This window comes from Deltaproteobacteria bacterium IMCC39524 (genome assembly GCA_029667085.1).
Lineage (GTDB): Bacteria > Desulfobacterota > Desulfuromonadia > Desulfuromonadales > BM103 > M0040.
Window position 1 is genome coordinate 634,387 of record JARUHJ010000001.1, and the last position, 230,686, is coordinate 865,072.

Consider the following 230,686-nt stretch of genomic DNA (forward strand, 5'->3'; position numbering starts at 1 on the left):
AGCGTGGCTTTGCTGGTATCGCTCACCTTCTCTAGGTCATAATCAAAGGCAAAAGCACGATAAGGATCAATGATCTTTTCACGTGGGTCTCTGTAGAGATAGGCAGCAAGCAGCAGCCTTACTGCTTCATCTTTATGTTGTCGAAGACGTGAAAGGGTCTTAAGCGGGACCTTTAAAACACCCTTGACACTTTTTGTTTTGGCTCCACTGATAAGTTCATTCGGTAGTTTGATCTGTGCAGAGGTGTACTCATCGAAGTTATTCAAGACGTATCTTGCGGCTTCCCCGTATTGTTCCGCTTTATTCTTGATCACTGGTTGAGACTTGAGGAGGTAAGGCTTAGCCACATCAGATGAAAAATCACTGCCAGCTGACATGTTCCAATCCCTGACAGAGTACAGCAACCTCTCTCCGTCTTTTGTAAACAGAGAACAGAGACTTTCTATAATCTCCTTAGCCTTATGTCGACGTATTCCAACGTATTTTTCAACAGCCTTAGCAGACGCAGAGGTCAACCTTATTGAGTTAGTTCGTACAATGTCTTCAGTGGGTATGTACCTTTCCACATAGCGACCCTCATCGCCATATTTCTCCTCAAACTCACCTATACGATAGATACGAGTATCGCCTTCCAGCTTTGGATTAAGTCTTCTGACCTTAACTTTACGTTTGAGTTTGGTTGACTCAGTTGACTCTCCGTAAGCAAACCTCGCCAACACCAGATATACCAATATCTGTTCAGCACTGATATCGACATTAAGTAGCCTATCAACGACTTTTCTGCTTACACAGAAGTAATTCTTCACTCCTGACTTTTCTATATCTGACATCATCACCAATCAGTATCCAACGTATAGTCCAGCTGCCTCAACGCCTCCAATAGTACGCCAGGACGATACCTTTTTCCATATCTACCTGTAGTGATTGAACTATTTGAATGACCAAGGATCTCAGCAATGATTGCCTCATCAACTCCTTTTTGCTTAAGGGTATCTGCGACCGTATGCCGGAAGGAATGAAATACTTTCTTCGGATCCTGAGTAACATGTCTGCGGTTAAACCTGCCATACCAGTTCCCAAGCTTCTTCCCCCATGATCCATATTTGTTAGGTTCCAGATTCTCCCAAAGCTTAGCTGAGCCAGTCGCTACCCTACCCTTAAGATAATCCCTGAAACCAATATCCAGTAGCAGTGGATGTACAGGTATAAGCCTCTTACTCCCTTTTGTCTTAACCTTACGCTCACCACCATCGTTAATATCGAAACACAGGATATCATCTACTTCCTTGATATCCTCAACATGCAACTGACAACACTCATCAAGACGCATTCCAGAGTGCATGGCTATCAGTGGTATCCAGAACTTTTCAGGAGTATCAATGTTACGGGGTAGATTCGTAGCAATACGCTTTAGATCGTTCAGATTATAGGCCTTACGCTGTTCATGAGCTGCAGTCTCCTGAGGCAAGCTCAACCCTTCAGCGATATTAGACGTCATAATTCCATTCATTACGCACCACTTGAATAATGAGCTCAATAGCACCAGATACTTATTGATCGTTTTAGCCGTCAGAGTCTCTTCCGCTCCTGCCTCCAATATCTGTTTAACAGACATATCCTTATACTGGCCTTTGTTACGCAGGTTAGATGGCAGACGCATCAACTTGGCTCGACAATCAAGACCATCAGCACGTGTAAACAAGCTCAGGTCCTTATTTCCGAGAAGCACAACCAGCATGTCAAACATGCACTCAAACTCAAGTTTGGTCTTGGTCGTCCACCTCGGACTCTTATCAGCAACAAAAAGACGAATAGCCTCTGTAAGGTTAACTTTTGACGTATCCCTATACACGGTAGCCACAACCTTAAGTCGTTGCTTACGCGGTAAATATGAAGCAATAAGTGCAGGTATTTGTTCATCTTCTATCACTCCTGCTCTTAACAGACCGAACAGAGACTGAATTTTAGCGTTAACACTTGCAGCAAGTAGCTTAGCGGCATCCAAGTTCCTTGTCTTCAGTGACAGCTTAATCTCTTTGGAAGGAATCAGATGGGTCAGATCAGTGGGGATCTTGATACGGTAATAGTAGGTTTGATTTCGTTTAACGAGGTAATTTATTGCCATGCCCTGTCTCCTCTTTATGACAGTTTGGTACACAAAGTGGTACACCAATCTGCCTTAGTTGGGGCATATCAACTAATGTGAAGAAGCAACCTATGGAGCAGATGCTTTTCTATAAATAGCTGTAATCATTGCCGAAGTGGTGGAATTGGTAGACACGCACGCTTGAGGGGCGTGTGTTCGAAAGGACGTGCGAGTTCGAGTCTCGCCTTCGGCACCATGTAAATAATAAGGACCGCAATCAATTGATTGCGGTCCTTTTCTTTTATCCAGCTCAAATTAATGTGTTTAGAGTTGCGCCATGAGAACAAGGTTCATGTCCTACGGTTTCTTCTGCCCTAGAGTCGCTCTATACACGCCTCTCCATCATTCCTTGAATTGTTCACATAAGTCGACACCGGATGCATCTCCAGCACCTCTTCTTTAGGTGCAATCAAGATATCCTGCAATACGTCCGTATCGTTAAACTCAGGATCAAGCCAGGTATCATAGTTCTCACTCTCTAGGACAACGGGCATACGGTCATGGATTTGTGCCATCTGCTGCGTAGCGGAGGTCGTGATGATCGTGCAACTCTCTATAGCATCACCGGTAATATTGTTTTCCCAGAGATCCCACAGGCCGGCAAAGGCGAGAGGCCGCTTATCTGCTCTATAGATGTAGTAGGCCTGCTTCTTGCCACCCTGCTTCTGCCATTCGTAAAAGCCGCTGGCAAGGACCAGGCATCTTTTGGATTTGATTGCGTCGCGAAAGAGTGGCTTGTGTGCAACGGTTTCTGCACGGGCATTAAAGGCCGCGGTTATGATGTTTATATCTTTGACCCAGTGAGGGATGAGTCCCCATCTGAAAGCTTTAAGCTTTCGTATGTCGCCTTGTTCTATGATGACGGGGATCTGGAGTGTCGGCACAATGTTGTAGCTCAGTGTAAAAGGGAATGCACTGTCTACACCGAAGTGAGTCTTTAAGGAGTCTGCTGATAAGCCTGCTGTTGAGATACGTCCACACATATTTGCACCATAACACAAATGGAGGACAATAGAAGGACACTTCTGTTCGTGCCCCAGCATCTACACAATCCGGATGATGAAATCAGGGCAAGCCGCCGCGCAGTAACCGCACAGAATATAATCCTCACGCTAGATCTTGGCTTTGCCGTTTTGAAGATAGATCCCGCGGGTGTTTTCAACCGAAGCGATAGAGCCGCTTTCCAGCACGATAAAGTTCCACCGGACCGTCTTCAGAGACCTTGACCACCTGGCCAAAGTGTGAGGCCGCATTTGCGGCTGTGGTGCGGCCGCCGCCGGTGACCAGGCCCTTGACCTGCGAGGTATCGACGATAACCCCGGTATCAAGCAGTTCTCCCTTGCGGTTGATCACCGTCAGTCCGTCCGAGGAGAGGATTCGGTTTAACTCGCCGGAGCGTTTCAGAACCCCCAGCTTGCTGCCGCGCACATGTTCCACCAGCGCCCGGCTCAAAGAATCCCGTCCGCCGACCGAGCCCATACGCAAGGCGTCAAGATCGGTCCCGTCATCGGCGATCAGCACCACCGTGCCGTGTCGCGACTTCGACAAGGCATAGATAGTTCCAACCAGGTCATCGACCGAGCGTTTGTCCAACTTGCCGATAAAAAATTCACGGAAGATATCAGGATCGTAGACCCCCCAGGCCCCCTTGCGCCAGACCAAGAATCGCCCGCCATCAAGCACGACCTCGACTTCCGAAACCTCATTGACAAAGATCGCAAAAGCCGCCTCTCCGGCCTTGCCGAGCAGGGCCTGGGTGTCACTCCAAGCGAGCTGTTCGACGGACTTGCGCGGACGCGGCGAGCCGGTTTGAATGGTCCCCTTAACATTCATTTGGATGTCGCAGACAAAGAGAGCCCGCAGGCCGTCAACGAAACGGTAGGTCAGCGGGTTACGGAAAAAATCGGCATTGATGCGTTTCCGCTCTTTACCCAGATCGAGCCAGTTGTAAGGAGAGACTTTGAGCGAATCGATAAAATCGTCGAGTTGAGAGCGATAAACCAGAAATCCGGTCGTCGCCGGTGTTCCCTCATAGCGCTGATAGGATAGGTTTTTCAGCAGTTGGATCAGGCTCTCTACCGGCCAGAAGACACCCTTACGATCACCACGCAGGTAGCGGGCCACGGCGATGTCGGTGAGTGAGGTCAGTAAGGCGGTGCGAAAATGCGCAGCGTAGCCCTTCGCAGAAAAGCCGCCGTACAGACCTTCGAAGGCAGCAAGCAACTCCTGGACAAAACTGATCTCGGTGTTGGTGAAAGCCAGTTTGTCCCGAGTGGCCTTGAACAAAAAGGGGGCAGCGTCGAACTGCAACGGCACCAGAATTTCGCGGCGGTCTTCCGCCTCGGGAACATCTTCCCCCTTCTTGACTTCGACCAGAGAGACTCCGGCCCCGCCGAGGAAGGAGCTGATACTGTTTTCGATGGCATGAAAGGCTGTTTTCGGCATGGGTTTATGATGCCTTAATGCTGATAGCTGTACAAGCAACTTCGGCGCTTATCGAGAATGAGCTTTAGTGGCCATTCGCATAGCTGTTTTATGTGCGCCGATTCCGCACTCATGGCGACGTTTCCGCATGAAGGAGTGCAGCGCGAAGATCTTCGACGCGCTGCCGATTGGCACCAAAATCGTAATACCCGGTTCGCGAAGCGGAACGTACGGCAATAACGCCTTGTTCAGCGCGTAACTGGAACTCCAGGTCATCAACAAACCCAAACACCGCACTGCGACACTCCACGTGAAGATAGCCAGGTTTTTCAGCGACAACGACCGTGCGCGGCAGCTTTACAACCTGGGTCTTCAGCAATGTCCAGGCGTCTGCAACAGGCAACGAAAACGTCAGTGGAGCAATATGGTGCTTCTCGTCTTGAGCATCACTGGAGACGCAGTTGGGCGAATCCGGGCAAGCTTTTAACCCGGCCTCGGGCAGCACCGGGCTCACCGCCTTCTCTGCAGCACAGGACGTAGAGACAAGGCCACAGCAAAGAATGACAGTCAACAGGTATTTATGTCTACAAATCAGCATCTTAAGTCCTACTCAATAAGAAAGTCTTGCAAGTTGGTTTTCCCATAACGAACATCCGGGTTGGAATCTTTAATCTGCTTGGCAAGCGTCGCCATGATCATTTTCACGCCAGGGGTTTTTGCCGGATCCGTGAGTGGCAGAAGCCTGACCGTCAGACTCGCTTTTTTTTGTGACAGTTCAACAAAGAAACTCTGATTGGTGTTGTTTTCAATGGCCAGAGATTCTACCAGCACTTTATTTTGGCCAGAATTTATGTAGGTGTCTGTCACTTTGAGAATGCCACCGTCGATCCTGGTTGTAAACGGAACAATGCTCTCTAAAACCTCTGCGACCGAATTGATATTTTCCAAAACAACATGGGGCATCTTGTTCCTCCGCAATCATTACAGGGTCAGTGTTAAAGCTTCGATTGAATCCAATGATACCATCTGTTTACCGTCAGTCACTATTTAACGATGACCATTTTATAATATGGGCCAATTGAGAGACGTGAAAGGGGCACTCTCTTTTGAGTGTTCCCCGATACCTGTCCGTCCATTCCCCGTCTCTGACATGCTGATCCGTCTCTATCTTGAAGAAAGGGTTTGTCGCAGTATACTTCTCACACACAGTTCATCCACTTGGGACACATTGCTTACACAGCCCAAAAATCATGAGTTTTGGGATCCCGCTCTCGAGCTGCCAAAGGAGAAGACCATGCGCTATCTATCAATCTTGATTGCATTGACCTTGACAATGTTGTTCACCAGCGCTTGTCAGGATGAGTCTCAAACGGTTGCAAATGAGGCTCCGCCAAAGGTCATGAAAGAGGCCAAGGAGGACGTCGCCTCAGCGGTGGAGACGGCCGAGGAGAAAACCGAAAAAGTGATGGAGCATATCAAAGAAGAATCGCACAAATCTATGGAACATGCCCAGGCAGAAGCCCATAAGGCGATGGACGCGGCTCACGAGAAAATGGATGAAATGCATCACGGCACGACGCCGGCGACCTTCAGCGAGGAGACGCTTGCAACGGGTAAGATGGTTTACGAACAGACCTGCGCCGCCTGCCACGCTACAGGACTCGTCGGTGCGCAGAAGATAGGCGACAAGGAGGCCTGGAGCGCCCATATCGAGCATGGCCTGGACCACATGGTGGAATCGGTCATCAAAGGCAAAGGGGCGATGCCGGCCAAAGGTGGTAATGCCAGTTTGAGCGATGACGAGGTCAAAGCTGCAGTGAGCTACATTTTTGAACAGAGTCGTTAGTCTTCACTTGGAAATCGGGGACACACAAATTGTGTGCCCCCGATTTCCGGTCTTGTTTACGATGAACGGCTCTCGACCCTGGCCATCGCTGCTTCGGCGATGGTGGCCACTTTTCCAGGCTCTTTGCTGCACCTCAGAAGCACACTCTTGCACTTCTCCGTACCCACGTAACCGAGCGACTGTATAGCCCCTTCACGCAGGTGACCGGAGAGTGCTGATTCCTTCCCCCCAAATCCGAAACGTCGCTTCGGGCGAGCGAGATCGAGCAGCGCTTCTTCAACGCCGGACTCTGTAAAGGGCAGCGGCTTCAGCTTGTTGAGGGTACTAACCACCTGCAGGGCCATTGCTTCACCATCGTTCTTGCCATCTTGCAGCAGCTCTGCCAGGCGGCCGATCGTCGCAGGAAGGTTGATACCTGTCACAGCCAGGGCGCCAACGGCACGCTGGCGAACATCGGATTCTTTGTCATCGAGGAGTCCGGCAACCGCACCCTCACCTGCCGGCCCGGAGAGTTTCGCCAAGGCCTGGACCGACTCAATGCGAATATGAGCCTGCGGATGCACCAGGCATCGTTGAAACAGCTTTTCCACCTTGGGTCCGCCCGCACCGATCCTGCTCAGCAGCACCAGCATATTGCGCAAGAAATGCCAGCCTTGCTTCTCCTTGAGAGCCTCAAAGAGAACCGGCACAGCAGCCTGCCCCCTCTCCGCCAGCGCTTCCAGACCGAGTCGCCGCAACGAGCGGTTGTCGTTATCGGCAAGGGAGACCAGGATCTGCAGGCCAGTACGATCGAGGGTGGCAATGGTTAAAAGCATCTCGCCAATACCCTCTCGCCCCTCTTCCTGGGCCCTCAGGGTGATACAGCGACGTAGTCGTTCAACGAGGGGCGGACGGTTACTCACGTCAAAGGTCGGACCGTAGCGGCCGGCGAAAGCCACCACCTGCCGGGCAACGAGATCGTGGCCCTGGCGTATCAGCTCCGGCAACATCTCCAGCAGGAGCCAGAGACGGTTCTCCAGCATCTTCGGTGACTGGATCTGCTCGATCTCTGCGAAGTACTTCTGATGGTTTTCGAGCAGCCGGTTAACAGCCTGCAGTTCAGAGATCTTTTCCCGCAGCTCCGGCGGAATCTCCTCGTAGACGTAGACCTTGCAATTGACCAGCGCATGGAAAAGGGCCGCATCGGCGGCCTCGTCCTCGATCATCGTTTCACCCAGGCGGCGCGTCACCCAGCGGACGTTCTCGACCCTGTCACGTAACACCGTATCGTCATTGTTCTTCTCATACGCGCCCATCAGGTCAGCGAGTTCTTTGACCACAAGGTTACAGACGATTGGCAGAAAGGCTGGGGAAAGATGGTCCAGGATCGTCAAAACCAGTGTGTCGCGGTCGAAATCGTGAAGGGTTTCGACGATCAGGTCGATATTGATCAGCAGATCGCGAATCAGCATCACATCAGAGAGCGGGGCAACAATCTCCTGGAATACCTGCTGCCGCACCCGGCTGATCTCCTCAGCGTCAAAATGACGATAGAGGGGCAGCATGTTCAAGTCGCGCCTGAGCCGTGACAAGGTCGCGACAACCCGCCAGGGGAGCTGACGCCCATGGCCGACCAGGTCATCAAGGAAGACCACCGAAACATTAACGATCTCTTTGGCCACCAGCGCCTTCGACATCCTTTCGCAGGCGTCTACACGGGCGTCTTCGAGCCAGCCGGACTGGGTCATAATGTCGATAAAGGAGTCAAATTCGTAGCGGGTAATGCCGTGCCGCAGCGAGAAGGAAGAAAGGCTCTTGCGCCGGAAAAAGTCGAGCAGCTTGGGCAGGAACATGTCGGCCATGTTGCGCGCCATGACCCTGCGCATCGACAGGTAATCGTGCGCGACGCCACCGACCAGGACTTCCTCTTTTTCTTCTTCGGTATTGGCCAGGAAGGTGATTTCGGGATGGCTGTAAAACATCGAGGTCACAGCCTCATAGAGACCCTCACGCGCTTTATCCGTTTCAGGATGGCCCGGCTGGTAGTAGCCTGACTTCAGGAATGCCTGGATAAGCAGCAAGACCGTTTTGGCAACGTCGCTGCTTATGGGGGGCTGAGAAGAACTCATGGAGGCCTCATGCTTTTGGATGACATGGTTTCAAACCCATGTTGCCATGAAAGCAAAAGATTGCATAGACCCAACCGCAAACAACGGATCTTTTTTTCAATGAATACGTGTTGTTGTCTCAGGATGAGGATGACAGGGGCAGATAAAGGTTGGTGACTTTGGAGGCAGAGATCGGGGACGCACAAAACCTGTGTTCCAGGCTCACAGCAATTCACCGGTTATCCGTTGCTACGACACTGGCAGCTCATTGCTCAATCAAGTGGGCTGTCAGCCAGCCGATCTCTGCAATCATTGTTAATGCAGCTTTTCTCGCAGCTTGATCAGAATCTCTTTGCGCTCCTTGAGAAACACCCGATAATCGTGCGAATCGGTATGGGAGATTTCATCTTGCAGCCTGCCAAGATTCGAGTCCAGAGCATCAGCCAAAACTTTTTCTTCCGTATCACTCAACTCTAATCGCATCATTTTGACCTCCGTTCTTCGGTTGTCACTGCTCTTTGATACTATTTTATCTCAATGCGACCTCAAAGCAATGCAGGTGTGAAGGGAAACTTTGAATAACGAAGGCCACCATCTCAATTGATGGCAGCCTTCGTATTTAGCAAGTTGGGTTGTTCCCTGTCGAGGGCTGACCCCGTTAGTCTCGCGCCTGCTTGCCGCGCATCAAAACCTGGCCATGGCCTCTTCGCGGGCGTCGTCGATCTCCCGCATGATGAGGTCTTCGTCGACCGCTGTCTCGATGGGTTTAAACTGACCGGTTAAGTGCATTCCCGGCTGCAGGTCGCCGGTTTCGTAGAGGTGCCAGATCTCGGCGGCAAAGTCCGTTACGAGGAGTTCAAGCGCGAACTGTCCGAAATAGGTGGCGAGGTTGTCGACGTCCCGCGTGAAGAGCCGCTTGGCGTTGTTGTTGGCGGCGGCGTCGATGACCTGGGGAAGATCGATGATCACCGGCCCGTCGCCGGCAAGCAATATATTGAATTCGGAGAGGTCGCCGTGAATGAGTCCGGCGCAGAGCATGAGCACAACTTGGTCGATCAGCAAATGATGATACTCGCGGGCCAGCGTTTCAGACAGGCCCAGATCGTTGAGACGCGGGGCGACAGCGCCGTCACCATCAACGACCAGCTCCATGATCAGGACCCCTTCAGAAAAGCCATAGGTTGCAGGCACACGCACCCCGGCGGCGGCCAAAGTACGAAGGGCATCCCCCTCGGCGTTTTGCCAGACCTCCTCCTGTTCCTTGCGTCCGAACCGCGAGTGTTTTCCCATGGCGCGACTGCGGCGACTGTTACGAACCTTGCGACCTTCAGTGTATTGGGTCTGCTTGTGAAAACTGCGATGCTGGATCTCTTTGTAAACTTTGGCGCATCGGGTTTCGCGACCACAACGCACAAGGAAAACCTCGGACTCTTTGCCGCTCATCAATTGACCAAGAACCTCGTCGATCAGTCCATCATGAAGCAGGGGTTCTAACCTTTTTGGGACTTTCATTAAATATTCTTCTCTCCGGTTTTGCTACGCAAGAGGCTGTCCAATCAACAGGAGCCGCCTGCGCAACGCATAAATAACGGCCTGAAATCATGCTTATTTCAGGCCGACATATTTGTCTATCATGCTTTTAGTTGGAGCTTTTACAGGCTCACGCCCTTGCTCATAATATCTGACTTCTGCGCCACCCTTAGAAAGCTTGCCCGACACAGAACAATTTACAGAGTAACACGTTTGGCTTTTTGGCGTTTTTAAAGTTCACCCTCAGGAAAGGTGTTCTCTGCCCCGATTCTTGTGAAAAAGGCAAGAAAACAACCTATCAGGCCGAATCAACTCGGGACACGACTTTAGTCGAGCCCCTCAGGTGAAATTTTGCGAGACACGCTGTTGCCCGTAAATGTTGTATAATTTAATCAAAGTTCTGGCAACCAGTTCATTGGGTGTCCGACAGGCTGCATGGAGGTGATTTTATGTACACCAACAAACTGCGTGGTTCATGGGACCAGGCCAAAGGTTTCAGTCGGGAGCTCTGGGGTGAGATTACCGGTGATTATCATGTCTTCTCCGATGGATTGCGAGAGCGCATGATCGGTAGGCTGGAAAGCCGCTGCGACATGCCCCACGACGCTGCTGAAAAACACATCGACCAGCTGATCCAGTAGGGAGCAAGCCGTCATGACGGGCGTCGTACAGGTCGAATGTTACGCGGGCTATCGCGGCGAGGAGACTCCACGGCGCTTTCACCTCGATCAACAATGCATCGAGATCGTAGAAGTGCTCGATCGATGGCTGGCACCGGACCATCGCTACTTCAAGGTTTTAGACGAAGACGGACATGAGTATATTCTACGTCATGATGCAGAGACCCATCATTGGGAGCTGACTAACACAATAGATTGAAATTGATGACAGTGACCTCTTTTCTTTGTACAAAAGGTTAATGGGGTCACTGTCACCGATTTATCCGCAGCAAAGCGCACCGGGGGAACCACCATGGCTGACACAGATGAAACAATGAAGAATGATTTGCCGAACGGGTTTGTCGAAGAAATAGAAAAAAATTCGTCTCTCCGGTTTCCAGTGCAAACGAAGGACGACATCGCCACCCTCGCCCACTACTACCGTGGGGAAATGGCGCGCATGATGAGCTGGCGAGATCGGCTCGACCGCACCACCAACTGGGCGATTGGCGCCGTGGCCGCCATGCTCTCTATTTCCCTGGCCACGGCCAGCGCCCACCACGTCGTTCTTATCTTCTCAATGGTCATGGTCTTCCTTCTCCTGCAGATCGAGTCGCGACGCTATCGCTTTTTCCACCTGTTTCGAACCCGTGTACGCCTGTTGGAACGCAACTACTACAGTCAGTTTTTCGACCCGGAGAAGTCTCCCGAGACTCTCGACTGGTCCGCTCAACTTTCAGAAACCTTGCGGAATCCAAGGTTCACGATCGGTCGACGCCAGGCCATGGCGCGCCGCCTGACCAGGAACTACGTCTGGATTTTCCTGATTCTGCTGGCGGCGTGGCTGCTGAAGACCACCACAGCTGTGCTGCAAGCCCGCACAGGCGAAGCGGAGTTTATCCACTCGATCGATGAGTTCCTGCACAATACAGCGATCGGCTACATCCCGGGAGCAGTCGTCCTTGCGGCCGTGTTGTTCTTCTATGGCTGGTTGTTCTACATCATGATCCGGCATCGGACGAACGAAGGAGAGTTGACCTTCGGCGAGGTGCATGTCTGATCAGCGGCACTCAAAAGGGACACTCACTTTCGAGTGTCCCCGGCTCCCTTACGCCAAGGAATCTTTCTGGCTTGAATTCGGTGATACTTTACCAAGGTGTCACCGAATTCTTATTTTGAGTATCCCTTCTGAACCTCATCAACCTTAAGTTACAAACCTCCATTCAAATGATGTGTTGAATAAAAATCCAACTTAACGCCAATTTACGATTCGTGCGATTAAGAGATAATGGAGTCTTTGATACATTCTATCAGTTTCATAAACAGGCTTTACCTTTACATGCCGTCACTTCAGGCATGGGCCTTGTCTTCCAGTATCCCCACGCACACCAGTTGTCATTAACCAGAAACAAAACGTAGAGGAGGCGCCTATAAATCTCCAGGTATGTTGTTATCCACCGCTTGCACATCAAGAAGGCCCTCAGCGGGAGAGACTTAAAAGATAGGACTGCAACAATTACACATTGGGTTTATTGGAAGGAGTAGAAATGATGACTTTCAAGCGCGAAAAGAATCGAAGAAGAGTTTATATAATGATCAACAGCTTCATGTTCTCTGCCCTGGCGGTGATGGCAATCTGGGTGCCGAGCGCGATGGCCAACGCAACCTTTGAGGGCTGTGCGTCTTGTCACACGTCGATCGCCAACGAAGGCCCCGGGCACAGCGCACATTCCTCAGGCCTTGCGTGCGATCTCTGCCATGTCAACGACATCCTTAACAATCCTCCAATAGGTGTCAACTGCACCCAATGTCACGGCCGTGTTCAAGATGCCGGTGGCGACACCCTCTCTGCGGGAGAGGGGCGCGGGCTGCGATTGCACCATCAGAACGCAGGGGTCACCTGTTCTCCGTGCCACTCTGATTCTGGTGCCGGGGCCCCTGCTGGCGTGGCTGAAAACATTCTACCCGCCTTTTACCCGGGGCCCAGCAATCTCAACCCCTGTGATGGCTCCGAAGAAAACTTTCCATCGAATAGCGTCAGCCTCGACAACGATGGCGATCTTCTCACCGATGGGGCAGATCCGGACTGCGCGCCGCCCACAGAAATCTGCACGGACGGCATCGATAATGATAACGATGGCGATGTCGACTGCGCCGATACCGATTGCAGTGTCGATCCTGCCTGCCAGCCGGAAGCCAACTGCAGCGACACCATAGACAACGACAACGACGGGGCGATTGACTGTGCTGATACAGACTGCAGCGCCGACCCTGCCTGTCTGCCGGAAGCCGATTGCAACGACGGCGTGGATAACGACAGCGATGGCTTGACCGACTGTGATGACCAGGACTGCGCGAGCGATCCGGCCTGCCAGGCACCGTCGATGGAGATGGAGTGCGCCGATGGTGTAGATAATGACAACGACAACATGATTGACTGTGCCGATCCGGACTGTGCTGATGATCCGGCCTGTCAGCCGGTCTCAGAAGACTGTAACGACGGTATCGATAATGACGGCGACGGCATGATCGACTGTGATGATTCAGACTGTGCCGAAGCGGCCAACTGTCAGCCACCCACCATTGAGAATTGTACCGACGGCGTGGATAACGACGGCGACGGCATGATCGACTGTGATGACCAGGACTGTGCTGATGACCCCACCTGTCAGCAACCGGTGATAGAAGACTGTGACGACGGTGTGGACAACGACAACGACGGCTTCATTGACTGCGCAGATCCGGACTGCAGCTCAGACCCGGCCTGTGAAACAGCTGAGACTTGTCCCTCGTTCAACCCGCCGGCAAACCACAGCGAGCGCAAGGAGGCCGACGGCTGTGAAGCCTTTCATGCCCCCGGTTACGAGCAGCCCTACAGCAACAGTTGCACCTCATGTCACGGCAGCTTGTTGACCGGCCCCGACTCCGGTGGTTCCGCCCCGTCCTGCTACACCTGTCATGGCGAGGTATGGGATGAGATGCCCCCCGACAACGGCGGTGAACCAGTTGACCATACAGTCAAGAGGGGAAGTGCCTTTCACAAAACCGGCCATAAATACCCCTTTATCAACGACTGCACCAGCTGTCACGGCGAAGACCTCATGGGCGGCACCGGTCCCTCGTGCTACACCTGCCATAAGATGAAGTGGAAAGACGAAGGCCGCTTCGATGCGCCCGCCGATCACACCGTCAAGAGAGGCGACAATTACCATAAAACTGGCATTAAATACCCTTACGACAAGGGCTGCAACGATTGTCACGGCAGCGAGTTGACCGGTGAGGCGTCCGGTGGGTCTGCGCCGTCCTGTTTCTTATGTCACAAACAGAAATGGAAAGACGACAGCAATAAAAAACACAAGTCCTATCGAGGGCATGATGGCGACGATGACGATGATCGTAGGGGGTTCTCAAATGGGTTTAAGGGAAAGTCTTCACGAGGTCATTATGATGACTAACCACGGGCACTGAAGCCCTGACCAGCGAAGACCTTATCTCATCAGATACGAGGAGGACTCTGAGATCGGGGACACTTAAAAGGGACACTTGAAAACAAGTGTCCCCAGTTCAATGTGCCTCCGACCTTGGCGATTCAACGCCAGGTAATCGACGGTGTTTTCCGCTCGGGCATTCGATGATATCGAAACTTCGGGTAACCGAGCATCATCGCGCCGTAGCACTGGTGCCATTCCTGCAAGCCCAGCGCCTGCTGCATCGGCGGGAAGGTACTGGCAGCTGTGTTGAAGTAGCCCGCCCAGCAGCCACCGAGCTCCATAGCGGTTGCGGCCAGCTCCAGGGTGGTCAAAGCGATCGTACAGCTGGACTGGGCCATAGGATCTTCCTTGGCGGCGTGGGCCACCACAAGCACCGGAGCGCCACGCAAAACGACGTCGTCGCCCTCTTCCAGCCTCGCCAGAGCTTTATCCATATGAAACGACAAAGCGAACTCTTTCATATTCGCCAGCATCCAGCGCATCCACTGGCCAACGATCTGCACCAGCTTGTCTAAATCCTCACGATCGCTCAGCACCAGCCATTCGACACTCTGGGTGTTGTGTCCGGTCGGCGCATAGCGCGCCAGCTCGATGAGCTCTTGCAGAGTCTCCCGGGGCACGGCTTTATCGCGGTAGTTGCGGATCGAGCGCCGGCTTCTGAGAAACTGCTCGCACTGTTCAGGGTTCAAAAACAGCTCGGGTTGAATCTTCGGGCAGTTGGCCAGGGGTATCTCGGCATGAAGCAAGCTGCTGGACGGGCAAATCGCAACACAGTGCCCGCAACGGATGCACAGTTCTTCCGCCTCGGCAATCGGGGTGGGATATGCGCCCGGGGAGAAGTTGATCAGTTTGGCCGGGCAGACAGCACTGCAGAGGCCATCCTGGCTGCAGGTCTGCTGGTTCGCTTCGATGAAAGTCATAGTTTCCTCCTGGAAATTTCAATCGGCATAGACAACAGGCAACGGGGACACAGGATTAAGGTGTCCCCGATCTAACAGTTATAAACCCATACCTCTAATCAACCCTGCATATTGTGGATCCGGTCTCCGAAAGCCTCAACCTGGTCCCAATCGGTATAATCCACCACAGTATCGGGCGCGGTCGGACCTTTGGTCATCCACATGATCAAACGTATCATCTGACGGTCAAGGTAGCGACACCCTGGATAATCAAGGTTGCCACCAAAGACCTCCAGATGTTTCGGCTGCCACGCAATCTGGCCGAGAAACTTCTTTAAATATGGATTAGTATCAGGCTGGTTTTTCTCAGGTTTTCGAGCAACAACATTGACCGAGAAAAAAGCGTTCGGTTTCCTGTCAAGATGCTGTTGGTTCTTTTTGACAAAGTCGTAGATCAACTTACTATGTTTCCCATAGCGGACACTCGCCCCAACAACGATCTTGTCGAAGGGCGTCAAATCCGGATGCGGTTCATCAATCTGCAGCAACTGCACCTGGCTGCCCTGCTCTTCGATTACCTGCTGCAGTCGCTCGCAGATTTTCCGTGTGTGACCATCGGTGCTTGCGTAAACAATCAGAATATTATTCATAGGGTTTCCGTATTGGTTGGGTCGACATGACCAGAGGGCATCATACCAGATCTAAGCTTATGCGGGTGGCTTTGATAGAATTCGGTGATACATTACGAACGTGCCACCGATTTATGGGGAGACACAATTTCCCTGTCACCGAGGCGTGTCCTTGCATCGCTCGACACGGTTCACAACAGGGCCTGCCCATTTAAGGCACAATAAGAACCATGCGATCCATGACTTGAAGTACCTTGTGACTGACGCTGCCAAGAGCCATGCCCGCGATATTCGAAAGACCCCTTGTGCCCATAACGATGAGCTCGCACTTCTGGTTACTCGCCGCCTCGGTAATGGCCTGAGCAGGGTCACCTTCGAGAATCAACACCTCGTGGTCAATCCCCTTGTCCTCAAGCATCACCTGCAGCGGTGCCGTTGCCTGCTCGGCGGCGTGCATATAATGATTGAAAAGGTTTTGATAAAAAGGTTCACCGAGGACATCTGGAACCTTCTGGCGTATGTGCACAAGGATTATCTTTGCATGAAAAAGCCCCGCTATCTCTGCGGCTCTTTCCACAACCTTGATGGAGCGTTGAGACTCGTCTACAGCCACTAAAATTCGCTTGACCCTTTTGCTTTCCATACTCACCTCACATCTCACTGATCAAGGAAAAAGAGGACATCGCTTCACTGCTACAAACGGTTTCGACCGCGTTGATCAATTAGATTATACCAGCTTAGTTTGGCTTGGTGAGTTTTCCCTAAGGATTTAAGGGGGAAATCTTTGACTATTGGGGACACTTAAAAAGGACACTCTATTCTGAATGCCCTTAGCTCCCCACTTGCTCTCAAAGGAACGCATAGAATATCATGACCTTTATCGTCATGATTCACACAAAAACAGTAAGTTTGCGAGGTTTCGATGTTTGAAGTACTTTTTTACCTGGGATCCATAGTCGTTGCCAATCTGCTGGTCATGAATTTTGGTATTATTCAGGTGGCGGGACTTTCTTTTCCCGCCGGGGCAGTGGCGGTCGGTTTCACTTTCACAGCAAGAGACCTTGTTCAGAGAAGATTCGGGAAATGGGGCTGCTGGATTTGGATGTTCGTCGCATCCTGGATCTCCGCAGTCTTTTCTCCCACCCTGGCCCTGGCGAGCCTGGGTGCTTTTGTTGTTGCAGAAGGATTGGATTGGGCTGTCTTTACAGCATCCCCCCTTTCTTTTCGAGGGCGCGCCATCGTCAGTAACATTGTTGGAACCCCCCTGGACTCCGTCGTCTTCGTTTACTTGGCTTTCGGGCCGATCTGGGATGCGATGTGGGGACAGACAATCATTAAACTGGCAAGCAGCCTTTTAATTGTCTTCATGATAAGGAACGTACAGGAGACAGGTTTGAAATCAACGGGGCTTAAAGGCGGGGTTGCATAGCACCTCTCAATCAATACCGACACCAAACAGACACTCAGTCAGGAATTCGGGATTTTAAGTTTGACAGGTTTTGTTGTCGGGTCGAAGGAAAGAGCAGACAATGCTGTTGAATCATTCAGCCGCGACGGGGGAACCGGGCGATGTCGACGCAAACCACGAAAAGCAACTCACGATCACTCGTTATTGTTGATGACAAGATCCCCTATATCAAAGGCGCCCTCGAACCCTTCGCGGAGGTGATCTACCTGCCGGGAGAAGAGTTGACAGCGGCAATCGTCAGGGATGCCGACGCCCTCATAACCAGAACCCGAACCCTCTGCAGCGCGGAGCTGCTTGAAGGCTCTTCGGTAAAATTCATCGCCTCGGCAACCATAGGGTTTGATCATATTGATACAGCCTACTGCAGACGACAGGGTATTGCCTGGGCCAATGCTCCGGGGTGCAATGCCGGGAGCGTCAACCAGTACCTTGCCTCGGCATTGTTGACCTACGCGTGCAAAAAGAGAATCAAGCTTCGCGATCTCACCGTCGGCATTGTCGGTGTTGGAAATGTGGGCAGAAAAACAGCAGACTTGTGCCACGCCATTGGCATGCAGGTTCTGCTTAACGATCCGCCCAGGCAAAGAGCGGAAGGCAGCGGCAATTTTACCAGTCTTGCCCGAATCCGGGAGCAAGCCGATATCATCACCTTCCACGTCCCCTTGCAGTCCGCAGGAGAGTTTGCCACCCATCACATGGTTGACGACAGCTTTTTAAAAGACCTGGAGAAAAGCCCCCTGCTGGTCAATACCTGTCGGGGAGAGGTCTTTGACAGCGGCGCAGTAAAAAACGCACGGGACTCCAGCTTTATCTCGGGCCTGATCATCGATTGCTGGGAAAACGAACCTGAGATCGACCTGGAACTGCTTGAAAAAGCAGATTTGGGCACGGCCCATATCGCCGGTTATTCCAGGGACGGCAAAGCCATTGGCACAATGATGAGCATCCGTGCGGTCAGCCGCTTTTTCAAGCTCGGCATCGATGACTGGCAACCGACGGAGGTTGAGTTGCCGGAGCAAACGCTCATTCAACTCGACGGTCACAAAAAAGACGAAGAAAGTGTCCTGGCAGAAGCGGTGTTGGCAACCTATGACATCCTTGCGGATGATAAAAGGCTCCGGGCTGCTGCACCCGGGTCTTTTGAACGCCTCAGAGGTGAGTACCCGGTCAGAAGGGAATTCCACAACTACCGAATTGAAGCCAGGAATGTCCATAAAAGTACGGTATCGGCTTTAAAAAGGATGGGGTTTCAACTCCCATAGTTGCGGAAACTGGCTCCTTTGGCTTTTTAAAAGGTGTCTGTCCCCATTCCGTTAAGATGGTGTATAATAGAAGTGTGGAGTCAACGGTTGGTTTGTTGACCGCACAAAGGAGGCGCCTATCGAAACAGACTCTGATTATTGGGTAGTTTGCACCAGACGTGGGCAATCCGAGATTGCCTGCTAAGCCCGTGATAAGGGCGCGAAGAGAATCCATTAAGAAGGCCCGGCGACAAGTGCGGGCCTTCCACTGTTTAGGCGCTTGGGGTCACTCAAAAGGTGCTCTCTTTATTCTCTGTCCCCAGCGACCACTGTGTATACTGGCCCAGTTTTGAAACCATCCTCGAGGAGACAGACGTGTCATCATTCCGCCCCACCCTCATCTCTCTGTTCATGGTCCTTTGCCTGCTGGTTAACATGGGCCATGCCACTGATTTGCAACAGGCCCGGTCAACCATGGATCGTTACCTGACCGAGCAGAGCCATTGGCAAGACAACCTGGCCGCGTTGCTGATTAAAAACAAGCCGCAATTCACTGCGACCGCCAATGCCCAGCGCGACCACCAGCACGCCTTGATCGCACTTAAGCGTGCCCGCTTCAACTATCTCATCGCCCATCACCCAGAGCGCCTTGATACCGGTGAGCTTGGACGTTTCTCCAACTTCACCTGGACCGAAGCCGACACAGAATCTGCCAAGACGAGTGATGCAGGCTACAAAGCGCTTGAAGAGCAGGTTGCTCGCAGCCGGGCTATCAACGACGAGCAGCCGGACTGGGAGGCCTTTCGGCAGTACTTCCGCACCGAGGTTGCACCGTCTGAAGAGTTTAAGCTGGAGTTATCGCGTTTTCAGGCGGAGCTGGAGGAGATCAAGCGGGATGGAGGAATGAAATAAAACGTAAAAGGGAATCGCGGACACTTAAAAGGGACACTCAAAATTGAGGGTCCCAGATGCTGTACCTATCCCCTAGGGCACAATCAGTACCATGCACTTGGCTGAGTGCAACACCTTGGTGCTGACACTCCCCAAAGTTAAGCCCAGGATGTTCGACAAACCTCTTGATCCCATCACGATCAGATCGCTTTTCATAACGCGCGCCGTTTCGATGATCATTTCTGCAGGGTCGCCTTCGAGGATCAACACTTCAAAATCAACCCCACTCTTCTCAAGATGCGTTTTGTGATGAGCAACCGCATGTTCTGCGTTCTCTAAGTACTTGTTGAGAACTTCTTGGTAGTAAGGCTGACCAAGCTCCAGAACCTTGGGATGGACATACACCAGAAAAATCTTCGCCTGAAAAGAGTCTGCCATCGCAATGGCCCTCTCGGCAACCAGGTCCGAGTGACTCGATTCATCCACGGCCAATAGAATCCGCTCGATTACTTTCATGTTCACCCCCGCACAGCTGTCGTCGTTTTAAAGCGCTCTCATCCTACCTGAACTAGTAACGTACGACGCAGTTTTGTCAACTTCATCGAGGATAAACGTTTGAAGAGACAGTTAGATAGCCGGATTCAAAAACTCTTCAAATGTATTTTTGGGGATACTCAAAAGGGACACTCAATTTTGAGTGTCCCCGGCTAGCGATACCCCTGAGCCTGTAGCGAAAAAAGATAAGCGTACTGGCCTCCCAGCTCCATCAACTGTTCGTGGCTGCCCTGTTCGATGATGCGGCCCTTATCGATGACGACGATCTGGTCAGCCATACGCACGGTTGAGAAACGATGGGAAATCAGAACCGTCATCTTGCCTCGGCTTAACTCACGAAAATGCTCAAAGATGGCCGCCTCAGCGGCTGCATCCATCGTGGCGGTCGGTTCGTCGAGCACCAGCAGGTCTGCCTTGGTGCGCATAAAGGCGCGGGCCAGAGCAATCTTCTGCCACTGTCCGCCGGAGAGCTCGCGTCCGTCTTTGAACCATTTACCGAGTTGGGTATCATATTGTTGCGGCAGCTTCTCTATGAACTCACTCGCCATCCCCATCTCAGCGGCTTTATGCCAGCGTTGACGATCTTCGAAGTGGCTCATATCGCCGGCGCCGATATTTTCCCCGACCAGAAACTGGTAACGGCCAAAATCTTGAAATATGACCCCGATCCGCTGCCGCAAAGAATCAGCATCCCATAACTGTAAATCGAGACCGTCGAGCAGGATGCGTCCGGCATCAGGTTGATAGAGGCGGGTCAGCAACTTGATCAGGGTGGTTTTTCCGGAACCGTTTTCGCCGACCAGGGCCAGGCTGTCTCCCGGCTTAAGATGCAGACAGACCTGACGCAAGGCCGGTTCTTCGCTCCCTGGATAGGAGAAGCTGACATCTTCAAAACGCACGCCGTCACCCGGCTGCGGGCCCTGCTGTAACTTGCCTGCCACTATTGGCGTCGGTTGCTCCAGGTACTCGTACAAGTTCGATAAGTAGAGGTTGTCTTCGTACATACCACTGATCGCCGAAAGACTGGCCGAAACGGCCGATTGCCCCTGTTTGAAAAGCAGCAGGTACATCGTCATCTGCCCCAGACTGATCATGCCCTTGATGGCCGCAAGGGCAATCCAGGCGTAAGCGCTATAAAAGGCGGCAGTCCCGATCAGTCCAAGGACGAATCCCCAGCTATCGCGGCGCAGCGTCAGTTTGCGATCCTCGGCAAACAGCTTCGTAAAGATCGCTCGATATCGTTCCAGCAACTTTGGTCCCAAACGGAACAGCTTGACCTCTTTGGCGTAATCCTCCCGGGCCAGCACTGTCTCCAGATACATCTGCATCCGCGTCTCTGGCGAACGCCAACGGAACAGGCGAAACTTGTCACCGGAGAATTTAGCCTCGGCGATAAATTCAGGGATGCCGCCAGCCACCAGGATCAGAACCGCCCATGGTGAGAATTGCACCAGAAGGATGGCGTAACTGGTCAGTGATATTGCATTCTGCACCAGGCCAAAGGTTCGCGTTACCAGGCTTAAGGGCCTGGTCGAGGCCTCTCGCCGGGCACGGGTCAGCTTGTCATAGAATTCCGAATCTTCGAAATTTGCCAGTTTGAGGGTTAAGGCTTTTTCCAGAATCATCAGATTGATACGCTGCCCCATCAGCGCACGCAGCAGCGCCTGGCACGTCGAGATGCCACGTTGCGCACCGGCAATCAAAGCCACCAGACCTGCTTCAGCAGCAACAAACAGGAGCACAAAGGTGGTATCGGCACTGCCGCTCTGTTGCTGCTGACCCATCGCAGTAACCACACCATCGACGATCAGCTGGCCAACCCAGGCCACGGCGGCGGGCAACACCCCGGCCACCAGCGTTAAGGAAGCAAAGACCAGGGCCAGCCTTGAGCTCGTCGACCAGACCAGTTCAAGGGCGCGACGGCTGTAAATAAAAACGTCAAACAAACTCTTGGGCGGCGGGTTGTTGTCTGTGGCCAGGGGTGGGTATTTCAAGTCAGATCCTGTCGATTTCAGAGAAGCACAGCAAACTATACCGAGTATGCCTTGCAATTATTAGGCAGCAGACATAATCAAAGGCGGTGCCTTATCCAATGAAGCCGTGCACTTAATGCTCCTAACCGCTGCCGATGGCGGCTGCAACGCCTGGCCAGAAGCGGAGACACTCAAATAAAATATTCTATCTTGAGTGTTCCCAATCTCATAGAAAAACACGCTGTCAGTATACTCATTTCATTATCGTGTGTTTAAATGAGAAGGTGGCCAACCAGCACGCTGAGCCACCGGGTTTGAACAGATCGCTACGGAAGGGAAAGTCGATGTTTGTTGAAAAAGAGAAAACCGCCAGTTTCGACGTCGACCCGCAACGCGGTTTCACGCCTTTATGCCCGAAGGAACTGCCGATCGCCGGGGGTGATGAGATCGCCGGTGAGCTTAACGAGCAGGCGAACTACGCCAGCTGCCGGCTGGTCAGCAAAGACCAACACCCCGTCGAAGCTCTCTGGGTGACCGATGACCCGAACCAGGTGCTGACCCCGGTTGAAGGAGATTATCCGAACCTTGATGTCAAGTGGCCAGCCCACTGCGTAGCCGGCACCGAGGGCAACAGGCTGATCCCCGGCCTGCCCGATGAAGACGCCTATGACTTGGTGGTGCATAAGGGTATTGATCCGGAGAAGCACCCCTACGGGGCCTGCTACCACGACCTGGCCAGCAGTGAGTCGACCGGGGTGATCGAGTGGCTGCAGCAACGGAACATTGAGACAGTGATCGTTGGCGGCCTGGCCACCGATTACTGCATGAAGACCACGGCGCTACAGCTTAAAGCCGCCGGATTCAAGGTCATCGTCAACCTCGGCGCTTGTCGCAGCGTCAACCCGGCGACTCTCGATGCAGACCAGGCAGAGATGCGCCGCGCCGGGATCGACATCATCCAGAGCGCAAGCGAACTGCAGTCCTCACCCTGATCTCTCTCGCCGATGCCCCCGGAGGCCCTAGTGCCACAAGAGCCACTCATCACTTCGCTGCTCGACACCGACCTGTACAAGTTGACGATGATGCAAGCGTTCTACCACGCTCCCGAATTCTCCGGGGTTGAGGCCGAGTGGAAATTCAACTGCCGCAACCGGACCGGCAACGGCACCGACCTGACCCGGATCCTCCCTGAGATCGTGAGACAGCTCGACCTGGTCTGCACACTCCGCTTCGAGGAAGACGAACTCGCCTATCTCGCCACCCTGCCGTTTTTCAAAAAAGACTTCCTGGACTACCTGCGCACTTTCCAGCTTGAGCGAAAACACATCTTTGCCCGGCCGCTCGCAGACGGCGACATCGACCTGCGCTTCCGCGGGCCGATCGTGGCCATCTGTCTCTTTGAGATCCATGCCCTGGCAATCATCAGCGAGCTCAACACCTTTCAACTCGAGTCCGGTTTCGATACGAACCTTGCTCGCCAGCGACTGGCAAACAAACTCCGCATGCTGACTGATCACAGTGTCCTGGCCGGAGTCAGGATCGCCGACTTTTCAACACGGCGACGGGCCTCGAAAGCCTGGCAGTACGAGATGGTCGAGATCTTCCGTGGTACGGCTCGGCAACACCTCGCCGGCACCAGCAACCTCTACCTGGCCTGGAAACTTGAGCTCACGCCCATCGGCACCATGGCCCACGAGTGGCTGCAAGCCTGGCAGGGCGTGGTCGCTCTTGCCGAAGCGCAGCGGGCCGCCTTGAATGGCTGGGTCCGCGAGTACCACGGCTCCCTCGGTATCGCCCTGACCGACAACTACAGCATGGACGCCTTCTGCCGCGACTTTTCCCCGGCCCTGGCCCGGTCCTTCAGCGGTTTGCGCCACGACAGCGGCGACCCCTTCAACTGGGGAGAACAGGCGATCGAACTCTACAGCCGTAGCGGTATCGATCCTTTGTCCCGCACCCTGATCTTCAGCGACAGCCTTGATTTTCCGCGCATGATCAAGATCTACGAGCATTTCCGTGGCCGGGTCCAGATGTCCTTCGGTATCGGCACCAACCTCGGCAATGATGTCGGCATAAAGGCGCTGAATATCATCATCAAGCTCGTTCGCGTCAATGGTCAGCCGGTGGCGAAGGTCTCCGATGAACCGGGGAAGAGCATGTGTGAGGATGAGAATTATTTACGCGAGGTGGCAAAGGCCTACGGAATCACGCTTTCAGGGGCAGTTGGAGGAGATTAAGCGAAATGGTGTGATCAAATAAAACGTCAACCGGCATCTGGGACACTCAATTTTGAGTGTCCCTTTTAAGTGTCCCCGGCTCTGGGGCGGCTGACGTCGCCATGATTCATAAAAAGCCCCTTAAGGCCTCCCCCACTCTACGTTATTCACAGGGATATGCAGGATAGGCAGGATAAAATCTCACAGAGGTTACAATGCTTGGATTTTTTCTAAAAGTTAAGAAACCAACGTTAAGGCCTTTGGCTCGGGTTTTATCCTATACATCCTGGACATCCCTGTTAAATATTGCCTTGGGTGCAACAAGCCCAGTCAACCATGGGGACACTACAGGGACACTTCCGGAAGTGTCCTCAATGCTAAAAGGACTCTCTGCAATTCCATGCAGATGACCTCAAACGTTGAAGAGGAAGTGGCAGATATCACCGTCCTCAATCGTGTAGTCTTTACCGTTTAGCTGCATCTTACCCGCCTTCTTGACAGCCTGTTCAGAACCGGCGGCCATCAGGTCGTCGAATTTCATGACCTCAACCCGGATAAAGCCTCGTTCGATGTCACTGTGGATCTTGCCACCGGCCATTGGCGCGCTGGAGCCTTTGCGGATGGTCCAGGCGCGGCACTCATCTTTACCAGAGGTGTAGAAGCTCATGAGGCCAAGCGCGTCGTAAAGAGCGGCGTTAATCCGGTCGAGGCTCGGTTCGGTGATGCCCATTGCCTCCATGAATTCTTTACGCTCCCCTTCGTCATTGATAGCCGCGATTTCGCTCTCGATCGCACAGGAGATAGTAAAGACGCCAGGCCCGAAATCTTTGCCGATATCATCCTCGGAGACGTTGTAGGCAAAAAGCAGCGGCGTACGAGTGATCAGCTCGAGGCTTTTGATCGCATGTTCTTCGTCAGGAGCAAGTTCTACAGTGCTTAAGAAGCGTTCCTCCTCCAGGGCCGTGTTTAAGCGTTGCAGGACTTCTTCTTCCAGAGCTTGCTCTGTCGTCTGACCTTTCTTCTTGTCTTTGGCGAGGCGCTGCAGGCGCGTCTCCACCAACTGCATGTCGGCCAGCAATAGCTCTGTTTCGATCGTGGCCCGATCACGCTCTGGATCCACCGATCCGGCGGGGTGAAAAACATCCGGTGAGTCGAAGGATCTGATCAGCAGGCAGAGAAGATCACAGCGCTGGGCAGGGTCCATCCAGAGGCGCGAGGTGCCGCTAGCGGTAATATCAGGGCAGAGTACGAACTGGTTCTCTGCATAAGTGGTCTTTTCAGGGTTGTAAAAATCGCGTAAAGCATCTACACGGCTGTCTTTGATTGTTGCACTACCTTCGATGGCCTCACCGGGTTTAACAGTCGGGGGTATGGATCGTCCGGTCAACAGCGTGAAGAGGGTTTTCTTGCCCGTCTGGGCCAGACCCAATATTGCGATCTTCATAAAGTTATCCTTTTTGACGGTTGGTGTTGTTCTGAACTGCGCTATGAGATGTCAACCAAGACAGTATACTGGTGACGAAGTCCGAAAGGTAGCTGGGACGAGAGAGGGACACTTCCGGGAGTGTCCCCGAGGCTCAAAAAGGGACACTCAAAAGGGACACTAAATATTGAGTGGCCCTGACTGACTGCCAGGTTAAATGTCAGTGTCGCGCCCATACTGGCGGAATTCACCCAGGTTGCTGAACTCCCCCCATTCAAGATGCTGGTTCGGTGCATTAACAAAGTGGAAGACGTTTTCAAGAATATTGAAGTGCCTGTGTTCCTCAGCAGCAATCTTAAGCAGCAGGGCTTTTACCTCGGCATCCTCTTCCTTTTCGGCAGCCTCTTCGTAGAAACGGAAACTCTCGGCTTCAAGCTTCATGGCGTGTTGGTAAGATGGCAGTGGCCCGTTGATCTCCTCTAAAACCTGCTTACCGCGTGGCAGCAACAAAAAGACATTCTTGGCCGTCTCGAGAGTTTTTGACTCCGGCAGCTTTTGATCTCGCCGCCCCTCTTTCAGAGCGCGAAAAATTTCCAGGTGTTTCTTTTCATCTTCGGCCAGGTCAGTAAAGATCGTCTTCAGCCCCGGCACTGTGGCTGCTTTCGCCAGACCAGTGTAATAGTCGTAACCGTTGTCTTCCATTTGCATTGCAAAATCAAATACGTTCATAAAGTTTCTCCAAAGTGGTTGTAAGGTGATTCTCTCAACTTTAGTAGAGGTGACACTGGTGTCAAGCCTGGGAGGCAACAGACGACACGAGAGGGACACTTCTAGTAGTGCCCCAGGTCAAGAGTCCCCGGTTCAGTGCAACCCTGCACCCTGGTCATGGCTGAAACGTCGTACGATCGCCTTTTTAAACGGCACGGTGGAAAACCCCAGCACCAGGGCCAACGCGAGCTTGTTATCTGGAGGAATTCCCAGCCTGGCAGACAAAACCTTATTGCGCTGCAAAATGGGCGGTGCACCACCGATTACGCAGCTGCCCAGGCCGAGCGACTCGGCGGCCAGCATGGCGTAGGTACAGGCGATCACAGCGTCTGGCTCTCCGGCGTAGGCGGAGTAATGGAATAACAACACCGCCGGAGCACCCCAAAATACCGTGTCCCGCCCTTCTTCCCAAGTCTCGACGTATTTGTTCGCCAAAGGCACGATAAAGTCGCTAAACTGATCATTTTTCACCTGGCCCATGACTGGTCGCATCATCTTGAGTACACCTGGCCGGAAGAGCTTAAGCATCCCACGGTAGCCCTGCACCACCTCCCCGGCCAGCTCTCGAACCGCGTCAAAACCATTAATTGTGACCACGCCCACATCCCACGGAGGAATCCCCATAGGCGCAGACGACGCCATGGCAATCACCTGTTCGATCAGTTCAGGCTCAACTGTTCGGTCACTAAATTTACGGACGCTGCGGCGCGCAACAAACAGGTTTTTAAGTGCCTCGGCATCGGCCCGCGCTTCCTGCGGCGGCAGTGGCTGAAGATCTTCGGCGGAGAGGTTGCGACCGCTGATTGTAAGACAACCTTGCGGGCACACCATCATGCAGTGGCCGCAGGCGATGCAGCCGAAACCGGCATCAACCTGCTGAACGGCCTTATCCTTGATTTGCAGCACCTCGACCCCGCAATTCTTCACACACACCCCGCAGAGCGTGCAGTATTCCCTGTCGACCGAGAGTTTGCCAGTTTCGTGGTACAAGCTGTGTTTGACGGCCATGTTCCACCTGCCTTTCAAAGACTTTCCATCGTTTCGATATCGACTTCGCCCCTATTTTAAGGCCACGGGCCGCGACCTTTAAAGAATCGTGGTCAGAATAAATTATACATTCCATCAATCCTCTTGCCACAAACTGCGCAACAAAGTCAGCAGAGCAAAGCCGGGCAGCAGCAATTGAATAAAAAAACCAAAGGGACACGCTATTTTGCGTCTCCCCAGCTCCAGCAACTTGACTTGGTCCAACCTCGGACACTGGCACCGACAGGCTCGTGCAGGTGGCCTGCGAGAATGCCCCTTTGCGATATAATTGGCAGAAATACCAAACAGCGAGGGTTGGTCATGATCAAAGGTGTGTTACTCGACCTGAGCGGGACGATTTATGTTGATAATCAGGTTCTGCCCCGGGCATTAGAAGCAGTGCAAAAGCTGCAGGCAGAGAAAATCCCCATGTGCTACCTAACGAATAGCTCTCGTAGTTCTCGCAAGGAAATACTGCAAAAGCTAATAGGTATGGGCTTTGCCGTCAATGAAGAGGAAATATTCACAGCCCCCCTGGCCGTCCAGGGTTACCTGCGAGAGCATGAGCTCTCTCCCTGGTTGCTTGTTCACCCTGCGATTGAAGAAGAATTCAAAGAGTTCTCCGGTGGAACTCCCGACGCAGTTGTGCTCTGTGATGCCGCCGAAGCCTTGTCCTATGAGAATCTTAACCAGGCTTTCCGGCTCTTGATCAAGGGGGCTCGTCTGTTGGCTGTTGGTGACAATCGTTTCTTCAAAGAGGCCGGCGGTATGAGTTTGGATGCCGGGCCTTTTATCCGTGCCCTGGAGTATGCCGCCGATTGTGAGGCAATTGTCCTCGGCAAACCGTCTCCGGCCTTTTTTCATTCAGCGGTTGCCCAACTCGGCTGCCGACCAAGAGAGACTTTGATGGTTGGCGACGATGTTTTCGCAGATGTTAATGGTGCGCTGAAAGCCGGGTTAAAGGCGGCACTGGTAAAAACAGGGAAATACCAGCCGGGAGACGAACAGAAAATTGCTGCACCTGGGGCATGTGTCTGCAACGACCTGTTCGATGCGGTGGATGGAATTTTGGAGAACTAAGAAGTAAAGCAATTGAATGGGGGCACTTAAAAGGGACATTCGAAATGAAACCGACCTTCCTCAAACCGGATCTGACACGATATACGCAACGTCCTTTTCCGTCCTACCGGTACCTGCCTTACCAAAAGGATAATCCCCTTCCCCATCCGCGCACAGATCCGGCCGGTCACTCCTACAATGATGAAGACGACTACCTTCTTCACTTTTCACCAAATGATTGGCGCACCTGCTAATCATACCTGTACGGCATCGACCTCTTCAACCATGGTTACTGGTGGGAAGCGCACGAAGCACTGGAAACGGTGTGGATCGCTGCAGGTCATAAATCAACAGATTGTGGCGTTTTCGTACAGGGCTTGATCCAATTGGCTGGGGCGCAGTTAAAGCGATTTAGCAACGAACCCCGCGGTGCGCAGTCACTCACCCGGTCCGGCATTGAAAAGATAAGTTTTGCAGAGGGTGTTTATCTTGGCATCGAGGTAGTTGCTTTGGTTGAGGATGTGGAACGATGTTTAAAGGAAAATTGTGGTGTGTATCCGCGGATTGAGTTGAGATTTTGATAACTTGAGGGGACACGAGAGGGACACCTCAGGAAGTGTCCCCGATACCCATGCGCCTGAATCCTGTCATTACCGCTTAACTTATCCACTTTGGTTTAAAAATGGGGTTTCGAAGGCCTAAGAATGGGCACTTTGAAGAGATATTTCTCTTGATTGCAGTTACTTAGTTTGGTCCGACCCCAATGTCGCACCCCAATGTCGCCGGTGTCACACACTCAATATTAAAGACCTGACCCCGCAGACAAATTAACTGATACCCGCTTCTTCCTGCAGTAGAGACACCCAGGCGTCCAGGCGCTGCTCTGTAAGCTGGTCCTGATTTTCAACATCAAGAGGCAGACCGAGGAAATAATCCCCTTCAACCGCGGCGGAGGCAGAGTAATCGTAGCCTTTATCCGGCCATTTGCCTATGATGGTCGCTCCGGCCGCCACCGCAAGATCATGCAGTGCCTTCATCCCGTCGACAAAGGCATCAGGGTAACCGACCTGATCTCCGACCCCGTACAAAGCGACCTTTGCCCCCTCCAACTGTGCCTCGCACAGGCAGTCATAGGCGTCGTTCCAGTCGATTTGCAGACGATCCCCCTCACCGCGCCAGCTTGAAGTGCCGAGAATCAGCAGATCACAGCCTTCAAGATCCGCACGGGTTGCGTTGGCAATGGGATAAAGGCGTGCGGTAGAGATTCGCTCCGCAAGACATTGAGCGATTAAGGCGGTATTGCCAGTGCTGCCGCCGTAAAATATTCCGATTTTCATGATGCCTCCTTTATCGACGAAGATAAAATCAATTTAAAACGGTAACCAGTTTGACATGTTAGCATATCAGCGCGGTCAGAGTGGAGTGGGGTCTTGAACTTTGAATTTACTCAAGATTAAAGAACTTAATTACACCCACCACTTTCCAAGCTACTGCCCAAAAAGTGGCAAAGCATGCCCATTCACCAGCAACTGACCACCATTAAACGAAGCATTACTTCTGATTTTATCTCCATCACGCACAATAAGATTCTGCGCAATATATATTTCCAGTTGCTCCCCCAGCTGCTGCTCGACCATAACATCGATCTCTGCATCGCTCATTTCGACCTCTACCCCGCTCGCGCGAACAGCTTCGAGTTCAAGCTCGAGAGAACTCTTTATATTGCTGGCCAGAAGAGCTCGAAGCAGACTCTCATCGACCGACAGTTCTGCTGATGATTCGAGATACTGAAGGTAGTCGAAGATGGCGGCAAGATTATCGGGAGCTTCCCCCGGTAGATTATCGAGTTTCAGTTTGAAAGTTCCGTCGGCCTCGCCCATCGGCGTGTTGACATAGAACCGATTGATATTGAATTCCGGGCTGCCGGTCATCATCGCCATCGCCAGATCGGTGTACAAGGGCAAGAGCTCTGCAAGCAAGGCATCCTGATCGTATATGTCGGCTTCACGATAGATGTCCATAACTTTTACCTGATAATCACTGAACGCATGGCCATCCATATTCTTCAGCTCCATATCGATGACCAGAGGCCCGTAGCTCTCACCGTCAAAGCTCGCCCCGTCGAAGGTCATGTTCTGGGTGACCTGTACAAGTTGGCCATCGAAGCTGCTATCTGTGACAGCCTTGAACCCTTTCAACTGTAAGACGGTCCTCTCTTCGCTATCTTCCTCGTCACCACCTTTCTCTATAAAGGCCAGCTCCATGCCTCCGGACACCATCTGAGTGGTTCCGACAAAGAGCATCGGCAAGGTCTCCACCAGATCGAAATCACCACGGATTACGCTCCAACTCAGAGTGCCATCATCAAAATGGATTTCTACTTTTGGCATATCGAGCGTTCCAACCAGCGTGCCAGCACCAGGGGCATAGTCCGTAGTCGCTATAAAGCCACCCCAGACAAACTCAACGCCCTCTTCATGCTTTTCAAATGGTGGGATTTCGATCTTGCCATTCGTGCTGCCATCGAAACCTAAACGAAGATGGAGGAAGGATTCTTTCAATTCCGGGATGTTTTGCAGTAGCTCCTCAAGGGCCTGGTCTTCGGGAGAGAAGAGCAGCATACGGGTATCGACCAGAGCCAGAGCAGGCGAGAACGAAACCTGGCCGTCAACGATCGGCAAAGGGCCATGATGCAGGGTGTGTTCAAAGACCAGCTCCACCGTCTCCATGGTGGGCTCCTCGCCTTCTTCAACGGGTATTTGGGGAACCTTTATCTCCAGAAGCATCTCAGCTTTAGAGCTAAAGAATCCACGTTGATAGCTCTTACTGGTCAAGGTTATCGGACCCCAGTGAGAATTCTGCTGCAGCAGGTTAAAATATTGATCCTCAACCTTGCTGCCTACGATATAAGTTGCGCCAGCCCAACCGACGACACAGAACAGAATGATTACGACAATAATGACTAATTTTTTCATACTTCTCCTAAACTGCTGTTCGGGGGACATAATACCTGTTCTAATCTCACCCCTACCTCTTCTCTTCCGACCGAAAAACAACAATCGTCTCTTTATTTCCTCTCCACAACCGCACCATCTTCATATTGTAACCATCAAACCCTTTATAATGATGCGGCGTCCTGTCCTGCCTTACAAACTTGATCTCATTGCGACCGGTAGCAATTTCAGCAACAGAAGCTGGCCAGAACTTGCCAAAGTAACCAGTACGTATGAAACCTTGCGCTCGTAGATCTGCCTCCAAATCTTTGAGAGAGTTGTAACGCACTCCTATCGCCAGGCGACTCTTTGTAACAAGAGCAGACGCTTGAGGCTCGCGAGTTAACGGCGGCCGTGAAGCGGTTCTGGGTTGTATAGGAGCGACAGCCACCGGCTCGTTGTAACTGGAATCGAGATCAACCTTCTCCACCGAACTTGAATCGAAGTAAAGAGCAACGATTAAGGCGATGACGAGGAAAGGTAGAAAGTATTTTGTTACCCAGTTGGTCATAAAATCCGAAACGCGTGGTGCGGTAGGTGGAACGCGAGTAAATAATCACCCAAGCATGCGACATATCTTTTCACGCAAACAATACATGCTTAGGCTCAAAGATCTCTCACAACGAGCAGATCGGATTCGATTTGAGCTAACAACTTGTCTTTGGGGGTGGCAACAAAAGGATATCAATAATTTCAATCATCTGGAACTATTTATTCTGGCTTTTATCTTAAACCTGGCATTGAAAAATTCTTTTTCCAGCTAAAGTCAGTGCTCAACGATTTAAGATCAAGGTCCTACCGCAAGCGCTGTCGATCTTCGAGGGTCGGCAGCGCCATTAAATAAACCTTTATCAATCAAAATAGATTGGCTAGCACCCATGGCTGATTTCTGTTTAACCTTATGCCCTTTTTCGCGAAGGATTCTGACAGTGTCTGGACTAAGCCCTTCTTCAATCCGCAATTCATCGGGTAACCATTGATGATGGATTCTGGGAGCAGCTACAGCACTTAGAATATTAAGATTGTGATCGATAACATTCATGACCACCTGCAGTGTCGTAGTAATGATGCGTGAACCACCGGGACTGCCTGTAACTAAAAAGTTTTTCCCTTGTTTCTTAACTATGGTCGGCGACATGGAGCTCAGCATACGCTTGCCTGGCTCAATCTTGTTTGCCTCGCCGCCGATCAGGCCATAGGCATTCGGTACTCCTGGTTTTGCCGAGAAATCGTCCATCTCATTATTCAGTAAAAACCCGGCCCCCTCTACGACAACTCCAGAACCATAGCTGAAGTTAATTGTATAAGTGTTTGAGACGGCATTGCCAAACTTGTCCACAATAGAAAAGTGGGTCGTTTCATTGCTTTCGTAGGGCAAGAACTCGCCAGGGCGAATGCGATGACTCGGAGTTGCTTTCTCGTCATCAATTTTATTTCGAAGGGTTGCTGCATATTCTTTCGAAGTGAGCTTTTTCATAGGAACTTGTACAAAATCCTCGTCCCCAAGGAACTGCGAGCGGTCTGCATAGGCCAGCTTCATAGCCTCTGCCATAAGATGGATGTTTCTTGCCGAATTATGACCCTCTTTAGCGACCGGGTAACCTTCAAGAATATTGAGAATCTGGATCAAGTGTACGCCACCGGAACTGGGCGGAGGCATTGAGTAGACATCATAGCCACGATAGGTCCCATGCACCGGCGTCCTTATCACCGGAGAATAGTTTTTCATGTCCTCCAGGCTAATCAGACCGCCATGTTTGTCCATCTCGGCGACCAGACGTTTTGCAGTCTCCCCTTCGTAAAATTCTCTGGCACCGTTTTCCGCTATGCGGCTTAAGGTTGCTGCGAGATCTTTCTGTTTAAACAGGTCGCCAGGCTCGTAATAACCATCATCTTTCTTGTAGAAGACCCGGGCAGATGAATCCCATTTTTTCAACAAATCTTCTTTATCTTTAAGGCCATTGCTAAACCTTTGAGTGACGATAAAACCTTCATCAGCAAGTTTAATTGCCGGTTTCATGGCTTCTGAAAGGCTAATAGTGCCGTATTTTTCCAAAGCCATAGCCAAGCCTGCAACTGTTCCAGGCACCCCAGTGGCCAGATAGGAATAACGCGACAAGTCACTATCGGCATTGCCGTCTTTATCAAGGAACATGTCGACAGTTGCTTTGCTTGGGGCTTTTTCTCGATAGTCGATAGCAACGACATCATTCTGCTTTTCAGAGGAGATCATCATAAAGCCACCTCCCCCAATATTTCCCGACCTTGGTTGAGTGACCGCCAACACAAAGGCTGCTGTCACCGCAGCGTCAATTGCATTGCCCCCTTCTTTCAAGACCTTTTGCGCCGATTCACTCGCAATAAAATGACTTGTTGCCACCATCCCTTCATCACCCAGAACGGGGGACATCCTTTCACCCCCAATAATTACGTCTGAATAAGCTGTTTGAGATATAAAAAGGATTAGGCTGCACAGCAGCACACATACACGCAAAACATTATCTGGCAGACAGTTTCTCCGAGTCATAACAACCCCTTTAGAACAATTTGACGTTTCTTCAATCAGCTTACATGCAAGTCAAACGAAGTAAAGAGATTGACTGACAACAAAATTGGGGGCACTTAAAAACAAGTGTCCCCAGCTCTGTGAGATGCTGAATTAATGGTACACTTATGAAAAACAAGACCAAAGGCTTTGTGGTGCAAGGTGAATATATTAAGGAGTGCACGGCAAGCTTTAGAACAAGTTGAGTCAATCTCAAGGCATGAGTGTTGGTAATTTACCCCTAAATTAATTTCTCAAATTGCCTCCTCTTTTGTCAGGAAGAATCTAAGGTCAACCTAACCCTGAGCTGGAGACAGCAGTGGCTAATCAAGGGATCGTTTGTATCATAGAAAATGATGCACAGAGGTTTAAGGCTCTGCAAAAGATCCTGGAAAAAAACAATTACATAGTTATTAAGGTTGCAGCTAACGAAGAATCATCCTCAAACATTGTGGATGCTAGCCCCGACCTGGTCCTGCTTAGTGCACACATTACGGAAATTGATCTGTATGAGCTTATCGACAAGCTGAAATCAGATAAGCAGACCATTGATCTCCCCTTTATTTTCACAACAATCCCAGAAGATCTGGAGACCCGCTCAAAAGTCATCAAATCAAGCGATGATCTGGTACTTGAGCCATTTGATGAGCGTGAAGTTATTGCGCGCATCGAACGCCAAGTAACCGTTTCAAAAGTGCGTATGGCTCTGCGCGAGTCTGAGGCGAAGTTCCAGTCGGTCATGGAATCAGCCATCGATGCGATCATATCGGCTGATGCCGAAGGCAAAACCCTTTCCTGGAACAAGGCCGCCACCTCGATGTTTGGTCACACTGAAGCTGAGGTGCTTGGCAAATCCATAGAAATCATCATCCCCGAACGTTTCCGAACGGCCCATGCTGAGGGGATAAAAAGAGTTAGTTCGGGAGGGGCGACCCACGCGATCGGCAAAACCGTGGAACTTGCCGCCATCTGCAAAAGTGGCGATGAAATTCCGGTCGAGCTGTCGTTGGCAACCTGGTTTCTTGACGAGAAGCGCTATTACACCGGGATCATCCGAGATATCGGGGAGCGCAAACAGGCGGAACAGAAGTTCCGTTCAGTAACCGAATCGGCCATTGATGCCATCATTTCTGCCAACAATAAGGGAGAGATTATCAGCTGGAATCAAGCTGCCACCAAAATTCTCGGATTTAGTGAGGAGGAAGCAGTAGGTCAGTGGGTTGAGATCATTATCCCGGAACGATTCCATAAGGCCCATCGCAATGGTATGGATCGATTCAGCAAGACTGGAGAAGCACATGCTATTGGTAAGACGGTCGAGCTGGCGGCGAGAAATAAAAGCGGCGACGAAATACCGATTGAGTTATCTCTTTCGACCTGGATGGTTCGCAATGAACGGTACTACACCGGAATTATTCGCGACATAGGAGAACGTAAGCGTGCTGAAGAAGCGCTTCGCCAAAGCGAAAAAGAGCTGCGGAGAAAATCCCTGGAGATGAAGGAAAAGAACCAGGAGCTAGAAGCCACCTTGAAACAGATTAATGAGATGCACAATCAAATGATCATACAGGAGAAGATGGCCTCCCTGGGTAAGCTCAGCGCGGGCATGGCCCATGAACTGAACAACCCCGCTTCAGCAGCTCAGCGTAGCGCGGCTCATTTGCAGAGCATATTGTTGAAGCTACAGGAAGTACTAGCCCGAATCGGTTCAATTCCTTTCGAAGAGCGGCAGATAAAAATGTTTGCCGTGCTCGACGTGTTGGCCAGGGAGCGCTCGCATGAACCTGTAGAGTTGAACGTTCTTACTCGCACGGATAGAGAAATCGCCCTTGAAGAATGGTTGCGTGGTCAAGGCTGTCGGGATCACGGCGAAGTCGTGCCGGCCCTTGTTAACGTCGGTTTCGTGAAGGAAGATCTCGACGAACTTATGAAACCATTCACCGGGGAACAAGTCCCTGTCGTCATCAGGTGGTTTGGCCTCAAGCTCACGATCTATAGCTTGGTCGAGGAGATCGGCTTGGCCACCGGTCGGATTGTAACCCTGGTTAAGGCTCTAAAAACCTATACCTACATGGACCAGGCACCCGTTCAATCGATTGATCTTCGTAAAGAACTGGATAACACGCTCATCATTCTGCGCAGCAAACTGAAAAAGGGCGTTGAAGTTGTTCGTGAATATGCCGAGGACCTTCCTGCGATCGAGGCTTATGCCAGTGAGCTAAACCAGGTTTGGACGAATCTCATTGACAACGGGATTGACGCCATGGAGGGGTCTGGAACCTTGATTATCCGAGCAAAACGGGAAGATCCTTGGCTCGTGGTCGAAATAGAGGACAGTGGCCCGGGCATCCCCCCTGAACATCTGCCGAAGATTTTCGATCCCTTCTTCACGACCAAACCTCCGGGTGAGGGGACGGGACTCGGCCTGAATATAAGCCGAAACCTCATTGTCAAGAAGCATCATGGGGAGATGTCCGTGATGTCGAAGCCCGGCTCAACTTGTTTTACAGTTCATTTGCCGATGGACTTCCGACCTGCCGAAAAATTAGACACGTCAAGGAGCTCGTGAAATGAATAAACCAATTATTCTTGCCATTGATGATGAGCCTCAAGTGCTAAATGCCGTTTCCAGAGACTTACAGGCGCAATACCAGAACGAATATCAAGTGATGAGAGCCTCCTCGGGGCAAGAGGCCATCGAAGCGGTGAAGGAACTTAAACGAAGAAATCTTGCCATTGCGCTTTTCCTGGTTGACCAGCGCATGCCGACGATGACAGGCATCGAGTTTCTATCAAAGGCTGCAAAACTTTATCCAGAGACAAAAAAAGTTCTGTTGACGGCCTATGCTGATACCGATGTTGCCATCTCCAGTATCAACTCAATCAACCTTGATTACTACCTGATGAAACCCTGGGACCCGCCTGAGGAGAGACTCTATCCTGTGCTTGACGATTTGTTGAGCGATTGGTTGAACACTGTACCGATACCTTATGGCGGAATTCGGGTCGTCGGTACGCTATATTCCGCCAAATCACACTACATAAAAGATTTTCTTGCCCGGAGCCAAGTGCCCTATAAGTGGCTGGATTTCGAGAAAGACGAAGAGGCAAAAAAACTTCTTCAATTGGATTCCGCTGAAGATTTCAGGTTGCCGACGCTGTTCTTTCCGGATGGCAGCAGTTTGGTTGATCCGGAGCTATCAACTTTGGCAGACAAGGTGGGGATGACGACCCATGCAAAAAAACCATATTACGATCTTATTATTATCGGGGCAGGTCCAGCAGGACTTACTGCAGCGGTATACGCGGCATCCGAGGGCTTGAAGGCGATTGTCATAGAACGGAATGCAGCAGGTGGACAAGCCGGCATGAGTGCCCGTATCGAAAATTATCTCGGCTTTCCTCAAGGTATCAGCGGAGCCGACTTGACTCGCAGGGCGATCACCCAGGCCAAGCGTCTGGGTGCAGAGATTCTAACCACTCAGGAGGTTAGTAGCATGCGCGCTGAGGGGCCCTACCGCTATGTCAGCCTGAAGAACGGAACCGAGTTGAGTTGTAAAGCTCTCCTGCTTTCGACAGGTGTGGCTACCAGGCAGATTAATCTTCCAGGAATCGATAAGCTGATCGGTGTTTCAGTCTATTACGGAGCTGCAAGCTCGGAAGCAGTTCATTACAAAGGAAAAAAAGTTTATGTGATCGGCGGAGCCAACTCCGCCGGACAGGGTGCCATGTTTTTATCCCGCTTTGCCCGTGAAGTCGTTTTGGTTTACCGGGGCAAATCCCTTCGAAAGAGCATGTCGACCTACCTCATCGATCAAATAAGTCAAACAGACAATATTACGACTCTCCGCAATACAGAATTAACCGCTGTTGAAGGCGCCGCAAAGTTAGAAACCATTACTTTAACAAATAATGACAGTGGAGAATCCATATCTGAAGCGGCCGATGCCGTTTTTATTTTTACCGGCGCTGTCCCAGCCACGGAATTAACCGGTGACCTCATTCAAAAGGACGAGAATAATTATATTTACACCGGACCTGATTTGTTTATTGACGGCAATCGACCCAAGAATTGGACCTTGCCAAGAGATCCTTTTATCCTCGAAACCAACGTTCCAGGCATCTTTGCTGCTGGCGATGTAAGGCATGGCGCGATTAGACGAGTGGCTTCCGCCGTGGGACAAGGAGCTGTAGCTGTTGAGCTGATTCATAAATATCTGGAGACGGTTTGATTCCTGGTCGCCCCTATAAGGTGCCCTGAAAAGATTTTCTTTAATGGAATCACCTTCTGTGCTGGGTGGTTTTTCCTTTCGGGAGAATAATCATGACAACCAACAACAAGTTTCCGAATCTAATTAATCGGGACGCCCCCCTGGAAATGCATGGAGAAGAATTTCGAGAGTTGGGGCATCAACTTATAGAGGATATTGCAGAATTTCTCGATGATCTCCCACAACGACCTGTCACTACCAACGAGTCCTTTCTAAAAATACGCCAGTTGCTTGGCAACGACAATCTTCCCGAAAGAGGGACTTCCGCAAAAGAATTGTTTGCAGAAGTAACAAATCAACTCTTCGACCACTCACTATTTAACGGACATCCTAGGTTCTGGGGATATATTACATCCTCTGCAGCTCCAATCGGAGTACTGGCCGACCTGCTAGCCTCGGCATTAAACCAGAACGTGGGGGCCGCTATACTGTCGCCAATCGCAAGCGAAATAGAGGCTCAGACGATTCGCTGGGTCGCAGACTTGATTGGCTACCCCAGGACCTGTGGCGGACTTCTAGTTAGTGGCGGGAATATGGCAAACTTTGTCTGTTTTCTGGCTGCTCGCAAGATAAAAGCAGATTCGGATTTTAACGAAGAAGGCCTATCCACAAGTAACCGACCTCTTGTTGCTTATGTTTCAAGAGAAACCCACACTTGGATAGACAAGGCCGCCGAGCTGTTCGGCTTGGGGGCCAAGCATGTACGTTGGATTGAAACAGATTCAGATCAAAAAATGGACATGGAAGCCCTGGAAAAACAAATCAAATCAGACTTATCTGACAACTATCTTCCTTTTCTAGTCGTTGGCTCGGCCGGGACAGTCAGTACGGGGGCCATTGACCCACTGCCCACGATTGCAACCATCTGCAAAAAATACAATTTATGGTTCCACGTCGATGGCGCCTACGGTGCACCGGCAGCCGGGCTACCGGACGCACCTGAGCACCTGCTGGGATTAGTACAGGCGGATTCACTCGCACTTGACCCTCACAAATGGCTATACAGTCCGCTGGAAGCAGGCTGTGCTCTGGTTCGTGAGCAACAGCATCTGATTGAAACCTTCAGCCATCATCCCACTTATTATAATTTTGACGGAACAAAAGAAGACCCGCCAATCAATTACCTCGATTTCGGCTTACAAAACTCTCGTGGTTTCCGCGCATTGAAGGTATGGCTGGGCCTCCGCCAGGTTGGCCGGGCAGGCTATCTTCAAATGATCGGCGACGACATCGCTCTTGCGAGGCATCTCCACATAGAAGTTGGTAGATATCCGGAATTACAAGAGGCAACTCAAAACTTGAGCATTACGACCTTCAGGTTCATACCTCAGAGCTTGAACAAGGAATCAGCAACTGCAGAGGATTACTTGAATAAATTGAACGAGGAGCTTGTCAACCGGTTGCAAAAAAGCGGAGAGGTCTTCATTTCAAATGCTGTCATTGGAGGCAAGTATCTTCTGCGTGCCTGCATTGTTAACTTCAGGACAACCTCATCTGATGTTGAAGCCTTACCGAAAATCGTCCTCAGTTATGGCAAAGAGCTTGATGCCGAGATAAGACCCGAAGCGTTAAGGTCTGACTAGAAGAAGCATTACATTCGCATTTGTTTCCAATTACTTACATGGCCTTTGCTGCGGGAGGATATTTATTAATCCTCCCACAATGTGTTGTCGATAACTTTTGTTAAATTAGCCCCCCCTTGACTCCAGAACTAACAGGAGAGGATAATAAATTTAACAGGTCTCGATAAAACCAAACCTGCTGAAAAGCGGGGACGGAAAGCGGCGGATCTCACCTCCTTTCACTACAAGATGGCCGAGCTACCGAAGGACAAATTCTAACGGTAAGCTCGGCTTTTTTACTTTAGTGTGAGCGGAGCGGAAAGGGATCAGCCATGAAAAAAATCTGCCTATGGGGATTGGTCGTTCTCCTCAGTTCTCTTTCAGGAGTAGCCCTTGCCCATGAAAATCATTCGGAAGCGCAGGCATCAGGTCCTGCGAACATTTACGGTGACCAGTTAGGTACCGTGATCCTACCTTTTTCCTGTAACGAAACAGCCAGCAAATCAGCAGAACGCGGACTCGCTCTGCTGCACCACATGACCTACGTAGGAGCCCGCGCAGCCTTTACTGAGACGGTCGAAACCGATCCAGACAGCGCCATAGGCTACTGGGGCCAATCGATGAGCTATATTCATCCACTCTGGTCAGACCCGCCTGACGAAGCTGAGTTTGCGAGAGGCAAAGAACTGGCATCGGAAGCCGCAAAACGGGCCAGGAATGAGCAGGAAAGAGCCTATATCGCGACGTTGGAAAGTTACTATTCCCAAGAACGAAATATTAGCGAAAAGGTAAATTTGGCCGCATACGCTGAAGCATGGCGCAAGGTTTATGAACAGTTCCCGAAAGACATTGAGGCTGCCAGCTTCTACGCTCTCGCTAATTTGGCAACTGTCGATCCAGGCGACAAGAGCTATTCAAAACAGAAACAAAGCGCCAGGATCACCAAGCAGGTCCTCGAAAGTGTTCCCGATCACCCTGGAGCACATCATTACACCATCCACGCCCTGGACTACCCGACCCTGGCCATAGAGGCACTTGAAGTCGCACGCAACTACGGCAAAATTGCCCCGGCGGTTCCCCATGCGCTGCACATGCCGGCCCACATCTTCACCAGGCTCGGGCTATGGGATGAATCGATCGACATGAACCGTCGCTCAGCAAACGCTGCCCTCAAACATCCGGCAGACGGAAAGATTTCATTGCACTATCTCCATGCCTTGGACTACCTGGTCTACGCCTACCTGCAAAGGGGTGAAGATGCCAAGGCCGAAGAAGTTCTTAACGAGCTGATGGCTGTTAAAGGACCATATCAGACTCACGTGGCATCCGCTTACAGCTTCGCCGCTGTTCCGGCACGCATGGCTCTCGAACGACAGCAATGGGCAACTGCGGCAAACCTCGAAGCACAAACTCCAAGCAACTATCCTTGGCAAGTCAATCCCGCCATGGAGGCGATCACCTACTTTAGCAATGGTCTCGGAGCGGCTCGCATAGGCGACACTGTGAAGGCACGTGAAGCGATCGAGCACCTCAAAACACTCGAAAAGCAGGTGGTTAAATCCTCTGCTTACTGGGCCAAGCAGGTCAAGATTCAAAGGTTATCTGTCGAAGCTTGGCTTGATTATGCAGGAGGCGAAAAGGATGCGGCCCTAAAAACCATGCGCGAAGCCACGGCATTAGAAGCCACCACAGAGAAGCACCCGGTTACACCAGGCGAAGTTTTGCCTGCTCATGAGTTGCTGGCCGACATGCTGTTAGATTTGAAACAATACCAAGAGGCACAGCAGTACTACGAGGCGACCCTGGAACGGAGCCCCAACCGCTTTAACAGCCTTTATGGAGCTGGCCGCACTGCTGAACTTGCGGGAGACAAAAAAACAGCGGCACGTCATTACGGCATGCTCAACGAAGTTGCAGCGACAGACTCAAAGCTAAAAAGGTTGGAGAAGTCGAGAGCTTTTTGCGGGGAAAGTAATACTCTTTATCAAATATGCTCTGCACTCTGAAAATTGATCTCCCCTATAAGGGGTGAGTTAAGTGCCGGTGACACTTGCCGGGAAGGCTAACGCGCAAGTGTCACCAAAATGAATGCATCCCAAGCATCAACTTCATCTGTTGGCTTACACTCTACCCTCTTCTGTGTGTCGAACGTTTTACAGGTTTCTTAGCAACCTTCTGTCTGACCGGACCAAGAACGATTATATCTGGCTCTAAGTAGCTTAAGATATTCGATATTATTAGGCACACTATCATTAGCAAACACCCTATTTGCACTTCTATCAAATATCACATTTGCGTCCTATTGATAGCTTTCAATAACAAAACAATCCCAGCTTTTGCCTCAAAGCTGGGATCTCATTGACCAACAGCCCCAAAAGCTTTGGCAATATGTTCAGCCAGAGAATCAACAATACAATTGTCAGTTGCCGGGTTGCGATGCAACAGGAAATATACACTCGGCAACAATGGTACCCCCTCTTCGGGCAGCAACTGACGCATCCCCGGCGGGATAATGCTTAAGCTTGTCGCCGTTACAGCCAAGCCTGCAATAACCGCTGACTGCAAGCCCATATTACTTGGGCTGCTATAAGCGACCCGATAAGCAATCTCTGCATTCTCCAAAGCCTCAATCGCCCAGGTTCGGTAAATACAATCATTGGGAAACAAGGCTAGGGGCAACGGGGTTTCTTCGTGAGGTCGATGCTGCTCCGAGGTAGCCCACACCACCGCTTCTTGACTCAACAGCAAGGTGTTCTCTTCATCAGGAACAGCCGAGGTCGTCATTGCCAGATCCAGCTCCTGGCGCTTCATGCGCTGGCGCAACTGGGTGCTGGGCTCGCAAATAACCTCAACCTGCACCCGCGGGTGAGTACGCGAGAACCCAGCGAGGATCTCGGGGAGAAAACGGGTCGCGTAATCATCGGGCAGACCAATACGCACCCAACCGGAGAGCTCTGGCCGGGTCAGAAGCGAAACCGCTTCTTCATTCAGCTTCAGAATTCGCCGCGCATAGTCGAGCAGAGTCAGGCCATCCGAGGTCAAGCTCGAATGTCGACTGTCACGTTTCAGAAGTGGTTTCTCAACCAACTCTTCCAAACGCTTGATCTGCATACTGACAGCAGACTGGGTGCGATGCACCAGCTCTGCAGCCTGGCTGAAATTTCCGGTATCAGCAATAGCAACAAAGGTTCGCAACAAATCGGTCGGCAGGTTCATCGCCATAAGGCCTCCATGCATCAATAATATTGATAGCTAGCATAAATACAATTCGTTTGATTGATCAAGTTTTATTTCGCTATAGTCGATTCAAACAGAACACAAACAATAAAAGGAGACAGATCATGATCCTGGAAAGATGCCCCACCCCATGTATAGAGCGCCCGACAAATGGCTTCTGGCAAGACCTCGGCAGCATCCTCAAGCGTATTGGCAACACCATCATACGTTGGGATCAACTGTCTGAACAACGTCGGCAATTGGCCGAGATGGATGATCGGTTGCTCTCTGATATCGGGCTGAGCCGGGCCGATGTCAGCAGAATGACCAACAGGAGATTCTGGGATGATCCGGTAAGTCGTGGAGAAAGGGTCGATGAGCGTTATCGCACCTCAGATCAGGTGCCAAAAATCTAAGCAAACCGTTCAGAACTGAAGTTCAGAATGGTGCCAACGGCGATCAAAACTCGAGCCGTTCAACGCTTTCCACGGCCTCCAGCAACAACTCTTCGAGGCCGTCGATGTTGGCTTCGAATTGCTTGACCAGGTCGAGAACACCACGCGTCTCGGGGTGTGGGGCAATCATGAAGGAGCAGCAGTCTGGATAGGGTTCGATCGAATGTTCGTAGGTTCCAATCTGTTTGGCAATCAGAATCGTTTCATCCTTGTTCATGCCCACCAGCGGCGAGAGGACTGGCAGCTGCGAGGCCTCTTGGATGCACTGCAGGTTGCTCAAGGTCTGTGAGGCCACCTGGCCAACCGCATCGCCCGTGACAATCGCCTTGGCCTGGTCTTTGGCGGCCAGCTGGTTGAGGATGCGCATCATGCAGCGGCGGTAGATAATCATGCGGTAATCCGCAGGAACAAAGGCGATGATGCGGCGCTGCAGGTCGCCGAAGGGCACCTGGTAGAGGGTGGAATGCAGCTGGTAGCGGGTCAGCACCTCGACCAGCTTTTCGATCTTATCGGAAACCGCGCCGGAGAACTGGGTTTCGTTACGAATATGGGTAAAGATCGCCCGACAGCCACGCTTCATCAGCATGTAAGCGGCGACCGGACTGTCGATGCCGCCAGAGAGCGAAACCATCACATCGCCGCTGCTGCCGACCGGCAAGCCACCCGGGCCGAGATACTTATCGGTAAAGAGGGTCGCCTCTTTGCCGGTTAGCTCGATATAGAGCCAAAGATCCGGAGCGCGCAGATCGACCTGCTTGCCTTTTAGCCCGCGCAGTATCGAGGCACCGACCGCACGGCTGATCTCTTCAGAGGTCATCGGAAACTGCTTGTCGGTGCGCTTGGTCTTGACGCCGAACGTCGTAAACTCCATCCCTGCCAGCAGGTTGACCGCCCGCCCACCAATCGACTTAACATCCTTCGGCGCACTGTGACCGAGAGAGAAGTTGACGATTCCCGGGATGCAGGAAAGGATCTCGCGCACGCGCTGCGGATCAGCCTGGGGATTCGGCTTGCACACCAGCCGACCCTGCTGCTTGCGCACTTCGCTGACCAGGGAGCCCAAGGCGGCACGCACATGGCGTATTAATGCATCTTCGAACTGGCGGCGGTTCTTGCCTTTCAGGGCGATTTCACTGTAGTGGATAACGATACGGTTCACAGGAGGACCCTTCTACCAAAAGAGGTGTCCATACATTATGACGTATCTTGAGTTTTTTGTTCAAACCGAAGTATTTTTCATCAGAAGAGACGGTTCGCCAAAACAGCAGCCAGCGACTCGTAAAAACAGGCTCTGGGGACAGGCCCCTTTTTACAAGATTAAACCGAAAAAAACCAGGTTGCTCTCACATACCTGGTGATTTTAATTGCGGCGCCCAGACCTGTAAAGGCTAGATTTCAGAACTGATTACGGGGACATACAATTTGCGTGTCCCGACCTAAAGGGAATCGGGGATCTGCGGAACTTTTGTCACAGGCGTGAGACTAAGGATCACTTTTGTAGGTGTAACTTCAACACCGAAAAGGTCTTCACCAAGGCTTAATGTTACATACTGTTAACGACTGATATCATTCGTTTCATTCATTACTTCGACCTCAATATTTTTCGTAGTCGTTATCGTAGACATCAGCCGTTTTACTAGCATTTACTGGCTTAACCGACACTAAGTCTGTATCAGACTGACTGATTCCGGGTTGTCTCTTGTCTTGAATCTTAGCCATCTTGAAAAAAGTGACCATCTCTTCAAGTTGCTCTGCCTGAGTCGACAACTCTTCGGCCGTAGCGGCCATCTCTTCTGCGGAAGCAGAGTTCTGCTGAATGACCTTGTCGAGGGCTTGTATACTTTGCGTGATCTGCTCTGCCCCGGAATTTTGCTCTTTGCTTGCGGCACTGATCTCCTGAACCAACTCAGAAGTCTTCTGGATGTTCGGGACAATCACATCTAGAAGGCTTCCGGCTTTTTCTGCCACATCCACACTGCGAGTCGAAAGTTCATTGATCTCCCCTGCGGCAACCTGACTACGTTCAGCCAGTTTACGGACCTCAGCAGCAACCACGGCAAACCCTTTACCGTGTTCTCCTGCACGGGCAGCTTCAATCGCGGCGTTTAAAGCCAACAGATTGGTCTGGCGCGCAATCTCTTCAATAATGACGATCTTTTCTGCAATATCCTTCATAACAACAACAGTATCTTTGACGGCGCTGCCACCTTCAACAGCATCTTCGGCAACCTGACTGGCTATCTTCTCAGTTTCTAATGCATTATCGGCATTCTGACGAATGTTTGCTGTCATCTCCTCGATACTAGAAGAGGCCTCTTCTACAGACGCGGCCTGGTTGGCGGCTCCCTCGGTCATATACTGGGCGGCAATATTCATCGATTGGCTGCCTGAAGTAACATTCGCTGACGAGGTTTTGACTTGGCTGATAACCGTTGACAACATTTTCAGCATTTTTTGTAACGACAAACCCAAGGCATCAGATTCCGATGCCAGAGTCACTTGTGCATCGAGATCACCATCAGCAATCTGCTCCGCGAGTTGCGACTTTTCCGCCAGAGCATCCGCCATACTGTCGAGTTCACGGGCAAGGTCGCCAATCTCGTCACGGCTTCGGGACATGATCCTGTCACTATCAGAGACTTCACCCCTGGCAAGAGTTTTAACCATATTTTGAATCTGGTTGATCGGTTTGATCAGAACCCTATTTGCAATGGTGCGGATAATAATAACCGAGAGAACAATCACCACACCAAACAGGATGAGAAGAAAGGAGGTGTTTGACCCAGCCGTGTTTTTTTCCTGTTCTATGCCGCTTTCCACCGCAGAGATAAGCGTTTTCGAGTTTTTCTCAAAACGTTCAAGCAACTCAGCATAACTTAAGCCAATGGTCTGGACCTGAACCTGAAGAGTATCAAAATCTTCTCCATTGACCAAACGCTCATAGGTGTCCCCTGCCATGTGTGCATACACATCATAATCTTGAACAAGAGGCGCCATCTGTGAACCGGAGCTGTTCTCACTACTTATTTCGAGCTTGGCCATCTCCTGCAGCAAGGAGCTGATAGTCTCTGTCAGCTCCTTACCGCTCACGACAGCCTCTTCATCGGCCAAGAGAAAAGCTTCTTCAAAAAACTTTGACTGTTTTTTAAAGAGACTCACCACTTCAGTGCCTTTTAAAGCGAGAGGAAAGGCGACATTACGAATTTCAGTCAGTTTTACCGAAAAACGACTGTTCGCCTGATAGGTGAAAATCGTAGCGATAAGGAAGCCTGCAAAAGCAACCCCAACACATAGCCAGATTTTTACATTGATACTGCGAAACAGTTTCATGGGTTCCCCCCCCCGCAAGGTTATTCTACGCTCAGCTTCTTGACCGAGTCGTCTAGTTCGGATTTGAGTATGTATCCGACGGCTCCGTTCTTCGCAGCAACAATCTTCTTCATTTGCTCACTGTTCTCAACTTCGACAGGTGGCGTGCCCTTGCCAGTAAACACAGCCTTGCGCCAGAACATGTAAAACTGCTGAGACGATTTCTTGACAAACTTTTTGGCAAAAGGATCGGTAACTGCAGAGTCCTTCTGGGTAAAAGGGGTGACCGTGCTGCCATCACTCCAACCGGTTTTTTTGCCAAGGAACATGTTCTTGGCATCGGTTGCCGTAAGACTCGACACCGGATTTAATTTGTTGGTAATCAGGATCACGTCTGCTGCATAACCGGCCGTGCAGCAGAACAGGATCATGAGTGCGATCAATAGACTTATGCGTTTCATGAGAAAACCTCCGTTAATAACGTTACAGACCGATTAAAAGTTGAACGACGTCTTGACGATGAAATAGCTCCAGTCATCATCCAGGCCATCACTGTTGACGAGGTCCATGTTCAGGGCGGCCCCGTCGATGGTGTGCCATTCCGCTTTTACCAACCAGTTCTGGTTGATGTCGTAGCGCGCGCCGATCCCTAAATCCTTGCGGTAGTTATTAGGATTATCTTCACTCTTGTCGTCTTTATCGAGGTAGAACTCCTCGTAGGATGCAGACAGTGCCAAACCTTCAACCTGTGGGATCTGAATCGTACCGAGAATGTACCAGCCCATGGACGTATCGGGGACGAATTGCTCACCAATACCTTCTGCCGTTATTTCATTGTCTCGTTCCATATACTCAGCGCTGAGGGTAAACAGGGGATGTGCATATTCAGCGGAGAGGACATACATCGGATCGTAATTAGCTGTAATATCTAAATCCAAATCATTGAGGGCAGCCAAAGCTGGGTCGAGAGCAGCCAACGGGTTATCCAGTGAAACATCAAACTTGCCCTCAGACTTGAAATAGCTCGCACCAAGACGTAACCCATCCAGAGGAGCATTGTAGATCAATGAAAGAGCATAGGTCTTGTCAGCATCGTATTTCATGCTGTCAACACCGGCCGCACCCATCGTAGCTCCTCTGAGTTGGGCATTGATCCCCTGATTATTAAGACCCTCATCAACAAGGAAAGAATCTTCATCAATATCAATCTGGCCATAAAACACCTGGTAGTCAAAATCGCCAAATTCCCCGACTGGTACATTTCCATAGAGAGAGCCACCGTAACCAGCTGTCATAAAACCGCGCTGCATTTCGTCGTAAACACTCTGTGGCAGGAATGCCATAGGACGCAGGAAATCATTGTCGCGGGTTTCATTATAAAGGCCAATCGGGAGCTTAAGCTTGCCAGCCCGAACACCGAACCAGTCGGTTACGCGGTAATCACCGAAAGCCCAATCCAGCTCGATATCGTTATTGCCGTCTTCGCCAAGGTCGCGAGAGAGGATTTGGGCACCGATGCGCAGCTTGTCAGACACCGTAGCATTAAAAGTCAGGCCTGCTTCGTTGATTTCAAAGGTGCCATCCTCACTGCCAGCATCAAGGAAATTGTTTCCGCTGCTTTCCATGTACCCCTGAGAGACGAAACCGTTGATCTGGAGTTTGCCGAGTTCAAGGGCTAACAGGCTGCATGGCAGCAAGAGAAGGACTGTCGTGATGCTCATAATACTGATCTTTTTCATCTTTTTTTACCTCCATTGTTGTTTATGGTTGTCGGAATAAGCGCACAATAAATTCATCGAAAAATTTGAGCATTTTGGCATTTTTTTTGAGTAAGTCAGGGGCAGACCCTTATAGAAAAAAACACATCACATTACATGAGGTACGGCACACCCGTTTTTACACAGTGATTAAGTGATACAAGGCAGAGCAGAGATCATGCCAAAGCTTTCAACCAGTAACAACGTACTGATATTACTAACTTTTTATGGAGAAAACTGGATTGCAGGCCTGGCAACGGTGGGCAATTTGTACTCCCTGTCACACATTTTTTACTTGTTGTCACACTAATGTGTCGGAGCCTTTGACCCGATTTTTTCTGTAAAGACTCAGAAAATAAAACGAAAACCGGGATGCTCTGACATACCCTGGTGATTTTAATTGCGGCGCCCAGACCTATACAGGCTGGATTTCGGCACGACAATGCAGTTTCAAGGACAAACGCAGACGTTTTTCAAGGGGTGAGTTTATTGATTACCGTGAGTTGTGTGGCTCCGACTCCAGGGGCAACCAAGCAGCGCCTGCAAAACTTTTCAAGGTTGATAGAATGATGGTGAAGGGCGTGGAGGCCAAAACATGCAACCGGTCCAGGATCTGCTCAACCGTATCCGCTGGGATGAAGTGTTCGCCACCGCCGATTTTGAGATTGGCTATTATGATCGGATCGAGGATCAGATCATCCAGGTCAAATACGCGGACCTTTTCTTCCCGCCAGACGATCACTTTGCCTTCGAGTTGCTGGATGATGAAGGCACTGTCCACCGAATCCCCTACCACCGAATCCGGCGGATTACACGCAATGGCCACTGCCTCTGGAGCCGTTCTCCCCATTAAGAATAGACGTCCGAAGACGTCGGGAGGTCAAGATGAAAGTCGGCAATTTTTGCAACCGCGATGTGGTTATCACCGATCGCGATACAAGTATTTTGGACGCGGCCAAGTTGATGCGTCACCACCACGTCGGCGATATTGTCGTGGTCGATAACCTAAGCAAAGGCAACATTCCGATCGGCATCATCACCGACCGGGATATTGTGGTCGAACTGCTGGCCGACGAAATCAATTTGAGCCAGGTTACGGTCGGCGATGCTATGGGTCTCGATCTGTATGCGGTCAAGGAAGATGATGATCTTCTGGAAACGGCCCATCTCATGCGCCGGCACGGCATCCGCAGGGTGCCTGTGATTGGCACGGCTGGCGAGTTGGTCGGCATCATCACACTCGACGACATGATCGAGGTGATCGCCGAACAGCTCTCGACCCTCACCTTGATATCCGGCCGCGAGCACCAAATCGAAGTTGAGCGCAGAGCTTAAGCATCGATGCGATTAAAAGGGAACACTCTCTTTTGAGTGTTCCCGGCTGAATATGCAGTTGGGACAGGGAAATCCGCCAAGAGGAAAAGGTTGGAAGAGAAGATCTTGTGCTTCGGATGTACAAGCCTCCTTCGCTAGAATAGATCTGTACGATTGTGCTGCTATGAACGACCTATCAACAACTCACTTTCCGCCTTGGGCAAGGCCGATTGACCCTGGCTTGAAGCCTTGAGCCAGAACGCCCATAAGCCTGTAACCTCTTCCTTGGCAATCAACCCCCAAAGCCCACCATTGCCTGTTGCTCCTCGTCATACAGATGCAAACGGACACACTGCAGGCTATCGCGCAAGCTCATCGGTTTGATGGTCTTCAATACCGGGATCGCTTCATGACAGGCTTGCAGGTTGTAATTGGGGATCGCGGGGCGGACATGATGGAGGTGGTGAAAACCGATGTTGCCGGTGGCCCACTGCAAAAACTTCGGCAGGCAATAAAACGAGGCCCCTTCCATCGCCACCCGCAACGGATCCCACGCCTCGCTGCGTGCCCAATAGACACCCTGGAACTGGTGCTGCACATAGAAGAGCCAGAGGCCGGCGCTACCGGCGATCTGGATGACGGGCAACTGCACCAACAGGTAAGCCTTGAGACCAACGGTCAGGCTCGCAATCACGACGATCAGAATAACCGCCAGGTTCGTGTAGACCACGCTCATCAGATCGCGTTTGTTGGCACCCTTGCTGGGGAAACGGTTAACCAGCAGAAAGGAGAAGATCGGCCCCAGGCCGAACAGCACCAGGGGATGGCGATAGAGGCGGTAAGCCAGGCGCCGCAGCCATGTGGCCGAGCGATATTCGTCGACAGTCATGATCCAGATGTCGCCGGTGCCGCGCCGATCGAGATCGCCGGCCCGGATGTGGTGACCGACGTGCGTCCGGCGCCAGTCGGCGAAGGCGGTCATAGTAATAATGCCGCAGAGGTAGCCTATGTTGCGGTTCCAGCAGGGGGAATTGACGAAGGCGCCGTGCACGCAATCGTGAAAGATTATGAAGATGCGTACGTAAAAGACCGCGGCGACCAGAGCCAGGGCCAGGGTGATGAGGTAGGAGTAGCCGTTGAGCACGGTGAAGAACATCAGGGCCAGGAGCAGCAGGTAAGGAAGCACCGAGTTAGCCAGCTGCCAGTATGAGCGGCGGAGCTGCGGGCGGGCATAGGAAGCGGTCTGCGGGTACCACTCGGGCCTGGCCCCCTTGGCGACGATCAAGACAGGGTTAAAAGTCATGACAGCCTCCTTTCAAACAGATGATACGAAGGGCTTGTCTCTATTTTACCAAGCAAACAGGGAAATTTCAGGCTGATTTGATCAAAGATATCATGATTGCTGTTCCGCAAAGCGATCCCAGGGCCTTATCACATTAGAGCTTGGCACGCTCATACTGCACCGGCCAGGGGTAATCAACCTTAAGCTCACCGGCAGCATGAATTGGCCAGTAAGGATTACGCAGCATTTCGCGGGCCAGCAGCACCACGTCGGCACAACCGGTGGCAATGATCTGCTCGGCCTGGACCGCGGCAGTGATCAGGCCGACAGCACCGGTGGCGATGCCCACCTCCTTGCGGATCGCAGCGGCAAAAGGGGTCTGGAAGCCCGGCGCCGCCGGAATCACGGCATCGGGCACCAGGCCGGCGGTGGAGCAATCGATCAGGTCCACGTCCAGCGCTTTGAGCTGTTTGCACAACTCCAGGGACTGGGGGAGATCCCAGCCGCCTTCGACCCAGTCGGTGGCGGAAAGACGCACCATGACCGGCAGATCCTCAGGCCAGAGTGCGCGAACCCGGCGCACGACCTCGAGGGGCAGACGCATGCGGTTTTCCAGGCTGCCGCCGTAACTGTCGCTGCGCCGGTTGCTGAGCGGCGAGAGGAACTGGTGCAATAGGTAACCGTGCGCCATGTGCACCTCGACCACCTTAAAACCCGCCTGCAAGGCACGAGCTGCCGCGGCCTCAAATTGTGTAACGATGCGTTCCAGGTCGGCTTGATCCATCTCGCGCGGCTGAGGCGAACCCGGCCCAAAGGCGAAGGGGCTGGGCGCGATCGGCTGCCAACCTCCAGCGTCGGCGGTTGCCGCGGCTCCACCCTGCCAGGGCGGACGCACCGAAGCCTTGCGGCCGGCGTGCGCCAACTGCACAGCAGGCACAGCACCCTGCTCGGCGATAAAAGCGACGATCGGCGTAAAGGCTTCGGCCTGGGCGTCGTTCCAGAGCCCGCAGTCACTCGGACTGATGCGCCCTTGCGGTTCCACCGCGGTCGCTTCGACGATCACCATGGCGGCGCCGCCAACGGCCCGGCTGCCGAGGTGGACCATGTGCCAATTGTTGGGCAGGCCGTCAACGCTGGAATACTGGCACATCGGCGCAACGAAGATACGGTTGCGCAGCGTCAATGAGCGCATTTGCAAAGGAGTAAAGAGCTGACTCATTTGGACCTCCTTGAACCTTTGAACCAGTGACCGGTGACCGGTGACCAGTTATCAGTGACCGGTGACCGGTGACCGGTGATCAGTTATCAGTATTTTAGCTTTTCCCCATCCTGCTTATCCTGCTCATCCCTGTGAATAATGTTTAGAGTTCAGTTTACATAAGTTTTGACGGGCGACAGTCAAATTCGCCACGTAAGCAAATCGATCATTTCTCCAGCCGCACGATAAAAGCATCGGCTTCACGGATCGCCGCTTCCATCTCGCGGATCAGTGCCGAGACGTCTCCTTCAACACGCCCCAACTCGCTCTGTAACGAAGCAATCGCCTGGGCGTTAAGGTTATGTTTGAGGTAGAGTACCTGGTCGCGCAGCGGCGTCAAAACCGGCTCAATCTTTGCCTCGGCTCTTTGCATCGCTGTCATCAGGCTCTGATAGTGGCTGCGCGTCTCTTTCAGTTTCTGGGCGCTGGAGCGACGCAGGCTGTCACTCGAATAGAGCTTGAGCTCATCTTCCCATTCATCGAAGAGGGCCTCGGCGACATCCTCAACCTTGTCGATCCGGTCCCGTACATCTTTAGCGCGATTCTCGCTCTCTTCCAGTACGGAATTCAGCTTCTTGTACTTCTCTTCCAGAGTGCCACCCTGAAAATTCAACACGGCGCTGAATTCCTCCAGCGCATTGGCAAACTGTTCCTTGGCTTGCTGCTGACTGTCACGAGCATCCTCGACCCGATCAACCAGGATTTCACGTTTGTGAATACCGAACTTCTCCATAACCGCAAACTGAGTGCTGCTGCAGGCGGAGAGCAGAAACGGCACGGCGAGGAGCGCAACCAGAAGCAGAGGTCGAAACAGAGAGTTAAGCATGGTGATTCTCCTAAAAACGGAACGCGGGACGAGGCACGCGACAAACCAAAAGACTAACGGCTTTAGAGCACAACTTATTGATGGACAGCTCTTACCTCGAAACGGATCTGTTCTTCTTGTTGACAGGCATGCAGAAGTTCGATGAAATTCTTTAATGTTGGGTTGCCTTTGGGGCCCAGCATACGGCGAAGGCTTTTATCGTCTTTCTTCAAGGAGCGCGCTATACGCGGGGTCGCGTTTGTCGCGTTCAGATAATCTCGTAGCAAACTCTTACCTGTATCGATATCCCCATCCAGAAAAGCAGAGGTCGCCTCACTAATCATCTCAGTTCTAAATTCGGGGTCATTTTGAGCCCGGGCCATGACTGTTTCCCGGAATGAACGTGACAATGGCATCCTAAACCTCCTTTCCTGATACTTTTCGCTGTTTGTAATCGGCCCAACATTGTTTAGCCAACAGGATGTACCTGTTTTGGGTTTTCTTGGTACCACCGCCCAACAACAGAATCAAAACATCCCCATCACGACCGAAATAGACTCTGTATCCTGGGCCAAAGGTCATCTTGTACTCAAAGATTCCACCAAGGCCTTTTGTGTTGGTCAGGTTGCCTTGTTCAATGCGGTTTAGCGCAACAGTTACTTTGACTGCGGCCCGAGCATCCAGTTTATTGAACCACCTGGAGAACGGACTTCGTCGCTCTGCAGTCAGATACTCTCGTACCTCCATAGCCCCTCCCTAAATCACATAACATAACGGCATGGTAACATACATGACACCACTGTCAACAATCCGTAACGCGTACGGCCTAGTTTAGAGACAAGCGACATATTTAGTCGCAGCCACTCTACATACTAAAACTCACAGAAGTCTCACAAGCAGTAGAACATAAAGAAGCAACGCTTTTTAAGAATGGGACCTGGGACGAGATATGGGGTAGGCGAAAAGCTTTAAACCAGCGTGCGGCACCAATGCAGGGTCAGACATCGAGTGTCAAAGCCGTTGTTGAACGGAGATACTCAATTTTGAGTGTCCCCGCTTTCAAGGAGTTATGTTGCGTGTTTTGGATGGTTAATAAGTGACAGTGTCGCTGGTCTCTCCAGTCGGGGTCGAACTATAGCCGGTCTTCACCGTTTCCTTGAGGGTAAAGGTGTAAACCGTGCCACTTGCTGGATCCCTGAGTTCAGAGGAGCTGAAAACAACCTGGCCGTTTGTGCCGGTGGTAGAAGAAACCACACTGGTTGACGAATCACCCCAATAGCCATAAACGACAACCCCATCAACCGGACCTGATGCATCACTGATGCTCACCGTTGCATTCGCACTAACGAATGTTTTTTTGCGGTTCGCCCGCTCGCTAAGACTCATGTCGATCGATGCTGTCAAGGTGTCGACAACAGGAGTAACAGAAACTGTAATAGCGGCCTCGTCGCTGTCGGTCAAACCACCAACATCAGTGACAGTAAGTTTTGCCGTGTACCCCCCGGCGGCCGCATAACTGTGGCTGGTTGTTGGCTCTGTTGCATCCGTGCCATCACCAAACTCCCAGACATAGGTCGCGATGCCATCGTCAATATCGTAAGACCCCGCGGCGCTGAAACTGACTGCCTGGCCAACCTGGGCTGATTGATCCGCACCGGCGTCGGCGACAGGAGGATCGTTGACTTCATTGATAGTAAGCGCTGCAGAGGCCGGGGCTGAGTCGACTTTACCGTCGTTGACAACCAGAGTGACGGTATAGTTTCCGCCCGCGGTGTAACTATGGGTCGCGCTGGCCCCTGCTGCAGTGGTGCCATCACCAAAGTTCCACTGGTAGGTCAAAGGGTCGCTGTCGTCATCAGTGGAGTTTAAACCGTCAAGATTGATGGCGATATCCTCGGTCCCTGAGACAGGACCGTTGATAACGGCCATCGGCACCTGGTTCGGCACGGCATCGTAGTTGAGAGCTGCAGCGGCGTCGAGGATTCCCCAGCCATAATTCGGGTCCCACCCGGAAGCGCCTTTGTCCTTGGCGGTCGCTTGCAGGATTGACCTGATCTCAGCAGGGGTTCTCGTCGCATCTTGAGCCAGGAGAAGAGCGACTACGCCGCTGACATGGGGCGTGGCCATAGAGGTTCCCTGGTAGAAATAGTAGCCAAAATCGGTCGGGCTGCTGCCGAAGGTCTGTTGCAACACGCCATCGACATAACCGTCACCGTTTTGATCAACGCTGGTATCCCCACCCGGCGCGGTCAAATCCAGTGAGGCGCCCCGATTGGAATAACCGGCGACGGCTTCGTCATAACGGGTTGCGCCAACGGCAATACAATAAGCATCGTATGCGGCAGGATAGCTGACCGTGGTGGCCGAGCCATCGTTACCAGAGGCACAGACGAGGGTCACACCGAGACCATGCGCATAGGCCAGCGCATTCACCAGCGTGGTCGAGCCGCTACTGCCTCCCAGGCTCATGCTGATGACATCGGCACCATTATCTGCCGCGTAATAGATGCCGTTGGCAATGGCCGCATAAGAACCTGAGCCACTGCTATCCAGTACTTTAACCGGCATAATCGAGGTGTTAAAAGCAACGCCGGCCACACCGATACCATTGTTGGTGCTTTGCGCAATGGTTCCGGTGACGTGGGTGCCATGCCCCTCGTCATCATTGGGGTGGTCATCATTGTTGATAAAGTCGTAGCCGTCGACAAAGTTGGTGCTGGCCAGATCAGGGGCTTTTTGATAGGTCACGGTCGAGGTTCGACGTTTACCTATCGTCACAGTCTGCTGGTAATCCTCGTAGGCGACACCGGTGTCGACCACGGCAACAACCACACCTTGGTTACCGGTTGTTACATCCCAGGCCGCTTCCATGTTAATGCCACCGTAGTCAGGATTATCAAGATGCCACTGGTAAGGTGCGTAATAGAAATCGTTGGGGGTAAGGAAGGCATGGGCGATGAAATTCGGCTCGGCATACTCCACGTTCGGATTTTGGCTGTAAATGGCCACCATCTCGGCAACCGTTTTACGTGGTGGGATCTTGAGCCGCTTAAAACCGGCATAAGGACTGGTTGAGATTTCGGTTGCGCCATGCCTGGAGTTGATGTTCGCAATCTCTCCACCACTGACTCCGGGCTTGAACTTGACCAGGATCTCGCTGGCCACCATCGCAGGACCTTGCGGTGCTGCGACATTTTCCTTGACGAGAAAGACTTGAGACAATGCGTTTCCGGTTAAAGCGATGACGAAAACAACTGACAAGGTTACTGTTATTATTGAGTTTAATCTGTTCATGTGCACCCACCTTTGAACAAGCTGTTCGTTGTCATTAAAGTTCACCTTTTAAATATAACAGCTTTAGTCATGTTTGTCATTTAAGCTTAAATAGGTGGTTCGAAAGACGGAGGAGAGGATATTTTTTTGCCATCGTCTGCGGCGCAAAAGCAAAAACTGCTCTACACATTTCATCTTAAGAATGTGCTTTCCTTTGCAAAACAACCTCAAGACGAGTGTCATATTTTGTCGCAGTCACTCGACATACTAAAACTCACAGAAGTCTCACAAGCAGCAGAACAAAGAAGGAAGGTGTTTATGCAATCGCAATGGGAATCATTCATGGAAACGTTTTTGAACACGGCCTCAGGCTTTGCCATTTCGTGGCTTGTAACAACCTGGGTTTTACCAATCTACGGCTTTGCGGTATCGGCGGGACAAGGATTCCAGATCACCTGCATTTTTACAGTGATCTCGATCCTGCGGTCTTACCTGTGGCGGCGAACCTTTAACATGATTGCCTTAAGGCGTTAACCGATGGGTCTATGGGATCGAGGATCCATGCATTGGGGCCCCTTGGAACATAAAGTGCGCCATTCAATACTTGCGTGAGTCGTATGCCCAGTGAAGAACAGCTTGCCGTTGTTTGCGACGACAATTCAAGTCTCCCTCCAGGCAGTTGTTTTTGATCTGGGTAATGTGCCTGCGCATCCCCAGCCACCTCTTGATCTGACGTTCATCATCCCTGCAGCGCCGCCCCATGTAATAGCGGCAATACCACTGGAACCAGCCACGTGGATCGTCCTCGTAGATCCAGCCTTTCTCTTGCCAAACAGATAAGGGTTGTGAGGCATTCACGCCAAAGAAATTCAGCGCCGGATCATGCCGTTCGGCACAGAGCTTGGCATTTTTGAACCATTCGGCAGGGAATTCATCCTGGCAATCGGTCATGTATTTACCACCGAACACCCCCAGTTCAAGCATCTCTTGGGGTGTCAACTCGGGGCGAAAGTCTGGATGGTAATTCTTCCCGACCGGTTCGGTGCGCTCATACTTGTAATTTGTCTGCATCAAATCATTGACCTGAACGATAACGGTGGCCATAAAAACCTCCTTTAACATTTTCTGGTTATCGACTTCACTCAACTAATTTATCGAGGTCAGCAGACAACCATTTTATCCTTAAAAATAAAGAGGCTTTAAGGTCAAAAGAAATATTAATAACAGGGATAGGCAGGATAAGAAGGATAAAGTCAAAATCTTCGGAGTGTGGAGAAATCACTCATGTTTGGTTCTTATGGTTTTATCCTATACATCCTGTATATCCCTGTTCAAAAAGAGTTTAAGACCCTGCGGCTATTGGTGGAGCGAAGTAGATAACCAGATAACATTTTAACTTAAGTGATCGATTTGTCACAGTTCAGAAATAATCATCTCCATTGGTACCCATATATTTGCTGGCGCTCACTTGAGAGCGGTGACTCAGACCGTGTGGGTAAACGGAATCAGGTAAAGCGGAACTCCCTGATTCTGCTATGATATTAGCAAGGGTTAGATTCAGCGCACGAATAACAGGAGCCGGCCATCATCATGATGAAAGATCCCTGGCATAGAGTCCTGCTGCTGACGTTTCTGGTACTGGTTATTAATGGCTTGTTTGTGTACATGTTTCCCCCTGTCACTCGAGAGCCAGTTATCGAGATCGCCTACAGTCGCTTCAAGGATGAAGTTCGGCTGGACCATGTTGCCGCAGTCACCATACAGGGCGAAGTCCTGACCGGGCGTTTCACGGAACAACTCGCCACCTTTTATGAAGAAGCCCCCACGGACAAGTCCGGGGAGCCTCGTGCCTACCACCAGTTTCGCACCAACCTTCCGCCGATCGACGACCCGGATTTAATGCCCCTACTTGAACGCTACCAGGTCGTGGTTAATGTCGAGCCGCCCGAGGAAAGATCAGACTTGATCACCTTGCTGGCGAACCTGCTGCCCTGGATCATGATTTTCGGCATTTGGTGGTTCATCTACCAGCGCACCCGCCAGCAAGGCGGACTGGGCGGCGGTTTAATGAACCGCTTCAGCAAATCGGGGGCCAGCCTCTTCCTGCGGCAAGACTCGAGTAAAACCTTTCAGGACGTGGCTGGTCTGGAGGAGGCAAAACAGGAATTGCAGGAGGTGATCGAATACCTGCGCGAGCCGCAAAAATTTTACAAGCTCGGCGGCAAGATGCCTCGGGGGGTTCTGCTGGTCGGTCCACCAGGGACCGGCAAAACCCTGATGGCCCGCGCCGTGGCCGGCGAAGCCGATGTCCCCTTCTACAGCATCTCGGCCTCCCAGTTCGTCGAAATGTTCGTCGGCGTCGGTGCCAGCAGGGTCCGTGACCTGTTCACAAACGCCAAGCAGAATGCGCCAAGTATTATCTTCATCGATGAACTGGATGCGGTCGGCCGGGCGCGCGGCGCTGGCTTGGGGGGAGGCAACGATGAGCGGGAGCAGACTCTGAACCAGATGCTGTCGGAGCTGGACGGGTTCGAACCCCACGATGAAGTGATCGTAATGGCCGCGACCAATCGGCCGGATGTGCTTGATTCGGCCCTGCTGCGCCCGGGTCGCTTCGACCGCCAAGTGGTGATCGATCGCCCCGATTGGCGTGATCGGGTCAAGATTCTCGAAGTTCACACCAGAGACGTGCCCCTGGCGGAGGACGTCGACCTGGCGATCATCGCCAAAGGGACCCCTGGCATGGTCGGGGCCGATCTGCAAGGGCTGGTCAATGAAGCCGCCCTGATCGCCGCCCGCGAAAATGCCGATCAGGTCTGCCTCTATCATCTGGAGCAGGCGAAAGACCGCCAGCTCATGGGCATGGAGCGCAAACTCTACCTGACCGATCAGGAGAAACGGATCACCGCTATCCACGAATCGGGGCATGCCCTGGTTGCCAGGTGCCTGCCGAACACCGATCCGATCCACAAGGTGACGATCATCCCTCGCGGACAAGCACTCGGCATGACCCAACAGCTGCCGGAGGACGATTGCTATCATTACCAGCGCAGCGGTCTCCTGGCACGGCTGGCAGTGGCCCTGGGCGGCAGAGCCGCGGAGAAACTCATCTTCGGCGAGTATTCGACCGGCGCCCAGAATGATCTCAAGCAGGACATGGCCCTCGCCGAGAAGATGGTCTGTCAGTGGGGCATGAGCGAAAAAATCGGCCCCTTAAGTTTCGACCGGGGCGAAGAGCATCCGTTCCTCGGTCTCAAGCTGGCCACGGAAAAGACCTTCAGCGAGAAGACCGCCTGGATCATCGACCAGGAGATCGAAAAGCTGGTCCATATCGCCCAGGAGTGTGCCGAGCTGGTCCTGGCTGAGAATCGTGATGTTCTGGAAGCGCTTGCTGAGAGTTTGTTCGAGGAAGAGACCCTGGATGAGGAGCGTTTGAAGGAGTTTTTCCAGGACAGAAGGCTGCAACTTCCGGACAAGGCCCGTGCCGCCCTTTATGCGTCGGCTTGAGAGGGCAAGAAACAACAGCGGACAGGGGCCATGAGCAGAGCTTTGCCATCGCCCTGCCCGCTCCAGAAAACGCCGCACAGGTTTACCTGGCGAGCTCGCCGATCATAGCCTCCAGCCCCTTGACGACCCTGGCCAGCGCCTCATAATTGATCTTGTCCGGGGTATCTCTGACAGAATGATAGTAGGGATACCGGAAGAGCGCCGTATCTGTGACCATGATGGCGGGACAATCGATTTTCCAGAACGACCAGTGATCGGACCAGTCGACCCCGAGCAGCCACCCTGGTGCGACGATCCCTTCCGACGGGAAAGAGCCACGCTGACGAAAAGCTTTAACGCTGCGTTTCAACAAGGGACCGGAGCGAAGGTTGCCAACCAGGGCGACAAAATCTCCACGCTCCGGGTAGAAGTAGCGCAGCAGAGGCAGAGGGTACTTCTGGCTTAACGGCTCACGCGTATAGTAGCCGATGGTTTCCAGAGAAATCATGGCGGCGATGCGATCTCCGCTTTGCAGCGCCTGTTTTGCATAGACCAGGCTGCCCATTCGAGAGGTTTTGAAAAACGGTGGCTCCTCGTTGACAAAAGCGACCAGGCGCACTGTTTTGCGCGGCTTGCTCTGTTTGAGAAGGCCGGCCAGTTCAAGCAAGGCCGCGACGCCCGTGGCGTTGTCGTTGGCCCCCGAGGTACCGGCCAGTGAATCGTAATGTGCGCCCACGATAATCGTTCCCGAGGAGGCTTCAAGGCCAGGGATCTCGGCCTCGATATTGGCGACCTGTTTACCCACAGACTCGTAAGCAAGCAGGCGCGTCGTTAAGCCGGAGCGCCTGAAGGACGCCTCAACATAGTCAGCCGCTCGCTGCAGGTTGTCGTATTGCCAGACATTTCTCTCCCCGATCTTATCGGCCAGCATGTCGACATGGCCATACAAACTCTCCTTGAGTAGCGTTTCGGCGACGGACAACTCGGGCAAGGGCCCGGAAACAGAGCGACCCGGCATCCGGCTCATATAATAACCGCACAGAAACAGCAGGACGATGAGTATCAGGCCAAAGACAATCAGGTTCGTCATGAAGCGACTCTTTATTTGCGGAGGCTCAACCATGGCCTGAAGTGACTCTGAACGTTTGTTGACATAGGCTCTCCCTGAAGGACCCGGCAACCATAATTGCAGGACAACTATCAATAGGGTTTAGCCTGTGACATCAACTATCAATTTTCAATAATACCCTATTGATAGACACGGACTAGCGACAGGTTTTCCTTTGCAACCTTAAAGCCAGGCGACGTCTTCTCACCCTCGTCAGGACTCTCCAGCAGGCGAATCCATCGAACAACCGCAACGGAAGCAACAGCATTGCCGTATCTATAATCGAACAGTCGGTGTAGGATGGTGAGAAACCAAAACCACTCACCTCCGGGCGTTTGCAGCCAGCCCCCCGGAAAACCGAAAGAGATAACCATGGAAACCTGCAGTCTGTGTCAAGAACAAGCCAAGAAAACCCACCGCGGCAAGCCCCATCATTGCCTGATCAAGGTCAGTGAAGCCCGCATCTTTACAGGGGCAAAACCTCGAGGTTATGAAGAGCAAGACTACAAATGCCTGGACTGCAACGCCAGGTTCACCCAGAGCACCGGCAAAAATGATCTGGCCTGGACCTTATGGCAAGGCTGAGGCTCGGGGGCAGATCTTGATCTTTGAATTGAATTCAAGAGTCAAGACCTTCCCCTAAGCAGATTATCTCCTTCTCTTTTCAGCATAACTCTCGGCGAGGGTGCCGACCGCAACAGCAAAAGAATTTGATCGATTCCAGCGTCGCAGCGCCCGGAAATTATTGTAAACAAGGTAGGCAGGACCGGATGGGCCATCGGGAATAATCAACGAGGCCTGCAGGTCACGACGCGGCAACGCGCCGCCGTTGCTGCGCCGCACACCGAGAGCCTGCCAGCGCGACAATGGCAAACGGGTCTCTAATCCGATCTGCGAAGCATCAAGCTTTTGCGTCAGTTTGACCGCCCTTCCCCAGGTTTGATCGTCCTTCCAGCCCGCTTTGGCAAGGTAATTGGCCGCAGAGGCCAGCGCATCGGGAACCGACCCCCAGATGTTGATGCGACCATCGCCATCGGCATCGACTGCATAGTGGCGATAAGAGGACGGCATAAACTGGAACGGCCCCATCGCCCCCGCCCAGGAGCCTTTCATACGCGACAGCGAGACATGGCCTTCATCGAGGATTTTCAGCGCCGCGAGCAACTCCTTGCGAAAATACTCGCCGCGCCGCGTATCGTAGGCCAGGGTCACCAGTGCCGGAATGACAGGCTGTTTGCCGGTGTGCCGGCCGTAGCTGCTCTCAATCCCCCAGAGGGCCACAATGAAGCGCCTTTGCACCTTATACTTTCGCTCGACCCGGCCCAACCAGGTGGGATAGCGTTGCAGCATCAGGCGCCCTTCAGCGATACGCTCCTGACTGACCCGGGCAGCCACATAATCCTCCAGCGCCTCGGTCGTTTCCGGCTGTTTTTGATCGAGCTCTATCACCCGTGGTTCGGGTGCCTCAAGATCAGCCAGTGCTGCAGCTAAGGTCTTTTCAGAGATCCCTGCAGAACGAGCGTCCTCTCGCAGCAACTCAAGCCAGACCGAAAAATCATCTCTCTCCTCTTGCGCCATGACGATTGGCGAAAACAACAAAAAGAGACAGCCCAATAACAAAAACAGTTGTCCGATTTTTTTCATGGACAAACTATAGCACCAGATTTTCAAAATGATATCAGACGCTCATGATCAACGGGGCAGCAACGGGCTGCAAGGATGGGATGAAAAGCGTCCACAGCCTGAACCTACGGCTATCCCATGCCCCCTTTGGGTTCACGGATTTGGATAATATAACCCTGCTCAATCGCATATCGACGCCCTGTTTCGGAGAGGCTAAATTTTTGGCCAAGCAAGGTGGAGATACTGACGTGGATGAGCTCCCGGCGATGCAGGGATTTGAGAGTCTTGTGGAGTACGGCCGCGCCCAGCAGCAAAGGGGCGTTCAGCTGTTTTCGAGAAAGAGCCTTGCCGCCAGCCTGTGCGAGCCGCCGGATCACGATAATTTCAAAGTCATTCAATTGACGTGAGCTTCGAGACTCTGCAAAAATTTCTGCATGCACATCATCGAGGCGTGTGCCAATGAGCTCTTTCCGTTGAGCGGCAGAGCGGAGCAGTTTGCGGAGGCTCACTGCAGCTTTCTGAATGGCCGGGTTAATGCCGATCAGAACGAAAACTGCCAAAAATAGAATGACCAGAAGACGCATGGGCATATCGGAAAGGGGCATAGCAACTCCTTCGCCGATTGGATACAGTCAACAATAAGCTTGCTTACCTTGATACGTTAGACCAGCGGGCGCTAATGTCAACAGGCGTGTCTGTTCCCGAGGCCTGTTACAAATTCAATTCTCGTTTCACCCGGGCAAAGGCCTCGATTGCGAATTCCAGGTCGGCCGGTGTAAGAGCGGCCGACATCTGGGTTCGGATACGGGCTTGTCCTTTTGGCACCACCGGGTAAGAAAAAGCCACCACGTAGATGCCATACTTGAGGATGGCGTCGGCAAAGCGGGTCGCGATTATGGCATCGTGCAGCATGATCGGGACAATGGGATGCTCGCCCGGCAGCAACGCGAAGCCATGCTGTTCCAGGCCGGCGCGGAAGATCGCTGTATTTTCCTGCAACTGGTCACGCAGGAGACTCGATTGACTCACCAGCTCCAAGGCCTTTAAAGCTCCGGCTACGGCCGGCGGCGCCACGGAGTTGGAAAAGAGATAAGGACGAGAGCGCTGCCGCAGCAAATCGACCACGTCTTTGCGGGCGCTGGTAAAACCGCCACTGGCACCACCCAGGGCTTTGCCCAGAGTGCCCGTGATGATATCCACCCTGCCCACACACCCTCGATGCTCGTGGGTGCCTCGGCCGCTATTGCCGACAAAGCCTGTAGCATGGGAATCGTCGACATGGACAAGGGCATTATAGCGTTCCGCCAGGTTGCAGATATCATCGATTCTGGTGATAGTGCCGTCCATGGAGAAGACCCCGTCGGTGGTGATCAGCTTGAAGCGCGCACCGGCTGCATCAGCAGCCTTGAGTTGGTCTTCGAGATCGGCCATGTGGTTATTGCGATAGCGGTAGCGCCGTGCCTTGCACAAACGCACCCCGTCGATAATGCTGGCGTGGTTGAGTTCATCAGAGATTACTGCATCCTCTTCGCCCAGCAAGACTTCGAAGAGGCCGCCGTTGGCATCGAAGCAGGAGGGATAGAGGATGGTATCTTGCATCCCCAGAAACGCGCTGAGCTTCTCTTCAAGCTCTTTATGCAGAGTCTGAGTGCCACAGATAAAACGCACCGAGGCCATACCGAAGCCCCACTCTTCCAGCCCCTGCCGCGCGGCAGCGTTGACCTCCGGGTGCTGGGCCAGCCCCAGGTAGTTGTTGGCGCAGAGGTTAAGCATCGCGCCGCTGCTGACACCCACATGAGCCCCCTGTGGGGTGGTAATCAGACGTTCTTTCTTGTACAAACCGGCAGCAACGATGCCGTCCAGCTCGCTTCTTAGATGTTGGTGAAATTTACCATCCACAATATTTCTCCATAAACAGCCCGCGCGATGGCGAGCCCGTTAATGTCAAGAGTCCCAGTTAAGGATGACCTTGCAGGCGTCACCGGCCTGCATGGCGGTAAAGCCCTCTGCGAATTCCGTATAATGCAAACGATGCGTAATGACCGGCGTAATATCCAGACCTGACTCGACCATAACCGCCATCTTGTACCAAGTTTCGTACATCTCGCGGCCATAGATCCCCTTCAGCGTCAGCATATTGAAAATCACCGTGTTCCAGTCGACCGTCATGTTTTTGTCCGGTATGCCGAGCATGGCGATCTTGCCGCCATGTTTCATGTTAGCCAGCATCTCCCCGAAGGCTGCCGGGCTGCCTGACATCTCCAAGCCGACATCAAAGCCCTCCGACATCCCCAGTTGCCGTTGAACAGAGCCGATCTTCTCCCGGCTCACGTCAACTGTGCAGGTCGCTCCCATTTTTTCAGCCAACCTCAGGCGGCCAGGAAGGATGTCTGTGACCACGACGTGACGAGCCCCGGCGTGTCGGCAGACTGCTGCCGCCATAATGCCAATAGGTCCAGCACCGGTAATCAGCACATCCTCACCAAGAAGGTCGTATTGCAATGCCGTATGCACCGCGTTGCCCAGCGGATCGAACAGAGTCGCCACATCCAGGTCGATCTCCGGCCGATGCACCCAGACGTTAGACATCGGCAACGACAGATACTCGGCAAAGGCTCCGGGCCGATTCACCCCGACTCCGCTGGTGCTTGCGCAGAGGTGGCGCTTTCCGGCCATGCAGTTGCGACAGCGGCCGCAGACCACGTGTCCTTCACCGGACACAACCTGCCCCAGGGTGAAATCGATGACGTTAGTGCCAACGGCTGCGACCTCACCGACGAACTCGTGGCCGATCACCATCGGCACAGGAATGGTTTTTTCAGCCCAGGCATCCCAGTTGTAGATATGCAGATCTGTGCCGCAGATGGCAGTGCGCTTGACCTTAATCAGAACATCGTTGATGCCAATCTCAGGTTCTGGCCACTCTTCCAGGCTCAAGCCGGGGGCGGCCTCTTTTTTTACCAACGCCTTCATCGCGTAACTCTCCCTCTTTTCATAGAATTCTTGGAAACAACATCATAATTACCAACAGCTTAAACGCATAATCAGAATTGACAACAGATCGATGGTATTTGTCGTCAGGAAATTTGCCCTTTCAGCCTGGAAACCAAAAAAAACTCTCAAAAACAACCCTCATCCAGACCTCTAAAACTTGCTGATTGCCGTGACTAATTTATAGTTCTAGGGAAGGGAGGAGACTATGCCCTGGAATTATAGTGACAAGGTCCTCAAGCTGTTCATGGACGCCGTCAAGGGTGAAGCCGGGACCCACATGGGTGAGCTTGAAAACCCCGACGGTTTCGGCGAACATGGCTCGATCGTCTGCGGAGACGCCCTGCGCTTCAGCTTTCGCGTCGAGCGCCACCCGACCGATCCCACCCGCGACATAATCACCCAGGCCCGCTACCTGACCTTTGGCTGTACCTCGGCGATCGCCGCTTCGGAAGCACTCTGCACTCTCCTGGAAGAACAAGGGAAAACTCCGATCGAGGCTTTGCAGGTATCCAACCAGGACCTGATCGATTTCCTTGATGGTTTGCCCGAGCAAAAGATCCACTGTTCTGTGATGGGCGCCGAAGCTTTGCAGAAGGCCGTCGCAGACTGGGCTAGCAAGCGAGGCGTAGACCTGGCCGAACTGTTGCCGGAGCTGGCCCACGGCGATGAGGATGAAGGCCGCATTGTCTGCAACTGTTTCTCGGTGACCGAACCTTACCTGCGCCGCAAGATTAAGGAGCTCGGACTGCGCAGTATCGCCGAGATCACCAATGCCCTCAAAGCCGGCGGCGGCTGCACTGTCTGTCACCATGCCCCGGGCGGCCTCCAGGACCTGCTCGATGAGATCTGGGGTGTAAAACCGGCGGAACAAGTCGAGGTCGCAGCGTCCCAAGCAGTCGAGCAACTATCACCCTACCGGTTGGGGCAGAAGGTCGAAACCGCGATCGAGGCGGTCGTGCGGCCCTTGCTGCAAGGCGAAGGCGGCGACATCGAACTGGTCGATATCAAGGGCGACAAGATCTACTGCCGGCTGACCCTGGCCCCCGGTCAAAACGCCTCTGCAGAGCAGACCTTCAAGCTGCTGGTTGAGCAACAACTGAAGGAGCAGGTCGATGATTGTTTACAGGTAATCGCAGTGTGACAGAGCGAGGTTTGAGATGAAGAATGTTTATGTCGACAACAACGCGACAACCGCCATTGCCCCGGAGGTGTTGGCGGCGATGCAACCATACTTGACCTCCGACTACTTCAACCCGAGCTCCATGTACTACGTGGCGCGGTCTTCGGCAGAAGCGATTGAGGGCGCCCGGAGAACAATCGCCCGATGTCTGGGCGACATCGATCCGGATCAGATTATCTTTACCGGCTCGGCAACAGAGAGCAACAATGCCGCCCTGTTCGGCACAGTGCAGGCGAATCCGGAGCGCCGCCATGTCATCACCACCACGATTGAACACCCTTCGGTACTGGAGATCGGCAAGGAGTTGGAGCGCCGCGGTCAGGAGGTCACCTTTTTGTCGGTGGATCGCAACGGCGAGTTGGTGCTTGATGACTACGTCAGGGCGCTGCGCAACGATACCCTGGTGGTGAGCATTATGATGGCGAACAATGAGACGGGGGTCTGCTACCCTGTCGCCGAGATGGCGCGAATAGCCAAGGAGACAGATGCGGAGATCGTGGTGCATACCGACGCCACCCAGGCGCTCGGCAAGTTGCCGGTCGATCTGCAGGGCGATCTGCAGCACGTCGACCTGCTCTCTTTCTCCGGGCACAAGATCCATGCCCCGAAGGGAGTTGGTTGCCTGTTCGTGCGGCGCGGCACGCGCTGGCGTCCTTTCATTCTCGGTGGTCACCAGGAGAAGGGGCGCCGGGCCGGCACCGAGAATGTTCCCTATATCGTTGGCCTCGCCAAAGCATGCGAACTGGCGATAGCCGGTGTCGCCGATGAGCAGGGCCGCGTGCGTAATCTCCGTGACCGTCTACAAAAGGCCCTAATCGAGCGCATCCCGGCCGTAGAGGTGAATGGTAAAGAAGCCGCTGTGCGCCTGCCGAACACCCTGAACCTTGCGTTCCACGGTATTGAGGGAGAAGCCATACTCTTCGAGTTGAGCCGCCACGGCATCTGCGCCTCGAGCGGTTCGGCCTGCACCTCCGGCACACTTGACCCGTCCCATGTTCTTAAGGCAATGCAGGTGCCTTTTACCGCGATCCACGGCTCGGTGCGTATCAGCTTGAGCCGTTACAATAACGAAGAGGATATCGAGCGGATCATTGAGGTCCTGCCGGATATTATTGCCCGCTTGCGCAAACTCTCGCCTTACTGGAATGATGAGCGCAACTGCCTGGAGATATCATCATGAAAAAGATATTGGAAGAAGCCAAGCGCCTGATCAAGGCCGACAAGGTCCTGGCGGAGTTCACGATATCCGCAGAGGGCGATGAACTACACCTGCTTAAAGGGGATGAGAGTTTCGCCCGCTTGATCCGCGTCGATGATAACGCCCAGTGGCGTATCGAATATTTCCACAACCTGAAACGCTGGGAACGGATCGATTTCACCGGTTCATTGGCCACTTGCCTGGACCTTCTCTCCGAATCGCCACACTACCTCTACTGGGATCGCTGAGCTATCTGAATTAACCTTGCGACAGATAAATCCACAGAAAATGGGGACCACTCAAATGGAACACACCAAATTCAGCGACCCCAACTCCTGAGAGGCAATCTTGGTTGCCTTCTGACTTTACTTGTCAGGAACAACCCCGGATTCATGGCGTTCCGCTAACTGGTTAATAAACAGTTGTTATTTGTCCGTTGCGGAGCACTTGGTTGTGAAAAATAGTGATACAATTGAAAAGAAGATGGATAGGCTACGGGAAAGGAGGAGATCATGAAAAAAGACACCCGAAAATATGGCATCAGCAGCAAGCGTGGACGCCAACCAACCAACCTTGACCCATTCAAGCCTGAGGAAGCACTGAAAGAACCGTCACTGTGCACGACCTGTAAAACGGTTTACCAACTGCAGCGCTGGTCACTTGATCAAGAAGAGTATCGTAAACTGGAGAATGACCCCAAAACAAACTGGATCACCTGCCCGGCGTGCCAGAAGATCGCCGCGGGTTACCCTGAAGGGATCGTGACCTTAAGTGGCAGTTACCTGTGGAAACATGAAGAGGAAATCCAGCAGATTCTTAAAAACGAAGAACACAAAGCTCTTGAGAAAAACCCTTTTGAGAGGGTTATTCGTAAGATCCGTGACGATGACAAGCTTGTCATCGAGACCACCGACAAGAAACTGGCCGAGCACCTGGGTCGTGTTCTTCACAAGGCCCATCGGGGCAAACTCGACATCTCCTGGGTGGGAGACCCCGATCTCTGCCGGGTGAGCTGGGAAAGGATGCTCTAGCTTCAGGAACAGGGTGGACGACCTGGGGCAGACGCGTTAACGCCCCAGGTGGTTCGTAGATTGCCACCACCCTGGGGGTGCTTATGCAGATACGGCGTGAATCGGCTTATAGCGGCGTTCTTATGCTCTGCCTGGTTTTGCTCTTATGCTTTGGTGCAGTCGCCTCAAGCGAACGCGGAGAAGATCGCGAGACCATGGTTAAAGAGCAGATTCTTGCGCGCGGAGTCAAGGACCCAACAACACTGGCAGCCATGCGCACAGTGCCCCGTCACCTCTTTGTGCCAGGGGCCATGTCCCTCCAGGCTTATCAGGATCGGCCGTTGCCGATCGGTCATGGGCAGACCATTTCACAGCCGTTCATCGTCGCTTTTATGACCGAGATCATCAAGCCCGGCCCAGGGCGCAAAATCCTCGAGATCGGCACCGGCTCAGGCTACCAGGCCGCGATACTGGCAGCCACAGGGGCGCAAGTTTACTCCATAGAGATTATCCCGCAATTGGCGGATTCTGCTGCTGTGCTCTTAAAGCAACTGGGCTTCACCAATGTCGAAGCCAGGTCTGCCGACGGTTATTACGGCTGGAAGGAGCATGCGCCTTTCGATGCGATTATTGTTACGGCAGCCGCTGAGTTTATTCCCCCGCCACTGATCGAGCAGTTGGCTGAATCCGGGCTGATGGTCATCCCGGTGGGTTCGCCTTTCTTTGTGCAAACCTTGATGCTCATCCAGAAAAGAGGTGGCAAGACAATCTCAACCAGCCTGATGCCGGTAAGATTCGTTCCTTTCAAGAGGGCCGATGAAGAATGATCGGGCTGTGTAACCGCAAACACCTGTCACTGGCCCTGGTCTCTGCCGCCCTGCTCGCCTTTCAGATAGCGCTGCTGCAAATCCTGGCCACCAGTCAATGGCACCATTTCGCCTACCTGGTTATTTCGATCGCCCTGCTCGGCTTCGGCGCTGCCGGCACCCTCCTCGCCCTGACACGACGCTGGATGACAGCACGACAGGCGCAACTGCTGCCGCTTCTGCTCTGTTGCTGCGCTGTGACATTGGCAGGCTCGCTGGCCATGACACAGAGTTTGTTTGGCGGGTTTGATTCATTCCTGATGTTTGTCGATATCGGCGAAGTCTTAAAACTGGCTGCGGTAGCTCTTCTTCTGCTGCTTCCGTTTACCTGCGGGGCTCTGACCATCGGCTTGATCTTCACCCTCGAAACCGAACGCATCGGCAGCTACTATTTTGCCAACATGTTCGGTTCCGGTCTCGGTTGTTTGCTCGGTCTGGCAGGTCTCTCGCTGCTGCTGCCACAGCACTTGCCTCCCTGCTTCGGGTTTTTGGTTCTGGCAGCAGCGGCGCTGCTGTTGCCGGGCAGCAGGCCAGCTACACGCGTCTTCCTGGTGGTCAGCCTGGTGCTGGTGACGATCTTCCTGGTGCAGGCGACGGAACTGGAACTTTCGCAGTATAAAGATTTACGTCGCGCACTCGATCTGCCAGAGGCCACTATCCTGGCCAACCAACCTGCCGCGGCCGGTCAAATCCATATTGTGGACGCTCCGGTGCTGCGTGGCGCAGAGGGCGTCAGCTTAAACTGGTCGGGTGAAATGCCGCAAGCGCCGGCCGTCTTTATCAACGGCGACAGCATCGGCAGCCTGCCCCAGGCCGCGGGGGGGGACAGCCCCCGCAACGCATCAACCTTCGCCTTGCCCTATGCCCTGGGCATCCCTCGCAGAGTGCTGGTGCTCGACGCCGGCACCGGCGTCGATGTGGCCATGGCAATCGAGCAGGGAGCTGAAACAGTTGTTGCGGTTGAAGCGCATAAGCCCCTGGTTGAGCTGTTGCGCACAACAGCACCGACCCGCGTCAGTCGAATATTCAACAACCCCAGGGTCACTTGGCAAACACTGGTTTCGCGAACCTGGCTCGCCCGCGATCAGCAGCAATACGACCTGATCATCCTGCCGAAAGTCGGCGGCTTTGGCGGCAATGCCGGGCTCTTTGCCCTGCACGAGCAGCCCCTGCTAACCCGCGAAGCCTTGCAGCAGGCCTGGAGCAAGCTCAGCCCTCAGGGGCTGCTGACCGTAACGAGTTGGGTCGATTATCCGGTACGCACACCGCTGCGTCTGCTGGCGACCCTGGTGGAAACCCTTGAAGAGGCGGGGGTCACAACTCCACACGACCGGATTGCTGCTGTCCGTAGCTGGGGAACCTTGACGTTTAATATCAAGCGGACGCCCTACACCAAGGTTGAGTTGGCCGCGATCAGGTCGTTTGCAAAGCGCTGGGCCTTTGATCCGGCCCTCTTGCCCGACCTCCGCCCGGAGGAGCGCCAGCACTTCAACCGTTTACAAGATGACTCCCTGTTCCAGCTTTTTGATGCGGTTCTGGGGTCCGAAAGAGCACAGCTCTACAACAACTATGCGTTCCGGATCAAACCGGTTGACGATGATCAGCCATTCTTCTCCCAGTTCCTGCGTTGGAGCCAACTCAATGCGCTGACCAGCCTCTACGGACAGCGCAACCTGCCCTTCATCGAACTGGGGATGCTGGTCGCTGTTCTGGCCGCCGGGGTGCTGTCGCTGCTGGCCACTTTGCTGATTCTGTTGCCATTGACCCGGCTGCCAAAGGGGAGTGGCACGCATTGGCAGGTGCTGATTTATTTTGGAGGGCTGGGCGTCGGTTATATGTGGACAGAGTTAGCCCTGATTCATTGCTTCGTTCTTTATCTCGGCCATCCGGTTTATGCGACGGCGCTGGTGGTTGCCGTTCTTCTGATCGGTTCAGCGACCGGCAGCGCACTGACAGGACGGTTCCGTGTTTGTCGCCCCTGGCGATGGACAGCCGCGACAAGCAGCATCCTGCTGCTCTATGTAATGCTGCTTGGGATGCTCTTGGAGACGACGCTGCCGCTGGCAATGCCGCTACGTACGGCCCTGGCGGTCTTGGTGCTGGCACCGGCCGCAGTGATCATGGGCATGCCTTTCCCGCTCGGGCTGAGGCTTCTCAACCAGGCGCACCGGGCCGAGGTCCCCTGGGCCTGGGGAATCAACAGCTGTCTCTCGGTGGTAGGTGCAGTGCTTGCAACCCTTCTCGCCGTTGAGTTCGGCTACAGCCTTTTACTGCTGCTTGCAGCGACGGCCTATCTGTTGCCGACAACGATTCGCTTCCGGGTTTCCTAGCAGGCAGGTGATTGATTGTCCCACAGGCTGCTCGCAGAGGTGTGATTAAAATCAGAGGGCAGCTGTTGATTGCCGCAGCCAAAAGCGTGCGTTACCCCTCCCCATGAGTGATCGACGAATCATGAGCCTCGTCCATCATTGGCACGAAAGCGACGTCGAGAATTTTCCGACTGTGGAATTTGCCGCCGATGCCTTTTTCGACCAGCATCAGTTCCTGCGTCATATGAGGCCGCCCGAAAGGAACAACCAGTCGGCCGCCTGGCTTCAACTGGTCGAGCAGTGCGAGCGACAGGTAGGTCGCGGCGGCCGTTATGATGATGCCGTCATAGGGGGCGTGTTCGGGCCAGCCGATGTGGCCGTTGCCGGTCTTAACACTGATGTTGGCATAACCCAGCCGGGCGAGCAAAGCGGCCGCCTCGACAGCCAGCAAAGGGATGATTTCCAGGCTGTAGACATGTTGCACCAGTTGCGCAAGGATGGCGGCCTGGTAGCCGGAACCGGTACCGACTTCGAGAACAGTTTGGTTTGATCGCGGTTCTAGCAGATCGGTCATTAAGGCGACAATATAGGGCTGCGAAATGGTCTGTCCCCGACCGATCGGCAGAGGTCTGTTATCATAGGCATAGTCAATCAATTCCGGCGGTACAAAAGCTGTACGCGGTACTTGTTCAAACGCCTCCATGACCCGGGGGGCGAAACTCGAACGGCCCGTCAGAAAAGCTGTGGCTCGGGCCTCTGCGTCAATGGTGCGCAACATCTCTTCAAGTCTGTCAACTTTCATGCGACCCGCTCGAACCCTCAACGGAAACAAGTTGAAGGCCTCTCATCACAGCTTACCATTTTAAAATCTTGTTGCAGGGGCTTGGAGTAGCGGACGTGAAGGTCAACAACCTGCTGTTATCGGCCGCGCTCAACATTGATTGTTGCGATCTGTGGAGAAGATTCTACTATTGTACTAAGGTTTAATGCACTTCAGGAGGGCAACAGATGACCCAGCAACCCCTTTACCATATCGGTTTCGGCAAACATGACCTCGGGGCGGTAGCGCCGACCGCCGCGCTGCTCTGCGGCGACCCGGAGCGGGCACAACGCATCGCAAAAGAGACCGACGGTGTCAGCTGCCTGGCGACCCTCTCAGAAAACCGTGGACTACACAGCTACCTGTGTGAAAGGACCGATGGCGGCAAGTTTATCGCATCGACCAGCGGCATGGGGGCACCATCACTGTCGATCGTTGTCAACGAACTGGTGTCAGTCGGCATCCGCACCATCATCAGGGTCGGCACCAGCGGCGGCATCGCAACAGAGGTCAAGGCCGGTGACCTGGTGATTTCGAACGCCGCGCTCTGCCGACAAGGTGCCGCCTTGGATATCGCGCCGGTCGAGTTCCCTGCCGCTGCCGACCCCTATGTCACCCTGGCGCTGGCCGGAGCGGCGAAAAAACTCGACATCAGATCGCATTTGGGCGTTACGGCAAGCGTCGACACCTTCTACGAAGGCCAGGAACGCAGCGACTCGGCCAACCCGTTCCTGTTGCGTTCCCTGAAGGGAATCAGCGAGGAGTACCGGCAGCTGAAGATCCTCAATTACGAGATGGAGGCCGGAACCCTTTTCAAAATGGGCCTGGTTTATGGCTTTGCCGCAGGCTGCGTCTGCGCGGTTCTGGCTGAAAGGCTGGTCGCCGAGTCCGTCGACCTGGCTGTTAAGCAACAAGCCGAGCGAGATGCGGTGCGGGTTGCGCTGGCGGCGCTTCAGGGTTTGTGCAGTGACTGACGAACCTAATGGGAATGGGACTCCATGCAAGAGCTAGGGCTGTTCCGTTATCTGCAAGCGAGCTTTTTCTCCGGCTTGATCGATGATCCGGTCATGCTCATCAATATCCGGCCAACCGGTCGTGGCATCCTGCTCGACTGCGGTCAACTCCACCACCTGGCGAAACGGGTATTGCGCTCGATTGATGCCCTTTTTATCAGCCACGCCCACATGGACCACCTGATGGGCTTCGATCACCTCCTGCGACACGCCCTGGTTGCACCACGAACCATAAAGATCCACGGGCCGCCCGGTATTGCCGAACGGATCAGTCACAAGCTCGCAGGCTACGACTGGAACCTGACCGAGGAACACTGGTGTACCTTCGAGGTTAATGAAGTTCACCCGCAACAGATCAAGCAATTTGAGTTTGCCGGCAGTCGAGGATTCACATTACAACACCGGCAAAGCCTTCCACGGCATGATCGAGTCATTTACCAGGCCCGTCATCTGAAGGTCGAAGCCGAGATCTGCGATCACAAGATACCGGTGCTGATCTTCCGGGTCACCGAAGCGCCGTCTTTCCTGATCGACAGGCAGCGCCTCGATGAAGAGAAGCTCTTGCCAGGGCCATGGCTCAAGGATCTGGAGAAGCGTTTTTATGCCGACGGCTGCGGCAACGGGCCTATTGACATATGGAAAGGCACGGCCGAGGGCCACAGGGTTGAGACGGTCGATAATGCAGAAGCTCTCTATCGAAAAATCTGTCGAGACGTGTCGCCTGCCAGCATCGGCTACATGACCGACATCGGCATGACACAGGAGAACCTGAGCCAGGTCTATGAGCTTATGAGGGACGTCACGCTGCTGGTCTCGGAGTGCACTTTTCTTGCGGAAGACGAAGAAAAGGCCCGCATTTCTGCTCACCTCTGCTCAACCGACCTGAACCGGATCAGTCGACGCATCAAGCCCGTCCTTCTAATGCCGATGCATCTGAGCAAAGCATACATCAGCGACACGCAACGCCTCTATGCGGAGCTTGATCCACCTAACGGAACACAACTCCTGCAGTTGCCGGATTACATGACACCGCGCCCCCTGCTACCAAGCGAACTGCCAAGCCCCATCCTTCGACGGTGAAGATTTCCGCCAAAGAATCCGCGGAGAACTATACGGAGGTATGATGCCCCCCCGATTCTTTATTATCCAAAAAGATCGCGAACAAGAAACTAAAGTTGGCCACACAAAGCAATCTATTTATTTCCCAAAAACGGTACCTTACGGGGATTGTCTGACAGTTTGGATTATGCCAGAATGTGCACCCCTAAATAAACATTTGAAGCCCGTTTTTTGCCGTTGCCGACCAACGGAGACAGGGAATTAATGGCTGCTGTCGCTTTCACATCTTCCAGACAAGTTACTCTTGAATGCCACTGCTGCGAGCGGCCTTTTCTCTACAACATCGCCGAACTGAAAGCTGGCGGCACGATACTCTGCCCCAATTGCAGGGTTAACTTCCCCTGCCGTTCCAAAGAGCTTTTTACTGCATTTAAACATATCGACCGCATGTCCGGCTAAACAGGGAAGGAATCGTCATGGACCACGAATTATTAGAGAAGACAAGATCCCGGAAATGGCAACAGATGTCTATCGAAGAAAGACGGCAGGAACTCGAGATGCTTAGCAAGAGCGGCTATTCCAAGCTGCTTTCAATCATCATACTTCAGCAAAAACTCAAAGATATCATCTAAGCCTTATGCCACTGGCCGCTTTGCTTTAGGCAGTCCCTGCAGAACGAGGTCGTAGGAATCGTCTATCATGCTGTAGATTTCTGCATCGGCGATGGTGTCGTCGAGAACGACCGTGTTCCAGTGACGCTTGTTCATATGGTATCCGGGCAAAACTGCCGGGTGTTGTTGGCGCAGGAACTCCGCCTTTATCGGGTCACACTTGAGGTTGATGCGTAGAGGGTCGTTATTGATACCGACCAGGGCAAACATTTTGCCGCTGACCTTGACGACCAGGGTCACGTTATCGAAAGGAAAATCCTCTGTGGCACCAGGCTTTTGCAGCAGGTAGCTCAGCAGGGTTTCGAAATTCATGGGTCGCCCTTTCTGCCCTGGTGAGACATTAACAAGGTGTCACCCCACTCATGTCGCCGGATACATAGCTGGGAAACAAAACTATGCGGACACCAATTAAGTCCTTATTGGGGCAAAGGACAGGTCTCGTGCTGCATAAATGAGGTCAGGTTGTCAGCGGATTGCGGTGGCGAGAAATAAAAGCCCTGGATTTCGCTGCAGCGGGACGCGTAGAGATAATTAAACTGTTTGCGCGTCTCGACGCCCTCGGCGATCACTTCGAGATTGAGACTGCAGGCTAGGCCTATAATCGCCTCGACGATGGCCATATCTTCGGTATCGTCGGGAATGTCCTGAACAAATTCCTGGGCAATCTTGATGCGATCGAAAGGGAATTTCTTCAAATACAGCAGCGAAGAATAACCGGTTCCGAAATCATCAATGGCCAGTTTGATATGGCGGACCTTGAGGTCTGTCAGTCGCTCGAGACCCTGCTCGATATCTTCCATAACCAGACTTTCCGTCAACTCAATCTCAAGATAGTTCGGATCGAGCCCGGAATCTTCCAGAATGCCCTCGACCATTTCGATAAAATCGTGCCGCCGAAACTGGGTCGCGGAGACATTGACGGCCATACGAACCTTTGGAAGGCCAGCATCATGCCAGGTTTTGGCTTGAGCACACGCTGTTGAGAGGACCCATTCACCAAGGGAGTAGATCAACCCGCTCTCTTCGGCGACCTTGATGAATTCTGTCGGTGGGATCAGGCCATGTTCAGGATCCCGCCAACGGGCCAGAGCTTCATAACCACACACTTTCCGGGTACGAATGTCAAACTGAGGTTGATACTCAAGAAAGAAGGCCCCCTCCTTAAAAGATTTGCGCATACGATTTTCCATACCGAGCTTGGCGAGAACCCGCTCATTCATATCTCCGGAATAAAACTGGTAGGTATTGCGGCCGAGATTTTTGGCGGCATACATGGCGGTATCGGCATTTCGCAGCAGGGTGTCAACATCCTTGCCGTCCATAGGATAAATAGCAATGCCGATACTGGCACTATTGAAGACCTCTACCCCCTCAAGGGTGACCGGTTGTGCCAGGGCCTCGAGGAAACGTTGGGCAAAATGCGGCGGTTCATCATCGGAATCGAATCCATAGAGAACGATGACAAATTCATCGCCACCGATCCGCGCCACCGTGTCACCCTGACGCACACAGCGCTGCAGTTTACTGGCAACCTTTTTAAGCAGCTGGTCGCCACAGGCATGGCCGAGCGTATCATTGACCCATTTGAAGCGATCCAGGTCGACAAAGAGCACCCCGACCTCATTTTCGTCACGTTGCGCCTGACTCAGAGCGTGTTGCAGTCGTTCTTCAAGCAAAAAGCGGTTCGGCTGCCCGGTGAGAATATCGTAGTGGGCGAGACGTTGCACCTCTTCTTCCGCCTTTTTGCGTTCCGTCACATCAACGATTCCCGCCATGCTGTAGAGAAAGTTTCCCTCCTCATCGCGTACGGATTTGGCAGAGATCAAAACATCAATAGCCTCACCGTTCTTTTTAAGCATCTGGTAAGGGATGTCGACAACCGAACCCGCTTTGAAAAAATGTGGCAGGATGGTCTCTTCGGCGAAGATTTTGGACTCCTCTGTAAAAAAATCGGTCAGTTTTTTACCAATAACTTCATCACGGCTGTACTCAAGTTTTTCCAACCAGCTATTACTGACGCTGAGCAGAGACCCATTGACATCGATCGAGTGCATCATCATCGGAGTATTCTGATAAAGAGACTGGAAATCTTGGGGTAGCTGGGGAAAGCTTTTGCGTGAGCCATTCATCGGCGACTCCTGACACAAGCTGACACTCCTGAAGGGATTGCATCGAACCGGCAAAGGGTACCTATGAAATTTGACAGAAAATCCTGACGTGTCAAATCAACGCTAAGCAGAGGGTGATAATTTGTAATAAGCCAGACTAGATCTAACACCCATTGTCAGATTTAGTTGCGTTCCGTAGAGAAAATTGTCGCCATTTTCTCCATTAGGGTTTGCAATAATTCAGCATTTCTGACCAATATTCCGATCCAAAACAATGCGAGAGGACAAATATAACGATTGCACTTTTACTTTTCTAGAAACTACCAAAGACAATGGGGCTAACGGTTTCGTTAGCCCCTTAACAACTTTAAAGAGTGTTTATGGAGGAGGCGACACTACTTCTTTTTTGCCTTGCCCTTAGCCGCTCTTGCCTTGGCTAACCCACCAGCCAGATCACGATCAATAGCCATCTGCTTTCTGCACTCAGAGTATGCCTTAGAAGCCAGAGGCGTTCCTGCAGGAATGTCAAACTGGTTACGATATTCCTTAGCGGTCATATCGTGAGCAGCAGCAAGATGCCGCTTGAGAGTGGTAAAACCCTTTCCACAGATCATGCAGAATATCTGGTTTTTTCCAAAGGCTTTACGCTTTGATACTACAGGAGAGTTATCCTCTTGAACCTTTTCCGTCGTTGCTACATCCTCACCTTTTTCAAGTGCTGACAAAGTCGCATAGACTTCTTGGATCTCTGCTAAAATATCTTCCTTTGACATAGTTGTAGATGAAGCATGTGCCGCTACTATTTCAGCGGCCATTTCAAGAACATTTGCCATAATTGTCTCCTTATTATTTTATAAATTATTAGGGGGATGTGAAAAATAAATTTTTGTGAATTCGATGTCAACAATTATTACTGTAATCATTTTATTAGGGGTGTGTTTAAAGACTTCTTCAGTTCATAAATGCTATTAAATAAAATGAATTTTACCACTTAACAATAATTGTCTCTTTTCTTTTTTATCACGACATATAAGACGAAAATCGGCTTCTTATTGATAGAGGTATTCAGGAAGCTTCTTAATACACAAAACTATGGCCACCAGGGATCAAACCCTAGTGGCCGTTTTTGTTTTCATGTATCTGTTGACATACTTGACGAAATCGGCAAGACATTAACTGAAGAACATAGTTCTTCACGTTCTGCCTCCTAAGCAAAACCCATAGAACCCGTTGCCCCAAAGTCCCTCCTGGCTGTAGGTTTTTTTATTGCAAGTCAGGGGCAACAAGAAATTACATTTCTGGCGATTTGAAAACATCGAAACAATGCGAATGGATATTTAGGAAAATTCTTTACCTGACGTCTCTGTTGCCTTAGATTAGCAAAGTCTTATCCAACATATTCCTTGAGGGATTGAGATGAACGGCTGGGGGACAAGAGAAAAATGAGCAAACCTCATAAATTGTTGCCGACAGCACGATGCTGATCAACTGATTTTTGTGTTCAAAAAATGACTGGAAAACTAGGGGCGGTTCACATGTCAGTACACAAAGAGCATTTCTTAATTCAATATTTTCTTGGCGACCAGGATTCTTTTCCTCTAGAAAAACGCGTTCTCAATGCTTTAATTTTGGCTTCTAGTCTTTTGTCTACTTTGTTAGTAATTGAGGCCGTAGCTTTTGATTATTTAAGCGCTTTGATGCTGTCCTCTATGGCTGCTGCCATATTTTGGACACTTTATTTTTTTAGTAGATCAGCTGCAAATCGCGATTGGCCGTTGTGGTCCTATATTACGTCCATTGGGTTTGTGGTTTTTGCTGATTGGTTTTTCGTGGGCGGACAAACGGGGCTAGCATTGTTAGTTCTTGTAGCTGTCGCCACAACCATTCCTCTAATCACTCGGAAAGAACAGCTTAAAATCAGTTCTTTTCTTTTTGTATTAACATACGGTGGCATATGTATTCTTACCGCATTTTATTGGCATAAAATCCCAATATCTACTCCGACTAGATTAGGATTTGTGGTGCAACTCATCGAAGTTGGTATTCTTCTTTCTTGTCTCTATGCCGTAGCTTCTCTTGCAATAACTTCATATCGTCGAGAGAAAAGTTTGATCTCCACTTTAAACGTAGAACTTTATCGTAAAAATGACTCCCTAGAAAAAATCAACCATGAGCTTGAAATGGCTAACAAACAAATAAAAACTCTTCGAGGCATTCTTGCCACTTGTTCATATTGCAATAACATTCGCCCAGACAATATAGGGCCGAAGGAGGCAATATCGTGGCTCCCTATTGAAAAATTCATAGAACAAAATAGTGATGCAAAATTCAGTCATGGTATATGTCCTGACTGTCTGAAAGAGCACTTCGGAGAAGATATATTTAAAAAAGTTTTTAATAATTGAATAGCCCCTAGCTTACAGGACATGTTTGAGCTAGTTATATTCCCAAAAGCCACGATTTGTGAGACGAAAATCAGCTTCTTATTGATAGAGGTATTCAGTAAGCTCTTTAACACACAAAATTATGGCCACCAGGGTTCGTTCCTTGGTGGCCTTTCTTTATAATGCAGGACCTGCAAGGATCTCTCATTGCAGACAAACTGAATACACAAAACACTATCAGGATTCATAAGAAAACGAGCGACCACGTGAAAGTCGCTCGTTTAGATTAAGGTTTGTAGGTCTTGCTTAGGAAGTCTAGAAGAATCACCTTCTCTTCTTCTGTTAGCTTTGCACCTTTTCCCATCATTCTATTGACAGTAGTCTCCCATTGTTCAGGGGTTTTTTGCTTTGATTTTGGCCTAGATGACGGGTGGCAAACAGTGCATCGCTCCTCAAGCAAGTTTGCACCCTCTGTCTCTGCGTAAACAATTGCTGTTGGGAGAGTTGACAGAACAAACCCCATGACTACAACTAAGAGAAGCAGCTTTTTCATTTTTTCCTCCATGTAATTAAGGACAAATAAGAAGCTGGATGACTGGAACAATCCAGCCCAACTTTTGAAATGAGCGTCTAGCCAACTGAAACCACAAGGGATAATAGTAACATGGTAAATGCGGGCAATGACTTTTGCAATGAGTCTTTAACTTTGACATGCATTGATACAGCTCCAATCATCAGAAAAGCCATTGCCATTGCCGCTGGTTTGACTAACAAAGGAAGCCATATTCCGATAATTAGGCAGATGGCCAAAAAGATTTTTGCTGCACCTATAAAAACCATAAACCCACCAGGCAATCCATAAGCAGCAAATTCTTCTTTCATATTTTTAGCTTCGCCGCCGCGCCAGTTGGTTTCTTTGCCATAGCGTATAATCCAAACATTGAATATGCCAAGCGCAATGATGATCTGACATAGAACAATAAAATTCTGCATTTTGACCACCTTTCTTGAGACTAGCATCAATTAAAGTTTTGCAAGTATATATTAGTTCTCATACTTAGCCAGCTTGTACTATCAGTTTATCTTCACTTTCTTCTTAAGAAAACCAGCCAAAAAACACGACCGTCTGGATACTTTAGCCGTTCCAGGAATGCAGGATCTAGTATTAATTGTTCCAATCAATGCACCATTACTAAAGCGATTCTATTAACTGTTATACTGATTTCAAAGAGGGCTGATTAACTCAATTCCAGTAAGAAAAGCTGTCACTGATATAACTTGTTTAAGATCCTCTACTGGTGAATTAGTTGAACATCTACTTTTTGACTATGTTGGGATCTTTGTTGATGTTGGCCGAAATTTCAAAGGAACAGAGGAATAAATCTGATGCCTCGCTTTAATTACGAATCTATTATCGGTGCACCTGCAAATCTTGTATTTGACTGGCACCACGATCCAGCAGCCATCGAAAAACTCACCCCACCATGGGAGCCTGTGAAGGTGGTGGGTACGCCGGCCAGCATTGACGAGACTGGTTCCCGCACCACTCTGGAACTAAGCATGTTCGGTGTCATGCGCTTGCACTGGGTAGCGGAACACCGCAACTACAAACTAGGTAAGTCTTTTCAGGATGTACAAATCAGTGGCCCCTTTGCCAGCTGGTGCCATACCCATGAGGTGGAAGCGATTGATGACAACAGCTGTCTGTATAAGGACAGCATAGATTATCAATTGCCACTTGGTAAACTGGGAGAATTGTTTGGTGGCTGGTTTGTACGCCGCAAGCTGAAGAAAATGTTTTGCTATCGTCACCAACTGGTCAAACAGGAATGTGAGGGATTTGCCGCTGCCAACAACCACGGCAACGGTGCATCGGCCGGGATAAAGCAATAGCGTCGGTCGGAGGCATCCAAATGTTGGCAGCCTGGGTCAAGGATATGGTGGGTGAGATTTTTCAATCACATCAGAATCATCATTGTTATGACAGGCTCTTCAAGAGCCAAGGATAATAGGGTCTGTTTACTCTTCAATCCTGGGCGCCCCGGACAGGGCATTCTCCACCGCCTTAAGAAGCATCTTGCTGCTCGTTGTGGCCTTGGTAATGGCATCTACCGCCGGACTTTGATTGTTCAAAACCCTACTGATCACACCCTCGGCATAACGGTCGTAAGGCGAGGCGCGGTTTGATACGACCGTGACCGCGACAATGGTTTTTCCTTTGACCTTAACATCCACCTCGTAGGTAAAGGACCCTTCAATGGCGACACCACGGTAGACACCATCGCGTATAAAGGCCGGTTCAACATGGCTGATCTGCATCTGCCGAAAACTTCTCAGCTGGACCGATTCCATCAAGATTGCGGCAACGCCCCCTGCTGCTAGCATCAGAATGACCACGCGGATGATAATGGTAGTGCGGCGCGATGGCAGCCTTTTCTGCAACTGACCGAAGGGCTTATACACCGAGAGTAACAACAGGATTACGCCCATGCCGATAACCAGAGACGCTGTTGTGGCCGCTTGGCGAAACAGGGCACTGTACCGTTCACCTGCATCGGGAATCGAGTAAAGACCATCCGACAGTGCCACCATCCCGTCCACGGCCGGGACTAGCCATTTGGCGCTGCACAGCACAATTATGGCCAGTCCAACCCATTTGAGGACGATCCAAATGTGCCGTAAAAACCCCCAGCGACTAAACAGTGAGAAAACCATAAATGAGCCCAGCAGACCGTAGAGAGACCACGTGAAAAGACCGTTGACCAAGGTCGCCTGGAACAGGTCCGCGGTCAGGTGGTCGAGGTTGTCTCCCCGCGTGTACATGAGCCGGAGGCTCACCAGGACCCCGGCGGCGGTACCCATGACAAGCCCCAGGCAAATGAGATGCAAGGCGGTAAGGATTTTCAAAGCCTTCGGAGGTAGATTGGCGGTCAGTCCATCAGAGGGCATTAGACCATCTCCTTTGAGATCCGAGAGGAATTATGCAGTTGCTCATCCTATCCGGAATCTGATTGATAAATCCATGCTGCTGTCAAAATCGACCTCAACGTCACGTTTTCAGGTAAAAAAATTTGATTATCCGCTGCACGGTGTTTAGAATCAAGATGTTGTTATCCTCTTCCCTTGGAGTCATCCAGACAAAACAGGCAAGGCACATCCCCTCGGACGGGGTCTGAAGCCTTGGCAAGGAGGTATATGATGAGAAGAAAACTGGTTTTCATTCTGGCCGCCGCACTCATCCTGGTGGCCTCGCCGGTGCTGGCCCTGTCCGTGGGCGACCAAGCGCCGAATTTCACGTCACAGACCAACCAGGGCAAGGTGTCGCTGGCAGATTACCTAGGGAAAAAGAATGTCATCCTGACGTTTTACTTCGCTATTTACACCCCTGCTTGAAAAACCACTACGCTGGGCTTTCAGAGGGACATGGCGACCCTGGAAGCTCTCAATACCCAGGTCATGGGTATCAGTGGAGACAGCATGGACACGGTCAAACGTTTCGCTGCTGAGTTTGCCATCACCTACCCTTTGGTCAGTGACTCAGGAGGAGCGATCAAGAAACTCTATTCCGGAGAACGTATCAATTACCTGATAGACAAGACTGGCAGGATCCGTTTGATCGTCAGAGGGGTTCCTGACAACAGCCTGATTATCGACAAAATCAAAGCACTCGGCCTTGATAACTAAAACGTTAAAGCCGATTCGCAAGACAATTCCTCTATTTTCAATGACACATAGAATAAAGAATGGCCCGTCCTTATTGGATGGGCCATTCTTGTATTCCAAGGTATTCAGGAATCGGCCAGATCCGCAGGATTTGACTCTCAATAGTTGCTGACACAACTTTTGATACATCCTAACATTCGATAACTCTGGTAGGTTGACGAGTGTGTCAGTTTTTTTTGTGACCGATATTTTTAGGTTAATTATGGCTGATAGCTACAAGTCCTCCTTAAAGCTGAGGGTGACTTTTTTGTCTTGCTTACAACTTCGATCAGGAAGAAGATCTTGTGCATCGAACATCCCTCCAAATGAACAAATAAATACCCTTTCATTAAGACACTTGTCTGCTCAGGTTTATAATGTTAAATTAACACCCAACCACTTAAGTTTAAGAAGCTCCGATAATAGCAAAACCGATGCGAGTCGGTGACGCAAAGCCACGGGTCCCTTGAGGATAGCCGGGTTACCGAAGAGTGAGTAACTTCATTGCTACCAACTTTGCTCGCCTCGGTATTTGAGAGCGAGTTTTTTTGTTTTTTAACTTACAAACATAACGAAAACTCTCAACCTACTGAAAAAAGTGGTTTTCGTTTATTCTACACTTGCGTTGCATCTATTACGGGGAAGGTTACGATGACAATCGGCATGACAATCAAGGCCCGCTTTTTTCTGACGATTATCGTCGTGGCCGTACTAAGCAGCGTTTGCATGGGAATCTATTCCTACCAGAACCAATCCGCGCAACTGTTGCAACGGTTCGAGAATCTGGCTGACCAGGAGAACCAATTGCTCAGGACGATCTTGGATGCTGATGCCGAAGGGTTACGTCGCGCAACCTCGGGTCTCAGCCGCCTGGAAGCGTTCCTCACCCCGCTCGCGGCCGAGGACCGGGAGGCCCTACTGACGGTTGCTAGGCCCATTTTTGACGAACTCAAGGCCAAACACTCCATCACCCATATGTATTTCATTGCTCCTGATGGCAAGGTTCTGCTGCGTGTGCACATGCCGGAGCAGCATGGAGACAGCCTGGAGCGGGCCACTTTCCTGCAGGCAGTGGCAACCAAAGAGACGGCCAGCGGACTTGAAATGGGGAAGAATTTCTTTTCACTGCGCTGCGTCACTCCAATCCTGGCTGACGGTGAGCTGCTCGGCTACCTGGAGGTGGCCGAGGAGATCGACCATGTTTTCGTGCGGATGAAGGAAATTACAGGACACGACGTTGCCCTGTTCCTTCCGATAGAATATATCGAGAGGTTCGACACCGACCTAGAGGTCCTAGACGGCAGCGATTTCACCGTGCTCTATCCGAGCAGCCCACAGCTAGTCATTTCGTCCGACCCACAGAGAAACGATTTTCTGCCGTCGGGGCTGAAGACTTTTGTAGTGAAAGCTGTCGAGCTCGACGAAAAACACTATGTCGTCGGTGCAGGGCCGATCAAGGATGCCTTTGGAGAAACAGCCGGGGTACTCTTATCCCAGAAGAATGTCACCCGACACTATGATTCAATCTGGCATGGAGTGGTGACCAGCCTGACGGTTTTTATTGTAATCCTGCTCAGCGGCAATCTGCTCCTCTGGCTTTCCATGAAGAAGAGCATGAATTTCTTTCTTGCGGTACGTAGCCACATCCAGAAGGTGACCCGCACCTGGGACGTTGACCAGAGGCTGGAGGTGGTCACTACCGATGAGATCGGCGAACTTGCCGAAGATCTTAACCGAATGCAGGTTGAGATCGGCAAGCTAAGAAACTCGCTGGTGAATCAAGCCGATGAACTAATGATGGCCAACCAGGAACTGGAATCGTTCAGCTATACCCTTTCCCATGATCTGCGGACACCGCTGACTCGCGCCTATGCGGCAGCCGATATTCTCGTGGAGAGCTATGGCGACAGCCTCGATGAAACCGGACGTTTGCTCCTCGACAACATCTGTAAGGGGTGTGAGGGAATGGAGGGTCTGATCGAGGCGATCCTGGTCCTATCCAACATCGTTCGCAAAGAGCTTCACAGTGAGACCCTCGATTTCGCCGTCATGGCACGGGATATTGTCGAGGAGTTGACGATGGCTGAACCGGAGCGCAAGGTGGTCACTGTTATCCCTGAAACGCTGGTTTGCACGGGTGACCAGCAACTGTTGAGGGTGGCGCTGAGAAATCTCTTGGAAAACGCCTGGAAATACTCCCGGGGCGAGGCGGAAGCGAAGATCGAACTCGGCATGATCGAGCAGCAGGGGAAATCGGTCTTCTACGTCCGAGATAACGGCGTCGGGTTCAATATGCAGCACGCTGCAAATCTCTTCACCACTTTCAAGCGATTGCATGATGCCAGCGAGTACCCAGGAACCGGCATCGGCCTGGCCACAGTGCAGAAGATCATCCAGCGGCATGGCGGCACTATCTGGGGCGTTGGCAAAGAAGGCGAGGGAGCTACCTTTTTCTTTACCTTGCCCTGAAAGGACTTTCGTCTGGCAATACCCACAAAGCTTGGTTGTCATCGTAGTGCCGTGTTGATTCTCATAAGTCACTATTTACAGTAAATATTTCCTCTCCCTGGTTCTAAGGATTTGAGCATTCCTACAAGTATTGCTGCAACTCTTTCTTACATTACCCGGGGATGTTTAGTATGCAGGTGGCAAGGTGCAAAACTAGGCACTGTCTGTCAGATTAAGGCTGAGCTACTACAGATAATTAAAGCGGGGGACACATGACTTATGTGCCCCCCGCTTCGTGCCGGTCTGTCCTATGATCGAACGCCTCTATTCCTAAAGCTTCTGGTGCCAATCAAGTGAGAAGTGCCAATTCCTGCAGACAAGCTTGCGAACATCTCTCTTAATTTGGAAACGTCCAACCATCCTCCCCTTCATCCAGCCACAGGTAATCGGTGATATCCCTGGTCACACTCTGTCGATCGACGCGTGAGACAACTTCCGGTAACAAAACACGGTAGCTGATCTCAGCTTGCTCGAGCATCTGCGTTGGGATACCAAATTTCCAGGCATGCCCGCTGCCGGCCAACACCACCACCCGATATTCCGGATTCTTCTCCAGGAACTCGACCAGGTTACGTGCCATCATGGTATCCCAGAGCATCTGGGCTTCGCAGAAATGGAGATATTGATCGCCGTGACCGCCATAGCCACCCATCGCCTGACGGATATAGTCGCTGTAAGCAGGAGTGACCACACACTGGACATTGCCGAGCATCTGCCGCTCCTCTTCGGGAAGCGCTTTAAAACCATTGCGAAGCACTTTGCTGGTAATGCTGCGCGGTATATTCAGCCCGACCATCTTCACTTCTTCGTTTCGGGCATGCATGAAAATCTCCCGGTACTCCTCCCACATGCTCCAGTTGTCTTTATAAACCGACAGAAATTTCAAAAACGGCAGGTCGTTTGCGGTCCAGCGATCGAGGGTTTCCTGACTGTCTTTGCGGAACATTTCGAGACCGATCGCCAGCGGTCGTTCATCGTCATCGAGGGCATCAATGATCGTCAACTGGGCGCGATGATGTCCGACATGATCATGAAATTCCCCCAGGAAGATGACTTGGGCGCGACGCAGGTCTTCGAGCAAAGCCTGCGGGGAGATTTCAGTCTTCTCTGCGGCATCGATGATATGTGGGTGGGCTTGGGTCGTTACCGGAAGAAACAGGGTGAACACGGCAACGAAAACCAACAAAATCAATTTGCGTAAAAACTTCATGGCACAGCGTCCTTTGTAAAAAGCCTCTTCAGCGGCGAGCCTACAGGGTCCCAGGTCGTTTTGACCTGGTTGTGGCCCTTGTGGAAGACGAGAGTGCTGTAGCGGCCGTAATGAGAGATACGCCGGGCCGTGTCACGGGCCGCGGTGAGCGAACCAGGCAAAAAATACCCAGTGACGCGATTTTCTTCATGGCCGGGCAAGACAAGGAACAGCACATCGTCAGCCTCTGAGTAGAGTTTATCACCGATCGTAACCTGCTGCCCGGCGACCGTGAAACCATCCGGAAGGTTGAGTCGCAGCTCCGGGCTCTTCGGCCAGCCAAGGACAAGCAGATCCTTGTTGGTTGGCCGTTGATCAAGATAATCGTCCTCGTTCATCACCGGGGCCTGTTGCCATTGCAGGCCACGCAAAAGATCCCCTGAGGAGTCGAGCAAGGCTTCGGAGCCGCGGGCGACGACAACCAGCGGCATTCTTGATGCGCGCAGGTCATTGACCGTGGCCGGCAATTCTTCCGGGTAAAGCTTGCGAAACAGATCGCTCTTCGGGTCGACGCTGAGACTGAGCGGACGTTCTGTGATGGTAAAGAGAAAGCAGTTTTGGCGTTCATCAAGGCCGATTGACTGGTTGTATTTGCGCGTTGCAGTTTCCAGCTGCAGGGGCACGGCAAGGTCGTAGAATGGCGCATCCTGAAGAATGGTCCCTGAGACCTGCCAGCCATCATCGACAGACATGACAGCGACGTCCGTCAATTGCAGTTGCGGCGCTCCGGTCCGCAAAGTCCACTGGCGGAAGAAGGTTTCGAGATCCATGTCGGAGGTCGCCTCGAAATGTCGCTGCAAATCGCTCCAGGCGTAGCGTTTGCCGATGCCGTCGCCTGCAGCGGCTTTCAGCCCTGCCCAGAAGGCCTCATCGTCGATCAGGTTGCGCAGCATATGGAAGACCATGGCCGCCTTGCCGTAGCCAACCGCCTGGTCGCGCTTTGACATGCGGCTGCGAAAAGCGCTCAACGGCAGATCGTCACCAACATCGATCAGGGCTGCATAATCGCGCAGAATCTTGCGTCGATATTCGAGCGCTTCGGCAGGCGCGTGCAACTCTTTCAGGTAGTAATCGGCAACATAGGTGGCCAGGCCCTCGCCCCAGTTGCCGGACGAATAATCGATCTCAACCGCATTCCCCCACCAGGTGTGGGCGATCTCATGGGGCAGACTGGTAGTAAGGATAAAGGGAAGCCTGATTACGCTGCTGCCGAGCAAGGTCCAGCCGGGAAAGCCATAACCAGTCGGGTAAAAGTTTTCGACTACGGCAAATTTGTCGTAAGGATAGGGACCAAACAATTCCTGGTAAAGCTGCAGGTATTCTCGGCTCGACTGAAGATAGTCCGAAGCGAGTGTGGCATTTCCGGCGCCGAAAAAAGCCAGAAGCTGGGTCTCGCCAAGTCTGTCACGCTCGACCTGGTAATACCCCGCAGCCAGCGCCAAGGCTGACTGGGGTCGTTGCGTCTGCCAGATCGTCTCTGATCCGGCTGCGCTGGTCTCAAGACCGACCAGGCGGCCTGAGGTCACTCCGAGCAATCCTGTCGGTCCGGTAATCGTCAAGCGGAATCGACTATTCGCATCGACCGGAAGCGGATGCCAAGCGGAAGCGGCCGAAAGAAAAGTGCCTTGCGGCATGATCGTCGCCGAAACACCCAAAGACGGATCCTCGATGCCGACATGATCCTGCGCGACCGGATCATCGAAGCGGATGCGATAAACAATGGTCAGGGTGTCCGCAGCGTTTTTCATTGAGATCTGCAGGCGCCCGTTAGCGAAGGTAAAGGGCACCGGCTTGTCGTCCACAGTCACCGCATCGATATCAGCCTGGGCCGCCAGACGAAACTCCGCCGTCCAATCTGCGCGCTGATCAACGAGCGTCAAGACCGCCTTGCCTTCAAGGAGATGTTCTTCGGGGACAATCCGGATGAAGAGTTCCTGGTTGATCAGACTATCCGCGCCGGCAGCCACCGGAGCGGAGAGCAGAATAAAGGCAAACGGTATGAGTAGCAGAATCCTTAACATGACTCTGATTATATCATCCAGTATTGCCTGCAGCGCAAATGCAGGACTAAAAAAAAGAGCTGTTCGTCGGACGCAGGTCGCCTTAAGGGGGCCTGCTCAGAAAAAACCCTTCAGGAACTAGTTCAGCGTTTCCGCCAAAAACTCCACGAAACGCTGCCACGATTTAGCGTCGGCATCAGCACGATAACGATCTGAACCGAACACGGTGAACGCATGCGGCGCGCCGCCGTAGGTGATCATCTCATGGGCCACGCCCTGCTGTTCGAGCTCAGTCGCCAGGTCCGCAAAATCCTGCAGGGTGATGTTGCTGTCAGCGCTGCCGTGCATGATCAGTAATTTGCCCTTGGCCTGACTGTAGTCCTGTCCTTCCGGTGTGCTCAAGCCACCGTGGAAGGTGGCAAAACCTTTCAGATTAGCACCGGAGCGGACCTGCTCGAGCACTGCGGCCCCGCCAAAGCAGTAGCCCATCGACACTGCGTTGGTCACATCCCCGCCCTGTTCTTTGGCCGCATCGAGAGAGCCCTGTAGCAACGCCCGCAACTTCGCTCGATCCTTGTACAACGCGCCCGTATGTTGGCGCTTATCGACCATCTCGGTCGGACGGATGCCCTTGCCGAAAAGGTCGGCGGCAAAGACCGCGTAGCCGAGCTTGGCGAGCATCTCCGCACGTTTGACTTCATAATCCGTCAGTCCATCCCAGTCGTGTACGAGCAGGACCAAAGGCGCCCCTTTCGTGTTGCTGATGTAATATCCCTCGTAGGTCTGGTTGTTGACCTGATAATCGACGGTAATACCGGCCGCGCAAGCGCTGCTTGCCAGAAAAAGAGCAAAGAGTAATGTCATTATGGTTTTCATCGTGTCCTCCATGAGTGGTGATTGAGTTTTGTTCGGATTGAATTTTATCAGGTTTTTTCAGAGTTGCTCAGGTTGAGGCAAAAGGGTCTCTCTAACAAGAGTGTCTTCGGCTCGCGATTTTATTTTATCAGTCGTCGTCAAGCACCTTACGCACTGTCAGTGCCAAAGCCTGCTTGGTCAAAGGTTTCATGACAAACTGCTTGATTCCAACCGCCTTGGCTGTCTCGTCGGAGGTGGTCGCACTGAACCCGGTACAAAGGATAATTGGAATATCCGGCCTGACCTTAAGGATCTGCTCAGACAATTGCATTCCGGTGATGATTGGCATGGTCTGATCCGTGAAGATCAGATCAAAGGCTTGTGGATCGGAGCGAAACAACCCCAATGCATCCACACCGCTTGTCGCGATTGTGACTTCATAACCAAGCGATGCCAGGATTTTCTGGCCCAGGCTAACCAGAGCCTCTTCATCATCGACAAAAAGTATGCGCTCCTTGCCCTTGGGTAGCGTCTCCGGTTCAGGAACCTCTCGAACCACTTCATTAAAAAGTCGAGGCAGGTAAACCGTGAACATAGTCCCCTGCCCCGGTGTTGCCTCCACGGTTATTGCCCCACCATGGCCCATGATGATGCCATGCACCACGGAGAGCCCCAGCCCACTGCCTTCACCAAACTTCTTAGTCGTGAAATAGGGCTCGAAAATATGTTCAAGTGTAGCCTGTCCCATACCGTGGCCTGTGTCAGAAATGGCAAGACGAACATAGGCCCCTTCATTAAGCTCTGGCGAGGAGGACGCGAGTTCAGCGTCCACATGAAGATTGTCCAGGGTCACCTTGAGAGTTCCGCCATTTTCCTGCATAGCGTGGCAGGCATTGGTCCCCAGGTTCATAATGACCTGGTGAATCTGGGTTGGGTCAGCGAGTACCGGGTCGGCATCTTCGTTGATCTCCAGGCAAATCTTGATTGTCTTCGGGATGGTTGCACGCAGCAGTTCAAGAGCCTCCTTGATGATCGGGTTGATCAAGGTCGGCGTACGATCTTGCTCCGTCTGTTGACCAAACATCAGAATCTTCTGTACCAACTCTTTGGCGCGGTGGGCGGCCTTCAAAACTTCTCTCAAGGGAGACTGGTTCTGTGAGCCACCCGGCAGATCAGACATGGCGAATTCTGTATAACCGATTACAGCCGTCAGGATGTTGTTAAAGTCATGGGCGATGCCGCCTGCGAGCGTTCCAACAGCCTCAATTCTCTGGCTCTGTCGGAGCTGTTTTTCCAGTGATCTCTGCTCTGTAATATCGGCATAAATGCCGAGTATGCCAACCACCTCTCCGGCTTCGTTGCGCAGAGGAACCTTGCTGGTCAACAAGATGGCGTTTCTGCCATCAGCCTGAAGTTGCGGTTCTTCGATATCGAGTAACGGTTCACCACTCTCCATAACGTCCTGATCGCATTGACGGTAAAATTCGGCCTCTTTTTTTTCCCAGGCCAGATCAAAGTCAGTTTTGCCAACAATGTTTTCCGGCGTGCCGATCCCTGCCACTTTAGCAAAATTCAGATTGCAGCCCTGGAATACGCAATTACGGTCCTTCCAGAAAACATAATGAGGGATATTATTAAGGATGTTCGCCAACAGGACATTCTTGTCTGAGAGTCTTCGTTGAGCTGTTTTGCGTTCGCTGATGTCCCGGATTGATTCAATGGCACCAACGTAATTGCCCTCTTGATCAAGCAGGGGTGAAGCGGTGGCCCATAAATTGGCGTTTTTGCCGCTAGAGGAGAGGGTTAGAGTCGTTTCAGCAAAAAGGGTGACGCCATTTTTTTCCAAATAATCATAGTGCCCGCTGGTTTTAGAAATGTCACTATAAACAGCATCGATCAACATGGGGCACCGCTTACCGTAGAACGCCATGGAGTATTCGTAGCTGCCTTTGCCGAGGACGGCATCTTTATGCACAGAGGTCATTTCCTCCATGGCACGGTTCCATGCCACGACCTTGCCGTCCCGGTCGATAACGAAGGTCGCATCAGGCAAGAATTCAACAATGTCCAGTAATTGCCTGTGGGCAATTCGAAGTTCTTTTTCGGCCTTGCGCTGCTGAGCCGATGCCCGTTTCGATTGAAAACCGAAGAACACCGAAGCCAGCAACACTCCAGTACCGACCAGGAACAGGAAAACCGATGACTTATGGATGAGATTATCCAGGGCCGCCTTGCGTTCGGTGATGTTGTAATCGATCTCAACCGCACCGACAAATTGCCCGGCGCGCCTGATCGGTACGCAGGTCTGTACCACAGAGGCCTTCGCAGGGTTCCCTTCCGGGGAGAGATAGGAGAGATAACTCACTTTGGTGTAAGTCCCTCCCTTGGCGACCTTTTCGACGAAAAAGGCCTGACGATTGATCCGGTTGATCTCCTCGCTGGCCGTTGAAAAGGTAATATGCCCATCCGCGGAGAAGATTCTGAGGTTCACCAGACCAAAGGTACGCTTTACCTCGTGCATCTCTCTGACCAGGTCACCGAAAGCAGGCTCTTCCAGCGGCATTCCCTCAATCTCCGGAAAAACAAAAGACGAGATATACAGGGCGATCCGGGTGGTATCCTGCTCCGTTGCCGCGATCAGCATCCGGTAGACTGCCGGTTGTAGGTTGAAAATATTATAAGCCGGCAGCATGACCCCGGCCGAGGCGGCAATGAGCAGTGCAATGGCCAATAATTTTGTTTTTTGCATGATCATTCTTCTATTCTCATGTACTCGGTATTAGAATGATTTCTCAAACACTGACGGTTTGAGATATGAGTTTTGCGCATAGACTATCGTACAGGCCCCGGGAAGGTAAAGTTGCTTGTTCACTCACACCGGGAACAGATTGTCCAGCCAATCAAGCTCTCTTTTTCACGAACCTGAGATTCTCACGTTCAACAGGTTATCCAAGGCATTGCCAAATATGGCGAAATAATTAACGCACAGTGTATACAAGATATGCCTTATGGCAACCAGCGAGGCCTGGGGACATCCAAGACTAAGTAACAAAAAGGTAAAACTGAAATTTTACTTCAACTCACAGATCTGATTCACCGGGATCGGGATGGCTCCCCAGCGTGTCCCCGAGGCCAATACAACCTGATGGTCGCGGTGACCTTGAGCATCAGGACTCTTGCGATATACTTCATAGACAAAATCACTTTTGCTTCTCCAACCTTGATCATTTGCACTTTTCCCCCAAGGAGATTCCATTGCCTGACAATCCAAACACCAGGGTCGTCTATCGTTTTTTAGGCCATCTCACTCGTGACACATTAGCACTGGTATTAGCAGGCGGACGGGGCACCAGGCTGCACGAGTTGACCGATTTAAGGGCCAAACCTGCCGTTCACTTCGGCGGCAAGTACCGCATTATCGACTTTCCGCTCTCCAACTGTGTTAACTCGGGAATTCGTAAGATCGGCGTGCTGACTCAATACAAATCGCACTCGCTGATCCGGCACCTGGTGCGTGGCTGGAGTCATTTCAAGATGGAGCTTGGCGAATACATCGAAATATTGCCGGCCTCCCAGCAATCCTCTGATAACTGGTACCAGGGCACCGCGGATGCGGTCTATCAGAACATCGGGTTCATCCGTGAGACAAGGCCCAAGTATGTCATGATTCTATCCGGTGATCACATCTACAAGATGGACTATCGGCCCATGCTGCTGGCTCACGTGGAAAAGGGCTCAGACCTCACAGTCTCTTGCCTCGAAGTACCGATCGAAGAAGCGGCCGGCGAGTTCGGCGTGATGACCGTCGATGACAGCAACCGGATCATACAGTTTGATGAAAAACCAAAGCAGCCGAACCCCCTCCCCGGAAAGCCTGACAAGACCCTGGCCTCCATGGGCAACTACATCTTCAACACCGATTTCCTCCTGGAGATTCTTGAAAGAGACGGCAAGAGTCCTGATTCCGAACATGATTTTGGCAAAAACATTATTCCGAACATTCTCGAGGACCATAATGTCTACGCCTACCCGTTTCTTGATCCAGAAACCGACGCGTTGGCCTACTGGCGAGATGTGGGTTCGTTGGACGCCTTCTGGGAAGCTAACATGGAATTGATTTCGCCAGACCCGGAGCTCAATCTTTATGATCAGAACTGGCCGATCTGGACCTACCAGAGGCAACTGGCCCCGGCGAAATTTGTCTTTGATGATGACGGACGACGGGGCATGGCCGTTGATTCTGCGGTTTCGGGCGGCTGTATCATCTCCGGCTCCCACCTCAGAAGAACTCTGCTGTTTTCAGACGTCAGGATCCATTCTTACTCGAAAATCGAGGAAACCATCGTCTTGCCGGGGAGCACCATCAATCGGCATTGCAAAATCAAGCGCGCGGTCATCGATAGCGCCTGCATTGTTCCGGAGGGTTCCGTGATCGGCTATGATGCCGAGCTGGACAGAGCCAATGGTTTCCGTGTTTCAGCAAAAGGAGTGGTTCTGGTAACCCGTGAGATGTTGGGACAGTAAAACGGGGGCAGCTTTTATCTTTGAGCTGAGGCAAGAGTCACGAACTGGCCCCAGGCAAAAGAGCTTTGTTGCAGCCGTTCTTTGTACCCATAGCTTCCCCTTTGTCATACATGAGAATCGATATTTTGTTCCCAACTCAGAGTCCATCTCGGTTCAGACCTTCCCCACCGGCGCCAGGTAGAGCGTAAATTCGTGCTCTCCGTCAACCTGTAAAAGCGCATCCATCTTCTCCTGATGATAAGCTGCAATAGCACAGGTCCCGGCTTGGATCGCCTCGCAGGCCAGGTAGAGGTTCTGGCAGACGTGACCGGCATCTATGGCGATCACACGGTGCGCTGCGAGGTCATAGCGCCATTCCATGCGATACGGAAGCACGGTCCAGGCAAAGATCACCGGAGCTGTGGCGATGAATTCCTGGCCGAGGGTCGCCTCTGTGAGTAGGATTTTCTGATTCTCCAGAGCATGTTCAAAAACCAGTGCGTGCTCAACCGGCAGATAACGGTAGACACCGCGTTCAAGGGTTGCGACGTTGTTCACCACAAGGTAGCTTTCAAAAGCATGCCGGCAACCGGCCGAAGGCACGTTTCGCAAGGCGCTGCCGTGGGCCAAGACTTCACTGATGCCCTGAGAGGCCCAAAGCAGAAAAGAGAGTTCAGCCAGCGATAAAGGCAGTGGTTGATAGTGGCGATGACTGCGACGCCGCCCAATCGCATCGACCAGATCAGTACCGGCAAAGGCGTTGAATGATTGCGGGTCGGTCAGCAGGATCAATTCCTGCCCTTCTAAAGGCGGTTTCTGGATGGCTGGCGGCGCAATGCCACGGTTCTGATCCGTTTGCCGGAAATCGATCTGCAGACGCAAAGTATCCTTTAAAAAAGCCCGGTGGGCGGCGAACTTGTTTTGATCCATAGGATGTTAACCTCTGTTGGCATGAGTGTATTGATAGTCTACCAGAAGTCAGCAGGTGGAGTGTTTTTTGAGACATCAATCAAAAGCAACAGACCCTTTATGTGTCACCCTTTCCCTTGAGCGCATCTTGCCCCGGGCGTAAGAGCCGTGCGACAATCAAAAAATGATAGCAGATGCCCCCAAACAACAGGCCAAGCTCTCCCTGGCCGCGCTGAATTTCGACAACGCCTTCGTCCGTGAGCTACCCGCCGACCCGGACCGCAGCAATCGCGTGCGCCAGGTCTACGGTGCCTGTTACTCGCGCGTTCAGCCGACGCCGGTGGCTGCACCGCAGCTGGTCGCCTACGCCGCAGAGGTTGCCGAATTGCTAGATTTGCAGCCAGCGAGCTGTACAGGAGAAGAATTCGCCCAGACCTTTGTAGGCAACCGCCTGCAACCTGGCATGGATCCCTACGCCTGCTGCTACGGTGGTCATCAGTTCGGCAACTGGGCCGGTCAGTTGGGTGATGGTCGGGCCATCAACCTGGGGGAGATCATCAACCAGCGCGGTCAACGCTGGGCGCTGCAACTCAAAGGTGCGGGGCTCACGCCCTACTCACGGCGCGGTGACGGCCTGGCGGTGCTGCGCTCCTCGGTGCGCGAATTCCTCTGCAGCGAAGCGATGTACCATCTCGGCGTGCCAACCACCCGTGCCTTGAGTGTGCTGCTCACCGGCGAGCAGGTCACCCGTGACATGTTCTACGACGGCCATCCCAAACAGGAACCGGGCGCCGTGGTCTGCCGGGTCGCGCCCTCCTTCACCCGTTTCGGCAGCTTTCAGATTTTCAGCTCACGCAACGAAATTGAGCCATTGCGCCAGCTGCTCGACTATACCATCCGCACCGACTTCCCCCACCTGGGCGAGCCCTCGGTGGCCGTTTACCTGCAGTGGTTCGAAGAGCTCTGCCGTAGTACCGCGGCGATGATCGTGCACTGGATGCGCGTCGGCTTTGTTCACGGCGTGATGAACACCGACAACATGTCGATCCTCGGCCTGACCATCGACTATGGCCCCTACGGCTGGATCGATGATTACAATCCAGACTGGACACCCAACACGACAGACGCCGCCGGTGGTCGCTACCGTTTCGGCAACCAGCCCCACATTGCCCTCTGGAACCTCGCCCAGCTGGCCAACGCCATCTATCCGCTGATCGAGCAGGCAGAGCCGCTGGAGGCGGCGCTGCAGATTTATGGAGAAAGTTACAAGCAGGCCTGGCAGGCGATGATGGCACAAAAACTTGGCCTGAAGAGTTTCGAGACGAAGACCGATCTGCCTTTGATCACCGAGATGGAAAGAGTGCTGCAGCTGGTGGAAACCGACATGACGATTTTCTTCCGCAAGTTGGCTGACCTGGCCCCGACAGAAGACCAGGATGAAGCCAGTTTACTCGCCCCGCTGCGCGAGGCTTATTACCAGCCGGAGGCCTTAACCGGGCAGAACCAACAGCAAATCGCTGCCTGGCTGCGCAGCTACCTGCAGCGGGTCGCAAAAGACGGATCCGACAGCGATAAGCGCCGGCAGCGCATGCAGGCGGTCAACCCCAAGTACGTAATGCGCAACTACCTGGCGCAAATGGCGATCGACAAGGCCGAGACGGGAGATCACAGCCTGGTCAATGAGCTGCTGCAGGTGATGCGGCAGCCCTATGCGGAGCAACCGGAATACGAGGAGTTTGCCGGCAAGCGGCCAGAATGGGCGCGCCACCGGGCGGGTTGTTCGATGCTTTCCTGCAGTTCTTAGTCAAGCGTGCCAAAATGCTCACAACAGCCGCTTGACTCAAAAGGGACACAACAGCGCGTGTCCCCGGCCCCTAGCTAGATATCCAGCTCAGGTTGCCTGTCCAATGGATGAGGGTTATGATGAAGCATGAAAGGTATCGAGACCATTATGCGATTTTTAATCCTCTCTCTTATGGCGATTTGGATTCTCAACCTGGTCTCCCCTCCGGCAGCTATTGCAGAGCCCTTCTCGTCTCCATTTGCCAAGCATGGCGTCTATGATCCACGCATCGCCGCCTATATGCCCCCTTTCAAGAAAAAGCTCCCTCCTCTCCACTGGCGACACGGTGCTTACCTATTCCCCTACAACTGTTCAGATAATTGCACCAAACATGAGAAAAAGAGTGCGAGGCTTCCCAAAAAAAACACTTATAAGGAACCTCTTGTTCTTAACCCGGAGATTTTCAACCCTACACCCAAAACACCACTCACCCTCGTGATCGAGGATGGCATCGTTGTGAATCGTTATCGCGGCTATGAAAAGCAGACAGACTTTGAGTAATCATTTTTAACTGAAGACCGCCTTTAGCAACCCTAACCCTATCTATTGGAACCATTATGAAAAAAACTTTTAAAATGACCCACCCAAAGATCAAAGTGCCAAGGCTTGTCGAAGCCATCAAATACGAAGTTAAAAAGTATATAAAGAGAGAACGCAGGAAGCCGCTTCCGGACAACGTAGATTTTTGGGATTTTGACTGCCGCTACGGGGCTGATGAAGCAAGCAGTGAGGTTATTCATCTGTCTGCCATTAACAAGTCTATTTCTCAGGCCGAAGCAGAACAGCTTGAGTCCTTTTACCTGGAAATTTTGGCCAAACCTGGCATTCGAAGAAAGAGACCCAAGACAGAGCAAGAAGCCAACGGGAAAGATTCTTTAGCTCAGGACAAAGAGATCGAAGAGTAAAAAACAGGGGAATGTCGAAATCGGGGACAGGTTACCAATGTTTCCCCGATCTCAGTGAAACAAGAAAAAGCCTCAATCAGTGGGTAAAAGCCCACTCATTGCACTGTCGGCGGGTCGGATCAGGCGAGCGAAAGCGGCTTCTTCGAGAGAGGCCATCTCACCGAGCGTGATCGTCTGCAAGGTGTCTAACTCGCTTTTACAGGTATTGTAGGTTGTGTTGTAGAAGGCCATACGCTTATCTTTTTCCAGCCCCATCAGAAGCAACTGCTGCGAAGCGCGCTGGATCAATTTCATCTTGTCATAAAGATCGTCAAGGTCTTTAACCGTCCAGACGCCCAGGTAAATCGGGCTGCTGACGTTCCTGACATCTCCAACAAGCTCACCACGTATCAGATCATCCTTTTTGCGCCCGAGATATGGAACGAAGTCCAGGTGTTCGGCGAGTGTGCGGTCTGTGGTGAAAAAATGGCCGTTGTCGGGATCAAGTGTAAAAATCATGGTGCGCTCTGAAGCCTGACCGTAGCTTTGGAAGAGGACATCCTTGTAATCATCAAATGGCACATTCCTCATGATGCAGGTTTCAAACTTGTTAATGCGCCTGGTAATCCCCAGCAGCCATGACCTGATTGAGCTGTTGTCGATACGGCACTTGCCCAACTCTTCCTTCAGGAAATCGAAGGAGTGGTCACCATAACGGTACAGCAAAATGCTTTGAAAAATGTCGCGGATATTGTTGTACCGGCTGAAATGGTAAATAAGGTCAAAGCTGAGCAGCTCCATTTGCCGAAGCTGCCAGATGAAGATCGTAATATCGTTCCTGCTGGTGTCTTTGGTGAGTTTGGCTTTCTGCGTAGACTTGATCAGCCTCACGTAGCGGGTGCTCAGGTCTGCCAGCAGTACCGTATCCTTGGTGGTGCTCTTCTTCAGAGCAATGGTCCAGCGCGTGAACTGACCCTCCTCGCTGGTCACCTCGATGTGGTCAGCCCCGAAGGTGTCGTAGGTTTGCAGTGTCCCGACCCCCTTACCGGCCTCGGTGCCCTTGGTTGACTTGCCGACGAACAAGGGCACCTGGTCAGATCCCTTTTGCAGCCTCTGCGCGGCGATTCCTGTGCCATTGTCGGTAATGGCCAGGGTCACGGTATCGCCACTTTGCTCGAGCAGAAATTCTATCTGCCCTCTCCTCCCCGCCGAAGTAATGGCATCCAGGGCGTTGGAGACAATATTGATCAGGGCCCTGCTGTAACTGATGTAGCTGCCACTCACCGGTTCAATCTTTGACTTGAGGACCAGCGTCACCTCACAGGAGCTGTCGACCGCTTCGATGAAGGGAATGACGCGTTCCGTGATCAGGTCCTTGAGAGAGACCTTGTGCGATAGATGGATTTTGTCTTCGTACATGTTCAGAGTGTTGAGCAGTGCGGTGGTTTCCCTGTTGATGTCCTCGGCAACCTTGTTAAAGTTGCCGACCGACAACATGGCTGTCATGTCGAAAAGCACCTTTAACGACTTTTTCACGTCGTGCCGCACCTTCGACAGTTCCTCAACAGCGGTTACATCCTGACGTTTTGCTGTCACAGCTGCGCTTCTGAGCGTCTCGGCTGTCACTGACATCAGGTGGAACTTCATCTTTCGGAAGACCACCAGGTCGGCGATGCTGAACCCCCGGGTTATGAAAAAATCGATGGAGCTTAAGAGCTTCTCCCAGACATAGAGATAGATATGGGAGTCGGGGTCCACCGTGTGGGCAAGGTAGCGAAGAAAGGCGGAGCCGATACCTTTACCCCGGCCGAAGGGGTTGGTGACCAGTTTGTAAATATGGAATGTTTTCCGGTCCGGTGTTGCATAGACCAGCAGATAGCCAAGCAGTTCGCCCTTTTCGTCCCACACGTAACTGTGTTCGTAATCGATATCGATTGTTTTATCGAGGACATAGGGAGAAGGGATCAACAGGGAATCGATATTGAGGAGGGGGGATTGTCGAATCGCTTTTTCGTATTCGGGGGTCAGGCTTTTTATGTAAGGAGATTGAATCGCTTTCCATTCCATAATTTAGATTGCACCTTGGTTAGCGCTGCAAAAAGTTTCATTCAGTCGTTATTATTCTAAGGGGAGACGCCGAGGGGTTGTCAATTAAAATCCCCGAACGACTCAAGATAATGAGAACAGCACTAAACTATCTCATTTCAGAATAGAGGCCCCAAAAGCACTTTGAACAATCTTCAAAGATTAAATTCATTTTGCAGCCACGGCATAAAGTTCTACTCCATACCTGCCGGGTGCTTTAGCCAGTTCCGGCGCGTTCTGCCAGCCGACATCGTGCAGATAAGCGTCCAGTTCATCGGGACGAACACTCCAGACCCATGGCTCGCCGACCGCTTTTTGCAACCACAGCATCAAACCTGTCCAGCGACCGGCATCAGGTCGTCCATCTGATCCCGTTGGGATATAGCTGAAAGCGATTCGGCTACCGTGACCGACCATTTGGGCACACTGGCAAAAGAGTTTGAAAACGGCTTCGGGCAACAGGTACATGACAAGACCTTCGGCAAGGATCACGGTCCGGGCATTTGCATCCCACAGCCTGTGTTCAGACAGCACATCAACGAGCTGCTTATCTCCCAAGTCCTCGGCAAGCAAATACAGATTGTCCGGGCAGCCCATCGTAGCAATACCTTTCGCTTTCAGACGGGCTGTCGCCGGATGGTCAATCTCAAAAAAGTTTACATCTGGGAACTCGGGAGCCAATCTCCAACCGAGCGTATCGTACCCTGCCCCGAGAACAAGGACCTGTGTGGCACCGCTCTCCAACCCCTCTCTAACCTGGCGTTCAAAGAAAGTTTTTCTGTAGGCAAAAGCCTCAAATTGGCCTGGCAACATCCAATCGAACGCCTCGTACAGAGACACCGCTCGTCTGGAACCGGCCCAGCGTATGGTTCTGGGCCCCACCGCACCGGAAGCAAGCAGCACCTCTCGCGAAGCCTGGACAATGCCGGGCGGAAGCAAGTCTTCCATTCCGGGCTTGGCCCCCAAGGTCACAACAGCCAGTGCGACCTTTAAAGCCGTTCTGCTTGGCCGGTCTTTCCTCATCTATCACTCTCACTAAACAAGAACAGAAGCATTGCAACGGTTTTAGTTACAATCGCAACTTGAATTTTGTTCTCCAGAAGCGGTCGATAGAAGGATCCCTATTTCCTCATCCCATTTATGCGCTGCACCCTTTCTCACCATCTTGCCAACCTGAACAGCGTCTTTGATCTCGGCGTCGGTCACGCCAACTTCGCGAGCCTTGGCAAAATGATATTGGATACAGGGGATACAGTTCGCGGTAACAGAGGCCCCGATGGCAATCATTTCCTTTAGTTTCTCGTCCATGGGAAAGCATCCTTTCATTGAAACTTCTTTTGTTTAACTCAAAGTCACCCTTCTGTTTTCTTCGTTGAGATTGGAACGACCCGACAGTCTTCAAAGGAAATGTTGCAGGGCAAGCTGAACTTCATTTTTGCATTCATAAATCCGACGACTTCCATGCCCTGGATGACTTTAAAGTCTTTTGCTTCAACTAACTCACGCACTGTTTCAGTCGCAGAGTCGCAGCCCAGAACGATCGCAGAGTCATACTTTTCAATCTCTCGCTTCAGCTTCTTTCGGCGGCCTGAAGTCCACATGCAAAGAAACCATTGATGAATAAAATGGCTCTTAAAGACTTTCGTCTCTACGCCCTTTGCAGATAAAACGGATTGGATGTTTTGGATGTGATCCTCAAAAGGTGGTGACTTCAGAAAATGACTCAAGAGTTGAAGGAAGGGCTTTTTTTCTCTTGCGGCGACAGTTACGGCAGGACACATATAGCAGGGAATGATTAAAGTAGAACGCAGTCCTTCAGCTTCTGCAGCCACATCCAAATCATTAAGGTGGATTGGCATTTGTCGCTCCTTTCTTCGAAGAAGTCAGCATAGGTTTTGTTAACATGCTAACAAACAGGAGAGACATGGCAATGCCAGAAGGCAAATCCCAGTTTTCTTCTTAAGCCTGGCATAGAAAAGCCCAACGACCTTGCGAACGTTGGGCGGTTTCTGAACCCCAACTTCTTTCTAAAACCTGGGTTTGATTGGTAAGGCTAATTTTCTGTTATATGTTAGCCCTGCCCTGGCTAATCAATACCTATTCGTTGCCTAACCTCTCCTCTCGATTTTTTTCTTGAGCAACAACTTTCAACTAGCTTTCGAAGCTTTTTACATCTTAAATATCCTAAGGAGCTCCAGAAATGAGTTGCAGTAATACAAATAAGAAAACCCCTACTTGGTAAAACCGGTAGGGGCTAATTTGTACTGTAAATGGTGAATTTTGAGAAAGAGCATAGTAATGGTCTAGCTGATCTATAAAAAAATATTCTTCTGCCCAAAAGAGGCTCTTCATAGTTTTTAAAAAATGAAGCTCAAACTTCAGATGTCAGTCAGGAATATCTTTGCTTCATAAAACCTCGAAACTCCCTTCCACATGCCTCTTCATTCGAACTGCACAAGGATAATATCCTCAGAGCCATAGGGTATACCGTAGAATTTATTATCAACAATATCTCCCATGACCCATTTTCCTTTTGAGGTGTTCCCCACGCCATCAATCGCAACGCGAGAAGCGGATCCTGCCTCCGGGTCTATAATCAACATATCGGATGCGGTGTACGGAACGGCATGGATTTTGTCATCTGGGCCCAGAATTGCCTCTGACCATCCTGCTCCAAGTAAATTCGCGCCCATGGTGCTGAGAGAAGCCGTATTGGACTCCGGCTCAATAATAAGTATCGCAGGGGAATCGGTATATGGGATTGCGTAAATCTTCCCATTTGGTGCGAAGATTCCATCAGCATATTTATGGCTGCTTGTAAGATCAGCCCCCATATTGCTTCGTGAAGCAGTCCCTGACGCAGGGTTAATGATAAGGATGTCTAGGGAATTGCGAGGAACGCCATAAATCTTACCATTTGAAGCAAGTATTCCTCCGGACCACTTATTGGATCCGGCAAGATTCGCTCCCATATTGCTTCGTGAAGCAGTCCCTGACGCAGGATCGATGATAAGGATATTTGTTGAGTCCCGAGGGATGCAGTAAATTTTGTTATCCGTACCCAGAACCGCTCCTGCCCACTTGGCGGTATCGGTGAGATTCAGACCGAAATTAGTGCGAATGGCAGTTTCAGTTACCGGGTCAATGATCAAAACGTCTGGCGCATTGTAAGGAACGCAATAGATCTTGCCATCTGACCCCAAACAGCCGCTGGCCCATTTGCTAGGACCGGAAATATTTGCCCCAAGAGTGCTGCGAATTGCGGTATTGGTAGCCGGGTCAATGATTAGGATATCATCAGCACCATATGGAATACCGTAGATCTTGTCGTCTTGACCCTTTACGCCGCCCCACCACTTGGAGTTGGTTCCAGAGATGTCGGCACCAAACTTTCCAATCGAGATGGAGTAGTTAAACGTTAATGCCGTGACAATCACGGTGTCAGCGGCACTTGCAACCCACCCATCGTCAACATTCAAGCTGACCACATAAACTCCTACAAGATCGGCTGTGAATGTTGGATTGACTACTGAAGTGTTGTTTAAAACTGCTTTACTTCCAATGGGGGCAGACTGAATTGTCCAAGAATATGTTAAAGCATCCCCGTTTTCATCAGAACTGCCACTACCATCTAGTCGCACTATAGTTCCAAACGCGATGCTCTGATCTTTACCAGCGTTGGCTATAGGTGCTGAGTTTGTTACTGTATTCGTTGTGTCACTATTAGAGGTGCTGTCGCTATCCCCTCCACTGCCACCGCAGGAAGCAAGGACTCCCAATATTAATAGCAATCCTAGTGGTATGACCCAAATAATGTTTATTCGCTCCATGACACACACTTTTATGCTAAGCACATGATTAAAGGTTTTTTTTACAAGACACGATAATGGCTTCTTTTGTTAGATTTATATCAAGGATATGACGGGTTACAACATATCAAATTGGAATCTTATGGTTTTTGCCTCTTCAAAAGGACGTTATCTTTCTTCCAGTTGGAAGTTTATGGAAGATCTTAGAAGTCCTGCAATGTAAGAAAAGGCCACCAAGGAACAGATCCTGGTGGCCATAATTATGTGTGTTAAAGAGCTTACTGAATACTTTTATCAATAAGAAGCTGATCTTCGTCTCGGGAGTCGTGATCCCCGCGACTCTGATTGCTATCTCAGAAGTCACACAAAACTGGTTTCTATTCAATTTTGTACTTCGTCTTCTTGGTTAAGAGGCACGTTGACAAAGCCATACAGTGCCATAAGATTATACTAATTTTGCGATCCTAGGAGTGGACAGATTTGTCTCATTCTTATTATTGAATTAATTTGGCCCCTCAACAAAAACGTAATATTTAAGTACGGCTTCCTTGAACGCTCTTTTTTGCGGCATCGAAAAGAAGGGGAAAATGAAACCTGCGATCATACTCTCAGCTAACACTGCGTCTCTTGGAGTTGTCCGGGCGCTTAGCAAAATGGGTGTCCCGGTGGTGGTGGTCCATTATGACCCACGGGATATGGCCCAGTATTCTCAATACGTGGCAGAAAGAGTTGTGGCTCCACATCCGAAGGAGGACGAGGAGAATTTCATCGCAACTCTCCTAGAGCTCAGCGAACGTTGGCAGGGTGCAGTCCTAATGCCAGTGTCTGATGAGACCCTGCTCATTGCGTCCCGCCACAAAGAACTACTAGGAAGACACTTTCTGGTCGCCTGCCCCGATTATGCAACCGTAGTTAAGGTGATCGACAAACGCAAGACTTACACAATTGCCAATCTAGCGGGCATTCCTGTGCCTCAGACGTTGCTGCCCGTTTCGGCTGCAGAAGCGAAAGAGTTCTCGCAAATGGTTGGCTTCCCTTGTCTGCTTAAACCAGCACAGAGCCATATGTTTTTAGAACATTTCAGAAAAAAAATGTTTGTCGCCGACAACCCTTCCGAGATTATCGACTACTATCTACAAGCTTCTGATGCCGGATTGGATATGATGATCCAAGAGATCATCCCTGGAAATGATCGGGAGGTTGTCAACTACAACTGTTACACCATCTCCGGCACGCCGCTGGTCGAATTTATGGCAAGCCACTTAAGGAATGCACCACCCTGTTACGGATCGCCTCGTGTAGCCTGCAGCAAATGGCAGCCGGAACTGCTCGAACCGGGCCGTCAACTCTTGGAATCTATATCTTTCTCAGGTTTTGCTTGTGTCGAATTCAAGAGGGATAGTCGGGATGGTATTTTCAAACTGATAGAGGTAAATGGTCGTCATAATCTGTCAACTCTTCTAGCGGTGCGATGCGGCATTAATTTCCCATGGCTGGAGTATCGGCATCTTGCGTATGGAACGATTCCGCAACAAAAGCCCTACGAGTCCAACATCTATTGGATCGATATGGCTAAGGACATTGCCTGCAATTTTCGCCACCTCCTCAACGAGCGATATTCCTTGGCGGAATATCTGCGACCTTACGGGGGCTCCAAAGTTTGGGCGATATTTGACTGGTCCGACCCTTTTCCTTTTATAAGGCGTATTATTTCTCAGGCAGGTTTATTCATATCCGATAGAGCCAATCGGGTCTATCATAAATTACGCACGTTCTAGGCAGACATCTAAATTCCTATAAGTCCTGCTACAATGATTGAAGTGAGTGCGATTGGCAGAAACGCCCATTAAACGTTGACGACAATCCCTCCCAAAGCTGAGCTAACGTCTTTAGTTAAGTTAACGTTCAACCGCAACTTTCATCTTGACGCTGCGATACCACTAGAAGAATGACAGCTGCTCTGTGTCGGGCTCGCGTGTTGGCTTGCGCTCTACCCTCTTCGGCTTATCGACAGGCTTTTTCTGGACCTTTTTACGCGTTTTCTTTGCTGTCGTATGGTTTTTGAGAATTCGGTAAACACTCGCGACGCCGATCCCAAGTTGGTCGGCGATCTTTTGCCGGGTCAGGCCTTGGGCATTCAGTGCTAACACCTCATCAGTCTTCACCATTGCAGTCGGCTTTCGGCCCTTATAGCGCCCGGCCTGTTTGGCCTTGGCAATCCCCATGGCTTGACGTTCCCGTACGACCTGTCGCTCGAAGTCTGTAATTGCAGCGAGTAACAGACGAAAGACCTCCCCTTGAGGTGTCGAAGTGTCGATACCCTTATCGATGACCTTGAATATCGCCCCGACAGAGTTAAGGGATTCAACCACCTCCAGGAGGTGCCTGGTGTTGTGCGCGATACGGTCGAGACTGGTCACCATCACGGTATCACCAACCCGGACATCGGCTATCAGGTTGTCTAACTGCGACCTGTTGTGTTTTGTACCGGCAGGCTTTTCCTGGACGATTTTGATCGCTCCGGCTGCTTTGAGCTGATCGAACTGCGACTGAACGTTTTGGCCGTCAATGTCTGGCCTTAAGTATCCAATAATATTTGGCATTAAACTTCTCACTATCAATAGGGTAGGCCTACATCAAAACTATCATAAGACAATTGACATTCTATTGATAGACTTATGATGAAAGTGGTTTATATCAATAACAAACATTCTTTTGATAGCAATAACAGGGGTAATGTCAGAGTTTATCTGAAAGCTTGGTTTTTGCAGAAGTTCGGCTATATTTTCTTAAAACAAGAAAGGAGGTTTCATGAAAAAAGCTAACCAGGAAATCGCTCTCAAGGTCGGCGATCAAGCACCCGACTTCAGCGTGCCATCCACAAAAGGCAAGATCGTGCTCAGTCAGCTGGTTGAGCAGGGCCCGGTGGTACTGGCCCTCTACCCTAAAGACTTCACCCCTGGCTGAACCATCGAAATGAAGGCTTTTCAAAGTGATATTTCTGACTTTGCAAAGCTTGACGCCCAGGTTCTGGGCGTAAGTGCAGACACTCTGGAAACCCACCACGAATTCGCCGCAGAACTCGATTTAAGTTTTCCACTGCTCGTCGATGACGGCTCGATCAGCGCACGATACGGCAGCGGGCGCGTCACCTACCTGATCGACCGAACCTCTATTATAAGAATGATCTGTGAGGGGATGCCCGACAACGCCGCCCTGGCCGGTGAGATCGGTAAGCTGTAATCGATTGCGGGACAAGAGTCGAGGCAAGTGTTGGAAAAGAGATTTAGACGGCTGCAGTCTCTCTGCGTGACTTGCGAAAGCTGCTCATGAACAAAACGATTAACACGATCAGGCCCACAAGATGAACCCACACTGGCGCCGGCCAGAGGAGAGCGACGGCGCAGCCGACTGACAGCAAGCGCACCGGCAGGTTGACGCGTGCTTCCATGAAGCCTTCCAGTGCAGCAGCAAAGGCATATAAGCCGAACAGGGCAAAGAAGAAGATCGTGAAGTCGTCGACCCAGGAACCGCCGATGAAGGGTGTGTAAGCAAACAGCAGCGGGATAATGTATAAACCCTTAGCGAGCTTCCAGGACTGTAAACCGGTGGCCATCGGCTTGGTACCGGCGATTGCGGCGCCAGTGAAAGCAGCGAGCGCGACCGGCGGCGTCACGTTGGAATCCTGGCTCAGCCAGAAGACGATCAGGTGTGCGGAGAGCAGCGCATAGGTCAGCGCATGTGGCGTGAGGACCGCTTCACGGACCATACCGGCCATATCAACCGGCACCGCATCGACGATCGCCCGGGCGGCTGCGGTGGTCATCGGGTTGCCAATTTCTGCCAGTTTGTCCGGTGCAACGAGCATAAAAATCGCCTTGGCCGCTTCCGGAATCTGGCCGTTGGCCAGCGCGTCGACCAGTAGACCGTCAGCGATCAGGGCTTGCAGGGCCGGCGCCGAGAGGGTTCCGAGGACGATATAGGCGGCGGTGACCGGAAGCCCCATGCCGAGTACAAGTGAAGCCAGGGCGATCAGGGCTATGGCGATGACCAGGCTATGCCCGGCCCACTCGTTGATCATCAATGAGAAAGTGTTGCCGACTCCTGCCGTGGCGATGACATTAACGATCAGGCCGACCGCACAGAGCAGGATGGCGGTCATGACCATGTTCTTCGCGCCCATGGCCATGGCTTCGATGATCGCCTTGGGTCCCATCTTGTTAGCCGAGAACCAGGAGGAGACGATAACAGCGAGGATACTGAGGCCAGCGGCATAAGTGGGGGTAAAACCGTAGATCAAGAGGCCGATCAGCACACCAATCGGCAGAAGGAAGACGATGCCGCCTTTCTTGAAAACCTCGATTGCCGAGACTTCTTCGGTATCCATTGCATGGACATGACTGCGTTTCGCCTCGATCCGGACGAAGAAACCGACCGCGGCAAAATAAAGAATTGCCGGCAGGATGCTGACAACGATGATGGTGTTGTAAGAAATCTGTGTGTAGGTGGCCATGACGAAGGCCCCGGCACCCATGATCGGCGGCATCAACTGGCCACCGGTCGAGGCCGCTGCTTCGACCCCGGCAGCGAACTTGGCCGGGAAGCCGGCACGCTTCATCAACGGGATAGTGATAACGCCGGTCGAAGCGGTATTGGCAACAGCCGAACCGGAGATGGTGCCCATCAGCCCGGAGGCCATGACCGCCACCAGCCCGGGTCCGCCAACCATACGCCCGGCGACGGCGCGGGCCAGGTCGATGACGAACTCACCGGCACCGGAACGGAGCAGAAAGGCACCGAAGAGGATAAACATGAACACATAGGTGGACGAGATGCCGGCAATGGTACCGAACAGGGCATCATCACCGTAGACACTGCGAAAAAGGATGGTTTCAGGGCTCAGGCCGGCAAATCTGAAGACCCCGTCAATCTTTGCCCCCCACCAGCCAACGTAACTCAAGGCGATCATGATCAGCACCGGGATAAACCAGCCGGCGACCCGCCGGGTGAATTCCAGGGCGCAGAGAATCAGTATGATACCGGCCACCCATTCGGCGGGGACCATGCGCACGCCTCGCGCGTAGATAGCGTCTTCCATAGCTATCAGGTAGAGAGCCGACCCGGCGGCGATAAGCCCCAACAGGATGTCCAGGGCTCGCCAGGCGATGGTTGGGTTCCTGCGCAACGGGTAGACCAGCGAGGCCATCAGCGCAAAGCCGGCAAAATGCAGCGAGTTTTGCCAGAGTGAGGACAGCACTGTCACGACGTTGAACCAGATGTGCATCAAAGAAATAGCGACACCGAGAATGATGAGGGAGCGGTTCAGATGGGTCGTAGGTTCGGTAGCAGGATCTGTCATCACCTCTCCTCAGAGAAGAAAAAACACCCCGGCCGCAGCCATGGCGGCCGGGGATTGCACTTAACTTATTGAGCCAGCAACCTGGCGGGAATGGTGATGCCGACTTCCTGGTAATACTTGGCCGCACCGGGGTGAAGCGGCATCGGCAGTCCGGCGATCGCTTTTTCAATCGCCATGGCCTTGGTGGCCCCGTGGATGGCGTTCAAAAAAGGCAGGTTCTCGTAAATAGTCTTGGTGATCTGATAGACGGCATCCTCGTCCACATCGGCACGAACCGAGAGGAAATTCGGCTGGGCGATAGTCTTGATCTCTTTCGCCTGACCCGGGTAGGTTTCAGCCGGGATGACATAGCGGGTCCAAAGCTCCATGCCGCCATCGGCCTGCTTCATCTGCTCATCGGTGAAATCGAGGACAACGACATCGTCACCCATGTTCGCCATCGCCTTGGTCACGGCACTGACCGGGGCCCCGGCCGGGGTGCTCATGCCGCCTGCCTGGCCATTCTGCATGGCGTCAGCTGATGGTCCATAGCCAACATAGATCAAGTTATAGTCCTTTTCGACATCGGCCCCAAGATTGGCCAGCAGCACCGTGTTGGAGCCAAGGGTACCGGAATTCTTTTTCCCCAGCGACAAGGTTTCGCCCTTCATCGCGACCATGTCTGAAACGGTACCGCTTTTGGCGAATTTCTTGTTGACAGCAAAATGCTCGACGTTCTGCCAGAGCATGGTCACCGCGCGCAGGTTTTTCTGCGGCCCTTCACTTTCGATGGGTCCGGTCCCCTTCCAGGCATAAGCGCCATAGAGACCCTGAAGAATGGCGAACTGGACTTCGTTATCGCGCAGCAACTTGATATTTTCACCGGAACCGGCGGAGTTGATGGCCGACATGCCGATCTTCTGCTTCGGCTGCAGTTTGACCTTGACCAGGGTAGACAGGGCGACACCGACCGGGTAGTAGGTCCCACCGGTGGAGGCAGTGGCCATCAGGTAACTGCGATCATCCGCAGCCTGAACCGTGGTGATAGAACCGCACAGCAAGGTGACTGCCGCGACGACAAACATAAGCTGTCTGATCCGCATTTTCATTGTTTCCTCCTATAAGGTTAGTGGGATTGCTTCTCTCGAAACCGTTGCCCTCATCTATTGAGAACAAAGAGTTGATTGTGTTCATGATTAAAACTGTTTCCTCATTAAACTTACTGGAAAGTAGTCAAGTTGCAAGTATGGCTATCAAACCAGCATAGTTTTACGCCTCTCGAAGTTCCAGGATCAATAGCCCTTGACCATGCCGCCATCAACCATAAGAGTACTGCCGGTCACGTAGGAACTGGCCCCGGAAGCGAGAAAACAGACCACCCTGGCAAACTCCTCGGTCTCGCCGTAACGTTTCAAGGGGATGTTCTGCAGCGATTCGGCAACCACCTGCTCCTTGCCGATTCCCCGTTTGTCTGCCTTGAGCTGGTCCAGGTAGTTTGTGCGGTCGGTCGCAATCCGTCCCGGAGCGACGGTGTTGACCAGAATGTTGTAGGGGGCCAGTTCGTCGGCCAGGCTTTTTGCCAGACCGAGAATCCCCATGCGGAAAGCGTTGGAGAGAATCAGCCCTGGAATCGGCTGCTTGATCGAGGAGGAGGTGACATTGATAATCCGCCCGCCCTTCTGCTTCATATCGGGCAGGACTTCACGGATCAAGCGAACATAGCTGAGCAGATTCAGCTCGAAGGCCTCCTGCCAGGCGGCATCATCAACCTGGTCAAATCCGCCACCCGGCGGGCCTCCGGCATTGTTGATCAGAATATCGACGGGGCCCAGCCGCTCGCGGGTCTCTGCGACCAGTTTTTGAATGTCGTCAAGGTTGGTGATATCGCAGGGGCAGCACTCCACCCTGCCATTGGCGCTCGGCAAGAGATGCTGCCGTGCCACGGCCAGTTGCCCGGCGCTGCGGCTGGTCAGCATAACATCGCAGCCTTCTTCGGCTAGTTGCTTGGCGATCGCTTTACCCAGTCCCTTGCTTGACGCCACGATCAGGGCAATTTTACCGGTCAACTGCAGGTCCATATCAGACTCCTTTGGGGATGATCGCTTTTAATCGTCGTTGTTTTCGTTTGTTGTGCTGTTCTGTCCTCGGCATTTATCCAGGATCATAAAGTGCACATTAAAAATTGTAGCTGTGGCGTCAATGTCCCCGATGCTTCATGGCGCCAATCGCTCGATCACCCACTGGTCATTATCGATACGCCGATAACGCAGTCGGTCATGTAGTCGGTGCTCTCCTTCCTGCCAGAACTCCAACGTCTCCGGGAGAAGCCGATAGCCGCCCCAATGGGCGGGACGCGGTATCTCCTGACCGGCAAACATCTGAGTAAAGGTCTTAAACTGCTCTTCCAGGAACCCGCGGTCTTTGATGACCTGGCTCTGGGACGAAGCATGGGCTTCAAGCTGATGCCCCCTGGGGCGACTGGCAAAATACCGGTCAGATTCATCGCTGGCCACCCTTTCCACGGCGCCTTCAACCCGAACCTGGCGTGACAAGGGTTGCCAATAGAACACCAGGGCAGCAAAGGGATTTTCCTTTAGTTCCCGGGCCTTTCGGCCCTGATAGTTTGTGTAAAAGACAAAGCCGCTCGCATCGACTTCTTTCAACAACACCATCCGCGCCGAAGGCTTGCCTGCACGGCTTGCCGTGGCGAGGGTCATCGCATTGTGCAAAGGCAGTTCAGCCTGCTCCGCGTCTGCAAACCAGCGCGCAAACTGTTTGAAAGGATCGGGATCGAGTTGTTGGTTCTCGGTCATCGGTTGCTCCCCTCCTCGGGGTCAGGTTTAAATCTTGGTACGCGGGACATGGTCCGTGGTACGAGGAAAACCTTGGTACTAAAGCCTCTAGATAAACGTTAAGAGACAAACAAAGACATCGGCAAAAAGAAACAGGCATTTTTGCAATGTCTTGTTACGGTTATTCCCGCCATTCCGGGCTGAAGCCGCCCAGGCCGGGGTGATACATCTCATCGCCCGCATGCTGGGTGAAGACTACATTCAAACGCTCAGCGCTCAGACCGAGAATATCGATGCAATCCTTGGACAGGGTTTTAGCCACATCCAGGCGAAGCTGTTCAGACCGGCCGCGCCGGATATCGCACATCAACACCGCAGCAGGCCGAGGTTCACCATCGATGGTCCGCCACAGACCGCCTTCGCCAAGTTCACGGATGGCGATACTGATGCGGCCAACGTCAACGTCCAGCATGCCTGAGTAGGTTTCACTCAATTTTGTGACCAGGCGTTTCTTCACTTCGACCGGGTAATGACCATTCACATCGAGCTGAAGGTAGGGCATCTTGAGTGTCCTCCATAGATGAATGAAGCTTAGACCATCCTCTCGGCTGTCAACAAGAATAACAGTCCCTGAAAGGAAGTTTAATGGCTAGAAGACTCTTGGCAAACAGAAACAGGCCCAGGTCCTGTTCAGCCCCCCTTTCAGGCTTTGCTAGGGAAATCAAGGTAAGTATCGACACCATTAAGAAACAGGTCGTACTGGGTTTCCATGCCATCCTTGATGACGCTTGCCGGGAATCCCCTGACCAGATTGCAGCGTAGACCGATCCAGCCAATGGCATCGAGAGCCCCCAGGCTAACCAGGTAACCTTTTTCCTGGTAACGGTAAGTTTGCGGTTTTTTCCCGCCACCAAGCCGAACAATATTGCGAGCGACCAACTTGCCTTTTCTGACCGCTGCCTGAGCGGTCAGGTAATTCAGCCCCGAAGAGTCAAATTTGGAGCAATCCCCGGCTGACAAAATATTCTCCAGCGTTCTCCCGCTGCTCATGATCTGCCCGTAAGCATTGGTTTTCAGTGTTGAGGGGGTAGCAGACACCCCGGGAAACAGTAAAGTCTGCTGGGAAGGCAAGGAGTATTCTCGCCCTGTCGCCAGCTCAGCCAATTGGATCTTTTCATCAGTATGACCGAGGTAGTTTGTGCCGGGAAGATAGTCTATCCCGCCCCGCCGCAGTTTCTTGGCAATGTACTTGTGCACCCCTTCGGGAAGGTTTGGTACCAGGCGTTGGTTCTGATCGATGAGCCGTAGCTTGCAGGGCACCCGTTTTCTCCGTAACTGTTCGTGCAGTTCGAACAACACCTGGACCCCGGTGGCCCCGCCGCCGACCAATGAAAGCTGCAGCGGTTCTGCCGCACCAGTTTCCAGTAAATCTTCCAGCAGCGCTTTTCCTTTGCCAAGGCGCAGCTCGTTTTGGCCGAAGCTACCCGGCCCGGAATGAAGCGGTATCGGCAAGGCGCCGGTCGCGACCACCAGCCAGTCGAACGGCAGCTCTTTCTGAGCTAAAGGAAGTTTCTGCTGCCGCTGCCAACGAGCAAGATCCTGCTCAGAGAAATCAAGCCTGTGCTGATGAAACGTGAAATTGAATTTCTTCGCCAACTCAGCGTAGCTGACGGTGAACTTTTCCAGCTCATGCTGGAAGGTTTTGTGCAGGTTGGTTATTTTGCAGTGGTCCGCACCTGCATCCAGCAGATGAAGCTCCAGGCTCTTGTCGTTTTTGCTCAGTTCGATCAGACATGCCAGCCCTGCGTAACCGCCTCCCAAAACAACAACTCTAGGCATTTGCCTTTCCTCCCTTTGCCGCTCAGAGATTTAAACCGGACCCCGTAAACAACCGGTTGATCTCGGCGGAAATCCGCTTTTGATCGGCCAACTGGTCAAAGAATTCAGCTATTGTAGCAGCATTTATCAGTCCCAGGACGACACCCAGCACTGCACCGCGATGAACATTATCCCCGCCGAGGTTTGTGTTGATCAGTAGCGCCTGTTTCGGCTCGGCCGCATATTTGTAGGCCAGGTAAAGAACACTCGGCCAGGAACCGCTGATGTAGCAGGCTGTAGAAAAAAGACTCCCGACCACATACCTGTCATCGTGTTTTTTTTCGACCAGTGCCGGCAGATCGAGCCCGATGCTGGCTTTCGCAGCCCGGGCAAGCAATTCGTGAGGCGACTGAGCCTGGTCGCGAAACAGCAAGGCATCGAGCAGTTCGACATAAACCGCGCAGATATAACCCAGCTCTTTATCCGGATGAGTCAGGAAAAGATGCTCCAGGCAGTGTTTCTGAACCTCGGTCAGTGGAAGACCTTGTAATCTTTCGCTCAGCACAAGCGGTGCGATGGTCACCAACCCTCCAATCGAGGGGGTATCGTGGGTGACCGCACCACAGCGATCTTTCTCTTTGCCGCTTTCCAGGTTGGCAAAAAACCCGCGATGATAAGATTCGGCATAAGTGTCGGGGTGACGGGGCGGATCAGCGGTCATAAAATCGATGTAGTCATCAAGAAAGCTCTGCTTGTCGTAACGTCCGGCGTTGGCCTGCAAGGTTCGCATGACAACTCTCGCGCAATGGGCGTTGAGGGTATTCTCTCCCGCCTGCATCTGCCGGTGATAATGCTGGTGAATGACACCCCAGTACTTCCGTCGGCCCTTAAGAATCACTTCACCGACAATCTCTCGTTGTCTCCCATGAGACGCTTGCACTCCCCGTCCACCTTTGGCCGTGGAGTGGAGTGACATGATCGATGCAGGATGATATTCAGGAGCCGCCTCCAACTGAGAGATTCCACCGGGAAAGGCTTTTTCGATATCAAGCGGATTGTAATACCAGTGCACCGGCATCGCCAGGGCGTCAGCAACAAATAAACTTTTGAGTGCGGCGCTCGCTCTTCGTTGTTGCAGTTTCATTTCTATATCCTTGCTTTTATGTTTCCATCTCTTTACTTGTCGAGCGCCAGACGGGCGATCCGATTGGCCGCCCGACGGCAGATCAGAGCGTAAGGGAAAGCCACAAAAGGCAGTTCAAAAATAAGCTCGCAGCTGTTTTCGGTCAGTTTTTTCAAATGATGCCCGGTCGCCGTAACCCCGGAAATTTTCCAGCCCCAGGAAACAGGTGCTTCGCAGCTAGTGATTTCGAAGGTCACCCAGATGCCAACGGCTGTTTTGAGCCGTCCCTGCAAACCCGAACAAATGTAACGCTGGGGGCACTCGACACAACGGACTGAGGGTCCCCAAGCCGGCCACTGCCAGGTGTCAGTCAGGATGTTCCAGACTCTTTCAAGTGGGGCATTAATGATTTTTTTAACCTGCATTCAGGACTTTTCCTCTTCGAAATATTTCAACATCCGCACCGCCAGGTCGGCGCCGCTCTGCCAGGCATCCTCAACCCGCCGGCCGAGACACCAGTCACCACAGACACCTAAACTCAATTCAGCATCCCACAAGCAGGGCCTACCTAAAGGTGTTTCGGTGAAAGCATAGCGCCAGCGGTGGCTGAACAAGGTTTCGCTGCGACCCTCGCTGGAAACCAGCTGATCGAAGCGCTTTTGCAATTGATTGCCGACGTTCACGGCAGTCTCTTCGAGATGCGAAAGCGACCAGCTTTTGGTCGCCTGAACCAGGTAAACGTTGGTGTTCAGTCGCCCTGGTTTAGCGCTGTTGTGAACGATCCGACGGATCATCGAATCCTGGTAGACCGAAACATCGGCTTGACCCGTCAAACTGGTCTTGGAGCGGACTGCGGTAACCCAGCAGGGCTCCATTGTGACGGCACTGATTGCTTCGGCCAGCGGCGGTTGGTCCCGCAGCAAAGCCAACGCCTGGGGCGCTGGAACCGCGATCACAACCTGCGGCCAGCAACCCAGCAACGACTCTCCATCGTTGAACAGCTGCCAGCCGTCAGCAGAGGCGGCCAGCCGGGCAATCCGGGTTGAAGGTTGGAAGCGTAAGTCACCGAGCAGACCACGGGTTATTGCGCTGCTGCGTGGAACTCCGATCGAGTGGAGCTGCTCATCAGCCCCCAGCGTACCCATGACGTGTGGCTGCCAGAGCTGAAGGTTTTCGGCGGGAAGATGGGTGCGCAAGAACTCCGAAAATCCAGGTTGCTCGGAGGAGAAATAGGGCGCACCATGATCGATCCAGCCGCCTTCGAAAGAGCGGCTGGAAAGCCGGCCGCCCGTTCCTTTACTTTTATCGAAAACCGTAACAATGGCACCCGCAGCCTCCAATATCCTGGCAGCGGTCAAGCCCGCCATTCCTGAGCCAATAACTGCGACGTTCATAACTCACCTCACAATTCACGGGAATTGCTTTTGTTGACACACTCTTCACGTTTTTTTTCTCAACAGCGTCAGTGCCGATAACAGCAGGCAGCCCGCTGAGAGATAATCGGCCCATTGCTGATGCAGCAGCTTAAAATAGAAGGCCAGCGCCAGAAAAAAAAGCAACCAGCCGAGCTTGCGCAGATATTTCCCGAGCCGTTCCAGCAGGTACTCGCGGTCTGCGGTTGCCATGCGCACCACCAGGTCACCCTGCTCTGCCAGTTCGATCACTTTTCGTGCTTTGATCGCTGTTATTGGCAGTTGGAGCAGTTCATACTTGAGCTTATCCAGTGGTAAACGATCTTCGCCGAGGGCACGTGGCAAGTTCTCTTTTAGAATCGGTAGGATATCTTTGATGCCGTTGAAATTATCGATGTACTGGGTACCCAGACCTTCGACCAGGGAGCTGACCCGCATCACGTAGATCACATCCTGCGGCAGCTTAAATGGCTGATCGTGCAGAACATCGAGAATCCCAAAGGCCAGTTCCTGCATGCTGGAGGCATCGAGGTGATCACTGTCAAAAACTTCGAACAGGCTTTCGGCGACACTGTTCAATGCTCCGAAATCAGAGTCTTCGGTGAAAACCCCCATCTTCCGGGTCGCGCTGACCAGAAGCTCGAAATCCCTTTCATAAGCGGCTTTGACGGCGTAGATCATGGCCTGACGCATCTGTTGAGGAATCCGGCTGACCATGCCGAAATCGAGCAGGATCAATTCACCGGCCGGGCTGACCAGCAGGTTGCCCGGATGTGGATCGGCGTGAAAGTACCCCTTGACCAGCATCTGCTCGGTATAAAAAAGTACCAGCCGCTGCATCAACTCATCAAATGAGACATCGAGCCTGGAGACCGCTTCAACATCATCGAAACGTGCTCCTTCTTCAAAACTCATCACCAGGGCCGTATCAGAACAATACTGCGGGTAAGGTTGCGGAAAACGGATCCCTGATTCGGCGTAGACCTGGCTAAAATGTTCCAGGTTGGCCAACTCCTGCAGCATGCTCACTTCCTGCAGAATCACCCGGCTGAACGCTTGCAGAACCGATTCGATGGAATGTCGGGTCTGATCAGTAAAAAGCGGTCGCAAGATTCTCAAAAACAGGTTGAGCAAAAGGATGTCTATGCGAACCTTGAACTGGATGTTTTCGCGTAGCAGTTTGACGGCAACGACTTCTCCGGTTTGTTTCAGTTGGGCTTTGTGGACTTGGCCGATGGAAGCACTGGCGATGGGTTGCTCATCGAACGAGGCAAAAACCTCTGGATCGGGGAAGGCACGTCGGAAAACACGCTCGCGATTTTTATCAGTCATCGCCGGCATTTTGTCGTGCAACTGACGTAAAGCCTGCAAGTATTCCTGATCGAAAAAATCGGCGCGGGTGGCCAACACCTGTGCCAACTTGAGAAAGCTGGCGCCGAGAGAACGGATATTTTCAAGCAGGGCCTCCGGGCCCAAAGGTTTCCAGAGCAACCAGCGGCGGCGCCTGCGGAACAGGAGAAAAACCGTTACCAGGAACCTGAAGACCGCATAACTGCGTTGCGGCCGACAGTAATATATTGAGATGAACAGACGACGGAGCAAACTACTTTGCCAGTTCCTGTTTCAGCTTTTCCAGATCGTCTTTGGTCGCTAGGTTTAGCTCAGAGACCACCTCTTTGAGGATATCTTTGAGCCTCTCCTTGAACTGGTCCTTTTCCTCTTCGCCCCGCTGGGCCATCTCGTCTAAAAAAATCCGCGCCTTCTCTTCGCTCTTTTCCTGGCAGGCTTTGATCTCATCATTATTGGTTTCGATCTTTTCCTTAACGGCCAGGGCACCACCAAGAGCAGCATAAAAGAGTTGTTCGAGTTTTTTATCCATTTGTATTCTCCATAATCAAAGTCTAAATTTTGACTTGATTTATATTGTTTTTTATATAATATTCACAACATTACCCTTTTGTCTAGGACAAACAATGACGATTCAGCAATTGAGCAAGGAAATCGGTATCGGCATTGATACACTGAGGATCTGGGAGCGCCGATACGGCTACCCGATTCCCACTCGCAGCGCGCGCGGTCACCGCAGTTATTCCGCTGACCAGGTTGGCGAATTGCGGATCGTTAAAAAACTGCAGAGCCTTGGCTACCGACCGGGGAAGATCTTTACATTGAGTTCAGCCGAACGGCGGGAACTGCTGATGGCAGCTGCAGAACAGGAGCGACCGCCCAACCGGGCTCTGCAATCATTGACAAAAGACTTCTCACCCGGTCAGATCGATGGAGAACTTCGTGAACAACTACAGAAACTCGGGCTGATCAGCTTTATTCACCAGTATGCCCTGCCCTTGCTGCAAGCGCTCGATCAGGGCTGGACCGAAGGCAGCCTCAGCATTGCTCGCGAACATCTGATTTCCGACCGACTGGAACAACTGCTGCGGGAACAACTGGCCACTGAACGACCAGCAAATAACCAAAAGCAGTTGTTGTTCCTCACCCTGAGCGGCGAAAGACATAAGCTGGGGCTGCTGTTGGCAGCGGCTCTCTTCCATGCCGAGGGGATCAAATGCATTCTCCTCAATCAGGAATTACCGCTCTCGGAGGTTCCGCTGCTGGCCAGCGATCTACAGGTCGATGGCGTTGCACTCTCCTTTAGCTTCCACTATTCAACACGACAGGCTAAAAATGACTTGGCGAGCCTGAGAAATCAACTCGCTCCCCAGTTCAAGCTGATCGCTGGCGGACAAGCGGTCCAAGGCGGGATACAGATGCAGAACCTGACAATCTGCACTGCTTTGGAGCAGATCCCAGAGGTCTGCCGTAAACTTTTTGTGTAATTCAAAAAGAGCATTCCCCGCCCCCATGTCATTCAATCCCGACCAGCGCCTTGATATATTGCATCCTCTCGTAATCTTCAGGGTCCTCACTGCGAGCCTGGCTCAACTGTCCACGGAAATCCGCCGGGCTCTGGAACCCATGACCCTGCATCCACTCCTGAAGATGGTCGAGGATCAGGCCGATCTGGCTGAGTCCGTTGCGGTAAAGGGTTGAGCAAACCTGGACCACTGTTGCCCCTGCCAAGAGTTGCTTGATCATGTCGCTCCCATCGTGCACTCCGGTGGTAGCTGCCAGGTCGCAAGCCACTCGACCAGCCAGCAGGGAAATCCAGCGTAACGAAACGTGGAGTTCTTCAGACGTGCTATATGGGTTGCCTCCGGAAGGCTGCAGCTTGTCGAGATCAATATCAAAACGATAAAATCGATTGAACAACACCAGCGCATCTGCCCCCTGCCAGGTAACTTTCTTGTCGTTTTCTCCTGGACCGCACCAGCCCACGGTAAATGGTGGTCCGGTCATCCGGTCATTGCCGAGCTGTTTCGCCAGGTGCGCCAATGATGAGAAATATGGCCCGATCTTTAAAGCAACGGGAAGCGACACCTTAGTCCGCACTGCAGATAGAATATTGAGATAACGTTCTTCAACGTCAACGCCGCTGATTGCGGAGTCATTCGGCAGAAAGCCGATGTTTAACTCCAGGCCATCAGCGCCAGCAGCGGCGAGTTTCCCGGCGTATTCGGTCCAACGCTCGGCGGTGACACAATTAACACTGGCGATAATCGGTACGGAAACAGCGGCTTTGGCATCGCTTACCAACTGCAGATACTCCCTGGGTCCGAAGGTCCGACCAAAGCCGTACAGGTAATCGTAGGTTTCGGTGTGTCCAGAATGCTGCGATTGTCGAGCCAGTTCCTCTGTTTCGGCGTCTATCTGCTCCTCGAATAACGATTTCAGGACGATCGCCCCAGCACCTGCTTCGGCCGCCTGCTGTACCCCTTGCACTGTTTTGGTGAGTCCGCAGCTTGAAACGACAAGGGGGTTTTTGAGTTCCAGACCCATGTATCTTGTAGAGAGATTGCTCATCATCAGGCTCCTCTAGCAGGCCGCAAGATCAGACCGTGAAGGTTGCGGTAGTGATTATCGTCGCTGTCAAATCAGAAAACATAAAGACCTTTGTCATATGAAAGTTTATCACAGGGACCGAGATGTACTATATCCGGGTCAGCTTTACTCCTCAGGAGATTGCCGAAATGAGCTCTTGTGATACGGTTAAGCTTTACACTCAAAGAAGAAAGGTTCCTGTCATGGCAAATGAAACGAAAAACTTCTGCAAGGATATCGTAAGTCACCATGTTCATCTCTGTACTCTCTCCGAAGAAGGCCGCGAGGATATGGTCGCCTGTCTTTCAGGACGCGCCGAATTCAAGTGTGGCAACTGTGGAGTGAAGGCTAATTTTGCGACTAACGTCTGTGATCCGGTTCAGCTCCCCGAGATCGATTGGTTGGGCGATGGTGCTGATAACATCAACCTGACCGGGCACAGTCGATAAGCAGGAACAAAGACAACCTTTGTCAAAAACTGGAGGTTAACCGCGCTATTTTAACTGCGTGAAATTTTTTTGCGGTTAACAGGGGTGGCTAATATGTCAAAAATTGCCTTAATTACAGGGTGTAGCGGCTCGCTCGGCGCGGCTGTTGCTCAACGACTGGCCACATCTGGCTACCGCTTGGTGATGACCGGCAGGGATGAAGAAAAGCTCAACGCGAACCCCATAGCCGATGGGTTGAAGTTCTCCGCAGATCTTTCCTGTTCGGAAGCAGTCGATCAGCTCTTTCATACGATCAACAGCCAATACGGTGAGCCCCCCACTCTGCTTGCTCACTGCGCGGGCAGTATCATAATCAGACCGATGCACCGCACGACACAGGAACAGTACCGATCCTGCCTGCAGAATAATCTGGACAGCGCCTTCTTCACCCTGCAGAAATTCATCCAGGGACTGTTAGATCATAAAACTAGAGGATCTGCTGTTTTGGTCAGTTCCATTGCCGGACGCATTGGGATTGGCAACCATGCGGCGATCGCAGCTGCAAAAGCAGGAGTGGAAGGGCTGATCCGAAGTGCTGCTGCTGATTATGCCGGTCGAGGAATACGCATTAACGGGATCGCTCCCGGCTTGATTCGCAGTGCGGCAACTGAAGGGTTTTTTAAAGGAGCAAAGGCCGAAGAACAGCTTGCTGCTCAATATCCACTTGGCCGGTATGGTCATGTCGATGATGCGGCTAAGGCCATCTGCTGGTTACTCTCCAATGAGTCGGAATGGGTAACCGGCCAGGTTTTGGCTGTTGACGGCGGCTTTAGCTCTATACGACCATTGGTCAAGACTTGAGCTACATCCGTACTTAGTAGAAATTCAGAACAAAAGGGGAGGAACACCTCAATCAGTGACAGGGTGCAGGTCTCCACATTCCACAAAACTTTCTTTTAAAGGAGCTGTTTCAGCTCCGCGACAAAGTGCTCAATTTCCCCAACTGTATTGTAGTAATGCGGCGAGACACGCAGCAAGGCCGGGTGGTGAAGCTTTTCAGAGCTGACAGGGTTGGCAGAGAAAGGCACGGTTGAGGTGTTGATCTGCCGAAGTGCCAGCTGTTGCTGCAACTGATCGGCAGGCATCTGTGCACAAGAGAAGGTGACGATAGCACACGGCCCGAGCCCCTGATCAGCAATGGTCACCCCATCGATATCGGCGAGTTTTTGGCGCAGTGTTGCAGCAAGGAATCTGACCCGCTCGCTGATAGCTCCGAGTCCCCAGGCGAGGGCATAGTCAATGGCGACACCGAGGGCAAGCTGAGCGGCATAGCTGCGTTCCCAACATTCAAAGCGTTTTGCATCGCTGCGGAGCTGGTAGTTGTTGGCAGACAGTAATGGTGCAGCGTGATGGTTGAGTTGGTTGGGTTCGAGTTGTTCGAGCAGGATTTTACGCACATAAAGCAGGCCGGTGCCGCGCGGGCCACGTAGAAACTTGCGACCGGTACCGCACAGAAGATCACAGCCGAGCTGATCGACATCGACCGGCATCTGACCAAGAGCCTGGCAAGCATCCAGCAGGTAAGGGATGCCTGCCGCTTTTGCGACCTTGCCGACCTCTGCAGCAGGGTTGACCAAACCGCTACCTGAGGGGACCTGGGTGAGACAGATCAATTTGACCCGCTTGTCGATCTGGCTCTCAAGGCTGTTGATGTCGATCTGGCCCGTGGGGTCATCCGGCACCCAGGAGATCTCGGCCCCAAGGCGCTTTGCCTGGTGCAGAAGGGCCACCAAACTACTGCCATACTCGGCGCTGCTGGCGAGGATTTGGTCTCCCGGTTGAAAATCGAAGGCGTAGAAAGCGGCGTTCCAAGCCCGGGTGGCGCTGTCGGCAAAGGCGATTTCATCGGCCGAACAGTTGAGCAGCTGCGCGGCAGCGGTGTAAAAATGGTCCAGTTCCGCAGCACGCCGGGCCATGACTTCGTAGCCACCCTGCTCTTCCTCCTCGCGCAAATAGTCGTAGAGAGCATCGGCCACCGGAATTGGCGGCAGAGAGGCACCGGCGTTGTTGAAATGAATACGCTCTTCACAACCACGGGTTTCGCGGCGGGCTCGCTCAATATCAAAGGGGGGCGTCATCAGGAGATTCTCTCCCAGACGCTCAACTGCGAGATCGTATGTTGGAACTTGCGCGCCGTTTCGCGGATCACGAATTCGACATCACGCGGTTCTTCGAGCATGCGGAAATGGCTGCCCAGTTGTTGCGTCAACCCATCCAGGGTGGTGAAGGGCTCACCAGCGAGGCGGATTCCGCCAACCCAGTTTTCTTTCTTGGTAAATTCTTCCAGCCAGGTATAGGGCGAAGCTAGCACCAGCAGCCCGCCGGGATTGATCCGCTCATGAATGCTCGACAGGAAATGTGACGGATCGTAGAGCCGATCAAGCAGATTGGCCGCCAGCACCAGGTCGTAACCGGTGAACTGCGGCTTCAGGTTATGGGCATCGCCTTGTACAAATTCAATCCTATCGAGATTTTCGGAGAGGCCGAAGTCACTCAGACGCGTCTCGTGGAAAGAAACAATCTCACCTTCTTCCGGGAGCTGGTAATGGGTCACGCCCTTTTCCTGCAACTGGTGGGCGATGCGGATGAAGCGCGCAGAGAAGTCGATGCCTGTGACAAAGTTGAAATGCCTGGCCAACTCAAAGCTGGAGCGACCCACCGCGCAGCCAAGATCAAGGGCGCGGTTTTTCGGCCGTTCTGCCATGACTTCCAGGCAGATCTTCACCAACTGGGCAGAGAAGTTAGGCACACCGAATTTCACCGGGCCGAAATGAGCGTCACAGTACTGGGCGACGGAATCGTCGGTCTCGTACATCGCTTCGGTGCCTTCCAGTTCCTGCTCAGCGGCAACATAGCGGAAGCCCGCATGTTGAAAGAAGTGCCGGCGAAAAGCGTAACGCGCATCGCGGGTCGCCTCGTTGCCGGTGGATATCCATGAGCCGCCCTTGATCAGGTTGTGTTGGGTGTCAAAGGTCGGCGTAGAAAAATCGTCGTACCAGGGGTGCACCTCGAAGCCGGTAAACCCGGAAATCGGTGTTTCAGTCCACTGCCAGGCGTTGCCGATCAGATCAAAAAATTCGCCAAAGGAGAAGCGGTTCACCGGACAGGAAGAGGCCCAGTACTCCAGGTTGATATTGCCCGGAGCTTGCTGCCAGTAGGGCTGATCGGGGATCTCATGCTGGTCGTGCAGCCGATACCATTCATCCTCGGTCGGCAAGCGGATCGGCAGACCGCTTTCTTTGGCCTTCCAGTTGCAGAAAGCCTTGGCTTCGAGGTAGTTGACCTCAACCGGCCAGTCCCAGGGCATGGCGATCTCCCGGGCCATAGTGCGCAAACGATAGCTGCTTCCGCTTTTGACCCAGAAGAGCGGTTGTTCGGCTTCGCTGAAACCAAGCCACCGCCAGCCTTCCTTGGTCCAACAGGTCTCGTTTCGGTAGCCGCCAGCCTCGACAAAAGCCATGAATTCCCGGTTTGATACCAGGTACTTGCTGGCCTCGAAATCGTCCACATGAAACTGATGCCGACCAAACTCGTTGTCCCAGCCGTACAGTGCGTGGTCTTTGCCCTTGCCGAGAGTGACAGTGCCGCCGGCAACCGGCAAAAGTTGGTTTTGCGGAGCCACACCCGATTCCTCGCAGATCTCCCAGAGCGGCAACGGCCGCACCTGATCAAGGGGCAGACGGCGGATAATGACAGAAGAGGTTTCCAGATGGATGCGTGAATGTTCGATCCCCATCATGATCGCCCAAAAAGGGTTGTCCCAATCAATGGGCAGCGCGAAGGGGAGCGTCTCGATCACATGATCAACCATTGCCCGAACCTGGTCGCGGTAGGCCTTGACCTCGGCGACACTTGGCCAGTCATAGTTGTCGTCATTCAGATCATCCCACGACATCTCGTCGACGCCGATGGAAAACAGCGCCTCATAGTGGGGGTTGATGCGTTCCTCGATGATCTTGGCGACGATCAGCTTGTTGACGTAAAAGACCGCGGTGTGACCCAAATAGAAAATCAGCGGATGGCGCAGCGGCTCGGCACGCAGGTAGAAAGCCTGGTCGTTGGCCAGCGTTTCGTAAAGCCGCTCATCGATCGTGAAGGATTTCTGGAAATAATCACGGATTTCGGCACGCTTGTCTTCAACAGAGCCTTCGTTGAGGATAGTGGTGCGAGTGTTACGGAGATCCATAGCGCCCCTTTATTTGCTCATTGTATTTGCCAACCTCATTATAACAAAGCCACAAACAATTACTGTATGGCCTGAATAATTGTATCGGGTCACCTACTTTACTCAAGTTGAGACCTTAGTCACTGGGGCGTAACTATTTGCTTAACGAAAAGCTTAACGCAAAGACGCAAAGGATAAAATAAAGTCGCAAAGAAAATATCTTTTCAGGAAAACATTTTTATTTTGCGTCCTGCTTGCCCTCTCTGCGTCTTACCTGCCCCCTTTGCGTCTTGAGTGAGTGCAACGAACGGGCGTTAAGATTTGTTCGTCTTGCTTACCCTCTCTGCGCCTTGCCAGCCCTCTTCGCGTCTTGAGTGAGTAAAACGAACGGGCGTTAAACAGGCGATAAGATTAATGTCCAGAAATTTTGCGTTGAACCGGCAAAGTTAGCTATCATGTAAACACAGTTGGTGATTCTAACCACTGCATCCCAACAATGGATCCATACGATCATGAACCAGGCCGTCACCTCACCCTTCCAGATTCCCAACGTTCGGCTGTTCATTATCTTTCGGGTTTTGTTCAACGCGCGTTTCTATTACCCGGTCTTCTCGATCCTGTTCCTCGATTTTGGTCTCACCCTTTCCCAATTTGCTATTTTGAATGCGGTGTGGGCGGCAACCATCGTGCTTTGCGAGGTCCCCTCAGGGGCCCTGGCCGACAGCTTCGGTCGCCGCAATCTGCTTGTCTTTGCCGGCAGCCTGATGGTGGTCGAGATCGCCCTCTGGGCCTTCGTGCCGCGCGGCAATCTGGATCTCTTGTTCTGGGCTTTTGTCGTCAACCGGATTCTCAGCGGCATGGCAGAGGCAGCGGCCAGCGGCGCCGACGAAGCCCTGGCCTACGACAGTTTGCAACAACAGGGTGACAGTGCCGATTGGGGTCGGGTGCTGGAACGACAGATCCAGATTCAATCGGCCGGCTTCGTCATCGCCATGACCCTCGGCGGCTTGCTTTACGACCCGGTTTTGCTGCAGCGACTCATCAGCCTGGCTGGGCTTTCCTGGCAGATCACCGCCGACACCACGCTGCGGCTGCCGATCTACTTCACCCTCGGCACCGCGCTGTTGACCTTGTTGACGACCTTGAGGATGCGAGAAGTGACAACGGCAGGGCTCGCTCCAGGCAGCAGTAAAGAGACAACCAGGCAGGCCTTCCGGCTGGTCTGGCAGGCAAGCCGCTGGATTTTTCGCACCCCGTTTGTGCTGATGTTGCTGCTGTGTGGTCTGCTTGGAGACAGCGTGATCCGCATGCTGCTGACCATGGCGAGCCAGTATTACCGACTGATCGAGATCCCCGAAGCCTTGTTTGGAGTGTTCGGCTCGCTTCTGGCGATGGGCGGTTTTGTCATGCCGGCGCTGGCGCGAAGACTGACGGAACGACGCACGCCTCTCTTTAACCTGCTCTTCACCGCAACCTTGATTCTGCTCGGTCTGAGCGGAATGTGTTTCGTCTGGCCCTGGGTCGGGCTGCTGCCGGCGCTGCTGCTCTTCAGCTGCATGTATCTGATGGGGTTTTTCCTCAGTCATTACCTGAACCAGGCCACCAGCTCGGATCAGCGCGCTACGGTCTTAAGCTTCAAGGGTCTGTTCCTCAACCTGGGCTACGGTGGCATAGGTCTGCTCTATGCGCTGCTGCTTGCCTTTCTACGCGAGCAGACGATCCAGTCCCAACCGGGGCTGCTTGAAGCAGCACTGAAAAACCAGGTCTTTATCAACTCCCTGCCCTGGTTTGTTGGTTACTTTACACTCTTGTTGCTCCTGCTCTTGTTGGTCATGAGGGTGACGTTGCGTCAATCCGGAGCAGGAAGAACTTGATCTTCTGGTCCATGGCTCGAAAGCTCGGAGGGACAGGTATGCAAAGTGATCACGGAAAGCTTTCATGTTACCTTAGGAAGACAGCTCCAACGTGTTGTATATGCAGGTGAAACATTCGCCTGCCTCATAAACCAATCCTTTTTCGGCCGTTGTCCGCCAAACCATATGTTGCCCTGGCCACCGTGGTTAATGGTGTCGATCACCTTCATTAAGGCCTCATTCTCTGAACGGCCTTTTTGACTGTCGAAGAGGCTGAGCTGAATATCGTTCGGCGAACAGAAGTCCCCCAACATCACCCCTGCTTTGGCATAGCGATAGCCGTCTCGCCAAACCATATCGAACAGTCGGATGGCCAGATCCAGGATCTTTCGCGTATCGGAGCTTGACTGGGTAAGTGTACCCGTCGCCGTGTTGGAGTAACCAGGCCCCGTCTTATCGAAGGGGCTGGTGCGGATAAAAACGTTCACCATCATAGCCAGTTGCTTATCTCGACGCAGCTTTTCGGCCGCCCTTGCAGCAAACTCACAGACGGACTCTTTCAGATCAGAGTATTGCGTCAACTTTTCACCGAACGATCGAGAACAGATGATCTGTTGCCTTGGCTGCCATGCCTCATCGAGTTCCAGGCAGCTTTCTCCGTTCAATTCGCTAATGGTCCTCTCCAGGACCACAGAGTGGCGTTGTCGGGCATAACGAGGCTCCATCTGGGCCAAACGCAAGGCCGTGTCAACGCCGATCTTTTGCAGACTTTCGGTCAGTTTACGACCAACGCCCCAGACCTCGGAGACCGGCGTAATCTGCATAAGGCGTTTTTGGCGCTCCGGGTCGGTGAGATCAACAACACCCCGGGTTGCCTTGAACTTCTTGGCCGCATTATTAGCCAGCTTGGAGAGTGTTTTGGTTGGTGCGATACCGACACAAACAGGGACGCCGACATGTTGCATGACAATGGAGCGGATTAATTGGCCATGATCGCTCAAGGCACGGATGCCGGAGACATCCAGGAAGGCTTCATCGATAGAGTAGACTTCGACATGGGGGCTGAATTGCTCCAGCGTTTGCATGACCCGGGCAGAGATGTCGCCGTAGAGGGTGTAGTTGGAGGAAAAAACCTGAATGCCATGCCTCTCGATCTCGTCTTTCGCTTTGAAAAGAGGCGTGCCCATCTTGATGCCAAGGGCCTTGACCTCCTGACTGCGCGCAACGATACAGCCATCGTTATTGGAGAGAACCACTAGCGGGGTATTTTTCAAGTCTGGACGAAACAAGCGTTCGCAGCTTGCATAGAAATTATTGCAATCGACCAGGGCAAAGGTGGTGCTCATGGCTTACGAAGGCTATGGATCACATTTGTAGCGACACCAAAGATTTCCAGATCTGCGCCCTCGGGAATAACGATCGGTGCATGCTGACTGTTCATGGGGACGAGCCTGGTTTGAGGCTTCGTCTCCAACAGCTTAACTGTTAGCTCACCGTTCACAGCAGCGATCACGATATCTCCATGTGACGCGTCGATCGACCGGTCTATGACCAGAACATCACCGGGGAAGATGCCCGCGTCAATCATGGAATCGCCCTGTGCACGCACAAAATAGGTCGCAGCCGGTTTTTGAATACAGAGTTCGTTAAGATCCAGCTTGCGTTCACAATAATCTGTTGCCGGGCTGGGAAAGCCCGCCGCTACGGCATCTGAAAACAGGGGAATGCCGAGCTGCGTAAATTCACCACTCTCACCGATATTTGCAACCATCTACGTATCTCCTGGGGGGATCAATCAAGACTGAGCACAGCACTCATCATAGCCGCGATCCCCGGTTAGGTTGAGGCAACATCCGAACTCAGAGCTTAACCCTAAGCACTAGTTACCATAAAGTAACAGAGTGAATGAATAAGCGCTATATTTATCAATAGGTCAACCGAATCCAGGCAGATAATACTTATCCCAAGGTTCGAGAACGGGAACCAGGTCAGGCAGCCTTAGGGCACAGCATTCGGCACGTGACAGCCCTAAAACCACCCGAAACAAGGCTTTTCAGAGGCAGATTCTTGATTCAGGGATCCGTAACTGTACCTGTCTGCGAATTCCGAAAAAACATACGACCGCCCCACCTTTACCCTGAAACCTTATTGATGATAGGATTAGTCATACTTCAACCCCTTTTAACATGACGCGATCCTATCAGTGATCACGTCACTTCAGCGTGAGCATAAAATGCAAACAAAACCAAAATCCTCTGCCCTGACCAATCAGAACCAGGAGCGTCTCGATAAATGCAAGCGCTCATCAATCACCACCTTGCAGCTCGAGCTCTTCAACGAAGGCGTTGTTTCACGCAGCCTCCTCGATGCCGTGCCCAACCCGCTGCTGATCATAAACGAAAAATGGCAGGTTGTTTATGCCAATCCAGCAGTACGTGAACTCATCGACAAGGACGGAGGAAAACCTTTGCTGGGCCTTTCCGAGGGCGAGGCGTTTCACTGTGTACATGCGCGGCACAACCTTCAGGATGCCGGCAAACATGAGTGCTGTCGTATCTGTGTCGTTGCCAAGGTGCTTTCACTTTCCCTTAAAGGCAAAGCCTCGAGTGAAGACTGTCGCCTCAACTGTGAACTCACCGGCACAGCATCGAATCTCGATCTGCGTGTCTGGGCAACGCCGCTGGAGTTCCATGGAGAAAGGTTTTCCATTCTCAGTCTGGTTGATATCAGCGACAAGTATAAACGCGAGATGCTTGAAAACATCTGTTTCCATGACCTGCTCAACACCCTCTCAAGCATCAAGGGCTTCCTCAGCATCATGAAAGATGGGGATTTCGAAGACCAGGATGAGATCTGCGCACTGCTTGAAAGAACCACCCAGAATTCGATCGACGAGATCATCGCCATGCGCATGCTCGAGCAAGCCACCCACGATGAACTCGAAGTCAAAGCAGAACCACTCGAGACCTTGGATTTTATGGAAGTCATGCTCAAGACAGTGCAACGGCATCAAGCTGCCGAAGGGAAAAAGATCCAATTGTCCGAATCCAATTCCAGAGACTTTAACGCCGACCCCCTGCTGTTGCGCAGGGTCCTCAGCAATATGCTGATCAATGCTCTCGAAGCAACTCCCGACGGCGGCACTGTCACGCTCGGCTGCAAGGCAGACCATGCTGTCTTGCGCTTCTGGGTACACAACGACCAGCTCATCAGCAACAAGGTTCGCAAGCAGATTTTCAAACGGTCGGTTTCGGACAAGGGACATGGCCGGGGCAACGGGACCTATAGCATCAAACATTTAAGCGAGTTGCTGGGTGGGGATGCGTCCTTCACCAGTACTGATAGTGACGGTACGGTTTTTTCTTTGTTGTTGAGGTTGGATGATCAAGATACAGGTGCGTAATCCAAAGTTCTGAATGCGGGACGTGGTTTGTGGTTTGTGGTTTGTGGTTTGTGGTTTGTGGTTTGTGGTTTGTGGTTTGTGCCCTAAGGGGCGACCCCTTTTAGCCCCCTGCATCCTTGTTAAACATTTTATAGCGGAACACATCTTATCTGATGTGCACGTCACCACCGGAGTGCATCCCGTACCCTGCAATCCATATCCCAGCGGGCCCAAAAGTTATTCCTTCCAAACCTTTACAAATAAATTTGAACCTGTAGCTGTGTGCATAAACTGTTGCATAGACATGCAATCGCTGAAAAAACAGGTATTATTAGAATATATGGGCTGTATTGGCTGCTTGCTATTCGACGCAAGAAAGGGAGGTGTTTATGAGTAATACCACGGCATTGTTTGCAGAGGGTCTCTTTAAAGGTTTGGCTCCAGACGAAACAACAGCTTTTTTGCGCCAGTGTCAGGAGAAAACCTACAAAGATGGCACCCGGTTGTTCATGGAGCAGTCAGAGGCCAAAAAGCTTTACCTGATCTTAAGCGGAGGGATCAGCCTCCACTTTGAGATGCCGCAGAGGGAGAACGCCGACACGACCATCGCGTCACTCAAACCCGGGTCAACCGTCGGTTGGTCGATGATTGTGCCGCCATATCAGTACCGGCTCTCCGGCTATTGCAACGGCGAAACCAGACTGCTTGAAATCGACCGGGAAACTCTCGAGAAGCTCTTCGAAACCAACTACCACCTGGCCTATATCTTCATGCGCAACATCGCTGCACTCACAGCTCAACGCTTGAACCAGGTTCAGGACAAATTGGCCATTGTCCTTGCCAACGAAGCGGCCACGGGCTGGTAGTAGAGATGCCACATATTGTTTTAAAGGGGCGCAATAAAATTAATTATTGTGCCCTTTATTCGAGGGAGAACCTATGAGCGAAGAGATTCACAGGGTCACGATAACTGATGAGTTCAAGATTTGCCCTTTATGCGGCTACAAAGATGGTTTTCATTCCGCCTTCAGAAAGGAACAGGACACCACCAAGTGGCTCTTTGTCTGTCCATCCTGTCAGGCTGTTTTTGATGTTGGTTATTCAGTGTGAGACTTTATTACAACTTTTAATCTGTTGCACTTTTGTTGAATTTTACCGGGCTTAAGGATAGGAGCTAAATCGACGGGTCGCGTCCCGTCTGACGCCATACTCTTTTGAAGCCCCAAAAGAGTATGCAGAAAATGGCTGCGCTGCGCTTGGCATGTTTTGCGCGAGGTGGTCTACTGGTAAAAATCTAAGTAACAAGATTTTAGTGGCCTACGCTTCCCCCGTTAGCCCCGAGGCCCTTGAGGTCCTCTTCAGCAGTGTTTGCTTGCACGTTTGGTGTTGTTTATTTTCTTGCTGTAAAAAAGCAGTACTGAGAGGCCCCCCTGAAACGGGCCGGATTCCATTCTCTTCATTTTATAGAAACCACTGAAATCAGGCGAAAGAATATGCCCTCCGCTAGGAGACGGCACTTTTGCTTACTTTTGCTGCCGGGCAAAAGTACGGCGTCTGGCGGGACGCAACCCGCCGGTTTCACTCTTGTCCTTAAAAATGCAAGATCCAACAATAAAACGCGACAGAATAATGATCTGCGGCACATAGGTCTTGCAACTTCAACAATTCTCCCCATCTTGAAAAAAATGCCAACAATCACTTCTATCCTACCGTCAGAACGAGCTTTTTTTGACACATAAGCCTGCCTTGATATGATTGAAGAATGCTAAAGCCTGTCTACCTCAGCAGCCTGGTGATCCTGGTGCTGTTAAGCACAGGATTACTGCTCAAGGCCGAAGAAATCACTGTCCCTGGGACTATCAGAGTGGTGCGTGTCGCCGGGGTCATCAACCCGGTACTGGCCGACTTCATCAGTGTCGAACTGGATGAAGCCAATAATGGCAGCGCGCAGGCCTTTCTGATTGAACTCGACACGCCAGGCGGGCTCGACAGTTCGATGCGCGTCATTATCCAGAAGATCCTCGCTTCTAAAATTCCGGTCATCGTTTACGTTTACCCTTCGGGAGCCCGGGCAGCCTCAGCCGGGGCCCTGATCACCCTTGCCTCGGACTTTGCGGCAATGGCTCCCGGCACCAATATCGGAGCGGCTCATCCGGTATCGATAGGCGTTGGTGGAACCGGTGACAGCGAACAGGGCAAGACCGTGATGGAAAAGGTGGTAAACGATGCGGTCGCCTACGCTCGAAGTCTCGCAGAGCAACGAGGTAGAAATCGTGATTGGGCCGAGCAGATCGTACGCGATTCAATCTCAACCGCGGCTCAAGAGGCGCTTCAACTCAAGGCGATCGACCTGATCGCAACAAATGAACAAGAACTCCTTAAAAAACTCAACGACAGAACTTATCTGCGCAACGGCCAGGCCCGGAAACTGGTCACCCGTGGAGCAGTGCTCAGCTACGCTGAGATGACCTGGCGACAGGAAATATTCAACACCTTGAGCGACCCGAATGTTGCTTACATGCTTCTGATGCTCGGCATCCTCGGTATCTTCTTCGAAATCTCCCAGCCGGGCGTAATTTTACCCGGAGCCATCGGCTCCCTCGCACTGCTGCTCGCCTTTCTCGGTTTCCAGACCCTTCCGGTTAACTATATTGGCGTTCTGCTGATTCTGCTCGCCATCATCCTCTTTATCCTCGAGATCAAGGTGGTCTCCTACGGCATGCTCACAGTCGGCGGCCTGATCGCGCTGACCTTCGGCTCACTGATCCTGGTCGACAGCCCTGAGCCTTACCTGCAGATCTCACGTTCGGTCATCGCTGCAACAGTGTTGACCTGTGCCAGTGTCATCAGCCTGGTCCTCTTTTTCGTCGTACGCGTGCAGAAGACCCGTTTCGTCTCCGGACTCGAAGGAATGATCGGAGAACGCGGCCAGGCGGTCACGGCGTTGAATCCACGCGGTCGGGTCTATGTGCATGGTGAATATTGGGACGCCCATGCCGATGAACGGATCGCTTCCGGCAGCGAAATCGAAATCGTACGCAGCGAAGCCAACCTGAGACTGCTGGTCCGTGCTGTCCAAGACAACTCCACAGACTCTACGGCAAAGGAGAAAGACTATGATTCCGACTGATCTGATTGGCTGGGCGATTATCCTGGTGTTTATCATCAGCATTATCAGCAGTGCCGTGCGCGTTCTCTTCGAATACCAGCGCGGTGTCGTGTTCCGTCTTGGTCGTTTCGCCATGGTCAAGGGCCCGGGATTACGCTTTGTCATTCCTGTGATCGACAAAATCATCAAAGTCAGCCTGCGTACCGTAGCCATGGATGTTCCGCCGCAGGATGTAATCACCAAGGACAACGTCTCGGTCAAGGTCAACGCGGTCCTTTACTTTCGTGTTGTGGAGCCCGAAAAAGCTTTGATCGAGGTCGAAGACTACCTCTATGCCACCAGCCAACTGGCCCAGACCTCTTTGCGCAGCGTGCTGGGCCAGTGCGAACTCGACGAGCTGCTCTCACACCGCGACCGCATTAACCTGCAGTTGCAGGAAATCCTTGACCGCCAGACAGATCCCTGGGGGGTGAAGATCTCCAACGTTGAGATCAAGCACGTTGACCTGCCGCAGGAGATGCAGCGCGCCATGGCCCGCCAGGCCGAGGCCGAGCGTGAGCGACGGGCCAAAGTCATCCACGCTGAAGGTGAATTCCAAGCCTCACAGAAACTTGCCGACGCCGCCGGGGTGATCTCCAAAGAGAGCGGTGCTCTGCAACTGCGCTTCTTGCAAACACTGACCGAGATCGCCACCGAGAAAAATTCAACGATCATCTTCCCGGTACCGCTCGACTTGCTTAAACCGTTTCTGGATATGGAGAAAAAAGGTTAAAAAAGGAGGCGTTAAGAACCGGGACGCTTTACCAGAGACACGCAACGCGGCAAGTAATGCAACCTAACGCCTTGACTCTAAAACCATGGCAGCGTCACATTGACTTATCTTCGCCCTGGCTCTTCAGATCAATACTTTTTTTTCATGACGAGAGACAGGACAGACTCCATAGGGTAAATTTAACAACAGAGTCACCGACTCATATTTTTGGTGGTAAAGTTTCCACTTAATATAAAGGAAAAACAATGGACGCTAAGACGTTACAACACAAATTCGACGCAAGCCTGACTGACCTACCCTCTCTCGGCATGGACGTGCATAGCATGGTGGAGGATTTTCGTCGCTACTATACCCACACCCTGGGCCGTGACCGCCACTCGCGGTCGTCACACTACGCCTACCAAGCCTTGGTGTTGAGCCTACGAGACCGGCTGATGGAGCGCTGGAAGAACACCCGCTACGCCTACGAAGCCGCTGATTCCAGCCATGCCTACTACCTGTCATTGGAATTCCTGATGGGACGCACCCTGGGTAATGCCGCCCTGAACATCGGGCTCGATGAAACGGCAGAGTTGGCCATGCGCTGCCTGGGATTAGAGCTGGAGGAACTGGCCGAGAACGAACACGATGCCGGGCTTGGCAACGGTGGCCTGGGCCGTCTGGCAGCCTGTTTCCTCGACAGCTGCGCCACTTTGCAGCTGCCGGTCACAGGCTACGGCATCCGCTACGAGTACGGCATGTTCCGCCAGCTGATCAACGGTGGTGAGCAGGTTGAAGAACCCGACCACTGGTTGCGCGAGGGCAACCCCTGGGAGTTGGAGCGGCCCGAGTATACCCAGCGAGTGCGCTTTGAAGGACGCACGGAGTGGGCACGTACCAACGGCAGCAGTCGGCCGCGCTGGGTGGAGACCCATGATGTGCTGGCGGTTCCCTACGACGTGCCGATCCCGGGTTACCACAACGGCACCGTTAACACCTTAAGGCTCTGGAAAGCCTGTTCAACAGACGAATTCGACCTCGGTGAGTTCAACGCCGGCCTCTATCCCGAATCGGTGGCGGCAAAAAACTCGGCCGAACTGATTACCCTGGTCCTTTATCCCAACGACTCCAGTGAGAGCGGCAAGGAGCTGCGCCTGCGCCAGCAGTATTTTCTCGCCTCGGCCAGTCTGCAGGACATCCTCGCCCGCTGGGTCGGCACTCACGGAGAAGACTTTACCGACTTTGCCGAGAAGAACCGCTTCCAGCTCAACGACACCCATCCGAGTTGCGCTGTGCCCGAACTGATGCGCCTGCTCATGGACGAGCATGGACTGGTGTGGGAGGACGCCTGGAAGATCACCAGCGCCACCATGGCCTACACCAACCACACCTTGTTGCCCGAAGCCCTTGAGCGCTGGCCTGTGGCGACTTTCGCCCGGCTGCTGCCGCGTTTGCTTGACATCATCTTTGAAATCAACGCTGCCTTCCTGGCCAAGGTTGCCCGGCGCTGGCCCGGTGACGCCGAAAGGCAACGCCGCATGTCGATCATAGAGGAAGGCAAAGAACCACAGGTGCGCATGGCCTACCTCGCCATCGTTGCCAGCTTCTCCGTTAACGGTGTCGCAGCCCTCCACTCACAGCTGCTCATAGAAGGCCTGTTTAAGGACTTTTACGCGCTCTGGCCGGAGAAGTTCAACAACAAGACCAACGGCGTTACCCCACGTCGCTGGCTCTCCCTATGCAACCCGGACCTCTCCCAACTGATCACGGAGACGATTGGTGATGACTGGACCTCCAACCTCTCCCGACTGACCCGCCTGGCTCAGTTCATTAACGAAGAGAATTTCTGTAACCGCTGGCGGGAGGTGAAGCAGGAGAACAAGCGGCGACTGGCGAAGATGGTCGAGACCGAATGCGGCGTCACCTTCAACCTTGAGGCGATTTTTGATGTACAGGTCAAGCGTATTCATGAGTACAAGCGTCAATTACTCAACGTCCTGCACGTCATTCACCTCTATGACCGTCTTAAGCGGGGAGATGACAGCAACTGGACACCCCGCTGCGTTCTCATAGGTGGTAAGGCTGCACCCGGCTACTATATGGCCAAGCGCATTATCAAGCTGATCAACAACGTCGCTGCCGTAATCAACAACGATGCGGTCACCAGCGACCGGTTGCGACTTGCCTTTCTGCCCAACTACCGGGTGACAACCATGGAGATCATCACCCCGGGAGCTGACCTCTCGGAGCAGGTTTCCACCGCCGGCAAAGAGGCCTCCGGAACCGGCAACATGAAGTTCATGATGAACGGCGCTTTAACTATCGGCACCCTTGACGGCGCCAACATCGAGATTCGTGAGGAGGTGGGAGCGGAGAACTTCTTCCTCTTCGGTCTCTCAGCAGAAGAAGTAGACGAGCTGCGTGGTCATTTTGACCCCGCGGCAATCATCGCAGCCGACGAAGATCTGCACCGGGTGGTACAACTGATCAAGAGTGGTCACTTTAACCAATTCGAGCCCGGCATCTTCGACCCGATTCTGCATGCAATCACCAGCCCGGACGACCCGTGGATGACAACAGTCGACTTCCGCAGCTACATCGATGCGCAGAAACAGGTCTCGGAGGCCTATAAAGACCAGAAACAATGGACCCGCATGAGCATCCTCAACACTGCCGCCAGCGGCCGGTTTTCCTCGGACCGCACGATTGCCGAGTATAATCAGGAGATCTGGAAACTGAAATCGCTGCCGCCAGTCGCAGGAGATTAATGATTCTTTCGGCTCAGGGATGAAGATTTACGATAAAGACAAACAATCAGCGGGGACACACAAATTGTGTGTCCCCGTTTTCCATCATCACTACTCGAGCCCAGTCAGTGGTATCAGTACCAGATCGAATTGCCCCTCCCCTGCATTTTTAACAGGATAATGCTGTGTCACCATCGGCTTAAAGCCTTCGGCTGACACCCTGATATGAATATGCGGGCGGCGACTGCCAAACTCGGTTGCGGCATGACTCGTAAAATAGTAAGTGCCGTTCTTGGCGCTAAAGAGAGTGGCCCACCATTCATCTCCATACTGACCTTCCGGTCCAGTCATCCAGAGTTCAATCATCGCAGCGGAGACCGGCTTGCAATCCACTGCCGACTTGACCGTACCAAACAACAGGTAGCCCGTACCGACGCTATGACGATAAGGCGCTCCAGGCTTATAGAAGGGGCCCATTTCATCTTCCAGAGTCGGAGCGCATGCAAAGGGTTGTTCTGCAGCAGACAAAGGTGCCAAGCAAAGGGTGACAAGGGATATGATGAGGAGGAGGATGGGGATCTTTATGAAGAGTTGTTCAAAGGAGATCATCAGTTTTTGCCGCCATGATAAAGTCATTGGCATGTAACCCGGCGATCTTGTGAGTCCACCAGGTCACGGTCACCTTGCCCCACTCTGTCAGTATGGCCGGGTGATGATTTTCTGCTTCGGCGATTGCTCCGACCTGGTTGGTAAACTTTAGCGCCTGTGCGAAGTTTTTAAAGCTATAGACTTTTTGTAAATGATTAACACCGGCAACCTCAAGCATTTGCCAGCCAGCGAGTTGAGACATATATTCGGCGATCTCCTGCCGGGTCGCCAGAGGGGCACCTAACCTGCAGACTTCACAGTGTTTAACAGATAAAGAAGCCATCACTACTCCCAGTGATTGCCACGGCGTCGCTGCAGTTCGATATCGAGTGATTCGACTCGGCCCCGATCGCTGACAAACGAACTGAGCAGCAAGCTGACCAGGCTGATGATCAGGGAACCGAACAGGGCGGAAGCAAATCCGTCCACCACGAGACCGCCAATAACGCCCGAAGTCATCAACAGCAACACAGCATTAATCACAAACGTGAAGAGACCCAGGGATAACACATTAATCGGTAGAGTCAGGATGAACAGAATCGGTCGGAAAAACGCATTCAGAATCCCCAGCACTAGAGCGGCAAAGAGCGCGGAACCGAAACCGCTGACATGAATTCCGGGGAACAGATAGGCGGCTGTCATAATGGCCAAGGTGAGAATAAGCCATCTAAGCAAAAGACCTCTCATTCGTTAACCTCCATGCTTATTATAACGCTTGAAACGAGTTACACAATTTATGTGCTCCCGTTTTGCTGTCTTTAATCTTCGGACCTATCACAAAAAAAAGGCAAGTAAACTGGGACTATTTATTAACGCAAAGACGCGGAGGAGCAGAGAGCAATAATCAGAACTAAAGCATTCTTAAACGTTTAAAGGGTTTTCCCTCTGCGTTCTTTCCGACTCTGCATTAAACATTTTTTTGGGGTTATAGAACCATAAAGCTTCCTATGCCCTACGCTTTCTGGTTATGAGTCCAAACAGAGGAGAGACCAGATAACCCATGGCCGGGACAAAGGAGAGGATGAGGGGCACGGTATAGTGATCACGATGGACGCCCAGGGCCAAAAGGAAAAGAAACACGCCGAGGAAAAGTACCCGCACGACTTTGGGAATTTTCGGCAATATGGAACGACCGAAGTGGGCATAAGGAACCCGGGAGACCATCAGCAGAGCGGTTATGACAATGATAATGCCGCTGGTCGCATCGTTGGCAATTAACACACAGGTCGTGCCCACGACCAGCGCGGCGGCGGGTGACGGCAAGCCCGAGAAGGTGGTGACTCCACCGAGGATGCCTTCTTTTCTTTTTTCGACGACAAAGCGAATCAGGCGATACACCGTAGCAGCAACGTACACACACCCCAGCACAATTCCGACCCACGTGTGACTAAACGATGCGGCGGCGATCAGACCGGTGGTGAGACCGAAGCTCGTCCCGTCGGCGACATCGTCGAAGATCTCCCCTTTAGGAGTAGACCCCCACCTTTCTGCAGCACGGCCGTCGAAGAGATCAAGAAACTGTCCCAGGAACACCAGGCCGAGGGCGTAGACCAGGGGATGGCCGGCGAGCACCACCCAACAACCTGCGAGGCCACAGAGCAGATTCATAATGCTCAGGATATTGGCATACCAGTAATTAGGGACAAGCTTGAAGGCCGTGGAGCAAAAGGCGAGGCCTGTGCAAATACCTAAAAGCGGCAGGATCGTGCGGCCGAGGAACGGCAGCGGACCATAGATCCAAACGAGACCAACGACAATCAGGAGCACGACCACAAGAAACGTCTTGGCTTTACCGAACAGGTTCGCCGCCTTGATCTTAGTGAAACGCCTGGAGACCTGGCCGGTGATATCAAAAGCCAGAAACAGGGACACCAGCACCGGATCCAGCCATCCTCGCCAGGCCAGGTAGACCAGCATGGGAGAGTACATCAGTTTATCGGAGAAGGGGTCTATCGACTCCCCCTCTTCGGTGTGCAGGTCGCACTTGCGGGCGATATCGCCATCGGTGATATCGGTGATCATCCAGAAGGTGAAGAAGAGAAAACAAAGCCGCGGATAGCCCATATGCAGGAACATGACGGAGATAAATCCCATGGGGTAACGGGCCCGGCTGATGGCGTTGGGATGGAGCCAGGAGCGGCTGCGGACCCAAGCGATCTGTTTGGGTGTGCGGAGAAAACGGACCACGGCGAAGCGTTCCAGGCCCAGCATCAGCAGAACAGGAATCGCGATCTCAATAAGAATTGAATTGTAGGGGATCATGTAGTCTCGAAGAAATTGTTAAATTGGGGTTCACGATTCAATAGTTGCTGCTAATATACGGGCATCATACACGACAATCCGCAGCAGGGAGAGGATATTTTAGTGCTTCGTTGCAGCTTTTCTCTACACCCACACCGACTCGATTCCACTACTGTTCAGTGCCAAGATCGGGGCGCATACCGTTGACAACTTTATAGATGTTTTCCCTGGAACCTTCATTGATACCGGAGAAGGTCACATAATATTCTTTGTCATCGACAGCGACTTCATAGTTAATCGGCAAATAATACTTTTTTATAAGCATCAACCTGGCGGTACACATTCTTCCTTCCTCGGTGATTTTGACGGTTTCAATGTCTTTAAAATCTAAAGAATTATAAAATCTGCGCTGATCACCACCTTGAGCAATATCGCGATACAAAGCGCCTTTAACACCCGCCAGAACGGTCTCATTGTCGCATTTTGGCGAAACGTTATCTTCCGAACAAGAGGCCAGCAAGCACATAAGGCTCAGGGCAATGGCCCTAACCAGTAAATTTGAATCCATTCTTTATCTTTCTTATTGGGTCATTTTATCCGTCAAACAAATCCACGGAAACAGCTAAAGCCACTAACTCAACATCTGCAACTGTGTATAGGCCAAAAAGCCCGCGAGAATGATTACAGCGATAAAGATGATAAACATAACCTGCTTTGGCATTTTTTCTCCCTATCCAAGAGTTGGAATTGGGGCAATCCGATATTGGTACCCCTCCCCTGTTTCTACTCTCACATTAAACTAAATAATTACCAGATCTTCAATCAAAGTATTGAAGACCTTTGCTTTTAAAGATATAAACTGATGGTGAATAATTGTTTGCCTCTTTTAAGGACTCGGAATGAAAGACCTCTTTTTTGCTGCAGACCTTTTGACAGTGTTTCGACGCGACACATATTACGGCGATTATAAGAACATATCCGTCGCATTGCGTAAAGTTAGCTTAACAGCCGTCGACCGCACCGACAGCATCGAACAAATGCTTCACGCATTGGTTGTTCATATCATGGACCAACGTGGTGAAACAGAGCCGTTCCTCGCAGGAACATTCATTTACCCGGAAGCTGTCGTTGAGCTGCTCAAAGAACATGGTTTGCCTGTTCCTGCCACTCTGCAGCCTGCGAGCACAGGAAAAAGCAACAGCAAAGAATCGATCGATCAGGCTCAGCTCGAACAATACTTCGATATTGTCTGCCGCAACTGCGGGACGGTCACCGACCCTCTCGCCACATCCTATCGCACCCCGATTGGGCGATTAATTTTTCGCACCTTCTTGGAGACGCGCCAGAACCTGAGCATCAACGCCACGGGAAGGTACGTACTCGAACATCTCACGGAGTTTGATACCGACAAGATCGTCACAGCTGTCAACGAAGACTCGGTGACCTGGTTATGCGATGAATCAAAAGAGAAATTAACATCGGTTGAGACCATTGCGAAGTTTGTTTTAAATTTCAATCGCCAGCTTGAAACCCTCTTGTGATCGCCATGAACTGGCATAAAAAAAGGGGCCCACTATCTTGAGAGCCCCCAGGTCCTTATATACAATGCCCAACAGACAACATGAAGCAGTACTGCAAGATTCACATTTCTGACGAAACAAGCAAACTCACTTTACCAACAGAGAGCCAATAACCATCCGCTGAATCTCACTGGTCCCCTCGTAAATTTCCGTGATTTTGGCATCGCGCATCATGCGCTCTACAGGAAATTCTCGGGTGTAACCATAACCACCATGAATCTGTACCGCCTGAGTCGTCACCTTCATCGCCGTTTCACTGGCAAAGAGCTTGGCCATCGCTGACTCTTTTGAATAGCTGAGCCCATGACTGGCCCGGTAGGCGGCATTGTAAACAACCAACCTCGCCGCTTCGACCTGGGTCGCCATATCGGCCAATTGAAACTGCACACCCTGAAAAGCCGCTATTGGAGTATCGAACTGTTTGCGTTCTTTTGAGTAGACTAAAGACGCATCCAGGGCCCCTTGAGCAATGCCAAGAGCCTGTGCCGCAATGCCGACACGGCCCCCATCAAGGGTCTTCATGGCGATCCGGAAGCCCTGTCCCTCTTCACCAAGCAAAGCCTCTTTGGCAATTCGGCAATTTTCAAAAACCAATTCCAGGGTGGGAGAAGAACGAATCCCCATCTTCTTCTCTTTTTTGCCGAAAGAGAATCCAGGCGCGCCTTTCTCGATGATAAAAGCACTGATACCGTGATGCTTTTCAGCCTCTTTATCGGTCCGGGCAAAGACAATATAGGTGTCTGCATCACCGCCATTGGTGGTGAAGATTTTACTACCGTTGATGAGCCACTCATCACCATCGAGAACCGCGGTGGTTTTGGTGCCGCCTGCATCAGAACCTGCGGAGGGCTCGGTGAGAGCAAAAGCTCCAAGCTTAGAACCCTCGGCCAGAGGCAACAGGTACGTTTGCTTTTGCTGGTCGTTACCAAAGATATAGATGGGGTTGGCGCAGAGGGAAAGATGTGCGGAGAGAGTTACGCCTGTAGAAGCACAGACCCGGGAGAGCTCCTCAATAGCAATAGCGTAACTGATGTAATCGGCACCGGCGCCGCCGAATTGCTCGGGGATGATCATCCCAGCCAGGCCAAGCTCACCGAGTTTGTCGAACATCAACTCACGATCAAAACGTTCTTCTTCATCACGTTCTGCAGCGCTCTGCAAAACCTCCTGCTCGGCAAAACTACGCACCATATTGCGAATCAGGTTTTGTTCTTCACTAAGCTGAAAATCCATCAATCCCTCCCCGGCAGCTTTATATGTAACAATCAACAGGATAACTACTTAAAGTATTATAGCGGATAGAATCAGAGATGCCTTCAACTATGATAAATCACCATAGGATCGCACCCTTTAAAGCTCGGCAAGTTTTTATGTGGAAACAATCAGCCAATCTTTATTATGATAAGAAATCACGTCAATCTTCCTCGAGGACTCTATGAAGAAATTTTTTTTGATATCAGCCTTCATTCTGCTGTCGACTTCTGTTAATGCTAAAATTTACAAATGGGTCGATGAAAACGGATCCGTTCACTTTAGTGACAAGCCCTACTCACAAGAGGCAAAAGAAGTGAAGGTACAAGGGACCGGCATATCGGTTCAGAAATCGGAAGCAGTACTTAAAGCAGAGAAAGCTCGCGAGGAAAAACGGCAGAAAGAGATGCTGAAGCAGAAAACAGCAACTCAAACCAAACCTGAGCCGGCAAAGGATCAATCGGACGTTGAAAAGGATATCACAGAAGCAGACTATCGGATCTCTTCAAGCGTTGGGAAACTGGGCGCTGACATCATGAGTATCTCTGGTCGAATCAGCTCAGGCCCACGCTGTAAGGACATGTCTGTTACAGCCACGGCTACGAATGACAATGGACTGAAAGCGACCATTACAGATAATGTAAGCAAAACCAACTCATTCGGTTCTACGACCTTTGAGGGTAATGCAAGGGTCTCCGGGAGTGCCGAAGACTACGGTTTCTGGAAGGTTGATTCTGTGATTGTGCGTTGTAATGACTAACAACTTTCAATCACTCCCCTGTTTCACGCAGGGTGTTTATCAAAGGGCTGCAGTCAAACGCACAAATACTCTGTTACTCGTATAGTCATTGTCGTCAAGGTTGGAGTCGCGTTCTTCATATTCATAGCCGACACTGGCATTCAGCCAACGGGTGACGGTATAACCGACGGCGGCAACAAAACCATAACTATCATCTTCGCGTTTGTTGGCTTCAATACCAACAAGAATATTATCTTTATAATCATTGTTCACATACTTGAAAGCCATTTCCCCGCGCAATTTGGGCGTGAAGCGCTGCCGGTAGCCAAGCTGAGTACGGTAGGTGAGGATACTGTTTGTGCCTATGGAATCACTCACGATTAATCCGCGACTACCCCTCAGGTAGAAGGATGTTTTGGGAGTAAAAAAATAATCCAAGCGGGCCTCAGCCAGCAATTCATTCCGATCATCCAGATTGTTGTCATCATAGTCCATGCCACCATAACCAAGCTTTACTCGGCCACGCAATTTTTTAGAGGTTCTCATTTGGGCACCAATGAAATAATTCATCACATCGCTATCACTGTTGATGTCTTCATCATAATCGATAGAGATATATTCGGCTTGAATGAAAACTGAAGTTTTGGGTGTCAGGTCGTAAAAAAGATATGCTGAGACGCTGTTATCTGTGCGATTGCGATATTGGTTCCGATCTTTATCGTAATCAAGGTAGTAGTTGCCATAATCTAACCGCAACGAAGTTTTCGGTGTGAACTGATAGACAAGAATAGTCTGATAAAGGTTTGCATCGAACTTATCAAGCCTACGGTCAGGCGTTCCACCCGTTCCATAGGGGTCTCTGTTGATTTCGTAGACATCAAGCATCTCCAGAGAGAGACCGCCTCTGAGGTTAACCTTAAAAGACCCTTCAGCACGGTGGTCGGTTCGGTCATCATCTGAGTATTTATCATGTTTGCGAATATCAGCGCGGTAAAGAGCATAACCTTGAAAGCGTCGAGAGCCTTCTGTACGAAAGCGACTCAAGGCAAGCCCACCAGGGGCCGTGTTCATAGTGTCGACTTCTATCAACTTCTGTCGCATTTCCGGCAAAGCAAACCAAATACCGGGAGTGATAATTGCTACGTTGTCTGACTTCTTGTTCCCGTCCGTCTCGAATAAATTGTCGGTGTAGAATCCACCAACTGACAAGAAGGGATGGACATACCCTGTGCGGGCACCAAGGACCTCTCCAGAAACAATCCGGTCACTTCTCACAGGAGATCCATATCCTTCTGTACCTATGCCTATTGTATCCACCACATCAATTGGCGGAACGGCTGCGTCTGTTGCCTCTACCGTCGCGTCGCTCAAGACCGCAGTTTCGGTTTCCTGACACCACGCATTTCCCGTTGACAACACCAAAACCATGATAAGCATACATAGAGTAGACAAACGCATGATTCTCCTCCTTACTTGATGATAACAACTATTCAAGTGAATCAATCTCATCGTCGATTTTGTTCGAAAACAAAAAAAGCCCAAACTTGGGTTACACTTCAATCCAGTCAAAAGTTGGTGGATTTAATAACGCTTCAATGCTATCAGTTAGGTTACGTTTGTCAAATTTGTTTTAGGCCTTTTTCTCAATGGTTAAAGGTATTTGTATGACTTTTTGTTTGGTGTGACTCGTGCTTTCAGTTCAGAAATTAGTCGGTGACAATATTAATCCTCCTGGCAATAGAGAAGTGAATATGCAAGAGATCAGCATATCGATTCAAAGATCGGAAGAAGATCTCAAAGAAGATCGTACTCAATAAAAAAAAGAGGGAAAAGCAGATAGCGAAAAAAACCATTACCGAAGCGGTCTATAGAACATACGAGTGAAGAACTAACGCTCCCCTAGGCTAAATTCCAGACTCTTCAGTCCCCTAAAAGGGGGCTGTTAAATTATAGCTAATTTAACAGCTCAACAATATTTGAAGGAAACACGAAGGTTCATAAAGAGCAGATTATTAAGACTTCTGGAACAGCTATTTTTTTAAACATATCAGTAAAATGCAATCATCAATCTAGTGTAAGTTGGCCATTCCAGATAAGTGGGCCGGTGCGGAAACGGCCAACTTAAGTCGGCTTGTTACACCGAACTTCTTAAAGAGATGATTACAATGTGACTTGACTGTCTGCTCACAGATATACAACTTGTTAGCGATTTCCTTGTTCGTTAAACCTTCACAGATGCATTCCAAAATCTCAACTTCTTTCTTCGTCAGCTGAACTTTCTGACTTACCTGCTTACTACTAAAGACCTCTTTCAGTGTCTGGCGATCAATCCAAAGCTCCCCTTCGTTAAGCTTCTTTATGGCCTTTCTGAACAATCGGCTATCCGACTCTCTTGGTAAAAGACCACCAAGCCCCTCTGCAATCATCAATCGAAGATCACCACCGTCGAGAGAAATTTCTTTATCGTTTAGGAGTAGGACGCACTTTCTTTCTGTGCCAGGCAACAAATCTATAACTTTTTTGCAGTTTTCCAGGTCGGCCACGATGATATCTGGATGCATACCGATTAAGCTCTCAAGGCCACCGTTTTCGGTAGAAACTCCTAAAACGTTAATTTCGTCATCTTCTTCTAAAAGTTTGCAAATACCTTCAGCATATAAATGGACTTGACAACAGATAGCGACGCTTACTTCCATAGCCTCCTCCCATCTCCCACGTAACACCCACTCTCCTCAAAGCCTCAGGATGGGCTCCTTGAAACCTACTGACATGATTCCATTGTTAAAACCTATCATCAAATATTATTGGCGCAAGCAAATGACGGCTAAATTAATGTTTTTGCGTTATTTTTTTTCGATTTCAGCTTTTCTCGGCCGACGTTTATGTATTTAAAATCTCCTACAACGTTAGGATCAATGTGACGATAACGCGTTCCATAAAACTTTAGTTTTATGGCTGATCTTTTGTGTGTGGCTATTGTGCGTACTAAAGGTGACAAATAAAACACACCTCAAGTTTGAGGAAAATTTCAGCCCTTGTTGAAGAAGAAAAACAACACCAGACCGAAAGTTTTTATTGGTTGAATAATTCCGGCAAGTTGAGCCTATCAAACCAATGAAAAACATACCCCAACTAAAGGCTTGGCATGTAACCTGCTAAATAATAAAAGAAATATTTTCGAAAAAGGCAAAACCAGGGAGACCTGGTGACGCAAAGCCATGGGCCCAAGTTCAACGGGTAGCCAGGCTGCCGAATGATTTAAGTGTGATTTAAAACGCTCATCTCTGCCGGCGAGATGAGCGTTTTTTTGCGTTTAGGACATAACCAAAAACCGGTTGTAACCACATAGACATCCAGATGCTTACCGAATCAGGCAAATTTCAAGCTTCAAATGGAGAACAAAGAATGAAGAACTTGGCATGTAACAACACAAAACAGAAGCTATCGACAATGATCATTGGCCTCACCCTACTCCTTATGAGTGTTGCAAATATTTCATTTGCAAAAGATGTCACACTGGCCTGGGACGCAAATCAGGAGTCAGATGTAGCCGGGTATAAAGTTTACTACGGAACAAATCCAGGAACCTACACTGGGGCTGAAGCAATGGAAGGCCCCTCGCCAGTCGAAATGGGCAACGGAACCAGCGCAACCTTTGTGGGTCTTGACGACACCAAGACACATTATTTCACTGTAACCGCTTTTAACTTTAACGGAGAAGAGAGCGCATACGCAAACGAAGTCAACGCCCCAGCTCGGTCAAATGAAGATTCCGATGGGGACGGCTATGTTTATTCCGTTGACTGCGACGACTACAATGCTGCGATCAACCCGGGTGCGTCTGAAATCCCCGGCAATGGCATCGACGAGAACTGCAACGGCATGGCAGATGATGTTGTTACCACCGCCCCTGCAGGTGCCATAGAAGCGGAAAGCGGCTCCCTGACGGCACCGATGCAAATTGTTGCCGACAGTGCAGCGGCAGGCGGACGTTATATCCAGACAACCACCTTTAGCGCGGGCTCCGCGGTTTACAACTTCAATGTTCCCACGGCCGGTCAGTACAAGTTCGTCGCCAGGACCATGGCCCTCGACGGAACTTCGGACTCGTTCTTTATCAATGTTGATGGTGCGGGCGATGTTCGATGGAAAGTCCCCGGCGCATATAATGTCTGGAGCGAAGGCGAAGTGACCACGATGGAACTTGCCGCAGGCGCTCATACAATCAGCTTCAACGGCCGCGAGACGAATACCAAGCTCGACTATTTCTACGTGGTCAAAGTCGGTGATGTAACTCCCACGACCGATGCCGATCAAGACGGTTACGATGTTAACGGCGACTGCAACGACAATAATCCAGCAATCAACCCCGGCGCTCAGGAAATCACCTACAATGGTGTTGACGAGAACTGCAACGGCATGGCCGACGATGACGACCTGGACCTGGATGGCTACAGCTTTGCACAAGAGTGCAACGACCAGGATGCCAGCATCAACCCGGGTGCGACTGAAATCCCCGGCAATGGCATTGATGAAAACTGCAACGGTATGGACGATGATGTTGTCACCAACGCCCCTGCAGGTGCCATAGAAGCGGAAAGCGGCTCCCTGACGGCACCGATGCAAATTGTTGCCGACAGTGCAGCGGCAGGCGGACGTTATATCCAGACAACCACCTTTAGCGCGGGCTCCGCGGTTTACAACTTCAATGTTCCCACGGCCGGTCAGTACAAGTTCGTCGCCAGGACCATGGCCCTCGACGGAACTTCGGACTCGTTCTTTATCAATGTTGATGGTGCGGGCGATGTTCGATGGAAAGTCCCCGGCGCATATAATGTCTGGAGCGAAGGCGAAGTGACCACGATGGAACTTGCCGCAGGCGCTCATACAATCAGCTTCAACGGCCGCGAGACGAACACCAAGCTCGACTATTTCTACATGGTCAAAGTCGGTGATGTCACTGTGTTGGATGCCGACAAAGACGGTTACGACGTCAATAGCGACTGCAACGATAATAATCCAGAGATCAACCCCGGCGCTCAGGAAGTCACTTATAATGGTGTTGACGAGAACTGTAACGGCATGACCGACGATGACGACCTGGACATGGATGGCTACAGCCTTGCACAAGAGTGCAACGATCAGGATGCCAGCATCAACCCGGATGCGACTGAAATCCCCGGCAATGGCATCGACGAGAACTGCAACGGCATGGCCGATGATGCAGCGGTAGACACAGTTGCTCCAACGATTACCAGCATCAACCCTGCCGACGGCACCCAACTCAAGGGACGCTGGTGCACGATTCAAGTCGAGGCGACTGACGATGTAATTGTTATGAAGATTGAAATTTACATCGACGGAACACTTGCACTGGAAGAACCGGGGAATATTGCGCAAATGCCGCTGGACCTTAAAACAATATCTAAAGGAAACCACACCATCTCAGCGAAAGCTTACGATCAGGCCGGGAATGTGGATACGCATACCATTACTGTAGTAAAGTAAACAAGAAAAGAAAAACTAGGGGTAGGGGTTGCTTTTTGCCCCTCCCCAACCCTAAAAATAAAAAAAGTCCGAGTTAAATCTCAAGGAGACTAGTAATGATTATAAAAACAATAACAACAAAAATGAAAAGAACCTTATTTTCAACCTTATCCATGAAACGCTACTTAATCACTTTCGCACTCGCATTGAGTGTAGTCACATCAATGTCGGGACTTGCATATGCCCTTCCAGCATTCCCTGGCGCAGAAGGATTTGGATCAACCACTATAGGTGGACGGGGCGGTAGGGTTATCCATGTTACTAATCTCAATAATAGCGGGCCAGGGAGTTTCCGCGCAGCAGTTGAAGCTTCTGGTCCTCGAATCATTGTTTTTGATGTTGCTGGCTATATAGATATAACACGAGGGGATGAAATTGTAATTGACGAACCTTATATAACCATAGCAGGGCAAACAGCACCTGGTGATGGCATAACATTCAGAGGCGAATCCATAGCCATTAAGACACACGATGTTATCTTAAGGGGTGTTAGGATTCGTGCTGGGCTTGGGGCGAGTGACGTATTACATGTATTGCCTCGTAATATTCCAGGTGCTGTAGAAGTTTATAACGTTATTATCGATCATTGTTCCTTGAGTTGGTCACCGGATGAAAACTTCGGTGTTTGGTATGATGCTCATGATATTACCCTCCAAAGAAACATAATAAGCGAAGGTCTAGGTGGAACTGAGCAAACCCCCCAAGGGAAAGGTGCATTATTCGGTAGCGAGGATGCACCCGGTGGCTTACCTAGCAACATCTCCTTTCACCACAATCTTATGGCGCACAATGCCGATAGAAGTATTAGGACAAGCGTATATACAGAAGTTGAGATGATCAATAACCTCATTTATGGGTGGAACTATTGGGCAACCAGAGCCGGTGCAGCTATGAATATTATTGGCAACCACTATATAAAGTCTCCGGCAACAGGAGGTGGTGAGCCTGTACGTGTTAATGAAGCTGGCCCTAATACCATTTATGTTCTTAACAATATAGGCCCTGGTAGACCGACTAACACAGGTGATGAGTGGGATATTGCTAGGGCGAGTGAGAGTTCCGCACAAGCAAGTTCCCCGACATTCCCTTTATCGAACGTAACCATTAATAACGTTAAAGATGTCTATGATAATATTCTTGCAGATGTTGGTGTGACTGCCCCTGCACAGGATGATGTCGATATCAGAATTATCAATGATGTTATTAACAAAACTGGGACATGGGACATTGATAATCCAAATCAGGTTGGTGGCTATCCTACCTTAGATGCAGGAACGAACCCAAAGGACACCGATAATGATGGAATGCCGGATAGTTGGGAGATTGCTAGAGGACTAAATCCATCAAGCGCATCAGATGTAAATGGTGACGATGATGGGGATGGCTACACCAATATTGAGGAATATATAAATAGCTTTTATGCTACGCTTGGAGGTGACAGGCCGTCACCACCCAGAAACCTCAAAATCACCAGTCTAAATCAATGATGGTCAGATCCTGAATAGTCCTTTCAGAGGCCCCTTGCCGCTGCAGTCCTACTTGGCAGAAGCAAGGGGCCTCTGGGTGAACCGGGTAGAGTAAAAAATCTTTCGCTTTTTTTGTCCGCGCCCCAATCGGTTTAACCTGCGTCCGCCTCCAGCATTTGTTCTAAATCCCGCTCTTTGAGCAGATCCGTATTCAGATAGCGTTTCTGGCTCCATTTGGTTCAAGCAATGTGACGCAGCCTGGCCGCGCACAGCACCAAGACGGAATGCCCGCCAGGGAAAGCGCCAACCACTTTGGTGCGACGGCGGATTTCCTTCACAATCCGCTCCAAAGCGTTATTGGTTCGAATCCGGCTGTGATGGCTGCGTGGAAAATCGTAGTACGTCAGGGACTCACAATCCTTGTCCACGGCAGTGTTCTCCATGCGGTTAGGGTTTACGCAATTTAACCTCTTGAAGCACTGCCGTGTCTTTCAAAAAAGCGAAAAATATTTTACGTTATCTTTTTTATCAGTAATGTAAACATATTGTCTCAGTCTGAAACCGGGAAAAAGGTCGGAGTCCATCGGCTCTCTCTGGCAAAAAAGTCCTTGCTGCCAACTGCCAGTCCCTCCAGCAAAAGTTAGCGGCTCTCCCTGGAGAAGCACTAGAGGGCTAATCCGGGGCCAGAAGCCGAAACTTTTCACTGTTTCCTCAATTTCCAAACTGTTTCAGGCAAAGCGGTTGAGTTCCGTCATAAGGCCCTCGCACAGGGTTCTGACGGCGGGTGTAATCTCTGGATAAACGTTTTTTGAAATGGAGTCTGGGTGAATAAATCGATAAATGCTTGAATCGGGCCTCAGACCGGAAAATTCAAACAGATGGTTGAAGAACTCATTGGGTTTGGTTGCGATATCCTCATATTTGGTGAGAATGAGATTGGGAACAGAGTATAATTTCTGTTCGATGAATATCCTGTTACGCACCCACCAGGCCAGGCACAAAAGATCAAATTCAGACAGGTGGGGGGAGTAGATCTCTCTCACGATTTCGGCGGACTCTGTTGATACGCCCTCCTGAAACCATCCCCCCCCTGTCTGGCCAGTGCAGACGATCCTAATGGCGCGGGTCGCATGGGGAAACTTTTTAAGGGCGGAGTTTGCAACATCCCGATAATCCCTGTATATCCATATAAAACATCCCTGGGGGAACCGGGCAATGAACTCCGTAGCCAGATGACTGTCGGCTATCGGCTTGAAACATACAAACGTAAACCGACTCTGTTGCACCAACTCTTCAACAACTTCGAAACTCCGAATTCGATGGTTTCGAAATGCCCGACTGTTGCGGTTTTCATCAAAGATCTCAATATCTCGATGAAGATGAAATGCATTCATGAGCATGGTCGTGCCGGACCGTTGTCTTCCAAATACGAAAACAGGTATAGTTTCACGAGGCTGTCTCAACAGATAAATTGCTTTTTTACTTGCTATTGAAAAATACTTGTTTCGTTTCTGTTTATCTAAAATCGCACTGATCTTCATGTAAAGCTCCCTTTTTTAGAGCCAGCAATCATGAACGTCTATATGCGCCACCCATCCCCAAAAAACCAGGTTCATAGAAGAGGGGCACTGCCGTGTCTTTCAAAAAAGCGAAAAATATTTTACGTTATCGTGAATCGGAGAAACATAAACATTGGCCTCGAAAGAAAGCGTTTTACAATTCATTAGGCAGCGGTGAGCTTACCCAGGATCAACGAAAAACAGTTCGTCAAAAATCGAGAAATTATATTATTGGGAAAAATACAATTTCCTGCTTGTTTTTCAACGGCCTTCCAGGGAGGCCCGATACAGTAGGTGATTCAAAATCATTGAAAGATAGCGTGGATATGATCGGCGATCAGTCAAAGCACCATAGGATTTTCTTGAAAAACTGAACCCTCCATCTGCACTCTGGTGCGTAAGAGCATGCTCAAAACATCGCTCACTTTTTTTCAAATAGTCTCCTAGGCCCAACTGATGGGCTTGGCGAAGGGCAGCTGCTAAAGCAGTTGTCCAGTAGTTGACTTCTGGGAATATTTTAAAACAGTTAAAGCGACAATGACCCTTTTCGGTCACACCTGAGGAAAGGAATCGGGCAAGTTTTTCCAAGATCGACCTGACAACAGAATCGCTGGTAAATGTATAATAATTTGCCAGGTCCATAAACTGAAATGCGTTGTATTGGTAGCACATAAAGTGGATACGCTCAAGTTCGTAGGGCAATTCGCCACTTTCAAGCTGACTGTCGGCAATAAAACGAATCATTTTTTCATTGTATTCTAGATACTTAGGATCGCCGGAAACCTGGAAGAGTTCTTCCGCCAACCAAATCACCTTGGTCGTGACGTTCGGAACCTTCACAGTCGAATGCGAATAATAGTTCGCCGCCAAACCCGCGCCGACGTGCTGAAATCCCGATTGATTAATTTGGTAGTCGAACCACTTCTGCGCCGCCTCCAAATATGAAAGCTTACCTGTTTTTTTGAAGGCAGAGATGAGACCTAGGCCAGCCCACGACCCTTCCACAGTTGAAATAAAGCCCTTTCTGAATCGAATGGGTGGATGCAGCCACGCCCCGCTATCAAGCTGATCTTCGACAATATAGTCTGCACAGCGATTGATCATATCCATGCACGACTCTTTTCCTGTCAATTCAGCTAATGCAATATTATTTCTAATCCAGTAAGCTTGTGCCTGAAGGTATCGGTAACGATCATCAAATGGTAGCCAAGACAAATAGCTTCTTGCAAAACGAGTAACGCGCCAATGGATCTTCCCGACAGGATCAGGCCCCGTTAATACATGGCCATCCCAGTGATTATCCTCAATGTAGCTGTAAAGTTTCTTGGCGGTTTCAATATACTTATTGTTCTGGGAACTCATCAGGGTCTCCATATGAAAAAGTGAGGGAGCTTGCCATAGGGAAAAGGGCTTCAATTTGGAGCGGATTTGTCGAAATCATGATCTTGCATACATATTCGATGGACCTCAAGTTGCCGCTGTACCATGACATCCAACCCAAAATTCTTCTCCAGCCTCAAACGACCAGCCTCACCCATTCGGTGAGCCACCGTTTGATTTTCGAGCAACGAGGTAATACTTTTCGCCATCCCGCCTATGTCACCAGGATCTAAAACATATCCAGTTTCACCATCTACCACCAGTTCCTCTGTTCCACCTCCACGTGTCACCACAACTGGCTTCCCTCCAGCCATATATTCCATGATCGAGTTGGAGATGCCTTCCCTGGGCGTTGAGAGAACTCCAACAGTCAGAACACTGACAATTGATTCGACATCATCACGTCGGCCTGCAAACAGTATCCGGTCAACAAAGACAGGGTCTACTTCGGACTCACACGCGGTCCTTTTTTCACCATCCCCAACGAACAGGAATGTCACATTGTTTCGTTGTCTAAGAATATGGTGGGCAGCCTTGATCAGAGCACTCTGATCCTTGAGAGCTGTAAATGATGCAACCATTCCAATTACGTATTGCGATTCAATTCCGAGCTCTTGCCGAATTATGGCAGGGTCTTTAAGATTCTTCATACGCTTAAAATCAAATCCGTTGTACACACAATATGTTTTATGCCGAGGAGGATTAAAGAAGTTTATTCCAGCCTGGGAATTACTGATAATAATATCGGAAAACGGAAACGTAATACGTGGGAAGGTCCAGCGCCTGAACCAGGGTCCCGCTCTTGACCCAGCGTTTCGGATAATATTGTTGATTAGCTTGATGCCCAACAACTTCACAACGGGAATCGCGTAAAAGGTGCACATTGATTCGCAACTGTGGACTATGTCTGGGCGATAGGCTCTGCATATCTTGAAAAGACGAAAAAATATAGTTGGGTCCTTCTTGATATGGCGCTTAAGCACACAAATATCGATAGCAAGATCGTCCAATTCTGGATATTCATTACAATCTGACAACATGACAAGCTTGTAAGAAATCTCAGGATATGCTTTCAGTCCCTTCAAAAATTCTAGCAATTGACGTTGCCGGCCGCCAGCCTTGAAACCGTCTGTGATAAAGAGAATTTTCATGGCCTGCCTCGCAATATGTAGAGTTAGTAATGATGTTCTAGGGACGATTATTTATATCTGATCGCTAAAACCATCCCACAATATAAAGATCAGGTGGAGGGCACTGTGTCTCACAGTTTGATCAATAAATAGAAGGCTTGGAACCCATTTATGTTTAAATGATATCGTCAAAAACCAAAATAACGACATGGAGTTCCAAGCCATGGCACATTGTTACACTAACTTTCCAGTCATCCCTTAATTACCTTTCCTAGTGATAACAAATGCATTAAAAATGAAATATAAATTCATAACAACACCCGATATTGAGAATAACAAGACTGTATATAGGGCATCATGAAAAATTAAATAACCTAAATAAAGCGAGAACAACCTAACAATAATAAGAAGATAATTAAAATACATTAAAAATCTGAGCTTTTGCTTAACTATATAAATTTGATTTGATGGCCGATTAATTAGCGCTATAAATAACCAAGGAGCCAAGACCTGAGCATACAATCCCGCCTCTGCCCAATTTATTCCGAAAATATATCCAAATATCCACTTCCCACCCAAAGTCAAAAGAAAAAACGGCAAAAATCCTATTGCAACGAGTCCAAGAGTGGTTTTTTTAAGACTGATATATAAGTCTCCACCCTGATTTTGTATTTCAGAAGATTTTTGTAAAAAAACTTTACCAAGAGATTGTGACATCAAACTTACAGGCCTTTTTAAAATTAGGCTTGCAAGCCCATAAAATCCCACGACTTCATTTGAATAAAAAAAGGTCAGTAAAAAAACAGGTAACGATTGAGAAATGTTATTAACGAAATTTGTTGGCATATTATATTGGGGAAACCTGCGGTAATTCCTTGCTACAATTTTCATATTTGCTAGATTTACATTATTTTTAATTTCTGGGAAAAGACCAACAATAAAATAAACAAGAAACATCGCAGCGGCAATAGAACCTAAAGCATTTCCAACAATAAGCCAGAAAGCTGATGCTGTAAATAAAAGAGCTGCGATAATTTTGGTGGATGCTGTTACAAAAGGAACAAGAAAGGTTGAAATAGCGATTATTCTAAATTTTTTCAGTCTTGTATGAAAGTAAACAAGAACATCTTTAACACTTGAACAAGCCACTACTAATGGGATAAATAGTAAGTAATTTTTGTATCCTTGGAAGCCAGTAATATTTGCAATTGGATCAATAAATAGCAGAATAAAAAGCATAAGAAGTGACGACGTAATAATAACTGTAAACATTGACAGTATGAATAAATTGTATCCCTCACTATCCTCTTTAGGCAGTACAATCGCACTACGATAACGAAAACACGCAATAACGGAAAAGGCTCCTGCAACAGCTTGGATAAAAACCATTATTCCAAATTGTTCTGGAGAATAAAGTCTTGTAATAACAGGAGCAGCAAGTAAACCAATAAATTGTGCAGCAACATTTCCAGTAAGCATAGTGGCTACACTCCTGATAAAGTTGCTTTCAATCAATCGCCTAACGACAGAATAACTAGAAAACATATTTCCATATAATTTCAAGATTCTACCTAATTGAAGATGTTATTTTTCCAAATCAATACTAATAAAAATGCCATTTCAACTAAATATAGTCATACTAAACCAACCAATTACAACAATTTATAATATTACTGAAAAACAACTCTTAATCATATCCACTCCATATTTTAATTACTGTAATACAAAAGTTTATTGAATAATTATGATGAGTGTTTGGATAAAATTGTATTATATAATCGTTCAAAGCGCCCGGCGGCTTGAGAAGCTAGGAAATTCTCCGTGGCATATGAGTGATTCGCATTTGAAATTTTTTTATATAGATCTTCATCAAGTAGCAGTTTCTCAATTAAACCTGCAATTTTTTTTGGTTTTTTACTCGCGGTTAAAAACCCATGCTTCCCATCAAGAAAAAAGTCAGGAATACCACCTACGGGCCTTGTCACTATCGGCAAACCAAAGGCCATGGCCTCGACAATTGAATTAGGTAAACCTTCATTATGATAGGTCGGGAAACAGAAAATGTGACATTTCGTCAGAATTGTGTTTTTTTCTTCATCACGGACATCTCCAGTAAATGTTATGTCAGAGATAGATTTTTCAAAAACATATTTTTTTGCACTTTGCAATTCTGGACCATCGCCTGCAATGACAAGCTCAAGCCTAGGATACTTAGCTTTTAAAATATTAAAAGCTTCGATGATTTCATATATCCCTTTTTGTTTAAATATTCTAGAAAGAAAAAGTATTCGCCAACATTTTGAGTTGATACGGGTTTCAATTGAATGATCGATGTCAAACATATCGAGACAATTATCATCTAGAACCGTATTTTCTTTATAAATAGCCTGAGAACAACCCCAGCCCTTGAGGGTACGCACAAAACCATCAGATAGCACAATAAAGGCGTCTGTCTTACCGTACAAGGCCCTCAATAACCATAAATAATGGTTATTAATTTTTCCTTCAAACCCCTTATCCCACCCACGAAAAAAAGTTATAGTTTTCTTTTTTTTAAATTTGGCTAAAACGACAAAAAGACCCTCACGGACAAAACTTTTAAATTCAAAAGATGGATTTACCTGAACAATGTCAATGTTACAATTGCTTAAAGTATTCAGAAATGAAAAATAATCCTTAAAAAGTCGGTAAATCTTTAAAAAATGTCCTCTCTCTCCCGGTCTCCTGCCAATGGTAAAATGTTGCACAGGAACAGAGTAGTGCTTCCACATTTTAGTGTAATAACACTCAATGCCACCAAGGCGCCTCAAGTCAGGATGTAAAATAAGTACATTCATTATTCAACTCCAAAATATAATTGAATAAGCGTCTTGATTTTTTATTAACATTGATAATTTTAAAATTTGTTCTTTTAGTCATCACTATATTATTAAAAGCCTTCTATCATAAACAAGAAAACCACATTTCATAATTTAGATATGGTATATCTATATTTACCACTAACCCTGTTCGTTTCAATTTTATCTAAATAATTAATTATTATACTAGAACTACTATCAAGGACTTCCAAACATTCTTTTATGATTTTTTTTTCGTTGTGCTTGTCAAATTCTGGCCCACAAACGAGATTAACACTAAAATATTCCAGGGATTCTTGAACAAACTGAAATGATTTAACTCCTTTCATTCCATAAAAAATATGTGTGAAATATTCACCGTGTATAATTCTTCCTGTAGCAGTTTTAATTGAATCAGAGGATCTACCAACAATCTTATCAAGAAGATAACCTTGAATCCCACATTCACAGTGACCCTCAGAAAACACACCCAAATCTCCTATTTCATACCGAATAATTGGCATGGCATAGTTGTTTAAAGATGTAACCAATATCCTACCTTCTTCATCAAAAACCTGTCGATTCTGATCGTCAACAACCTCAACAATGTGATCATACATATGCAAATGCAGGCCATTCTTCTTTTGACACTCTGTGGCAATACAACCAACTTCTCGGCTCCCATATCTATTTAATACGTTAGCATTAAAAACACTTTCTATTTCATCTCGCATATGTGGAAATAAAATTTCTGCTGAACTGATAATTCCTCGTAATCTAGTTTTAATATTTAAATTATTTTCTTTAATAAACTTAGCTAGAATATAAATAGATGAAGCGTATGCAATTATAACTTCGGGTTTTATTTTATTAATCGTTTCAACCATTTCAGTCATTTCATTTTCACCCATATCAAATGAGTCAAGCCACGTTAAGTTCTTTAACCACATTCTAAATTGCGCCCGAGGTCCCTTAATAAGGCTGAAATCTTTTGGGGCGCCCCATAAACGAACCTCCCTACACCCCTGGTACCATCCCTGCATCCGATCTGAAACAAACTTGGTTGCCCTACTCTGCATGTAGTAATTTTCATCTTGCCAAATGTTAACTGGAATCCCAGTAGACCCTCCACTAGAGTTCATGTAGACTCTCTTTGCTTTTGTATTTAAAAGAGAATCAAACTTTTCTTGAATTTCACTTTTTTGCAAAATCGGGAAATTTGATATATATTTTTCGATATCAAAGTTTGTATTTTTAGGAATCCCGACTCGCTTTATAATGTCACCGTAAACATCATTCTTTAGGTGAACCTCAAGAAGCTTTAATAAGTTTACTTTTTGCAATTCTAGAAGGCTGCATTTATCAATACCGTACAAGTATTTTTCTTTTTGTTGACTAATTTTCAATATATCAACATTACTTTTTTTAAATTTATTACGATAAAAAGGATAATATAATCTCTTAGAAACGCAATCCCTAACCATACCAAATCTCCATTAACAACTTATATAAAACTACTGATGCCAAATAATTTTTATAACGAACTTTCTTTAAATTATTTTTGCTTATATTATCGAAATGATTTGCACAAGCCAGATTTGACGTTAAATATTTTTACTTTCGCAATAACCTTTTTATATATTTCGAGATAAATAATTAGGCATGTATTTATTCAAAATAATATCTCAGCTATTAATTTATATACCCTGATTCTTTCTTTTAATTTTACATAAATAAGATTACTAGTTGTGGCAGATCAGCAGGGTTATTATTTTTAAGAAATATTCGATACAGATTTAAATACTTTTTCATATTCATCAACTAGACCATCAATAGTTAAATTATTATTATAAAACTCCTGTATTCTAAGTGGTGAAAAGACAATTTTATTATTAACTATACTGTCAACGGCGTTAATCATTTCATCGAAACTTTTAACAGAAATACCGAGTCGATTTCTTGATATTAATGAATCAGGATCAACAAAAGAAACAACAGGAAGACCTTTTTGCCACGCCTGCAGAAAGCTATTCGGAAAACCTTCATAACTAGAAGTATTTACAAACAGTTTTGCTCTAAGAAAAAATTGTTCAACTTTTCCAATTGGAAGATATCCATAGAAATTGAGATTTGGAATCTGCCTAGCCTCCTCGGCAATAACATTAAAGTCTTCCTGCTCCGGCCTACCACCTATCATGATAAATTGACAATTAGGTAGACTTCTTGCGAGATTTAAAAAAAGTTTTGGATTTTTAGATTTCCTAAAATTTGCAACCCACAATACTCCTTCTGAAAAAGATGAGAGTGATTTTGAACGAAAATAACCATTATGGATAATTCGTACGTTGACACCTGACCTCATTAATGCAGTTTTTTTTTGAATATTATTCTGCGCAATAATAAAATCACACCTTTTTAATGCCCAAAAATAAGCAATCTTGTCTCTATAGTGTGGAAGTTTAATTTTACTTGGATCGAAATTCGTATCATTAGCTCCACAAAAAACTACTTTTTTATTATACAATTTTGCATATACAACTAAGGGAGCTAAATAAAATCCGGCACCACGTATGTAGTATATATCTGCATTTACCTTAACAAGAGCAAGCCAAACCTTAAAAAGTCTAGGATAGATAAATCGTAAAACAGGAAAACCATCTTTCTGTCTAAATGTCGGAACTATATTGAACTGCGGGTATGCCCATTGGCATTTACTGTCTGGTGATAAAGTTATAAATGATATTTTATAGCCCCGCACAACCATCTCTTTTGCAATTATTAGTTGTTGTAGTTCAGCTCCCCCCAAGACCTCAGTATTACTATCACGGAGAAGTGATGTAAGTAGGTTAAACGAAAAAAAGCACACTTTTGGCTTCATAATTCCTCTTTAAGCGACACAGAGGTAGTTAAATTTGCAACGGAAACAGTCATCCCCAGCACGATCCAAAAGAGAAAATTACTAAGCCTTGGGAAAAAACAAGAACCTGACATCCCCGCAAGAAGAAAGGTCATTATAGATATAAGTAACATTCCCCTTAGCTCAGCTTGGTGGTTAAATAAAGAAGATGTTTTATTCTTAAAGAGTGTCCAAAAAAATGAAAAAATCCTTGGCACAATAAGAAAAAAACCTATTAAACCTATATCAAAAATTAGTTCTAAATACATATTATGAACGTTAAAAACATTCAGGATTATATTTCTTTTCATTGCATCGGATGAAGCTATAGCATACCTTCCTTCACCAAAAATAAGCTTCTCAGGGCTATCTATAAATTCTAAAACTAATGGCTTCCAAATATTATCAATCCTGCCAGAGGAAACTTCATTAGCATTAATCCCATTACTATCGAGTCCAGTTAACAATCGATCACTCACTATGGAATTAAAGGAAAACATACTGACAACAAAAATTATTATCGCAAGAGAAATTAATTTATTATTCTTAATTATAAATAAGTATGCTGCTATAAATAAAAACAAGGCAGCATAACCAGTCCTTGAAAAAAGAATAGCGATAGCGAATATATTTAACAGAAGCAAAACAATACTCAACCAGCTTTTCGATATATGGTATTTATAAACCAAAAGGGGAAATCCGACAATAAAATATGATGCAATTTGATTTCTATGCATCCCAAAAAACTCAGCATAAATCGTTGAAATTCCCCTGAATTCTGTATAAAAATTACTTTTCATAAAGAATAAATATATTAGGCATAAAGAAATCAAGGACAAGGAAATAGAGATGGCATCAGTTAGTAAATCAATATCTTTCTGACCCTTTATACATTTTATAACCAAAATAAATGGCATGAAAAAAACAAGCGGTTTTAAATAGTGTGAAAGCAGGTAACCACTTAATGATAATTCTAAAACTGAGAATTTCTGAATTTCATGTAAGTTTGGTAGAGATCGAAAAATAGAAAGAGTAAATATTCCAATAAATATTAATACAAAAACTCTACTATTTTTTGGCATAGGAACTTTTTTATTTTCACTTAAAATAAAAACTATCAAAGCATAGACAGCAATTATAATTAAAGGCTTTGCCCCAGGAATATCTACAACCCTTTCCCGTAAAAATTCCGTTTCGGCAAACGGGACAATTAATACCATTAAGCTTACAGCCCTCAACGGTTCTTTATAACTCCAATAAACGATCGGTATCAAAAACAATATTAAAATACTTATGTAGGATGAATAAACTACAATCGCACCAGTTACTATTGAACAAAAAATAGTAAATATTATCATAGTGGCGCTTGACAGAGAATCGTATCTATTATCAATATAACTTTTCACAAAAAGCCCCATAGTAAGCAATATGAATTATTTTATTATTTTCAAAACCTTAAAATAACTACGTAATATTGATTCTATCGAAACTATTCTATCTATCAGGAAAAATACTACTATAATGAATCATATGCAGTTATAAGACGTTTTTTTTGGTGTACCCAACTAAGTTGTTCTTCAACCCTTCGACTACCCACCTCCCCCATAGTTCTACATAATTCTGGATTATCTATAAGCTTTACTATTTTCTTCGCAAAATCTTCCTCATCATTCTTTTTGGCATAAAGGGCCGCACCTTGTGCTGAATACCTTCCTTCTGTTGTTTCAAACTGAACAATTGGTTTACCTAAGGCCATATATTCCATAATTTTAATCATTGTTGATTTATCATTCATTTCATTTACTGCATCTGGGTTTACACAAACATCTGCAGTATTCAGTATTTCTATCATTTCACTATCTGGAATGTAGCCCGTGAAAGTCACAAACTCAGCAACGTTAATTTCCTTAGCATAATTCTTTAGACAAGGAATCTCGTCGCCAGAACCTATCAAACAAAAATGGATATCAGTTCGCTCTAATCCATTAACGATATAGCTCACTACACGTAACAATCCATCAATCCCTTCTTGCTTACTCATGAGGCCTACATAACCCACTAGGAAATCACGACCATTTTTGAGTGCATGATTCGGGGCCATTGCCTTAATTCGCCCCGGGTCAGGCCCGTTTCTAACAATATGTATTTTCGAAAGGTCTACACCCCCACGCTCATGGGCTATTTTTTTATATGACTCATTTGTCGATATAACTATATCGCATGTCTTAAATGTGAATTTTTCAAACGCCAGCAGAAGCTTGTAGATATATCTCTTCTTTCCGAACTTCATCTCAAATAATTCAGGACTTATATCATGATGGTCAAAAACAAATTTAACGCCCAAAAGCTTAAAAGGGAGAGCAACTAAAAAGATATTGTCTGGTGGATTACTGGCGTGGATTACGTCAAATCCATTTTTGATGTACACATATATGGAGAAAAAAAACTCATAAAACAGGGAAATCCCATACTCACCTAAGTAACCAAACACTGAACGCCCTCGAAAAGGAAGCGGATGCCGAAATATATGGACTCCATGAAGAATCTCCTTCCCAGGTGTCTGATTGGCGGCTTGGTCAACAGGGCATATAATCGAAACCAAAAACCCTAAATCCCTCAACGCACAGGCCTCCTGCCAAACACGCGGATCTTTTGGAATTACGGAATTTTGCAAAATTATTAATACTTTTTTTGTGCTACCAGCAGATTCCTTCATAAAGCTCTTCTCCCCTTAATTCTTCGTCAAGTCTGACAAGGTCAAAAATATTTTTTGTGTTATTTATTTTAGACAAAGGCAAGAGATAATCATTTGAACTGCTACTTATTACGACAGTATCTCCGTGATTAATTACTTCTTCAATTGTATTAACCATCAAATTAGAAATATGTGGAATAGTATTCAAAATATAATCTTTATTTGCTCCAAATATTTTTGCCAAATTTACACATCTATCGTACAACCGCAAATCGTAGCCCTTGCCGATTAGATGCTCTACTATAGCTACGGTAGGACTTTCTCTCAAATCGTCAGTTTCATCTTTGAAACTTATGCCAAGAAAACCAACCTTCTTAGATCCAAGATCCTCTATTATATTTATTGCTCTGTTTATTTGAGATTTATTACTTGGCATAATCGAGTTAAGCAAAGGAAGTTCTATGTCAAGGGTCTTACCAAGGTAAACTAGAGCATTAAGATCCTTCGGAAGGCAAGACCCTCCGAAAGCAAAGCCTGGTTTAAGGTAAGCGGTTGAAATGTTCAGCTTCATATCTGAACAGAAAATATCCATAAGGACATGACTGTCTATTCCATTGGCTTTGCTTATGGCACCAATTTCATTAGCAAAAGCAACTTTTAAAGCATGCCAAGAGTTATCTGCATACTTCACCATCTCCGCTGTCTGCATGTCTGTCATAAACAGAGGGGCATCGATACCTTTGTAGAGTTGAGCTAAACACTTGCCACTTTTTGAGTCATTTTGGCCTATAACAGTTTTGGGCGGATGGTTGTAGTCATGGACTGCGGTGCCCTCTCGCAAAAACTCTGGATTGTTACATACACCAAAATCTTCACCAGCTTTCTTTCCAGAATATTTTTCTAAAGTTGGGATTACTAATTCCTTCATTGTTCCTGGCAAGACAGTACTTCGTAGAACCACTACATGGTATTTTGACTTTGTTGATAAAGATGATCCGATTTCTTCACAGACTCGACCTACAAACCCGATGTTCAAGCTTCCATTTTTTTTGCATGGAGTACCAACGCAAATTAATGATATGTCTGTCTCACTTATGGCCTTTTGCACATCTTCAGTCGCTTTCAAATTGCCCGAGGACTTCCCCCGTTTGATCAGGTCAGCCAATCCCGGTTCGATAATCGGGCTATGCCCACTTTCGATCATATCGATCTTTGTTTTCTGATTATCCACCCCAACGACATAATGCCCATCACTTGAAAGGCAACCAGCGGAAACCACACCAACATACCCAAGACCAAAAATGCTAACTCTCATGTCATGTCCTCTCAGAATACGTTTAGCCATTACAACCAATGGATAGTTGCTTTCTTAAAGTAGGGGAATGCGAACCTTTATCTCTCACCATTAGCTATTTCGTGACATTCCTTGCTTCTTGCCATCTCATAAGTCGCATATCTTTTAATTAAATAAGCCGAAAGCTCCTCATACCCAAGCAGTCTATGAACCCAAAGAGCAGGTGTATTGTCTTTTAAAAAATACCCGTAAGCCTTTTTAATTCCACGCTCCTTTAGCTCACCCAAGACAAGGCTCATAAATGTAGTCGCTGTAGCCCGACCTCTTTTGTCTTGTGCTAAATAAAGATCAAACATATAGACTTCATCAGGCATGAGATCTATTTGGAATAAATTTAGATCTTTATGTTTTGCCGTTGTCGATGATCCATCTACATACCAGACATCTGCCAAGACAAAGTCTTGATCTAGCAGGGCGTAGGATTTAATTCCTTTTTTTAAGTTATAATTAGCCTTTTGCCCCCTGCTTTTCAGTGGATAATGCAATCGTAGCGATTTTATTGTTTCTAGTGATATTTCTACTAACCTTAAGCTGTCTCCAAGGTCGAATGATTTCAAATCCTTCAAGGTTGACAGATCTTTGCACACCGGAATCGCTTCCTTGTTCTCATAAAGGCACGCTTTCAACGTTGGCCAAAGACCATTACTTTTACTTAGTTCAGCGATTTGATTCGACCTGATCCGTAATTTTTCGATCATTTTTATTCTCCCCTGGAAAAAGTTTGAGGGGGTTGCTGCTTGCGACCTTGATTAGTGAGTCCTCGGGATTAATGACTGATTGTTGTAAGGCGCACCACATCTTAAGCATTTCTATCCACTGCTTCTCATAAAGGGTGTCGGACCCAAAACAAATCCTGTCGGTATTGATGTTCTTGAAGACAAGCGAAAGCAAATCGACCTCTAGTGCGGAGGTATCGACGACAAGGTTTTCGTAATGGGACAATAGCCTATTCAGGGAGGGAAGAACGTCTCGACTGACTTCTGCCGGGCTATGTCCATAGGAGCCTGCGTGTGCAATGACAACAGTCTCAGAAGTTATTGACCAGTCAATGTGTTGAAGATTACTGACTGCACCGTACGCGACGGCGTGAGCATCCTTACAATCCAGGCTCAGGCCGCCATGAATGATAACTTTCAAGCTTTCCTCTTTTGCTGCGGCAAGGATACTCTCTATTCTGTCTTTCCCTTCTGTTCTTGACGGGTTAATACCCTGCAAACTCGGATGAATTTTCAAGACCTCCACATTGTATTCGTTGACGACCCGCTTGATTTTTCCAGAAATTTCGTTGACTGAAATATCGTTGGGGACACAATAGCCAAGCAAAAATCTGTCATCGCCACCAAACATATCGGACAGCAGACGCAACTGTTGGTCGCCATATTCGTCTTTCGCCATGACTGGAAGAAGGACGACCTTGTCGACTCCGGACAATTTCATCTGATCGCAAAACACCTTAGGTCCGTTATGCGCGTAGATTCGCCTTCTGTTCAGCTGCAACATCTTGTTTAATATTTTTTTATCGTGGTAGTCGCCGACTAGCTTTTCTTTTTTCTTTAGATCTAAATCGGATATTTCCGGCATGACATATTCTGCTGCCACAGAGCTATATAACCCGTAACAAGTCGACGAGCGGACATAGTTGATTGCTCCATCCATAACTTCGAATGGATGAACATGGACATCATAAAAAGTATAGGAACCCTTGATATCCCTGATTAAGTCCAATGCATACTCAACATTTTTTCTGTCCATATTAATTCCAGCCATATTGTTCTGCGGGGCTAGTTGTAACAACAAATCGCACGGAAACTAAGAATCAATGTGCATGTTCAAGTCGTCATATTTTATTTTCCCACGGTTGCAGCGCGGGATCCTATCCAGCTGAATAAATCGCTTTGGGATCATATAAACAGGTAAATAATTTTTTAATCGATTGAGTTCCCTCAAGTCAGTCGAAGGGCCTGAAGCCTCGACGAATGCAATGATCCCCGTTGCTCCCTCGTAAAGTTTTGATTGATGCAGAATCACCGCTGCGTCGCTAATCCCGTCCAGGGACAAAATTGCATGTTCGACCTCACCTGCCTCTATGCGATATCCCATAAACTTCAACTGTCTGTCTTTCCTGCCGATGAATTGATAATTGCCGCAAGGCAACAAAACAGCAAGATCTCCGGTTTTGTAAATTCTTTCGTTTGCTCCAATAGCGTCATTGAAAACGAAAACTGCGTCCGTCTTTACCTGGTCATTCAGATACCCCTTCGATAAACCCAGACCGGCAAGACACAATTCGCCAACCTCTCCGATATTGACCGGAGTATTATCTTCCGCGAGAAGAGTGACATATGTCCCTTCACAAGGGATTCCGATCGGTATTTTTTCTTGTGGATTTTTCGGCACCTGCTCCACTCGATAGCATAAGGAAATGCCGGTTGCCTCTGTTGGTCCATAGCCGTTGTAAAAAATTTTCTCCGGGTACTCGTTCATCCACTTCAATAAATATTTCGTGGGGAAAGGCTCGCCGGCAAATATGATTTGCTTCAAGCTGCGCATACGGTTTTTTCCAATGACATTCGCCTTGGCCATATACAGGAGCAACGACGAAACACCTTTCCAGAGAGTGATTTCTTCTTTTTCAACAAAATCAACGAGTTTCTTTGGGAATAGTGTAGATTCTTCACTCGCAATACAAAGGGTGCCTCCGGCTTTCAACGAACAGTAGATGTCAAAAGTCGACATGTCGAAATGAAATGGCGCGGTCCCTAAAATCCTATCCTTTTCATTAATTTGAAAGTAATTGACTGCCCAATTTATATAGTTACTGATATTTTGATGCGAAATCATCACACCCTTCGGCTTACCTGTTGAACCGGAGGTGTAAAGGATGTAGGCAATATCCGACTCATTATTGTGATAACTCGGTTGATGATCTCTATATTTTCCGGTCCGGCTATTGATCGAATCCCATCCAAAACCAGCCCCATCAAGATTGCATTCGGGATCAAGCTGCAAAATTGGCGTCACAGACCCTAGTTTATCTATTAGCTGCACAGTTTCGCTTCTGTTCCGGCTATCGCATACCACCGCTGTCGGCGAGCAGTCAGCCAGAATATCTTGCCAGCGATCAAGCGGGGCTTTACAGTCGATCGGTACGTATATGGCATCAGCTTTAAGGATCCCTAAAATAACAACCAGAACTTCGACCGACCGATTTAGACAAAAGGCAACGCGGTCTTGCCTTTTAACTCCGCAAGCGATCAATCCATTTGCGAGTCGGTTCGAATACAGTTCCAGATCACGATAACTGAGAGTCGTCCTCCCATCAGTTACGGCGACATTTGACTGTTTCTCGCATGTCGCAAGATCAAGATATTGCTGAACAAGTAGTGTCTTCAACGCTACAATCCTAAGAATTTAGAAATAATGTTCTGTTGGATTTCTGATGTCCCTGAATAAATTGTAGATGCAATGCTATCTCGCAGATCTCTTTCTACCTCATATTCTTTAATGTATCCGTATCCACCGTGTATTTGAACTGCATCCAAGCTTGCTTGCTTCAAACTTTCACTTATGAAAAGTTTACATATAGATGACTCAAGAGTTGCTCTCTTTTCTTTATCTTTTAATACAGAACAGCTCCAAAGAATTCTTTTTCCAAGTTCAACATTAACCTTCATACGGCTTAATTTGTTTGAGATTGACTGATAACTTCCTATTGTATTTCCGAAGGCTTTGCGTTCTTTTGCATATTTTACTGATGTTTCAAGTATTCGCTCCATTGTCCCCAGATGTGCAGCCGGAAGCAGACTTCTCTCCCACTCCATAGATTCATTGAAGATGATCCCTCCCTGGCCTTCTTTGCCAAGAATGTTTGCACTGGGTACCATGCAGTTATCGAAAAACAACTCACCATTCTGTAAAGTGGTCAGCCCCATTTTCTCCAGAGGCTTACCTTTTACAAAGCCCTCTAAACCTTCATCAACGATAAAGCAGGAAACCCGACCAAGTGACTTTCTCTCCGGATCGGTAACGGCGAAGACAATGGCCACATTGGCCAAGGGACCATTGGTGATAAAAGTCTTACTGCCATTCAGGAGATAGTTCCCCCTTTCCCTCACAGCCCTGGTCCGCATTGATAGAGCATCCGAACCTGTATCAGGCTCGGTTATTGCCTGGGCAAAAACCTTTTCACCACGGCAAAGAGCTGGTAGATACCTGGTCTTCAACTCGTCACTGCCAAAAAGATGGATCTGCAAACCGCACAATAGCTGTGTGGCGATAGCATGAACCAACCCCGCATCTTTACATGCGTACCCAAATGCCTTCAGGAACAGGGTTGTGGTAAGAAGATCCACCCCGCACCCTCCGTATTTTTCTGGGATCGGCACAGCCATAAAATTCATTTCTGCACACTTTTTCCATGCCTCCCAGGGAAACTCGCCACTTTTTTCATAGCAGTCGATGCTATATGTGAGCTCCTGCCGACAAAAATTGACGACGGTATCTGTTAAGATTTTCTGCTCATCAGTCAATTGAAGATCCATGTCAGGCCTCTGGCTGACCGGCACACTTTTGTGCGATCAATGCGGAAATGGAGGCAATTGATTCAAAATTTTCCGGAAGTAAATCGTCTGCTGAGACCTGAACAGAGAATTTATCCTCCAGGAACCCCAGCAAAGACATGATTCCAAATGAATCAACAATACCAGTTTCAAGAAGCAGATCGGTGTCAGACAAATGAGTACCATCAGTGTCAACAATTAACTCCGAGGTGATAAAAGAACGAATAATATCTCTGGTCGTCATCTCAGTCCTCCTCTCCTTACTCAAGAGCCCTTAATCAGAATTAGAATGTCGACCTCAAATATTTGGTCAAATCTTTAGGCAGCGCCATCCAATACTGACCCCGATAACACTCAATGAGATGTTTTAAAAAATCAGAATAGAAGCTGGAAGGATAGAATTCGGCTTTTCTCGGGCAATTATGAAAGGCAAGATAGTCAGGATGTACATTCAAAACCACAGCCCCACCATTGCAAGCAACCCAAGCGAGCTTTTCTTTCCAAAGGTCAATTGTCTTATGTTTAAGAAGAATAAAGAGACAGAAATCTTGCGGAAGCGTGTAAGGAATCTCCAAGTATTTTTGCCCTGATGGCCCATTCACCCAAAAAGGGAAAATAGTGTTAGTGCCGTCTGAGTACGGTTCAAACGGATCGGTATCAAAAGTTGAAGAATCATATTCAATGTTCAGTTCGTGTAACCATTCCAGATTATGATGCATAGAAGGCGACCTAAACCCAACCGCGCCCCACTCTTTTAAATAATGATTGATCTTGGCTGCTCGCTCTAAAAATATGCGCCTGGAATTATATAACTTGCCATCATGATTCAACCCATGCACGCCTATCTCAAACCCGTTCTCCATCAGGTCCTCAAAGATTTCAGCAGAAACGTCATAACGTTCTGGGACAAAATTAAAACTCGATCTAAATCCTAGTCTTTGCTCTAGATCTTTCAGCTTGATACAGTTTTCCTGGCCAGTAGCAGTATCAACATCGTGGGTCAAAACCAGAGCAAAGCTCTTTCCTTCAGGCCACCCAGGCCAGCCATCAGGCTTCTTTCCGCTTGTTGGGTCAATCGGCCAGCGGTCCAAGACTCTCTTAAGCTGCAGTTCAGCAACAAATTGTCGCATCGAAATCTGCACCGACCTGGGAATTGCCGGTTTCATATAGTAATAGAGTCTGTTACCCAACATGTCTGTAGAGTACCCCACCTAGAAAGTTTGAAACTGTCACAGGAGCGGCCTTAAAAAAGCCTGTACTGAGTGATCCTGGCCCCTTCTCTTTCACGACGAACTTATTATCTTTGATCTTGTATCTGTAGTAACTGATTGATTTTTGTTCTGGAGCCCAGCCGTTTTTATATCTCACCAATCCAGCATTATTTTTTTCCGTTCTTCCCAAGCTAAGACTTGTATAGTTTCTTTTAGATAACCATTTTATTGCTTCCCACATCACCAAGTTGTTGGCTCTCAAATAGCCTTCTTCTTTTTTTGACGCCCCGTATTTGTAAATTGCACTTTTCCCGAAAAGGAAATAAATTGATCCGGCAACAACCTCTCCACGCTTTTTAGCAGTCACAATGATGCCTTTTCCATCGCTGATTACATACTTATATAGGTTTTCAAAGAATCTATATGGCTGTGATGGAATGCCATGCCTCTTCCTGGTAATAGAATTCAAGTGGTAGAATTCATCGACTGATTCCATATCATGGCGAATCTCAATTTCTACACCCTCCCTAATTGCCTTTTTTATATTCCTTCTATTGTTGTTACTAAATTGAGAAAACATTTGATCAGCGTCTTCCATTAGCCGAATATCATGCTGATAAAAACTATCGTAAACGCTTCCTATCGCCTGGTCACCGACATCTCCGCGCAAATCGATGTGCTGCCAATGGGACTTTTTTGCATGTTCAATCAACTCTTGCCAAAGTTGTTGCAGCTCCTCTGGTCTTGATACAATGGGCCGAACGTAGTCAGTAAAGGGTAACGACACACCACGTCGTCCGGTGAAAAGGCTCTTTATTTCCATTATTGGCAGCAGAAAGCACAACTTATCTTCAGCAAAAATCGAAAAGTATCGTGGCTCATAGCCATAGGTATCGCTCAGCAACTTAGCCCAAGATTGGGAGTGAAAAAAAGTTGCGTCCTGATGGCAGGAGATAAGGCTATCCCAATTTTCGATATTCAATGGATTAAGAACCTTGTAGCTCATGCTAGAACACTCCATCGTATCTCATTAAAAAGTTTCCCTAACATGATGTGATACATACTCTATCTGTTCCACGCTCAATTCTGGGCACATAGGCAGAGAAACGAATTCTTTTGCACAACTTTCCGCAACAGGATAACTCCCCTGAGCACAGCCTAACCCCGCGTAAGCTCTTTGCGTATGAACAGGATTTGGATAATGAATCCCACATGAAATATCCTTGCTCGTTAGAGATGCCATAAACTCAGTTCGGTTTGGGACTCGGACAGAATAAATATGATAAACGTGTTTATTGTGCACTTTTGAACTTGGCACCCTCAGCTCTTTAATATCAGACAAAAAACTGTTGTAGTGGCTGGCGTTGTCTCTGCGAGATTGATTCCACCCTGCCAGTCGCTTTAGTTTCACACTTAAAACGGCTGCCTGGATTCCATCCATACGGCCATTCCAACCGATAACACTGTGGTCATACTTTTTACTCTGACCATGATCACGTAAGAGATGAATCATCTGAGCAACTTTTGGGTTATTTGTCGTCACTGCACCAGCCTCACCAAAGGCGCCAAGATTCTTGCCAGGATAAAAGCTGAAACAGCCCGCATCCCCAATTGAGCCAGCAGTCCGCTGCTTATATTCAGCGCCATGTGCCTGACAAGCATCCTCCACAACAAAAAGCCCATATTCCTTTGCGATGGTCATAATGGAGTCCATATCAGCCATCTGTCCAAATATGTGCACAGGAACAATTGCTTTGGTCTTGGGAGTGATGGCGGCTTCAATTAACTCCGGATTGATCGTGTAGCTATGATCATCAATGTCAACGAATACTGGTTTAGCACCGCAAAAACTGATCGCTTCAGCCGTTGCGATAAAAGTATTGGGGGCTGTAATGACTTCGTCACCTTCACCTATTCCGAGTGCCATCAGGGCCATCCATAAAGCCTCGGTACCACTCCCCACGCCGACGGCATAATCACACTGGGTGAATGCAGCAAACTGCTTCTCAAAAGTTTCTACAAACGGGCCACCGGAAAAAGCACAGCTTGCAATAACCTCATTAATCGATGTTTGAATTTCATCATTTATGGAAGCGTGCAGAGCCTTGAGGTCCATAAAAGGGACTTTCATAGTCTCCTCCCTATTGTTGTTTCATAACTCTGGCAGGATTGCCGGCGACAACGGAATTAGCTGCGACATCTTTGGTAACGACGCTACCAGCGCCAACAATTGCGTTCTCACCTACGGTGACACCACACAATAAAGTCGCACTGGAACCAATAGACGCGCCCTGTTTAATCAGTGTTGGGACACAGGCCCAATCGTCCTCAGTCTGTAGTTCTCCATCTTCTGAAGTAGAACGCGGATACCTATCATTGATGAAGGTTACGTTATGACCAACAAAGACCCCGGCCTCTATAGTAACTCCTTCACAAATGAATGTATGGCTGGAGATCTTACAGTTATTGCCGATAACAGCCCCTTTCTGGATTTCGACAAAGGTTCCTATTTTCGAGTTATCGCCAATTGTACAGCCGTACAAATTGACAAAATCGTAGATTTTCACATCAACTCCAAGTTGAACGTCAGGAGCAATATTTTTCATGGACCAAGCCTCCAATGAGTTAACCTAAATTACCGATAGAAACAGCGGCACCATTCTGTTTAAGGGATTCTGAAGCTGCCGAAAGGATCTGGACGACTTTCAGTCCTTCGAGTCCGCCGGAGATGGATTTACATTTGGTCTTTATGCAATCTATGAAATGCTGGCACTCTTCTTTTAAGGGTTCAAATTGCTTAAGATATGGCGAATACATGTCACCATAATGGTAGGAATAATGGAATTCAGCAAAGGTGTCATAATGAGGAGGCTTTTCAACTCTTTTGTCATATATTTTAATTTTCTCAATCGGCTCTAAATCGTTATAAACAAGCATTCTTTTTTCACCAACAAAGGTCATTTCACGAATTTTATTAGGGTCAAGCCAACTACTCTGAATCGTACAAAACCCCCCATTGGCAAAATTAATCGTCATATTACAAACGTCCTCGACCCCTTTGGAAACGTGGGCCTTCCCCTGACAGTTAACCGATACAGGTTGATCATTTAAGACGTACAAGATAATGGCGATATCGTGTGGGGCAAGATCCCAGGAAACGTTAATATCCTTCTGGTAGAGCCCCAGGTTCAAACGCCGCGAACTGACGTATTGGATGCCTCCAAGGTCACCAGAATCGACCAATTCCTTAATTTTTCTGACTGGCGGTGAATATATAAACGTATGCCCAACCATCAAGGTCAATCCTTGTTCGTGAGCGAGAGCCAGCAACTCCCTGCACTGATCAACGGAGGAAGCCATGGGCTTCTCTATAAAGGTGTGTTTTCCAGCCTGAAGACTCTTCATAGCCAGGTCATAATGAAATTTAACGGGTGTTGCTATTGCGACCGCATCAATCGTTTTATCACTAAAAACTTCGTCCGCATCGGTTACTATTTTTAAGTGAGGATATAGCTTTTGCATATGTGACAACCGGTCATCGCAAGCATCGCAGACTGTTGTAACATCGCACTCGGATAATGAATTGAAATTACGCACTAAATTCGGACCCCAATAACCACAACCTATGACCGCCACGTTCAACATCATCAGACCCCTTCCTCAATACTCGATTTTTTGTTTTTCAAACTGTCCCTAAGTTGCTCGAAGATCGCCAGCGGAGTTCTAAACAGAATTTTAATATCTACCCATAATGAACGCTCTCTGGTGTATCGAATGTCCAGCCTCACCATTTCTCTGAAGGAAAGTTTGTTTTTACCGCTGACCTGCCATAGACCCGTCATGCCTGGGAGTGCATTAAAACGCCCCCTATGCCAGGGGTGATATTCCTTTACCTCATAGGGGATCGGCGGACGAGGACCGACCAGGCTCATTTCTCCACGCAACACATTGAATAATTGAGGGAGTTCATCCAGACACGATTTTCGTAACAGACCTCCACACGGAATAATCTGGGGGTCATGATCCAGCTTGGCCATTGGCACTTCTGAACCATTTTCATCAGAGGATCCATTGATTAATAAGGCAAGGTAATCCTGATGTTCCTGAGTCTCCGCGTTGAGACGCATAGTGCGAAACTTCAAGAAAGTAAATGGTTGGCCAGCATAACCAATCCGTTCCTGTTTATAAAAAACCGGCCCGGGGGAGACAATCTTGATGAGGGCGGCAATGGCTAAAAAAAGAGGGGAGAATATCAATAAGAAGGCTGTAGCACCGAAAACATCTAAGCCGCGTTTTAAGAGTCTTTTTGAAAGGAAAAACATATAATCAACATTTCGTTGTGTTTTACTTAAGAACCTTTTATGCCCAGCAGACATGCTGTTGATTTTAAGATCATCCTTTCCAGACAACACATAAAGAGGAATTTTTTGTGGGTCGGTTAATTTCTCGGAAGGATAGGTAAAGATTTCGTAACTCAGCTTAGCCTTAACGGTGAGGGTCTCTTGAGAGATTTTACGTGCAAACAAGTGTGCACCCGCGGAGTTCGTTTCAGGCAGCAGAATGCCTACATGCTGTATGTCAAGCCAACCAATGGCATCAATTGATCTTACGCGTGGAGAGAGTGTGTCATTCAGAAGCGCAAGGGTCTCCTGTTTCTTTCCATTGTCTTGCAGCACGAAAACAACCAGCGAAAAGACTTCTCCTGTCCTATTGGCCCGGTCTCGTTCCCGATTTATGATCTTGCGAAAGATCTCTTTCGGCAGGAACAATCCCTCAAAGTCTTCCTGGTCTGAAGATTTTTTCACCAGGTGCTTTACTCTTTCTGTGATAGTCATCTCAGCACCTCCGTTTACTTCTATAAACGTCTGTAAATACAATCAGGGATTGGGTAGGTCCGGTTATTGAGTATCACTCCCAAAACATTCCCTCCCTGAGCGGTAAGTTCCCTCTTTTGCCTTTCTGCAATCGGCCAACGTGTCTTACCTGCATCAACAACCATCACAACGCCATCAACATGGGGCGAAAAAAGCACTGGTTTCGGGGGAACCGATACAGACCATGAGTCAACCAATACGAGATCAAAAGATTTTTTTAACTGCGCCATAAACTCTTCGTTATGTGTGGGTTCCAAATCAACGGGAAGCAGTCCTGGTTCCATAGAAAGGCGACTTACGGAGAGTAAGTTTTTCGAATCGTTGTTGCCCCGATCATTTTTCAAGCCGTTAATCCATTCGACCCTTGATTGTTGGTTGAAAAAATCAAAACTGATTGGCAACTGAGGGTTTGAATCCAACAAAAGAACGGATTTCTTAAGAACACTGGATGACACTTTGGCAAAGGCTCGGATTAATTTAGAACATTCAGACCCTTTACCGGATTCAACAAACTGAATAATTCGACCATCAGAACCAGGCACAGCGTTAAAAATAGTTCTATACAGGCCAATCAAAGTTTCCGTTAGCTCCGGAGTGACAGCATTATCCTTCTTGATTACTTGAGGAAGTGTAATCGGTTGTGCAGCTTCTCCGGAAGACTCAGATCCTCCGGAATGCTCAAGGTCAAACTGCTCAAGGGCTTCATATATTCTAGTCATTCGCTGCACCTCCTAAAATGATCGTGCAGGGAGTTCACCTCCCCATGATACATAAGCGCTAGAAACTCAAGGTTCTATGGCAGGAAAATATATAATTTGATCAATTTGAATTTGATCCATGTTGGCAATATGTGGGTTGTGACTCTTGATCCATTCAAGGGCTCGTGTGTTATAAAAGCCATATTTTTCCAGGAAAAGTTTTGATACGGTGTCACCCTTTTGTGCAACTCTCAAGGATGTCGATTGCTTAGAGGGAATGTATCGCTCTGTAGGTCTGGAGGAATAAGATCCTTCTTCCGACCGCACGTTTTTGTCTTCAGCCGCACCGATCGTTGACTGCTCTCTCAATATCTCAGGCAAGTTAGCTAAAGTTAGCGTTTCTACTGGCTGGGGAGATAAGGTTTTAGCAGGAAGCTTGCTTGAGCCAGAGTCATCAGTGTCCCGTATCTCTTGCGCACTGGGCGCTATAACTGTTTCGAGTACAACCGGTTTCACAACATTTTTGCTTGAAGGAATCTCCCCTTCGTTACTCGTATCCGATTGAAGCGGAGCCTCTGGGAGGACTCTGATTGAGGCCTGCTCTTCTACAGGTGAGTTGGCCCGGGAGGGAAGATATGAGGCAACCAGGAATGCCGTTAACAAGACAACCAGAACACTGCCCGTGACGTTTCTGAGCTGAAAGTGTTTAGGCAGACGTTTCCCCTCATATTCATCTATGACCTGTTTCACAAGTTTCAACGAAACAGGTTTTTTTTGTGACCCATAGCCAGCAACGAGGGAGTTTTCACAAAGGATATTGATGACCCTTGGGATCCCCTTTGAATGTTCAACGATACGCCTGATTGCACTTGCCGTAAAAGCAGGTGTCTTGCCGATAGCAGATAATGACAGCCTGTGGTGAAGGTAATTCATACTGTCTTTTATTGATAAAGGCGTAATCAAAGCGCGGTAGGCAATCCTTTGACGGAGTTGCCTCAACTCGTGAAGATCAAGCTTCTTTTGCAATTCCGGTTGACCGACGAGAACTATCTGAATGAGCTTGGCTTTTGCCGTCTCAAAGTTTGAAAGGATGCAAAGGCTTCCCAGTGTCTCTACAGGCATATTCTGCGCTTCATCAATAATCAAGACGAGGTTCTTGCCCTCTCTCGTTTTTTCCAGCATCGCGTTATAAGCCAACCGCACCATATCGTTGACGTTATACTTTTCCTGAATGGCATCAACATCAAGGCCGATTTCAGACAGAAAAGTTTTCATGAGCTCAGCAAAGGTGATTTTTGAATTGAAAATAAAAATTGGCAGAATTTTATTGCGACCTGCCTTATGCAAAAAAGACCTTATAATAGTTGTTTTCCCGGTACCCACCTCTCCTACAATTGAAACAAATCCTTCTCGCTCTCTTATGCCGTAGACAATTGCTCCCAAAGCGTCTTTGTGCTGTTGGCTCAAGAAAAGAAACTCTGGGTCCGGAGCCAGGCTGAAAGGTTTTTTATGTAATTGATAGAAATTCAAATACATGATTTAAACCACCTTGCAAGGAATACTAGCCAACACTGGCAGGCCCAGTTTCTCTTCGACATCCACTGTGTCCTTGATACTGGAATCGAAATACTCACGGAAAAATGCCAGACCTAGTCCACCAACCACACCGAGCAGCAAGCCAAGAAGTAGGTTTAAAGTTTTACGTGGCTTTATCGGAACTTGGGAAAAGCTCGGTGGCTGCATGATGCTGACATTGGAAATTCGACCGGAGTCAAGATCTGCATCTGCCTTTGCCCGTTGCAGGTTCTCCTGGTATCTCTGATATTCGCTGTTTGCGATATCTATTTCACGCTGGATACCCTTTAGTTTCATTTCGTGATTTGACATCTCTAACAGAGCTGCCTTGCGCTCTTTGAGCTGCTGCCCAAGGATGTTCTGACGAGCCTTCAGTGCCTGCAGTTGGGCCAGCTCATTCGTAAGACTTAGTTGTAATGCTTGGTAGTGTGTATCAATACCTTGAGTAACCACGGTGAGCGTTTCACTCTCCCGGTTTAATTGTTCTTCAGTCAGACGAATTTTATCTCGCAAGTTGATAAGACCCCTGTCAGTATCAGGGTAATGAGCGGCTAGATCAGCTTCCTGAGATTGAAGCTCAAAAAGTCGATCTTGTATATTATTTGGCCGACCAACAACACGACTCAGTTCTCGATTAGGAGAACGCCCCTGAAGACTACTTTTGATCGATTCGATTTTGGCACTGGAAGCACCTATCAAGCTGACAACCTGATCGTTTTCCTTCTGGAGAAGACTGAACTGCTCTAAGATTTCTCCCTTTTGTGCATCCAATGAAGAGATAAAATTCTGTGCTTTATAGTTTTTAAGCAGATCTTCTTTATGTTCTAAAGTCGCCCTCAAATGCTCTGCTCTTTTTTCAATAAATTGAAGTGGGGCTTGTGACTGATGCATTTCAATGTGTCGGTCACGATATCGATCAATCACGGTATTCAGTAAGTTTCGAGCCAACTCTGGACTCCCTGTCTGATAACTAAGAGCTATGATATGACTACCCTTTTCTACTCCTACAGACAGGTTCTTCATCACTTTATTTGTGGCTATATCACTGGTTGGTATTGACTTCTTCAGGCCAAGCTTCACCAACAAACTTTTTATTGAATTAGTCGATTGAAAATTAGTACCATTTGTCGCTTCAATTTCAGGCGTGTTCAGAATTGTATTTGGCCCCATGCCTTCTACAACTTGTTCGGCGAGGGCTCGACTCTTAAGAGCTGCAACCTCCGAATTAAGTTCACTTTCTCGATCAGGCCTTACCGATGATGTTGGGCCCACGACAGAAGGATCAACTGACATAGATTCACGTCCCAATTGGATAAAAAGTTTGGCATCTGACTGATAAACCTCAGGAGAGATAAAGGTAAAGACGACAACAGATATAAACGTTGAAATAAAAAACCCGAGAACATAGAACTTTTGTCGGAATAGAATGCTCAAAAGAGTACGAAAAGAACTAGAGCCCTCATGAAAAGTAGCTATTTGTTGATTAAATTCTGCATTTGCGGGCAAGTTGTTATTATTTTTCATTGTCCACACCCCTAGAAATAATAATTACTTACTGTTGCTGATTAGTGAATATGACCAATTATTATCGTCAATATTCCCCTGAGCACTTAGGCGCTAAAAGTCTAATTCGTTAAGCCAAATCACTGCCCAGATTGGCTACGTGCTTTCTATGAAAATGAACCAAAAACCAAAAGCCGTTAGGTTTCTCATCAGAAAAAACTTTCAGGGACAACCATTACGTCTTCTGGCATAAGTTTTTCATGGAGAGAGACGTTCTCAAGGACTTGCTCTTTGCCATTGGCCGTGCGAATAATCGTCACCTTCCCCTGTGATGCTAGTTCAGTGAATCCTCCAGCCATGGCTATTGCCTTAAGTACAGTTGTTCCTGTATCAAGGTTGTAGGCGTCAGGCCGTTTAACCTGCCCTGTCAAGTAAATCATTGGTTTTGATAATGAAACGACAATGACAGTAATCTCTGGAGATTTAAGCTTTGTCGAATAAAGTTCAGTAAGGTGCTTATCCAGCCCTTCAGGTGTCAAGCCCTCAGCCATTACCTCTTCAACCATCTGTAAAGTTATTTTTCCATCAGGTCGTATAGTTTGCTGATAATCCAACTCAGGCGTAAATCTGAATTTCACGTCAATGACATCACCTGGAGAAAGCACAACTTCAGGGGGTGAAGAGGCAATTTCATTTTGAATACTTGCAGCAGGAGGGGATACATTGGAGGGAGGAGCGCAAGCCGATAGGGACAAGACAACAATGATAGCGAGCAACCTAAAAATCATAGTCCAAGCCTCCTTTTTTACTTAACGCCAGAAACCGAGTTAATGAAACAAAATGAGCACAAATGATTGACTTATAAACACTTTTAACTCGGATACATAAGAATTCAAGAGACCAAAACTTAATATTATTTTTTACAATCTTTTGTTGAAAAGCTTTGGTATACAAAAGTTGTAACTAACAATTTTAGGGTGCTAGTCCTAGGAATGAGTTTCTTTACCACGTTTTGGATTTACGCCAATATGAATGATGTCAGATAAGGAAGCATTGTTCATACTTCGTCTCTGAACAACAGATGCAATTGTAGTTTGACCTCTTTTTTGAATTGCACAACATCTTGCTCCGGCACAGCGAGATGCGTTTCATAACTTCTGAGGAAAGGTGTTATGGACAAGAAAAGACCTAACGAATAAGGCTAAAGAAATGAAGAGGACAAACCAGGCAACTAACTAATTTTCCGGGCCAGGTCTTCCGCTTTTAAGTATCAGTTCCGCAATAACCGGGAAATGATCCGATCCACCCGATTCATGAAGGGTCAAAGCCTTTTGCGTAATAAAGTGATTACTATGGAATATGTGATCAATACGGACTAGAGGAGGTAATGATATTTTTTTCAAAAAATTGACGGCAGGGGTCGGGTAAGTAAAGCCAAGCCCCCACCCTGCTTGCCAATGGGCATTTTTAAGTATGGTGCTAAACAATCGATAGGTTTGCGACTGGTCAGTCGTATTGAAATCTCCGCCTAAGATTACTGGGCTGTCTTCACCAGCAATATCATCTGCAATCAAATTAATCATTTGTTTGTGCCTTCGCTGCCATCTCCCACGAAAGGGGTGAACGTTGAGAACGGTTATTGCCCCCCCAGGTGTCGAGGCAATCGCTTTCTGAGCCCTCCCCTTTTCATGCCCGGCATCAACTCGCTTCAAGGGGAAAGAACTGATCATGGCCTGAAGCTTAGGTTCTTCAAAAGTCACATAGGTTTCATTGGGATATAAATCATCGAGTTCTGCAATCAATGCTCTTAACTTGTCGAGATGTATCTCCTGAAGAAGAATCAAATCCGGTTTTTGCTTACGAATTACCTCAGCAATTGCATGGATATTTGAATTTTCTCGCCACACATTGTAGCTCATTACTTTTAACTTAAATCCACCTTGGGGCCTCTCATGCCCCGGAAGAAAAAGAGGCGCATAAGTTACGATGATAAACAGAGTCGGTGCTACTAAGAGCAGAGCCAACGAGTGACGACCAGTTAACAAAGAAGCACCTATTCCTACTGCAGTCCCAATAAGAAGCCAGGGCATCAGGTAGTTGCACAATCGCACTGGAAGCAAATGGTCTCCATACCACCAGCGCAGCCCCCCAACAAGAATCAAGCCTATGCCAAAAGCCCATACGCCAATCCAAAACAAAAAAGTCAAGGAGGCAAATAAACCTTTAGGGATTTGAAGAGTTTGCATAATATGATCTATTCACAACATCTACACACGAAACGGCAAAAGAAGAAAATACCTAGCGACAAGTTAAAAGAATAAGACGCTACCTATACTTGTCAATATACGATTTTAAAACGCCACAAAACATTCCTTAAAAAATCTCTTTAGATAATATCCGCTCCAAACCTCTTGAAACACTGCCACAGCATGGTGTTTTGTATTTAAGCTAAAACTAAGGCCACTACCGATGGATGTTAGTGAAAACTGTACCAACCGTCTGGTCAGTTTGCCGGGGTCAATAATGGCAAGATTTATCCAAGGGCTGAAAATATTACAGAGGGGCACAACCCGCCAGGCAATGCAGAAATCAACAGATTTCAGAATTTCATTGAAACCAATAACGCAATAAGGCCACCCATTTCTGAGTGGCCTTATTGATGAATAATTTGGTCGGGCTGAGAGGATTTGAACCTCCGACACCTTGACCCCCAGTCAAGTGCGCTACCAGACTGCGCTACAGCCCGACGGATTCGAATTATTGTTTATAAACACCCTTTATGTCAAGCAATAATCATAGCTCTAAAAAGATTCAAAATAATTATAAAAAACAGACAGTTAGAATAAGTTTATTTATTCCTTTTGTCGATGATTCGGTTAGCCTTACCTTCATGCCTCGGCATGGCTGAAGGCTCAACAAGTTTTATCTTGGCATGCAGCCCAATATTGGTTGCAAGACGTTTTTCGAGCATCTCTACAAAGGCGCGCTGCTTCCTCATTTCATCGAAGAAGATGTTTTCGTTGACCTCAACCTGAACTTCCAGGGTATCGAGAGTTCCCTCCCTTTCAACAATCAATTGATAGTGCGGTTCACAGCCTTCAACCTGGAACAGGACCTCTTCTATCTGGGTGGGGAAGACATTCACTCCCTTGATGATCAGCATGTCATCACTACGGCCCATGGTCTTCTCCATACGCACCATAGTTCGCCCGCAATCGCATTTATCATAATGGAGGCGGGTAATATCTCGCGTTCGATACCGAATCAGGGGAATTGCCTCCTGAACAATATTGGTCAGAACGAGCTCGCCCTTCTCACCGTGAGGCAATACCTTGCCCGTTTCAGGATCGATGATTTCCGGGATAAAGTGATCTTCAAAGATATGCATGCCTTTTTTACAAAGGCATTCACCCGCAACGCCGGGCCCGACAATTTCAGAGAGGCCGTAATTATCAGTTGCGACAATATTCAGGCGTTCCTCTATCTCACGACGCAGTCCTTCGCTCCAGGGTTCTCCACCAAACAAGCCAACCTTCAAACTGAGGTAAGTCCGTGGATCGTGTCCCATTTTTTCAATACGGTCAGCAAGCGTAAGGGCATAAGAGGGCGTGCAAACAAGAGCCGTGGCTTCATAATCCTTGAGAATCATGATTTGCCGTTCGGTGTTGCCGCCGGACATGGGAATAACGGCAGAGCCAATCAGTTCTGCACCATAATGCAAACCGAACGCACCGGTAAAGAGACCATAACCAAAGGCTATATGGACGATATCATCAGGCAAAACACCGGCAGCGGTCATGAAACGGGCAACCAGACCAGACCAGTCGTCCAGATCTTTGCGGGAGTAGCCAACGACGGTGGGCTTACCTGTGGTACCCGAGGAGGAATGGATTCTGACGACATCTCTCATCGGTACAGCAAACATGCCGTAAGGATAGTTCTGCCGCAGATCTTCCTTGGTAGTAAATGGCAGCTTAGCCATATCGTCAAGGGAGTGAATATCACCAGGGGAAATGCCTGACTCTGAAAATTTATCTTTGTAGCATGGCACCTTGGCTACGCGCTCCAGGGTAGAACGTAACCGTTCTAACTGCAGTCGTTCAAGGTCCTTGCGCTCCAGACATTCGTGGAGAGGATCCCAAATATTATGGTTCAAAATAGATACCGTTAAAGTTTATTTGTCACATTAACACTAAGCTCTAAGTAGCTGTCTAAAGACTGTAAAGCTTCTCTCCGGACAGAATACTAACACCCTTTTCGTTCAACACGGCTATTGCATTATCAACGTCGTCAAAACGGAAAATGATAACGGCATTACCGGCATTGCGTTCTACAAAAGCATACATGTACTCAACGTTGACTTGTGCATCGTCGAGCACCTGTAGGATATTGCAGAGACCGCCCGGCTCATCCGGAACCTCAACTGCAACGACTTCTGTTTTATTAACTGTGAAGCCATTTTCTTTTAAAGTCGTTTGGGCAATATCCGTATTGTCGACAAGCAGTCGGAGGATGCCGAAATCTGAAGTATCAGCCAGAGAGAGTGCGCGGATATTCACGCCCTTCTCGCCCAAAACCCTGGCCACCTCAGCGAGTCGACCGGACTTATTTTCAATAAAAATGGAAATCTGTTCAACTTTCATAATCATCCCTCACTTTTACTATTTCGGTCGGTTATCGATAACCCGCTGTGCTTTTCCCTCACTGCGGGCAATGGTTTTGGGTTCGACCAGTCGAATACGGCAACTGATGCCGAGAAGATCCTTGATCTCTTTTTCGATGCGACGGGACAGCCCCTGCAGCACCTTAATCTCATCAGAGAAGGTTTGCTCGTTGACTTCAACCTGAACCTCCAGGGTGTCAAGAGTTCCTTCACGGTCAACGATAAGCATATAGTGCGGCTCAACGCCCTCGATATCCATGAGAACGCTTTCAATCTGAGACGGATACACATTAACGCCCCGAATAATCAGCATATCATCCGAACGGCCACACATACGTTCCAGACGACGGTGAGTTCGACCGCAGATGCATGGTTCAGCAATAATTCTGGTAATGTCCCGGGTACGATAACGGATCATCGGAATACCCTCTTTAGTGATCGTCGTAATCACCAACTCTCCCTGTTCACCGTCAGGAAGGGACTCACCACTGATCGGATCGATAATCTCCGGGATAAAATGATCCTCCCAGATATGCAGGCCACTTTGGGCCTCGATACATTCGACGCCGACGCCGGGTCCCAGAATCTCAGAAAGGCCGTAGATATCGATGGCTTTGATACCGACCTTCTCTTCAATTTCGTTGCGCAGTTTTTCTGACCATGGCTCTGCACCGAGGATACCGATACGTAGCTTGAACTTGCGAATATCGAGACCTTCTTCCGCAGCCGCTTCGGCCAGGTAGAGACTATAGGATGGTGTACAGGTGAGGACGGTAGAACCGAAGTCCTGCATGATCATCAACTGCTTTTTGGTGTTGCCACCAGACATGGGGATGACCGAAGCACCTATCTTTTCAGCACCATAATGAGCACCAAGACCTCCGGTGAAGAGTCCATAGCCATAGGCGTTATGCAGGATGTCACCGCGATTGGCCCCGGCTGCGGTAAAGGAGCGAGCCATCAACTCTGTCCAGTTTTCAATGTCTCGTTTCGTGTAACCAACCACAGTCGGCTTGCCTGTTGTTCCCGAGGAGGCGTGAATCCGAACAATCTGATCAAGGGGCTTGGCAAAGAGACCGTAAGGATAGTTGTCCCGCATATCCTGCTTGAGCGTAAAAGGCAGGCGCCGCAGGTCATCAAGAGATTTGATTTTCTCCGGTTTCACGCCGGCCTTGTCAAACTGCTGCTTGTAAAAAGGGACCGTGGCATAAACACGTTCAGCGACCTGCTGCAAACGTTTGGCCTGAAGGGATTCGAGAGCTTCTCGGGGCAGTCTTTCAAACTCGTCGTTCCAGATCATGGTTTAAGTCCTTATGCTTTTTGAGAAAAGAGGTTGATCAAACCTAAAGATTAAAGCGTAACGCAATGTCGCAAAGCTAAGCTAAGAAAGGCGCAAAGGCAATAAAAACTCAGAGAAAAACAGGGTCTATAAACTCTAACGTTTCTTCTTTCTTTTAACCTTTGCGTCTTTGGGTTAAAAGCTTATCGCCTTTGCTTCCAGAGGAACTAACAAACCTGCCGACCCAGCTCAAAAGCTTTCAAGTTAACATCGAGGAATCGCTCAGGGACCAAGCTCTTGATCGCGGCTATCCACTGCTCATGAGTAGGCTCGAGGGTATTGGAGAGAGCACCTAACAATACGGTGTTAACCGTTCTCGAATTGCCTGCCTGTTCGGCAAGCTGAAGGCCGTCTACAACATGGACGTTGGCGACCAACTCTTTCAGCTTAGCAGCGACATCTGTTGGGTAATCCCTTTTGCCAAGGGCGACTGACGGCGGCGCTATCTTCAGGTTGTTCACCACAACGGCTCCCAATTCTTTGACCAGCGGGAGATAACGGTAGGTCTCAAGGAGTTCGAAACCAAAGAGGACATCCACCTCTCCTTCCGGGATGATTGACGAAAACACCTTCTTGCCAAAACGAACGTGGGAGACGACACTGCCACCGCGTTGAGCCATACCATGCACTTCAGCCTTTTTAACATCATAGCCAGCCTGCATAAGGACTTCGGAAAGGATTTCACTGGCCAGCAGGGTTCCCTGCCCGCCGACACCGGCCATCAATATATTGGTAACGTTATTGTCAGTCATCGCACACTCCGAAAGCATCGAATTTACATAATTGCATACAAACCTGGCAGCCATTACAAAGTAAACGATCGACCTTGCAATTCCCCTTTGAACCGTCTTTGCCCGTCTCCCATTCAATCGCCGGACAACCGATCGTCAGGCAGGCCTTGCAGGCAACGCATTTATCGGTCTTGACATATAGAGGAGGTAGATCCTCCACAACGTTTTCATGCTTGATCAACACACAGGGACGACGCGTAATGACGACCGAAACCTCGGGGCGCTCCATGGCTTCTTTGATAACCTTGCGAGTTGTATCCATCTGGGCCGGATCGACTGTTTCAACATGCTTGACACCCAGGGCTCGGCAGAGCGCTTCTAAATCAACCTGATCAGCAAGCTGACCATCCAGAGTGAAGCCGGTTGACGGGTTATCCTGACGACCTGTCATGCCAGTAGTACTGTTATCCAGTATCAATACGGTGGCCGTCGATTTATTGTAAACCATATCCATCAGGCCGTTGATACCGGTATGCAGGAAAGTGGAATCTCCGATAACAGCAACAACCTTCTTACGATCCTCTTCGTTCAGGACCTTGCTCAACCCGGTGGCATTACCAATACTGGCACCCATGCAGATACAAGTGTCCATTGCGGAGAGAGGCGGCATAAAGCCGAGGGTGTAGCAGCCTATATCACCAGTCACGTAAGCCTTGAGACGGTTTAGTGCGTGAAACACGCCACGATGAGGGCAACCCGGACACATGTTGGGCGGTCTTGGCGGTAAATCTTCTTTGATTGGCGGCAGATTCGGAGGATTTAGATCAAAAGCCTGGCGTAAACGACCGGGAGACAGTTCGCCGCAGATAGGAACTTTTTCTTTGCCAATGACGTTAATACCCATGGCCTTGACCTGTTCTTCGATAAAGGGGTCGAGCTCCTCAATCACGTAGAGAGTGTCAAAGCGTGCGGCAAAGTCACGGATCATCTGTTTTGGCAGAGGGTAGACCAAACCAAGCTTAAGGATGTCGGCGTCCGGGAAAACTTCACGGGCGTATTGATAGGCGACACCTGAGGTGATGATGCCAAGCTTACCGTCACCAGCTTCAATACGATTAAACCCCTGGGTGCACGCCCATTCGGACATCTCCTCAAGGCGTTTTTCGACCAGGGGATGACGAATCCTGGCATTGCCAGGCAGCATCACAAACTTGCTGGGGTCGCGAACCAGCCCTGTTTCAGGAAGCTCCATAAGAGGCTCACCCAACTCAACGATCGATTTGGAGTGAGAGATGCGAGTCGTACTACGAACCATAATTGGCGCGTCAAACTGTTCACTCACCTCAAAAGCCAGGCGGGTAAAATCTAGAGCCTCCTGGCTATCAGCAGGTTCAAACATCGGCACCTTGGCAAAGCGCGCGTAGTGGCGGCTATCCTGCTCGTCCTGTGATGAGTGCATCTCGGGGTCGTCCGCAACCACCAGGACCATCCCACCACGAACCCCCGTGTAGGAGAAAGTAAACAGCGGGTCGGCAGCGACGTTGACACCAACATGCTTCATCGTCACGATCGTTCTGGCGCCACCGATACTTGCGCCGATCCCAACTTCCAAAGCGACCTTCTCATTTGGCGCCCAGGAGGCGTCAATACGCTCATATTGAGTTATGTTTTCCAGGATTTCAGTAGAAGGGGTTCCCGGGTAAGCAGAGGCAACGGTAACACCCGCCTCGTAGGCGGCACGGGCGAAAGCCTCATTGCCTGACAAAATCGTTTTTTGCATAGACTAAACCTCTGAAATGTTTTGATGTGTTGCCATCACAGCTAACGTTTCAAGCTGTGGGCAAAAGGGCCTTGATAATAGCGGAGACTGAGCAGAATTGTCAACGAAATGGCTTCGTTATTCTGAGCTTTCAAGTGAAAGCAGAAGGCCTTCCAGTATACCGAAATCGCTGACCGTTAAAGACGTGTTATTCAGCAGCTGCGTCACACCCAGAATGATCTCAATTCCCGCAAGAATCAGGTCACCGCGGCCAGCCTCCATGCCCGGCAAGCATTCACGCTGGAGGGGTGACAAAGGTGTCAGGAGTTCTTGCCAATACTGAATTTTTGATGGAGCCATGACGTAGTTATTAATCTGCCTCCAGTCATACTCAGTCATTTGTTGATCAAGAGCAGCGAGCGTCGTTACTGTCCCTGCGGTTCCAACGAGAGCAACAGAATCAATATCAACATTATTGGACACACAAACGCTTTCCAATTCGACGTTAAGCTGTGCAAGAGTTTGTGCAATGAAATGCAGCCTGGCCTCCGAACTCTCATGCCCTTCTATAAGACGCACGACGCCTAAAGGCAAACTGCGGGCCCAAAGGACCTTCTGTTTCGCACAAAGCACGAACTCAGTGCTACCTCCGCCGATATCGACAATCAAGGCATAATCAGGGACCGGGTCGAGGGCACAGAGGACGCCTGCCGCCATCGTTTCTGCTTCCTCTTCTCCGGAGATAATATTAAGAGGCAGATGAGTTGCAGAGCGGACTTTGCTCACAAACTTTGCACCGTTTATGGCTTGACGAAATGCCGCTGTACCAACCGCCCTCACCTTCTTGACATTGTTCTTTTCACAAACGCCTGCAAACTGTAGAAAAGCAAAGAGGGTTCTCTCCATCGCTTCAGGAGATAAACCCTCTTCATCTTTGAAACCACCAGCCAGGCGGCAGATCCGACGTTCGTAAAGTAACGGGACAACTTTGCCGTTCTCAACCTTACCAATCAGCAAGCGCAGGGTGTTGCTCCCGGCATCAATCGCGGCCAACATTATTTTATACCGACAACAGCTTTTGCAAAGTTGTAGGTATGGTCACCAATTTTTTCAAAGTTGTGCAGCATATCGATAAAGATCAGACCGGAGTTAACCGTACACTCTCCTGTATTCAGGCGCTTGATATGGTTGTTTCTCAGGCGTTCTTCCATATCGTCGATACCGTCTTCCAACCTGTGAGCTTCATCGAAAATTCCTGTGTTTTTGTCTTCGAGCGCTTGAATGATTGTCGCCAGGAACTCACGGGTCAGCTTTGAAATTTCAAAAATTTCATTCATCGCAATTTCTGAGAAAGTAATTTTCTGATCCAGCTTTCTCTGGTTCAGGGTCCAAAGGTTTTCACAGTGATCGCCGACACGTTCAAGGTCGTTGACCATATTCATCATCGAAGCAACTTCCTGGGAAGATTCTTGTGTTATTGATTTTTGTGACAACTTGACCAGGAAATCGGTAATCTCTTTCTGCAAAACATCCGTAAGATCCTCTTTTTTCTCCAAACCGGGAATCTTCTTCAAATCATTGTCCTGCAAAAAGAGCAGAGTCTCATCGACCATCTCTCCTGCAACCTTAGCCATGCGACGGGTTTCTGAACGCGCCTGAGCCAAAGCGATAGGAGGGGTGCTGAGAACCCTGTTGTCGAGATACTTAAGGTGAAATTCAACCTCTTCATCAATGCCCCGTATAACGATCGTGCTAATTTTCGCCAATAGTCCAACCAGAGGCAGGAAGATAATTGTGTTGACGATGTTGAACATGGTGTGGGTGTTCGCGATATGCCTTGCGATAAAAGGTTTGTCTCCAAGCTCACCGCCCATTCGAGCGACCTGGTCTTGAGTCTGTATAACAAAATCAGCATCACCGGGAGTCATCGATGAAATAAAGCTCAGGAAGAATGGGAAAAAGAGCAGCATGTAACAGACACCGAGTGAATTAAAGAGGAAATGAGCAAAGGCGGTCCGACGTGCAGCCAGATTGGTACCAATGGCCGCCAGGTTGGCAGTAATCGTCGTGCCGATGTTTTCACCGAGAATCAGTGCAACACTTGCGTCAAAGGAAAGAATACCACTGGTTGCCAGGGCAATGGTAATACCGATCGTTGCACTGCTGCTCTGTACGATCATTGTTAAAATCGCGCCGATCATGACACCAACAAGATGGTTGTCGCCAACGATCATGAAGAGTTGGCGGAACTCATCACTTGTCTTCAGTGGGTCAAAGGCATGCTTCATAACTGAGAGCCCAAAAAACAGCAGGCCAAAGCCGAGTAGGATTTCGCCCAAATAGCTCCATTTCTTGTTTTTTGTGAAAAGCTTGAAGCCTGCGCCAATACCAATTGCCGGCAAGGCGTATTTGGTGATTTTAAAAGCAATCAACTGGGCCGTGACCGTGGTGCCGATATTGGCGCCAAGGATGATACCAATCGACTGAACCAGTGACATCAAACCCGCATTAACAAAGCCGACTACCATAACAGTAGTGGCGCTTGAGGATTGGATCATTGCGGTCACCGCAATACCAACCAGGGTACCAACAATACGGTTGCTGGTCAGGGCACTGAGGATCTTTCTCATTCGGCTGCCGGCGATTTTTTGCAGGCCTTCCGACATGATTTTCATGCCGAACAAGAACAGGCCCAGACCACCCATCAGCCCAAAGATCAGTTTCTGATTTAATATGAGTTCCAGCATTATTGGCCCCGGAGAAAAAAATTTCTTCCAGCAAAAAAGCCCCCGTTAACGGAGGCGAAAAGACTGTACAGTGAATTACTTTTTAATGGCAAAGGGGAATTTAAGCAGTGGTTCTCCAGAAGCCTCCTGGTCTGGGAAGATCAGGAGCTCGGCATAGTCCGTTCTCTCAAGATCGGCAATAAAGTAAACCAGGCCAGAGGCATTCGATTTTTTGAGCAGGGGTTCTTCAGTAAGAGCGCGAGTAAATATGTCCTGGGGGTGGTATTCAGCATAGAAAGGCAATGAACTGGAGAAGGTGTCCTGGTAAGCGACTCTTGCCTGGTCCTCAAGGTAGTAGTAGCCAACATAAGGATAAGGAATCAGATAAACAGAATCCTTACTAACAATCTCCCGGACTCTCTCCGGCGTTATTGAACGATACTGCCGACCGTTGCCGTCTTTAAGGAGAAAAGCACTGGAGGGAAAAGAGACCTGGCTCTCGGTCTGATTGTTTATGTTGACATGAAACGAGGTGATGTTATCGACCTGTTGATATGGACCAAAACTCAGTTGATCCAGCTTGACAGTAAAAGACACACCATCATGGGTTTCTGTCAGGGAATTGTCTTCAGGGTTGATTATGCCTGTAGGTGTGGCTATCGGCGAGACGCTAACAGAACAGGCAGAACAAAGAAGAAGGATTGAAACAACCAGGATGAATTTCGTCGGCATGGTCGCACTCCGCATATTTTTCATGGTTTCTGCATCGACCAGATCAGCATGTCTCGGTACTCCTCGCTTGACTCCCGCACACGCTCACTGAAGACCTTGACAATATTACTTACCACTTTTAAAGCCAATGTAGCATCTTCGCTGCCAAGTCGCTCCAGATCTTTCTTTTTGAAGCTAATAAGCTCGGCATTCTCTGCAACACGAGCCGTAGCAGAACGGGGCAAGCCATCAATCACAGCCATCTCTCCAAAGACATCCTCAGGGCCAAGCACGACAAGAGTTTTCTCATCACCTTCTGCAAACATTTTGGAAATACGTATCGAACCTTTAGTAATTAAAAAGAGTGCTTCCCCAGGCATGTTTTCTATGAAGACAGTCGTCCCTTCATTCATTGTGCGCATTTCACAATAGGGAGCGAGTCCGGCTAGATCTTGATCTGAAAGATCTTGAAGAAGCCTGCTGTTTTTAACCGTAATAAAGTCCTTGGCTGTTACCATGGCGCCGTTACTTTCTGTATGTGTTCAGTATAAACATGATGACATAATGCTGGAATCATAACATATTCAATAATTCTGTTGCTTCATATTATTGATTTTTCAAGTCAACCTGAGAGACGGACGCAGAAACGGCCGTTGTTTCGACACCAATTTTTTCCATTATGGCCTGCTCGATCATAAGTGCATCGATAACCGGTGGTTGCGCTGGAGAGACTTGGGTTAGATCAGGGGACATCTCTGCGTCACGACTCTTTTGGAGCTGGCTGTAGCCGCGCTTCAAATCACCGTCAACCGTATCCTTTGACTGAGATAGCTTTAAGGAGAGTCCGGGGTCGACGCTTCTACGCCATTGACTGTAACCGCGATCCAGATCATCTTTTTCAACAGGTTTTTCCTGACTCAGCCCTGGTGAAGGCTTTTCGTTATCTGAATCTAATTTGTCTGTAACCTCCTTGTTCAGATTTCCAACTTTCGAGCGTATTGCCTGGTCCACGCGATAAGAGTCAATCTCCTGGTCCATATGAGTAGTTTTTGCGGAACGGTTCGGAGCAGGGATAACTCCCTTATTCGTGTCGAAAATTTTTTCTTTTTTCATTATGACCGGTATAACATAGGAAACGATTTCGACACGTCTTTCCTTAGCATGGTCGTCAGAATCAGCACGTAAATCGCCATAACCAGTCAGAGCGACTTCAGTAGCCAAACCCATTGATTCTATGATGTCGGCAACAGAACGTGCCCGGAAGAAAGAAAGGATAAAATTCTTCTCTTGATCACCTTCATTGCTTGAGAAGCCTTCAACGCGGATCATGCGACCATTATTCTGGATTTGCCGCAACTGCTGGGCAGTCGAGGTTAAACGCTCTCTGTCAGTTTTCGACAATTCCTCAGCGTTGACTTTAAAATAAAGGGTCTCAACAACTTCACGGCTTTTGACAAAAGCCTCAAATGGATTTGAAGCGAGACTAAAGGCCGGAAGTGCGAGCATGCCCATGGTCAATATTGTAAATAAAAGTATTCGCAAAACACCCCCCATTTGGTTGGTTTTAAATCGACTTTCACTGTGACCTCTCTACGCGACCGAAGGCCCCGGCCGGCTTTGTAATATCTGAACCGATTTTTTCCATAATGGCTTGTTCTATTGCCAAAGGGTCAATGATTGGTTCTTGTTGCAGCGACGCGCTTTCATAGCCTTGCGAGTTTCTGTCTTCGACGTCCATAGTAATGCCCTCATAACCTTCAGGAACCAGAATGAGGAGTTCTACTCGGCGGTTCAGTGCGCGGCCCTCGGCCCTCTCATTGTCTTCAATTGGTCGACTTTCGCCATGTCCTTTGACAAATATTCGTGTCGGGTCGAAGCCGTCACGAAGAACCAAATGCGTTGCAGCTGCAACAGCTCGTTTAAAAGACAGAACCTGATTATAATTGGCAGAGCCTACATCATCAGTATGCCCTTCTATACTAACAATGAAAAATTGGTTATCTTTGCGAAGCTCCTCAGCAACAAGTGAGATGGATTTACGCCCTGCCTCTGAGAGTTCCCACTGATTCAAAGAAAAAGTCAATTCAGGAAAGCGGAAAAGACGACGAACTTTAGCCGGGAACGGCTCGTTAGGTAATGAAGTTGTGCTGACTTTAGACAGTGAAACCATTGGGCTGATTGCTGTAGCACCAAGAGGTTGAATACCTGGGGAGCTAAGTCGATCAGAAGGATTTATGATCAGGGTTTGGTTTGGATCCGCTACCGGCACCTCCAGGTGACTTGTCGGAGAATCTGGAATAGCTCTCTTGCTCAGGAGAGGTGTCAACAACCTGATTTTGGTCAGCTTAACAGGTTTTTCAGGCTCATCAGTAAGATCTTCCGGGTCTATGAGCTTAGGAACAGGTCTATTAAATGTGCCAACGCCCTGACAAGTGGTCAATCCGGCAAGAATACGCCAGTCCGGGCTTGCGTCAGAAAGCCCGGCAGAGACACCAAGGTTCATTGTCAGGTGAGGAGTGACATAGTACTGCAACCCCACAGTGACCTCGGATGGGGACTCCTGCCCGGAAATTCTTTCAGACTCGTAGGAGAACTCTGTGATCATGCGCAAACGGGTTGCCAGGGAATATTCGACACCACCACCAAGCAGCATTTGATCCTCGTAGTCAACCGTGGCAGGTGAATCATTAAAAGCATAACCAATATTGAAGTGAAAACCCCAACGATCTGTTTTGAACGAGGCAATCAAGCGACTGACGTAATCATTGAGGCCATCAAAATCAGGATTATCAGAAACAGACAGGCGGCCCTGGAGGTCTAAGGCTAAACGGAAACGGTCAGAACGCTTGCCGAGAATACGGGCCTTGAACCCTGCATTGGCAAAGCCACGGGCGCTGCTATCTTCGTCGCCATTGAAAGATAAGTTCGGGTAGGATCCATAGGCCTCCAGAAAAGTACCAAGACCTAGGGTGATCGTTGCTGGAAGGATCAGGCTGCCGTCACCGGCGTTCGTTTCAGGAGTGTTTATCCCATCCGAGCAATTCGCCCAGAGACCGACACAGATATTGCCCTCATTAAGCGTCTGGGCTGTTGGCTGCGAGATCAAGCCAGTGTCGCCATATTGACCAGAAGTCGCAGTGGAATCAGAGACAGTCAAGGTCAAAAAAGATACTAAAAAACAGAGATAGAAAGCAAAACGAGGCATAAAACCTGTAACACCTTTGAGGGGGTCAATAAATCTTGCTTTTCTACCATCTGAAAAGGACAAAATCAACCAATCCTTTCCACCTGAGTACGATAATCTTCCTGATATTCAAGATATCGGCCGGCGACAGAATGGATATTCTCGCGCTCTTCCTCGGTCAGGACCCTTTTCACACGCCCGGGTCGGCCCATAACCAATGAATGCGGTGGAAATTTTGTTCCCGGTGCCACAACCGTGCCTGCAGCAACCAGCGAGGACGTTCCAATTTCGGCGCCGTCAAGAATAATAGCACCAATGCCAATCAGACAATTGTCGTGTACGTTGCAGCCATGCAGGATGACCCCGTGGCCTACAGAAACATCATTACCGACAATGGTTGGATGAGTATCACGAGTCACATGGACAATCGCACCGTCCTGAATGTTAGTCCGATCGCCAATGTGGATAGAGTTGACATCACCGCGTACAACCACGTTGAACCAAAGGCTTGACTCCTCACCAATATGGACATCGCCAATAACGCAAGCGCCAGGGGCGAGAAAGGCCGTCTGCGCAATCTGTGGTGTCGATCCTTTGTGTTTGAGTATCATAATAATGCAAAAACACCTTTGAGTTCAGTTGGTTAGCTTAGTAAAGGAATGCAACTATTGTGCCATTGTCAGAGTTTTTCAAAAAAAAACAGACCGAAATAAATCTTTAAATACAGGCACTTGGAGTTACTACTTAAGGGTTGCCAAAAGACCAACACGCAACAAACAAAAATGGCCGGGAAAACACTGAGTGCTCCCCGGCCATCATAGTGGTATCACACAGCAAGGAACGTCAGTCCTTACCGTTAACCTTGTCGCGCAGCTCCTTGCCAACTTTGAAGAATGGTAATTTTTTGGGCTTAACCTGAATGACTTCACCGGTCTTTGGATTTCGCCCCATATAGGCTTGATAATCCTTTACGACAAAACTGCCAAAGCCCCGGATTTCTATTCTGCCGCCCTCAGTAAGAGTGTCTGCCATTGAATCAAAGATGATATTAACGATCTCCTCTGATTTTTTATATGTCAAAGCGTTACGAGCCGCCAAAGCCTCGACCAGTTCAGACTTATTCATGTATTCCTCCAATAACAAGGCACTTGTTTAAGGCTGGCACCAAAGAGTGATTAACTTTCTGCAGCAACCAAGTAAATTATATTCATATTACTGTGCCATTGTGCGCTGTCAAGCCCAACAACCTGTATTTTCAGATGGTTGTGGGATTTAAGTGGAGGAAGGGAGGAATGATGATCAGATTGTCGTAAAGGGTGACAGGGTCCAGATGATCCGTGCGTCATTATCTCCGACGTTATCCCAGCGGTGAGGAAGGTGAGATTTAAAAGACAGGCTATCGCCGGCAGAAAGGCTGTATTCCTCGGACGCTATGGTTACTTTGAGTTGACCTTCAAGCAAAACGATAAGCTCGTCTCCCGGATGATACATATTCTGCTGGCCGCTGGTACCACCGACGGGAACCGTGCAGAGGAAAGACATGAACTGCGGATCTCGAAGCCCTGATGTATAGGACTCGGTATGCATATTGTTTTCATCATCATACACCGTGGTGTCCCGTTGCCCCGGCAAAGAAAAAACAATTTCGTGGCTTGTAGAAACCTCCTCAACGAAGTAATTGATACTCTTATCAAAAACCGCAGCAAGCTTCATCAAAATTTCCACAGACGGGATTGTCAAGCCCCGCTCCACCCTGGAGATCATATTCGAAGAGACGTTGGATTGAGACGCCAGCTCCTGGATGGTCATATCGTTCTTGAGGCGAATAGCTTTAAGTTTTTTGCCTACGATTTTCTTCAATTTCATAACAGAATTCTCTTAATCCCAGATAGTTACAAGTAAAAGCTCAGTTCAGGCTCGGCGCCGGCGAGACAACCCACAGGACGTTGGTTTTACCTTGATGTAAATTACGCCAACGGTGAGGAAGAGAGGCCTTGAAAACGATTGAATCACCCTCCTCCAGAACAAACCTCTCATCATCGATAATAAACTCCAGGGCCCCTTCCACAACCAGCGCAAACTCCTCACCGGAATGGATCATTCCCCCATCTCCGCTACCGCAGTTCGGCTCTATGGTGTCAAAAAAGACAGTAAAGTTAGGATCGCGCAAGCCTTGAGTCAGACTGATGATTTGATGCTTGTCTTCAAAGAAGAAGATAGGCTCACCCTGCCCCTTCTTGGTATGAACAATCGTTGACCCCTTCTCCGCCTCTTCAACGAAATAATTAATACTCATCCCGAAGGAGTTTGCCAGTCTGACTATGATCTCAACGGAAGGCGTAGTCAGTCCACGTTCTATTCGTGAAATCATGTTTGAAGAGACATTTGAGCTTACAGCAAGTTCCTGTATTGTCATGTCATTACGGAGTCTTGTAGCTTTTAACTTTTTACCAATTAATTTTTTCACCATGTGATTAAAGCCTTATAAATATTAAAAATGAAATAACGTTCTATCATTCAGCTTATTTCAAGTCAACGAAATATGTACCATAAATAACATAAGTAGTACACATGAGGTTGTTAACCACATTGACGGCAAGGTTGACAATCCACGTTTCATCATTGATAATCCGGGCTCCAAATAAGGCCACCGGAGGATTAAACATGCATTATTGGCAAAGCATACAAGAGCTAGCTGAACGAGTCTCACAGGGAGAAACGCTAACAACGTCGGAAGGACTTAAAATTCTTCACTCCCATGGCGCTGAGTACACAGCCTATATGGCCGGCGCTCATCACCTAAAAGAGCTTGCCTACGGTGACACAGCACAACTCTGCTCGATCATCAACGCTAAGTCTGGTCGTTGTATGGAGAATTGTTCCTTCTGTGCCCAATCAGCACATCACCAATCATCACCACCCGTCTACCCTCTAAAATCACGTGAGGAGATCATCGAAGGAGCGCGGATAGCACAAGAAGAAGGGTCTCATTGTTACGGTATTGTAACAAGTGGAACGCAACCCTCCTTTGGAGATGAATTTGACACGGTTTTATCTTCCATAACAGAAATAAGAGACCGTTTTGATGTCGAACCTTCAGCATCGCTGGGTTTATTGAACGAAGAACTTGCGGAAGCTCTTGCCGGTGCGGGTTGCGTGACCTACCATCACAACCTGGAGACGGCTCGGTCGTTTTTTCCTGAGATTTGCAACACTCACGATTATGAAGAAGATGTCAAAACGGTCAAGGTCGCGAAAGCCGCCGGGATGAAGGTTTGCTGTGGTGGAATTTTTGGCCTTGGAGAGTCCCAAGCACAACGGGTAGAGCTCGCATCCACCCTGCGCGAGCTTGATGTTGACTCAATCCCCTTGAACTTTCTCAACCCTATTGCAGGAACACCCCTGGAGAATCACAAGTCTATTTCTGCCATGGACTGCGCCAGGGCCATCACCATGTTTCGTTATTTTCTCCCGAAAAAACCGATCAGCGTATGCGGCGGACGTGAGACAAACTTACGCGAACTGCAATCGTGGATTTTTATGGCAGGAGCCAGCGGCACAATGATCGGCAATTACCTGACGACCTCCGGACGTAATCGTGAGATCGACTTGCAAATGTTTAAAGATATCGAGGTGACAACACGTGGCTGCTAACAAATCATGTCCAGGCATTTTCGTAACAGGCACAGACACAGGCGTTGGAAAAACAATAGTCACAGCAGCCCTGGCCCGTCATTTTACCGCAAAAGGGCTCAAGGTTGGCGTTATGAAACCGATTGAAACGGGCGTCGCCTACACTCAAGCGCCGGGAGCAGACGCTTCCTTGTTGCGCTGGTCCTGCAACGCGACGGACCCTGAAGAAATCATCGCACCTTATCGTTACGAGAAACCTCTGGCACCCTGTCAAGCGGCAGCTGCTGCAAATGACCCGATCGATGTCAAAAAAATTATCGACGCACAGGAAACATTGCGCGTTGGCAAAGACCTTGTCCTTATTGAGGGGGCCGGTGGCTTGATGGTACCGATTCGAGGTGGCTACATCATGTCTGATCTTGCCGGGCAGTTGAACATGCCTCTTCTCATCATCACTCACCCGCGCCTTGGCACACTCAACCACACTTTACTGACGACCTTTGCGGCGCGAGCGATGGAACTGGAAATCAGTGGCTACCTGATCAACCAGATGCCTGAGCATCCCGGTGAAGCTGAAAAGCAGGCGCCGCACCTCTTGTCCTCTTTAGCTTCCGCAGACTTACTTGGTGTCCTGCCTGAAGTCGAGGGATCAGACCAGGACAAGGTTATCGCCCTGGCCGAAGAGATAGAGAAACTTCCCGCCTACCAGTGGCTGCTGAATGCCCTGGGGATAATGCTCTAACCACCGACCCAGGACATCCTTTACCAAGTTACAGTTCAAACACTCGAAACGATTCAACAAAAAAAGCGGGAGAGCCTTTTAGGCCCTCCCGCTTTTGCGTCTAAATTGACCAGGAATGCAGAAGCTACTCTGCGCCCTTGCTGGCCATCTCTTTCTTCTGTTTATCAAGATCGAACAAGATGGCCATGGCCTCCTTGGCGTAAACATCTTTCAGAACAGACTCTATCAGTTTTTCCGTTGGATCCCGGTCTTTTTCGTCATCCTCTTCAGTGTCTTTTTTGTCATCATCATCCACAAGATCACCTTTGTCACCGTGTGGGGTTACGTCCAACCCCTGGAGATCATCCCTTTCCTTAACAACGTCAGCGAGAAGAAGAGATTGGCGGGTATCCCTGATACGCTCACCCATGGCTTCTGAGATGCGTACTATCTCAATAAAGTCTTCATTCTCAGCAACCCTGCCCTGGCTGTTTTTATCAAGGCTGGCACGATCCATTGGAGGCCATTCCTTATGCTCAACTTCGTCGATACGATCCCATGGCAGGCTGTTATCAAGATAACGCTCACCGTACTCATTATAACGACTGCGGTCGGGCAGGATGATGTCCGGAACAACACCTCGATACTGGGTTGAGTCACCCGTAACCCTGTAGAATTTCTGCGTGGTCATCTTAAGTGCGCCAAGAGGCATGTATTGACGCATATTCTTTAAAGTCAGGCTTTTGTCCAGATCCACAATGACCTGAACAGTCCCCTTGCCATGGGTATGGTCACTGCCGACGATTACGGCACGACCATAATCCTGAAGGGCCCCGGCAACAATCTCTGAGGCAGAAGCACTAAAACTATTGGTTAACACAACCATTGGACCATGATAGGCAATTTCCTTGCTGTAGCTATACAGAACCTTGGCGTCACCACCCCCATTGCGAACTTGCACAACAGGCCCTTCACCGAGAAACAAGCCGGCCACACCGACAGCATCAGTGAGGGCCCCACCACCGTTATTGCGAAGGTCTAAAATAAGCCCGGATATTTTCTTCTTATCAAAAGCATTCAGGGCAGCCTTGACGTCATCGGTAGAGTTACGGCCTTTACCGCCGTTACGGGTCGTTTCAAAGTCCCTGTAAAAGCTGGGAATCTTGACATAGCCATATTGATGGCCTGATTCAGGGTCTGCAACGACCGCTGATTTAACAAAGGACTCTTCAATAACAACAACATCTCGGACGATCGGCACAACGAAAGGTTTGAGCCCCTGTCGACGCAAAGTCAGACGTACTTCGGTACCTTTTTTGCCACGAATCAGGGCGACGGCATCACGGAGACGCATGTCGGTCACGTCAACGGGTTCATCCTTGCCTTGAGCGACAGCAAGAATAACATCGTCGGCATGTAATTGCCCTTGCCTGTCCGCTGCGCTCCCTGGAATCACCTTAACGACCTTGATATATCCATCCTCTTCACGCAAGGTCGCGCCGATCCCTTCGAGGGACCCTCGCATACTGATATCAAAATCCTCTTTCGACTGAGGAGGCATATAAGTCGTGTGAGGGTCGAAAGCACGAGAGAACGCGTTCAGGTAACGATCGTAATGGTCCTTGAGAGTTTCCTTTTTAAGGCGATCGAAGTAGGTACTGTACTGCTTGCGAACTTTTTCGCGTGCCTCAAGCTCCTTTTCCTTCTGTTCCTCTGGCGTGGCTTTGAGCGGATCTTCAACACCCGCATCTTCAAGCAGGCTAAGGTATCGGTTCAGGGTGCGGTATTTCAGGTCAAGACGCCAGCGTTCAGCTAAGGCTTCTTCAGTTTGACAGAAGTCAAGCTTCTCCGGATCCGTTTCATAGCCTTCGTCAACGTCAAAAGAGAAAGGCTCTGACAGTGCTTTTTCTGCCAGTAGCTCTGCACGGGAGATGCTGTTGGCAAGCAGACGGAAAGCGAGGGGAGCAAGGATGACCCGGCCGCTCTGCACTTCATCATCGATACGATCTTTGAATATTTCCAACTGGGAGACTTCTTCAGCAAGCAGTAGGCGTTTCTGATAATCCAATTGTTTGAGATAGAGCTCAAAAGCTGCAAACGAGAGAGTGTCATCGATTTCCTTGCCACTGAAATGGTTCTCCACCTGGCGCTTCAGAACATAGGTAAGAAGCCGCGTACGGTTCTGATCCATTTCATCAGGATTCGCCTCCGGAGTTGTTGCATTCATCTGTGCCGGAGCAATGAACAGACCTGTAAACAGCAAAGTCACACCGATCAGGAGTGCTCGAATCCATCGATTGTCTTTAAACATCTTCAATCCACCTTTTCATATATTTCAAAATTGTCTTCAGAGATTTGTTTATATCAATACAATGTAACCTAAATCCAATGGGTCTGGCAATCAACTTGACAATCATATTTGAACAAGTTATCAAAAAAGAAGAAAGGGCTCATGCTCAAAATGAATAAAGCACAGGAAGGCGACAAAGTCACAGTAACCTATCAGGGTGTCCTTGACGACGGCATGATTTTCGACGAGACGGAGGATAGCGCCCCTTTGGTATTTATCCTGGGAGAGAATGAAGTCCTTCCGGGGATGGAGATCGCCGTATTGGGCATGGAAGTCGGGGATCGTAAAACCGTCACAATACCTCCGGAGCATGGCTATGGTGTGCGTCAACAGAAGCTCGTTGAAGAGGTCAGCATAGAGGCCCTTCCCCAGGATCTTCAGCTTGATCTGGGCGGTCAACTGGAGGTCATTGCGGCCGATGGAACAGCCCACCAACTGGTTGTTGTAGAGCTTGGGGAGCAGAAAGTCACGCTCGATGGCAATCATCCTCTTGCCGGCAAGTCCCTGATATTACAGATTGAGCTTGTCTCCATAGACAGGCCAACAATCAACTGAACTGACAGGTAACTTTACAATAATATACGCCCTTGAAAAAAGTCACCGTGTTTATGATATAATTAGCTCAAATTCAAAAACGTACGAGGTGCACCATGATGATCAGAGTGATGTACAGTGACGGCAGGTTCGACATGGTCAAGCCTGGCATGCTCGACAACCTTCTCGACCGTCAGGTTGTCACCAGCTTCAAGCGCAATTCGGGCTGGGCAGTCGTCGGCAGAGATTCGATCCGCAGCTCGAGTCGTGGCAATTATCGCGGAATGGAAAGACGCCTGCCACAATAACCACCTGCCAAGTTAGCGCCCACATCTTCGCGGAGTCATTCGCGTGTGTTTGTTGAGCCATCGAACTGGCCCGAAGGTTGCTCTTTCGCATAATGAGCCGCATCGGGCCATTCTTGATTTAGAGATGACAATTCACAGTTCAAGCTCTGCCCATCCATCGAAAAGAGGAAAGTAGAGCGCCGTACGGATCTGAACCTCAGGATAAAGCTGTGCGACAAGTCCCTGATAGATTTTTAGTTGACCTTGATAACGCTCCAACTCCTTCCGGACAAAGCGATCTGGGTCTTCCCTCTCACCCGGACTGCTCGTCTTATAGTCAACAATCCAGCGGACACTATCTTCATCCAGAAAGGTGCGATCAATTGTGGCACGGATCAACTGACCATCTATAATGCCATTTAAGGCAAGTTCACAGGAGGCGTCTTGCTGAGAGCTAAGCAGCCAACGGCCTCGTGGGCTGCCAACAGTGTTTAGCAGGCAATTCAAAACGATTAGGGCGCAAGCATCCAATCGTGACAGAGGGATCCCTTGTGTGTTCAGCTGCGTTTTGAAGTCCTCCAACCGGGCCTCAAGAGCAACAGTTGGCCACATATTGAGTCCATCGCAGGCGATCCGTTCCAGCCAGGCATGGACAAGAATGCCGACAACGCGTCCTTCCTCAGTGAGACGAGATCTGACCGTGTCATCAACATAATGGCCGTCAGCAGAAGCCCGACGTGTCATGCCCTGATTCAGGACAAGACGTTCCGTTAGCACCGGGGGCTGCCAGGTCAATGGCAACCTTTTGATTGTAAGAGCCGAGGGGGCTTCACTGCCGCAAGAATCTGCAGCAAAGGCCTCTTTAGAGAACTCTTCAGAACAAGCCGGCCAGAGCACAGACAGAAGTGACCTGGAAAGTGGCACAAGTTCTCCAGCGGAGTTCATCTTCGCATGTCCAAGCAGGTGCAAGTGCGACTTGGCTCTGGTGACCGCGACATACAAAAGACGCAAGGCTTCGAAATCATCTTTCTCTTGCAGAATCTGCCCTATTGCACGATAGGTCGGCTCATCCTGTTCACTGACAAGGGGTGGAATCGGAGCCAAAAGCAGTCCGCAATCGGGATGCTCCAGCCAACGCAGCAGAGCCTTATCTCGTGATCTCACTCCTCGGCCCAGTCCAGGCAGGATCACGGTGTCAAACTCCAGGCCCTTGGCTTTATGAATTGTCATCAGCTGCAGATTTGGCCCGGCTTGCGGATCAGGAGCAGCATAGAGTTTTCCCAGGCGTTCTTCCAGAACTTCCAGTGGCCCTTCCATCGCAAGATCTTCCAGCAAAGCGAAAAATTGCCTGACGTCAACCAGGTCGGAAGCCTCAACACAGGCCGGCCCATTCAGTGATAGCCAGGTTGACTCGACCAGTCTTCTCAAGCTGAGTTTCCCACTGTTTTGCAAGGCCCGCTTAAGAACAGGAAGGATTCTCGCCAGCCTCTGCCTTCCTACGGGACTGAGCTGCTCAAACATCTCTATTTGCCCAGCGGGTTGAGTCAATAACTTCCAGACAGTGGAACGCGGGTCCTTACCACACAGACGGGTGAGATCCTCAAGGGAAAGTCCGCACCAGGGGGCCCGGAGCAAAGACAGCCAGGCGACTCGATCAGCATGATGCTGCAGAGCCCTTGTCAGGGACAGAAGATCCTGAACGACGGGTCTGTCAATCAAAGGATCGATATCCTGAGCCTGGTAGCGCAAATTATTGTTCTTCAAGGCAGAGACAATCGCTTTGAGATGAATCCGGGAACGCACAAGAACAGCCACCGTACCATCCGGATTATCTTGCTGCGCCTTCCTGATCAGCTCAACAACCCTTCCTGCCTCATTTTCGTCCTGTCTATCGACGTAACCATGAGTCGAAACCAAGGGACGATCAGCAGAGGCATTAAATGCGATCGCAGGAGAGAAGCCAACGGCGCCGCGGAGTTCGTCTTCGTTCGACGGGAAGAGGCTGGCGAAGTTATCGTTGACCCAATCAACGAGTTTTGCCTGCGAACGAAAATTCGTATTCAGAACAATACGTTCAATAGGAAGATCGTTGAAACCGCTTTTGCAAACACGCAGGTATAGACCAACTTCTGCCTCTCGAAAGCGATAAATAGACTGCATGGGGTCGCCGACAAGAAAAAGCGTACGACCATCACCCGGTTCCCAGCCAGCAGTTAAACGACAAAGCAGATCATATTGAGCAAAGGAGGTGTCCTGAAACTCATCGACAAGAATGTGACGGATTCGGCTGTCAAGCTGCAGGAGAAGCTCTTCAGGCGCGACAACTGACCCGAGTGCAGCATTTGCCGCTCCGGCGATCTCAATAAAATCAACCTGCCCTTGTGAACGAAATGTTTCCTTGAGTTCGACGACAGCCAGAGGGAGCAACTCAATCAGGGCCTGCAGAATTTGCCATTGGCCCTGGTCATAGGTAGTTGCCGGCAAACGACGCACAGCCTGCAGCAGTTCGACCACAGGAGATAGCTGCAGATCATTTAGCAGCTCCAGAACACGGCGCTTCATCTCCTGCGCCCGTGTCGTTTTATCAGCAGGGAAACCAATCGATTTAGTAACGCTCTTGCGCAAGCCTCCTGCCGAGGTCAACAACAGGTTCGCAGCTGCCGACCAGAACTCAAGGCCTTCATAATCGACGGGGTCGCAAGCAGCGACCGCAAAACTGTAATCATCGTCCATATTGCTTGCTGCGAAGCAAAGGAGCTCCGAAAGCTCCTCACAACGCTCGCGACCAAAAGCGGCATGGACCTGGCTCAAAAAAGTTGTGACGTAAAGCTGCAACGAAGACTCAAGTAGTTGCCGAGGGTCCTGTTGGTAGTTTGTCATGAGGTGACGCAACCATTGGTCACGACGTCCGAGCATGGCGACCAAAAGTTCACGCAAAAGAATCAGGCGATTATCCAGGTGAACCAGAAGTCGTTCTATGGCTTCCTGGCCAGAACCACCATTTTCAACCCTTGAGAGAAGTGATTCAGAGGCTGACAAGTACAGCTCTGTGGGATCATCTGTCACCCTTGGCTGGTCGCCAAAGCGCGACATCCAGGGCATTCTGCGTGTTATCAGAGAGCAAAAGCTGTCGATCGTGGTTAATTGCAATCGGGTCGGATTATCCAGCAGCCCCCACCCTTTTTGACGGTCACGCTCCAGCACAGCGCGAGCACGCTGCCACGTCTCGAAAGCATGAGGCTTAGCAGGAGGGTCATCATCGCAGGCACTTTCAAGAGCTTGCAATAATCGCAGCTTCATTTCACCGGCGGCCTTACGAGTAAAGGTGATAGAGAGGATTTCTTCAGGAGCCTCAGCAATACTTAACAGCGCCAACAGCCGCTGAACCAATAACTCTGTTTTTCCTGAACCGGCCGGAGCCTGAACAATGCAGGAGCGTGTAATATCGACTGCTGTCTGTCGCTCTCGCCAATCCGCAGGCTGTTGTGATTGCGCCTTAATCATCGCTATCAACCTCCTGCAAATCTGCCCCTTTTTCCATGATTCGACACAAACCCTTCAAGTCACAATATTTACAGGCGAGATCAGGATCAACGGGATCGACAAGCGCCTCACCACGCGCAAAAGCATTCCCCAGCTCAGGCAAACTTTTCTGCCAGTGTGTCAAAACATCGTCGAAAGAAAGCCAACCATTCTCTTCAATTTTCGAGCTGAGTTTACGTGATTTAGATCCCGGCCAGCTTTCCAGGTCACGTGCCACGCCACGAAAGCCACATTCTTTCTCTTTGCTGCGAACCACGGCAAACATGACCGCGCCTATCTGATCTTGCGACATACCGAGGCAATAAGCAGGCAGCTGTGGCTCAGTCACCCGGTCATCAAGCCACTGCAGGGGATCGGCTTGGCCAGTCTTGTAATCAATGATTGCGCAGGAGCCATCTTCAAGTTCATCGACACGATCAATTCGGGTGCGAATCAACAAGTCACCAATTTTTATCTGGTGACTTTTTTCAGAAGCAACAACACGGAAAGGTTTGCGGCGGGACTCCTTCTCAAGCCAAAGTCTCGCCAGCAGGAATAAGCGGCGGCGTTCTATCTGCTTTTGCCTCGGCGGAAGATCGCAGCGACGTTCTTTTTCGAGCCTCTCCAGAGCGCCGGAGACAGCATCACGCAGAGAGCTTACCAGCGCTTCTTCCGTTAAAGAAAGAAGCGTCTGCTGATCGACCGTCTTGTCCCAGAAGAGCTCAAGGACAGTATGCACAAGACTGCCACGGGACATATTATCAATACCTATGTCCGGCTCATCAAGCTTCTCGGCGCGCAGGCGGTGATGGGCAAAAGCGCGAAAAGGACAAAGGGCCTGGTCTTTGATGAGACCGGTCCCACCAGAAAAAGGCTTGCGGGTTGAGATCGGCGGACCCTGATGGTCGGACAATTCCTCAAGTACAGGCCGGTCTCTCCAGTAGGCCAAGTCAGGAGCGCAGGAGTCTGCAAGAGCCATGGAACCTTCTTCAATGTGGCGAATAAACGGGCTGGGTCTCTGTTCTGCTCCATTTTCGTGTCGGGGCCAGCTCAGCACAATATCGGGAGCAGCAGAGAAGAGGCGCGAGACGACCTGCTCGGCAAATTTACTTTCCCGCTCCGAATCTGAACGCTTCATTTGATAACGTCGTTGAACGGGGATTGGAATAAATGGATTCGGACTGGGCGGTCGAGGCAATGCAGAGTCGTGAAGACCGAGTATCCAGAGGTGATCGAAGATCAGTCCGCTCGCCTCCAACTCACCAAGGACCTGTACGGTACTTGCACTTCCCTCTGGTTGGAAATTTGTCGAAGAGATCATCCGTAAAAGAATCTTGACTGCTTCCGAACGCTTCATTGGTTTTGAGACACTATCAAGACTGGCCAGTTCACCAAATGCATCGCGAAGGTGTTGAACTGCTTGGTATTCACGACTGGAGAGACCACGAGAACCGGGCCAACCGAGTTTATGCAGGAGGTTGGTAAAAGACTCCGCCCAGGATCCTGGCATTTTTCTGGAGGATTGACGAAGGCTCTCATTCACTGTGTCCAGCAGTGAGATAAATTCAGGAACCGCGACAGAGTGTTTACTGGAGAGAGCTTTGAGTGTTTTTGACAGGCGGGACGGTGACCAGTCAAAGCGCCTCAATCGGCGAAGCTCACGATCAACCCTGGCGCGATTATCAGCTTCTGACACCCCTCCCTGGAGATATGGACTACGCAAAAGCCAACTGATTTCGTCATGGCCAATTTCAAGGCCAAGACGCAACAGACGCAGGGCCGCATGGACAACCCCCTCCCTTTCCAGGTTATGCCCAAGTGAGATATTGAAGGTATCAGGCGTCTCAACGCCGGAAAGAAGCGCTTCAGGATCAAGCTCAGCAGAAAACATCTGTTCGATGAGTGGCTGGTAAGCTTCAAGTTGAGGCGCAACGACAGCAATCTTTGCTGATGGGTTTTTCTCCAAAAGACCTCTGACCCAACGTGCACAACGATTCACTTCATCAACAGGATCGTCCGCCGTTACCCGCTGGCGCCGTACATTCAGACACGGCTGGGGCTGCCATTTTTCAACCACAGTGCCTACCGATGCCATGACTTGGCATAGATGAGCTATATCTGGAGAGATCTCGTCAAAACCGGCCAGAATGATTTTCTTTGGCACGGTGAAGCGTTGCTCAACAACGGCCTTGGCGAGCAACCACGGCAACTCAACCGAATCATGCCGGCCCTGGGTCGCTGCTTGGCCCAGCCATGTCTGGCGCCAACGCAAAAAAGCCCTGTGGTCTTCTGAGGATTCATCAAAGCCAAAATTCGCAGAGTATCGAACCAGCAACTGGTGAGCCTGCAAGGCTCGACGAGCTGTCTGCGGCACTTGAAGTAAATAATTGCCGCTTCGCTCAACATCATCAGCAACGATCTGCTCCCAGACATACTGAAGTTGGACCTGATTGAGAAAGTTTGGAAGACCTGCGACTTGGGTTTGGCAACGTTTCAGCCACGCGGACAAACCCAGAATTTCGGGGCGCAGCCATGTCGCTGCACCTTGTTCCTGTTGAACCTGGTCATATTGCTGTGACAGGTTTCTCGACAAGCGGTCGTTAACAGTTAAGACCAGCGAGCCTTCGTTGGCAGCAAGATACAGAGCCTTATCCATTACTTTTGTCCGACCTTTCATCATTGCAACAGGATAACTTCTGTATATGACGGAATACGACACAGCAAATGCAGACACCAATAGCATCTGCGAAGAGGTCCAGCCACTCAGCGGTCCTGCCGGTCTGTGACAGGAGTTGCAGAATTTCCAGAAGTCCGCCGTAAACAACAGCGGTCGTCCATGCCAACCACCAGGGTTTGTTCATAGAAAATGGCGGGCAGAGGAAAGCTTGCGCCAGCAAAATTGACAAGAGGCCATAAGCACCGGCATGTAAGAGCTTATCCCAACCCAGGACGCCGGGGAGTTGCGGAGGTGAAGACGTTAACGAAAGCCAGAGAATGATGAGTGCCCAAAGGACAGGTATGGATAGGCGAAGAATATGTGCTGACTTACTTCCTGGGTTCATGATGGGCGGTAGAGTACCTTAATTCTGAGGATAAAAAAAGACTCAACCAGAGGTTGTTGAATGTGGCTTCGGTCTGAAGCAAACTGGGTATGCTGTGTATAAATTTTTGCTTGTATCGAAGGTTAAGAAAATCTTGGACTAGGAGGCTTGGCTTTATTGAAGTAAAGCCTGCCTGTTAAGGGATTTCACCAAGGGTTTGCCGAGATGAATGATAACACTTTCTTCTGTTGGACTTTGGTCTCGCTGCCATGTATATTTTAGCTCTCATTATTTACAAGCATCTATTCCCTTAGGAAATACCTCGAAGATCTGGAGACAACAATGGCAAGAATATTATTTTCGGTTTTAACTCTGATTCTGTTTTTATCAACGACTGGGCACTCTTACATTAGAGACTATTCCAAGGAAAAACATCAGTGGACTTCGCAAGAGAGTAGAGCCTACATTTCCGGCAGAGCTAAATTTGAAGACGGCACACAAGTCATCAATTTGTTTGTCGTTGATTTCGATAAAGGCCTTGAATGCAGCCCCATATTTAAAATTGCCTTTATGGATGATTATGAATACGGAGAGGTAGAAAAGACAGTCCCCATGGATGCCGGGACGATAAAACTGTATATCGACAATAAACTTAGCTACGATGGGCCGATTGTTAACATCATTTATTCAAATGGTATTGAGTTCGGAGCCGTAATATCGCCTGAGGTGTTAACAAGCCTCTCCAGTGGTGACTACCTGACGGTAGAATTAGTCGACAAGATGGATATCCTGTTTAATCTGAACAACGCAAAAGAACATATAGATTCAGCGCAAAAAAACTGTTCACAAGGATTAACAACTGAATAGATTAATTTTAGAGCCCCCTTGCGGGAAAACCAGGGGCCACGGGTAAGCAAACAGGTTCACTGGCAGAGAATTATCCCTCGATGACCAGGATCAACTGATTGAAGCCTGGTCGTACAAGGGTATGAGCTGAAAAAACGGGAGCCCTCTCCTGATTACAGGCCCCGCTCAGCAATCCAGATAGCATGGAGATCACCTTTATTGTCCTGTTCGGGGACGCGGGTTTGTTTTACCTTGAAGCCAACCTTCCGCAAACGCTCCATAAAGTTACGGCTCGTCGCAGCCGACCAGACGGCCAGGATCCCTTCCGGCCGCAGAGAATTATAAGCCTCTGTCAAACCATCGGTTGAATAGAGCCAGTCATTTTTCTTACGGGTCAAGCCATTTGGACCGTTATCGACATCAAGCAGGATCGCATCATAGCTTTTCTTTTGTGAGCGAATACGCTTGGCAACATCCCCCTCAAGGATTGTGGTTCGTTTATCCTGTAACGGATGCTCAGCGTATTGGCCAAGAACACCCTTGTTCCAGGCAACCACACCCGGCACCAGCTCAGCAACCACAACTTCTGCATCCTCCCCAAGATGACGCAACGCGGCTGCCAGCGTAAAACCCATACCAAGGCCACCGATCAGGACCCGTGGCTGAGTACGGCCTGAGATTTTGCGACAGGCAAGTTCAGCCAAGGCATCCTCAGATTGGTGCGCCCAGGTATTCATCAGGACTCCCGAGCCCTTGATGCTGATGGAGTATTCCTCATCGCACTTAAAAAGTTGGAGTTCACCACCATTGCCCGGGATCTCGGCCGTATCAACCAATTCCGCCGCATCCATTGTTTCATCGCTATCTATTAAAAGCATAAGAATAATCTACTAAATATTGAGAGAAGATTTCAGGGGCCTCTAAATGCAGAGGTTCAAACCTTGAGTTGGAGTAAAAAGCGACCATTTCGATTTCGATCACCCCGAAGGATGTTATAATCTAGCCATTAAAGTTTATCATTACCACATGGAGGCCTTATGTCTGAAGAAGTAAAAGACGAATGTAAAGATCCGGCGAGACACCATCTGCATCTCTGTGAGTTGAGGAAACAGGGGCTTAAAGAGGAAGTCGCAGCCCTTATGGTCGATCCGGGACATACCTGTCACAATTGCAATGGCGTCGCCAGGAATGCTCTGGACCTCTGCAACCCGAGCCCCTTTGCCAAGATATGACTTCAAGAATCAAACAGGATAGACGTCAAAACCCATAACAACAAACGATTGCACGAAAAGAGCCCCTGCACTCACGGGCTCTTTTTTGTTACCCACCAAAGGATTCAATGATATCCCGCGCCAGGCGCTCACTATAGGCATTCAGCTTCCAGTGTCCGGGGCTCCAGCCTTTCAGGAAACGATGAAAATCGGTCCAGGCCAGGGGGAAAAGAGTTCGCCACTCCTCCTCTACCGCTTTTGCTTCAACGGAGGGTTGTCGTCTTGCCAGTGCCTGCTTAAGCTCTGTGAAGTAGCTATCCAGCAACCAGGCTTCTTGTCGCTCACACTCCCCGTCAGCCAGGCAACTGCCGATGAAGTAGGCGATGTCCTTCATCCCGCAACCACCGCCAACATATTGGAAATCGACCGCAGCAACCTGTTCTCCGCTTTCAGAAAAACAGAAGTTGGCGAGCTTTGCATCACCGTGGACAAATGTCTGGTAGCGGCTTTCCCGCAAGAGTCGGTCGATCGCTTTCGCTGCTTGCTTCAGAGGAAGGTCAGCGAGAGCCTCAAGTTCATCAGGACGCGTATCGAGATGCCAATAAGTCCCTTGCTCCCACAAGCCATCCGGCTTGCAGCCCATGAAAGTTGCGTGAAAGTTGGCCAGCCAACGCAGACAGGCCAGAATTTCCTGTTCTCCAACACTCTGCCTGCGAACTAAAAAACCAGCTTCATCCAGATCTTCAAGAACCATGAAGGTTTCTTCGTCGCGAGTCTCAAGGGCCAGGCATTGGGGGATCCGGCACCCTTCATCGCATCGGTCACTCCAGCTGGCGTACCAGGCGCTCTCCACTTCGTAGGAGCGCAGCTTCCTCAAGTGTGACCGGTTGGTGTTCCATCCGCGGGGATGATCTCCCTGTTCGGCAACATGAACATGTTTGACCACGACCCGCTCGCGTTCTGCACCGGACAAACTGTAGCGGCGGATAGTCCCGTAGCCACTCCAAAGCTCCTGGATCACTACGATGAGTTCAATATCACTGGCGCCCGTGGCTTGCTTGATTATGTCGGGAAAATCTTTATGCATGGTCTATATGCGATTCGTTGGTGAATTTTGCGTTCAGTGTATTTCCAGATTTAAAGAAGTCAGGACTTTATATCATAAACAGGAGACCATATTTATCATCTCTTAAACAATGAGATTAAAGCTCACCTGTTATGCAGAAACCAGCAGAATTAAGTCTCTGTTATAATGACGTTGTTTGCTAACATCACCGAGCAACAGGATTACAATTCATGCAGGGAGCCATCTTATGTCAGCACATAAAAGAGTTTTTTATTTATTAATATTGGCTGTCCTGTCTACAGCTATCCTCTTTTCCGCGGCAATACCTTCACATGCAGAGCTTGAGCAATGTGGCGTGTTGGACCCTTCATATCGCCCTGATCCTGCTGCCATCGCAACACTACAACAGGTTGCGCAACCAACTGAGATTGTTGTCTTCTACGGGGCATGGTGTACAGACAGCCATCGTGAAATTCCACGTTTCCTTAAAATTATCGAAACAGTGGATAATCAGAAGATTACCGTAACAGACTACGGTGTTAACCGCCAAAAGCAGGACGAATTAGGCAAGTTTGAAATATACGGCATTGAGTTCGTGCCGACATTTATTGTAATTCGCAACGGCATTGAACTCGGGAGAATTGTTGAGCGTCCCGACAGATCTTTGGCAGAGGATCTTGCTGCGATCATGTCTTCTGAAAACTGATGTCGTTACAAGAAAAAAGGCCCTCAAAACAGAACGCCTTTTTTGAATACTCTTTTTAAGTGGTTAGCGACTCAAAACACGAACTTGCGAAAATTGACGATGACCTTCAGGCGAGCCATGGAATCCAAAGCCACTCTGTTTGGCACCAACCCATGGCGCTTCACCTGAGCCGCCCACCCCCTGGTTGACACCGATCATGCCTGTTTCCAACTGCTCAGCGACAGACACAGCCTCTTTACCACCAAAGACAACAGCCCCCAAACCATAAGTCGAGTTATTGGCTCTTTCTACTGCCTCCTCGATAGCTGCATACTTGCTTATAGCAACAACCGGACCGAAGGTTTCCCCTTGTTCCATCAGCATATCTGTCGTCATGTCACTGATGACGGTGGGGTTGATATAACGCTCCGGTTGTTCTGATCCACCCAAAAGCACCCTGGCGCCTTTTTGCTCTGCATCACGAAGATGTTCGATGATCTTGCGATGTTGGTCAGCATTGATGATGGGCCCGATGTTGACGTTCGCCATATCCCAGGGACCTGTCTGATAACGTGAAGCGAACTCGACCACGTGTTCCTCAAACGGGCCTGCAACCTTCTCATCGACATAAATACGCTCTGTCGAAATACACATTTGCCCGGCATTTTCAAAACTGCTCGCAACAGCAAAGCGGGCAGCAGCCGCAATGTCAGCGTCGTGCATAACAATCATCGGATCGTTGCCACCAAGTTCCATGACCAGGCGCTTCAACTGCCCTGAAGCACGGGCCATGATATCTTTACCAGCCGCTTGCGAACCGGTAAAGGCAATCATGTTGACATTGCTCTCAACCAGCGCCTTACCCTGTTCACCATCGCCATGGATAATTTGCAGGACGTGTTGCGGAAGAACAGTATTTAGCAGGTCGACAAGAGCCTGAGCGATAAGAGGCGTCTCTTCAGAGGGTTTGAACACCACTGTATTCCCGGCGACCAGCGCAGGAACCATGAGATTTTTAGCCATCGCCAAGGGATAATTCCAGGGGGAGATAACCACGACAACACCGAGTGGCTGATAATCAATCTGCGTGCCTCCACCAAGATCACGCGTCTTAAGAGCGTCCATTGCTGATTGTGCAAGGGAAACGCCCCCATACACAGTGCTGCCCACTTCACCGGTAGAGCGGCGAAGATCCTTACCCATTTCTTTGCTCATGAGCACAGCCAACTCATCCACATGTGGTTCAACCTGCGAAAAGGCCTTTTTAAGAAGATCAACACGAGAGACCATACTCAGTTTGCGCCAGCTTTTGTATGCCTCACGCGCCTGAGAGACGACAACATCAACGTCCTCCACGCTTGCAACCGGAAGCTCACCTAACAGTTCACCATTGCTGGGATCGTACGATGCCAATAGTTTTTCCATTCAAATCTCCTCACAGTCTGACATAAATCGGTGACACTTTACCAATGTGTCACCGATTTACTCAGATAAACTGTTTCATCATTTCTAAAGTAAAATCATCGACATTGTCTAAGGTGACACGATGTGCGGTACGCGCTTTTTCAGCATGATTGCGTAGCTCAGAATCGTGCAGGTCTTCTAGTTTTGAGAAGATGCCCGTACGTCTACCAACCATGTAGATCAACTGTTCTTCAGGCGGCATCGCAAGAAAAGTTCTGAGGGGTGCCGTCATCCGCCCCTGGTCTTCCGGTAAACGCCCCTCCACCTCCTGAAACAAGTTCAGGATATGATCACTTTTCACCGTACTGGTAATGCCGTTGAGGTTATCAAGTAACAGCAGGAGTTCTTCAGCCATCGGCACATCGCCTGGCTTGATAAATGCCCCCGACTGAAAATCTTTGTAGAGCTCAATATTTTCCGGAAGTCCCAGAGTTCGAATGCGAATAAAATCGGGATTGATCTGATTCAGGGCATCAGCTGTTTCCAGTGCATTTTTCCTTGATAATGTCACCCCTCCCAGGCCAGGCATGAAATATTCGGAAAGCTCAATGCCGGCACGTTTCACTTTTTGGCCGGCAATAATGTGCGTCTTTTTATCAACCCCTTTTTTCACAAAATCGAGCACCTCGTCACAAGCTGACTCCATACCGATGTGAATCCTGTTCAAGCCAGCAGCAGCGATACGAGCCATATCGTCATCACTGATACGGGCGATGGTATGAGAACGTGCGTAAGACGTGACCCTCTCCACCTGAGGAAAGGATTTCTGCACATGCTTGAGAATTTCAACAAGATCATCGGGTTGAATAATCAGAGTATTGGCGTCCTGTAGAAAGATCGATTGCATCCCCCCTTGGACCCAGATCAAAGCAGCATGCAAAGCCATCCGGTCGCTTTCTGGCTGCCCTGCCATAAGGTTCATGTACTGACGATGCGCTGCTCCGTCAGATTGAGCCATGATTTTTTGAATTTCATCGACATAATGACGAATCACATCGATGTCTTTGATAATGTGACTTACAGGGCGGAAGCTGAATTTCTGGCCCTTGTACAGGCCACAGAAGGTGCAATTGTTCCATGGGCAATTCCTGGTAATTCTGAGCATCAAGCTTTTTGCTTCACTAGGTGGTCGAATTGGCCCAAGTTCAAACCCTTCGTATTCCTCACAGGTTTTCATATGTTTGCTTCCTTTTCACCCTGCTCGTCCACATAAAGGTCAAAGACTTTGCACATACCATGTAAAGCAACCAGAGCTCGTCACCTTCCCCTCATCGTCCTTGACTGAGACATCAATGACGATGAGAGCGCGTCCTTTTTTCTTAAAATGTTGCATAAACTTAGTGACGGCCTTTTGGGACACTTCAGGGAATGCAGAAATACTTCTTTGGGCGGGGCTTTTAAACTTGAAACGCGAATCTCTCAATACAGGAAGTACCTTACCAACCAGTTCAGGGAAAAGCTGCTGCATGTAATCACCAGTGGCCAACTCTGCCAAAGAGTACTGGGCGCTCGCGGCAATCGTTTGCAGGTGGTTGTAGAGGCTTTCATCAAAGGTCAGCTCAAGAACCCCTGAATCAGACTTTTTTAAGCCGATAGTTCTTGCAAAGGGGATTTCTATGATTTCCATAAAAGCCTCTTTCTTATCTTTTCCTGCATCATCTCGTATTGAGCTCTTCCGAGTCAGGTCTTTTTTCAGTTCTACTGTCTTGCAACTCCCTGCAGTGAGATCTTGCCTTCTTTAACAACATGAATCCTCGGCCGGAAGCTGCCAATATCGAGTTTTGCATCAAGCTTGTAATCAAAAGTCTCCTGCTGTGATTGTAACAAACCAGCGAACAGACCGATGCTGTTGAGAAGATCAGCAGTCGCGATCAGGACAACATCACCTTCTCCATAGGCCTCAATCGTTGGCAGGTTGTTTGAGACCCCGGTCAGAACTTTGTGCCCTTCAAGGGTAACAGAGTAGACAAGGCCATCGAGCTTGAGAGAAGAACGGTTCGGGTTAACGATATGCAATCCAATCTCGAATTTAGGGACCGCTCCTTCTGAAGGGAGGACACGAAAAGAGGTGATCCCCACAGTCGGTGTTTCAAAGCCCGGCTCCAGGCTAACACAACCGATAGCGGTGATGAAGAGGGCTATACAGACGACAAGTTTGGAAAATCTGGTCATGATTATCTCCTTAGTGCCGCCCTGAGTAGACAGACATTGAGTCATAATAGCAATTGTAAGGCACTGAAACCACCATTGCCTACAAGAACAAGCATTATTGATGGCTCGGCAACCGGGAACAAAAAGGCTAAGCAGATAAAAGTGGTGAAAGAGATTCGTTGTGATAGACGGCCAAGCGGTCACTGGCACGGGTGATAGCGACATAAAGCAGGTTTTTCCCCAGGTCGGTTACCGGATAAGCCCGCTGCGTCGGATTCCAGAGGATCACTCCTGAGAACTCCAGGCCTTTCACCTGGTGCGCATTGGTGATGAGAATACCCGGTTCGAAAGAAAGATCTGCGGTCTGTAGCCGCACTCCCCGCAAATCTCTCAAGGCAGCGTAAACCGTTTCGGCCTCATGTTTAAATCGGCATATGATCGCGGTCAGACTGCTTTTTTCGCGTTCCAGCAACACGCCCACTGATCGCCGCAACTGGCTGAGTGCATCGAATTGAGTGGCAAAGTCATGAAAACGCGGTTCCGGCCCTTTGTTGACAACCTTACCTACGGGTCGTCCGGAGACCCTCGAAGCCAAGGCCATGATTTGACGTGTAGAGCGATAGCTGATATTCAGCTCACCCGAAGAAAGCCCGGCATTCTGCAATTCCATCTGAAAAGCAGAGAAACCGGCCGAGTCGACAAAATCGTGAATTTTTTGTTTTTCATCGGCGCAAACCGTCAGGCTTCGCCGCTGGGTGGTGGCAAACATGAGGGCGTGGAGTTCGACCAGCGAGAGATCCTGCGCCTCATCCACCAGCACATGATCATACCAACCAAGCGCATCGGCCAGTTCCATGCCCGGTTTACGTAGTTGGCCAAGAAGAATCAGCACTCCGGCATCGTCAAAAGCAATCTCTGTGCTGTCACCCGCTAAAAGTCTGCGTCCCTGTCGACCGAGCGCATCAAGATTTGATAAATCCCCATAGTGCCGTCGCCACAAAGCCGATTCGGCATAAAACGCGCCAAGGTCTTCGAGGAGCGAGTCCGGGCCAGGAGTCTTTACATAATCAAGTAGAGCAGCATAGATCCCAGAGCTTTTTTTCAAGGTGGTGAGCCCACCCTCACCCGTAGAGGTAAAGCTAACCTTGATACCAAGGGAGCGCATCGCTTTAACCGCCCAGGAATGGAAAGTCTCAACCGGCAGTTGATTGGTCAGTAGATCGACCGAGGTCTTCTTGACATAGTTGCGCAGCGACTTGTTAAACATCACCACCAGGCAGCGTTGCGCCCGGAAACGTTCTGGCTGGTTGAAAATCAGGAAAGAAAGCCGATGCAGAGCCACCGTCGTTTTGCCACAACCTGCGCCACCGGTCAGATAGAGGCAGCCTTCATTCTTGCGGGTGATCAGTGCAAACTGCTCCGGTGTAATCAGGGAGACAATATCGACCATGCGGTGATCACCGCAGATCTCCTTTTTAGCCACGCTGGAGTTTTGATGCGCTGGCTCACCCCAATCACCGTCTCGTTTTTCGAATGCGCCGGCCCCGGTCTGCAGGGAAAGCAACTCGCGCCTGGAAATGCCATAGGCAATCTTCTTTTCAATCGTTCCGCTGCGCTCCCGATCGCCGATATCGTCTTCGTACTCTTCCCCCTCCTCCCATTCGTAATAAAGTTTGGAGATCTGGGCTTTTCGCCAGTCGGTGACCATCACCTTTGAACCGACCATCAAGCTCTGCTTGCCGAGAAGTATATGCCTGCGGCCGATTTTGGGGTCGTCGTCGCAAATCGCGATGCCGGCCAGATAAGGCGACGCCATCTGCTCAAAGGGAATAAGGTATTTCGCTGGATCGTACTGGGAAAGGTTCTCTATCTCGAGCGTTATCTTATCTATTTCGCGGGGATTGTTGCTGTTGAGGCGATCGGCTTTTAAAACCCGTATTTTTTGATAATGGCTGCTTAATTGTTCCTTGCGCTCCCGTCCGTAACGGTCTGCCGCTGCACAAATCGCGACGAGTCGCTGCTCTTCTTCAGAGACAAAAGCCGTTATCGCGGAATCAAGGGTGTCTTGCATGTTGCTCTCGATAATTGGAAGGGATCACTCGCAAAAAAGAGCTTCGGAGAGTAGCTGTTTTGAATCGGAACTTCAACCACCTTATTAAACAACTGCAAAGAGGAAGGATTGGTGACGTTACCCTAGAAAGATCTCTGATATTTAGAGTTGTCGCCAGTTGATCAGCCTGTAACCCAGGGAGTTTAAAGATTCACCCACGGCACAGCTGTCGTAGTAGATTTCCAGGCCACCATTCAAAGTCACAGCGTCTCCAGACATGACGGCGCCGGTAATGTTCACCCCTGAGCCACCACCGTTGAAGGTGACAGTGCCGGTCACCACGACCAGTCCGGTCCAGGTAAAGCCGCCTCCAAGGGTCAGGTCGCCATCAATGATCAGAGTCCCAAAACCATCAACATCCGACATCTTCAATCCGCCAACATTCCCGGACGTTTCCGAATAGACGGTGACAAAGCTGGCCGCGCTGCCGTAAGTGTCTCCGTTGACATCAGCGGTCAGGGTGACCATCGATGAGGTGGATTCCTTGAGAGTATCGACGTAGTTACCGAGGTCAAGATCATCAACACCATGATCGACCACGCCAACCACATTTGCTCCACTGATCGACGAAGTCGCCGGGTCGAGCGTGTAGATGGCAGGCACGTCTGCCACGATACCACAATTATCAGCACCGGAGATGGTTGCCGAGTTGCCGTTTCCGCTTAAATCACCCTCGGAATAAATAGCTCCGACGACCGGAATGCCGGGGTTTCTGATCACTTCCGCTTCGGTGACATTCAAACTGTCGCCGTTGATGCCGTAGGTGGTGACAATTTCCACCGGGTGATGTTGCGTCGCGGTCGACGAAGTGAACTGCATGGCCTTAGCCTGCTGTGAGGGGTCGCCGTAGCCATAATAAATGACGTTCCCCCGAGACGCGTCAGTGTTGCCCAGAGTGGTGCCGTCGTTATCGAAATAATGAGGGTAACCGGTCGTATGGCCTGACTTCTCAGCGTCGTATTCGCGTTTGTGCCTGATCCGCACAAAGTAGCTAAGATCACTTTGCCTGCTATTAGGCTGTATCGTCGTATTTGTGAGGTTGCCGGAGATTGGGATGTAGTTTGTCAAGTCACTGTCGTAAAAGCGATCGTCAGCTGTCGACCATGTGTCAGAGGTCAGGAGATAGGCCGACCAGTTGGGAACGACGAGTCCCGCAGAATCACCCATATAATCCGGAGAGGAAGGGCTTACTTTAAGCCTTCTCATGGCCTCCGAGAGACCGGACTCTGCCGAAAAGAAAGATTGCAAGGCCGCTTTTTGTTTTCCCACTGCTTGCAACTCTGTGCTGGTGACCTTAAGCGCAATCATGCCGAAGATACTCAGCAATGACATGACAAGCAGGCAGATCAGGAGTATTGAACCGCGATCTCTGCCTGGAAGGTGGATTTCTTTATTCATAGGGGCAGGTTCCTGTATTCTTACTGGGGAAAGCTCGACTCATTGCTTAAGAGAATTGATGGTGAGGCTTTTACTCTCTCCCCTACTGTTCCACGTCACTGACAGACTGATCGTTTTCATTGCAGACAACGGGACATTTTCACGAACGGTCCATGAGACATTGTAGTTTGCAATGGGGTTTGGCCCATAAGGACTGGAGGCTTCATCCAGGTTCGCATCATCATAGGGAGAGCTCATCAACTTTTCCATCTGTGAGTGAGCAATCTCAGTCGCCTCGGTGATAAATCTCGCCGAAGAGTTGTGTTGAATAGCCGTATCCAACATCATTGCCACAGCCAGTAGGCCAACAGCAAAGATAGACACAGCGATCAAAACTTCAACAAGAGTAAAGCCCTTCTCACGACATAGGTCCAAACCATTCACAGGTTTCTGAGTTAAAGGCATTTCAACTCCCGACTCAATCATTGAGGTTACGGATGTGAACCTGGGACGTCAACAATCTGCGGCGATAACCGTCGTTCTGGGCGGGGAGGATTTCAGTCCCCTGCAGGTTTACATATGAATTTGTATTCGTATATGAAGGATCTTCCTCTTTTGTTCGACCGATGATGGCTATCTGCACCGAGCGAACATCTTCAATCCGCGAGGCAACCCCACCATCCTCGGTGAGATAAATAAAGTTAAGGATTTCGATGTTGTCACTCAAGGGGGTACCGTTCCTCTTCAGAACCATACCGCTAAGAGCGTAGGTTATCACTTCTTTTTCCCCACAAGCACTGCCATCACCATTCAGATCCTGAGAAAAGCTCAGTGAGCTCACTGTGGTTTCAAGGAACCCGACCGATTCCGCTTCCATCACGAGTAAGGTTGCAGCATTGTCAGCTTCATCTGTGGTTCCGTCACAATCATTATCGACACCGTCACTGGTCGCTCTAAGCTCTGTCAACCCGCCTGGGTTGTAACCTGTTTTCCGGATATCACGCTCCATGAGAGACATGCCAAAACGCAGGCCTCGCTGCAACTCCACGACCTGGTCCTGAGTCGCATAGGTTTTCGTTTGCGGTATAAAAATCGAATAGAGAGCTGACATGACTATCCCTGTAATGGTCAAGGCGATCAGCACCTCAATCAGGGTAAAGCCATGAGAGTGTTTTTTTGCATTATTCATGTCACCCACCTGTGCATTTCCGCCATGAGTCATACATATGGGTAGTGCTATAAGTGTGCCGTATGCATAGGCGCCGATCACTTAGGGACCGAGATGACGTTCCATTGGCCCTTTGCGAAACAAAGACACCTGGCTTCAAGTGTCCAGAACCCGGTTTCTTCTCAAAAATCATGCATTTATTGCAGATTGTTTCACGAGTTTTATGCACACCTTAAAGCAGGAAGCTCTTCGACAAGCATTAATCAACCTGCGGTGATTAGTTTAACTTGGCCGCGATAAACGCAGTGGTCCAGGCCGCCTGAAAATTATAGCCACCAGTGATACCGTCTACATCCATGACCTCTCCTGCAAAGTAGAGGTTTTTACACACCTTGCTCTGCATCGTCTTGAAGTCGACACTCTCCAGGCTCACCCCTCCGCAGGTCACAAACTCTTCCCGAAAATGAGTTCGTCCATTAACATCATAGACATCATTAGTCAGCACACGAGCGAGACTGTTCACTCCGCTCTTACCCAATTCTCCCCACTTTTTTGCAGGCGGCAAGCCACTTTTTGCGATCAGGTGAAGCCATAACCGTTCGGGTAAGGCAAAGGGCCTGACGTTGGACAAGATCTTTTTCCCATGCGCGTTGCAGAGCCCTTGAAGTTGGGCAAAGACCTCATCATAATTACGCACGTTAGTCCAGTTGACCTGGACTCTGAACAGGTAACCGACCTCGTGCAGCAACCTCGCGCCAAGCGCCGAAAGTTTCAAGATTGCCGGACCGCTCATCCCCCAATGAGTGAACAGGACGGGGCCATCGCTTTTGAGTTTGGTGCCCTGGATGCTGACAAGGGTCTTTTCAACAACAACCCCCATCAATTCGGCAACCTCTTCATCGGGCATTTTAAAGGTGAACAAGGAGGGAACAGGATCTTCAATTTTATGATGTAACTTTTCCAGCCACAGCAAACCGTCCCTGCGAGGAGAACCGCCGCTGGCCACGATCACCTTGTCAAAGCAGCGGGCTGACGTTTTTTCCCCAATAAAGGTCAGGTGTAATTTGCCACAGACTTCATCGATGGCTTTTACACCTCTACCGGGTTCAACCGCAATTCCCAATTCACGGGCTAGCTCCAGGAAGCAGTCAATGACGCTTTGAGAATTTTGCGAGCGGGGAAAAACGCAGCCATCCTCCTCGACAACCAAAGCGACGCCGCGAGACTCAAACCATTTCATCGTATCTTTGTTATCGAAAAGGTAGAACGCTCTTTTTAACGCTTTTCCTCCCCGGGGATAGGCCTCGGAGAGTTCTGCATTACCTGAGCAGTCGTTGGTGAGATTGCAGCGACCGCCACCGGAGACTTTAACCTTGGAGAGGACCTCCTTTGATTTCTCAAAGATGGTCACCTCAGCGTCCGGATAATTTTCCTTAACATTGATAGCCGCAAAAAAACCTGCCGCACCACCACCGACAACAGCTACATCCACATTGTGACCTCGTAACCTTTCAGCCCTACGGGTTTGGTTATCATTTGATTCATCTTAGTAAATAACCGAAATTTTTCCAACACATGGCTTCTTTACTTCCCCGCGCCGCCCTTGTCGTTTCTTCTTGCGATTTCTTTAAGTCTCTAAGGGCCTTACATCATTCGGACCGCAAAGGTTGCTTAGAATTCCGGAGCGAGAGCTCTATCTGAAAGAGACCGGCTCAAACCTTTACCTTCCCGATATTTAGAGTAGATTGTTATTATATCATCTCACACATGGCTGCACGGGGAAGACTCCAATGCTTACAGGACGTCTGCAGGCGACATTGTTCTTTCTTGCGTTATCAGTTAACACCAACCCCGCCTGGGCCGTACAGGCCCATGGTGGAGCCGAGGGTCTGCTTTCCCACCAGATTGGCCATCTCCTGTTTGCAACCGGTATGGGCTATTTGCTTTTCCGACTTCGCACCATGCGCCAATCAGGTAGAGGTTGGCTTGAGTTTAAAACGAGTATCTGGCTGCTCATTGCCTGGAACGTGGTGACCTTTACAGGTCACTGGATGAATGAATTCATAACCAAAGAGCAGTTCATCAAGGATCAAACAACCATCCTTTCTTTTACTATCGCAAACCTTCCTGATGCGATTTACTACCTGACAAGACTTGACCACTTGATCCTGGTCCCTTCTTTTACCTTCTTGCTTCTAGCGTTAAGAAAGAGGGGGATGCCGCAATGAATGCTCCGTGGAGCCTTGTCGTATTCGTTGATATTTTAGGTTCTGTTCTGATGCTGCTGGTTTCCTGGTGGTGTGCGCTATACGCCCGGCAGTTGATCAAAAATAAACCTGACGATGTTTTCCGAAACTATATCTTCCTCTTTACACTGGCCATGTTGTTTTTTGCCGTGTCTCGTTCTTTCGGTCATCTGGTCAAGCAAATCCTGCTTTTGAACGGCATGGAGAACATCTGGGCACAGATCGCTCCCTTTAGCGGTGCCGTAAATTCAACGACTTTCATTGTGATCTTTGCACTAAGTCTCTCTTTTTACCGCTTCCAGAAAGTTCATTCAGAGATTGAGTATTACAAAGACAACCTTGAAGTCAGGATCAAGATACGAACAGCAGAGCTTGAAAACTCGAAGAACACGCTTGAAAACATTCTCAACAACTCCAACCCCATTAATATTACATCCATAAACTTTGATCAATTACAAGCCAACAAGGCCTATTATTCGCTGTGGCCAAAAGATCGCAACAATGCAGATATAATTAAATGTTATGAGTCACGGCCAGGAGACCATTGCCATACAGATGATTGCCCTCTTAAGCTTATTATCGAGGGGAGCGAAGAAGTCGTTCAGGAGGTTTCAAAAAACCTCAATGGTGAGATCAAGAGCTTCATTGTTACGGCGAGACCCTTTTACGATGTTGATGGCAAATTAATCGGCATGGTTGAAAGTTTCCAGGACATAACCGAACGCAAGAGGGCGGAGAAAGCAATGCAGGATAGTGAAGAACGCTTTCGCCAAATATTCGAGTCCAACCCGGACCCGGTCATCCTGGCAAGGTTACAGGATGGTACAATCCTCGACGTTAACAAGGCCTTTGAGAATGCGACAGGGATCACAAGGGTTTCGGCGCTGGGCCACAACTCGGAAGACCTGGCCCTCTGGACAGATCAGAGTCAAAGGGAGTCCTTTCGAAAGGCACTGCAAACGCATGGTGAAGTCGACAACTATGAGGCCAGCTTTCGAGTCCATGGAGGACAGAATAGAACAGCTCTGGTTTCTGCCCGCATACTCAATCTCCACGACGATTCCTGCATCCTGCTTGTCATACGTGACATTACCACCGAAAAAGAAGCAGAGCGCGTTCTGATCGAAATGGATCAGATGAAGAGCGAATTGATAACAACAGCCGCACACGAACTGAACACGCCCCTGAGTGCCATAATGGGTTACACAGAACTACTGATAAGCCCGGAAATCTCCGGAGACCTGAGCAAGGAACAAAAGCTGGGTTTTCTCCACGAAATATACGACAAGGGAGACGCTCTCAGCCACATCATTGACAATCTCCTTGACATTGGCCGCATCGATTGCGGGCAGCCAGCAGCCCTGGACCTGCATGAAGCTGACTTCGTGGAAGTCTTGGGCAAAACGATTGCCTTCTTCCGCTTGCACGACAAGGAACACACTTACACCCTCGACATACCGAAGGAGCCTGTGAAGTCGACACTTATCATCGACCGCCATCGCATCAACCAGGTTCTCGAGAATCTGCTGAGTAATGCAATGAAGTACTCACCCAAAGGCACAGAAATCATGCTAAAGGGCAGGCTGCAAAAGGAGGGGTGGGAAGTTCGCGTCATGGACCAGGGTATCGGAATGGAACAGGAGCAACTCGACCAAATTTACGACAAGTTCTACCGCGCGGATTCATCAGATACCTCAATCGGCGGCCTCGGCCTCGGCATGAGCATCGCCAGGCAGATCATAGAGTCACATAGTGGAGAGATCAGAGTGGAAAGTGCCATGGGTGAAGGGACCACGGTTATATTTAACCTGCCTTTCTCTAAGAGCTGACTTGAGGTGTATCATCGAAGGGAAGATGTTAAGACTGATTTTTTTGAGTTAAAAGCCAAGGCCTCCAGGAAGTAATCCTGACGGCCTTGGCTTTATAGCAGTAAAGATCGTCCAATTGTCTGAATCAGTTAACTCCAGCAATAAAGCCGACAACACGACGGTTCTTCTGGCGGCCTGCTTCTGTATCATTAGGAGCAACGGGTGCAGCGGAGCCATACCAGAAGGTCGAGATTCGACTTGGATCAATGTTGAATTTTTTAACCAGGTAACGAGCAACAGCCTCGACTCGCTTGTGGGATAAAGCGAGATTGTATTCTTCTGTGCCGACGTTGTCCGTATGACCCGCCAGGACAATATAGCTGAGAGGGTTGCTCTGGAGGATTTCACCAACGGTATCCAGTTCCGCGCCGAACTCAACATTGATCTCTGCATCATCAAAACCAAACTTGATGCGGTCCAGGTTGAAACCAACAACCTCTTCCCGGGTTTCAGCCGTAACGATAAAAGTCTCTTCAAGGGCAAAGACCGAGCCAGAGAAGACCTCGGGTCGCTCTATCATGTCTTCAAAAGAATGTACCCTGGAGGCTTCGTTAATAGAGGCAACGGCCTCCATAAGCTTAACTTTGACCTCTTCATCAGTCGTGCTGATCACCTGGAAATCAACATCATGCTTGCTGGCAATTTTCCGCGCCAGCGTCAGAGGGCTGTCAGTAGCCCCTTCATCACTATGAGTTCCATCAGTAAACAAGAACACTACGGTATTGCCAGAGAGACCATCAAGAAAGCTTCCAAGCTTTCTCATGGCAGCAACCATCAGGGTCGGGCCACTTGCTTCTTTTGGCAGCTCATCGACAGCCTTCTGAAACTCAGCCTTTTTGAAGGGCTGCAGTTTATAGAATACGGTTCTTGGGTCCTCTTTGTTAGAAGGGGTGTATGAGTACAACCCGACTTTCAGCTCAGGATAAGAATCCGGCAGTAAATCAGCTCTCCGCTTCAGAATCGTTGTCGCTGCAGCCAGCTTCGACATGCCGCTATCGCCAAAGGGTTCACCCATAGATCCTGAACTATCGAACAAGATAATTACGTTGTCAGCAATACGTCTCAAAGTCTCAATTTTGTCAATTTTTTTAACGACTGAGGTTGCGACCACAGCCTCAAGTGCACGACTCTCCGGCACAAGGCCGCCGAGAACAAACGCCGTAGCAACGAAAATCATGACAGCAGTCTTTTTTTTAACCATCTTGTAACTCCTTATAAGTATTTGGTTTGGTGTTTACAATTTTTGACCGTGGACCTGTTTGCAAAAGTTATAGCAAAGACCTGCCGGATAGCAATGTAACGAAACACAATTCAATGGAAGTTCTTTTATCTTTAGCCGTGCTGTTTGCCCCCATTCCGCTGGAAACATAAGCAATAATCGTTGACCACACTCTTCATGAGAGGTTATTAGTTGTTTGTCTCTATGTTGGTCAAATGAGTCATGGAAGCCGTCTTTTTAACTGAGCCCCTGTTTACTTGAGGATATAAAATGAAAGTTAAGTCGCTCTTTCTTTACCTGGCCTTGGTCTTTTTATCCACAGAGGTTTGCGCAAACCCTATCGACGGCTTTGATGGTTTCAAATGGGGCACGACTAAAAACGAGATCGTAGAGGCCAGAGGCGATGAACCCATAATCTGGGGAGACTTTGAAGTCTGGCAGGCAAAAGACGGTGAAACCGTGAGCGGTTTCCCAATAAAGTTGATTGGTTATGAATTCAAGGATGGCTGCGATGAAAACAATGTGACTCGGTCAAGGCCCTGTTTCCTTGGAGGGGGAGCCTACCTTCTGGAAACAACTTCAACAGATGACATCGCTACACTCACAGGACTTCTCAGGGGTAAATATGGGAAAGACAGGATAACGCATGAAGTGGTGAAAAAAAGTCATCCGAGTGATGGTTTCCTCTATGCGAACATAAACAGCACTCGCCACATATGGCAACAGGCTGACAAATCTGCCATTGAGCTGTTTTATAAAAGTTACGACAGAGATTTTGTTGAGAATTTAAATGAAGTGAAAAAGGGCGTATTCAGAGTCGGAGTCAGATATTACAGCTCTGACTATATGAAGCAAACAGAAAGCACGAAAACCAGGAAAAAATCGTTCTAAGGTGAGTCGTCTTTTTTGAGTGTGTCGAACGCTAGAATGTCGATATTGAAAATTTTTATGCCCACCCAATTATTTGCTTATTCGATAATCAGGTTGGGTAGTTCATCGGTATCGTCAGCCTTAACAGGGAAATGCTCTGCGAGCAGTTGACCACAGCTCTCAATAGCTGCACAGAGAGCATTACAGGTGTCACCACGATGGATTCCTTCGGTGATAATCTGGACAACTGCATCCCAGAAGTTGGCAGGGACGACATCGTTAATCCCACGATCAGCCAGCACATGAACCCGGCGTTCGAAGAGAGAGATAAGAATAAGGATGCCGGTTTCGTCGCGGGTATGGTGCAGGCCCTGTTCAAGAAAGGAAATTATCGCTTTCTCCTCAACTTCGGCGCTGATCTCAACCGGGTGAATGAGACGTCGACGGAGAGTAGGAAGCTTGCGGATAAGGAGCTTGAAAGGAAAGTAGCAAAGAGCAAAGAGCCACAGGAAATGCCAGAGAGATTCGCCGAAAAAGCCCCAGCTGAGAGAGACTGCCGTCGCCAGTGAAAAAAGACCGGCGCCGAGGATTTCAGCTCGTGGGTAGTCATAAGACTCATCAACCACCATCGGCACAATTTCACCACTGGTTTGTATCTCAACCTGCTGCACTGCCGATTCAATGCGTTTTCTTTCTGCTTCGGTGAAGAGCTCTTTTGCTATCATTTGGGACCTTTGTCTCGTTCCAGATCAGTCATTAATCGCTGCCAGGTGCCGCGTACTATTACCAGCCGCCCGAAGAACCTCCACCACCAAAGCCGCCGCCTCCACCACCAAAGCCGCCGCCTCCACCACCAAAGCCGCCGCCTCCGCCACCCATACCGCCAATCCAGAAACCGCTGCCCCCACGTCGGCCACGCCGGCCGCCACCTTTACCGAGCAGCATAAGGCCAGGGCCAAGAAAAAGCAGCAGCGCCAACGAACCTAAGGGGTTGCGTTTTTTCTTACGAGACGTCGTCACGGTTCCCTGATATTCTCCACGAACCGCTTCGGCCATCCCTGTGATACCGGCGACAACACCACCTTCGTAATCACCAGCCTTGAAGTGTGGAGTGATGTCATTGTCAATAATGCGCCCGGCAAGCAGGTCGGTGAGTTTTCCTTCCAGACCGTACCCCACCTCGATACGAATCTTTCGCTCCTGTTTGGCGATCAACAGCAACGCACCGTTATCCTTGCCCTTCTGCCCTATGCCCCAGTTTTCGGCGACCTTCAGGCTGTATTCCTCCAGAACATCACCCTGCAGAGAATCGACGGTCAACACCACCAACTGGGTCGAATCGCTGGCCTCGAAGCCACGCAGAAAGTTTTCGATCTGCAGTTCCGTTGCCGACGAAATTAATCCCGCCAGGTCATTAACATAACCTGTGTGCTTTGGCACCTCAAGCGCCATAACATTTAGTGGTAAGAGAAGAAGCAGAATAAGCAAAACAAATCGACGCATCGACATGTTTAAAACTTAACCTTGGGTGCTGTTTCGGCACCGGCTTCTGCCTTAAAGGGTTCCTTGCGATCCAGGTTGAGCAGGAACTTGTTGGTCAGGTTGTTGGGAAAGGTCCGAATCGAACTATTGAAGGTTTGTACCGCCTTGTTGTAGCGCTGGCGAGCAACGTTGATACGGTTTTCGGTCCCTTCCAGCTGGTGTTGCAGATCAAGAAAATTCTGGTTTGCCTTCAAATCAGGGTAACGTTCGACAGTCACCAGCAATCTTGAAAGTGCACCGGAAAGAGCGCCCTGGGCCTGCTGGAATTTAGCCATAGCCGCAGGATCGCCGAGGTCGCCGGTTTTAATCTGGGTTTTGCCGACGCTGGCACGGGCTTCGGTAACGGCCTGTAGAGTCTCCTTCTCGTGCGAAGCATAAGCCTTGACTGTTTCAACCAGGTTGGGAATCAGGTCGCTGCGTCTCTGATAAGTTGCTTCAACATCAGCCCAGGCGGCAAAGACACCTTCTTCATTTTTCTGGATCTGGTTGTAGCCGCAACCGCTGAGAGCAGGCAAGGTAACAAGAGCGACGATCAGCAACAGGACAAAACGCTTCAACATGTGAAACTCCTTTTTCAGGGTCAAGTAGAAAGTTTGTATGCGGATTTTCACTATAGTCATCCACTTGGGGTTTTACAACCGGTCAAGACGTTATTGTTACGTTATTTCTCTAAAGCTGACGAAAGGCTAAAATACTTGTGATTCGCCCATTAAACGAGTTCATTTTACTTGGCGATCCTCAGCCACATCCCGTTGCCCATGGTTCAATTACGTTGGGTGTTCCCGGAACTCTGGGCTATGACATTTTTATAGGCTTTCAAGAAAACCGTAATACTCCTGGATACTACGCAGGGACTCCAACGTGAGCAGGTACAAAACCCAGCTAAGCAAAAGAATGCCGATGGTGAGGCCGAACTTCCATGCCAGGGTCGTTTGTGGCCGCCACCAGATCATGGGTAACGCCAGAGGGCCCACGCTACAAAGAGCGAGAACAATAAACGTGGTTCGGAAATACCAAGGCAATTTTTCTGTTTCGACACGTGGGGAAAAGGAGGGGTCCAAAAACTCACTGCAATGTTTCCACTTTATCGCCTCATCTTGAATGTCTTCAGCGCAGAAGAGACATTTTTTCATTGTCGTTTTTCCTTGTGGAACGGGTGACATGGGAGTTCAGTCCGACCCCAATGGCCCAACAGCCGACAACTCTGCTCTAAGAGCCTGCCTGGACGCTCTATCCACAAGCGTAAAGAGCCGGTCAACATCGTCCTTTTGTTTCGACGCCAGATGGCCGTGCACCTTCACCAATTCATAATCGAGCAGATCGGTCAGACGATAAAACTCCTGATACAGCTCATGGTTATTAAGCAGCCTGTTTTTGCTTGAGCGATAAGCCTTGCGATTCAGTTGTTCACGTCTGCCTGGCAAGTTGATGATATTCTGCGAATCCGTGTAAATAATCACCTTCCGCCCTGATACCTGAATATCACTCAACGCCCATAGCAATGACTGCAACTCGAGTTTTGTTGAAGAGGTTTGGGTGAAACGCTTAACACACACTTGTGCTATCAACGCCTCCAACGAAAGCCCGGGTTCAGGCACTGCGAGGTAAGCCCCATAGCCAATCTTGGACTGAGCATGCATACTGCCATCAGTAAGGAGAATCAAGTCTTTCATAAAAAAAGTCAGGTCTCGTTGTCAGCCTGTCGAACAAACAACGAACTGGCTGTTAGATGCCTCTTTGATATTGGGCGTTCGATGAGGGAGATATCGCTTTTGCAAGTTCTTCTCTTGCCTGTGGTTTTTCATTCAAAAGGTCCTCAAAAATCCTAATGACACGCGTTTCATTCATGGCGACTTTCGTTGCAGTTTTCACAGCCGTTAAATCGATGAAAAAGCTGGAGAACCGATCCGGCAAATCAGTCACTATATCTGCGTTCAAAAAGTTATGCTCGTTATAGATGCGATGATAACAACCTTTCGATTTATCAACAAACAGAGCACCATCTTTCAAGTTCTTAATGGAAGTAGACCTGTTGCATTCAAGTGTACACTCATCATCCACAATGCTTTTGGTACAGCCTTCAATCGTGTGAAGTAAACATTGTCGACTCGTCAGGAGCAAAACCGGATGATAAATGCTGTAGTAGAGTTTAAAATCTTTCGGTGGGATGATTTTCAAAATCTGCTTGCGGCTGATCTCATTTGACAGGAATGAACCGGAACAGTTGAGTTTCTCCTTTAAGCATAAAAGGCTGAAGGAATTAACGATATTCAAATAAGGGCCTGCGATCCAGGCAATCCCCTTCTTAGACGCCTCGTAAGCGATCCCGGTGTTGTTTGTTACAATCCGCTTGGGCTTTACCTGATCAAGGATATCAACTGCGGCAGTATAGTCCTTACCAATCAGAACCGGAGGGAACCACGGCGTTAAGATCTGGTTTTCCTGAAAAAGTTCTACC

General features: G+C 49.7%; 210 protein-coding genes, 2 tRNA genes, 1 pseudogene and 3 riboswitches (2 of these 216 running past the window's edge). Of the genes and pseudogenes, 66 read left to right on the forward strand and 147 right to left on the reverse strand.

Translation table 11 applies throughout. From position 1 onward, the window contains the following. Both P9J64_02990 and P9J64_02995 read right to left on the reverse strand, forming a co-directional pair. Window positions 1–833, reverse strand: partial view of a hypothetical protein gene (locus P9J64_02990; GenBank protein ID MDG5467279.1) — the 5' portion only. It extends 457 nt beyond the left edge of the window; the window shows 833 of its 1,290 coding nt (coding positions 1–833); its start codon is at window positions 831–833; its stop codon lies beyond the left edge, outside the window. Further along, window positions 833–2,125 (reverse strand): site-specific integrase, encoded by a 1,293-nt coding sequence (locus P9J64_02995; protein ID MDG5467280.1) that lies wholly within the window; start codon window positions 2,123–2,125, stop codon window positions 833–835. The genes P9J64_02990 and P9J64_02995 overlap by 1 nt, the downstream gene beginning before the upstream one ends. Window positions 2,126–2,255: 130 nt before the next feature. Here P9J64_02995 and P9J64_03000 point away from each other — a divergent pair. After that, window positions 2,256–2,342 (forward strand) — tRNA-Leu (locus P9J64_03000). A 118-nt stretch (window positions 2,343–2,460) separates the two neighbouring features. Here the strand turns inward: P9J64_03000 and P9J64_03005 are convergent. The 4 genes from P9J64_03005 to P9J64_03020 all read right to left on the reverse strand — a co-directional run bounded on the left by P9J64_03005 (window position 2,461) and on the right by P9J64_03020 (window position 5,533). Beyond that, a complete protein-coding gene (locus P9J64_03005) occupies window positions 2,461–3,129 on the reverse strand; it encodes an SOS response-associated peptidase (protein ID MDG5467281.1) in 669 nt (222 codons plus the stop codon). 175 nt (window positions 3,130–3,304) lie between these two features. Further along, the gene (locus P9J64_03010) at window positions 3,305–4,591 is read right to left on the reverse strand and encodes a hypothetical protein (protein MDG5467282.1); all 1,287 of its coding nucleotides are present in this window, start codon (window positions 4,589–4,591) and stop codon (window positions 3,305–3,307) included. Window positions 4,592–4,700: 109 nt separating this feature from the next. After that, the gene (locus P9J64_03015; GenBank protein MDG5467283.1) at window positions 4,701–5,168 is read right to left on the reverse strand and encodes a DUF1499 domain-containing protein; all 468 of its coding nucleotides are present in this window, start codon (window positions 5,166–5,168) and stop codon (window positions 4,701–4,703) included. A gap of 8 nt (window positions 5,169–5,176) precedes the next feature. Further along, the gene (locus P9J64_03020) at window positions 5,177–5,533 is read right to left on the reverse strand and encodes a hypothetical protein (protein MDG5467284.1); all 357 of its coding nucleotides are present in this window, start codon (window positions 5,531–5,533) and stop codon (window positions 5,177–5,179) included. A gap of 331 nt (window positions 5,534–5,864) precedes the next feature. On the opposite strand from P9J64_03020, the gene P9J64_03025 reads away from it, so the two are divergent. Continuing rightward, window positions 5,865–6,416 (forward strand): c-type cytochrome, encoded by a 552-nt coding sequence (locus P9J64_03025; protein MDG5467285.1) that lies wholly within the window; start codon window positions 5,865–5,867, stop codon window positions 6,414–6,416. A 56-nt stretch (window positions 6,417–6,472) separates the two neighbouring features. On the opposite strand, the gene P9J64_03030 is transcribed toward P9J64_03025, so the two are convergent. The 3 genes from P9J64_03030 to P9J64_03040 form a co-directional block, all read right to left on the reverse strand. After that, window positions 6,473–8,524 carry a HEAT repeat domain-containing protein gene (locus P9J64_03030; protein ID MDG5467286.1) on the reverse strand — a complete coding sequence of 684 codons (2,052 nt, stop codon included), beginning with the start codon at window positions 8,522–8,524 and terminating at the stop codon, window positions 6,473–6,475. A gap of 294 nt (window positions 8,525–8,818) precedes the next feature. Continuing rightward, window positions 8,819–8,989, reverse strand: coding sequence for a hypothetical protein (locus P9J64_03035; protein MDG5467287.1), 171 nt, complete (start codon window positions 8,987–8,989; stop codon window positions 8,819–8,821). 198 nt (window positions 8,990–9,187) lie between these two features. After that, complete coding sequence (locus P9J64_03040) at window positions 9,188–10,015, reverse strand: serine protein kinase RIO (protein MDG5467288.1); 828 nt, start codon at window positions 10,013–10,015, stop codon at window positions 9,188–9,190. 467 nt (window positions 10,016–10,482) lie between these two features. Here P9J64_03040 and P9J64_03045 point away from each other — a divergent pair, with 467 nt between their 5' ends. The 4 genes from P9J64_03045 to P9J64_03060 all read left to right on the forward strand — a co-directional run bounded on the left by P9J64_03045 (window position 10,483) and on the right by P9J64_03060 (window position 14,147). Continuing rightward, complete coding sequence (locus P9J64_03045; protein MDG5467289.1) at window positions 10,483–10,674, forward strand: hypothetical protein; 192 nt, start codon at window positions 10,483–10,485, stop codon at window positions 10,672–10,674. A gap of 13 nt (window positions 10,675–10,687) precedes the next feature. Further along, window positions 10,688–10,912, forward strand: a complete 225-nt coding sequence (locus tag P9J64_03050) for a hypothetical protein (protein ID MDG5467290.1) — start codon at window positions 10,688–10,690, stop codon at window positions 10,910–10,912. 93 nt (window positions 10,913–11,005) lie between these two features. Further along, entirely contained in the window at window positions 11,006–11,752 is a 747-nt protein-coding gene (locus P9J64_03055; protein ID MDG5467291.1) for a DUF2270 domain-containing protein, read from the forward strand. 487 nt (window positions 11,753–12,239) lie between these two features. Continuing rightward, window positions 12,240–14,147, forward strand: a complete 1,908-nt coding sequence (locus tag P9J64_03060) for a hypothetical protein (GenBank protein ID MDG5467292.1) — start codon at window positions 12,240–12,242, stop codon at window positions 14,145–14,147. A 134-nt stretch (window positions 14,148–14,281) separates the two neighbouring features. On the opposite strand, the gene P9J64_03065 is transcribed toward P9J64_03060, so the two are convergent. Continuing rightward, window positions 14,282–15,031 carry a nitroreductase family protein gene (locus P9J64_03065; protein ID MDG5467293.1) on the reverse strand — a complete coding sequence of 250 codons (750 nt, stop codon included), beginning with the start codon at window positions 15,029–15,031 and terminating at the stop codon, window positions 14,282–14,284. On the opposite strand from P9J64_03065, the gene P9J64_03070 reads away from it, so the two are divergent. After that, window positions 14,921–15,178 carry a hypothetical protein gene (locus tag P9J64_03070; GenBank protein MDG5467294.1) on the forward strand — a complete coding sequence of 86 codons (258 nt, stop codon included), beginning with the start codon at window positions 14,921–14,923 and terminating at the stop codon, window positions 15,176–15,178. The genes P9J64_03065 and P9J64_03070 overlap by 111 nt on opposite strands. A gap of 23 nt (window positions 15,179–15,201) precedes the next feature. On the opposite strand, the gene hemG is transcribed toward P9J64_03070, so the two are convergent. Beyond that, complete coding sequence (gene hemG / locus P9J64_03075; protein ID MDG5467295.1) at window positions 15,202–15,732, reverse strand: menaquinone-dependent protoporphyrinogen IX dehydrogenase; 531 nt, start codon at window positions 15,730–15,732, stop codon at window positions 15,202–15,204. A gap of 190 nt (window positions 15,733–15,922) precedes the next feature. Continuing rightward, on the reverse strand, window positions 15,923–16,354 hold the full coding sequence (locus P9J64_03080; protein MDG5467296.1) for a universal stress protein: 432 nt from the start codon (window positions 16,352–16,354) through the stop codon (window positions 15,923–15,925). A gap of 279 nt (window positions 16,355–16,633) precedes the next feature. Here P9J64_03080 and P9J64_03085 point away from each other — a divergent pair, with 279 nt between their 5' ends. The 3 genes from P9J64_03085 to P9J64_03095 all read left to right on the forward strand — a co-directional run bounded on the left by P9J64_03085 (window position 16,634) and on the right by P9J64_03095 (window position 19,332). After that, entirely contained in the window at window positions 16,634–17,140 is a 507-nt protein-coding gene (locus P9J64_03085; protein ID MDG5467297.1) for a VUT family protein, read from the forward strand. Window positions 17,141–17,280: 140 nt separating this feature from the next. Continuing rightward, entirely contained in the window at window positions 17,281–18,441 is a 1,161-nt protein-coding gene (gene pdxB, locus P9J64_03090) for a 4-phosphoerythronate dehydrogenase PdxB (GenBank protein ID MDG5467298.1), read from the forward strand. Between the two features lie 354 nt (window positions 18,442–18,795). Next, entirely contained in the window at window positions 18,796–19,332 is a 537-nt protein-coding gene (locus P9J64_03095) for a hypothetical protein (protein MDG5467299.1), read from the forward strand. Window positions 19,333–19,404: 72 nt separating this feature from the next. Here the strand turns inward: P9J64_03095 and P9J64_03100 are convergent, their stop codons facing one another. Together P9J64_03100 and P9J64_03105 are read right to left on the reverse strand one after the other, a co-directional pair. Further along, the gene (locus P9J64_03100) at window positions 19,405–19,827 is read right to left on the reverse strand and encodes a universal stress protein (GenBank protein MDG5467300.1); all 423 of its coding nucleotides are present in this window, start codon (window positions 19,825–19,827) and stop codon (window positions 19,405–19,407) included. Between the two features lie 191 nt (window positions 19,828–20,018). Next, the gene (locus P9J64_03105) at window positions 20,019–21,860 is read right to left on the reverse strand and encodes an ABC transporter ATP-binding protein (GenBank protein MDG5467301.1); all 1,842 of its coding nucleotides are present in this window, start codon (window positions 21,858–21,860) and stop codon (window positions 20,019–20,021) included. 323 nt (window positions 21,861–22,183) lie between these two features. On the opposite strand from P9J64_03105, the gene P9J64_03110 reads away from it, so the two are divergent. Continuing rightward, complete coding sequence (locus P9J64_03110) at window positions 22,184–22,831, forward strand: isochorismatase family protein (GenBank protein ID MDG5467302.1); 648 nt, start codon at window positions 22,184–22,186, stop codon at window positions 22,829–22,831. A gap of 30 nt (window positions 22,832–22,861) precedes the next feature. Next, window positions 22,862–24,076 carry a nicotinate phosphoribosyltransferase gene (gene pncB, locus P9J64_03115; GenBank protein ID MDG5467303.1) on the forward strand — a complete coding sequence of 405 codons (1,215 nt, stop codon included), beginning with the start codon at window positions 22,862–22,864 and terminating at the stop codon, window positions 24,074–24,076. Window positions 24,077–24,467: 391 nt separating this feature from the next. Here the strand turns inward: pncB and P9J64_03120 are convergent, their stop codons facing one another. The 3 genes from P9J64_03120 to P9J64_03130 all read right to left on the reverse strand — a co-directional run bounded on the left by P9J64_03120 (window position 24,468) and on the right by P9J64_03130 (window position 27,254). Beyond that, complete coding sequence (locus P9J64_03120; protein MDG5467304.1) at window positions 24,468–25,499, reverse strand: DUF933 domain-containing protein; 1,032 nt, start codon at window positions 25,497–25,499, stop codon at window positions 24,468–24,470. A 192-nt stretch (window positions 25,500–25,691) separates the two neighbouring features. Continuing rightward, window positions 25,692–26,207: a ferritin family protein gene (locus P9J64_03125; GenBank protein ID MDG5467305.1), complete on the reverse strand. Its 516-nt coding sequence runs from the start codon at window positions 26,205–26,207 to the stop codon at window positions 25,692–25,694. Window positions 26,208–26,339: 132 nt separating this feature from the next. After that, window positions 26,340–27,254 carry a nitroreductase family protein gene (locus P9J64_03130; GenBank protein MDG5467306.1) on the reverse strand — a complete coding sequence of 305 codons (915 nt, stop codon included), beginning with the start codon at window positions 27,252–27,254 and terminating at the stop codon, window positions 26,340–26,342. 333 nt (window positions 27,255–27,587) lie between these two features. Between P9J64_03130 and P9J64_03135 the strand changes: the two genes are divergently transcribed. Continuing rightward, the gene (locus P9J64_03135; GenBank protein ID MDG5467307.1) at window positions 27,588–28,352 is read left to right on the forward strand and encodes a TIGR01458 family HAD-type hydrolase; all 765 of its coding nucleotides are present in this window, start codon (window positions 27,588–27,590) and stop codon (window positions 28,350–28,352) included. Between the two features lie 806 nt (window positions 28,353–29,158). On the opposite strand, the gene P9J64_03140 is transcribed toward P9J64_03135, so the two are convergent. The 4 genes from P9J64_03140 to ggt all read right to left on the reverse strand — a co-directional run bounded on the left by P9J64_03140 (window position 29,159) and on the right by ggt (window position 33,851). Then, window positions 29,159–29,668 carry a flavodoxin gene (locus P9J64_03140; protein MDG5467308.1) on the reverse strand — a complete coding sequence of 170 codons (510 nt, stop codon included), beginning with the start codon at window positions 29,666–29,668 and terminating at the stop codon, window positions 29,159–29,161. Window positions 29,669–29,818: 150 nt separating this feature from the next. Continuing rightward, a complete protein-coding gene (locus P9J64_03145; GenBank protein MDG5467309.1) occupies window positions 29,819–31,306 on the reverse strand; it encodes a YdgA family protein in 1,488 nt (495 codons plus the stop codon). Between the two features lie 52 nt (window positions 31,307–31,358). Further along, window positions 31,359–31,835, reverse strand: a complete 477-nt coding sequence (locus P9J64_03150; GenBank protein ID MDG5467310.1) for a hypothetical protein — start codon at window positions 31,833–31,835, stop codon at window positions 31,359–31,361. Window positions 31,836–32,111: 276 nt separating this feature from the next. Then, window positions 32,112–33,851, reverse strand: a complete 1,740-nt coding sequence (ggt, locus tag P9J64_03155; GenBank protein ID MDG5467311.1) for a gamma-glutamyltransferase — start codon at window positions 33,849–33,851, stop codon at window positions 32,112–32,114. Between the two features lie 337 nt (window positions 33,852–34,188). Here ggt and P9J64_03160 point away from each other — a divergent pair, with 337 nt between their 5' ends. The 4 genes from P9J64_03160 to P9J64_03175 all read left to right on the forward strand — a co-directional run bounded on the left by P9J64_03160 (window position 34,189) and on the right by P9J64_03175 (window position 41,708). Continuing rightward, on the forward strand, window positions 34,189–36,438 hold the full coding sequence (locus P9J64_03160; GenBank protein MDG5467312.1) for a PAS domain S-box protein: 2,250 nt from the start codon (window positions 34,189–34,191) through the stop codon (window positions 36,436–36,438). 1 nt (window position 36,439) lies between these two features. Beyond that, complete coding sequence (locus tag P9J64_03165; protein ID MDG5467313.1) at window positions 36,440–38,101, forward strand: FAD-dependent oxidoreductase; 1,662 nt, start codon at window positions 36,440–36,442, stop codon at window positions 38,099–38,101. 92 nt (window positions 38,102–38,193) lie between these two features. Further along, window positions 38,194–39,723, forward strand: a complete 1,530-nt coding sequence (locus P9J64_03170; GenBank protein MDG5467314.1) for an aminotransferase class V-fold PLP-dependent enzyme — start codon at window positions 38,194–38,196, stop codon at window positions 39,721–39,723. 158 nt (window positions 39,724–39,881) lie between these two features. Beyond that, window positions 39,882–39,968, forward strand: a riboswitch (cyclic di-GMP riboswitch). A 66-nt stretch (window positions 39,969–40,034) separates the two neighbouring features. Further along, entirely contained in the window at window positions 40,035–41,708 is a 1,674-nt protein-coding gene (locus P9J64_03175; protein MDG5467315.1) for a hypothetical protein, read from the forward strand. A gap of 349 nt (window positions 41,709–42,057) precedes the next feature. Here P9J64_03175 and P9J64_03180 read toward each other — a convergent pair whose 3' ends face one another. Then, window positions 42,058–42,924 (reverse strand): LysR substrate-binding domain-containing protein, encoded by an 867-nt coding sequence (locus P9J64_03180; GenBank protein MDG5467316.1) that lies wholly within the window; start codon window positions 42,922–42,924, stop codon window positions 42,058–42,060. 119 nt (window positions 42,925–43,043) lie between these two features. Between P9J64_03180 and P9J64_03185 the strand changes: the two genes are divergently transcribed. After that, window positions 43,044–43,334, forward strand: a complete 291-nt coding sequence (locus tag P9J64_03185; GenBank protein ID MDG5467317.1) for a DUF1127 domain-containing protein — start codon at window positions 43,044–43,046, stop codon at window positions 43,332–43,334. Between the two features lie 43 nt (window positions 43,335–43,377). On the opposite strand, the gene thiI is transcribed toward P9J64_03185, so the two are convergent. The 4 genes from thiI to P9J64_03205 all read right to left on the reverse strand — a co-directional run bounded on the left by thiI (window position 43,378) and on the right by P9J64_03205 (window position 48,421). After that, window positions 43,378–44,532 (reverse strand): tRNA 4-thiouridine(8) synthase ThiI, encoded by a 1,155-nt coding sequence (thiI, locus tag P9J64_03190; protein MDG5467318.1) that lies wholly within the window; start codon window positions 44,530–44,532, stop codon window positions 43,378–43,380. 434 nt (window positions 44,533–44,966) lie between these two features. Then, a complete protein-coding gene (locus P9J64_03195) occupies window positions 44,967–46,703 on the reverse strand; it encodes a methyl-accepting chemotaxis protein (GenBank protein MDG5467319.1) in 1,737 nt (578 codons plus the stop codon). A 20-nt stretch (window positions 46,704–46,723) separates the two neighbouring features. After that, window positions 46,724–47,143, reverse strand: coding sequence for a phosphate ABC transporter substrate-binding protein (locus P9J64_03200; protein MDG5467320.1), 420 nt, complete (start codon window positions 47,141–47,143; stop codon window positions 46,724–46,726). Between the two features lie 33 nt (window positions 47,144–47,176). Then, window positions 47,177–48,421: a hypothetical protein gene (locus tag P9J64_03205; GenBank protein MDG5467321.1), complete on the reverse strand. Its 1,245-nt coding sequence runs from the start codon at window positions 48,419–48,421 to the stop codon at window positions 47,177–47,179. Between the two features lie 613 nt (window positions 48,422–49,034). Between P9J64_03205 and P9J64_03210 the strand changes: the two genes are divergently transcribed. Together P9J64_03210 and P9J64_03215 are read left to right on the forward strand one after the other, a co-directional pair. Then, the gene (locus tag P9J64_03210) at window positions 49,035–49,292 is read left to right on the forward strand and encodes a DUF504 domain-containing protein (GenBank protein MDG5467322.1); all 258 of its coding nucleotides are present in this window, start codon (window positions 49,035–49,037) and stop codon (window positions 49,290–49,292) included. Window positions 49,293–49,324: 32 nt separating this feature from the next. Further along, a complete protein-coding gene (locus tag P9J64_03215; protein MDG5467323.1) occupies window positions 49,325–49,774 on the forward strand; it encodes a CBS domain-containing protein in 450 nt (149 codons plus the stop codon). 271 nt (window positions 49,775–50,045) lie between these two features. Here the strand turns inward: P9J64_03215 and P9J64_03220 are convergent, their stop codons facing one another. The 6 genes from P9J64_03220 to P9J64_03245 form a co-directional block, all read right to left on the reverse strand. Further along, the gene (locus P9J64_03220) at window positions 50,046–51,056 is read right to left on the reverse strand and encodes a fatty acid desaturase (GenBank protein ID MDG5467324.1); all 1,011 of its coding nucleotides are present in this window, start codon (window positions 51,054–51,056) and stop codon (window positions 50,046–50,048) included. A 133-nt stretch (window positions 51,057–51,189) separates the two neighbouring features. Further along, complete coding sequence (locus tag P9J64_03225; GenBank protein ID MDG5467325.1) at window positions 51,190–52,254, reverse strand: NADH:flavin oxidoreductase/NADH oxidase; 1,065 nt, start codon at window positions 52,252–52,254, stop codon at window positions 51,190–51,192. A 205-nt stretch (window positions 52,255–52,459) separates the two neighbouring features. Continuing rightward, a complete protein-coding gene (locus P9J64_03230; GenBank protein MDG5467326.1) occupies window positions 52,460–53,119 on the reverse strand; it encodes a DUF2959 domain-containing protein in 660 nt (219 codons plus the stop codon). Window positions 53,120–53,193: 74 nt separating this feature from the next. Further along, window positions 53,194–53,514, reverse strand: a complete 321-nt coding sequence (locus tag P9J64_03235) for a transcriptional regulator (GenBank protein ID MDG5467327.1) — start codon at window positions 53,512–53,514, stop codon at window positions 53,194–53,196. Window position 53,515: 1 nt separating this feature from the next. Beyond that, window positions 53,516–53,845, reverse strand: coding sequence for a type II toxin-antitoxin system RelE/ParE family toxin (locus P9J64_03240; protein ID MDG5467328.1), 330 nt, complete (start codon window positions 53,843–53,845; stop codon window positions 53,516–53,518). Window positions 53,846–54,187: 342 nt separating this feature from the next. Next, window positions 54,188–56,392, reverse strand: coding sequence for a S8 family serine peptidase (locus P9J64_03245; GenBank protein ID MDG5467329.1), 2,205 nt, complete (start codon window positions 56,390–56,392; stop codon window positions 54,188–54,190). Window positions 56,393–56,518: 126 nt separating this feature from the next. On the opposite strand from P9J64_03245, the gene P9J64_03250 reads away from it, so the two are divergent. Next, window positions 56,519–56,905, forward strand: a complete 387-nt coding sequence (locus P9J64_03250; protein ID MDG5467330.1) for a hypothetical protein — start codon at window positions 56,519–56,521, stop codon at window positions 56,903–56,905. A gap of 63 nt (window positions 56,906–56,968) precedes the next feature. On the opposite strand, the gene P9J64_03255 is transcribed toward P9J64_03250, so the two are convergent. Then, complete coding sequence (locus P9J64_03255) at window positions 56,969–57,475, reverse strand: hypothetical protein (GenBank protein ID MDG5467331.1); 507 nt, start codon at window positions 57,473–57,475, stop codon at window positions 56,969–56,971. A gap of 486 nt (window positions 57,476–57,961) precedes the next feature. On the opposite strand from P9J64_03255, the gene ftsH reads away from it, so the two are divergent. Next, window positions 57,962–59,878 carry an ATP-dependent zinc metalloprotease FtsH gene (gene ftsH / locus P9J64_03260; protein MDG5467332.1) on the forward strand — a complete coding sequence of 639 codons (1,917 nt, stop codon included), beginning with the start codon at window positions 57,962–57,964 and terminating at the stop codon, window positions 59,876–59,878. An 82-nt stretch (window positions 59,879–59,960) separates the two neighbouring features. Here ftsH and P9J64_03265 read toward each other — a convergent pair whose 3' ends face one another. Beyond that, window positions 59,961–60,947, reverse strand: coding sequence for a M28 family peptidase (locus tag P9J64_03265; GenBank protein ID MDG5467333.1), 987 nt, complete (start codon window positions 60,945–60,947; stop codon window positions 59,961–59,963). A 158-nt stretch (window positions 60,948–61,105) separates the two neighbouring features. Then, on the reverse strand, window positions 61,106–61,339 hold the full coding sequence (locus P9J64_03270) for a hypothetical protein (GenBank protein MDG5467334.1): 234 nt from the start codon (window positions 61,337–61,339) through the stop codon (window positions 61,106–61,108). Here P9J64_03270 and P9J64_03275 point away from each other — a divergent pair. Then, window positions 61,338–61,550 (forward strand): hypothetical protein, encoded by a 213-nt coding sequence (locus P9J64_03275; GenBank protein ID MDG5467335.1) that lies wholly within the window; start codon window positions 61,338–61,340, stop codon window positions 61,548–61,550. The two genes, P9J64_03270 and P9J64_03275, sit on opposite strands and share 2 nt — an antisense overlap. A 63-nt stretch (window positions 61,551–61,613) precedes the next feature. Here the strand turns inward: P9J64_03275 and P9J64_03280 are convergent, their stop codons facing one another. The 4 genes from P9J64_03280 to tdh form a co-directional block, all read right to left on the reverse strand. Continuing rightward, entirely contained in the window at window positions 61,614–62,564 is a 951-nt protein-coding gene (locus tag P9J64_03280; protein MDG5467336.1) for a lytic murein transglycosylase, read from the reverse strand. 155 nt (window positions 62,565–62,719) lie between these two features. After that, window positions 62,720–63,193 (reverse strand): hypothetical protein, encoded by a 474-nt coding sequence (locus P9J64_03285; protein MDG5467337.1) that lies wholly within the window; start codon window positions 63,191–63,193, stop codon window positions 62,720–62,722. 106 nt (window positions 63,194–63,299) lie between these two features. After that, window positions 63,300–64,487, reverse strand: coding sequence for a glycine C-acetyltransferase (gene kbl / locus P9J64_03290; protein ID MDG5467338.1), 1,188 nt, complete (start codon window positions 64,485–64,487; stop codon window positions 63,300–63,302). Window positions 64,488–64,532: 45 nt separating this feature from the next. Next, window positions 64,533–65,561, reverse strand: coding sequence for an L-threonine 3-dehydrogenase (gene tdh, locus P9J64_03295; protein MDG5467339.1), 1,029 nt, complete (start codon window positions 65,559–65,561; stop codon window positions 64,533–64,535). Between the two features lie 226 nt (window positions 65,562–65,787). Here tdh and P9J64_03300 point away from each other — a divergent pair, with 226 nt between their 5' ends. The 6 genes from P9J64_03300 to P9J64_03325 all read left to right on the forward strand — a co-directional run bounded on the left by P9J64_03300 (window position 65,788) and on the right by P9J64_03325 (window position 72,166). Next, a complete protein-coding gene (locus P9J64_03300; GenBank protein MDG5467340.1) occupies window positions 65,788–66,723 on the forward strand; it encodes an iron-sulfur cluster assembly scaffold protein in 936 nt (311 codons plus the stop codon). A gap of 16 nt (window positions 66,724–66,739) precedes the next feature. Next, a complete protein-coding gene (nifS, locus tag P9J64_03305) occupies window positions 66,740–67,942 on the forward strand; it encodes a cysteine desulfurase NifS (GenBank protein MDG5467341.1) in 1,203 nt (400 codons plus the stop codon). Further along, complete coding sequence (locus P9J64_03310; protein MDG5467342.1) at window positions 67,939–68,208, forward strand: hypothetical protein; 270 nt, start codon at window positions 67,939–67,941, stop codon at window positions 68,206–68,208. Before nifS ends, P9J64_03310 begins: the two co-directional genes overlap by 4 nt. A gap of 264 nt (window positions 68,209–68,472) precedes the next feature. Beyond that, a complete protein-coding gene (locus P9J64_03315) occupies window positions 68,473–68,991 on the forward strand; it encodes a BCAM0308 family protein (protein ID MDG5467343.1) in 519 nt (172 codons plus the stop codon). 83 nt (window positions 68,992–69,074) lie between these two features. Further along, window positions 69,075–69,797 carry a protein-L-isoaspartate(D-aspartate) O-methyltransferase gene (locus P9J64_03320; protein MDG5467344.1) on the forward strand — a complete coding sequence of 241 codons (723 nt, stop codon included), beginning with the start codon at window positions 69,075–69,077 and terminating at the stop codon, window positions 69,795–69,797. Further along, on the forward strand, window positions 69,794–72,166 hold the full coding sequence (locus P9J64_03325; protein MDG5467345.1) for a spermidine synthase-like protein: 2,373 nt from the start codon (window positions 69,794–69,796) through the stop codon (window positions 72,164–72,166). The genes P9J64_03320 and P9J64_03325 overlap by 4 nt, the downstream gene beginning before the upstream one ends. Before the next feature lie 91 nt (window positions 72,167–72,257). On the opposite strand, the gene P9J64_03330 is transcribed toward P9J64_03325, so the two are convergent. After that, window positions 72,258–72,947, reverse strand: a complete 690-nt coding sequence (locus tag P9J64_03330; GenBank protein ID MDG5467346.1) for a protein-L-isoaspartate(D-aspartate) O-methyltransferase — start codon at window positions 72,945–72,947, stop codon at window positions 72,258–72,260. Window positions 72,948–73,153: 206 nt separating this feature from the next. Here P9J64_03330 and P9J64_03335 point away from each other — a divergent pair, with 206 nt between their 5' ends. The 3 genes from P9J64_03335 to P9J64_03345 all read left to right on the forward strand — a co-directional run bounded on the left by P9J64_03335 (window position 73,154) and on the right by P9J64_03345 (window position 75,496). Next, entirely contained in the window at window positions 73,154–73,939 is a 786-nt protein-coding gene (locus P9J64_03335) for a nucleoside phosphorylase (GenBank protein MDG5467347.1), read from the forward strand. Window positions 73,940–73,963: 24 nt separating this feature from the next. Then, entirely contained in the window at window positions 73,964–75,058 is a 1,095-nt protein-coding gene (locus P9J64_03340) for an MBL fold metallo-hydrolase (protein MDG5467348.1), read from the forward strand. Between the two features lie 243 nt (window positions 75,059–75,301). Continuing rightward, window positions 75,302–75,496, forward strand: coding sequence for a hypothetical protein (locus tag P9J64_03345; protein MDG5467349.1), 195 nt, complete (start codon window positions 75,302–75,304; stop codon window positions 75,494–75,496). A 176-nt stretch (window positions 75,497–75,672) separates the two neighbouring features. Here the strand turns inward: P9J64_03345 and P9J64_03350 are convergent, their stop codons facing one another. The 3 genes from P9J64_03350 to P9J64_03360 all read right to left on the reverse strand — a co-directional run bounded on the left by P9J64_03350 (window position 75,673) and on the right by P9J64_03360 (window position 78,649). After that, a complete protein-coding gene (locus P9J64_03350; protein MDG5467350.1) occupies window positions 75,673–76,020 on the reverse strand; it encodes an MmcQ/YjbR family DNA-binding protein in 348 nt (115 codons plus the stop codon). A gap of 104 nt (window positions 76,021–76,124) precedes the next feature. Continuing rightward, entirely contained in the window at window positions 76,125–77,837 is a 1,713-nt protein-coding gene (locus tag P9J64_03355; protein ID MDG5467351.1) for an EAL domain-containing protein, read from the reverse strand. Between the two features lie 374 nt (window positions 77,838–78,211). Further along, window positions 78,212–78,649, reverse strand: coding sequence for a MucR family transcriptional regulator (locus tag P9J64_03360; protein ID MDG5467352.1), 438 nt, complete (start codon window positions 78,647–78,649; stop codon window positions 78,212–78,214). Between the two features lie 675 nt (window positions 78,650–79,324). On the opposite strand from P9J64_03360, the gene P9J64_03365 reads away from it, so the two are divergent. Further along, a complete protein-coding gene (locus P9J64_03365; GenBank protein MDG5467353.1) occupies window positions 79,325–80,221 on the forward strand; it encodes a hypothetical protein in 897 nt (298 codons plus the stop codon). A gap of 265 nt (window positions 80,222–80,486) precedes the next feature. Here P9J64_03365 and P9J64_03370 read toward each other — a convergent pair whose 3' ends face one another. Both P9J64_03370 and P9J64_03375 read right to left on the reverse strand, forming a co-directional pair. Next, window positions 80,487–80,753 carry a hypothetical protein gene (locus P9J64_03370; GenBank protein MDG5467354.1) on the reverse strand — a complete coding sequence of 89 codons (267 nt, stop codon included), beginning with the start codon at window positions 80,751–80,753 and terminating at the stop codon, window positions 80,487–80,489. Window positions 80,754–80,830: 77 nt separating this feature from the next. Further along, a complete protein-coding gene (locus tag P9J64_03375) occupies window positions 80,831–81,193 on the reverse strand; it encodes a DoxX family protein (protein MDG5467355.1) in 363 nt (120 codons plus the stop codon). 393 nt (window positions 81,194–81,586) lie between these two features. On the opposite strand from P9J64_03375, the gene P9J64_03380 reads away from it, so the two are divergent. Next, window positions 81,587–82,093 (forward strand): SRPBCC family protein, encoded by a 507-nt coding sequence (locus P9J64_03380; protein ID MDG5467356.1) that lies wholly within the window; start codon window positions 81,587–81,589, stop codon window positions 82,091–82,093. 126 nt (window positions 82,094–82,219) lie between these two features. Here the strand turns inward: P9J64_03380 and P9J64_03385 are convergent, their stop codons facing one another. Next, on the reverse strand, window positions 82,220–83,149 hold the full coding sequence (locus tag P9J64_03385; protein MDG5467357.1) for an FMN-binding protein: 930 nt from the start codon (window positions 83,147–83,149) through the stop codon (window positions 82,220–82,222). A gap of 249 nt (window positions 83,150–83,398) precedes the next feature. Here P9J64_03385 and P9J64_03390 point away from each other — a divergent pair, with 249 nt between their 5' ends. Together P9J64_03390 and P9J64_03395 are read left to right on the forward strand one after the other, a co-directional pair. Next, window positions 83,399–83,884 carry a redoxin domain-containing protein gene (locus P9J64_03390; protein MDG5467358.1) on the forward strand — a complete coding sequence of 162 codons (486 nt, stop codon included), beginning with the start codon at window positions 83,399–83,401 and terminating at the stop codon, window positions 83,882–83,884. 432 nt (window positions 83,885–84,316) lie between these two features. Beyond that, window positions 84,317–84,391: riboswitch (cyclic di-GMP riboswitch) on the forward strand. Window positions 84,392–84,553: 162 nt separating this feature from the next. Continuing rightward, complete coding sequence (locus tag P9J64_03395; protein MDG5467359.1) at window positions 84,554–86,371, forward strand: cache domain-containing protein; 1,818 nt, start codon at window positions 84,554–84,556, stop codon at window positions 86,369–86,371. A gap of 376 nt (window positions 86,372–86,747) precedes the next feature. Here P9J64_03395 and P9J64_03400 read toward each other — a convergent pair whose 3' ends face one another. From P9J64_03400 to P9J64_03420, 5 genes are all read right to left on the reverse strand, one after another. Next, window positions 86,748–87,620: a ChaN family lipoprotein gene (locus P9J64_03400; protein ID MDG5467360.1), complete on the reverse strand. Its 873-nt coding sequence runs from the start codon at window positions 87,618–87,620 to the stop codon at window positions 86,748–86,750. Beyond that, the gene (locus P9J64_03405) at window positions 87,617–89,680 is read right to left on the reverse strand and encodes a M1 family aminopeptidase (protein MDG5467361.1); all 2,064 of its coding nucleotides are present in this window, start codon (window positions 89,678–89,680) and stop codon (window positions 87,617–87,619) included. Before P9J64_03405 ends, P9J64_03400 begins: the two co-directional genes overlap by 4 nt. A gap of 117 nt (window positions 89,681–89,797) precedes the next feature. Further along, window positions 89,798–90,535, reverse strand: a complete 738-nt coding sequence (locus tag P9J64_03410; GenBank protein MDG5467362.1) for a dienelactone hydrolase family protein — start codon at window positions 90,533–90,535, stop codon at window positions 89,798–89,800. Window positions 90,536–90,662: 127 nt separating this feature from the next. Continuing rightward, window positions 90,663–93,263, reverse strand: a complete 2,601-nt coding sequence (locus P9J64_03415) for a PAS domain-containing protein (protein ID MDG5467363.1) — start codon at window positions 93,261–93,263, stop codon at window positions 90,663–90,665. A gap of 321 nt (window positions 93,264–93,584) precedes the next feature. Next, window positions 93,585–93,770: a hypothetical protein gene (locus P9J64_03420; protein ID MDG5467364.1), complete on the reverse strand. Its 186-nt coding sequence runs from the start codon at window positions 93,768–93,770 to the stop codon at window positions 93,585–93,587. On the opposite strand from P9J64_03420, the gene glgC reads away from it, so the two are divergent. Next, window positions 93,770–95,038 carry a glucose-1-phosphate adenylyltransferase gene (glgC, locus tag P9J64_03425; GenBank protein MDG5467365.1) on the forward strand — a complete coding sequence of 423 codons (1,269 nt, stop codon included), beginning with the start codon at window positions 93,770–93,772 and terminating at the stop codon, window positions 95,036–95,038. The two genes, P9J64_03420 and glgC, sit on opposite strands and share 1 nt — an antisense overlap. Before the next feature lie 153 nt (window positions 95,039–95,191). Here glgC and P9J64_03430 read toward each other — a convergent pair whose 3' ends face one another. Continuing rightward, window positions 95,192–95,947, reverse strand: coding sequence for a SagB/ThcOx family dehydrogenase (locus P9J64_03430; protein ID MDG5467366.1), 756 nt, complete (start codon window positions 95,945–95,947; stop codon window positions 95,192–95,194). A gap of 163 nt (window positions 95,948–96,110) precedes the next feature. Between P9J64_03430 and P9J64_03435 the strand changes: the two genes are divergently transcribed. The 3 genes from P9J64_03435 (at window position 96,111) to P9J64_03445 (ending at window position 98,674) form a co-directional block, all read left to right on the forward strand. Beyond that, window positions 96,111–97,730, forward strand: a complete 1,620-nt coding sequence (locus tag P9J64_03435) for a YdiU family protein (GenBank protein MDG5467367.1) — start codon at window positions 96,111–96,113, stop codon at window positions 97,728–97,730. A gap of 147 nt (window positions 97,731–97,877) precedes the next feature. Continuing rightward, entirely contained in the window at window positions 97,878–98,270 is a 393-nt protein-coding gene (locus tag P9J64_03440; protein ID MDG5467368.1) for a hypothetical protein, read from the forward strand. Window positions 98,271–98,326: 56 nt separating this feature from the next. Next, window positions 98,327–98,674: a DUF6172 family protein gene (locus P9J64_03445; GenBank protein ID MDG5467369.1), complete on the forward strand. Its 348-nt coding sequence runs from the start codon at window positions 98,327–98,329 to the stop codon at window positions 98,672–98,674. Between the two features lie 72 nt (window positions 98,675–98,746). Here the strand turns inward: P9J64_03445 and P9J64_03450 are convergent, their stop codons facing one another. From P9J64_03450 to P9J64_03470, 5 genes are all read right to left on the reverse strand, one after another. Beyond that, entirely contained in the window at window positions 98,747–100,720 is a 1,974-nt protein-coding gene (locus P9J64_03450; protein ID MDG5467370.1) for a GNAT family N-acetyltransferase, read from the reverse strand. Window positions 100,721–100,906: 186 nt separating this feature from the next. Then, complete coding sequence (locus P9J64_03455; GenBank protein MDG5467371.1) at window positions 100,907–101,761, reverse strand: SAM-dependent methyltransferase; 855 nt, start codon at window positions 101,759–101,761, stop codon at window positions 100,907–100,909. A 42-nt stretch (window positions 101,762–101,803) separates the two neighbouring features. After that, a complete protein-coding gene (locus tag P9J64_03460; GenBank protein MDG5467372.1) occupies window positions 101,804–102,046 on the reverse strand; it encodes a carboxymuconolactone decarboxylase family protein in 243 nt (80 codons plus the stop codon). Window positions 102,047–102,090: 44 nt separating this feature from the next. Next, window positions 102,091–102,597 (reverse strand): hypothetical protein, encoded by a 507-nt coding sequence (locus P9J64_03465; protein ID MDG5467373.1) that lies wholly within the window; start codon window positions 102,595–102,597, stop codon window positions 102,091–102,093. Between the two features lie 582 nt (window positions 102,598–103,179). Then, window positions 103,180–104,568: a PKD domain-containing protein gene (locus P9J64_03470; protein MDG5467374.1), complete on the reverse strand. Its 1,389-nt coding sequence runs from the start codon at window positions 104,566–104,568 to the stop codon at window positions 103,180–103,182. A gap of 566 nt (window positions 104,569–105,134) precedes the next feature. Here P9J64_03470 and P9J64_03475 point away from each other — a divergent pair. Further along, window positions 105,135–106,325, forward strand: a complete 1,191-nt coding sequence (locus P9J64_03475) for a hypothetical protein (protein ID MDG5467375.1) — start codon at window positions 105,135–105,137, stop codon at window positions 106,323–106,325. A gap of 162 nt (window positions 106,326–106,487) precedes the next feature. Here the strand turns inward: P9J64_03475 and P9J64_03480 are convergent, their stop codons facing one another. Next, on the reverse strand, window positions 106,488–107,150 hold the full coding sequence (locus tag P9J64_03480; protein MDG5467376.1) for a recombinase family protein: 663 nt from the start codon (window positions 107,148–107,150) through the stop codon (window positions 106,488–106,490). A gap of 208 nt (window positions 107,151–107,358) precedes the next feature. Here P9J64_03480 and P9J64_03485 point away from each other — a divergent pair, with 208 nt between their 5' ends. Beyond that, a complete protein-coding gene (locus P9J64_03485) occupies window positions 107,359–107,790 on the forward strand; it encodes a peroxiredoxin (GenBank protein MDG5467377.1) in 432 nt (143 codons plus the stop codon). A 43-nt stretch (window positions 107,791–107,833) separates the two neighbouring features. On the opposite strand, the gene P9J64_03490 is transcribed toward P9J64_03485, so the two are convergent. The 11 genes from P9J64_03490 to P9J64_03540 all read right to left on the reverse strand — a co-directional run bounded on the left by P9J64_03490 (window position 107,834) and on the right by P9J64_03540 (window position 118,909). Beyond that, the gene (locus P9J64_03490; GenBank protein ID MDG5467378.1) at window positions 107,834–109,906 is read right to left on the reverse strand and encodes a TRAP transporter fused permease subunit; all 2,073 of its coding nucleotides are present in this window, start codon (window positions 109,904–109,906) and stop codon (window positions 107,834–107,836) included. 65 nt (window positions 109,907–109,971) lie between these two features. Continuing rightward, entirely contained in the window at window positions 109,972–110,970 is a 999-nt protein-coding gene (locus tag P9J64_03495; GenBank protein MDG5467379.1) for a TAXI family TRAP transporter solute-binding subunit, read from the reverse strand. 207 nt (window positions 110,971–111,177) lie between these two features. Further along, a complete protein-coding gene (locus P9J64_03500) occupies window positions 111,178–111,963 on the reverse strand; it encodes an SDR family oxidoreductase (GenBank protein ID MDG5467380.1) in 786 nt (261 codons plus the stop codon). Between the two features lie 135 nt (window positions 111,964–112,098). Then, window positions 112,099–112,698: a pyridoxamine 5'-phosphate oxidase gene (pdxH, locus tag P9J64_03505; protein ID MDG5467381.1), complete on the reverse strand. Its 600-nt coding sequence runs from the start codon at window positions 112,696–112,698 to the stop codon at window positions 112,099–112,101. 160 nt (window positions 112,699–112,858) lie between these two features. Beyond that, a complete protein-coding gene (locus tag P9J64_03510) occupies window positions 112,859–113,239 on the reverse strand; it encodes a tautomerase (GenBank protein MDG5467382.1) in 381 nt (126 codons plus the stop codon). Between the two features lie 140 nt (window positions 113,240–113,379). Beyond that, the gene (locus P9J64_03515; GenBank protein ID MDG5467383.1) at window positions 113,380–114,516 is read right to left on the reverse strand and encodes an FAD-dependent oxidoreductase; all 1,137 of its coding nucleotides are present in this window, start codon (window positions 114,514–114,516) and stop codon (window positions 113,380–113,382) included. Between the two features lie 22 nt (window positions 114,517–114,538). Further along, a complete protein-coding gene (locus P9J64_03520) occupies window positions 114,539–115,639 on the reverse strand; it encodes an ADP-ribosylglycohydrolase family protein (protein MDG5467384.1) in 1,101 nt (366 codons plus the stop codon). Window positions 115,640–115,671: 32 nt separating this feature from the next. After that, the gene (locus P9J64_03525) at window positions 115,672–116,043 is read right to left on the reverse strand and encodes an SRPBCC family protein (GenBank protein MDG5467385.1); all 372 of its coding nucleotides are present in this window, start codon (window positions 116,041–116,043) and stop codon (window positions 115,672–115,674) included. Continuing rightward, window positions 116,044–117,012 (reverse strand): NAD(P)-binding protein, encoded by a 969-nt coding sequence (locus P9J64_03530; protein ID MDG5467386.1) that lies wholly within the window; start codon window positions 117,010–117,012, stop codon window positions 116,044–116,046. 45 nt (window positions 117,013–117,057) lie between these two features. Beyond that, entirely contained in the window at window positions 117,058–118,632 is a 1,575-nt protein-coding gene (locus P9J64_03535) for an AarF/UbiB family protein (protein ID MDG5467387.1), read from the reverse strand. A 1-nt stretch (window position 118,633) separates the two neighbouring features. Continuing rightward, window positions 118,634–118,909 (reverse strand): hypothetical protein, encoded by a 276-nt coding sequence (locus P9J64_03540; GenBank protein MDG5467388.1) that lies wholly within the window; start codon window positions 118,907–118,909, stop codon window positions 118,634–118,636. Window positions 118,910–119,003: 94 nt separating this feature from the next. On the opposite strand from P9J64_03540, the gene P9J64_03545 reads away from it, so the two are divergent. Continuing rightward, window positions 119,004–119,864, forward strand: coding sequence for a MerR family transcriptional regulator (locus tag P9J64_03545; GenBank protein MDG5467389.1), 861 nt, complete (start codon window positions 119,004–119,006; stop codon window positions 119,862–119,864). Window positions 119,865–119,892: 28 nt separating this feature from the next. Here P9J64_03545 and P9J64_03550 read toward each other — a convergent pair whose 3' ends face one another. Further along, the gene (locus P9J64_03550; protein MDG5467390.1) at window positions 119,893–120,951 is read right to left on the reverse strand and encodes a dihydroorotate dehydrogenase-like protein; all 1,059 of its coding nucleotides are present in this window, start codon (window positions 120,949–120,951) and stop codon (window positions 119,893–119,895) included. A gap of 164 nt (window positions 120,952–121,115) precedes the next feature. Here P9J64_03550 and P9J64_03555 point away from each other — a divergent pair, with 164 nt between their 5' ends. Both P9J64_03555 and P9J64_03560 read left to right on the forward strand, forming a co-directional pair. Further along, window positions 121,116–121,415, forward strand: coding sequence for a hypothetical protein (locus tag P9J64_03555; protein MDG5467391.1), 300 nt, complete (start codon window positions 121,116–121,118; stop codon window positions 121,413–121,415). A gap of 93 nt (window positions 121,416–121,508) precedes the next feature. Continuing rightward, entirely contained in the window at window positions 121,509–122,255 is a 747-nt protein-coding gene (locus P9J64_03560) for an SDR family NAD(P)-dependent oxidoreductase (protein MDG5467392.1), read from the forward strand. 95 nt (window positions 122,256–122,350) lie between these two features. Here the strand turns inward: P9J64_03560 and P9J64_03565 are convergent, their stop codons facing one another. Both P9J64_03565 and ovoA read right to left on the reverse strand, forming a co-directional pair. Next, window positions 122,351–123,532, reverse strand: coding sequence for an aminotransferase class V-fold PLP-dependent enzyme (locus P9J64_03565; GenBank protein ID MDG5467393.1), 1,182 nt, complete (start codon window positions 123,530–123,532; stop codon window positions 122,351–122,353). Beyond that, window positions 123,532–125,640, reverse strand: a complete 2,109-nt coding sequence (gene ovoA, locus P9J64_03570; protein ID MDG5467394.1) for a 5-histidylcysteine sulfoxide synthase — start codon at window positions 125,638–125,640, stop codon at window positions 123,532–123,534. Before ovoA ends, P9J64_03565 begins: the two co-directional genes overlap by 1 nt. A 491-nt stretch (window positions 125,641–126,131) precedes the next feature. On the opposite strand from ovoA, the gene P9J64_03575 reads away from it, so the two are divergent. After that, on the forward strand, window positions 126,132–127,493 hold the full coding sequence (locus tag P9J64_03575; protein MDG5467395.1) for an MFS transporter: 1,362 nt from the start codon (window positions 126,132–126,134) through the stop codon (window positions 127,491–127,493). Window positions 127,494–127,555: 62 nt separating this feature from the next. Here the strand turns inward: P9J64_03575 and umuC are convergent, their stop codons facing one another. Further along, complete coding sequence (umuC, locus tag P9J64_03580) at window positions 127,556–128,818, reverse strand: translesion error-prone DNA polymerase V subunit UmuC (GenBank protein MDG5467396.1); 1,263 nt, start codon at window positions 128,816–128,818, stop codon at window positions 127,556–127,558. Continuing rightward, window positions 128,815–129,243: a translesion error-prone DNA polymerase V autoproteolytic subunit gene (gene umuD, locus P9J64_03585; GenBank protein ID MDG5467397.1), complete on the reverse strand. Its 429-nt coding sequence runs from the start codon at window positions 129,241–129,243 to the stop codon at window positions 128,815–128,817. The genes umuC and umuD overlap by 4 nt, the downstream gene beginning before the upstream one ends. A gap of 462 nt (window positions 129,244–129,705) precedes the next feature. On the opposite strand from umuD, the gene P9J64_03590 reads away from it, so the two are divergent. The 6 genes from P9J64_03590 (at window position 129,706) to P9J64_03615 (ending at window position 137,482) form a co-directional block, all read left to right on the forward strand. Next, on the forward strand, window positions 129,706–130,875 hold the full coding sequence (locus P9J64_03590) for a PAS domain-containing sensor histidine kinase (protein ID MDG5467398.1): 1,170 nt from the start codon (window positions 129,706–129,708) through the stop codon (window positions 130,873–130,875). A gap of 368 nt (window positions 130,876–131,243) precedes the next feature. Next, on the forward strand, window positions 131,244–131,720 hold the full coding sequence (locus P9J64_03595; GenBank protein MDG5467399.1) for a cyclic nucleotide-binding domain-containing protein: 477 nt from the start codon (window positions 131,244–131,246) through the stop codon (window positions 131,718–131,720). A 73-nt stretch (window positions 131,721–131,793) separates the two neighbouring features. Then, window positions 131,794–131,964, forward strand: coding sequence for a hypothetical protein (locus P9J64_03600; protein ID MDG5467400.1), 171 nt, complete (start codon window positions 131,794–131,796; stop codon window positions 131,962–131,964). 652 nt (window positions 131,965–132,616) lie between these two features. Further along, complete coding sequence (locus tag P9J64_03605) at window positions 132,617–133,984, forward strand: nodulation protein NfeD (GenBank protein ID MDG5467401.1); 1,368 nt, start codon at window positions 132,617–132,619, stop codon at window positions 133,982–133,984. After that, window positions 133,971–134,735, forward strand: coding sequence for a slipin family protein (locus P9J64_03610; GenBank protein MDG5467402.1), 765 nt, complete (start codon window positions 133,971–133,973; stop codon window positions 134,733–134,735). The genes P9J64_03605 and P9J64_03610 overlap by 14 nt, the downstream gene beginning before the upstream one ends. A 245-nt stretch (window positions 134,736–134,980) precedes the next feature. Further along, the gene (locus P9J64_03615) at window positions 134,981–137,482 is read left to right on the forward strand and encodes a glycogen/starch/alpha-glucan phosphorylase (protein MDG5467403.1); all 2,502 of its coding nucleotides are present in this window, start codon (window positions 134,981–134,983) and stop codon (window positions 137,480–137,482) included. 90 nt (window positions 137,483–137,572) lie between these two features. On the opposite strand, the gene P9J64_03620 is transcribed toward P9J64_03615, so the two are convergent. From P9J64_03620 to P9J64_03640, 5 genes are all read right to left on the reverse strand, one after another. Continuing rightward, window positions 137,573–138,070 (reverse strand): intradiol ring-cleavage dioxygenase, encoded by a 498-nt coding sequence (locus P9J64_03620; GenBank protein ID MDG5467404.1) that lies wholly within the window; start codon window positions 138,068–138,070, stop codon window positions 137,573–137,575. Further along, window positions 138,057–138,392, reverse strand: a complete 336-nt coding sequence (locus tag P9J64_03625) for a 4a-hydroxytetrahydrobiopterin dehydratase (GenBank protein MDG5467405.1) — start codon at window positions 138,390–138,392, stop codon at window positions 138,057–138,059. Before P9J64_03625 ends, P9J64_03620 begins: the two co-directional genes overlap by 14 nt. A 2-nt stretch (window positions 138,393–138,394) precedes the next feature. Further along, window positions 138,395–138,796 carry a phage holin family protein gene (locus P9J64_03630; GenBank protein ID MDG5467406.1) on the reverse strand — a complete coding sequence of 134 codons (402 nt, stop codon included), beginning with the start codon at window positions 138,794–138,796 and terminating at the stop codon, window positions 138,395–138,397. 258 nt (window positions 138,797–139,054) lie between these two features. Continuing rightward, a complete protein-coding gene (locus P9J64_03635; protein MDG5467407.1) occupies window positions 139,055–140,371 on the reverse strand; it encodes a CDP-alcohol phosphatidyltransferase family protein in 1,317 nt (438 codons plus the stop codon). Between the two features lie 148 nt (window positions 140,372–140,519). Then, a complete protein-coding gene (locus P9J64_03640) occupies window positions 140,520–140,918 on the reverse strand; it encodes a hypothetical protein (protein MDG5467408.1) in 399 nt (132 codons plus the stop codon). 331 nt (window positions 140,919–141,249) lie between these two features. Between P9J64_03640 and P9J64_03645 the strand changes: the two genes are divergently transcribed. Further along, window positions 141,250–141,891: a hypothetical protein gene (locus tag P9J64_03645; protein MDG5467409.1), complete on the forward strand. Its 642-nt coding sequence runs from the start codon at window positions 141,250–141,252 to the stop codon at window positions 141,889–141,891. A gap of 126 nt (window positions 141,892–142,017) precedes the next feature. Here P9J64_03645 and P9J64_03650 read toward each other — a convergent pair whose 3' ends face one another. After that, window positions 142,018–143,163: an acyl-CoA dehydrogenase gene (locus P9J64_03650; GenBank protein MDG5467410.1), complete on the reverse strand. Its 1,146-nt coding sequence runs from the start codon at window positions 143,161–143,163 to the stop codon at window positions 142,018–142,020. 202 nt (window positions 143,164–143,365) lie between these two features. Between P9J64_03650 and P9J64_03655 the strand changes: the two genes are divergently transcribed. Next, a complete protein-coding gene (locus tag P9J64_03655) occupies window positions 143,366–143,941 on the forward strand; it encodes a DUF4124 domain-containing protein (protein MDG5467411.1) in 576 nt (191 codons plus the stop codon). A gap of 39 nt (window positions 143,942–143,980) precedes the next feature. Here P9J64_03655 and P9J64_03660 read toward each other — a convergent pair whose 3' ends face one another. Then, complete coding sequence (locus tag P9J64_03660) at window positions 143,981–145,378, reverse strand: outer membrane beta-barrel protein (protein ID MDG5467412.1); 1,398 nt, start codon at window positions 145,376–145,378, stop codon at window positions 143,981–143,983. Window positions 145,379–145,989: 611 nt separating this feature from the next. After that, window positions 145,990–146,616, reverse strand: a complete 627-nt coding sequence (locus P9J64_03665) for a response regulator transcription factor (protein MDG5467413.1) — start codon at window positions 146,614–146,616, stop codon at window positions 145,990–145,992. Window positions 146,617–147,095: 479 nt separating this feature from the next. After that, window positions 147,096–147,174, forward strand: a riboswitch (cyclic di-GMP riboswitch). A 151-nt stretch (window positions 147,175–147,325) separates the two neighbouring features. Between P9J64_03665 and P9J64_03670 the strand changes: the two genes are divergently transcribed. Next, window positions 147,326–149,428, forward strand: coding sequence for a MopE-related protein (locus P9J64_03670; protein ID MDG5467414.1), 2,103 nt, complete (start codon window positions 147,326–147,328; stop codon window positions 149,426–149,428). A gap of 95 nt (window positions 149,429–149,523) precedes the next feature. Beyond that, window positions 149,524–150,954 carry a hypothetical protein gene (locus tag P9J64_03675; protein ID MDG5467415.1) on the forward strand — a complete coding sequence of 477 codons (1,431 nt, stop codon included), beginning with the start codon at window positions 149,524–149,526 and terminating at the stop codon, window positions 150,952–150,954. 218 nt (window positions 150,955–151,172) lie between these two features. Here P9J64_03675 and P9J64_03680 read toward each other — a convergent pair. From P9J64_03680 to P9J64_03890, 43 genes and pseudogenes are all read right to left on the reverse strand, one after another. Beyond that, a pseudogene (locus tag P9J64_03680) lies at window positions 151,173–151,346 on the reverse strand (transposase). Between the two features lie 315 nt (window positions 151,347–151,661). Further along, entirely contained in the window at window positions 151,662–152,474 is an 813-nt protein-coding gene (locus tag P9J64_03685; GenBank protein ID MDG5467416.1) for a sulfotransferase domain-containing protein, read from the reverse strand. 279 nt (window positions 152,475–152,753) lie between these two features. Beyond that, the gene (locus P9J64_03690) at window positions 152,754–153,854 is read right to left on the reverse strand and encodes a hypothetical protein (GenBank protein ID MDG5467417.1); all 1,101 of its coding nucleotides are present in this window, start codon (window positions 153,852–153,854) and stop codon (window positions 152,754–152,756) included. 50 nt (window positions 153,855–153,904) lie between these two features. After that, window positions 153,905–155,023, reverse strand: coding sequence for a glycosyltransferase (locus P9J64_03695; GenBank protein MDG5467418.1), 1,119 nt, complete (start codon window positions 155,021–155,023; stop codon window positions 153,905–153,907). A 237-nt stretch (window positions 155,024–155,260) separates the two neighbouring features. Next, the gene (locus P9J64_03700) at window positions 155,261–156,547 is read right to left on the reverse strand and encodes an oligosaccharide flippase family protein (GenBank protein ID MDG5467419.1); all 1,287 of its coding nucleotides are present in this window, start codon (window positions 156,545–156,547) and stop codon (window positions 155,261–155,263) included. A 197-nt stretch (window positions 156,548–156,744) separates the two neighbouring features. Beyond that, on the reverse strand, window positions 156,745–157,839 hold the full coding sequence (locus tag P9J64_03705) for a glycosyltransferase (protein MDG5467420.1): 1,095 nt from the start codon (window positions 157,837–157,839) through the stop codon (window positions 156,745–156,747). Window positions 157,840–157,967: 128 nt separating this feature from the next. Beyond that, on the reverse strand, window positions 157,968–159,323 hold the full coding sequence (locus P9J64_03710) for a hypothetical protein (GenBank protein ID MDG5467421.1): 1,356 nt from the start codon (window positions 159,321–159,323) through the stop codon (window positions 157,968–157,970). A 290-nt stretch (window positions 159,324–159,613) separates the two neighbouring features. Continuing rightward, window positions 159,614–160,717, reverse strand: coding sequence for a glycosyltransferase family 4 protein (locus P9J64_03715; protein MDG5467422.1), 1,104 nt, complete (start codon window positions 160,715–160,717; stop codon window positions 159,614–159,616). Next, the gene (locus P9J64_03720; GenBank protein ID MDG5467423.1) at window positions 160,714–162,141 is read right to left on the reverse strand and encodes an O-antigen ligase family protein; all 1,428 of its coding nucleotides are present in this window, start codon (window positions 162,139–162,141) and stop codon (window positions 160,714–160,716) included. Before P9J64_03720 ends, P9J64_03715 begins: the two co-directional genes overlap by 4 nt. 110 nt (window positions 162,142–162,251) lie before the next feature. Then, window positions 162,252–163,451: a glycosyltransferase family 4 protein gene (locus tag P9J64_03725; GenBank protein ID MDG5467424.1), complete on the reverse strand. Its 1,200-nt coding sequence runs from the start codon at window positions 163,449–163,451 to the stop codon at window positions 162,252–162,254. After that, window positions 163,432–164,745 carry a nucleotide sugar dehydrogenase gene (locus tag P9J64_03730; GenBank protein ID MDG5467425.1) on the reverse strand — a complete coding sequence of 438 codons (1,314 nt, stop codon included), beginning with the start codon at window positions 164,743–164,745 and terminating at the stop codon, window positions 163,432–163,434. The genes P9J64_03725 and P9J64_03730 overlap by 20 nt, the downstream gene beginning before the upstream one ends. A 77-nt stretch (window positions 164,746–164,822) precedes the next feature. Then, complete coding sequence (locus P9J64_03735; protein ID MDG5467426.1) at window positions 164,823–165,482, reverse strand: hypothetical protein; 660 nt, start codon at window positions 165,480–165,482, stop codon at window positions 164,823–164,825. Next, window positions 165,442–166,551 (reverse strand): amidohydrolase family protein, encoded by a 1,110-nt coding sequence (locus P9J64_03740; protein MDG5467427.1) that lies wholly within the window; start codon window positions 166,549–166,551, stop codon window positions 165,442–165,444. The genes P9J64_03735 and P9J64_03740 overlap by 41 nt, the downstream gene beginning before the upstream one ends. 42 nt (window positions 166,552–166,593) lie before the next feature. Continuing rightward, window positions 166,594–168,177 carry an amino acid adenylation domain-containing protein gene (locus P9J64_03745; GenBank protein MDG5467428.1) on the reverse strand — a complete coding sequence of 528 codons (1,584 nt, stop codon included), beginning with the start codon at window positions 168,175–168,177 and terminating at the stop codon, window positions 166,594–166,596. 2 nt (window positions 168,178–168,179) lie between these two features. Beyond that, window positions 168,180–169,325: an acyl-CoA dehydrogenase family protein gene (locus P9J64_03750; GenBank protein ID MDG5467429.1), complete on the reverse strand. Its 1,146-nt coding sequence runs from the start codon at window positions 169,323–169,325 to the stop codon at window positions 168,180–168,182. A gap of 1 nt (window position 169,326) precedes the next feature. Next, on the reverse strand, window positions 169,327–169,587 hold the full coding sequence (locus tag P9J64_03755) for an acyl carrier protein (protein ID MDG5467430.1): 261 nt from the start codon (window positions 169,585–169,587) through the stop codon (window positions 169,327–169,329). 40 nt (window positions 169,588–169,627) lie between these two features. After that, window positions 169,628–170,509, reverse strand: coding sequence for a hypothetical protein (locus P9J64_03760; protein MDG5467431.1), 882 nt, complete (start codon window positions 170,507–170,509; stop codon window positions 169,628–169,630). A 16-nt stretch (window positions 170,510–170,525) separates the two neighbouring features. Beyond that, window positions 170,526–171,560 carry a peptidoglycan bridge formation glycyltransferase FemA/FemB family protein gene (locus P9J64_03765; protein MDG5467432.1) on the reverse strand — a complete coding sequence of 345 codons (1,035 nt, stop codon included), beginning with the start codon at window positions 171,558–171,560 and terminating at the stop codon, window positions 170,526–170,528. A gap of 24 nt (window positions 171,561–171,584) precedes the next feature. Beyond that, entirely contained in the window at window positions 171,585–172,685 is a 1,101-nt protein-coding gene (locus P9J64_03770; GenBank protein ID MDG5467433.1) for a DegT/DnrJ/EryC1/StrS family aminotransferase, read from the reverse strand. Window positions 172,686–172,695: 10 nt separating this feature from the next. After that, window positions 172,696–173,160: an acyltransferase gene (locus P9J64_03775; GenBank protein MDG5467434.1), complete on the reverse strand. Its 465-nt coding sequence runs from the start codon at window positions 173,158–173,160 to the stop codon at window positions 172,696–172,698. A gap of 19 nt (window positions 173,161–173,179) precedes the next feature. Beyond that, complete coding sequence (locus P9J64_03780; GenBank protein ID MDG5467435.1) at window positions 173,180–174,202, reverse strand: Gfo/Idh/MocA family oxidoreductase; 1,023 nt, start codon at window positions 174,200–174,202, stop codon at window positions 173,180–173,182. Beyond that, window positions 174,202–175,389 carry a sugar transferase gene (locus P9J64_03785; GenBank protein MDG5467436.1) on the reverse strand — a complete coding sequence of 396 codons (1,188 nt, stop codon included), beginning with the start codon at window positions 175,387–175,389 and terminating at the stop codon, window positions 174,202–174,204. The genes P9J64_03780 and P9J64_03785 overlap by 1 nt, the downstream gene beginning before the upstream one ends. 20 nt (window positions 175,390–175,409) lie before the next feature. Beyond that, window positions 175,410–176,147 carry a hypothetical protein gene (locus tag P9J64_03790; GenBank protein ID MDG5467437.1) on the reverse strand — a complete coding sequence of 246 codons (738 nt, stop codon included), beginning with the start codon at window positions 176,145–176,147 and terminating at the stop codon, window positions 175,410–175,412. Window positions 176,148–176,213: 66 nt separating this feature from the next. Beyond that, window positions 176,214–177,662, reverse strand: coding sequence for an AAA family ATPase (locus tag P9J64_03795; protein ID MDG5467438.1), 1,449 nt, complete (start codon window positions 177,660–177,662; stop codon window positions 176,214–176,216). 3 nt (window positions 177,663–177,665) lie between these two features. After that, window positions 177,666–179,225 (reverse strand): GNVR domain-containing protein, encoded by a 1,560-nt coding sequence (locus P9J64_03800; protein ID MDG5467439.1) that lies wholly within the window; start codon window positions 179,223–179,225, stop codon window positions 177,666–177,668. Between the two features lie 188 nt (window positions 179,226–179,413). After that, on the reverse strand, window positions 179,414–179,992 hold the full coding sequence (locus P9J64_03805; GenBank protein MDG5467440.1) for a polysaccharide biosynthesis/export family protein: 579 nt from the start codon (window positions 179,990–179,992) through the stop codon (window positions 179,414–179,416). A gap of 447 nt (window positions 179,993–180,439) precedes the next feature. Next, window positions 180,440–181,450, reverse strand: a complete 1,011-nt coding sequence (locus P9J64_03810) for an endonuclease/exonuclease/phosphatase family protein (GenBank protein MDG5467441.1) — start codon at window positions 181,448–181,450, stop codon at window positions 180,440–180,442. Between the two features lie 423 nt (window positions 181,451–181,873). Next, window positions 181,874–181,950: transfer RNA gene (locus tag P9J64_03815), tRNA-Pro, on the reverse strand. Window positions 181,951–182,052: 102 nt separating this feature from the next. Next, window positions 182,053–183,360: a phenylacetate--CoA ligase gene (locus P9J64_03820; protein MDG5467442.1), complete on the reverse strand. Its 1,308-nt coding sequence runs from the start codon at window positions 183,358–183,360 to the stop codon at window positions 182,053–182,055. Between the two features lie 55 nt (window positions 183,361–183,415). Continuing rightward, a complete protein-coding gene (locus P9J64_03825) occupies window positions 183,416–183,847 on the reverse strand; it encodes an ACT domain-containing protein (protein ID MDG5467443.1) in 432 nt (143 codons plus the stop codon). 18 nt (window positions 183,848–183,865) lie between these two features. Next, on the reverse strand, window positions 183,866–185,167 hold the full coding sequence (locus P9J64_03830; GenBank protein ID MDG5467444.1) for a phenylacetate--CoA ligase: 1,302 nt from the start codon (window positions 185,165–185,167) through the stop codon (window positions 183,866–183,868). 206 nt (window positions 185,168–185,373) lie between these two features. Further along, a complete protein-coding gene (locus P9J64_03835; protein MDG5467445.1) occupies window positions 185,374–185,958 on the reverse strand; it encodes an indolepyruvate oxidoreductase subunit beta in 585 nt (194 codons plus the stop codon). After that, the gene (iorA, locus tag P9J64_03840; GenBank protein ID MDG5467446.1) at window positions 185,951–187,717 is read right to left on the reverse strand and encodes an indolepyruvate ferredoxin oxidoreductase subunit alpha; all 1,767 of its coding nucleotides are present in this window, start codon (window positions 187,715–187,717) and stop codon (window positions 185,951–185,953) included. Before iorA ends, P9J64_03835 begins: the two co-directional genes overlap by 8 nt. 117 nt (window positions 187,718–187,834) lie before the next feature. Continuing rightward, window positions 187,835–188,752 carry an exopolyphosphatase gene (locus P9J64_03845; GenBank protein MDG5467447.1) on the reverse strand — a complete coding sequence of 306 codons (918 nt, stop codon included), beginning with the start codon at window positions 188,750–188,752 and terminating at the stop codon, window positions 187,835–187,837. After that, window positions 188,752–190,443: a Na/Pi cotransporter family protein gene (locus P9J64_03850; protein MDG5467448.1), complete on the reverse strand. Its 1,692-nt coding sequence runs from the start codon at window positions 190,441–190,443 to the stop codon at window positions 188,752–188,754. Before P9J64_03850 ends, P9J64_03845 begins: the two co-directional genes overlap by 1 nt. A 75-nt stretch (window positions 190,444–190,518) precedes the next feature. Continuing rightward, window positions 190,519–191,178, reverse strand: coding sequence for a hypothetical protein (locus tag P9J64_03855; GenBank protein MDG5467449.1), 660 nt, complete (start codon window positions 191,176–191,178; stop codon window positions 190,519–190,521). Continuing rightward, the gene (locus P9J64_03860; GenBank protein ID MDG5467450.1) at window positions 191,175–191,651 is read right to left on the reverse strand and encodes a cyclic nucleotide-binding domain-containing protein; all 477 of its coding nucleotides are present in this window, start codon (window positions 191,649–191,651) and stop codon (window positions 191,175–191,177) included. Before P9J64_03860 ends, P9J64_03855 begins: the two co-directional genes overlap by 4 nt. A gap of 88 nt (window positions 191,652–191,739) precedes the next feature. After that, entirely contained in the window at window positions 191,740–192,675 is a 936-nt protein-coding gene (locus tag P9J64_03865) for an OmpA family protein (protein MDG5467451.1), read from the reverse strand. A gap of 34 nt (window positions 192,676–192,709) precedes the next feature. Then, window positions 192,710–194,338 carry an OmpA family protein gene (locus tag P9J64_03870; GenBank protein MDG5467452.1) on the reverse strand — a complete coding sequence of 543 codons (1,629 nt, stop codon included), beginning with the start codon at window positions 194,336–194,338 and terminating at the stop codon, window positions 192,710–192,712. 65 nt (window positions 194,339–194,403) lie between these two features. Then, window positions 194,404–194,928: a gamma carbonic anhydrase family protein gene (locus P9J64_03875; protein ID MDG5467453.1), complete on the reverse strand. Its 525-nt coding sequence runs from the start codon at window positions 194,926–194,928 to the stop codon at window positions 194,404–194,406. A gap of 232 nt (window positions 194,929–195,160) precedes the next feature. After that, complete coding sequence (locus P9J64_03880) at window positions 195,161–195,442, reverse strand: integration host factor subunit beta (GenBank protein ID MDG5467454.1); 282 nt, start codon at window positions 195,440–195,442, stop codon at window positions 195,161–195,163. A gap of 174 nt (window positions 195,443–195,616) precedes the next feature. Then, complete coding sequence (locus tag P9J64_03885; GenBank protein ID MDG5467455.1) at window positions 195,617–196,183, reverse strand: XRE family transcriptional regulator; 567 nt, start codon at window positions 196,181–196,183, stop codon at window positions 195,617–195,619. 40 nt (window positions 196,184–196,223) lie between these two features. Further along, a complete protein-coding gene (locus P9J64_03890) occupies window positions 196,224–196,787 on the reverse strand; it encodes a cupin domain-containing protein (protein MDG5467456.1) in 564 nt (187 codons plus the stop codon). A 194-nt stretch (window positions 196,788–196,981) separates the two neighbouring features. Between P9J64_03890 and bioB the strand changes: the two genes are divergently transcribed. Together bioB and bioD are read left to right on the forward strand one after the other, a co-directional pair. Next, window positions 196,982–197,971 (forward strand): biotin synthase BioB, encoded by a 990-nt coding sequence (gene bioB / locus P9J64_03895; GenBank protein ID MDG5467457.1) that lies wholly within the window; start codon window positions 196,982–196,984, stop codon window positions 197,969–197,971. Continuing rightward, window positions 197,961–198,692, forward strand: a complete 732-nt coding sequence (gene bioD, locus P9J64_03900) for a dethiobiotin synthase (GenBank protein ID MDG5467458.1) — start codon at window positions 197,961–197,963, stop codon at window positions 198,690–198,692. The genes bioB and bioD overlap by 11 nt, the downstream gene beginning before the upstream one ends. Before the next feature lie 124 nt (window positions 198,693–198,816). Here the strand turns inward: bioD and P9J64_03905 are convergent, their stop codons facing one another. Then, entirely contained in the window at window positions 198,817–200,982 is a 2,166-nt protein-coding gene (locus P9J64_03905; protein ID MDG5467459.1) for a carboxy terminal-processing peptidase, read from the reverse strand. 150 nt (window positions 200,983–201,132) lie between these two features. Here P9J64_03905 and P9J64_03910 point away from each other — a divergent pair, with 150 nt between their 5' ends. Further along, window positions 201,133–201,576, forward strand: a complete 444-nt coding sequence (locus P9J64_03910) for a peptidylprolyl isomerase (GenBank protein ID MDG5467460.1) — start codon at window positions 201,133–201,135, stop codon at window positions 201,574–201,576. Between the two features lie 95 nt (window positions 201,577–201,671). Beyond that, entirely contained in the window at window positions 201,672–201,863 is a 192-nt protein-coding gene (locus P9J64_03915) for a hypothetical protein (GenBank protein ID MDG5467461.1), read from the forward strand. A 132-nt stretch (window positions 201,864–201,995) separates the two neighbouring features. Here the strand turns inward: P9J64_03915 and P9J64_03920 are convergent, their stop codons facing one another. From P9J64_03920 to P9J64_03930, 3 genes are read right to left on the reverse strand one after another with little or no spacing between them, the layout of a single operon-like run. Then, window positions 201,996–205,346, reverse strand: coding sequence for a UvrD-helicase domain-containing protein (locus tag P9J64_03920; GenBank protein MDG5467462.1), 3,351 nt, complete (start codon window positions 205,344–205,346; stop codon window positions 201,996–201,998). After that, the gene (locus P9J64_03925; GenBank protein MDG5467463.1) at window positions 205,339–208,020 is read right to left on the reverse strand and encodes a PD-(D/E)XK nuclease family protein; all 2,682 of its coding nucleotides are present in this window, start codon (window positions 208,018–208,020) and stop codon (window positions 205,339–205,341) included. Before P9J64_03925 ends, P9J64_03920 begins: the two co-directional genes overlap by 8 nt. Further along, a complete protein-coding gene (locus tag P9J64_03930; protein MDG5467464.1) occupies window positions 208,013–208,426 on the reverse strand; it encodes a VanZ family protein in 414 nt (137 codons plus the stop codon). The genes P9J64_03925 and P9J64_03930 overlap by 8 nt, the downstream gene beginning before the upstream one ends. Before the next feature lie 321 nt (window positions 208,427–208,747). Between P9J64_03930 and P9J64_03935 the strand changes: the two genes are divergently transcribed. After that, window positions 208,748–209,272 (forward strand): hypothetical protein, encoded by a 525-nt coding sequence (locus tag P9J64_03935; protein MDG5467465.1) that lies wholly within the window; start codon window positions 208,748–208,750, stop codon window positions 209,270–209,272. Window positions 209,273–209,424: 152 nt separating this feature from the next. Here the strand turns inward: P9J64_03935 and P9J64_03940 are convergent, their stop codons facing one another. Continuing rightward, a complete protein-coding gene (locus tag P9J64_03940) occupies window positions 209,425–210,102 on the reverse strand; it encodes an MnmC family methyltransferase (protein ID MDG5467466.1) in 678 nt (225 codons plus the stop codon). A 186-nt stretch (window positions 210,103–210,288) separates the two neighbouring features. Between P9J64_03940 and P9J64_03945 the strand changes: the two genes are divergently transcribed. Then, window positions 210,289–210,483 carry a hypothetical protein gene (locus P9J64_03945; GenBank protein ID MDG5467467.1) on the forward strand — a complete coding sequence of 65 codons (195 nt, stop codon included), beginning with the start codon at window positions 210,289–210,291 and terminating at the stop codon, window positions 210,481–210,483. A gap of 88 nt (window positions 210,484–210,571) precedes the next feature. On the opposite strand, the gene P9J64_03950 is transcribed toward P9J64_03945, so the two are convergent. Further along, the gene (locus P9J64_03950) at window positions 210,572–211,549 is read right to left on the reverse strand and encodes a phosphotransferase (protein ID MDG5467468.1); all 978 of its coding nucleotides are present in this window, start codon (window positions 211,547–211,549) and stop codon (window positions 210,572–210,574) included. Window positions 211,550–211,775: 226 nt separating this feature from the next. Between P9J64_03950 and P9J64_03955 the strand changes: the two genes are divergently transcribed. Then, a complete protein-coding gene (locus P9J64_03955; GenBank protein ID MDG5467469.1) occupies window positions 211,776–212,234 on the forward strand; it encodes a thioredoxin family protein in 459 nt (152 codons plus the stop codon). A gap of 63 nt (window positions 212,235–212,297) precedes the next feature. Here the strand turns inward: P9J64_03955 and P9J64_03960 are convergent, their stop codons facing one another. From P9J64_03960 to P9J64_04000, 9 genes are all read right to left on the reverse strand, one after another. Then, window positions 212,298–213,638, reverse strand: coding sequence for an aldehyde dehydrogenase family protein (locus P9J64_03960; GenBank protein MDG5467470.1), 1,341 nt, complete (start codon window positions 213,636–213,638; stop codon window positions 212,298–212,300). A gap of 61 nt (window positions 213,639–213,699) precedes the next feature. Continuing rightward, entirely contained in the window at window positions 213,700–214,854 is a 1,155-nt protein-coding gene (locus P9J64_03965) for a radical SAM protein (GenBank protein ID MDG5467471.1), read from the reverse strand. Between the two features lie 39 nt (window positions 214,855–214,893). Continuing rightward, the gene (locus P9J64_03970; protein ID MDG5467472.1) at window positions 214,894–215,304 is read right to left on the reverse strand and encodes a YiiD C-terminal domain-containing protein; all 411 of its coding nucleotides are present in this window, start codon (window positions 215,302–215,304) and stop codon (window positions 214,894–214,896) included. 71 nt (window positions 215,305–215,375) lie between these two features. Then, a complete protein-coding gene (locus P9J64_03975; protein ID MDG5467473.1) occupies window positions 215,376–215,849 on the reverse strand; it encodes an LEA type 2 family protein in 474 nt (157 codons plus the stop codon). Between the two features lie 127 nt (window positions 215,850–215,976). Continuing rightward, the gene (locus P9J64_03980) at window positions 215,977–217,899 is read right to left on the reverse strand and encodes a 3'-5' exonuclease (protein MDG5467474.1); all 1,923 of its coding nucleotides are present in this window, start codon (window positions 217,897–217,899) and stop codon (window positions 215,977–215,979) included. 141 nt (window positions 217,900–218,040) lie between these two features. Continuing rightward, complete coding sequence (locus tag P9J64_03985) at window positions 218,041–219,336, reverse strand: hypothetical protein (GenBank protein MDG5467475.1); 1,296 nt, start codon at window positions 219,334–219,336, stop codon at window positions 218,041–218,043. 39 nt (window positions 219,337–219,375) lie between these two features. Next, window positions 219,376–219,780 carry a prepilin-type N-terminal cleavage/methylation domain-containing protein gene (locus tag P9J64_03990; GenBank protein ID MDG5467476.1) on the reverse strand — a complete coding sequence of 135 codons (405 nt, stop codon included), beginning with the start codon at window positions 219,778–219,780 and terminating at the stop codon, window positions 219,376–219,378. A 13-nt stretch (window positions 219,781–219,793) separates the two neighbouring features. Then, a complete protein-coding gene (locus P9J64_03995; protein MDG5467477.1) occupies window positions 219,794–220,504 on the reverse strand; it encodes a prepilin-type N-terminal cleavage/methylation domain-containing protein in 711 nt (236 codons plus the stop codon). Between the two features lie 256 nt (window positions 220,505–220,760). Continuing rightward, window positions 220,761–221,975 carry an NAD(P)/FAD-dependent oxidoreductase gene (locus P9J64_04000; protein ID MDG5467478.1) on the reverse strand — a complete coding sequence of 405 codons (1,215 nt, stop codon included), beginning with the start codon at window positions 221,973–221,975 and terminating at the stop codon, window positions 220,761–220,763. 298 nt (window positions 221,976–222,273) lie between these two features. Between P9J64_04000 and P9J64_04005 the strand changes: the two genes are divergently transcribed. Further along, the gene (locus tag P9J64_04005; protein MDG5467479.1) at window positions 222,274–222,711 is read left to right on the forward strand and encodes a hypothetical protein; all 438 of its coding nucleotides are present in this window, start codon (window positions 222,274–222,276) and stop codon (window positions 222,709–222,711) included. After that, window positions 222,708–224,558: a PAS domain-containing sensor histidine kinase gene (locus P9J64_04010; GenBank protein ID MDG5467480.1), complete on the forward strand. Its 1,851-nt coding sequence runs from the start codon at window positions 222,708–222,710 to the stop codon at window positions 224,556–224,558. The genes P9J64_04005 and P9J64_04010 overlap by 4 nt, the downstream gene beginning before the upstream one ends. A gap of 124 nt (window positions 224,559–224,682) precedes the next feature. On the opposite strand, the gene P9J64_04015 is transcribed toward P9J64_04010, so the two are convergent. Beyond that, window positions 224,683–225,798 (reverse strand): OmpA family protein, encoded by a 1,116-nt coding sequence (locus P9J64_04015; protein ID MDG5467481.1) that lies wholly within the window; start codon window positions 225,796–225,798, stop codon window positions 224,683–224,685. 288 nt (window positions 225,799–226,086) lie between these two features. Between P9J64_04015 and P9J64_04020 the strand changes: the two genes are divergently transcribed. Next, on the forward strand, window positions 226,087–226,707 hold the full coding sequence (locus tag P9J64_04020; GenBank protein MDG5467482.1) for a hypothetical protein: 621 nt from the start codon (window positions 226,087–226,089) through the stop codon (window positions 226,705–226,707). A gap of 77 nt (window positions 226,708–226,784) precedes the next feature. On the opposite strand, the gene P9J64_04025 is transcribed toward P9J64_04020, so the two are convergent. The 6 genes from P9J64_04025 to P9J64_04050 form a co-directional block, all read right to left on the reverse strand. Next, window positions 226,785–227,411 carry a TPM domain-containing protein gene (locus tag P9J64_04025; GenBank protein MDG5467483.1) on the reverse strand — a complete coding sequence of 209 codons (627 nt, stop codon included), beginning with the start codon at window positions 227,409–227,411 and terminating at the stop codon, window positions 226,785–226,787. Between the two features lie 58 nt (window positions 227,412–227,469). After that, entirely contained in the window at window positions 227,470–228,189 is a 720-nt protein-coding gene (locus tag P9J64_04030; GenBank protein MDG5467484.1) for a TPM domain-containing protein, read from the reverse strand. An 8-nt stretch (window positions 228,190–228,197) separates the two neighbouring features. After that, window positions 228,198–228,785 carry a LemA family protein gene (locus P9J64_04035; protein ID MDG5467485.1) on the reverse strand — a complete coding sequence of 196 codons (588 nt, stop codon included), beginning with the start codon at window positions 228,783–228,785 and terminating at the stop codon, window positions 228,198–228,200. Between the two features lie 249 nt (window positions 228,786–229,034). Next, entirely contained in the window at window positions 229,035–229,361 is a 327-nt protein-coding gene (locus P9J64_04040) for a zinc ribbon domain-containing protein (GenBank protein MDG5467486.1), read from the reverse strand. 36 nt (window positions 229,362–229,397) lie between these two features. After that, window positions 229,398–229,901 (reverse strand): ribonuclease H, encoded by a 504-nt coding sequence (locus tag P9J64_04045; protein MDG5467487.1) that lies wholly within the window; start codon window positions 229,899–229,901, stop codon window positions 229,398–229,400. Between the two features lie 52 nt (window positions 229,902–229,953). Further along, window positions 229,954–230,686, reverse strand: the final stretch of a protein-coding gene (locus P9J64_04050) for a U32 family peptidase (GenBank protein MDG5467488.1). Its footprint extends 1,526 nt past the window's final position; only the last 733 of its 2,259 coding nucleotides appear in the window; its start codon lies off the right edge, out of view — the gene reads right to left on this strand; its stop codon occupies window positions 229,954–229,956.

Bases quoted from the DNA above. Each gene is read 5' to 3' on its own strand.
- P9J64_03985 (MDG5467475.1), bottom strand. From the start codon at position 219,336: ATGAATAAAGAAATCCACCTTCCAGGCAGAGATCGCGGTTCAATACTC.
- P9J64_03375 (MDG5467355.1), bottom strand. From the start codon at position 81,193: ATGCAGAATTTTATTGTTCTATGTCAGATCATCATTGCGCTTGGCATA.
- P9J64_02995 (MDG5467280.1), bottom strand. From the start codon at position 2,125: ATGGCAATAAATTACCTCGTTAAACGAAATCAAACCTACTATTACCGT.
- P9J64_03055 (MDG5467291.1), top strand. From the start codon at position 11,006: ATGGCTGACACAGATGAAACAATGAAGAATGATTTGCCGAACGGGTTT.
- P9J64_03110 (MDG5467302.1), top strand. From the start codon at position 22,184: ATGTTTGTTGAAAAAGAGAAAACCGCCAGTTTCGACGTCGACCCGCAA.
- P9J64_03910 (MDG5467460.1), top strand. From the start codon at position 201,133: ATGAATAAAGCACAGGAAGGCGACAAAGTCACAGTAACCTATCAGGGT.
- P9J64_04040 (MDG5467486.1), bottom strand. From the start codon at position 229,361: ATGAAAAAATGTCTCTTCTGCGCTGAAGACATTCAAGATGAGGCGATA.
- P9J64_03395 (MDG5467359.1), top strand. From the start codon at position 84,554: ATGACAATCGGCATGACAATCAAGGCCCGCTTTTTTCTGACGATTATC.
- P9J64_03475 (MDG5467375.1), top strand. From the start codon at position 105,135: ATGAAACCTGCGATCATACTCTCAGCTAACACTGCGTCTCTTGGAGTT.
- P9J64_03140 (MDG5467308.1), bottom strand. From the start codon at position 29,668: ATGAAAATCGGAATATTTTACGGCGGCAGCACTGGCAATACCGCCTTA.
- P9J64_03005 (MDG5467281.1), bottom strand. From the start codon at position 3,129: ATGTGTGGACGTATCTCAACAGCAGGCTTATCAGCAGACTCCTTAAAG.
- P9J64_03550 (MDG5467390.1), bottom strand. From the start codon at position 120,951: ATGATGAGCAATCTCTCTACAAGATACATGGGTCTGGAACTCAAAAAC.
- P9J64_03380 (MDG5467356.1), top strand. From the start codon at position 81,587: ATGCCTCGCTTTAATTACGAATCTATTATCGGTGCACCTGCAAATCTT.
- P9J64_03620 (MDG5467404.1), bottom strand. From the start codon at position 138,070: ATGATCTCCTTTGAACAACTCTTCATAAAGATCCCCATCCTCCTCCTC.
- P9J64_03735 (MDG5467426.1), bottom strand. From the start codon at position 165,482: ATGATCGAAAAATTACGGATCAGGTCGAATCAAATCGCTGAACTAAGT.
- P9J64_03405 (MDG5467361.1), bottom strand. From the start codon at position 89,680: ATGTTAAGGATTCTGCTACTCATACCGTTTGCCTTTATTCTGCTCTCC.
- P9J64_03350 (MDG5467350.1), bottom strand. From the start codon at position 76,020: ATGAATTTCGAAACCCTGCTGAGCTACCTGCTGCAAAAGCCTGGTGCC.
- ftsH (MDG5467332.1), top strand. From the start codon at position 57,962: ATGATGAAAGATCCCTGGCATAGAGTCCTGCTGCTGACGTTTCTGGTA.
- P9J64_03660 (MDG5467412.1), bottom strand. From the start codon at position 145,378: ATGCGTTTGTCTACTCTATGTATGCTTATCATGGTTTTGGTGTTGTCA.
- P9J64_03050 (MDG5467290.1), top strand. From the start codon at position 10,688: ATGACGGGCGTCGTACAGGTCGAATGTTACGCGGGCTATCGCGGCGAG.
- P9J64_03850 (MDG5467448.1), bottom strand. From the start codon at position 190,443: ATGCTGGAACTCATATTAAATCAGAAACTGATCTTTGGGCTGATGGGT.
- P9J64_03500 (MDG5467380.1), bottom strand. From the start codon at position 111,963: ATGGACCTGCAGTTGACCGGTAAAATTGCCCTGATCGTGGCGTCAAGC.
- P9J64_03175 (MDG5467315.1), top strand. From the start codon at position 40,035: ATGAAAAAAATCTGCCTATGGGGATTGGTCGTTCTCCTCAGTTCTCTT.
- P9J64_03240 (MDG5467328.1), bottom strand. From the start codon at position 53,845: ATGGAGGTACGAGAGTATCTGACTGCAGAGCGACGAAGTCCGTTCTCC.
- P9J64_03355 (MDG5467351.1), bottom strand. From the start codon at position 77,837: ATGAATGGCTCACGCAAAAGCTTTCCCCAGCTACCCCAAGATTTCCAG.
- P9J64_03780 (MDG5467435.1), bottom strand. From the start codon at position 174,202: ATGATGTTGAACGTGGCGGTCATAGGTTGTGGTTATTGGGGTCCGAAT.
- P9J64_03495 (MDG5467379.1), bottom strand. From the start codon at position 110,970: ATGTTTGTCGTCGCGGCAGTCACCTTGCTGTGCGGTTCTATCACCACG.
- P9J64_04005 (MDG5467479.1), top strand. From the start codon at position 222,274: ATGCTTACAGGACGTCTGCAGGCGACATTGTTCTTTCTTGCGTTATCA.
- P9J64_03070 (MDG5467294.1), top strand. From the start codon at position 14,921: ATGAAGCAAGCTGCTGGACGGGCAAATCGCAACACAGTGCCCGCAACG.
- P9J64_03630 (MDG5467406.1), bottom strand. From the start codon at position 138,796: ATGAGAGGTCTTTTGCTTAGATGGCTTATTCTCACCTTGGCCATTATG.
- P9J64_03685 (MDG5467416.1), bottom strand. From the start codon at position 152,474: ATGAAGATCAGTGCGATTTTAGATAAACAGAAACGAAACAAGTATTTT.
- P9J64_03595 (MDG5467399.1), top strand. From the start codon at position 131,244: ATGAGTAATACCACGGCATTGTTTGCAGAGGGTCTCTTTAAAGGTTTG.
- P9J64_03560 (MDG5467392.1), top strand. From the start codon at position 121,509: ATGTCAAAAATTGCCTTAATTACAGGGTGTAGCGGCTCGCTCGGCGCG.
- P9J64_03410 (MDG5467362.1), bottom strand. From the start codon at position 90,535: ATGAAAACCATAATGACATTACTCTTTGCTCTTTTTCTGGCAAGCAGC.
- P9J64_04020 (MDG5467482.1), top strand. From the start codon at position 226,087: ATGAAAGTTAAGTCGCTCTTTCTTTACCTGGCCTTGGTCTTTTTATCC.
- P9J64_03935 (MDG5467465.1), top strand. From the start codon at position 208,748: ATGGCAAGAATATTATTTTCGGTTTTAACTCTGATTCTGTTTTTATCA.
- P9J64_03990 (MDG5467476.1), bottom strand. From the start codon at position 219,780: ATGCCTTTAACTCAGAAACCTGTGAATGGTTTGGACCTATGTCGTGAG.
- P9J64_03690 (MDG5467417.1), bottom strand. From the start codon at position 153,854: ATGAGTTCCCAGAACAATAAGTATATTGAAACCGCCAAGAAACTTTAC.
- P9J64_03675 (MDG5467415.1), top strand. From the start codon at position 149,524: ATGATTATAAAAACAATAACAACAAAAATGAAAAGAACCTTATTTTCA.
- P9J64_03035 (MDG5467287.1), bottom strand. From the start codon at position 8,989: ATGATGCGATTAGAGTTGAGTGATACGGAAGAAAAAGTTTTGGCTGAT.
- P9J64_03150 (MDG5467310.1), bottom strand. From the start codon at position 31,835: ATGACCAACTGGGTAACAAAATACTTTCTACCTTTCCTCGTCATCGCC.
- pdxH (MDG5467381.1), bottom strand. From the start codon at position 112,698: ATGACCGAGAACCAACAACTCGATCCCGATCCTTTCAAACAGTTTGCG.
- P9J64_03510 (MDG5467382.1), bottom strand. From the start codon at position 113,239: ATGCCCTACCTTCAGCTCGATGTGAATGGTCATTACCCGGTCGAAGTG.
- P9J64_03420 (MDG5467364.1), bottom strand. From the start codon at position 93,770: ATGGAATCTCCTTGGGGGAAAAGTGCAAATGATCAAGGTTGGAGAAGC.
- P9J64_04045 (MDG5467487.1), bottom strand. From the start codon at position 229,901: ATGAAAGACTTGATTCTCCTTACTGATGGCAGTATGCATGCTCAGTCC.
- P9J64_03855 (MDG5467449.1), bottom strand. From the start codon at position 191,178: ATGAAAAATATGCGGAGTGCGACCATGCCGACGAAATTCATCCTGGTT.
- ggt (MDG5467311.1), bottom strand. From the start codon at position 33,851: ATGACTCGGAGAAACTGTCTGCCAGATAATGTTTTGCGTGTATGTGTG.
- P9J64_03995 (MDG5467477.1), bottom strand. From the start codon at position 220,504: ATGAATAATGCAAAAAAACACTCTCATGGCTTTACCCTGATTGAGGTG.
- P9J64_03300 (MDG5467340.1), top strand. From the start codon at position 65,788: ATGCCCTGGAATTATAGTGACAAGGTCCTCAAGCTGTTCATGGACGCC.
- P9J64_03960 (MDG5467470.1), bottom strand. From the start codon at position 213,638: ATGGAAAAACTATTGGCATCGTACGATCCCAGCAATGGTGAACTGTTA.
- P9J64_03345 (MDG5467349.1), top strand. From the start codon at position 75,302: ATGGCTGCTGTCGCTTTCACATCTTCCAGACAAGTTACTCTTGAATGC.
- P9J64_03325 (MDG5467345.1), top strand. From the start codon at position 69,794: ATGATCGGGCTGTGTAACCGCAAACACCTGTCACTGGCCCTGGTCTCT.
- P9J64_03830 (MDG5467444.1), bottom strand. From the start codon at position 185,167: ATGATCTGGAACGACGAGTTTGAAAGACTGCCCCGAGAAGCTCTCGAA.
- P9J64_03695 (MDG5467418.1), bottom strand. From the start codon at position 155,023: ATGAAAATTCTCTTTATCACAGACGGTTTCAAGGCTGGCGGCCGGCAA.
- P9J64_03955 (MDG5467469.1), top strand. From the start codon at position 211,776: ATGTCAGCACATAAAAGAGTTTTTTATTTATTAATATTGGCTGTCCTG.
- P9J64_03715 (MDG5467422.1), bottom strand. From the start codon at position 160,717: ATGAAGCCAAAAGTGTGCTTTTTTTCGTTTAACCTACTTACATCACTT.
- P9J64_03885 (MDG5467455.1), bottom strand. From the start codon at position 196,183: ATGAAATTGAAGAAAATCGTAGGCAAAAAACTTAAAGCTATTCGCCTC.
- P9J64_03765 (MDG5467432.1), bottom strand. From the start codon at position 171,560: ATGAGCTACAAGGTTCTTAATCCATTGAATATCGAAAATTGGGATAGC.
- P9J64_03860 (MDG5467450.1), bottom strand. From the start codon at position 191,651: ATGGTAACAGCCAAGGACTTTATTACGGTTAAAAACAGCAGGCTTCTT.
- P9J64_03710 (MDG5467421.1), bottom strand. From the start codon at position 159,323: ATGGTTAGGGATTGCGTTTCTAAGAGATTATATTATCCTTTTTATCGT.
- P9J64_03450 (MDG5467370.1), bottom strand. From the start codon at position 100,720: ATGGAATGGAAAGCGATTCAATCTCCTTACATAAAAAGCCTGACCCCC.
- P9J64_03875 (MDG5467453.1), bottom strand. From the start codon at position 194,928: ATGATACTCAAACACAAAGGATCGACACCACAGATTGCGCAGACGGCC.
- P9J64_03045 (MDG5467289.1), top strand. From the start codon at position 10,483: ATGTACACCAACAAACTGCGTGGTTCATGGGACCAGGCCAAAGGTTTC.
- P9J64_03210 (MDG5467322.1), top strand. From the start codon at position 49,035: ATGCAACCGGTCCAGGATCTGCTCAACCGTATCCGCTGGGATGAAGTG.
- umuD (MDG5467397.1), bottom strand. From the start codon at position 129,243: ATGGTTGCAAATATCGGTGAGAGTGGTGAATTTACGCAGCTCGGCATT.
- P9J64_03870 (MDG5467452.1), bottom strand. From the start codon at position 194,338: ATGCCTCGTTTTGCTTTCTATCTCTGTTTTTTAGTATCTTTTTTGACC.
- P9J64_03370 (MDG5467354.1), bottom strand. From the start codon at position 80,753: ATGAAAAAGCTGCTTCTCTTAGTTGTAGTCATGGGGTTTGTTCTGTCA.
- P9J64_03225 (MDG5467325.1), bottom strand. From the start codon at position 52,254: ATGAGTCAGCTCTTTACTCCTTTGCAAATGCGCTCATTGACGCTGCGC.
- P9J64_03825 (MDG5467443.1), bottom strand. From the start codon at position 183,847: ATGAAAGTTGAACAGATTTCCATTTTTATTGAAAATAAGTCCGGTCGA.
- P9J64_03245 (MDG5467329.1), bottom strand. From the start codon at position 56,392: ATGAACAGATTAAACTCAATAATAACAGTAACCTTGTCAGTTGTTTTC.
- P9J64_03750 (MDG5467429.1), bottom strand. From the start codon at position 169,325: ATGGATCTTCAATTGACTGATGAGCAGAAAATCTTAACAGATACCGTC.
- P9J64_03490 (MDG5467378.1), bottom strand. From the start codon at position 109,906: ATGACAGATCCTGCTACCGAACCTACGACCCATCTGAACCGCTCCCTC.
- P9J64_03890 (MDG5467456.1), bottom strand. From the start codon at position 196,787: ATGGTGAAAAAATTAATTGGTAAAAAGTTAAAAGCTACAAGACTCCGT.
- P9J64_03655 (MDG5467411.1), top strand. From the start codon at position 143,366: ATGAAGAAATTTTTTTTGATATCAGCCTTCATTCTGCTGTCGACTTCT.
- P9J64_03335 (MDG5467347.1), top strand. From the start codon at position 73,154: ATGACCCAGCAACCCCTTTACCATATCGGTTTCGGCAAACATGACCTC.
- P9J64_03805 (MDG5467440.1), bottom strand. From the start codon at position 179,992: ATGATTTTTAGGTTGCTCGCTATCATTGTTGTCTTGTCCCTATCGGCT.
- tdh (MDG5467339.1), bottom strand. From the start codon at position 65,561: ATGAAGGCGTTGGTAAAAAAAGAGGCCGCCCCCGGCTTGAGCCTGGAA.
- P9J64_03810 (MDG5467441.1), bottom strand. From the start codon at position 181,450: ATGCAAACTCTTCAAATCCCTAAAGGTTTATTTGCCTCCTTGACTTTT.
- P9J64_03365 (MDG5467353.1), top strand. From the start codon at position 79,325: ATGACTGGAAAACTAGGGGCGGTTCACATGTCAGTACACAAAGAGCAT.
- P9J64_03040 (MDG5467288.1), bottom strand. From the start codon at position 10,015: ATGAAAGTCCCAAAAAGGTTAGAACCCCTGCTTCATGATGGACTGATC.
- P9J64_04010 (MDG5467480.1), top strand. From the start codon at position 222,708: ATGAATGCTCCGTGGAGCCTTGTCGTATTCGTTGATATTTTAGGTTCT.
- P9J64_03205 (MDG5467321.1), bottom strand. From the start codon at position 48,421: ATGAAAAAGATCAGTATTATGAGCATCACGACAGTCCTTCTCTTGCTG.
- P9J64_03415 (MDG5467363.1), bottom strand. From the start codon at position 93,263: ATGCAAAAAACAAAATTATTGGCCATTGCACTGCTCATTGCCGCCTCG.
- P9J64_03170 (MDG5467314.1), top strand. From the start codon at position 38,194: ATGACAACCAACAACAAGTTTCCGAATCTAATTAATCGGGACGCCCCC.
- iorA (MDG5467446.1), bottom strand. From the start codon at position 187,717: ATGCAAAAAACGATTTTGTCAGGCAATGAGGCTTTCGCCCGTGCCGCC.
- P9J64_03455 (MDG5467371.1), bottom strand. From the start codon at position 101,761: ATGAGGAAAGACCGGCCAAGCAGAACGGCTTTAAAGGTCGCACTGGCT.
- P9J64_03470 (MDG5467374.1), bottom strand. From the start codon at position 104,568: ATGGAGCGAATAAACATTATTTGGGTCATACCACTAGGATTGCTATTA.
- P9J64_03360 (MDG5467352.1), bottom strand. From the start codon at position 78,649: ATGGCAAATGTTCTTGAAATGGCCGCTGAAATAGTAGCGGCACATGCT.
- P9J64_03615 (MDG5467403.1), top strand. From the start codon at position 134,981: ATGGACGCTAAGACGTTACAACACAAATTCGACGCAAGCCTGACTGAC.
- P9J64_03525 (MDG5467385.1), bottom strand. From the start codon at position 116,043: ATGCAGGTTAAAAAAATCATTAATGCCCCACTTGAAAGAGTCTGGAAC.
- P9J64_03520 (MDG5467384.1), bottom strand. From the start codon at position 115,639: ATGAAACTGCAACAACGAAGAGCGAGCGCCGCACTCAAAAGTTTATTT.
- P9J64_03770 (MDG5467433.1), bottom strand. From the start codon at position 172,685: ATGAAAGTCCCTTTTATGGACCTCAAGGCTCTGCACGCTTCCATAAAT.
- P9J64_03385 (MDG5467357.1), bottom strand. From the start codon at position 83,149: ATGCCCTCTGATGGACTGACCGCCAATCTACCTCCGAAGGCTTTGAAA.
- P9J64_03445 (MDG5467369.1), top strand. From the start codon at position 98,327: ATGAAAAAAACTTTTAAAATGACCCACCCAAAGATCAAAGTGCCAAGG.
- P9J64_03740 (MDG5467427.1), bottom strand. From the start codon at position 166,551: ATGGCTGGAATTAATATGGACAGAAAAAATGTTGAGTATGCATTGGAC.
- P9J64_03340 (MDG5467348.1), top strand. From the start codon at position 73,964: ATGCAAGAGCTAGGGCTGTTCCGTTATCTGCAAGCGAGCTTTTTCTCC.
- P9J64_03530 (MDG5467386.1), bottom strand. From the start codon at position 117,012: ATGAACGTCGCAGTTATTGGCTCAGGAATGGCGGGCTTGACCGCTGCC.
- P9J64_04015 (MDG5467481.1), bottom strand. From the start codon at position 225,798: ATGGTTAAAAAAAAGACTGCTGTCATGATTTTCGTTGCTACGGCGTTT.
- P9J64_03230 (MDG5467326.1), bottom strand. From the start codon at position 53,119: ATGCTTAACTCTCTGTTTCGACCTCTGCTTCTGGTTGCGCTCCTCGCC.
- P9J64_03635 (MDG5467407.1), bottom strand. From the start codon at position 140,371: ATGATCCCCTACAATTCAATTCTTATTGAGATCGCGATTCCTGTTCTG.
- P9J64_03025 (MDG5467285.1), top strand. From the start codon at position 5,865: ATGCGCTATCTATCAATCTTGATTGCATTGACCTTGACAATGTTGTTC.
- P9J64_03460 (MDG5467372.1), bottom strand. From the start codon at position 102,046: ATGGACGAGAAACTAAAGGAAATGATTGCCATCGGGGCCTCTGTTACC.
- P9J64_03775 (MDG5467434.1), bottom strand. From the start codon at position 173,160: ATGAAAAATATTGCTCCTGACGTTCAACTTGGAGTTGATGTGAAAATC.
- P9J64_03705 (MDG5467420.1), bottom strand. From the start codon at position 157,839: ATGAATGTACTTATTTTACATCCTGACTTGAGGCGCCTTGGTGGCATT.
- P9J64_03925 (MDG5467463.1), bottom strand. From the start codon at position 208,020: ATGGATAAGGCTCTGTATCTTGCTGCCAACGAAGGCTCGCTGGTCTTA.
- P9J64_03800 (MDG5467439.1), bottom strand. From the start codon at position 179,225: ATGAAAAATAATAACAACTTGCCCGCAAATGCAGAATTTAATCAACAA.
- P9J64_03080 (MDG5467296.1), bottom strand. From the start codon at position 16,354: ATGGAAAGCAAAAGGGTCAAGCGAATTTTAGTGGCTGTAGACGAGTCT.
- ovoA (MDG5467394.1), bottom strand. From the start codon at position 125,640: ATGGATCTCCGTAACACTCGCACCACTATCCTCAACGAAGGCTCTGTT.
- P9J64_03085 (MDG5467297.1), top strand. From the start codon at position 16,634: ATGTTTGAAGTACTTTTTTACCTGGGATCCATAGTCGTTGCCAATCTG.
- P9J64_03315 (MDG5467343.1), top strand. From the start codon at position 68,473: ATGAAAAAAGACACCCGAAAATATGGCATCAGCAGCAAGCGTGGACGC.
- hemG (MDG5467295.1), bottom strand. From the start codon at position 15,732: ATGAATAATATTCTGATTGTTTACGCAAGCACCGATGGTCACACACGG.
- P9J64_03195 (MDG5467319.1), bottom strand. From the start codon at position 46,703: ATGAAACTGTTTCGCAGTATCAATGTAAAAATCTGGCTATGTGTTGGG.
- P9J64_03605 (MDG5467401.1), top strand. From the start codon at position 132,617: ATGCTAAAGCCTGTCTACCTCAGCAGCCTGGTGATCCTGGTGCTGTTA.
- P9J64_03835 (MDG5467445.1), bottom strand. From the start codon at position 185,958: ATGACTGACAATAACGTTACCAATATATTGATGGCCGGTGTCGGCGGG.
- P9J64_04030 (MDG5467484.1), bottom strand. From the start codon at position 228,189: ATGCGTCGATTTGTTTTGCTTATTCTGCTTCTTCTCTTACCACTAAAT.
- P9J64_03625 (MDG5467405.1), bottom strand. From the start codon at position 138,392: ATGGCTTCTTTATCTGTTAAACACTGTGAAGTCTGCAGGTTAGGTGCC.
- P9J64_03760 (MDG5467431.1), bottom strand. From the start codon at position 170,509: ATGAAACCGGCAATTCCCAGGTCGGTGCAGATTTCGATGCGACAATTT.
- P9J64_03465 (MDG5467373.1), bottom strand. From the start codon at position 102,597: ATGCCAATCCACCTTAATGATTTGGATGTGGCTGCAGAAGCTGAAGGA.
- P9J64_03440 (MDG5467368.1), top strand. From the start codon at position 97,878: ATGCGATTTTTAATCCTCTCTCTTATGGCGATTTGGATTCTCAACCTG.
- P9J64_03545 (MDG5467389.1), top strand. From the start codon at position 119,004: ATGACGATTCAGCAATTGAGCAAGGAAATCGGTATCGGCATTGATACA.
- P9J64_03645 (MDG5467409.1), top strand. From the start codon at position 141,250: ATGAAAGACCTCTTTTTTGCTGCAGACCTTTTGACAGTGTTTCGACGC.
- P9J64_03650 (MDG5467410.1), bottom strand. From the start codon at position 143,163: ATGGATTTTCAGCTTAGTGAAGAACAAAACCTGATTCGCAATATGGTG.
- P9J64_03930 (MDG5467464.1), bottom strand. From the start codon at position 208,426: ATGAACCCAGGAAGTAAGTCAGCACATATTCTTCGCCTATCCATACCT.
- P9J64_03665 (MDG5467413.1), bottom strand. From the start codon at position 146,616: ATGGAAGTAAGCGTCGCTATCTGTTGTCAAGTCCATTTATATGCTGAA.
- P9J64_03480 (MDG5467376.1), bottom strand. From the start codon at position 107,150: ATGCCAAATATTATTGGATACTTAAGGCCAGACATTGACGGCCAAAAC.
- P9J64_03215 (MDG5467323.1), top strand. From the start codon at position 49,325: ATGAAAGTCGGCAATTTTTGCAACCGCGATGTGGTTATCACCGATCGC.
- P9J64_03030 (MDG5467286.1), bottom strand. From the start codon at position 8,524: ATGAGTTCTTCTCAGCCCCCCATAAGCAGCGACGTTGCCAAAACGGTC.
- P9J64_03130 (MDG5467306.1), bottom strand. From the start codon at position 27,254: ATGGCCGTCAAACACAGCTTGTACCACGAAACTGGCAAACTCTCGGTC.
- P9J64_03235 (MDG5467327.1), bottom strand. From the start codon at position 53,514: ATGCCATTGTCACGTTCATTCCGGGAAACAGTCATGGCCCGGGCTCAA.
- P9J64_03180 (MDG5467316.1), bottom strand. From the start codon at position 42,924: ATGGCGATGAACCTGCCGACCGATTTGTTGCGAACCTTTGTTGCTATT.
- P9J64_03920 (MDG5467462.1), bottom strand. From the start codon at position 205,346: ATGATTAAGGCGCAATCACAACAGCCTGCGGATTGGCGAGAGCGACAG.
- P9J64_03970 (MDG5467472.1), bottom strand. From the start codon at position 215,304: ATGGAAATCATAGAAATCCCCTTTGCAAGAACTATCGGCTTAAAAAAG.
- P9J64_03755 (MDG5467430.1), bottom strand. From the start codon at position 169,587: ATGACGACCAGAGATATTATTCGTTCTTTTATCACCTCGGAGTTAATT.
- P9J64_04025 (MDG5467483.1), bottom strand. From the start codon at position 227,411: ATGATAGCAAAAGAGCTCTTCACCGAAGCAGAAAGAAAACGCATTGAA.
- P9J64_03015 (MDG5467283.1), bottom strand. From the start codon at position 5,168: ATGCTGATTTGTAGACATAAATACCTGTTGACTGTCATTCTTTGCTGT.
- P9J64_03275 (MDG5467335.1), top strand. From the start codon at position 61,338: ATGGAAACCTGCAGTCTGTGTCAAGAACAAGCCAAGAAAACCCACCGC.
- P9J64_03795 (MDG5467438.1), bottom strand. From the start codon at position 177,662: ATGTATTTGAATTTCTATCAATTACATAAAAAACCTTTCAGCCTGGCT.
- P9J64_03285 (MDG5467337.1), bottom strand. From the start codon at position 63,193: ATGCCCCTTTCCGATATGCCCATGCGTCTTCTGGTCATTCTATTTTTG.
- P9J64_03435 (MDG5467367.1), top strand. From the start codon at position 96,111: ATGATAGCAGATGCCCCCAAACAACAGGCCAAGCTCTCCCTGGCCGCG.
- P9J64_03565 (MDG5467393.1), bottom strand. From the start codon at position 123,532: ATGACGCCCCCCTTTGATATTGAGCGAGCCCGCCGCGAAACCCGTGGT.
- P9J64_03590 (MDG5467398.1), top strand. From the start codon at position 129,706: ATGCAAACAAAACCAAAATCCTCTGCCCTGACCAATCAGAACCAGGAG.
- P9J64_03270 (MDG5467334.1), bottom strand. From the start codon at position 61,339: ATGGTTATCTCTTTCGGTTTTCCGGGGGGCTGGCTGCAAACGCCCGGA.
- P9J64_03165 (MDG5467313.1), top strand. From the start codon at position 36,440: ATGAATAAACCAATTATTCTTGCCATTGATGATGAGCCTCAAGTGCTA.
- P9J64_03610 (MDG5467402.1), top strand. From the start codon at position 133,971: ATGATTCCGACTGATCTGATTGGCTGGGCGATTATCCTGGTGTTTATC.
- P9J64_03940 (MDG5467466.1), bottom strand. From the start codon at position 210,102: ATGGATGCGGCGGAATTGGTTGATACGGCCGAGATCCCGGGCAATGGT.
- P9J64_03310 (MDG5467342.1), top strand. From the start codon at position 67,939: ATGAAAAAGATATTGGAAGAAGCCAAGCGCCTGATCAAGGCCGACAAG.
- P9J64_03905 (MDG5467459.1), bottom strand. From the start codon at position 200,982: ATGTTTAAAGACAATCGATGGATTCGAGCACTCCTGATCGGTGTGACT.
- P9J64_03100 (MDG5467300.1), bottom strand. From the start codon at position 19,827: ATGAAAGTAATCGAGCGGATTCTATTGGCCGTGGATGAATCGAGTCAC.
- P9J64_03255 (MDG5467331.1), bottom strand. From the start codon at position 57,475: ATGGCCACCGTTATCGTTCAGGTCAATGATTTGATGCAGACAAATTAC.
- P9J64_03020 (MDG5467284.1), bottom strand. From the start codon at position 5,533: ATGCCCCATGTTGTTTTGGAAAATATCAATTCGGTCGCAGAGGTTTTA.
- P9J64_03785 (MDG5467436.1), bottom strand. From the start codon at position 175,389: ATGACTATCACAGAAAGAGTAAAGCACCTGGTGAAAAAATCTTCAGAC.
- P9J64_03670 (MDG5467414.1), top strand. From the start codon at position 147,326: ATGAAGAACTTGGCATGTAACAACACAAAACAGAAGCTATCGACAATG.
- P9J64_03145 (MDG5467309.1), bottom strand. From the start codon at position 31,306: ATGAAAAAATTAGTCATTATTGTCGTAATCATTCTGTTCTGTGTCGTC.
- P9J64_03790 (MDG5467437.1), bottom strand. From the start codon at position 176,147: ATGACTAGAATATATGAAGCCCTTGAGCAGTTTGACCTTGAGCATTCC.
- P9J64_03515 (MDG5467383.1), bottom strand. From the start codon at position 114,516: ATGCCTAGAGTTGTTGTTTTGGGAGGCGGTTACGCAGGGCTGGCATGT.
- P9J64_03120 (MDG5467304.1), bottom strand. From the start codon at position 25,499: ATGAAGATCGCAATATTGGGTCTGGCCCAGACGGGCAAGAAAACCCTC.
- umuC (MDG5467396.1), bottom strand. From the start codon at position 128,818: ATGAGCACCACCTTTGCCCTGGTCGATTGCAATAATTTCTATGCAAGC.
- P9J64_03185 (MDG5467317.1), top strand. From the start codon at position 43,044: ATGATCCTGGAAAGATGCCCCACCCCATGTATAGAGCGCCCGACAAAT.
- P9J64_03950 (MDG5467468.1), bottom strand. From the start codon at position 211,549: ATGCATAAAGATTTTCCCGACATAATCAAGCAAGCCACGGGCGCCAGT.
- P9J64_03540 (MDG5467388.1), bottom strand. From the start codon at position 118,909: ATGGATAAAAAACTCGAACAACTCTTTTATGCTGCTCTTGGTGGTGCC.
- P9J64_03555 (MDG5467391.1), top strand. From the start codon at position 121,116: ATGAGCTCTTGTGATACGGTTAAGCTTTACACTCAAAGAAGAAAGGTT.
- P9J64_03400 (MDG5467360.1), bottom strand. From the start codon at position 87,620: ATGAAGTTTTTACGCAAATTGATTTTGTTGGTTTTCGTTGCCGTGTTC.
- bioB (MDG5467457.1), top strand. From the start codon at position 196,982: ATGCATTATTGGCAAAGCATACAAGAGCTAGCTGAACGAGTCTCACAG.
- P9J64_03845 (MDG5467447.1), bottom strand. From the start codon at position 188,752: ATGTTGGCCGCGATTGATGCCGGGAGCAACACCCTGCGCTTGCTGATT.
- P9J64_03965 (MDG5467471.1), bottom strand. From the start codon at position 214,854: ATGAAAACCTGTGAGGAATACGAAGGGTTTGAACTTGGGCCAATTCGA.
- pdxB (MDG5467298.1), top strand. From the start codon at position 17,281: ATGTCGACGCAAACCACGAAAAGCAACTCACGATCACTCGTTATTGTT.
- P9J64_03220 (MDG5467324.1), bottom strand. From the start codon at position 51,056: ATGACTTTTAACCCTGTCTTGATCGTCGCCAAGGGGGCCAGGCCCGAG.
- P9J64_03265 (MDG5467333.1), bottom strand. From the start codon at position 60,947: ATGACGAACCTGATTGTCTTTGGCCTGATACTCATCGTCCTGCTGTTT.
- P9J64_03575 (MDG5467395.1), top strand. From the start codon at position 126,132: ATGAACCAGGCCGTCACCTCACCCTTCCAGATTCCCAACGTTCGGCTG.
- P9J64_03730 (MDG5467425.1), bottom strand. From the start codon at position 164,745: ATGAGAGTTAGCATTTTTGGTCTTGGGTATGTTGGTGTGGTTTCCGCT.
- nifS (MDG5467341.1), top strand. From the start codon at position 66,740: ATGAAGAATGTTTATGTCGACAACAACGCGACAACCGCCATTGCCCCG.
- P9J64_03640 (MDG5467408.1), bottom strand. From the start codon at position 140,918: ATGGATTCAAATTTACTGGTTAGGGCCATTGCCCTGAGCCTTATGTGC.
- P9J64_03330 (MDG5467346.1), bottom strand. From the start codon at position 72,947: ATGAAAGTTGACAGACTTGAAGAGATGTTGCGCACCATTGACGCAGAG.
- P9J64_03700 (MDG5467419.1), bottom strand. From the start codon at position 156,547: ATGTTTTCTAGTTATTCTGTCGTTAGGCGATTGATTGAAAGCAACTTT.
- P9J64_03975 (MDG5467473.1), bottom strand. From the start codon at position 215,849: ATGACCAGATTTTCCAAACTTGTCGTCTGTATAGCCCTCTTCATCACC.
- P9J64_03915 (MDG5467461.1), top strand. From the start codon at position 201,672: ATGATGATCAGAGTGATGTACAGTGACGGCAGGTTCGACATGGTCAAG.
- P9J64_03320 (MDG5467344.1), top strand. From the start codon at position 69,075: ATGCAGATACGGCGTGAATCGGCTTATAGCGGCGTTCTTATGCTCTGC.
- P9J64_03945 (MDG5467467.1), top strand. From the start codon at position 210,289: ATGTCTGAAGAAGTAAAAGACGAATGTAAAGATCCGGCGAGACACCAT.
- P9J64_03010 (MDG5467282.1), bottom strand. From the start codon at position 4,591: ATGCCGAAAACAGCCTTTCATGCCATCGAAAACAGTATCAGCTCCTTC.
- P9J64_03880 (MDG5467454.1), bottom strand. From the start codon at position 195,442: ATGAATAAGTCTGAACTGGTCGAGGCTTTGGCGGCTCGTAACGCTTTG.
- P9J64_03125 (MDG5467305.1), bottom strand. From the start codon at position 26,207: ATGAACGTATTTGATTTTGCAATGCAAATGGAAGACAACGGTTACGAC.
- P9J64_03980 (MDG5467474.1), bottom strand. From the start codon at position 217,899: ATGCAAGACACCCTTGATTCCGCGATAACGGCTTTTGTCTCTGAAGAA.
- P9J64_03060 (MDG5467292.1), top strand. From the start codon at position 12,240: ATGATGACTTTCAAGCGCGAAAAGAATCGAAGAAGAGTTTATATAATG.
- P9J64_03725 (MDG5467424.1), bottom strand. From the start codon at position 163,451: ATGAAGGAATCTGCTGGTAGCACAAAAAAAGTATTAATAATTTTGCAA.
- P9J64_03200 (MDG5467320.1), bottom strand. From the start codon at position 47,143: ATGAAACGCATAAGTCTATTGATCGCACTCATGATCCTGTTCTGCTGC.
- P9J64_03430 (MDG5467366.1), bottom strand. From the start codon at position 95,947: ATGGATCAAAACAAGTTCGCCGCCCACCGGGCTTTTTTAAAGGATACT.
- P9J64_03600 (MDG5467400.1), top strand. From the start codon at position 131,794: ATGAGCGAAGAGATTCACAGGGTCACGATAACTGATGAGTTCAAGATT.